Below are 229,332 nucleotides of genomic sequence, written 5' to 3' on the forward strand. Positions count from 1 at the left end.
TTGCGGGGGGGGGGCCCCCCCCCCGTGGGCCCCCCACCTCCGGCTCAGCCGCGCGTGGTCTTCGTCCGTACCGCGCTGTAGGCCGCGAACAACAGCACCGCGACGATGCCGAGCACCGTCAGATGGATGCCGCTGACGAACGCCTGATTCGCCGACGACAGGAACTCCTCCGCCACCGCGGCGGGCAGCTCACCGGCCACCTCGACGGCGCCGCTGAGCGAACCCGACGCGGCCGCCACCGCGTCGTCGGGCAGCAAGGACACGTCCAGACCACGCCGGAAGATCGCCATCACGGTGCTCCCGAGCAGGGCGACACCCAGGGCAAGACCCGTTTCGTAGGCGGTCTCCGAGATCGCCGCGGCCGCACCGGCGCGTTCTTCCGGCGCCGATCCGACGACCAGGTCGGCGGCCACGGTCATGGCCACACCGGCACCGAGACCGATGCCGACGAAACCGAGCACGAACGCCTCCGCGCCGCTCACCGCGTCGACCGCGAGGAAGGCCGCCGCGCCGATCGCGGTGACGACCAGCGCACCGGCCAGCACCAGCGCCGCGCGCCAGCGCCGCACGAGCCAGGCCGCCGCCAGCGAACCGAACACGCTCGCCGCGAGCCCCGGCAGCATCAGCAGACCCGCCTCCAAGGGCGTACGGCCGAGCACCAGCTGCAGATACTGCGAGCCGAAGAACAGCACGCCCGCCAGCGCGAACACCGCGAGCAGGTTGGTGAACACCGCCACCCGGAACCTCGGCAGTTCGAACAGCCGCAGGTCGAGCATCGGATCGGTCAGGCGACGCTGCCTGCGCACGAACAGCACGGCCGAGACCACACCGACCAGGCCGACCAGCAGCGCGCCCACCGCCGGACCGTGCGCGGCGGTTTCCTTCACCGCGTAGACCACCGGCACCAGCGCCAGCATCGACAGCAGCGCGCTCAGCGCGTCGAACCGGCCCGGGTTCGGGTCACGTGATTCGGGAATGAGCAGCGGGGCGAGGGCGAGCAGCACCAGCATCACGGGCAGGTTCACCAGGAACACCGAGCCCCACCAGAAGTGCTCGAGCAGCCAGCCGCCGACCAGTGGACCGGCCGCGGCGCCACCACCGGCCATCGCACTCCACACGCCGATCGCCACGGTGCGCTGACGCGGGTCCTGGAACATCGATCGGATCAGGCCCAGCGTGGCGGGCATCAGCGTGGCGCCCGCGACGCCCTGCAGGACGCGCGCCGCGATCAGCATCTCCGGCGACACCGCCCACGCGGCCTGCGCCGAGGCGACGCCGAAGCCGACCGCACCGATCAGCAGGAGCTTGCGCCTGCCGATCCGGTCGCCGAGATTGCCCATCACCACCAGCAGACCGGCGAGCACGAACGAGTACACGTCGATGATCCAGAGCAGCTGTGGCGTGCTCGGGGCGAGGTCGGCGCTGATCGCGGGCACGGCCAGGTCCAGCACGGTCGCGTCCACCGCGAGCAGCAGCAGGGCGAGGGCGAGTACGCCGAGGCCCGCCCACTCGCGCGGGGTGGCGCGCGCCGGGGTGAGTGCTGTGGGGGTGTTCATGGGTCTCTCGTCTTTCAGGTTGGTAAACCGTCCAGACGGTACAGTAACAAGAAAACCGTCCAGACGGTACAGTGATTGCCGTGAGCTCTGACACCCGCGATCGCATCCTCGACGCCCTGGAGACCCTGCTGCTCGAACGCGGCGCGGCGCAGATGACCCTCGACAACGTCGCCGCCGCGGCGGGCGTATCGAAGGGCGGGCTCCTCTACCACTTCAAGAGCAAAGACGCCCTGCTCGTCGGCCTGGTCCAGCGACTCGGCGAGCGTGCGCGCACCCAACTCGACGACGCCAGAGCGAGCGGGAGCTCGATCGCCGAGTGGTACCTGCAGACGCCCGACCCCACCGCACAGGACGACGCCGTCGAACTCGCCCTGTACCGCTCACTACTGGCGACCATGCGCACGATCGACGCCTCGGCGGGCAGCGAGCCCGACGAGGTCCAGCGCGCGCTCGACGCGGTGATGGCGGCCTGGTCGGACAACCTGGAGACCGAGGTGGACGACCCCGTCCGCGCCGACACCATCCGGCTGGTGGGCGACGGGGTCTACCTGCGCGCGCTGCTCGGTCTGCCGCAGATCGAACCCGCGCGCTACCGCGCCGTCGTCGACAACCTGCTCCACGGTTGAGTGCACATCTGTACACCGAACGGTGCCGTGGGCAACAGCACCGTAGACAGACCGGTGGACGGTCACAAAACTGGGTGCGACCAGTTGGTATAGCCACCCGACCGATGCAGTGACCTGCGCAACTCTGTGGCCGACACCGGGTTCACCGGTTTACAGTTCAGAAGTGATCAACCGCGATGGACCGGCGGGCGCGGCAAGATCAGCGCCATGGGGCTCGCCGCTGCTCGGGCCAGTCGACGAGGCATCGAAGATCCGTCGAGTTCGGGTGCAGTTGCTGCTCACCGTGCCGCTACTCATCGCCAATCTGATCGGCATCGCCATGGTGGTGGTGCTCGCGGGCTTCGTGCTGCCCGGGCCCACCGTGTTCACTCGGCAACTCCTGCTGGTCAACAGCGTGTTCACACCACTGTGCGCCGCGCTCGCGCTGGCGGGCGGCACGGTGTGGGGCACCGTGGCCGGAGTGCGCTCGATGGGCTGGGCCACCGATCCCGAGCACGTGCCGACGCCGGCCGAACAGCAGGTCACCGTGTCGGCGCCGCGCTGGATGGTGCTGCAGCAGGCCATCCTCTGGACGCTGACGTTGACGGTGCTCACCATCGTCTACGGCGTGCTCGAGCCGGCGCTGATCCCCAAGGTCATCCTCTCGACCGGCGCCGCCGCGATCGTCGTGTGCGCCAACAGCTACCTGATCATCGAATTCGCGCTGCGCCCGGTGACCGCGCGCGTGCTGGCCGCCGACCCGCACCGCCGCCGTGGCATCGGCGTGTTCGGCCGGACCATGCTGTCGTGGTTCGTCGGGGTCGGCGTACCGGTGGCGCTCACGATGACGGTAGCGGTGTGGGCGCTGGCCGACCCCGCGGTGAGCAAAGCCAGGCTGGCGGTGTGCATGCTCAGCCTCGGCGGCTCCGCGCTGGTATTCGGGTTGATCCTGATGGCCCAGGTCGTCGCGGCGACGGTGGCCCCGATCAAGGGGGTGCGGCAGGCGCTGCGCCGCGTGGAGAACGGCGACCTCGACGCCGAGATCGCCCTCTACGACGGCACCGAGCTGGGCGAACTGCAGAGCGGCTTCAACACGATGGTGCACGGGCTGCGCGAGCGGGCGATGATCGAGGACCTGTTCGGCAAGCATGTCGGCCACGATGTCGCGATGGCGGCGATCGCCTCCCGGCCGGTGCTCGGCGGCACCGAAACCGAGGCAGCGGCCCTGTTCATCGACATCATCGGCTCCACCACGATGGCCGCCACCCTGCCCGCACCCGAGATCGTCGGCATTCTCAACCGGTTCTTCGACATCGTCGTCGACGAGGTGGAACGGCACGGCGGGCTGCTCAACAAGTTCGAGGGCGACGCGGCGCTGGCGGTGTTCGGCACGCCGGCTCCGCTCGACGACCTGGCGGGTGCGGCGCTGTCGTGCGGGCGTGCGATCCAGCGTCGACTGCGTGCTGCTTCCGATCTCGACGCGGGTATCGGTGTCGCGGCGGGACGGGTGGTCGCGGGCAACGTCGGTACGCACAACCGGTACGAATTCACGGTGATCGGCGATGCGGTCAACGAGGCCGCTCGGCTGTGCGAGCTGTCCAAGCAGCACGACGAACGTTTGCTCACGTCGGCGACCACGCTTGCCGCTGCGGCCGACTCGGAATCCGCGCAGTGGATTCTCGGTGAGACGGTCACGCTGCGTGGGCGTTTGAAGCCCACGCAGGTTGCGCTGCCGAGGCTGTCCGAGCGGGCCGACGAGGGCGCCTCCGCCGGGCGTGGAGCTGCGGACGTTCGGTAGGGACACCTCGGGGATCACCCGGCCCGGCCTGCGCGGCGAGGGCGGGTCGAGTCCCCGGGCGGTTCGGCTGGGATTGACTACACTCGGGCCCGTGCGTCCCGCCGTCGAAACGGTTGGCGCCGTCGGGGCGGGAGTCGATCCGGCACGGGCGCCTGCGCCGGGGCCGCCAATACCGCCCACGGTGCCGATCCGCCCCCTGCGTTTCCGCGAATTGCTCGATGAGCCGTTCGCCCTGATCCAGGCCCATATCCGGACCTTCGCGGTGCTCGGCGGCAGTGCGCTCGTGCTCGGTGTGCTCGTCACGCTCGGGGTGACGGGGCTGGTTTCCCACCTCACCGACGGCTCCGACGCGGGCACCGCGTGGGCGGCGATCCTGGCGACCGCGGCCTGCGTGTGGCTGGTTCGCCTGGTCCTGCGCGGCGCGACCATCGCGATCGCACTCGCCGACTTCCACGGGGTGCGCTACGGCGTGCTCGACGGGTTGCGGGCCGCGGGCAGGCAGGCGACGCCGCTGGTGCTCGCGCAGATCATGTTCACGCTCACCGGGATCGGAGTGCTGCTGCTCGGCAGCATTCTGGTGATCACCTATCCGCTCGCGCTGATCTGGCTTTCGTATGTACGGGCGCGGCGGTTCGTCACCGAGCCGGCGATCGTGGCCGAGCACGCGGGTTTCGGTGTGGGCGTTGCCCGTTCGAAGGAGCTCGTGCAGGGTGCGGACTGGTCGACCGCGGGTCTGTGGCTCACCCAGCGGTGCATCTTCGCGGTCCTCGCGGTGCCCGCGTTCGGTATCCCGTTCTTCCTCTCCGACTTCTCCGGCACTCATCGCTGGGCTTTCATCACCCTGCTCGTCGGCGGGTTTGTGCTGGTGGTGACCGTGAGCGAGATCGTCGAGGCCACCAGCCGAGTGCTGTGCTACATCAGCCGGCGGTGTGTGCGCGAAGGCATGGACATTCGAATTCCCGGTGATCGCCGGTGACCGAATTTCCTGACGGCGTCCCACCGCAGCCCCGTCTCGGCGCCGCCGCCGAACATCGCGCCGCCGCCGAGAACGCCGCGGGCCGCCGCGATTACGACCGGGCACTGCGCGAACGCTTCCGCGCCGTCCTGCGCGGCCTCGAACAGGACGGCAGCCTGCCGGTGCGCCGCTCGCGCACCGCGCAGGAGACCGCCGACGACGCGACCACGGCACTGCCGCTGGAGCAGTCCACCGAATTACATCCGGCGGCACGGAGTTTCGACGAGGTCGTCTACGGCGGACGTAGCGCCACCGAGGACGAGTACCGTCGCCTCGAATACGCCGACCGGTACTCCCAGTCCGCACCACCCCCCGTTCTCGATCCGCTCGAGGTCGAGGTCGTCGAGCGAGAGCCCAAGCAGCGCAGGAAGCTTCCGCCCCTACCCCCGATCCTGCGCAGCCCCCGCTTCTGGGCGGTGCTCGCGGCGGGACTCGCCATCGCCCTGCTGGTCTACGCCACCATGCAGTCGTGCGGCGCCCCCAACGCACCCCACCCTCCCGATCTGCCCAACCCACCAGACCCGCCCGAGCCACCCCCTGATGACAACGACCTCGATTTCGGCAGTGGCAAGGACTCGATCTTCACCCGCCTGCCCGGCTGGCTGGCGTTCGGCGGCCTGCAGTTCCTGCTCGCCTTCGTGGCGCTGATCTGGTGGCGGGCGCGCAGGCGTGGCGCGCTGGTCGGCGAGCCGCGCCCGGTCGAGGTCCCCGCGAACGAGCTGCTGGCGGGTCAGGCGGGCCTGTATCGCCGCTCCGGCGACGTGGCCCATGTGGCCCAGGTCCTGCGCGCGGCGACACTGCGCCGGATCACGCCGCGGCTGGGCGGCGAACTCACCGGCGATCAACTCGTCGGAGCCGTGTCCAGCCGTCTCGGCGTACCCGGTCAGCAGATCGGCACTGTCCTGTTCGGCGATGTGCCGGACGAGACAACCCTCCATTACATTGCCGCACACCTCGAATGGATCGAGACGGAGCTCGGATGACAAATATTTCCAAGGACGCTGTGCTGCTCGAGACGCCGAGCGCGCAGGAGGCCGCGGCGGCACTGGCCGCACTGCGCACCGAGATCGGCAAGGCGGTGGTCGGCAACGACCAGGCCGTGCTGTACCTCGTGCTCGCCCTGCTGTGCCGCGGTCACGTGCTGCTCGAAGGTGTTCCCGGCGTGGCGAAGACGCTGCTGGTGCGCGCGCTGGCCACCTCGCTGGCGCTCGAGCACGCACGCGTGCAGTTCACCCCGGACCTGATGCCGGGCGATGTCACCGGATCCCAGATCTACGACCCGCATTCGGCCGAGTTCACCTTCCGCAAGGGTCCGGTCTTCACCAACCTGCTGCTGGCCGACGAGATCAACCGCACCCCACCGAAAACCCAGTCCTCGCTGCTGGAATCGATGGAGGAGCGCCAGGTTTCGGTGGACGGTCAGCCGCGTCCACTGCCCGATCCGTTCGTGGTGGTCGCCACCCAGAACCCGATCGAGCAGGAGGGCACCTATCCGCTGCCCGAGGCGCAACTCGACCGGTTCCTGTTCAAGGTCGACATCCGGCTGCCCGACCGCGACGACGAGTTCCGCATCCTGCAACGCCACGCGAGCGGCTTCGATCCGCGCGACCTCGGCGCCGCCGGACTGCGCCCGGTCGCCGGACCCGAACACATCGCGGCCGCGCGCGCCGCGGTGGGCCAGGTGACGGTGAGTCCGGAGGTGCTGGCCTACATCGTCGATCTGTGCCGTGCCACCCGGTCCTCCCCCGCCGTCGCGCACGGCGCGTCCACCCGTGGCGCGACCGCGCTGCTGGCCGCCGCCCGCGCCTTCGCCTGGCTCAACGGCCGCGCGTATGTGACGCCCGACGACGTGAAAACCGTGGCGATGGCGGTACTTCGGCATCGCTTGCAGTTGCGGCCGGAGGCCGAGCTGGACGGGGTGAGCACCGAGGGCGTGCTCTCGTCGTTGCTGGTCTCGGTGCCGGTTCCGGTCTAGCGACGTGGTGGTCACAGGCCGGTTCGCACTGCTCGCCACGGCTGCGGCGGCGGTGGTGATGTTCGTGGTGCCCACGTGGGCCGGCGTGCTCGGCGCCTGCGCGGTGCTGGTGGCGCTGCTGCTGACCGATATCGCGCTCACCGCGCGCGCGGATGCGCTGTCGCTGACCCGTGATCCGCTGACGGTGGTGCGGCTCGGTCGCGGCACCGAGGTGGAGCTGGCTGTCACCAATACCGGCACGGCCACGGTGCGCGGGATGCTGTGGGACGCCTGGCCCGACAGCGCGCGTGCCGACATCCGCGAACACCGTCTGGATCTGGCCCCGCACACCCGAATCCGCTTGCGCACCAGCCTGACTCCCACCTATCGCGGTGATCGGGTCGCGGGCCCGGTGACGGTGCGGCTGCTCGGACCGCTGGGGCTGGCCGGACGGCAGAGCCGGGTCGAGGTGCCTGCCAGGGTGCGCGCGCTGCCCGCGTTTCGCAGTGAGCGGCTGCTGCGTTCGAAGGTGAAGCGGCTGCATCATCTCGAGGGGCGCAATGTCGCCAATACGCGCGGGCAGGGCACCGAGTTCGATTCGTTCCGCGAGTACGTGGCGGGCGACGACGTGCGCAGCATCGACTGGCGGGCCACCGCGCGCGCGAACGACGTGCTGGTGCGGACGTGGCGGCCGGAACGCAACCGGCACATGCTGATGGTCCTGGACACCGGGCGGGCCAGTGCGGGCCGGGTCGGTGAGGGAACGCGGCTCGACAGTGCGATCGAAGCGGCGCTGCTGCTCGGTGGTCTGGCCGCCGCCGCGGGCGACACGGTCGACCTGCTGGCCTACGACCGCCGAGTCCGCGCGGAAGTGAGTGGCGTAGGCGGCAATCAGCTGCCTTTGAAACTTATGCACACCCTCGCCGGGGTTACTCCACAGCTGGTGGACACCGACACCGACGGGCTGGTACGCACCGTGATCTCGCGGGTTCGGCGGCGGGCATTGATCGTGTGGTTCACCAGTCTCGACGGGCCGACCGTCACCGAGCACCTGTTGCCCGCGCTGCCGACGCTCACGCGGCGTCATCGGGTGCTGATCGTCTCCGTGATCGATCCCGACATCGCCGCGGCGGCGAGTGACAGTTCGCAGGTCTACACGGCGGCCGCCGCCGAAACTGTGCTGGCCGAACGCGCGCTCGTACAGGAATCGCTGCGGCGGCGCGGGGTGGCCGTGGTGGCCGCCGCACCCGATCGACTGCCCGAGGCGCTGGCCGACGAATACCTCGAGCTCAAGCAGTCCGGCTCGCTGTGATCGGTGGACATCGCGAATTGTGCACAACCGCACATGGTTGTGGATAACCGCAGTTTCCACCGGTACTCACAGTTCATCCACCGACTCGCCAACAGATTCATCCACAGGCGGGGTTGTGCACAGGTGGGTTCCCGCACAACCTGATTCGTGCACAGGCGATTCATCCACAGGCTGTTGAGCTAGACCCGTGAAAGCTGCTGTCGCCGAGCGAGAATCGCGCCGAGCACGTGAAAGGGCGGGTAGCCGACGGGCACCGGGCAGCGCAGTGCGGCGCACATGGCCTCGACGAGCTGCGTGCCCAGATAGTGCTGTGTGGGCGGCGTCAGCGTGGGCAGCCTGGTCAGATACCGCCGTGCCGCCGCAGCCAGTTCATCGGAGATCCCGCTCGGATCCAGCTGCGCCGACCAGCCGGTCAACCAGGGCGGGGCGACCGCCAGCGACGGCACCGGCATGGTCTGGCGGGTGTGCACAACTACCGTCCCGGCGAGCACGTCACCCACCCGTCTGCCCTCGCGCGAACACAGCGACGTGACGACCGCGACCGCGCCGAACGCACCGAGCATCCAGAAATCCACAATCGCGCCCGCGAGGCCGCGGGTGAGCGCGTGCCGGAAGTCGATCGGCCCGGCGTCGGCGCGCACCACACGCAAGCCGAAGGCCAGCTTGCCCAGCGACCGGCCGCGCGAGACGGTTTCGCTGACCACCGGATAGGCGATCAGCACGGCCACCAGCGTGATGACCGCCGTCACCGAGAACCAGGCCGAGTCGGCATCGGTGGCCAACAGCACGAGCATCAAGACGTACTCCAGCGTCGCGGCGAGGGCCAGCTGGAGCATCAGGTCGAGCAGAAAAGCGCCCGCACGGCTGGGGATGCGCGCGATGGGGAGGTCGAGCGCCACCGCTTCGCCGGTGGTGAATTCAGCCATGTGGCTAGCATTCCCGATATGGACACCGATGCCTACAGCTGGGCACGTCAACGGTCGTGGTATCGGCTCGATCAGCTGGTCCGCCAGCGCAAGCTGTCCGGCGCGGAGGCCGACGAGCTGGTCCGGTTGTACCGGTCCACCTCGCAGCAGCTGGCGAGATTGCAGGGGCACCACCCGGATCCGGAGCTCGTCGGCCGGCTGAGCGCGCTGCTGGCGCGGGCCCGTGGGCGGGTGCTGGCGGCGCGGTCGCAGCCGTGGCGCGAAGTCGGCCGGTTCTTCACCCGGCACTTTCCCGCGGCTGTGTACAGAGCCTGGCCGTGGTGGTTGGGGACAACTGCGATCTTCCTCGGCGTCGCGGGCGTGATCGGCGTGCTTGTGGATCGTTCGGCGGCGGCCCGCGACGCGCTGGGGATACCCGAGGGCGACCTGTCGGATGTCACCGGACCTGGGGGTTCGTTCGAGTCGTACTACTCCGCGCACCCCAACGAGGCCTTCGCCGCGAAGGTGTGGACACACAATTCGCTGGTCTCGGCGATCGCGTTGTTCACCGGCGTCCTGATCCTCCCGGCTGTGTACGCACTGTTCATGAATGCGCTGAATCTGGGGATAACCGGTGGATTGATGGCCGAGGCGGGGCGGCTGGATTCGTTCTTCGGCTTCATCCTGCCGCACGGCACGCTGGAGCTCACCGCGCTGTTCGTCGCGGGCGGGGTGGGGTTGAAGCTCGGGTGGACGCTGGTCGACCCGGGCCGGCGCAGCAGGGCGGCCGCGATGGCCAGGCAGGGGCGTGCGACCGCGACCGTGGCCCTCGGGCTGGTGGGCGTGCTGCTGGTATGCGGCCTGCTCGAGGGATTCGTGACGCCGAGTCCGCTGCCGGCGCCCGTCCGGATCGCGCTGGGGTTCGCGGCCGAGGCGCTGTTCCTCTACTACGTCTTCGGGATCGGCAGGCGGGTGGCCGAGGAACAGGATGCCGCGGCGGCGGTGCCGGTCGCGGCGGCGGATCCGGCCGATCGGTGGCTGATGGCGCCGGCGAAGGCCGTTGACCGGGCGTGAGTTCGCAACTGTGCGTGCATTTGTGAGGCCGACAACTCCGAGCACACCGCGCCGGGACAGCACCGGACAATCGGCAGCTACGGAAGGTTAAGAGACGGTGACGAACTCCCCCATTTGAGTTCCGCTGGCCGCAGCGAGTCGGGCTCGAACTGCGGCCAGCGTTACCGTCAACTGTACACAATCGTTATGCCCACGCAACCCCCAACGCGCAGGTCCGGGGTAAGAATTGTGAACCTGCAAAGCCCTGTGGACGCACCGATTTTCACACCTTCAGCAAACTCCTGGCGCGACCCTCACCGAGCAGTCGGCGGCACCGAGAATTCACCCCGAGCAAACCTTCGATAACGAATCACGCACCCTCCGCGGAGCCCGCTCGCGAATTCCGGGCAAGGTTGCTTCGGATCACACTGAGGCCAAGACATAGCTGTCACCTGGGGTTTCGGCAACGGAATTACGGTTGCCGCCTACTTGAAACGTTAAAAGAAACCTCAGGTTTGTTAACTACGTTGCAAACGAGATACGCGCCCAGCAATCACGGTGAAACACCGAATTCATCGCCTCTAACTGGACGAACGACTGGTTGCGAACGGTCCGCCGAACGGACAGAAATCGGCAGAAGAACATCCGGAATACAAGGTTGCACGGGCAGTGTGACCTTCGCCTCACCTGCGAGAATCGGGAGTATCCGACGGTGCGAGCGGGCATGTGTGTCTCGGCAGGGGCAGCAGCGATACCGGCAGGCCACGGTGGTCATCGGGCTGCCGAAACAGACGCGAGGTCGGGTTCAGCGCGCGAGACGGGCGCAGCCGATTCGGACGACCTCGGTGACGGTTCCTGCCGAGGGCGCTGCGCCGGGTGATCAGCGCGGCCCTCCCTGGCGGGCCCTCGGCGACCGCGCCCGGCAGCGGAGTCGAGGTGTGAACGGCGCGGGTCGAGGGGCCGATAACGGCAGAATCGAATCCGTCGAGGGGGGTTGTCGGATCGGCCCCGACACGCCGCAGGGTCATCGACGGCCACCAGCCGATCCCCGTTGCCGAGAGAGGCGTAGGCCCCGCCGAGCAGGCTGCCCCTCGGCCGACGGCCGACGGCGGCGCGAAAATGCCGCCTACGATGACGAAATGACCGGGGTCAAAGATCGCCTGCTCACGACAATCGCCGGGCAGCTCGGCAATCCGCACGGTGTGCTCGGCAAGGGCGTGGCGTTCGTCCTCGATCGCGGGAACAAGCGTGCCATCGCGGCGGCGGTCGATGCCGCGGCGCCGCCCACCGGAGCGACGGTCGCCGATATCGGCTTCGGTGGCGGGGTGGGACTGGAGTTGCTGCTCGCTCGCGTCGGTGCCGAGGGCACGGTGCACGGCATCGAGCCCTCCCCCGACATGCTCGCCCGCGCCCGTGGCCGTTTCGCGGTGGAGGTCGCGGAGGGCCGCCTCCTCCTCGCCGACGGCACGCTCACCGCGCTCCCACTGCCCGACGCGAGCCTGCACGCGGCGATCACCGTCAACACCATCTACTTCCTCGACGATCTCCCGGCCGCCTGCACCGAACTCGCCCGAGTCCTGCGTCAAGGCGGTACCGCGGTGATCGGCATCGGAGATCCGGACGCGATGGCCAAAATGCCCTTCACCCCTTAGGGATTCACCTTGCGCCCGGTTGCCGATGTGGTGGCGGCACTGAGCTCCGCGGGACTGACGGTGGACCAGCGCACCTTGCCGAATCCGCCGATCCCCCACCACCTGCTGATCGCCCGCAAAGCCTGACCCAAGCCTTGACCGACCGGTCGGTCATAGCTACCGTCGGTCCATGACACCGTTCACCGTCACCACGCGGTACGGCGAGATCGCGGTCCACCTGAGCGGATGCTCGCCCGAGGACGCACCGGGACTGCTTCTGCTGCACGCGAATCCGGGTGACCATCGCGATTTCGATCAGATCGTGCCGGCGCTGGGCAAGACATGGGCCGTCGCCGCTGTCGACTGGCCGGGCTACGGCGCGTCCACGGTCACCGACCCGGACGCCGTCACCGTCGACGCGCTCGGCGACATCGCCGTGCGAGTGTCGACATCGTTGGCGCAGATCGGATTCGGTTCACTCACCGTGATCGGCAACAGTGTCGGCGGGTACGCCGCAGTGCGGTTGGCCGAGCGCGCACCGGACCTGGTGCGCGGGCTGATCCTGGTGCAGTCGGCCGGGTTCGCACCGCTGAATACGTTGACCAGAGCCATGTTCGGGCTGATCGCCCGCCCGTCGGTGGCCCGGCGGTTCGTCGTCCCGCACGCGCGGCTCTACCTGGGCTCGCCGCGCAACGAGGGTGTTCGCCCTCTCTTCGAGCGGGCACGCGAGGTATCCGGCGATCCGACCCGGCTCGCCGTGTATCGCAGTCTCTGGCGGAGCCTGGACGACCCGCGCGTCGACCTGCCCGCCGCGGCGCCACTGCTGCCCGGGCTGCCCGTCCAGGTCGTCTGGGGCCGCGACGACCCGACCAATCCCTGGCTGGTGAACCGGCGCGGCCTCGCCCGCGCCCTGCCCGGCGCGCCGGTCGCCGTCCTGCCCACGCGGCACGAACCGTTCGCACAGGCGCCCGGGTTGTTCCTCGACGCCGTGCGCGAGTTCCTCACCGCCCGTGCTGGAATGCGGCAATGAGATCCGCCGAACCCGGGCGCCGCGCCCTCCTGAACGCGGGCAGGCAGCTACTGGCCACCGAGAATCTGAGCAAGCTCTCGGTCAACGCGATCGCGGCCGAGGCCAAGATGGCCAAGGGCAGCTTCTACCAGCACTGGCCGAGCCGCGAGTCCTACATACTCGCCCTGCACCGTGCCTTCCACGACGATCTCGACGATCAGGTCAGCGCGGCGACCGCCGCCCTTGCGCCCGGCGAAGGACGGCTCGCGGCCGGGATCGCCGCCTACCTCGACGGCTGTCTGGCCGCCCCCGCGACGAAGGGCCTATTAGTACAGGCCAGAACAGATGCCGGCCTGGCCACCGAGGTGAGCGCCCGCAATTCCGCCGCCGCAGGCTTGCTCGCCACGGACCTCACGGCGATGGGCTGGTCCGACGCCGCGCCCGTCGCCGTCCTGTTGGTAGCGGCGATAGCCGAAACCGCCCTGCTCGAGCTGGACGCACAGTCGCCCCGGCCGGATCTGCGCGCGGCCCTGCTTCGCATCGCCCGTCACTGACCCCGGAAACGACCGAAGGCCCGATCCGGAAGGATCGAGCCTTTAGTCTTGTGGGCGAAGGGGGACTTGAACCCCCACGTCCTTACGGACACTGGCACCTGAAGCCAGCGCGTCTGCCATTCCGCCACTCGCCCGAGCGACTGGAAAAATCTAACATGCCCCGCGGGGGAAAATAAAATCGATTCCCTGACCTGCGGCGATGCCGATTGAAAGGGCGCGGGAACTGGGTCACGCCGCCGGGAGTTACCCAGGTAGAGGATCGTGGATATCATGCAAGGAACGTGGTCGGGTCCGGACACGCCGTAACCAGCGTGTCGAGGAGGGCGGACACGCGCACCGAAGGGAGGGCTGTGATGGGCATCGTGTCGAGATTCGAACGTCGCTTGCAGGGCGCTGTCGGTGACGTGTTCGCGAGGGTGTTCGGCGGCAGTGTGGTTCCCCAGGAGGTGGAGGCCGCCCTGCAGCAGGAAGCCGCAGATCAGATCCAGGATCTGGAGGGCGGGCACCGTCTCGCGCCGAACAGTTACGTGATCACGATCAACGAAACCGATCACGGCAAGCTCGACGCCGATCACGACCTGACAACCAAAGCGTTCGCCAAACATCTGCAGGATTACATCCGCGAGCAGGGCTGGCAGACCTACGGCGAAGTACACGTGGCGTTCGAGGCATCACCTACGCTGCACACCGGAATGTTCAGAGCGAGCGGCCGCGTCGACCCCGACGCCGGTCGCGGGACGGCCCCACCTCGCCCCGGACCGCCACAACGACCCGCACACCCGCAACCAGGAGCTGGCCCCATGACGCATAACTCAGGCTACGAGCCAAGCCGAGAGCCCGCGGAGTCCGATCCACGCAACCGCGGGTACGCACCGCCGCCCGCCGGCGCACCAGGGGCTTCCTACCCGGCCGACGATTACGGCCGCGGTGGCGGCTACGGCGCGCCCGAGGCGCAGCCCGGATACGGCGACGCGTACGGCCAGCAGGGTGGCGAATACCAGAACGGCTACGACCCCGCCGCGCCCGCACAGCAGGGCTACGGCCAGCAGGGTGGCTACGGCGCCGCGCCCGCGTACGGCGAGCCCGGTTACGACCAGCAGGGCGGCTACGGCCAGCAGGCCTACAGCCAGCAGGGCGGCTACGGCGCGCAGGGCGGCCAGGCCGGTTACGCCGAGCCCGGTTACGACCAGCAGGGCGGCTACGGCCAGCAGGGCTACGCCGAACCCCAGCAGCAGGGCTACGGCCAGCAGGGTGGGTACGGCCAGCAGGGCTACGCCGACCCGGGCTACGACCAGCAGGGCGGCTACGGCCAGCAGGGCTACGCCGAACCCCAGCAGCAGGGCTACGGCCAGCAGGGATACGGCGCGCAGCCCGGTTACGCCGAGCCCGCCTACGGCCAGGAGGAGCAGGGCGGCTACGCCCAGCCCGCCGCCGGTTACGGCCAGCAGGGCTACGGCCAGCCGCAGGGCGCGGGCTACGGCGCCGCCCAGTCGAGCTACTCGGCCACCCTCCAGCTCGACGACGGCAGCGGCCGCACCTACGCGCTGCGCGAGGGTTCCAACATCATCGGCCGCGGCCAGGACGCCCATTTCCGGCTACCCGACACGGGGGTGTCGCGTCGCCATATCGAGGTGCGCTGGGACGGCCAGACGGCCATGCTCTCCGACCTGGGTTCCACCAACGGAACCCTCGTCAACGGTTCCCCCGTGCAGGATTGGCAGCTCGCCGATGGCGACGTGATCCGGGCCGGACATTCCGAGATCCTGATCCGGATCGTCTGATCCCGTAAGCTGCGCGGTGCACGTCACGAGTCGACGCTGTCGGCTCTATGATGCTGCCATTACACGCACGGTCCCGACCTCGGGGCCCGCAAGCCAGCACGCTGGTGGGGGTGGTTCGCCCCGCACCTGCCGTACCGACGTACCCGGGCGAACAGGAGGTGGAACGCCGTGCAGGGATTGATCCTGCAATTGACCCGCGCGGGGTTCCTGCTGCTGCTCTGGTTGTTCGTCTGGGCCGTTCTGCGGACCTTGCGCAGCGATATCTACGCGGCATCCGGCATACGGATACAGCCGAGGGCAACCCGCGGAAATCGCGGATCCATCGGTCTGCCCTCCTTCAGCCGAAGCCAGAAGGGCGCCAAGTATCTAGTGGTGACTCATGGTTCACTCGCCGGCACTCGAATCACCCTCGGCACGCAACCGGTTCTCATCGGACGCGCCGACGATTCCACGCTGGTACTCACCGACGACTACGCCTCGACCAGGCACGCGCGACTGTCTCAGCGTGGTGACGACTGGTACGTGGAAGACCTCGGTTCCACCAACGGCACATATCTCGACCGCGCGAAAGTCACCACCGCCGTCCGTGTTCCGCTCGGCACTCCTGTGCGAGTCGGCAAAACAGTGATCGAGCTGCGATCGTGACACTTGTTCTGCGCTACACCGCGCGAAGCGACCGCGGACTCGTCCGGGGCAACAACGAAGATTCGGTCTACGCGGGCGCACGCCTGCTAGCGCTGGCCGACGGCATGGGTGGGCACGCCGCCGGAGAAGTGGCCTCCCAGTTGATGATCGCCGCGCTGGCGCATCTCGACGACGACGAGCCGGGCGACGACATCCTCGGCAAGCTCGACCACGCCACGCATTCCGGCAACGCCGCCATCGCCGACCACGTCGAGGCCGAACCCGAACTCGACGGCATGGGCACCACGCTCACCGCCATCCTGTTCGCGGGCCGCAAACTCGGCCTTGTCCACATCGGCGACTCGCGTGCCTACATGCTGCGCGACGGCGAACTCGCCCAGATCACCCGCGACGACACCTTCGTGCAGTCGCTGGTCGACGAGGGCCGGATCACCGCCGAACAGGCGCACACCCATCCACAGCGTTCGCTGATCATGCGTGCCCTCACCGGCAACGAGATCGAGCCGACGCTGATCATGCGCGAAGCCCGCGCCGGTGATCGTTATCTGCTGTGCTCCGACGGACTTTCGGACGTGGTGAGTGACGAGACCATCGGCAACACCATGCGCGAGGGCAACACCGACGAGTGCGCCGACCGGCTCATCGAACTGGCACTGCGCAGTGGTGGGCCGGACAACGTGACCGTTGTCGTCGCCGATGTGATCGACCTCGACTACGGCCAGAGCCACCCGATTCTCGCGGGCGCCGCCTCCACCGAGGAGGAGGAAGACTCCCCGCCGCCGAACACCGCGGCTGGGCGTGCCGCCGCGATGCGTCCGCCGCGGGCGCAACCGCGCCGGGCCGCCGCCGCACCTCCGCCGCCGGAGACGAAGTCGCACAAGCTGCGCTGGCTGCTGCTGTCGCTGGCGTTGATCGCCGCGGTCGCCGTCGGACTCGTGGTGGGCTACAAGATGATTCGCAGCAACTACTACGTGGGCGCCGACAACGACAAGGTGGTCGTGATGCGCGGCCTGCCCGGTTCGATCCTCGGCTACTCGATCCACGATGTGGAGCTGACGGGCTGTGTGAACAGCAAGAGCGAGCTCACTCTGGTCGAGGTCGGCAAGTCCGCGCCGAGTGGGTGCAAGCCGCTGCTGGTCAGTGACCTGAAGCAGACCGGACGCGACCAGGTGCAGAAGGGCCTGCCGCCGGATTCGCTGGACAAGGCGCGCGGCAGCATGAAGGTGCTGGCGCAGAACGAGCTCCTGCCGCCGTGCCCGAAGAAGGAATCGGTACCGCAGCCCGGCGTGCTTCCGCCCGAGCAGACCCCGGTGATCCCCGGCGGCGCACCGACTCCCGGCCCCGACCAGCCCGCGACACCGACCACGACCGCGCCTGCCCCGACCACCACCACCGTCCCCCCGACAACCCCGCAGATCTCAGGGGAGAACTGCCGGGTGACGGACTGATGTCCGCACCGCCACCGCCGTCGGCTGGGGCGTTCCCCAGTCCCCCTGGTGGATTCGCGCCGGCGCCGCCGCCGTCGACGCGACGCAACCAGGAGTTGCTGCTGCTGGCGGGCGCGGCGGGCATCACCACGGTGTCGTTGTTCATCGTCGAGGCGAGCCAGGAACAGTCGATCACCACCGACATCGCCAAGTACGGGGTGGCGTTCCTCGCGCTGTTCGGGATCGCGCATCTCGCGGTGCGCCGGTTCGCGCCGTTCGCGGACCCGCTCCTACTACCGATTGTGGCGCTGCTCAACGGATTGGGGCTGGTGCTGATCCACCGGCTCGATCTCGCCGAAGCGCAGAAGGCGGCATACGACGCGACATCGGTCCCCTCCCCCGACGCCAACCAGCAGATCATGTGGACCGGCCTCGGCATCGTGGTGTTCATCAGCCTGCTCATCGTCTTGCGGGACTACCGCACGCTGGCGCGCTACACCTACACACTAGGCCTGGTAGGCCTGGTCGCGCTGGCGATTCCGGCACTGTTGCCGAGCCGGTTCTCCGAAGTGAACGGCGCCAAGATCTGGATCCGGCTGCCCGGATTCAGCATGCAACCGGGCGAATTCGCGAAGATCCTGCTGATCATCTTCTTCGCGGGCGTACTGGTGGCCAAACGTGACCTGTTCACCGCGGCGGGCAAGCACTTCCTCGGCATGGAATGGCCGCGACCGCGCGATATGGGCCCGATCCTGATCGTGTGGATCGTCTGCATCGGCGTGCTCGTGCTCGAAAAAGACCTCGGCACTTCGCTGCTCATCTTCGGCACGGTGCTGGTGATGATCTACATCGCCACCGAACGGGTGGGCTGGCTGATCATCGGTGGCGGCCTGCTCGCGCTCGGATTCGTGTTCGCCTACGAACTGTTCGGGCACGTCCGCGTGCGCGTGGACACCTGGCTGCACCCGTTCGACGACTACCACAACACCGGGTACCAGATCTCGCAGTCGATGTTCGGCTTCGCCACCGGCGGACTCGCCGGCACCGGCCTCGGCAGCGGACGGCCCCAGCAGGTGCCCTTCGCCAAGACCGACTTCATCGTCACCACCATCGGCGAGGAACTCGGCCTGATCGGGCTCACCGCGGTGCTGATGCTGTTCCTGATCTTCATCGTTCGCGGGTTGCGCACCGCGCTGGCCGTGCGTGACAGCTTCGGCAAGCTGCTCGCGGCGGGCCTGTCGTTCACCATCGCGATCCAGATCTTCGTGGTCGTCGGCGGCGTCACCAAACTGATTCCACTCACCGGTCTGACCACGCCGTTCATCTCCTACGGCGGTTCATCGCTGCTGGCGAACTACGCGCTGCTCGGGCTGTTGATCAAGATCTCCGATGCGGCCCGCGCACCGGCACCGGCCCGTAAGCGCGCGCCCGCCCCGATCGCGGACGCGGCCACCGAACTGGTCCGCAGGCCGGAAAGCAGGGTGAGCGAATGAACACACCTCTGCGTCGCGTCGCCGTCGCCGTGATGGTGATGGTGGTGGCGTTGCTCGTGAACGCGACCTACCTGCAGGTGGTCAAGGCCGACGACCTGCGCAGCGATCCGCGCAACTCGCGGGTGCTGCTCGACGAGTACTCGCGCCAGCGCGGTCAGATCTCCGCGGGCGGCACCGTGCTCGCCGGCTCCGTCGCGACCGACGACCGGTACAAGTACCTGCGCGAATACCCCTCCGACCCCTCGGCGTACGCGCCGGTCACCGGCTTCTACTCGATGCAGTACGGCAAGACCGGGCTCGAATTGGCCGAGGATCCGCTGCTCTCGGGCAACGACTCGAGCCTGTTCGGCCGCCGGCTCATCGACATGTTCTCCGGGCGCGATCCGCGCGGCGCGAACGTGCTCACCACGCTGAATCCGATGATGCAGCAGGTCGCCTACGAACAGATGACGTCGAAGGGCTACACCGGCGCCGTGGTGGCGATCGAGCCGAGCACCGGCAAGATCTTGACCATGGTCTCCACGCCCAGCTACGACCCCAACGAGCTGTCGGGCCACGACGGCGCGGCGGGTCGCGCCGCCTGGGAACGACTGAGCACCGATCCGAGTCAGCCGATGCTCAATCGCGCCGTCTCGCAGACCTATCCGCCGGGGTCGACGTTCAAGACCGTCGTCACCGCGGCCGCACTGTCCAACGGCGTCGCCGGTCCGAACGACCAGTTCACCGCAGCGCCCAACATCACCCTGCCCGGAACCAGCACCACGCTGGAGAACTACAACGGCAGCACCTGCGGCGACCAGACGACGGCCAGCCTGTACGAGGCGTTCCGGCGGTCGTGCAACACCGCGTTCGTCGAACTCGGCGTGAAGGTCGGCGCGGCCAAGCTCAAGGACGAGGCCGCCGCGTTCGGCATCGGTGTCGAGGATCCGCCCGGTGTGCCGATCCCGGTCGCCGAATCGACCGTCGGCCCGATCCCGGACAACGCCGCGCTCGGCCAGTCGAGCATCGGCCAGCGCGATGTGTCGGTGACGCCGCTCAACGTCGCGGTGATCGCCGCGACCATCGCCAACGGCGGCACCAGGATGCAGCCGTATCTGGTTGATCAGACACAGGCGCCCGATCTGTCGGAGCTCAGCAAGACCAAGCCGGTCAGCGTCGGGCAGGCGGTGAGCCCCCAGGTAGCGTCGACCCTGACGGATCTGATGGTCGCTTCGGAAGCCAATACCGCGGGCGGTGGACGGTCGCCGTACCAGATCGCGTCCAAGACCGGAACCGCCGAACACGGCAGTAATCCCCGTAACACCCCGCCACACGCCTGGTATATGGCCTTCGCGCCCGCGCAGAACCCGAAGATCGCCATCGCGGTGATCGTCGAGAACGGCGGCGATCGGGCGCTGGCGGCCACCGGAGGTTCGGTAGCCGCGCCGATCGCCAGGTCGGTACTGGACGCGGGCCTGGCAGGGGGCTGAACGAAATGAGTGTGCGAGTGACAACACGGGGGCCCCGATGCTGAACAACGGCGCCATGATCGCCGACCGCTACCGCCTGCAGCGGCTCATCGCCACGGGCGGTATGGGTCAGGTGTGGGAAGCGATGGACACCCGGCTCGATCGCCGGGTGGCGGTCAAGGTCCTCAAGACCGAGTTCTCCGCCGACCCGACCTTCCGGGCGCGGTTCCGCGTCGAGGCGCGCACCACCGCGCAGCTCAACGCGCCCGGAATCGCGGGCATCTACGACTACGGCGAGACCACCGACCCGTCGGGCGGCGAGACCGCCTACCTGGTGATGGAGCTCGTGCAGGGCGAACCGCTCAACGCGGTGCTCAACCGGATGGGCAGGCTCTCGGTCGTCCAGGGTCTCGACATGCTCGAGCAGACCGGGCGCGCGCTCGAGGTCGCCCACGCGGCCGGGGTGGTGCACCGTGACGTGAAGCCGGGCAACATCCTGGTGACGCCGACCGGGCAGGTGAAGATCACCGACTTCGGCATCGCCAAGGCGGTCGACGCCTCGCCGGTGACCAAGACCGGCATGGTGATGGGCACCGCCCAGTACATCGCGCCCGAACAGGCCGTCGGCGAGGACGCCACCGCGGCGTCGGATGTCTACTCCCTCGGCATCGTCGGCTACGAAGCACTGGCCGGAGTCCGCCCGTTCACCGGTGAGGGCGCGATCACCGTCGCGATGAAGCACGTGCGCGACGCACCGCCGCCGATGCCCGACGACCTGCCCGCGAACGTGCACGAACTGATCGCCATCACCATGGCCAAGGACCCGCTGCAGCGCTACAGCAGCGGCGGCGAGTTCGCTGATGCCGTGGCCGCGGTGCGTGCCGGGCACATGCCGCCGATCCCCGGTGGCGCCACCGGTCCGTCGATGACCGGGGCCACCCGGGTACTTCCGCCCGGCCCGACCGTGGTGCTCCCCGCCGCCGCGGCAGCCGCGGCCGCGGCGGACTACGACGGCGCGACCATGCGCTTCGGCCATCAGCCCGGCGGCCCAGTCGGTCCGCCCACCGGCGGTTACAGCGGTCCGGCCACCCAGGCTTCCGCACCCGCGCCGGTCCCCGCGAGCAACGCCAAGAACAACCAGAAGTGGCTGATCGCGCTCGGTGTCGGCGCGCTGCTGCTCGGCGGCGGTGTGCTGTGGCTGCTGTTCGGCGGTGAACCGAACCGGGATTCGGGGACCACGACCACCACCGTGCAGACCACCAAACCGCTGCCGCCGCCGGTGACCACCACCCGGCCGGTCCCGCCGCCGCCGGTGACCACCGAGGAACCGCCGACCACGACGGTGCCGCCGACCACCACCGAGCCGCCGACGACGACCACCGAGCCGCCGACGACCACGACGGTGCCGCCGACCACCACCACGACCAAGACCAAGCCGACCACCACGCCGAAGCCGACCAAACCGGAGCCGACCACCACGGCGCCGGCCGCGGGCACCACCACCGTCGGTCGTCCCCGGCTGCCCACCTTCGACCTGCCGTTCCCCGATGGCGACACGGCGGTAGGCCCGACCATAGGACAACCATGACGACCCCGAAGAATCTCTCCTCGCGGTACGAGCTGGGCGAGATCATCGGGTTCGGCGGCATGTCGGAGGTGCACCGCGCCCGTGACGTGCGGCTGTCCCGTGACGTGGCGATCAAGGTGCTGCGAGCGGATCTGGCCCGCGATCCTACGTTCTACCTGCGGTTCAAGCGCGAAGCCCAGAACGCGGCCGCGCTGAACCACCCGGCCATCGTGGCCGTGTACGACACCGGCGAAGCCACCGTCGACGGCGGGCCGCTGCCCTACATCGTCATGGAATACGTCGAGGGCGACACCCTGCGCGACATCGTGCGCGGCAAGGGACCGCTCGCGCCGCGCAAGGCGATGGAAGTCGTGGCCGACGTGTGCGCCGCGCTCGACTTCAGCCATAAAGCCGGGATCGTGCACCGCGATATGAAGCCGGCCAACATCATGATCAACCGCGCCGGTGCGGTGAAGGTGATGGACTTCGGCATCGCGCGCGCGATCGCCGACAGCGCCAACCCGATGACCCAGACCGCCGCGGTGATCGGCACCGCCCAGTACCTCTCGCCCGAACAGGCGCGCGGCGAGACCGTCGACGCGCGCTCGGACGTGTACTCGGTGGGCTGCGTGCTCTTCGAGATCCTCACCGGGCAGCCGCCGTTCACCGGTGACTCGCCGGTCGCGGTCGCCTACCAGCATGTGAAGGAAGATCCGCCGCTACCGTCGTCGGTCAATCCCGGTGTGCCGCGTGAGCTCGATTCGGTGATCCTCAAGGCGATGGCCAAGAACCCGGCCAACCGCTACCAGACGGCAGCGGAGATGCGGGCCGACCTGATCCGGGTGCTCGGCGGGCAGAAGCCCAGCGCGCCCATGGTGATGAACGAGGAAGACCGCACCGATTACGACGACGAGCCGGGGCCGCGGAGTTTCCGCGACCGCCGCGACGACACCTCCGAACACCCCGTGGTCGGGCCCGACGGCGAGGAACGTAACCGCACCGGGCTGATCGCGCTCGGTGTCGCGGCCGCGCTGGCTGTGGCGTTCGGGCTGTTCTGGGTGCTGGTCGGTCCTGGTAGCCGGGCCGATCAGGTCGCCGTCCCCGATCTGTCGGGCAAGCCCGCCCAGCAGGCGCAGACCGCACTGCAGCAGGCCGGTTTCTATGTGGCCGTGCAGGAGAAGCCGGACGGCAAGGTCGCGCCGGGCAATGTGATCGCGACCCAGCCGCTCGGCGGTTCGCGCATCGACGAGGGCAGCACCGTGACGCTGCAGATCTCGACCGGGCCGACGCAGGTGCAGTTGCCGCGACTGATCGGCATGAGTCAGGCCGACGCCGAACGGCAGCTGAATTCGCTCGGGCTGCAACTCGATCCGAATGTGGCCCGCAAGCCGTCGAGTACGGCAGACACCGACAAGGTGATCGCGCAGGAACCGAGTGCTGGTGTGCGGGTCGACATCGATCAGCCGATCATCATCACCATCGGCGGCGGGCCGGAAGAGGTCCGAGTGCCCTCCGTGGTCGGCCAGGACATCTCCGTCGCTCAGCCGAATCTGGTGGATTCCGCCGGTTTCAAGGTCGAGATCCAGGAAATGAAATCCTCGCTGCCGAAGGGCCAGGTGCTCGCCACGAACCCGGCAGGCGGCAGCAACGCGGAGAAGGGCTCGACCATCACGGTCCATGTCTCCGCCGGTGACCGGATCACCGTCCCCGATCTCACCGGGCTCACGCCGGTGCAGGCGCAGGAAACGTTGCGCGGGCTCGGGTGGACCGGTCAGCTCAGCCAGACCACGGTGATCACGCTCGACGGCAATGCCTCGGGCAAGGTCGTCGGGCAGAATCCGGCGGCCGGTTCGGCAGTGACGATCAACGGCAATGTGGTGCTGCACGTGGGAGCGTCGCCGATTCCGCGATGAGGTCTCGATTGGATGGCGAACACGTCCGCCGTGTCCGCGCGGGCGCAGAATGAGGCTGCTTTCATCCCATCCAGCGTTGCTGACGAGGAGGTAGCCCCCTATGACGACAGCCAGGGACATCATGAAGCCCGGTGCGCAGTGGATCACCCGTGGTGACACCGTGACGACCGCGGCGACGGCGATGGCCGATCTCGGAGTCGGATCGATCGTCGTCGCCGATGACGACGAGCGCATGTGCGGCATCATCACCGACCGCGACATCGTGGTGAAGTGCGTCGCGCTCGGACTGTCACCTGATCTGACGACAGCGGCGGAACTCTGCGAGTCGACGCCGCGGTGGGTCAGCGCGGACGCCGATGTGGAAGACGTGCTCGACCAGATGGAATCGCACCGGGTGAAGCGGATGCCGGTGATCGAGAACAAGCGCCTGGTCGGGATGATCAGCGAGGCCGATCTGGCGCGGCACCTCGATGACAATCAGCTCGGCGAATTCGTGACCGCCATCTACGGGCGGCCCTGAGCTAACTCAGGTCGAGGTGGGTGTTCATCGACTTGGCTTCCGCGGCCAGGTCGGTGAGCTCCACCACGCGCACGCCATGGGTGCGGAGTTTGTCCACACCCTCGCAGGCGGCGACGAACAGGCTCGGCTCGCGCCAGGCGATCACGACCGTGGGGATGCCGGCGGCCAGGATGCGATCGGTGCACGGCAGCCGGGTCGCGGTGGCGCGGGTGGAGCACGGCTCGAGGGTGCTGTAGATCGTGGCCCTGGTCAGGCGGGGGTCGTCGGGGTCGAGCTTGTTGAGCGCGGACTCCTCGGCATGCACCTTCTCGTCGGTTTCGCGGGAGAAGCCGGTCGAGATCTCCACCCCGTCGGCGACGATCACGGCGCCGACCGAATAGGCCGTCTCGCTGGGCGGACAGTTCCTGGCGAGCTCTATAGCCCTGTGCATGAACCGGTGGTCGGCGTCGTCGTGGCTCATGTCGTTTCCCTGTGGTCGGCGAGTTATCCACAACTCTCGCGTGATGTGGAATCGGTCATGTTCAGGTGTGGAGCAAAGCTGTCCGCGAACTGTGGACAGCTGAATTTTCCCAGGTCGATGCAGTGATTCTGTTCGCGGTATCAGTTAGTTGCGGGGCTGTGGATCGGGGCTGACCAGGTAGTTCAGCACAGCGACATCCCCAAGTTGTTCCACACCCGCCAGGTGCAACCTGCGACCGGCCCCGCCGGGGAACTGCGCCGGTCCGACGAAGCGCGGCGCCGCCGGATCGCCGACCAGGATCGGCGCGATCGCCAGGCGGATCTCGTCGACCAGATCGGCCGCGAGGAAGCCGGTGTGCATGCCGGTACCCCCTTCGACCATCAGCCTGTGGATACCTCGTGCGCCGAGGTCGGCGACGAGGGCCGGGAGCGCGAGTCGCTCGCCGAGGCCGACCACCTCGGCAAGTCCGTCGAGCCGGTCGCCCAGCCTCCTGACGCCCGCATCGGAGGTGTAGACGAGTTTGTCGCCGCCGGTGTGCCAGAAGCGCAGCCCCGGATCGAGATCACCGGACTCGGTGACGGTCACTTTCACCGGGAACTCCGGTTCACCCGCCGCCACCCGAGCGGCCCGGCGCTCGGCGCTGTTCACCAGCAGGCGGGGATTGTCGGTGCGCAGAGTGTGCGCACCGATCAGGATCGCGTCGGACTCCGCGCGGATCTGGTCGACCCGATCGAAGTCCGCGGAGTTCGACAGCAGCAGGCGCTGCGCGCTCGCGTCATCGATATAGCCGTCCAGACTCGCCGCCACCGACAACCGCACCCACGGCCTCACTGCGTGACCAGCGCGGCGACCTCCGCCTCGAGCGCGGAGACGAGTGTCTCGGACGGACGTTCGCCGCAGACCTCGAGCCAGTTGGCGAGCATCCGGTGGCCACCCTGGGTGAGCACGGACTCGGGGTGGAACTGCACGCCGTGGATGGGCAGCGTGCGATGGCGCATCGCCATCACGATGCCGCTCTCGGTGTGGCCGACCACCACCAGCTCCTCGGGAATGGTTTCCGGGAGAACCGTCAGCGAGTGGTAGCGGGTGGCGGTGAACGGGTCGGGCAGGCCGGCCAACACGCCGGACCCGAGATGGAAAACTTCGCTGGTCTTGCCGTGCAGCAGTTCGGGCGCCCGGTCGACGGTGCCGCCGAACGCCTCGCCGATCGCCTGGTGCCCGAGGCACACGCCGAGCAGCGGCTTGTTGTGCCGGGCGGCCGCGTGCACGAGCGGGATGCTCGCGCCCGCGCGGTCGGGGCTGCCCGGCCCGGGGCTCACCAACACGCCGTCGAACGCTCCACCTTCGTTCCCGACGGTGAGGAGGGTGTCCAGATCGTCGAGGCGGGGGTCATCATTGCGCCAGACCACGACGTCGGCACCAAGCTGGCCGAGGTACTGCACCAGGTTGAACACGAAGCTGTCGTAGTTGTCGACGACCAATACACGCATGCGTCGAGGGTACGGGAGTTGAGATAGCCTAGGAGTTACCTGTACTCCGAATTCGAGGACGTCATGCCCAAGTCCAAGGTCCGCAAGAAGGCCGACTACACCCCGAGCCCCGCCAGCCGCACGCCGGTGAAGGTGAAAGCGGGGCCGTCGCCGGTCTGGTACGTCGCGATCATGCTGGGCTTCATGCTCGCAGGCTTGGTGTGGCTGATCGTCTACTACCTGGCCCAGGACCACATCGGCTTCATGCTCGATCTGGGCGCCTGGAACTTCCTGATCGGGTTCGGCCTGATGGTCATCGGCCTGGTCATGACCATGCGATGGCGCTGATCGCAGCGGATTACACCGGTGTTATTCATGCACACCTGTGGATAACCCTGTGCACAACTCGAGGATAGAGGGGCGAACAACCGCGTGAGCGATGCACAACCCGTCTCGTGGTCCACCCCTGTCGCAGGTCTGCTCGCCATCAGCGGTGGCGGAATCCTGCTGGCCGTGCTGGCGATCCTCGCCCAGGACGGCCCGAGCAGGCTGCTCATCGGCATCGCTGCGGCCGCCGTGCTGGCGATGTCCGCGCTCGGTATCCGGCAGCGCCCTCGGCTCACCATGGTTCCCGGCCCCGCGCCGCGCCTGGTGGTCGGCACGCTCACCGGCCCGAAGGACTACCCACTCGACCGGATCGACCGGATCCGGATGGTCTCCTACCGCCGCATCGGCCGCAAATCCTCGATGCTCGAGGTCGATGTGCGCCACGAGGACACCGAGCGATTGCTGATCTTCGGCCGCTGGGACCTCGGCACCAATCCCCACGACGTGTACGACGCTCTGGTCGTCAACGGCTTCGCCTCGGTGACTTCTGACTGACGTTGTTTCACGTGAAGCAAAGAGAGACTCCCCGCCGCGACGGTCCGCGGCGGGGAGTTCTGTGTGTGGCCTTGATCAGTCGATCGTCACAGCCGAGATGATGACCGGCTCGTCGGGGCGATCATTGCGATCGGTCTTCACCGAGGCGATAGCGTCGACGACCTTGCGCGAATCGGGGTCGACCACCTCGCCGAAGATCGAATGCTTGCGATTGAGGTGCGGCTGCGCGCCGACGGTGATGAAGAACTGCGAACCGTTGGTCTCGGTACCCGCGCCCGCATTCGCCATCGCGAGCAGATAGCCGCGGTCGAAGCGCAGATCCGGGTGGAACTCGTCGGCGAACTCGAAGCCCGGCCCACCACGGCCGGTGCCTGTCGGATCGCCGCCCTGGATCATGAACCCCGGAATGATCCGGTGAAAGACGGCGCCGTCGTAGAACGGGCCACTTTCCGTCCCACCGGCGTTGACGGTGGAGTACGGCGCGGTGCCGTCGGCGAGACCGACGAAGTTGCGCACCGTCTTCGGGGCGTGGTTGCCGAAGAGCGCGATCCTGATATCGCCGTGGTTGGTGTGCAGAGTTGCCACGGCCGTCTGGTTGGGTGAGGTCACGCAGTTATGGTGCCACGCGACACGTCGAATCTGTTTGTGCCACAGTGGTCGAATGAAGCTTCGTAATCCGCTGCTCGCGTCGATCGCGCTCGCCGGGGCGGGCGCCCTGGCCTACCTGGCCCGCGCCAAGCGTCCACAACTGCCGGAACCGGCCGCCGAGCCGCCGCGTCTGGGGTATTCCCGCAACGGCTCGGCGCACTAGTTCCGGCTGTTGTTCAGCGGCTGACCGACTTCTTGTACTGGATCTGAGCCAGCGGCACGAAGACGATCAGGATCACCACGATCCACATCAGCGTGGTGGTCACCGGATGCTGCATCGGCCACGCGTCCGAGGGCGGCGCCATCGGGTTGACGTTGCCGAACAGGTCACGCACCGCTTGGGTGAGCGCCGAGACCGGGTTCCATTCGGCGAAGACCCGCAGCGGAGCAGGCATGTTGTCGAGCGGGACGAACGCGTTGGACAGGAACGTCAGCGGGAAGATCACCATGAAGCTGGCGTTGTTGAACACCTCCGGCGCCCGCACGATCAGGCCGACCACGGCCATCATCCACGACAGCGCGTAGGCGAACAGCAGCATCAACGCGTACGCGAGCACCGCGTCGAGGAACGATCCGCGGATCCGCCAGCCGACGACCAGACCGGTCAGCGACATCACCACCAGGCTGACCACGTTGATCACCACATCGCTGATCGTGCGCCCGACCAGCACCGCCGACGGCGCCATCGGCAGCGACCGGAACCGGTCGATGATGCCCTTCTGCATGTCTTCGGCCAGGCCCGCACCGGTGAAGGTGGCGCCGAACACCACGGTCTGGGCGAAGATGCCGGCGATCAGGAACTCCCGGTAGCCACCTTCGAGCCCGGGGATCGAGATCGCCGAGCCGAAGACATAGGCGAACAGCAGCACGAACATGATCGGCGACATCGTCGTGAAGATCAGCACGTCGGGCACGCGCTTGATCTTGATGACGTTGCGTTTGGCGATGGTGATGCTGTCGCTCACCACCATCGACAGTCGTTCGCCGAAGCTGGGAGGGTGCAGCTCGGCCTTGTCGAGTGCGACGGTCATCGGTTCTTTCCTTCCGCGGCGCCCACGGTCTCCGACTCGCGATCACCGTTGACGAGTTCTTCGGCCTCGTGCCCGGTGAGCGTCAGGAAGACGTCGTCGAGCGAGGGTCTACGCAAGGCGACATCGTTGATGTCCACCTTGTGCTCGGTGAGCCTGCCGATGGCGGTGACCAGGTCCTGTGACCCGTCGGCGACCGGCACGATGAGCTTGCGCAGGCCGGGTTCGAGATGGATCTCGCCGTCGGCGAGCCCGCTCAGCACCTGCTGGGCGACGGCGAGCTGGTCGGCGGCGCCGACGGTGAGTTCGATCCGGTCGCCACCGACGAGGGCCTTGAGTTCGTCGGCGGTGCCGCGGGCGATCACCTTGCCGTGGTCGATCACCGCGATCGAATCGGCGAGGCGGTCGGCCTCGTCCATGTACTGGGTGGTGAGCAGCAGGGTGGTGCCGCCGGCGACCAGCTCCTCGATGACGTCCCACAGGTCGAGCCGCGCACGCGGGTCCAGACCCGTGGTCGGCTCGTCGAGGAACAGCACCGGCGGGTTGGCCACCAGGGCGCCTGCCAGGTCGAGGCGCCTGCGCATACCGCCCGAGTAACCCTTCACCGGCCGGTCGGCCGCGTCGCTGAGGCGGAAGCGGTCGAGCAGTTCGCGGGCCCGCTCCTTACTTCGCTGGGTGCCGAGGTGGTAGAGCCTGCCGACCATTTCGAGGTTCTCGAAACCGGTGAGGTATTCGTCGACCGCGGAATACTGGCCGGAGGCGCCGATGCGCGAGCGCAGGGCCTGTGGATTGTCGAGTACGTCGATGCCGGCGACGGTGGCGCTGCCCTCGTCGGGTATCAGCAGCGTGGTGAGAACGCGAACAGTCGTGGTCTTTCCCGCGCCGTTGGGGCCGAGAAGCGCGGTGACGGTACCTTCCGGAACGGACAGGTCGAGTCCGTCGAGGGCGACGAGCTGCCCATACCGTTTGACCAGACCCTCGGCGACGATTGCGTCGGGCATGATTCTCCTGAAGTCGTGGTTGGCGATGCTGTGCCCAGTATTGCCCTACCCACCGACAAGTCGCATCCCAAATTTCCGCGCGACCGCATGTCAGATGTACACATTTGTTCGACATGCCGACGTGTCGCGACACGCGGCGAATCGGACTGATTTTCTGTCTCCCGACACGAACAAGAGCGCCTGTTCGCTGGACGGTCGCCACCCGCGAGACGAGAACATGTTCACCGGCGATTCCCCGTAAAACCTTGTGTACCAGCCAATTCCGATGTCCGTAAGACACCTGACAGGTACCGGGAGCGGGCACCGGCCGATCGCCGCACCCCGGGCCACCGCCGACACCCGCACCGGCACCCGAAAAATCTTGTGAACTCGCCCGGTGCGCGTACACGAATTCCGCGCGTATCGCGTAGGATCGTTCAGGTCGGCCCCTCCCCCCCGGGCCGACCCTACGCGGGCCTCGGCTAACTCCCCCCCTTCGCCGAGGCCCGCTCCCCATTTTCCGGCAAGGTCGCAGCTCGGCAGATCAGCCGAAGCGCACCGCAACGCCGAGCGTCACAGTCCGGCCACGTTCCGGCGATCACCCGGCAACCAGGGTTATCGTCGGCCCATGGTGCCTGGTCGCGGTGCGATCGCCGGGGTCGTCCTCTCGATGACGATCCTCGTTGGTTGTAGCGGATCCACCGACGACACCCACACCACTACGACGACCACCGCCGAACTCCCCCCGAATCAAGTCGCCGGTGTCGCCCTGCCCGCCGACGCGGTCGGCAAAGCCGTCGGGCAGCTCGACGAACTGGTGGGCTCGCTGATGGACTCCAGCCGCATTCCCGGCATGGCCGTCGCCGTGGTCCACGGTGGAAAGACCGTGTACACGAAGGGTTTCGGTGTTCGCCAGGCAGGCGCGCCCGACAAGGTCGACGCCGACACCGTCTTCCAACTCGCCTCGGTGTCGAAGTCGCTCGCCGCGACCGTCGTGGCCAACCAGGTCGGCGCGGACACGATCGAGTGGACGACCCCGGTGGTCGCCCACCTCCCGTCGTTCGCGCTGGCCGATCCCGCCACCACCGCCCAGCTCACCGTCGGCGACCTGTTCGCGCACCGCAGCGGCCTGCCCGATCACGCGGGCGACCGGCTCGAAGACCTCGGCTACGACCAGGCCGCGATCTTCGACAAGCTGCGCCTCGAGCCCCTCGACCCCTTCCGGATCACCTACCACTACACCAACTTCGGGCTCACCGCCGGCGCCGAAGCCGTGGCCGCGGCGGCCGGGAAGGATTGGGCCCAACTGTCGTCGGATGCCCTCTACGCACCACTCGGCATGCGCGACACCAGCTCTCGATTCGACGACTTCCTCGCCCGGCCGAATCACGCGGTGGGACACGTGAACATCGACGGCGACTGGGTGGCCCGCTACGTGCGCGACCCCGACCCCCAGTCCCCCGCCGGCGGCGCGAGCTCCTCGGTGAACGACATGGCCCGCTGGCTCACGATGCTGCTCGGTAACGGCACGGCGGGCGCGACAACCATCGCCCCGCCCGAAGCGCTGCTGCCCGCCGTCACACCCCAGATCGTCTCGGCGCCGCCCACGTCCCCCACCGCGCGGGCGGGCAGCTACGGGTACGGCTTCAACGTGTCGGTCTCCGCGGCCGGGCGCACCACCACCAGTCATTCCGGTGCCTTCGGCCTCGGCGCGGCGACCAACTTCCTGGTGATCCCGTCCGCCGACGTGGCCATCGTCGCACTGACGAACGCCGCGCCGCTCGGCATCCCGGAGACGTTGACCGCCGAATTCGCCGATCTGGTGCAGTTCGGCGAGGTACGCGAGGACTGGCGCGGGCTGTACCGCGACGCGTTCGCCGCCATCGACGATCCGGAAGGCGACCTGTCCGGTGAGCCCGCCCCGGCGAATCCGGCCCCCGCACAGCCACTACCGACTTACGAAGGCACCTACGACAGTGCCTATTGGGGTCCCGCCACGATCGTCGCGACCGACACCGGCTTGCGCCTGACCATCGGCCCCGAGCAGCGGACCTATCAACTCCGGCACTGGGACGGCGACACCTTCGCCTTCGACCTGAGCGGCGAGAACGCCCCGCCCGGCAGCGTCACCTCGGCGCGGTTCGCCGATGGCACACTGACCATCGACTACTTCGACGAGAGCGGTCTCGGCACGTTCACCAGAACGAATTGACACCGCACCAGAACGGATTGACACCGCACCAGAACCGGTCGATCAGGCCAGCGTGCGCCACGCGGTCGCCAGTCGCGCCGCCCGCACCTTGCCCGCGACCCCGAGCAGCGGCGCATCACGCTCCCAGCGCTTCCTGATCTCCGGATCCACCGGCGTCCACAGCGGCTCCAGTTCGGTCCGCAGACCGGCCAGCCGATCGAAGATGCCTCCGAGCGCGATGTGCACACCCGGGGAGCTCTGGTCCTCGGCACCGACCCCACGCACCGCCGCAAACAGCGCCAGCAGCTGTTCTACGGGCTCCGCGGGCCACTGCGCTAGCCGGGCGACCCGGACGAGCTGACCGAGCACAGCGGCCACCACATGCAGGTCCTCAACGGTCCGGAACGGCTTCAGGTAATCGGCGTAGCCGTCACCGGGCAGCAGTTCGCCCGGCGCGGCATCGAAGACGACTTCCGCGTGTGGGATCTCCGGCGCGAACGGCAGCGTGGGCAGCGGCGTCACGGCGGCCGACGCACCGGCGCGGACGAGCACGGCGCGCAGCAGCGGCCTGCCGTCGGGCTGGGTGCCGGAGCGGGCGATCACCAGGAACCGATCGGCGAACGCGCCCAGCGTGGCGAAGGATTTGGTGCCGCTGACGGTGCCGTCCTCGCGCACTGTTGTCGTCATCGTCGACGGTCGCGCACCGGCGCCTTCGGTCGCGCACATCGAGGAGAGCTCGGCGGGATCGAGCGAGGGAACCAGCGCGTGCAGGGCTTCCTGATATCCACCGAGGAAAGCGGGACCTGTTCCCGCGCCGTCGAATCCGGCGATCGCGGCCCGATCGAGCGAACTCGCGAACCCGGCCGTCCTGGTGCGGTGTCGCGCCCAGTCCGCCGCGAAATCAGCCGAAACGGCGTCGGCGGGAGTGCTGGTGAGAAGAAAATCGAATACCGAGGAATTCACAGATGTGGAGCCTAGGGGAATCGAACCCCTAACCCCTGCCTTGCAAAGGCAGTGCTCTGCCAATTGAGCTAAGGCCCCTTACCGGTTATCGACCGGTTGGCAACCCGAAATCAGCGGGTGGTAACCTCGCGCCAGAGGTCTGCGTCGTCGCGCTTGCGGAATTTGTTGACACCGATGAGAACGGCGATCACAACACCGACCATGAGGACAATCTTCATGATTCCCACCCTACTGTGCTGTTCGGGAGTGGGCCTAGGAGGACTTGAACCTCCGACCTCTTCGTTATCAGCGAAGCGCTCTAACCGCCTGAGCTATAGGCCCGAACTCATTTCGATCCCCGCCGGAGCAGTGAACCGCAACGAGAAACGAGGTTACCTTACCTGCCTGCCGATAACCAAAACGGCCGGTCAGACCCAGTTTCCTGGGACCGACCGGCCGTACCGGAAACCGGCTTCTAGTCGGGATCGGCCAGGGTTACCTGGATGCCACCGACGAGATCGCAGCACTGGTTGTAGATGAACACGCCGACCGTGGCCAGCGCGGTGAACAGCACCACGTTGATCAGGCCGATCACACCCGCGTAGCCGAACACCGTGCCCGCGTCGATCAGGCTCGACGAGCTGCCCTCCTGGTTCAGCATCTCGCCCAGCGAGTTGTCCAGGTTGTCCCACACGCCCATGCCCGCCAACACGATGTAGAGCAGGCCGACGGCCAGCATCCACACGAAGAACAGCGCGACACTGATCACCAGGGTGATCTTCAGGGTCGACCACGGGTCGATCCGGCGGATCTGCACGGTCGCGCGTAGTGGCTCACCCGACGCGGCGGCCGCGATAGCCACCGGCACCGCGGGCGAGACGCTGCCCGCCGCGGCTGCCCGCGCGCTCGGCCCCATGTTGTGCTGGGGCTGCGGCGCCATCGGCAGCCCGGGCGGCGCCACCGGCGCCTCGGGTGCCGGGTGGCGCACGTCGGACAGGTCGGGCATGTCCTTGACCAGCTCCGGACGCGCGATGCTGCGGGTCGGCCCGTCGATCCCGACGGACTTCACCATCGCCGCTTCCTTGCGGGCCGCCTTGGCCGCCAGGTCGGCAGTGGTGCGGGCGTTGGACGCCCCACTGCCCTTGAGACCGCCGCCGCCCGGTGCCCCGGACGAAGGCCGCCCCTGACTCGGCGATTCGCCGGGCCGGTACAGGTTCGACTGCGGTTCACGCTGCGGAAGCTGAGCCCACCCGTCCTGGTAGGGCGAGGATTTGCTGCCCTTGCCCTCGAACGAATCGGTCCCGGCCGCACCGGATTCCGGCGCCGCGCCCTCGGCCGGACCGCCCTGGCGTGGGATCGGCCGCGGCGGGATCGGAGACGTGGCGATCCGCTCGGTGACGCCGTTGGTCTGGTTCCGATCGTCGTTCGACTGATTCGGTGTGGTCAATGGAATCCTCAGATCCGTTCGTTGCCGCCGCTATTTGGTGTGTTACTCCGAAGCCACGTCGCCGAGGAGCTGATCGGGATCGGGCTCGTCGGCGTTGCGCGCGATCGCTAGCAAGGTATCGCCATCCGCGAGGTTCATCAATCGCACGCCCTTGGTCTGGCGTCCGGCTTTACGAACCTGCTTGGCTGCGGTGCGGATGACGCCACCACTGGAAGTGATCGCGTACAACTCGTCCTCGTCGTCGACGATGAGCGCACCCACCAGGCTGCCACGCTTCGGATCGTATTGGATTGTCAATACGCCTTTTCCGCCACGTCCCTGCGCGGTGTACTCCTCGATCGCGGTCCGCTTGGCGTACCCGCCGGCCGTCGCGACCAGCAGATATGTCTCCAAACGCACCACATTGAGCGAGAGCAGCTCGTCGTCGGTGTTGAAGCGCATACCCTGCACGCCGGAGGTGGCGCGGCCCATCGGACGCAGCGCCTCATCGGTCGCCGCGAAGCGGATCGACTGACCGTGCGCCGAGACCAGGAGCAGGTCATCGTCGGACGAGCACAGCACCGCACCGACCAATTCGTCGTCATCGCGCAGGTTCACCGCGACGATGCCGCCGGAGCGGTTGGAGTCGAAATCGGTGAGTTTCGACTTCTTCACCAAACCCGCGCGTGTCGCGAGCACGAGGTACGGCGCGTCCTCGTAGGTCTTGAGCTGGATGATCTGGGCGATCTTCTCGTCCGGCTGGAACGCGAGCAGGTTGGCCACGTGCTGACCACGCGCGGTCCGGTTGGCCTCGGGCAGCTCGTACGCCTTGGCCCGGTAGACGCGCCCCTTGTTGGTGAAGAACAGCAGCCAGTCGTGCGTGGACGACACGAAGAAGTGCTTGACGATGTCGTCCTGCTTGAGGCCGGCGCCCATCACGCCCTTGCCGCCACGCTTCTGCGAGCGGTAGAGGTCGGTCTTGGTGCGCTTGGCGTAGCCGGTCTCGGTGATCGTGACCACCACGTCCTCGCGGGCGATCAGGTCCTCGTCGGCGACGTCACCGTCGGCGGCGATGATCCTGGTCCGGCGGTCGTCGCCGTACTTCTCGACGATCTCGGCCAGCTCGTCGCGCACGATCGCGCGCTGACGCTCGGGCTTGTCGAGAATGTCCTTGTAGTCGGCGATCTCGATCTCGATCTTGGCCAGATCGTCGATGATGCGCTGACGCTCGAGGGCCGACAGGCGACGCAGCTGCATGTCGAGGATGGCGGTCGACTGGATCTCGTCGATGTCGAGCAGCTGCATCAGGCCGGTGCGCGCGGTATCGGTGTTGGCCGCGCCGCGGATCAACGCGATGACCTGGTCGAGCATGTCCAGGGCCTTGACCAGGCCGCGCAGGATGTGGGCCCGTTCCTCGGCCTTGCGCAGCAGGTAGCGGGTGCGCCGCACGATGACCTCGAGCTGGTGATTCACGTAGTAGCGAATCATCTGATCCAGCCGCAGCGTGCGCGGGACGCCGTCGACGATCGAGAGCATGTTCGCGCCGAAGCTGGTCTGCAGCTGGGTGTGCTTGTAGAGGTTGTTCAGCACCACCTTGGCCACCGCGTCACGCTTGACCGTGACCACGATGCGCATGCCGACGCGGTCCGAGGACTCGTCGTGGATATCGGAGATACCCGCGATCTTCGCGTCCTTCACCTGCTCGGCGATGGAGTTGACGAAGTTGTCGGTGTTGACCTGGTACGGCAGTTCGGTGATGACGATCGTGGTGCGGCCACGCGCGTCTTCCTCGATCTCCACCACACCGCGCATGCGGATGGAACCGCGGCCGGTGGTGTACGCGTCGTGGATGCCCTGGCTGCCGACGATCAGGCCGTGCGTCGGGAAGTCGGGGCCCTTGACCCGTTCCATGCAGGCGGCGAGGGTGGATTCCTCGTCGGCCTCGTAGTTCTCCAGCGCCCAGTAGATGGCGTCGGCCAGCTCGTTGAGGTTGTGCGGCGGGATGTTGGTGGCCATGCCGACCGCGATGCCGTTGGAGCCGTTCATCAACAGGGCGGGCACGCGCGCGGGCAGCACGGTCGGCTCCTGCGAGCGACCGTCGTAGTTCGGGACGAAATCGACCGTCTCGGAGTCGATATCGCGCAGCATCTCCATCGCGAGCGGCGTCAGGCGGCACTCGGTGTAGCGCATGGCGGCCGCGCCGTCGTTGCCGCGGGAACCGAAGTTGCCCTGGCCGTCGACCAGCGGATAGCGCAGCGACCACGGCTGAGCCATACGCACGAGGGTGTCGTAGATCGACGAGTCGCCGTGCGGGTGGTAGTTACCCATGGTTTCGGCGACGGGGCGCGCGGACTTCACGTAGCCGCGGTCCGGGCGGTAGCCGTTGTCGTACATCGCGTAGAGCACGCGACGGTGCACCGGCTTGAGGCCGTCACGCACGTCGGGCAGCGCACGGCCGACGATCACGCTCATCGCGTAGTCGATGTAGCTGTTCTGCATTTCGGTCTGGATATCGACCGGTTCGGTCCGGTCGCCCGCACCGCCGGACGGGGGCAGCGTGGTCTCAGTCATCAAATCTCCTTCGAGGGGCCGACATGCGAGCGGGCGCGCCCGAGGGCGCAGCGCCGCTTACACATCGAGGAAACGGACGTCCTTGGCATTGCGGGTGATGAAGCTGCGACGCGCCTCCACGTCCTCGCCCATCAGCACGGAGAACAGCTCGTCGGCCGCGGCCGCGTCGTCCAGCGTCACCTGACGAAGCACCCGTACCGAGGGATCCATCGTGGTCTCCCACAGCTCCTTGGCGTTCATCTCGCCCAGACCCTTGTAGCGCTGGATCCCGTCGTCCTTGTTGATCTTCTTGCCCGCGGCCAGACCGGCCTCGACCAGCGCGTCGCGCTCACGGTCGGAGTAAGCGAACTCCGGGTCCGAACGCATCCACTTGAGCTTGTACAGCGGCGGCTGGGCGAGGAATACGTGACCGTGCTCGACCAGCGGACGCATGAAGCGGAACAGCAGCGTGAGCAGCAGCGTCGCGATGTGCTGACCGTCCACGTCGGCGTCGGCCATCAGGATGATCTTGTTGTAGCGCAGCTTGGCGATATCGAACTCGTCGTGGATACCGGTGCCGAACGCGGTGATGATCGACTGGACCTCGTTGTTCTTGAGGACGCGGTCGATGCGGGCCTTCTCGACGTTGATGATCTTGCCGCGCAGCGGCAGGATCGCCTGGTACATCGAGTCGCGGCCCGACTTCGCCGAGCCACCGGCGGAGTCACCCTCGACGATGTAGATCTCGCACTTGCCCGGGTCCTTGGACCGGCAGTCGGCCAGCTTGCCCGGCAGTCCGCCCAGGTCGGTCGCCGACTTGCGACGCACCAGCTCGCGCGCCTTACGGGCGGCCATCCGGGCCTGTGCCGAGGACACCGCCTTCTGCACGATGGTCTTCGCGTCGGCCGGATTGGCCTCGAACCAGTGCTGCAGGTGCTCGTTGCAGGCACGCTGCACGAACGACTTCACCTCGGTGTTGCCGAGCTTGGTCTTGGTCTGGCCCTCGAACTGCGGCTCGCCGACCTTGACGCTCACGATGGCGGCCAGGCCCTCGCGGATGTCGTCACCGGTGAGGTTGCCGTCCTTCTCCTTGAGGAGCTTCTTCTCCTTGGCGTACTTGTTGACCACCGTGGTGAGCGCCGCGCGGAAGCCCTCTTCGTGGGTGCCGCCCTCATGGGTGTTGATCGTGTTGGCGAAGGTGTGGACCGACTCGGAGTAGCCCGAGTTCCACTGCATCGCGACCTCGAGCTCGTGGCCGGTGCCCTTGACCGTGTAGCCGACGACCGAGTTGTGGATGGCCGACTTGGTGCGGTTGATGTGGCGGACGAAGTCCACCAGGCCGCCCGGGTAGTGGTAGGTGCGGGTCTTCACCTTGTGCTCGACCGCTTCCGCGGCGACCTCTTCGGCGTGCTTGGGCGCCTCGGCGGTCTCACTGACCACTTCGTCGGTCACGTCGCCCACGGCGACCCGCTCGTCGGTGAGCTTGATGGTGAGGCCCTTGTTCAGGAAGGCCATCTCCTGCAGGCGCCGCGCCACGGTCTCGAAGTTGTAGGTCGTGGTCTCGAAGATGTCGGGATCGGCCCAGAAGCGCACCGTGGTGCCGGTGGCCTTGGTCGGCTCGCCCTGCACCAGCTTGCCGGGCTTGGCGTCTTTGTAGGTCTGGGTCCAGTGGTAGCCGTCGACGTCGATCTCGACCTCGACCTTGGTCGAGAGCGCGTTCACCACCGAGATACCGACACCGTGCAGACCACCCGACACCGCGTAGGAGTCGGAGTCGAACTTGCCACCGGCGTGCAGCTGGGTCATGACGACCTCGATCGTGGGCACGCCCTGTGCGTGCATCCCGACCGGGATACCACGGCCGTCGTCGATCACCTCGACGCCGCCGTCGGCGAGCAAGGTCACCTCGACCTTGGTGGCGTAGCCGGCCATCGCCTCATCGACCGAGTTGTCCACAACCTCCCAGATGAGGTGATGCAGACCGCGTTCACCGGTGGAACCGATGTACATGCCAGGGCGCTTGCGCACCGCCTCGAGGCCTTCGAGGACCGTGATGGAAGAGGCACCGTAGCCTGAATTGTTGCCCGATGCGTTGGAGTCGTTGGCAGCCACTTCTCGGTAGCTCTCCTTACTTGCTGATCCCTGGCGCAGCGATCCGGGCAGCACGCGCACGGCTCGCAAAGAGCCATCGAATACACGGACTGCACAGCACGCGCCGAGGGTTCGCCGCTGGTTACGTCACCATCCTACTGGTAAGCCCAACTTACAGTGCACCTACGACACCCCTGGCTTCGCCGTGAATGCAAGAAATCGTCCAACCGCGAGACGGTTCCGCCTCCCCGAGTATTTTGCCGGTCGTAGGCGCGAATAGAGTGTCCAGTCGGACCGGCGGTCGGGATGCTCGAGATTTGTGGGTTCCAAGGGAGTTACCCATGTCCTCGCGAAATCAGATTTGGCCTTCGAAGTTATCCACAGGCTCTATGCACATGTCCACAACTTCGGGCCTGAGAGCGGCGCGGGCCCAACGGATCTCGCCCCGGTCACCGCGCGGCTACCCGTAGGTATCGCGCGGGCCACGGCCCTTGATGTGGCGATCGCCCTTGCGCCAGCTCGGCGCGGCGGGGCCGGTGATGCGCAGCGAGGTCACCACTCCATGACCGACCGCGGCATTGATCTTGGCCAGGATCTGGCTCTGCAACATGCGCAGCTGGGTGGCCCACGCGGTGGACTCGGCGGCGATCTTGAGCACGCCGTTCTCCAGGGTCACCGGAGTGGCGTGGGAGGCGATGTCCTCACCGACCACCCGCGCCCAGCTGCCGAACACCGTGCCCTCGGCTACCTTGCCTGACCAGCCACGATTCTTCGCGAGCGTGCCGCTGAGCGCCCCGAGGAGCTGGGGATCACGGGCATCGGGACCCGACCCGGACCAACCACTGCGGCGCCTGCCACCGGCCCGCAGCTTGCGCACCGGCGAGGCCCTGCCCTGCCCGACGGACTTGCCGCTGGCCTTGGCCGCGGCCCGCGCCTCTTCCAGCGCCCGGCGGGCCAGATCGATGCCGCGCAGTTCCGGTGCGGGTTCTTCCGGCACGGGTTTCCGCCTTCCGGTGTCGAGGGTGGCCGAGTGTGGATGGAGTCTACGCCGGGACGCCGACGGGCTCGTCGAGCACCGATCCGGCATATATCCAGCATGTTGCCGGTTTTCCACAGGGGCTGGGGATAACTATCGCGATCTGTGCATATCTTCGGCGTGTTGGGCGACTTCGGGGACGATCTGTGAGGTACGCCGGTCCGCCTCGCCGGTCGTGTGCACACGCAACGGTTCGGCGGCCAGTTCCGACGGCACATCCTCGGCCACCGCGGCCGTGATCAACACCTGCTCGGCACCCGCGGCCACCTCCGCGAGCGCGGTGCGCCGGCGGCGGTCGAGCTCGGCGAACACGTCGTCGAGCAGCAGCACCGGTTCGGAACCTTCTCCACGCAACAGCTCGAACGAGGCCAACCGCAGCGCGAGAGCGAACGACCAGGATTCCCCGTGACTGGCGAATCCCTTCGCCGGTGCGCTGCCGAGCAGCAACTCCAGATCGTCGCGATGCGGGCCGACCAGACAGACCCCGCGATCGAGTTCCCGGTTCCTGGCGGCGGCCAGCTCGCGCAGCATGATCTCGTGCAGCAGCTGTGCATCACCGGCCTCCGGCACTCTGGCCGGATCGAGAAGTTCCGGTGGGAGATACCCGGAGCGGTAAGTGATTGCCGCAGGACGTGATTCGGGTGCGATCGACCGATATGCCTGGGACAGATGGGGATACAGGTCGTGGACCAGGCGCAATCGTTCGGCGAGCAGCACCGCCGCATGATCGGCGAGGTGCCCGTCCCACACGTCGAGGGTGCCCAGATCGGCACGTGAACGCGATTGGCGCCCAGCGGTTTTCAACAGCGCCGAACGCTGCCGCAACACCTTGTCGTAATCGGCGCGCACACCGGCGAGCCTGGGCAACCGGGCTGTGGACAACTCGTCGAGGAACCGGCGCCGCTCCCCCGGATCCCCACGCACCAGCGCCAGATCCTCCGGCGCGAACAACACGGTCTGCAGAATCCCCAGGATCTCGCGCGAGCGGCGCACCGGCGAGCGATTGATCTGCGCGCGATTGGCGCTGCCCGCCTTGAGTTCCACATCGACGCGCAGTTCCCGCCCGGTGTTCACCACGGTGGCCCCGATCCTGGCCTGGGTGGCGCCCATCCGGATCAGCGGCGCGTCGGCGGAGACCCGGTGCGAGCCGAGTGTCGCCAGATAACCGACGGCCTCGAGCAGATTCGTCTTGCCGTTGCCATTCGCCCCCAGGAGCACCGTGCGCCCTGGGGACAACTCGAGATCGGCGTGTTCCCACGAACGGAAATCACGGACCGACAGCTCACGGATGAACATGTAGGCCTAGCCGCCCCTGCCTGCTCAGCCGGGCAGCCGGACCGGCATCAACAGGTAGATGTACTGGCTCTCCAGCGCCGCGAACGCGCCCGACTCGAGGACCTTGGGCTCCTCGTCGGAGGCGGGCAGCAGCACCGCGGGACGGCTGGGCGTGGTGAACCCGAACGTGACCCGGTCGGTGTGCAGCGCGGCCAGGCCCTCGGTCAGGTAGCCGGGGTTGAACGCGATGGTGAGCGGTTCGCCGCGGAAATCGGCTTCCAGCCATTCCTCGGCCCGGCCCGCGTCGTCCCCACCCGCCGACAGCAGCACGCCGTCTGTGGAGAACTCCAGCCGCACTTGGGCACCGCGCTCGGCCACCAGGGCGACACGCTTGATCGCCTCGGACAGCACGGCGACGGGCAGGGTGGCGATGGAGGTGTGCTCCTTGGGGAGCAACTGGCGGAACTTGGGGAATTCCGCGTCGAGCAGTCGGGTGGTGGTCCGCCGGCCACCGTTGACGATGCCGAGCAGGCCGTCGGCGCCACCACCGCTGCCCAGCGACAGCTGCACGGGCGCCTCGGCGGCACCGAGGGTCTTGGCGGCCTCGGACAGCGTGCGCGCGGGGATGAGCACCGCGGTCTCGATGTCGGAGCGGGTCGGGTTCCACTGCAAGTGGCGCACAGCGAGGCGGAAGCGGTCGGTGGCGGCGAGCACCACATCGTTGCCCTCGATCTCGACGCGGATGCCGGTGAGCATCGGCAGGGTGTCGTCACGGCCCGCGGCGACGGCGACCTGGCCGACGGCTTCGGCGAACACGTCGACGGTGAGTTCACCGGTCTGCTGCGGCACCTCGGGCAGCTGGGGATAGTCCTCGACCGGCATGGTCGGCAGGGAGAACTTCGCGCTGCCACAGGCGATGAGCACACGGGTGCCGTCGACGGAGACATCGACCGGCTTGTTCGACAGCGACTTGGTGATATCGGCGAGCAGGCGGCCCGACACCAGTACCTGGCCGGGACCGGCGACCTCGGCCGCGACACGCATCTGCGCGGAGACCTCGTAGTCGAACCCGGAGACCGTCAGGCCGTTCTCGTCGGCCACCAGCAGCACACCACCGAGAACAGGCACCGGAGGCCGGGACGGGAGACTGCGCGCCACCCAGGCCACCGATTCGGCGAAGTCCTCTCGGGCGACCCGAAACTTCATGCTCGCAAGCTCCATCGCCCGATTTGTCCTCTCCGAGTTTCGAATCCGTGTGCGGGTGTGTGTCAGCGGAGTTGAACTGCTGTGTCGGCCGCGCATTGAGTCTCGCACAACCGACCGACAACCAAACGGTACCCGTGCAGTGCGCGAACTCCGCATCGACCCTCCCGGTCGATTCCCGCTCGTCGAACCACCCCGCTCCTCCTTGCCTGTCTGTGAGTGAACGACCGCCTGACTCGAGCCTCCCCAACCGAGTTTCCACACACCCTGTTTTAAAAGAGTTCTCTCTAGAAGGAGAACTGAAGTAGTAGTAGGCACTGTGGAATCTGTGGATTTCGCCCGAATCCGCAGGTCAGAGCGCTTGATGGCATGGGGATGGCCTTGGGGTGACTCGAGGATGAATCAGCGGTGGCTGTGGAGGCGTGAAGTTGTCCCCATTCCATCCTCGAGTTGTCCTCGAGTTGTTCCACCGGATTCACCCAGTTGTTCACACGTCGGGCCAGCCTGGTGGCAACGGTGGGGATTCCTCGAGGACTCCACAGGGACTCCTCGAGGAATCCACAGGCCGGATTCGGTGACGCCGCAGGTCACCGCTAGTGCACAGGTGTTAGCGGAGCGTCTTGTGGATGATGTGGACAACTGCCTGTGCATGAACGCTGCACACCCTCGCCCAACACCCTGTGCACCGACCGGTGCACAAAGGTGTGGATTCCTCGAGGAATCCACAGGAATTCCTCGAGGAATCCACAGGGCAAAAAAGAACACCGCCCCAGGTCAGGGCGGTGTTCCGGGTTGGGGATGAAATCAGCGGGAGCGCTGTTTGATTCGGGCTGTGAGTTCTTGGACCTGGTCGTAGACCCGACGGCGCTCGGTCATCTCCTTGCGGACTTTTTTCTCCGCGTACATCACGGTGGTGTGGTCTCGACCGAACGCCTGCCCGATCTTGGGCAGCGACAGGTCGGTGAGCTCACGGCACAGATACATCGCGATCTGCCTGGCCTGCGCCAGCGGACGCGCCTTGCCCGGGCCGGTCAGCTCCTCGAGCGTGGTGTTGAAGTACTCGGCGGTGACAGCCATGATCGTCGCCGCGTTGATCTCCAGTGCCGCCGTGTCGGGCATCAGGTCGCGCAGCACCACCTCGGCCAGCGAGAGGTCGAGCGGCTGACCGTTGAGCGAGGCGAACGCCGTCACCCGGATCAGCGCACCCTCGAGCTCGCGGATATTGCGCTCCACCCGGCTCGCGATCAGCTCGAGCACGTCGTGCGGCACATCGAGCCGGTCCATCCGCGCCTTCTTGCGCAGAATCGCGATGCGAGTCTCCAGCTCAGGCGGCTGCACATCGGTGATCAGGCCCCACTCGAAGCGCGTCCGCAGCCGTTCCTCCAGGGTGGCCAGCTGCTTGGGCGGGCGGTCCGAGGACACCACGATCTGCTTGTTCGCGTTGTGCAGGGTGTTGAAGGTGTGGAAGAACTCCTCCTGGATGCCTTCCTTGCCCTCGATGAACTGGATGTCGTCGACCAGCAGGATGTCGGTCTCGCGGTAGCGACGCTTGAACGCGACCTTGCGGTCGTCGCGCAGGCTGTTGATGAAGTCGTTGGTGAATTCTTCGGTCGAGACGTACTTCACCCGCATGCCGGGGAACAGCCGCTGCGCGTAGTGACCCGCCGCGTGCAGCAGGTGGGTTTTGCCCAATCCCGAAGCGCCCCAGACGAACAGCGGATTGTAGGCACGCGCAGGCGCCTCCGCGATGGCGACCGCGGCAGCGTGTGCGAACCGGTTGGACGCGCCGATGACGAAGGTCTCGAACGTGTACTTGGCATTGAGACTGGCCGACGAGGAGGACTGCGGCGGTGCCTCAGGCGACTTGCTGAAATAGGTCGGCCAGTTGTTGCGGTTGCTCACCACGGGTTCGTCGTCGACCGGCTGCGCGCCGGGCTGACCGGGGAACGGCTTGTCCTGGCTCTCGCCGCTCGGCTCCTCGGCACGAGCGGCGGCCGGCTCTTCGGACGGCCTGCCGCGGTTCGGCGCGCGCTGCGGCGCCGGGTCGGGAGTGAACAGCGACTCCTGGCCGGAGTGATCGCGCCGCGGTGCCGCGGCTTGCTCGCGGCGGGCGGGCGGTGCGGTCTCGGGGACCCGCTGGTCCGGACGCGCGCCACGGAACTCACCGCGGCCGCCGAACTCGGCGCCGGGATAGTCGGGTACCGGGTAGGCCACGGTCGGTTCGAAATCGGTGCCGGGGAACTCGTTGCGGTCGCCCTGGTACTCGGCAGGCTGGCCGAAATCGGACGGTGCCTGCTGGTATTCCGGCTGCTGGCTGTACTCCGGCTGCTTGTACTCCGGTTGCTGGCCGTACTCCGACGGTGCCTGCTGGTACTCGGGCTGCTGGCCGAATTCCGACGGACTCTGCTGGTACTCCGGCTGTTGCTGGTACTCGGGCTGTTGCTGCTGGTACTCCGATTCGGCCGGGTACTCGCGGTGCCCCGCGTAGTCGTTGCGCTCGCCGTACTCGCCGGCCTGCCCGGGGTACTCACGGCCGCCGTAGCTGCTCGGGTACTCGCCGTTGGCCGGATAGTCGGGGGACGACTGATAGTCGTTGCCGTACTCGCCACCCTGGACGGGGTACTCGCCCGCGCCGTAACGCGGCCTGCCGTACTCACCACGGGCGGCGTAATCGGGAACACTGAAATCGGGACCGGGATAACCGGCGGGTGGGCGCACCTGCTCGCGCGGACGCTCCGGCCTGCTCGTCATCCTGGCGTGCCGGGGCGAACTACCGGCCCGCTCCCCCGCGGCCGGGCTCGGCGCGGCGATGCGCACCCCGAGTCCTTCCACTTGGGGGCCCAGCCGACGGCCGAGCGATCGCAGGATCGGCTCGCGCAGATCACGCTCGATCGCCTCCTGTGCCAGCGAGGACGGGACCGACAGCAACGCGAAACCCTGCGCGACGGTGAGTGGCTTCACCAGCTTCAACCAGGCCTGCTGTGCGCGACTCACCGCGGGGATGGCGCCGTCGGCAGAGCCGGTGGTGAGCTCGGCAACCACCTCCGGCCACACTGTGGCCAGCACGTTCTGCTCGTCGTCCATACAGCGTCCTCCCCGGACCGGTTTGTTGGGGCCCACGGCCTTCGCGCACGCCGGAAAGCACCCGTGAACAGGTGTAATCCAGTGATCCTGCGTACAACCGAAGCCGGTTCGAACGCTGTGGCCCGGTAATTCCGGACTGCGGCGCGGGCACCGACGGCCTTACGAATATGCCACTGCGGCCGTCTGTCCACATAATTATCCACAGATGTGGACAAACCTGGGGATAAAGGAATTCTGCCAGCGTGTGGCAGTGAATGGGGCTGGAGCTGCGGTTCTTCAGCAATCCCCCGGCTACAGAGGTTAGCTGGCCGCGCCACGCAACGCCAGGGGTGTGGAAGAACTCACGAAAAGTGGCCGCATGCGTCACTGCGGCCCGGGCGTGTCGTGCCTGGTCGGGCCAGACCTCTGGTCCGTTCGGGCGTCCGGTAGCCTTGACCTGTGCCGGTGACAGGTACGTGGGGGCCGAGTTTGACCCGTCCCTTCGGGATAAGTACCCTCGTACAGTCACCCCTTGGCGCGGTTGGCGGCTGTCTGCTGCACACCGATCGCCAAGGCAATCTGTGCGTAGACCGCGGTCCGCAGCGCAGACAAATCATTTGTACAGACTTCGGGCGCCGAATGGTGCCCACCTACTACAGGAGTGTTGACCGTGGCCAAGGGCAAGCGGACGTTCCAGCCGAACAACCGTCGTCGGGCGCGCGTCCACGGCTTCCGTCTCCGGATGCGGACCCGTGCGGGCCGCGCCATCGTTGCGGCGCGTCGCCGTAAGGGCCGTACCGAACTGACTGCCTGATCGCGCGTAGTCGGACGCTCGGGTGTTGCCTGAGCCGTATCGGTTGCACCACCGTGCCGAATTCTCCCGCACGGTGCGCCGCGGTCAGCGAATCGGGAGGCGAGATCTCGTCGTACACGCGCTCACGCACGCGTACGACGATGTCGCCGACGGCGATTCTCTGGTCCGCGTAGGTGGTCCTCGGTTCGGACTGATTGTCAGCAAGGCGGTGGGAAACGCGGTGGTTCGCCACCGGGTGGCCCGCCGCCTGCGTCATATGTGCGCCCAGGTGGTCGATGAACTGCCGGTCGGCACCGATGTCGTGATCCGGGCGCTGCCCGGCGCCGCCACCGCCGATTCCGCCGAGTTGCTGCGCCAGCTGCGCACCGGCCTGCGCAAGCTCGGCTTGCGTGGGGAACCGGAGCTCGCGCTCGGTCGCACCTCGGCCGGTGAACGGCGATGAGGACCCTCACCCGCCTGCCCGCGAAAGCCCTGATCGCCCTGATCGAGCTCTACCGGACCTATGTCTCCCCCACCCGGATGCCGATCTGCCGGTTCACCCCCACCTGCAGTGAGTACGCGGTGACTGCCTTGCGTACCCGCGGGTTGGTCGTCGGATCGGCACTGACGGTCGTGCGGCTCGCGAAATGCGCGCCCTGGCACCCTGGAGGGTGGGATCCCGTGCCTGAGCGCGGGTCGAATGCCTGCACAAAGTCATCGCCCGCGCTGATCGGCGATACGAACGACGGGAGTACCTAGAGCCGTGCTCGACATCATCTATTGGCCGGTATCCGCAATTCTGTGGTTCTGGCACAAAGCCTTCGGCTTTGTGTTCGGGCCTGACAGCGGTCTCACTTGGGCACTGGCGATCGTGTTCCTCGTGTTCACGCTGCGCCTGGTGCTGTACAAGCCGTTCGTCAAGCAGGTACGCACAACCAAACAGATGCAAGAGCTGCAGCCCCAGATCAAGGAGCTGCAGAAGAAGTACAAGAACGACCGCGAGACCATGGCGAAGGAGATGCAGAAGCTCCAGAAGGAGCACGGCTTCAACCCGCTCATGGGCTGCCTGCCCGTCCTGGTGCAGGTGCCGGTCTTCCTCGGTCTGTTCCACGTGCTGCGCTCGTTCAACCGTACGGGCACCGGCTGGGGCCAGATCGGGATGTCGAACTACGACAATGCGCACACCGCGAACTACATCTTCAGCGCGGCCGACGTCCAGTCCTTCCTGAGCGCCCGCATCTTCGGTGCGCCGATCGCGGCGTTCATCACCGCGCCGCCGGAGCAGCTGGAAGCATTCGCGGACTGGGGTGGCACGCCCACCAAGCTGAGCATCGCGCTCGTCGCCGTCCCGCTGATGATCATCGCCGGCCTGGCAACCCACTTCAACGCTCGCGCCTCGGTGCAGCGGCAGACGCCCGAAGCCGCCGCCAATCCGCAGGCCGCCATCATGAACAAGTTGTCGCTGTGGGTCTTCCCGCTCGGCGTGATGGTCGGTGGCCCCTTCCTGATGATCGGCATCCTGCTCTACTGGGTGGCGAACAACATCTGGACCTACGGACAGCAGCACCTGGTGTTCGGCCGGATGGAAAAGGAAGACGAAGAGCGCAAGCAGAAGAAGCTGGAGCTGCGGTCGCAGAACGCGCCCAAGCCCGGTGCCAAGCCGGTCGACGTCCGCAAGAAGCAGGACGCCCCGGCCGTCGATGACGAGCCGTCGGTGAACGGCACCGCGGCGACCAACGGCACCCCCAAACAGTCGGCCAAGCAGGGCGGTGGCAAGCGCAGGCCCGGCGGGCAGCAGCGGCCGGGTAACCGTGGCCGTGCGAACCAGAAGCGTAAGCGCTGAGACGCGATCGGATAGAGGGAATCCAATGACTGTTGAGACCGAGACCGACGGAGGGGACGCCACTGTGGCGACGACTGCTGTTGACGTCGTGAACGACGCCGAAGAAGCGTTGATCGAAGAGGGCGAGATCGCGGGCGACTACCTCGAGCAGCTACTCGATGTGCTCGACTTCGACGGCGATATCGACCTCGATGTCGAGGGCGACCGCGCCATCGTGAGCATCGACGGTGGCCGTGATCTGACCAAGCTCGTCGGACGTAACGGTGAAGTGCTCGACGCGCTGCAGGAGCTGACCCGGCTCGCCGTGCAGCAGGCGACCGGCGTGCGTAGCCGGCTGATGCTCGATGTGGCCGGTTGGCGCGCGCAGCGCCGGACCGATCTGAGCGAGATCGGCGTCGCCGCCGCCAAGCGGGTGCTCGAGTCGGGCGCGCCCGAGGCGCTGTCCGCGATGACTCCGTTCGAGCGCAAGATCGTGCACGACGCTGTCGCCGATATCGAGGGTGTGGCGAGCGAGAGCGAAGGCGTCGAGCCGAATCGTCACGTGGTGGTAGTGCCCGAGTAGGCTGACTTCCGCCGTAACCACGAACGATGTGATTAGGCCTCCGGTCTCGGACCGGGGGCTTTTTCATTGCCATCACTCGGAAGGATGTTTCACGTGGAACGAGAACTGGGTGCGCCGGCCGACGAGCTGGAACCGCCCGCCGCCGCTGCCCGAGTGTTCGGCGACCGCTTGGACATCGCCCGCCGGTACTACGCGGCGCTGGCGACGGCCGGTGTGGAACGCGGTCTCATCGGTCCGCGTGAGGTTCCCCGGCTATGGGAGCGTCACATTCTCAACTGTGCTGTCATCGGCGAGCTGATCGATGAAGGCGCTTCGGTTGTCGATATCGGCAGCGGTGCCGGGCTTCCTGGAATCCCCCTCGCGATCGCCCGGCCCGACCTTCGCATCACTCTCGTGGAACCGCTGCTGCGTCGGACGATCTTCTTGAGCGAGTTCATCGAAGAAGCCGGGTTGGATGTCACGGTGGTTCGCGGTCGGGCGGAGCAGTCCGGTGTGATCAAAGAAGCGGGCGGCGCGGATGTCGTCACTTCGCGCGCGGTGGCTCCTCTCGCCAAACTCGCCCACTGGTCGCTCCCCCTTCTTCGCGACCACGGTCGCATGCTCGCTCTCAAAGGAACCAGTGCCGCCGAAGAACTCGAGCGCGACGGTGCCGAGCTGATTCGCGACGGTGCTACCGATCTCCGGGTTGTCGGGTGTGGTGCCGGCATCGTGGAAATCCCCACTCTTGTCATCAGTGCCGAACTTCTCCCCCGCGCCGAGCGTCCGACTCGTCGCAGTGAACGGAAAGCCGCCGGGGTGGAGAAGAAGGCTCGGAAGCGTCGCGAATCCTGATCGGCCTGAAATCTCTTCCATCTAGCGGGTTCGCACGTTTCGTAACGTGACGAATCTTGCCGAGGGTCGTTGTATGGGCTTGGGGCGGGTCTATTTTTGGTAGTTGCGGATGGGTGTCGCGTTCGGTGAGTGGAAGTGTTTCACGTGGAACGCGACAACCTCTCCTCCTCGTTGTTGATCGAACTTCGTATGCGTCGTGCGGACTTCGCCAGTCGGGTTTGGTCGGGGTGGATTCGCTCGCTCGGTTTGAAGTGGGGTGCCATCTGTTAGGGAAGTGCATTGACTGTGAGTCGGGGCAGGTCTGGTGAGATCGAATCTTCGGCTCACGGGTCGGGGTGATCGTCGGGCGTCCGTTGGGTGGGGTGAGCGTCGGCGAAGTCGAGGGCGAAAATCTGGTCGTCTGTTGTGTGGCAGTTCCTGGGATGGAAGTTGTCGTGAGCGGATGTGTTCGGCAGTTGCGTGCTTGCCGATCAGCAGTGGGCGTTGGTGTCCGATCGGAAGATGTGTGGCATCGGGTCTTCTCGGCGGCAGCTGGGTTCCGCTTCTCTCGTTGAGTAGCGCCACGGTGGTCGTCGCGGGCGACGCGTTCGGCCGGACTCTCGTCGACCGCTGGGTGTGTGGAGATCGGGGTGGAGATAGTCCGGTGGTGATCGGGCGTCGTTCGGTTCACGTAGGGGTGGAGTCAGAAGCTAGGCGGGTCGGATGTCGGCGAGAAGGGCTGAGACTGTGAGCCGATGATTCATGTGGATCTGTTTGAGATGGGGGGCTCGGGGCGAGTGGTGAATTGGTTGGGGTGCTGTGCTGATGCTGAGGGGTGCTTCTCCGCTGACTCCGGGTGCATGGGTGATGGGGAGTGCGGGTGGGATTTGTGGCTGGGATTGGGTGTTCGGTAGTCCCAGGGGTTTGAGGCTGTGTTTGTTGGCGCGCTGGCGCGCGCGTGTCCGCGGCCTTGAGGGGCCGCCGGTTAGCGCTCGAGACTCGCGCCTGCGGCGCATGCGCTTCGAGCGCTAACCGGCGACCCGGCCGCGGACCGGCCACTTCGTGGCCGCCGCTCCCTAGGGGTCGCGGGGGCGGGGTTGGGAGTGCGGTCATGGCGGATCTGGGGAGTGCGGTGTGGCTGGGAGTGCGGTGTGGACGGGAGTGCTGTCTGGTTGGGAGTGCGGATTCCAGACGGATTTGAGGACGGGGTGGATGGGACGGGGTGGATGGGACGGGCTGAGTGGGGGAGCTCTCTGGGCGAGCTCGGCTCGTGTGTTGAGGCACTCATCGGCCGTCTGATTGTGGTGCCCACTCCCCCGTTGTTTCCCGTGAAACATCGGGCGCGGGCTCTAATTTGTGAGTGTTGGGTGTGTCCTTGTCGGCGTGCCGCGATTCAGCTTTCCTAAGTGTCCTGGGGCTGGCAAGCTGTCAGAGTCGGGCGGGAGTGAGCCACCCTCCTCGAGTCTTCGAGTTCTCCACCGACACAGTTTGTTTGTGACGACACGGCGCCGACGTTCGTCGGGGATACGTGATCTGAAGTTTCTCGGGTTAGGAGCAATCTATGTCGAGCGGTCCGGCGAATGTTTCACGGGAAACAACGTCGCGGGTCCCGGGGATGCTGGATTCCAGCAGCTTCGACGCGGAGACGTTCGGGAATACTCCTTTCGGGCATATCTCCCCGGCCGAGACCCCGATCGCGGCGGAAGCGCAACGCGCCAGCCAGATTCTGCATCCAGGAAAGGTCACTGTGCCGAAACCTCGCGAGCAACGGATCATCACTATCGCCAACCAGAAGGGCGGCGTCGGTAAGACGACTACGACGGTCAATCTCGCTGCGGCGCTAGCGCACCAGGGAATGACGGTCCTTGTGGTCGATCTTGATCCGCAGGGCAACGCGAGTACGGCGCTGGGCGTCGCACACAACTCGGGTGTGCCGTCCAGCTACGAGCTGCTGATCGGTGAAGTGACGGTCAAGGACGCGATCCAGGTGAGCCCGCACAGCGAGCGATTGCTGTGTGTCCCGGCCACGATCGACCTGGCCGGCGCGGAGATCGAACTGGTCTCGATGGTCGCCAGGGAAGGGCGGTTGAAGACCGCGATCCGCGAGGCGGGCATGGTCGGCTTCGACATCGACTACGTGTTGATCGACTGCCCGCCCTCCCTCGGTCTGCTCACGGTCAATGCGCTCGTGGCGGCCAAGGAGGTGCTGATCCCGATCCAGTGCGAGTACTACGCGCTGGAGGGTGTCGGTCAGTTGCTCCGCAATATCGGGCTGGTGCAGGCGCACCTCAACCCGGAGCTACACGTGTCGACCGTCCTGCTGACGATGTACGACGGCCGCACCAAGCTGGCGGACCAGGTGGCCGAGGAAGTGCGCAACCACTTCGGCGATGTGGTCCTCAAGTCGATGATCCCGCGCAGCGTGAAGGTCTCGGAGGCGCCGGGCTACGGGATGACCGTGCTCGATTACGATCCAGGCTCGCGCGGTGCGATGAGCTACATGGACGCGGGGCGCGAGCTCGCCGCTCGTGCGCAGCTGAAGCAAGACGCGTCTTAGCGTGAGTTGGAACGAGGAAGGGATCGGTAGCCGATGAGTCAGGCGAAAAAGGGCGGTCTCGGTCGCGGGTTGGCCGCATTGATCCCGACGGGTCCGGCAGTGGCGCCGGGCTTGAGCAGTGCCGCCGCGAGCGTGATCGGGATCAATCCGATCGGCCCGCAACCGGCCGAGGCGTTCCTGCATCGTGTTCCGGACGCGGAGCCCGCGCCGGAGCCCGAGCCCGAATCCGATCTGGTCTCCCCCGGCGGCGCGGTGTACCGCGAGGTGCCCGCGGACCTGATCGAGCCGAACCCGAAGCAGCCACGTCAGGTCTTCGAGGAAGACGCACTCGCGGAGCTCGTGCACTCGATTCGCGAGTTCGGTCTCATGCAGCCGATCGTCGTGCGCCGCGTCGAACCGGGCGTCGACAAGTTCCAGTTGGTCATGGGCGAGCGCCGCTGGCGCGCATGCCAAGAGGCCGGACTCGCCACCATCCCGGCGATCATCCGGGACACCGACGACGGCTCGATGCTGCGCGACGCGCTCCTGGAGAACATCCACCGCGTGCAGCTGAACCCCCTCGAGGAGGCGGCGGCCTATCAGCAGCTGCTCGAGGAGTTCGACGTCACGCACGAGGAATTGGCTTCGCGAATCGGTCGCTCGCGGCCGGTGGTGACGAATATGATTCGTTTGCTGAAGCTGCCGATTCCCGTGCAGCGTCGGGTGGCCGCCGGGGTGCTCTCGGCCGGACACGCCAGGGCGCTGCTCGGTTTGGATGCCGGCGCGGACGCACAGGAAGAGTTGGCTGCACGAATCGTCCGTGAGGGAATGTCGGTTCGGTCTACGGAGGAAGCGGTGCAACTCGCGAACCGCGAGCCCTCGCCGACCGCTCCCCCGGCGCCGAAGCGTAAACCGATCCACATGCCAGGTCTGCAAGATGTTGCCGAGAGACTGTCGGGTTCCTACGACACCCGGGTCACGGTCAGCCTCGGCAAGAACAAGGGCAAGATCGTTGTCGAGTTCGGGTCCGTCGAAGATCTCGAGCGCATCGTGGCGCTGATGGAGCAAGTCGGCCCCGAAACGTCACTGTGACTGAAAGAGGCGGCACGTACTGTGGATAGTGATGTGGCGTGAGCGTGGATGAATCCGACAGCTGGAGGCTGAACAGAGCGGTGTCGACCAGCGTCACGGCTTTGACTCTCGACGGGCTCGGTCAGCTCCCGGCGCACACGCGGCGGTGTGTGTTCTGGGAGCTCGACCCGGCCGTCGCCGCGGACTCGCACGCGTTCAGCGATCCGGTCTTCGAAAAGGAAGCCTGGCTCTCGACGGTGATGCTCGAGTGGGGTTCGTGCGGGCAGGTGGCCCACGTGGACAACAACCTCGCGGGCTGCGCGCTGTACTCACCCCCGAGTGCCGTGCCACGTTCCGCGCTGTTCCCCACCTCCCCCGTAAGCCCGGACGCGGTCCTGCTGACCACGCTGCAGGCCGAATTCCCCTACGACGAGGCCGATGTAGCCCATCGCCTCGTTCAGGCCGTGGTGGCCGATCTGGTGCGTCGTGGCGTGCGGGCACTGGAAGCGTTCGGCATTCGCAACGGCCCACCGTCGAGTTCGGTGGCCGATCGCGGCTTCGGATCGTCGATGCGGCTGATGGAACGGATCGCGGCGCCGCTGCGGGACCCGTCGTCGGCGACGAGGTGCACTCCCGAAACCTGCATGATCGACGCGGATTTCCTCGCCGAGGTCGGTTTCGAAGTGGTGGCCCCGCACCACCGCTTCCCCCGGCTGCGCCTGGAACTCGACTCCGATCACGGCTGGAAGGAAGACGTCGAGCGCGCGCTCGATCAACTCCTGGCGGCGGCGTCGATGGAACCGCCCTCGCGCGTCGGCGCGCACTGACCCGAGACAACAAGAACGGCCCCGCGGACAACCGCGGGGCCGTTGGTCTTGTGTGGGGCTAGACGCGCGGGGCGGGCACGTTGCCCGCGTCGGCGGCCGCCAGTTCTTCGGCGAGCAACTCGGCGAAGGTGTAGGTGCCGGTCGGCTGGTCGTCCTGGCCGAGCAGATAGAGCCGCTTCACCGAGATCAGAATCGCTTCGGCGATCACGTCGCGCATGCGCGGGTTGGTGAGGACCGAGGCATCGTAGTCGTTGGTGAGGTAGCCGAGGTCGACCTGCACGGTCGGCATCTTGGTCAGGCGCAACAGGTCCCAGGTGCGCTGATGAGTCCGGCAGTCCTGCACCGAGGTTCGGGCCACCACTTCGCGCTGAATGAAACCGGCCAGTACCTGACCGATCATCGACACCGAACCGTGCGAGTTGCCCCAGTAGAAACCGGCCACTCCCTTCGCGGACGGATTGTCACTGGTCGCGCAGCGCAGCGAGATCATCAGGTCGGCATCGAAGGCGTTGGAGGTGTCGGCGCGTTCGGCATCGGTGGGGTTGGCGCCCCATGGCCGGGACAGGAAGGTTTCCATGCCGGTCGCGGCCATCCGGCCTTCGAGCCTGGAAGCGAGATCCCACAGGATCTCCGACTCGTAGACGTCGCCGTACTCGGTGGGCACCGCGAAACCCTTGTCGGTGCCGCCGAATCCGGGATCGATGACGATCCGCTTGCCGGTGAGCTGCGGGCCCGCACGATGCACCACTTCTTCCTCGGCGATGCGATGCGGGTTGCCACCGGTGACGCGCGCGCCGAGCAGATCCAGCGAGCGCAAGGTGTCGGGTCCGCAGATACCGTCGGCGGACAGGCCGATCTCGCGCTGGAACGCGCTGAGCCCGTCGTGGGTGTGCGGGCCGAAGTGCCCGTCCACCCGGTACACGTAGAAGCCGAGATCCTGCAGCTTGCGCTGCAGGGTGGCCACGTCGTCACCGTAGAGCGGTGCCGACAATTGGTAGATCAACGTGCGAGCACCCAGCCGGTAGGAGGCTTCCTTCAGCGCGCGATAGGTGGCCGGACCGACCACCCCGTCGACGAGGAGACCGCGCTGCTGCTGGAACGCGCGGATCGCCGAATCGAGGGGCCGATCGAACACCGCCTCGGTGTCCTTCCAATACTCCGGTCCGTCAGTGGATTCGACGTGTGGGAGATGCAGGAAACCGAGGCTTGCGAGGGTGCTCCGAACCTCTGCGACGGCTGGTCCTGAATCGCCGTGACGAAGTCGGTGCATGCGTGAGAGCCCTTTCCTTCGGCCGGAGCGTCCGTCGATTGTCTCAGACCCGGGCCGCTTTGCGGGAATCCCGGGTCCAGGCATCCTACGGCGCGTCGGCCGGTAGGAAGCGCTTTTGTCGGATGCTCTGTGTTAGATGAGACCGTCGAGCTCGCGCAGCAGCGCCGCCTTACCTTTCGCGCCGACGATCTGCTTCACCGGCTTGCCACCCTGGAACAAGATCATCGTGGGCAGCGACAGGATCTGGTAGTCGCGGGCGGTGCCGGGATTGGCCTCGGTGTCGAGCTTGGCGACGGTCAGCTTGTCGGCGTGGGTGCCCGCGATCTCCTCCAGCACGGGGGCGACCATCTTGCACGGGCCGCACCAGTCGGCCCAGAAGTCGACGAGCACCGGCTTTTCGCTGAGCAGGACGTCGTCGGCGAAGGACTGGTCGGTGACGGTGATGGTGTTGGCACTCTCGGCCATGGGTGTCTCCTCGACAGGGGTGGAACTCGAAATCAGTTGGCGCGCACAGCGGCCGGGCCGTCGGCGTGGTCGAGCGTGTTGGCGGTGATGTCGCCCTGCTCGGCGAGCCAGCGTTCGGCGTCGATCGCGGCGCGGCAGCCGGTGCCCGCGGCGGTGATCGCCTGCCGGTAGGTGTGGTCGACGAGGTCGCCCACGGCGAAAACACCCGCGACATCGGTGGCGGTGCCCGGATCGGTCACCTGCACATAGCCTTCGCCGTCGAGTGCGACCTGGCCCTTGACGAGTTCGCTGCGCGGATCGTGCCCGATGGCGACGAACAGGCCGGTCGCGTCGAGCTCGGACTCCGCGCCGGTGCGGGTGTCGCGCAGGGTGAGGCTGGTGACGCTCTTCTCACCGTTGACCTTCACAACCTCGGAGTTGAGCTGGAATTTGATCTTCTCGTTGGCCTTGGCGCGCTCGAGCATGATCCGTGACGCACGGAACTCCTCACGGCGGTGCACGATGGTGACGCTCGCGGCGAACTTGGTGAGGAAGGTCGCTTCCTCCATGGCGGAGTCGCCGCCGCCGACCACGACGATGTCCTGGCCCTTGAAGAAGAAGCCGTCGCAGGTGGCGCAGGCGCTCACGCCGCGGCCGAGCAGGTCCTGCTCCCCCGGCACGTTCAGGTAGCGCGCGGCCGAACCCATCGCGAGGATCACGGCGTAGGCCTCGAAGGTCTCGTCACCGACGGTGACCTTCTTCACGGGGCCGGACAGGTCGATCGCGTCGACGTCCTCGGTGCGCAGCTCGGCGCCGAAACGCTTGGCCTGGTCGCGCATCTGCTCCATGAGGTCGGGGCCCATGATGCCGTCGCGGAAGCCGGGGAAGTTCTCCACCTCGGTGGTGGTCATCAGGGCGCCACCGAACTGGGTGCCCTCGAAGACCAGCGGCGAAAGCTCCGCGCGGGCGGCGTAGACGGCCGCCGTGTAGCCGGCGGGCCCTGAGCCGACGATGATCAGGTCGCGAACTGGCGTGCTCATGGGGACCTTCCGAGAAGTAAAGCTGGGACGTGTCGGTCAACAACAGCCTAAACGGTGTTGTTCCCGGTATTTCCTCGCGGCTGGTCCCTCAGCCGATGTCGCGCAGGGTGAGCCGTTCCGGGGTGCCGGTGGTGCAGCCGGTGCCGACCACCAGGGCGGTGATGGTGGGGGCCTGCTCGCCCTGGACGAGGACCAGGACGGCATCGGAGCCACGGAAAGTGATATTCGACGCTCCCAGCACCGCGCGGTCGATGCCGTTGGCTTGCACGCAGCGGGTGAGGGCGGCTTCGTCGGCCAGCGGGCCGATCACGTCGCGTTTGCCCAGCGCGCGTAGTGCGGCGGCGGTGGTGAGTTCGTCGGCGGCCGCAGGTTCGGTGAACGGCGCGGCGGTGGGGGTGCCCTCGGTGGTGTCGAACGTGCTGAACACCGCGCCGGCGCCCGCCAGGACGGCCACGGTGGCGGCGGCCGCGGCGAGTAGCCCCAGTCGGCGCCGGGAACGGTAGCGGTCCAGCGAGATCGGGGCCTCGTCGGCCGGTACGGGGGAAACGGCCGCAAGCGGCGTGATGCGCTCGGTCGGGCCCTCCCCCGCGTCGAGTTCGGCGACGAATCGGAACATGCGGTCGGCCACGTCGTCGGGCATGCGGTGCATGACCCGCTCGTCGGTGGCGAGCGTGCGGAGGTGGGTGTTCACCTCGTCGAGCTTGTTCAGGTAGTGCAGCGCGTCTTCGTCGGTGCGGACCACGGGCCACAGCTGCTCGCACAATTCGGGCGCGAGGTTGTCGGCATGCAGATCGGCCAGCAGTTCCGACGGGAACGGAGGCTGCGGCACGGATCGAGACACCCTCGCACCTCCCCTGTTCTGTCGATATCGGATCGCAGGATTTACATCGCTGACTTGTTCGTCACTGTTAATGACGCATCCCGACTACATCCGGTTCCCTGGATCCCGGAAAAATTCCAAACGTTCTTGCAAACGTACGCGCGCTCGGGCGCATCGGCTCTTGATCGTGCCCGGCGCCACGCCGAGCGCAGCGGCGGTTTCGGCGACGCTGCGGCCCTCCATCTCGGTCATGACCAGGGCCAATCGTTGTTCGTCAGGGAGGGTGAACAGCGCCTCGCTCACGACGGTGGACAGTTCGTAATGCGCGAAGGCGTCGTGCGGGTCGACCGCCTCGGGCATGGTGTCGGGCAGGATCGACACGGCGCGACGGGTCTTGTTGCGCCGGATCCGGTCGAGGCAGGCGTTCACCACGATCGCGTGCAGCCAGCTGCGCACCTCGGATTCGGCGCGGAACGAGTCGGCGGTGCGATGGGCCGAGAACAAGGCGTCCTGCAGACAGTCGGCGGCGTCCTCGCGGTTGTAGGACGTGCGCAGCGCGGTCTGCCACAGATGGTCGGAATGCCTGCGCAGCAGTTCGGCGAAGACATACGGTTCCCCGCGAACGTGGGCGGCAAGCAGTTGCTTGTCGCTGCCGTTCTCCAGGAACGAGCGGACGCTGGGCGCGACCTGCCGCGGTGGCACACCGCGGACTTGCTCGTTGACATCCGGCGACAAAACTGACCCCTTGGACAGCGCTCATTACGGCGACTTCGAGCCGACGAACAAGGCCGATCCATCACCTGACTACAACGCGGCGTCCAGGATCGACGTCAACAAATCCTGGGTAACTCTCAACCGAGAGCGCGGGGGGATCATATCGTTGATAACAATTACGCACCAACCGGACCGCGGTTCGATGAAGATCGGCAACGGGCCCGGAAATGGTCGACCACCTGCGCAGATAGCAGAGGTGGGAGAGTTTTACGGCGCGATGAGACTAAGGGGCCGCGTCGAAGCGGACGTCGGCGATCGCGGTCTGGAACTGACCGCCGGAATTCGCCAGGCCGGTGATCCAGACGAGCACGAAACGAGCGGCCTGATCGGTCTGCACGGCGATATCGGTGATGCCGTCGCCGAGCTTGGCCGAACCGATCAGCTGGGTCTGGTCGAGAGTGGGCGCCTCGGTGGGCGAGGTACGGATCTCGACCGTGCTGCCCGCACTGGGTGAGGTGATCGACACATTGGTGAGCTTGGCCGGCGTCGGCAGCGTGGCCAGCAGCCCCACGCCCTTCTTGAGGGCGGGGAACTGCTGGAAGTACTGATCTGTGCGCCACACCGTCGCCGCGTTGTGGTCGAGCACCGCGCCCGCCGCCGCGGCGCCGTCGGGGGTGCCCTCCGGGGAGAACACCGCGGCACCGGTAACCGGCACCGGCACACTCGTCGGCGCCGCCGCGGGGTCGTCGGCGGGCGGTGCGGACGCCGCGGGCGGCGCCACACTCGAGGTGAGCCCGATATTGATCTGCTGGTCCAGCGGCTTGTCCGACGCGCCGGGCGCGAAGATGCTGACCATCCACCAAATCAGCACGCCGACCACCAGCGCGGCGAGCACGCCGAGGCCGACCATGATCCACATCATCCGCTTGGAGCGTTCCCGCTCGGCCGCGAGCAGTTCCGGGTCGGCGAGTGAATCGGCACCGGGGGCCACAGCCCGCTGACCCAGACGTAAGACCGGAATGAAGTCGGTCTTCTGATCGACGACCGAGGCCTGCTCGAGCACGTGCTGCACGGTGGCAGCGGTACGCACGCCCTTGTTGGACTCCAGCGAGCGAACCGCGACGGCCGAGATCTCGAACGGCACCTCCGGCCGGATCTGCCGCGGTTCCACCGGCGTGCCGTCCGGCCCGAAATCGGCCAGTCGCAGACCGCCGATGGTGGCCGCCGACCCGGTGACACCGCCGACACGAATCGGCCAGCGTGCGGTGATCAGGGCGTAGAGCATCGCGCCGAGGCCACGGACGTCGCCTTGCGCGTCGGAATCGCCGAGGGTGCCGGGGAACGCGAGGACGGCGTCACCGGAGGCACTGATCCGGATCCGATCGGGGTGATCGATCGACAGCGAGCCGCCGCCACGGTGAGCGAGTTCGGCCGCCGAGGCGAGCGCCCTGATGGCCCGGGCCGCGCCGACCGGCGACGGCACGGTCTCGGCCATCTCGCGCAGCGAACGACCGGGGGTCCACTCGGCCACGACGATGCCGCCGGAGCTGCCACGGACCACGTCGAGGACTCTGGCCAGGCCGGGCGAATTGATCCGGCCCAGCCGCAGCGTGCGCGACAGCACCGCCTGCGGGCCGTCGTGACCGGAGTTCTCGCCCGAGGTCTGATCGGCGTCCACGAAGGTCAGCGCGACCTCGCGATCGAGCTTGATATCGAGTGCCTGCCAGAACTTCAGCCCGCGCGCACCGCCGTGACCGGCCAGCAAACGGTACCGGCCACCGGCGACGGATGCGCCGGGGATGAGCTTGGGGCCACGCTGCCCACGGTTGGCCGCGGCGCTCGGGGGCACCTGCGGTGGAATCGGCAACATGCCGGTGTCGTATGTCGGATCGTGCGGCGGCATGGCCGAACGCGCGCCGTCTTCGTGCGTATCGCCTTCGTCTGGCGCGTCGGTATGCTCGGAATCCGTCGAGTTCGGCGCATCGGGCCCGACCTCGGTGGACATTCCTGCTGCCGCGCGCGCCGCAGAATCAGCGGCCGGGACGCCGCCCACCGCGTCATCGCTCACCCTCGGTCCTCCTTCGGCCTGAAAACCCGTGTCGGTCTGCGGAACAGCGTACGGGAACTGTGCTTTACCGGTGCTGTCAACAGCGCCCGGTCGAATGACGGGAAGCACCATGGTCTGGGTGTCCAAAGACTGCCCGTATGCGGGGAATCCGTAGGTATCGGGACGGCGCAGGACGGTGGTCGCGTAGATGTCGTCTGCCGGGGTGTCGTCGAGTCCGAGATCCGGCGCGGGCGGGGTGATGCCGAGCTTGCGCGAGATCGCCACGGTGATGGCGACAACCTCGGGGATACCGGCCAGACGCATCAGGCCGAAGGCCACCGAGAACATGACCAGCGAATCGATGACGACGCGCAGCAGCGAGCCCGCGCCGCCGGAGACACGGTCGAGTCCGGTCACCGTGTCGACGATCAGCATCACCGCGCCGCCTGCGATCGAGGCGAGCAACACTCTGGTCACAGTTCGGCCGACATTGACCATTCGCAGGTCGCCGAGGCTGCGGTGCAGCAGCACGCCGCCGATCACCGCGCCCGCGGTGAATCCGAGACCGGTGGCGACACCGAGAACGATCACCACGTCGTCGCTGTCGCGGGCGATGACCGGCGCCAGTGCCGAGATCAGGATCTTGATCGTCGTGATGCCGAGGATGATCCAGGTCGGTGTCCATGCCTGCTCGCGCGCGTAGAACACCCGCAGATGGATGAGCACGAGCGAATACGGGATGAGCGAGAACGCCGACCAGCTCACCGCGCTGCCGAGCCGTTCGGCGTCGCCGGAGAATCGCGCGTAGCCGTAGAGCGCCTGGCCGATCTCCGGGCCGGCGAGAGTCATGAAAGTGACGATCGGCAGCATCGCGATCATCGTGAGTCGCGTGGCTACGGACAGGTCGTCGACCACGGCGGGGGTGTCGTCGTCGGCGGCGCTGCGGCTCAGTCTCGGCATGATCGCGGTGAGCAGAGTTACCCCGATCACGCCGTAGGGCAGCTGCAACAGTGCCCATGCGTTCGCGAAGATCGCGGGACCCGCTTCGTCGGCCGAGGAGGCGATGTTGTTCGCGACCACCAAGCCGACCTGGCTGATCAGCACGTACAAGATGATCGCGACGCCCATCTTGCCGAACTGCTTGAGTCGCGCGTCGACTCCCCACAGCGGACGCAGGTTGATCCCGTGCCTGCGGATCGCGGGTAGCAGGCAGAGTGCCTGTGTCGCCACGCCCGCGGTGATGCCGAGGCCGAGGACCAGCAGTTTCGGGTCGCTCATGCGCACCGGGTCGAGCGTGATCTCGCCGGGTGTCAGCGCGTAGACCGCCAGCACCGTCAACGCGACCACATTGTTCATCACAGGGGCCCACGCACCCGGTTTGAACGCCTGCCTGGTGTTGAGGATCGCGGTGAACAGCGCGGACATGCCATAGAAGAGCAGCGCGGGCGCCAGCAGGTAGGTCAGCGCGACGGTCAGGTTCGTGTTCACCTTGCCGTCGGAGGAGACGAGCACGTGACCGGCCAGGATCGGCGTGGCCGCCAAGGTGAGCACCGTGGCGACGAACAGCACCGTGAAGGCCGCGGTCACCAATCTGCGCACGAACGCGGCGCCGTTGTCGGCGTCCTCCTGTTCGGCGCGGATCAGGGTCGGCACGACGATGGCCGTCAGCACGGCGCCGAGGACGAGCTCGGCGACCATGTTCGGGATCAGGTTCGCCGAGATGAACGCACTCGCGATGGCCGGACCGAGCACCGTCAGCAACAGCAGCTGCTTGGCGAATCCGGTGATCCGGCTGATCAGCGTCGCGACCGCGATCGAACCCGAGTCCTTGAGCAGCTTCGCGTTGGCACTCATCGGGGCGCCGCCCGCCTTGTCGGCAGGTTCGGCCGCTACCTTCTTCGGCCGGGCGATGACCTGAGTCCGCTCCGCTGACCCGGCAGGCACACCGCTCGCGTTCCGTCCACGATCGCCGAATCCGGCACCTGCCTGGCGCCCATCCCGCGCGGGATCCGCAGCGGGCATCCCGGGGAAACTCCCCCGCGGTGGCACCGGACGTCCCTGCTCCGGCGGAGCTTGCCTGCGGCCACCGGCCTGATCGGGCCGATCCTGTCTCGGAATGGCGCCGGACTGCCCACCACGCGGCGGGACGGGTCGTTGCTGAGGGAATTCGCCCGATGGGTTCGGCCCGGATCGCCGCGGGGCGAACCCGTCCGGTCCGGGTCGTTGCTGCTGGGGGAACCCGCCCGAGCGCCCGGCGGAACCGGGTCCGGGTCGTTGCTGTTGCGGAAACTCACCTGAGCGCCCGGCGGAACCGGGTCCGGGGCGCTGCTGTTGCGGAAATTCACCTGAGCGCCCGGCGGAACCGGGTCCGGGGCGCTGCTGGGGAGGTGCGGGGCGACCGTCCGGCCCGTAAACAGGAGGGCGCGGTGGCCGGCCGGGCGGACCGGCAGGGGGCTGTGGAGGGCCGCCGACGCCGGGGCGCGGGGGCGGTCCGGGACGTTGTTGCTGCGGGAATTCACCCGAACGATTCGCCTGGCCTGGCGGTCGTTGACGGGGAGCGGGCCCGCGCCCTTGGCGTTCGCCCTGCGGCGGCCGCTGCTGATCCGGGTGGTAGTCGGCCGGTCGTGGTTGACCCTGTGCCGGGCGGAACCCGGCCGGTGGCTGTTCAGTGGGGCGACCGGGAGCCGGCGCAGCGCCGTGATCCGGCCCGGGACGGTATCCGGCCTGTTCGGGGCGCACCCCGGGCCGAGGACCTGGCGCGGCGGGCCGCTCACCGGGATGACGTGGCGCGCCGGGCAGATCCACCGCGGGCCGATTCACCGGCTGACGAAATCCACCGGGCTGTTCGAACGCCGGATCACCGGGGCGTACCGGCGGTCGGCCATCGCGAGGTGCGGGGTCCGGTCGATGACCAGGCGCGCCGGGCCGCCGATCCACGTGCTGTGCGGCCTCGTCGCGGTCGGCGTCCTGTCCGGCCGTCATCCCACGTTCCCACGGAGCACTGGGCGCCCGGCGCAGGGTCGGGTCGTCGTCGTGGTCACGCCGATGAGCGGAATCATCGTCGCCCATCATGCCTCCTGTACCCGGCGTAACCCGCGAATCCCGCCGGTCCGATGAGCGTTTCGCTCACCAGTGCCACTCTCGTCCTTGTCTGTCATGGTGCCCTGACCGCGCGTCAGGCGCGGGTGTTCACTGCCGTTGCAGCCGCTGACGTGCGCGCCGCAGTCGACCCGCCCGTTCGACCGTCTCCGGGGTGAACCCTTCGTCGGCGGGGTCGGGCTGCCCGCGGAACCGCCGCAGCAGTCGGCGCCCGGCCAGCAGCAACAGCAGTATCGCGGCACATGCGGTAATTATGGCCAGGGCTTGACCGTAGGCGTTCGAGCGCACCGAGACCGAGGTCGCCTCTCCTAGCGCTATCCCGTCCGGGGTGGTAAGGGCGATCGGAATGACCAGCTTACGGCTGTCGCTCACCTCGGTCGGGATCTGGAACGACCGGGTCCCGGACGGCGGAAGCAGCTGTTCGCCGATATCGGTGATGTTCGTCTCGGCAGGCGCTTCGATCCGGAACATCACCCGGATGGCGACGGGCAGTTCATTGCGCGCCACCAGCAACAACGGGCTCTGCTCGGAGGCCAGCGTGTACACCCCGCCCGGTGGCAGCACCGAGACCGAGGAGAACATCGTGTCCAGTTCACGGGTCGCCTGGTCGATGCGCCGCTGGGCGTGCAGATCGGCGAGCGTGTCGTTGTCGGCCCTGCGGTCGGACAGGCTCAGCGCGCGCAGCAGGTCCTCGCGCGCCGGGGTGAGGAACGCGTGCGGGGTGAGCTCGGATTCGGGCAGTTCGACCAGTGCGCGCATCAGCTCGGTCACCCGGGCGCCTTGGTCGTGAACCGGTCCGATGAACTGTTCCGGCGCGGCGTCCTGGGCGGCGCGCGGCAGGTACTCCAGCGCGAACGGCCGCGGATCGGGTGCCTGCGTGACGAGGTCGGTGAAGCTGCGCGGGCTCGCGAGGTTGTTGCGGGTGAGCAGTTCGACCTGTTTGAGCAGCGCGACGCCCTCCTCCCGGCTGGCACCCCACTGCTGCGGTGGCATCAGCAGCTGCGAGCGCGGCCGGTCCGGCGACGGATTGAGCGCACTCCACGCCATCGCGCCGAGCGCGTCCTGCAACCGGGCCGCGCGTGAGTCGTTGGTGACGTCGAAACGCACCTTCGACGGCGTGAACGACGGCGTCGGCGGGTTAGAGCCGACCGCGGCCAGCGCGGTGGCCGACCAGATGTCGAAGGTGGTCACCCGCAGCGCGGGATCGGTCCCGGCGGTGGCGCCGGCGGGCGGTTCCACGCTCACGCCCGGCACCCGCACGACATCGGGCGCCGACTGTTCCCCACCGACGACCACATCGGGTGTGAGCGTGGTCGGGGCGGAGGTGAGCGCGTTGTCGGTATCGGCGGGCGACCCGTCACCCGACACCGCGGAACCGGCCAGCACCGCCGTGCCGTATCCGTGCTCGCGCAACAACAGCCCGGCCGGATCGTCGATGCTGCCCGAATCGGGCAGGCTCACCCCGCGCAGCGACTGCGTGCCGAGGATCGAGTCCACTACATCGGCGGGCGCGAGCAGGGCCCGCGCCGACAGACCCGGATCGTTCACCGCGGCCAGTGCCGACACGTCGACCTGCGCGAACGGCAGGGCCACCGTGCACATCGATCCGGCCAGCGCGCGCAACCGGTCGAGCCAGGCCTGCGCGTTGGCCGCCCCGGCCCCCTCCCTGGTCGCCCCGCTCGGATCCGACGGACTGGCCAGCACCCGATAGCCGCGCGTCATCGTCTGCACGGTCGAGACCAGGTCGGGGTCGATGGCGATACACACCGATCCGGCCACACTTCTGTCTTTGCCCGGCGCGGGCACCACCGATTCCAGCGCGGCGACGAGCTGTTCGAGACGCCCGCCCTTGCCGACCGAGGCCGCCAGTTCGTCGTCGAGCAGTTCGGCCTGGCCGTTCACCGAGCCGGGCTTGCCCGCGACCATGCGGGGCCGGTCGGCCAGCGGCCAGATCATCGTGGTCGCGATCGGTGATGCTTCCGGCGGCGGCGTCACCGCCGGTTCCGCGCTGCCGTCCACACCCGTGGGCGGCAGTCCGAGGACCGGGAGCAGGAATCGCGCGTCGTCGAGTCTGGCCTGGGTGCCGTAGGCGGGTTCACCGTTGACGTTGAGCAGCAGCGGATACACCCCGGGATCGGTGAGCCCGAGCGATGCCTCCGAGCCCGCGCGCAACGCGATGCTCACCGAGAACTGTTTGCGCTGACCGGGACTCAACTGCGGCGCCACATCCTGGAACGGACCGGTCACCTCGTAGTTCACCTGGTCCAGCCGTAGTGAACTGCGCAACCCGCTCGGCGAATCCACCGCGGCGGCCCGTTGGATCCGCACGCTCACATCGTCGACGACCCGGTCGCCGATATTGGTGACCGTGCCGGAGATGGTCAGCTTCGGGTCGCTGCCGGTGGTGACAGTGCCCGGAGCCACCGCGTCCAGGGTCAGCTTGAGAAACTTCGGCGTTCCCGACCCGTCCGTTTGAGCGTGCGCGACCGCGGGCAGCAGCGTCATCGAACCCAAGATGGTCAGGACCGCCGTGATCAGCCGGATCAGTCCACCCGTCATCGCTTGCCGGTCTCCATCCGGTCGATCAATCGGTTCGCCACTTCGGCCAACCGCCGTTCATCGGCGTAGGCCAACCGGGAATCCAACTCGCTCAACGGAACCCACGCAACCTGGGTCACTTCGACGTCGGCGTCGGACAGCTCACCGCCCAGACACCGCAGCAGAAAATGGTGCACGGTCTTGTGTACCCGTCTGCCCTCGGTGACGAACCAGTAATCGATGCTGCCGAGCTCGGCGACCACTTCCCCGTCGATTCCGGTTTCCTCGGCGACTTCGCGGATCGCGGTCTGCTCGGAGGTCTCGCCCTCTTCGATATGTCCTTTGGGCAGCGACCACAACAGCCGTCCGCGACGGTCGGTGCGCCCGATCAGCGCGGCGGTGCGCTGTTCCTTCGGGCCGTCGAGCCCTTCGACGACCAGGCCGCCGGCCGACGTTTCCCGGACGGTACGCATGCGGGGTTTGCCGGCGTTGTTCGCCGAACCGCGCCGCCGCGGCTGGCGGCGTCGACTGTTCGCGCGATCGGCCGGAGGAGACACCCAGCCAGCTTAGCTGTGTTGTCAGCTCCTTCGGGCGCGCGGGGAATCGATTCGACGGCGCCAGTAAAGTGCTTGTTTGTGGTTTCCCCTGACGTTGTCCCTGATGCTGTGGCGGATCGTCGTGCTCGCCTGCTGGCGGGGGCGGCGGTGACTCTGGGGCAGCTCAATGATGTTTTGGCCCCGCTGGGGGCGATGTTCGCCGAGCGGGGGCACAGTCTGTATCTCGTCGGTGGCAGCGTGCGCGACGCGGTGCTCGGCCGGCTCGGCAACGACCTGGATTTCACCACCGACGCGCGGCCGGAGGTCGTGCAGGAGTTGATGCGTGGGTGGGCCGACCACCTGTGGGATACCGGCGGCTTGGCCTTCGGCACGGTCAGTGCGGCCAAGAACGACCAGCAGCTCGAGATCACCACCTTCCGCGCCGACACCTACGACCGGGTCTCGCGCAATCCCGAGGTCACCTTCGGTGACACCCTCGAGGGCGACCTGGTGCGCCGCGACTTCACGGTGAACGCCATGGCGGTGAAGATCGCCGCCGACGGGTCGCTGGAATTCGTCGACCCGCTCAACGGGATCGAAGCGCTGCTCGAAGGCGTGCTGGATACTCCAGCGGCGCCACAGGATTCGTTCGACGACGATCCGCTGCGGATGCTGCGGGCCGCGCGCTTCGTCGCCCAGCTGGGTTTCGAGGTGGCGCCGCGGGTGCGTGCGGCGATCATCGAGATGGCCGATCAGATCGACCGGATCACCGCCGAGCGGGTGCGCGCCGAACTCGACAAGCTGATCGGCGCCGACCACCCGATCGACGGCATCAATCTGATGTGCGACACCGGTCTGGCGCAGCGCGTGCTGCCCGAGGTGCCCGCGATGAAGCTCGAGATCGACGAGCACCACCAGCACAAGGACGTGTACCAGCATTCGCTGATTGTGCTGCAGCAGGCGATCGACCAGGAGGAAGGCGACGCCGACCTGGTATTGCGCTGGGCGGCACTGCTGCACGACATCGGCAAGCCCGACACCAAACGCAACGAGCCCGCGGGCGGCGTGAGCTTCCACCACCACGAGGTGGTCGGCGCGAAGATGGTGCGCAAGCGGATGCGAGCGCTGAAGTACCCGAAGGCGTTCACCGAAGAGGTTGCGCGCCTGGTGTTTCTGCACCTGCGTTTCCACGGCTACGGCAAGGGACAGTGGACGGATTCGGCGGTGCGCCGATACGTCACCGACGCCGACGACCTGCTCGATCGCCTGCACAAGCTCGTGCGCGCCGACTGCACCACCCGCAACAAGCGCCGCGCGGCGGCCCTGCGCTCGACCTACGACGAGCTGGAGGAGCGGATCGCGGCGCTGCGCGAGCAGGAGGACCTGGCCCGGGTGCGCCCGGATCTGGACGGCAACGCGATCATGGAATTGCTCGGGCTGCCGCCGGGGCCGCAGGTCGGTAAGGCGTGGAAGTACCTGAAGGATCTGCGACTCGACCGCGGCCCGATGACGCGGGACGAGGCCGAAGCCGCCCTTCGGGAATGGTGGGCCACGCAGAACTGATCAGAAGACGATCAGTGTTGTTCCCGCGATGATGGCGTCGCGGATCTGGGTCAGGTCGAACGAGCCGGTGGTCTCGGGCAGTTCGAGCCGGAATTTCACCACGTCACCGCGCCGGTGCGCGTAGGAGATGCTGGCACGGTTGGGCAGGTCGTCGAGCAGTAGCGCGGGTGCGGGCACCACGCGCTTGGGGAGCCGGATGCCGTACCAACTGGCCTTGCGGATGTCGAGGGTGAGCAGGTTGTCGTAGACCTGCCCGTCGACGACCGCCCGCATCTTGCGCGTGCGATGCGTCGCGACGATCTGTCCGCGCTGGTCGAGCCGCACCCGCCAATCCAGGTTCTGGGCGTCCACCCAGTCCGCCAGCGCGCCGATGCCGATGGTGCCCTCGATGTCGAGCTGCTGGACCCGGACCTTGGTCGGCACACCGGGAATCAGCCGCACACCGTGCGCGACCACGGTGACCGTGTCGAACGGATGTGAGTCCCAGACCAGGTTCGACAGCACTGTCTTGCTCTGGAAGTGAGCGCCGCGTCTGCGCAGCTTGAACGTGTCGAGGGTGGCGGTGAGGTCGTGCCCGAGCAGCGTGGCACTGATCTCCTGGCCGCCGAAACGGCTGAGGATGCCCTCGCTGAGCACGGTCATCAGCACATCGGGCATGAGCGCGGTGACGGTGCCGGAACCGAGGTCGGCGACGGGGTCGGCCCAGGACGTGGTGAAGCCGAGCCACTGGTCGATCCATGACGGGTCGAGCAGACGTTTGCCCATATCGACAGCGCCTGCCAGTGACCAGGACTTCGGATCGAAATACGTGGCCATGATGGCTTCGAGCGTACTTGGCCGCGTCGCCGGTGGCCATGAAGTGTGACCCGATTATGGGATATCACGACCGGTTGTTTCCGGAAGTGCGGAGTTGTTTTCTTGTTATGTCCGAATCTGCGGACATATCCTGATCGGGTGGCGAAACTGCGAATCAAGGAAGCGGCCGATCTGCTCGGCGTCAGCGACGACACGGTGCGTCGCTGGATCGACACGGGCGCCCTCACGGCGACCAAGGACGCCGCGGGCCGCCTGGTGCTGGACGGCCGGGAGCTGGCCGAACGCGCCGTCGACCAGGCACGCACGCCACACACCCAGGTGGGTAGTGCCAGCTCGGCCCGCAATCGGTTTCCCGGTCTGGTCACTCGCGTGGTGACCGACACGGTGATGGCACAGGTGGAGATGCAATGCGGTCCTTTCACGGTGGTCTCGCTGATGAGCAGCGAATCGGTGCGCGAGCTGGGGCTCGAGCCGGGCAGCGTCGCGCTGGCCAGCGTCAAGGCCACGACAGTGGTGGTCGAGAAGGCCGCCGAATGATCGCCCGGGTCGCGCTCGGTGCCGCGCTGGTGCTGGTCACCGTGAGTGGTTGCGGGAGTGGCGATACCGAGGAGTCCACGCTCACCGTGTTCGCCGCGGCTTCGCTGAAGAGCGTTTTCACCGGCCTGGAGAAGGACTTCGAGTCCGCGAATCCGGGTGTGGACGTGCAGTTCTCGTTCGCGGGCTCGTCCGACCTGGCCGCGCAACTCCAAGCGGGAGCGCCCGCTGATGTTTTCGCCTCGGCCGACCAGCCGACCATGGACAAGGCCGTCCAGAGTGGCCGCATCACCGCAGCCCCCACCACTTTCGCCACCAACGTGCTCACCCTGGTCACGGCGCCGGGAAATCCCAAGGGCATCAGCGGAATCAACGACCTCGCCGACGCGACCGTGGTCGTCTGTGCCCCCCAGGTTCCGTGCGGCCGGGCGACGAAAAAGGTCGCCGACGCCGCGGGGGCCACGCTGCGTCCGGTGAGCGAGGAATCCTCGGTGGCCGATGTTCTCACCAAGGTGACCTCCGGCCAGGCCGACGCCGGCTTCGTCTACGTCACCGATGCTTCCGCCGCGGGTGCGAAGGTGGGCGTCGTGGCGGTTCCCGAGGCGTCGGCTGCCGTGAACACCTATCCGATTGCCGTGGTGGCCGATTCGAAGCAAGCCACGAACGCGCGGAAATTCGCCGAACTGGTCACCGGCCCCACCGGACGCGCGGCCCTGGCCGCAGCGGGGTTCGGCGCACCGTGACCGGTGTCGGCAGTACCGGGCTGCCTCGGTGGTTGCCGGTGCTCGCCGTCTTCGGTTTCGCACTGGTGGTACTCCCGCTGGCCGCGTTGGCCTGGGGAGTGGAGTGGGGTCGGTTCGCTGAGCTCGTGAGTACCGAAGCATCAAGGGACGCACTGTGGTTGAGCCTGCGCACCGCTACCGCGAGCACCGTGCTGTGCCTGGTGTTCGGGGTGCCGATGGCGGCGGTGCTGGCGCGAGCTCGGTGGCAAGGGTTGCCGATGTTGCGCGCTCTTGTGCTGCTGCCCTTGGTATTACCGCCGGTGGTCGGCGGAATCGCGCTGCTCTACACCTTCGGCCGGCGGGGGCTGCTCGGCGAACACCTGGAAGCCGCGGGGATTCGGATCGCGTTCAGCACGACCGCGGTCGTGCTGGCGCAAACCTTTGTGGCACTGCCCTTTCTGGTGCTCACCCTCGAAGGGGCGTTGCGGACGGCGGGTAGCCGCTACGAGCAGATCGCCGCGACGCTCGGTGCGGGCCCGAGCACGGTCTGGTGGCGGATCACCCTTCCCCTGCTCCGCCCCGCGCTGATCTCCGGCGCGGTCCTCGCCTTCGCTCGCGCCCTCGGCGAATTCGGCGCCACCCTCACCTTCGCGGGCAGTCTCCAAGGCCGCACCCGCACCCTCCCACTGGAGATCTACCTCCAGCGTGAAGCCGATCCCGACGCGGCCGTCGCCCTGTCGGTGGTGCTGATCGTCGTCGCCGTCCTGATCGTCCTGCTCGCCTACCGCCGCACCAGCCCGATCCCCGGCACCCAGCTGCGCAGCGGTGCCCCGCGAGCGATCGGCGGCGCGAAGTGACCGAGGATTCGCCCGAGCAGAGCCCCGCAACCGGACCGGCTGATGTGCCGAGCGACCATACCGGCCCACCTGCGACGTGGCCCGCCGATCGTTCGAGCCCTCCGAGCGGGCTGTCGGTGTCCGCGCGGATCGCCGGCCGCCATCTCGACTTGCGGATCGAAGCCGGCCCCGGCGAAGTACTCGCCGTGCTCGGCCCCAACGGCGCGGGGAAGTCGAGCTTGCTGCAAGTCATCGCCGGACTGCTGGTCCCCGACGAGGGCCACGTACGACTCGGCGAACGCACCCTCACCGACACTGCCGAAGGCATTGCGCTGCCCCCACATCGGCGCGGAGTCTCTCTGCTCGCCCAGGACCCACTCCTGTTCCCCCACCTCAGCGTGCGCGACAATGTCGCCTTCGGCCCACGCAGTCGAGGCGCCAATACGCGCACCTCCCGCGAAATCGCCGAATACTGGCTGAGCGCCGTCGATGCGAAAGAATTCGCCGACCGCCACCCCGGCGGGCTCTCCGGTGGCCAATCCCAGCGTGTCGCCCTGGCCCGCGCTCTCGCCGTCGACCCCGACCTGCTGCTCCTCGACGAACCCATGTCGGCGCTCGATGTCGATGTCGCCCCGGCCATGCGAACCCTGCTCCGTCGCGTCCTGCGCGACGAACCCGGTCGCGCCCACCCCCGCTGCGCCGTCCTGGTCACCCACGACATCATCGACGCCATCACCCTCGCCGACCGCCTCTTTGTCCTGGAAGCGGGCCGCATCGTCGAATCGGGCCCGGTCGCCGAGGTGATGGCGCACCCCCGCAACCCCTTCGCGGCCCGCATCGCCGGCCTCAACCTCCTGCGCGGCACCGGCGTCGAGTCAGCGCTCCTGACAGGTCCGGTGGCCGAACGCGGTGGCCTGCTCACCGGTGCCGGCGAACCGCAGGCACCGCGGACTCACCCCGGCGATCCGGCCCCGGCCCTGGGGACGGTGCTCGTCGACGACCTCGGCGTCGATGGCTGCGTCGTCGGCGATTTCCTCCCCGGCGCCCACGCCGCGGCGGTGTTCGCTCCGGCCGCGGTGTCGGTATTCCGCAGCCGGCCCGGCGGTAGCCCACGCAACGTGTTCACCGTCGACATCACCGAGATCACCGACCGGGGCGGCATCGTCCGGGTTCGCGGTGACGCACCGCAGGCGCCTGGTCTCTGCGCGGACCTGACCCCCGCCGCTGTCGCCCAACTCCACCTCACCACCGGCATTCAGGTCTACTTCGCGGTGAAGGCCGCCGAGGTCCGCGTGTACGCCTGCTGAACCGCGCCCCGGTGATAACGGTATGAATCTGTGCGTTCATGCTCGAAATACCGGGGTACATTCCCGGCGAGTGACCCGCGAAGACCGGAGGGCATCGCATGCCGCTGGACCTGAACAGTGATCTGGGCGAGGGCTTGGGCCCGTGGCGGATGGGTGACGATGCCGCCATGCTCGACATCGTGACCAGCGCGAACATCGCGTGTGGTTTCCATGCGGGCGATCCGACCATCATGCGCCGCACCTGCGAACTCGCGGTGGCCAAGGGGGTGCGGATCGGCGCGCACGTCGGCTATCGCGATCTGGTGGGTTTCGGCCGCCGCGATATCGCCATCGCCCCGGCCGATCTGCGCGACGAGGTGCTCTATCAGATCGGCGCGCTCGCGGCCTTCGCGCGGGCGGCGGGCGACCGGGTCCGCTATGTGAAACCACACGGTGCGCTCTACCACGCGGCCGCGCGCGATCGCCTGCTCGCCGAAGCCCTTGTCGCCGCGGTGGCCGAGGCCGAACCCGGTCTCGCACTGCTCGGACCGGCGGGTACCGAACTGGAACGGGCCGCCCAGCGGGTGCGTTTCGTCGGTGAGGGATTCGCTGACCGGGCCTACACTGCAACAGGTTCGCTGGCCCCGCGCGGAGTTGCCGGGGCGGTGCTGTCGGCCGACGACGCCGTGGCCCAGGCGACAACTCTTGCGCTGTCGGGGACCGCGCGTACCGTAGACGGTCCCGGTACGGTCGCCGTGTCCGTGGCCAGCGTGTGCGTCCACGGCGACTCTCCGGCGGCCGTCGAGATGGCCCGCCGGATTCGGGGGGCGCTCGACGAAGCCGGGATACCGGTGGAGCCGTTCAGCTGAGGGGTGGGAGGCACGATGGACATCGATTGGAACGCGCGGATCCGGCCCGCGGGTGACCGCGCCATGCTCATCACCCTCGACGACCCGCGCCCGGTACAGCGCTTGGCCTCCGCGCTGCGCGTGCACGCGATAGCCGGTGTCGAGGATGTGCTGCCCGCGGCGGAAACCGTGCTGGTCACCATGCATTCGGTGAGTTACGGCGTGCAGGTCCGCCGTGAGCTCGTCGCGCTGCTCGACCGGCTGGATCACGAGCCACCGCAAGCGGATTCGCCGGATGTTTCCCGTGGAACAGTGCCGGATACCGAGCCGGTGGTGGAGATCCCGGTGCGCTACGACGGCGCGGACCTGCCCGAGGTGGCGCGGTTGCTCGACCTGTCGATCCCGGAGGTGATCGCGGCGCACACCGGCACTGTCTGGCGGTGCGCGTTCGTCGGTTTCGCGCCCGGTTTCGGCTACCTCACCTCGCCCGACGGCAGGCTCACGGTGCCACGCCGCACCCATGCCCGCACGGCCATTCCGGCCGGCGCGGTGGCGCTGGCCGGCGGATATTCGGCCGTCTACCCGCGCGGCACGCCGGGCGGTTGGCAGTTGATCGGCACCACCGATCTGCGAATGTGGGCGGTGGACCGCGATCCACCCGCGCTGGTGCGGGCGGGTTCGGCGATCAGGTTCGTCGCTTCCGACGAATAGCTGCTTCGGCGGAAAATCAAGGGCTGCTCAACGGTGCGCCGCCTCGACAGCGAATCGGGGAGAGATCGCATGCTGATCTTCATCGAACGGGTGGGGCCGCTCGCGACAGTGCAGGACCTGGGCAGACAGGGCTGGTTCGATTCCGGCGTCGGCCAGGCGGGTGCGGCCGACCGCGGGTCACTGCGGCTGGCGAACCGGCTGGTCGGCAATCCGGAGGACTTCGCCGCCATCGAAGCGCTGCTCGGCGGTCTCGCCTTGCGCGCCGACGGTCACCTCACCGTCGCGGTCACCGGCGCGCCCGCCCCCGCCACCGTCGACGGCACCCCGGTCGGGCACGCGAGTGTGCTCGAACTCGACGAGGGCCAGGTGCTGCGACTGGGCCTCGCGAACACCGGTCTGCGCAGCTACGTGGCGGTGCGCGGCGGTATCGATGTGGCCAAGGTGCTGGGTTCGCGCAGCCGCGACACCTTGTCCGGCATCGGTCCCGACCCGCTGGTGGTCGGCACGCAGCTGCCGGTCGGTCCCCCGCCGCGCACCCTCCCGACCGTGGAATTCGCGCCGGTTCCGCTGCCGCCGAAAGTGCTCACGGTCCGAGCGTGTCCGGGCCCGCGCGCGGACTGGTTCACCGATCCCGATCAGCTGTTCCGCGGTTCCTGGATCGTTTCCACCGACACCGACCGGGTCGGCGCCCGGCTGGATCGCGGCGACGGACCCCCGCTGGTGCGGTCGATCGGCCGTGAATTGCCCTCCGAGGGCGTGGCGCTGGGCTCGGTGCAGGTGCCACCGAGCGGTCAGCCGGTCGTCTTCCTGGCCGATCACCCGATCACCGGCGGTTATCCGGTGATCGCCGTCGTCCTGGATGCCGATGTCGACCGTGTCGCGCAGGCTCGCCCCGGCGACAGACTGCTGTTCGTGGCGGCGTCCTGACTCAGCGCGGCGGATTCAATCGCGCGTGCATGAGGTACACGTTGTAGCTGTCCCACGCCGACATCGTGAAGTACAGGTCCTGCGCGGTCGACCAGGGATGGATGAACCCGCCGTACGCCTTCGGATACATCTCGGTGGACACCAGCGGCACTGTCGAGGTCCAGGCGCCCTGCGGCTGGCCGGCGGTCCGCAAAACGATCTGGCTCGCGGCCGAATCGAGATAGACCATCTGCCACTGCCGGCTTTCCTCGTCGAACCGCACCGACAGCTCGCTGGCCATCCCGTTCACGAGCGGTGTCGCCGAATTCTGCGCCGCGGGCGCCCAATTGCCGTCCACCCAGTACTGGTAGGCCGTCTTGTTGAGCACGTCGGCCTTGCGCACCCTGGCCAGGCCGATCGTCCCGATCCGGCCGTTGGGCGTGCCGAACATGTAGACGTAGTCCCCGTGCGGCACCATCGCCGCCACCTGGAATTGCCCGAGGCCGAACATGTTCTCCCAGCGGGCATGCTGATCTTTGGTCCAGGTCGAGCCGCCGTCGTCGGAGTAGGCGAGTCCGCCGTAGTTCGTCATCCACATGCCGGGGATCTTCGACCAGTGGTTCACCGACATGTAGCTCATGAACTGCCGTTTGCCGAGCGCGAACCCCGAGGTCGGGATCGTGGTGGTCTCCCAGTTCTTGATCTTGCGGCTGCCGAGGAGCTCGGCGGCGTGACAGGGGCTGTCCTGCACCATCGAGTCGATGGTGATGCCGTCGCTCAGATCCTTGTCGGTGCTGTAGGCCAGCACATTCGATCGCCAGTCGGCGCCGTCGGAGCCGGCGCCGCCGTAGGCCCAGCCCTCGCCGAAGGTGTCGCCGAAAACCATGGCCACCTTGCCCGGTTCGGTTTCCCAGAACAGCCCGAGGTCGGTGCCGTCGACCTGCCAGCGCATATCGGTCCGGTTGGTCGAGCCGTGTCCGGTGACCTGGTCCACGAGGCGGACGGACTCCACCTTCGCGGGCGTGACCGGCGCCCCCAGCGGACCGCGCTCGATCGGCCGGACCACCGGTTCCGGCGCTTCCTGGGCCGGTTCGCCCTCGCCGCCGGGCACCGGGATCGGAATCGGCTCGATCTCCGGGTTGATCCTGATCCGCGGCAACGCGATCGCCGATCCGGTCGAGGTGGACTCGTCCGTACTTTCCGGTTCGGGTTCCGGCGTGTCACGGACCTCCGGGCACGGATTGCGGCACGGGTCCGAGGGCAGCGGAACCTGTGCGACGCGCGTGTTGTCGTGCGGCGGGTCGGGAATCGGTACCGGCGTCAGCTGCGGTACCCAGACCGGGATGTCGATACTCGGCGGCAGGACCGGCGCGGGCGGTGCGGCCGGGTCGGGCAGCCGGTTGACCGGGTCGAATCCTGTTTCCCCGCAGAGATTCACCGGCGGGGGCACCCACGGCAGCGGGCCCGCCTGTGCGGGGACGGCGAGGATGGCGGACAGCAGCACACCCACGGCGGCAGTTCCGTGCGATACCGGTCTTGCGCGCATCTGGCTCCCTCGAATCGGTGTCGGCGAGGAACACCTGTGATCTTGTGAGAACTTACCGGAACCGATCGCTGTTGCCGTGCGTCCAAACACATGTGAACGAAATCGAGTACGTCTTCGGAACCGGCGACGCGGTCGTGCACCACTGGTCGAGCTACGACGAACTGGCCGACACGAGCGTCGTCGACGCGCTCTGGATCGATTACGACACCGGCGTCGACCACGACACGCTGCTCCCCGACATCGCGCCGGCCACCGCCGATCACCGAACGGTGCTGGCCCAGGAACCCGCGGGCACCCTCAGCAGGCCACCCTGGCTCGACGGGAATTGAGCACGATGGCCGCGATGCCGAGGGCGTACACCCCGGCGCCGGCCAGCACCACCCCGATCGAACGTCCGTCGGCCGGGATCACCAGCGCGGTCACCGCGATCGCCAAGACGAAGCAGACGTTGAAAACCGTGTCCTGCAGGGCGAATACCTGTCCGCGCTGGTCGTCGTCGATGTCGATCTGCATGCTCGCGTCGCCGGTGAGCTTGATCGTCTGCCCGGCGAGGCCGAGCCCGAACGCGCCTGCCAGCAGCAGTCGGTGCGCGTTGTCGACCGCGGGCCCGGTGGCCAGCGCGATCGGCGTCACGAGCGTGAGCTGCACGATCACCGCTGTCGTGAGCCCGAGCAGTACGGTGCGCGGCCTGCCGAGGCGCGGAATCAGGATCGGCGCACCGATCGCGGCCAGCAGCATGCCCGCCGCCGCGAAGCCGATCGCCACCCCGAAGCCGACCAGCCCGCCGCTCATCTCGGCGCCGTCGGTGGGCTGGCGCAGCACCAGCACCATGATCAGCGTGTTCATTCCGAAGACGATGCGATGCGCGCCGATGCCGATCATCGCCGTGGTCACCTGGGCCGCACGCCACACGGCCCGCGCGCCGGTGCGCAGACCGGTCGCGATGGCGTGCACGGTGCTCTCGGTCGCGGCCGAGCCACGGTCCGGCCCGAGCACATGCGGTCCGAACCCGTAGGCCAGCACCGCGCCGACCAGCGAGCCGAGCCCGCTCAACGCCACCGCGACCGCCGAGGCCGCGTCGCCCGCGCCGATCAGCGCGATCACCGCCACCGACGCCGCGGCGCCGATCCCGGCACATACCGAGGCCACCGTCGCCAGCACCGAATTCATCGGCACCAGCCAGCGCTGCTCGAGCACCCGCGGCAGCGCCGCCGACACACCGGCCAGCACGAACCTGCTGATCCCCACCGTCGCCAGCGCCAGCACCAGCAGTGGCGTCTCCCCCACGCCCACGAACAGCCCGATCGCGGCCACGCCGATCAGCACCGCCCGCGCCACACTCGCCGCCAGCAGCACATTGCGCCGATCCCACCGATCCAGCAGCGCGCCCGCGTACGGCCCGAGCACCGAATACGGCAGCAGCAGCACCGCGAAACCGGCGGCGATGGCCAGCGGATCGGTCTCGCGTTCCGGGTTGAACAGGATCGCGCCCGACAGGGCCGCCTGGAACATCCCGTCACCGAACTGCGCGGCCAGCCGCAACAGGGCCAGCCGTGGCACCCGCGGGTTCCGGCGGACCACCTCGCGGGTGTCGCGAAGCAGATGTCTCATCGAGATCGGCTGCTCATCCGCCGTATTCGAGCCGTCAGGGGGATGAGTCGACACGTCATGACCATAGTGGTGCCAGAATTGAAGGGTGACGCCCACATCGACGACACCGCCGCGGATCGAACTACACCGCGGTGGCGACCGGATGAAGACGCGGATCCCGTGGCTCGACTCCAAGCATTCGTTCTCCTTCGGCGAGCACTACGACCCCGACAACACCCATCACGGGCTGCTGCTGGTGAACAACGAGGACGTGGTGCTGCCCGGCGAGGGCTTCGACACCCATCCGCATCGGGACATGGAAATCGTCACCTGGGTGCTCGGCGGCAGCCTCGTGCATCAGGATTCGCTCGGCCACAACGGTGTCATCTATCCGGGTCTGGCCCAGCGCATGAGCGCGGGCACGGGCATCATGCACTCGGAGAAGAACGATTCGTGGCGCCTCGACGGCAAGACCCACGACGAGCCGGTGCACTTCGTGCAGATGTGGGTGGTTCCGGATGAGCCGGGCGTCGACCCCGGCTACCAGCAGCTCGAGATCGACGACGAGCTCGCGCGCGGCGAGCTGGTGACGGTCGCGTCGGGCCTACCTCGCTATCGCGACCGCACGGCCATCGCGATCAATTCCTCACATGCCGCCATGCACGTTGCCAGGATGACGGCTGACAGTCCCGGCGTCACCCTTCCTGATGCCCCCTACCTGCATGTTTTCGTCGCACGCGGTGAGGTCGACGTCGAGGGTCTCGGCACCCTGTCCCAGGGCGACGCGATTCGGCTGACCCGCTCCGGCGGCCAGTTGATCCGTCCGCACGGCGACGCCGAGGTGCTCGTCTGGGAGATGCACGCGCGCCTCGGCGGTGGGTGAGCTCAGGCCGAACCCGGCTGCCGGATCAAGGTCGCCGACTTGGCATTTGTCCTGGTAGCGGCAACGATCTGCGCGAAATCGGGTCGGAAGTCGCCGTCGGGCGCCTGCATCCAGGTGCGATATCCGCTGCGCTCGTCGGCCGGCGACGGCAGCACCACCTCGCTACCGGGCAGGGCGACCGAGGCGCAGACCCGGAACAGCTCGGCGAACAGCACGGTGTCGAGGTAGGAGTTGTCGACCGGCCCGGTGAGGAAGGTCCAGCGGCCGGAGCGGGGGTGGGCGATGATCGGCCCGCAGCGCAGGCCGCGCGTGACGAGCATCCCGCGGACTCGTTCGCCCAGCGTCGATGGCATCACCACCGCGCCGACCGCGCCGATCTCGAGCACGATCCGTCCCAGCGCCGCGTCGACGACGCCGTAGAGGCCATGGTGCTTGCGGTATTGGCGACAGCGCGCCAAAGCGTCCTGGGTGGCCGAGTATTCCTCGGCCGCCGTATACCCGCCCTTGTCCTCATCAGTGTGCAACGTGCTCATCACGACCTCGTCTCTGTCGACGGTGGTTCGATGTAGCTGTGAGTTCGCTCGATTGGGGCGAATCTCGGCGAGAAGTGGAGCATCACGACCAGGTGGCGCGGAAACTTTTTCATAACGGCAGGACGTGAGGGAAAAATGCCGTTCTACGCAGCCTATAGCCGCACAACCGCGCTGACAATAGTCAGTAGCTGGTGTGTCGATCAGCGTACGATATTCGCCCATGGCTCCCGTTTCGCCGACCGTCGCGCGGTGGGAACTCGTCCTGCGTCTGCGCGAACTCCGTGAGCAGCGCGGATTCGATTCGGCCGGGTTCGCCCGTCGCGTCGGGTTCACGCCCGCGAACTGGTCGCATGTCGAGAAGGGCAGGCGGGTGCTCACCCGCACCACCATCGAGCCGGTTCTCGACGTTCTCGATGTCACGCCCGACGAACGCCTCGAGCTGCTCGCCCTGCTCGAAGCGAGTAAGCAGCGCGGCTGGTGGACGACGGCCTCCTCGGCGCTGATCGGTCCCGAGCTGCAGCGGCTGTACGGGATGGAGGCGGGCGCGCAGAGTATCCGCAGCTACGACAGCATGATCGTGCCCGGTCTGTTGCAGACCGAGGCGTACGCGCGGGCACTGATCAGTGCCGATGTGATGATCCGCCCGGTCCAAGTTGACCAATTAGTCTCGATACGGCTACGTCGCCAGCAGCGGTTGCACGGGCCCGATCCGCTGGAACTCACCGCGGTGCTCGGCGAGGCCACTCTGCGTCAGCAGACCGGCGGTGGTGAGGTGCTGCGCGGGCAGTTGCGGCACCTGGTCGCGCTGGTGCGCGAACTCGACACCGTCGACGTGCGCGTCATTCCGTTCAGTGCGACCGAGGGGGCCGTGCTCGGCGGTTCCAGCTTCCATCTGCTCGACTTCGCAAGCGATCAGCTACCTACCTTCGCCTGGGCCGAGAGCGCGGTGTTCGGCGGTCATGTCGACGACGCCGAACAGGTCCGCGATCTCGGCTTCGCCTACGTACGTGCCCGCGAGCAATCCCTTTCCCGCACCGAATCTCTCGCCCTGATCAGGGAGTATGCAAGCGTGTAAGATTCTGGGTATGTCCACCACCGCTCGCCGCCGCCCGGCCGAACACGGCTGGTTCACCTCGTCACGCTCGAATAACGGCAACCAGTGTGTCGAGGTTCGTTTCGATGGAGACGCTGTCCAGATACGAGACAGCAAATTCCGCCGCAACCCGATGAACGCCGGCCTGGACGAGCCCATCATCACCGTCGACGCCCCCCTCTGGACAGCCTTCCTCCACTGCCTTCTCACCGCCCGCCCCCACCCCGACCTGGTGGCCCACACCTCCCCCGACGGCTCGACGACCCTCCGCCACGAAGCCGTCGTCCTCCGCTTCACCCCCGAAGAGTGGAATGCCTTCGTAGCCGGCGTCCGCGACGACGAGTTCGCCTGCGTGTAAGACCACGTCGCCGGCCATCGGTGTTTCGGCATACTGGGGGGCGTGACTTCTGATCTGAGCGCTCCCTCCGGTATTGATCTGTCCTTCCGCGATCAGGATGTGCGGGTGCAGGACGATCTGTTCGCGCATGTCAACGGGCAGTGGTTGGCCGGGTATGAGATCCCGGCCGACCGGGCTGTCGACGGTGCGTTTCGCACGCTCTACGACCAGGCCGAGCTAGATGTGCAGGCGATCATCACCGATAGTGCCGCCGGTGCGGCCGACGATGCCGACGCCCGCAAGATCGGGGATCTGTTCTCGAGCTTCATGGCCACCGATGTGGTCGCGGCGGCCGGGTTCACACCTGTCGCCGAGGAGTTGCGCGCGATCGCCGAGGTCGGCGATCCGAGTGCGTTCGCCGCGCTGCTCGGGCGCTTGCAGCGCACGGGGGTCCGTGGCGCGCTCGCCTACTACGTGGACACCGACGACAAGAACTCCACCCGCTACCTCGTGCACGCGACCCAGTCGGGCATCGGGCTGCCCGACGAGTCCTACTACCGCGCCGACGAGTTCGCGGAAATCCGCGACGCGTACCTCGCGCACATCACCAAGACGTTCACCATCGCCGCCGCGGACGCGTCGCTGGCGGGCCTGCTCCCCGCTGACCCGGCCGACGCGGCCCGCCGCGTGTTCGAGCTGGAACGCACACTCGCCGCGGGACATTGGGATGTCGTCCGACGTCGGGATGCCGAAAAGAGCTACAACCTCACCACTTTCGCCGACCTGGTCGCCGAGAACCCGGAATTCGACTGGGCCGCGTGGGTAGACGGTGTCGCCACCGGACTCGACCGTGACGGCAAGGACCTGTTCGCCGAACTCGTCGTGCGTCAGCCAGGCTACGTGCGCGCCTTCGCCGCCGCGTGGGCCGAGGTGCCGCAAACGGATTGGCAGGCGTGGGCGGCGTGGCAGGTGCTGCACGCGCGTTCGGGGTTCCTCACCGACGAGATCGTCGAGGAGTACTTCGACTTCTACGGACGCACTCTCACCGGCGCCGAGGAGAACCGCGAACGCTGGAAGCGCGGTGTGTCGCTGGTGCAGGAACTGCTCGGTGAAGCAGTCGGCAAACTGTATGTGGCCCGGCACTTTCCGCCGCAGGCCAAGGCCCGCATGGTGGAGCTGGTGGCCAATCTCCAGGAGGCCTACCGCCGCAATATCGCCGACCTCGAGTGGATGGGCCCCGACACCCGCGCGGCCGCACTGACCAAGCTGGAGAAGTTCACCCCCAAGATCGGCTACCCCGACACCTGGCGCGACTACTCCGCGGTCGAGATCGACGCGAGCGACCTCGTCGGCAACTACCGCCGTGGCCATGCCGCCGAGCACGACCGTGACCTGGGCAAACTGGGTGGTGAAGTCGATCGTGGCGAATGGTTCATGACCCCGCAGACCGTGAACGCCTACTACAACCCCGGCATGAACGAGATCGTGTTCCCCGCGGCGATCCTGCAGCCGCCGTTCTTCGACATGAACGCCGACGACGCCGCCAACTACGGCGGGATCGGCGCGGTGATCGGGCACGAGATCGGGCACGGCTTCGACGACCAGGGCGCGAAGTACGACGGCGACGGCAACATGCAGGACTGGTGGACCGACGAGGATCGCGCCGAGTTCGGCAAGCGCACCAAGGCCCTGATCGACCAGTACAACGTGCTCTCCCCCGCCGACCTGGACGACGAGCACACCGTGAACGGCGAATTCACCATCGGTGAGAACATCGGCGACCTCGGCGGACTGTCCATCGCCCTCGCCGCCTACAAGATCTCGCTCGAAGGCAAGGAACCTCCGGTGATCGACGGCCTCACCGGGCTGCAGCGCGTCTTCTACGGTTGGGCGCAGGTCTGGCGCACGAAGGCCCGCACCGAGGAGGCGATCCGCCGTCTCGCCGTCGACCCGCACTCCCCGCCGGAGTTCCGCTGCAATGCGGTGATCCGCAATATCGACAGCTTCTACGAGGCTTTCGACGTGACTCCGGCGGACAAGCTCTACTTGAAGCCGGAGGAACGTGTGACCATCTGGTGACGAGGTCTCGACCCTGCCGGTCGCCGGTAGGGTCGAAACCCACTGCATCGGAGAGGGACAATTCTCATGCGTCACCAGCAGGTCGCCGACAACGTCTTCACCATCGCGGGCACGGACGTGAACATGGTCCTGCTCCGCGAGGGTCGTGACCTCACCCTGATCGACGCGGGGTGGTACGGCGACGCCGGCCTGATCGAAGCCACCGTCGAGGCCCTCGGTCATCGCCCCGAGGACATCACCGCGGTGCTGCTGACCCATGCACACCTGGACCACGTCGGCGCCCTCAACCACCTACAGGCGAAGTACGGCATCCCCGCCTACACCAGTCGCCTCGAGGTGCCGCACGCCAAAGGCGAGGTCCACGAGTCCGCCACCCCGCTCGACGTGATCAAACGCCTCACCGACGTCTCCACCTGCGGCTGGGCTCTGCGGATCACCCGCGCGGGCGGCCTCCGTAAGAACCAGGTCCCCCACATCCAGCCCTTCCGCACCGCGGGCGAGCTGGATCTTCCCGGCCACCCCACGCCGATCGCGACCCCGGGACACACCTCGGGCCACTCCGCCTTCCATCTCGCGGCCGCCGGCGCGGTAGTCACCGGCGACACCCTGGTTACCGCGCATCCCACCTCGAAATTCACAGGCCCCCAACTACTTCCCGACTTCTTCAACCACTCGACCCCGGAAACCCTCACAGCACTCGAGGCCCTCGAGCCGCTCGCCGCCGACCTGGTTCTCCCCGGCCACGGTGACCCCTTCACCGAGGGCATCCGGCAAGCTGTCGACCGGGCGCGGACCCACACGAGAACCGAACGGCGCGAATAACGAGTAGTCACCTAGTTGCTGTCGTCACTTTCGGCAAACGCGAGTAGCGACCATGTAAGTAGAGTTTGCGATAGCGAAAGTACAGTAAGAGCACATGGATTGGCCGGCCCACCGCACGGAGCAGCGTTCCTGGCAGGCGCGTGACGGACGAAGTCCGCGAGTCGGCCCCGTCCCCGAACAGGCAGCGGTGTCGATCCCACCGCGCATCGCCGAACTCGACTTCGCCACCAGGCGAACAACATCGGCTAGCGAAGCCGCCGTGATCGCCGTGACGCATCTAGAAGCCGGCCAGGGCCAGTATTCGGCACCGTTGCGCGAATTCCTGCTGCGCAGCGAAGCTGTCGCGTCGTCGCGGATCGAGCACATCGATGCGGGGTGGCGAGCATTCAGCAAATCCTTCGGCGGCGCGACGGCCGGACCTGAGGCGGCGTCACAGGTCAGCGCGGTCCGGGCACTCACCGGACTGGTCGACAGTGCGGCGACCAGCCGGATCACGGAGGCGAATCTGCTCAGCGCCCATCGTGTGCTGATCGCTCCGGAGTGGGAGAAGGCCGGACGCTTCCGGACCGTCCAAACCTGGATCGGCGGTAGCGATTACACGCCGCTGCACGCCCTGTATGTGCCACCGCCACCGGAACTCGTGCCCGAACTGGTGGCCGACCTGCTCGCCTTCGTCGCGCGTGGTGATCTGCCGATCCTGGTCCAAGCGGCGATCGCGCACGCGCAGTTCGTGTCGATCCACCCGTTCGTCAGCGGCAACGGCCGGATCGGACGCGCCCTGGTGAGCGCCATTCTGCGCAGACGCGGGCTGACCGACAGAGTCACCGTCCCCTTGGCGTCGGTCATGCTCGCCGACACCTCCCGCTATTTCGCCCAGCTGGCCGCCTACCGCGCCGGTGCCGCCGACGAATTCGTCATCTATCTGGCGCTCGCCGCGGTGTACGCCAGCGAGGCGGCGATCGACTCGGCCCGCACTCTCGCCGCGCTCCCCCAGCGATGGCGAGACCGCGCCCGCCCCCGCGGCGGTTCCGCCGACGAAGCGCTCTTGGCGAACCTGGTCGAGCACCCGATTCTCACCGTGGCCGACGCGAACGCCATCACGGCGACAACCGATTCGGCGACCTACCGTGCCCTCGAACGACTGGTCGACGTGGGCATCCTCGACGTCGTCTCCGACTCCAAACGAAACCGAATATGGGCCGCCACCGACATCCTCGCCGAACTCGACGCCCTCAACGCCGCGATCGGCCGCCGCACCGCGGCGGGCCTGTCCTAGCGCAAGCGCAGTTCGGTGTCCGCGTCGAAGAAGAACACCTCGTCCGGCTTCGGCCGCAGGTGCAGGGTTTCGCCGAGGGTGGTCTGGAAGCGGCGGTCCACCCGGACGACGATCTTGCCGGAGCGGGTGGACCAGTCGGTGCCCGCGCCGTGGGTGTAGACGAAGGATTCGGCGCCCAGTTCCTCGAGCAGTTCGGCGACGACGGTGATTCCGGTGGGATCGGTGGTGACTTCCCAGGATTCGGGGCGGATGCCGAGAACCACGCGCGCTCCGGAGATGTTGCGGGGCACCGGGATCCGCAGTCCGTCGAGCACTGCCTCGCCGTCGGCCACGGGGGCTTCGAGCAGGTTCATGCCGGGTGAACCGATGAACCCGGCAACGAAGGTGTTCAACGGATTGTCGTACAGCTCACGCGGAGAGGCGATCTGCTGGAGGGTTCCGTCGCGGAGCACCGCGACACGGTGCCCCATCGTCATCGCTTCCACTTGGTCGTGGGTGACGTAAACGGTGGTCGTGCCGAGTCGCTGCTGCAACGCCGCGATCTGGGACCGGGTGCTCACCCTCAACTTCGCGTCCAGGTTGGACAGCGGCTCGTCCATGCAGAACACCTGCGGGCGGCGCACGATGGCGCGGCCCATGGCAACGCGCTGACGCTGGCCGCCGGAGAGCTTGGCCGGTTTGCGGTCGAGCAGCGGCTCGAGTTCGAGCATCGCTGCGGCTTCCTTCACCCGAACCAAGGTGTCGGACTTCGACATTCCCGCGTTGCGCAGCGCGAAGCCCATGTTCTCGGCGACGGTCATGTTCGGGTAGAGCGCGTAGCTCTGGAACACCATCGCCACGTCGCGGGCGCGCGGCGGCAGGTCGGTGACATCGCGCTCACCGATGCGAATCGTGCCCGCCTCCACGGATTCGAGTCCGGCCAGCATCCGCAGGCTGGTCGACTTGCCGCAGCCGGAAGGGCCGACCAGCACGAGGAATTCACCATCGGCGATGTCGATGTCGAGTGCGTCGACGGCGGGGGCGTCGGCGCCGGGATAGCGATGGGTCACACCGTCGAACTGCACTGTCGCCATGGCGAATTCTCCTAGCGGGGAAAGCGAAACGGGCCGGTGGTCACAACGAACACCGGCCCGTGGGGGAACTACTTGGGCAGCTTGGGCGTGATCTGCCGGTCGATGATCGCCTGCACGTCGGCGGCCACCTTCGCGAGAACCGTTGCCGGATCGGCGTTCTGGAGGCCGATCTGCTCGTAGCCGGTGCCGATGATCTGATCGGCGCCGGGCACGAACACGCGGGCGTAGTCCTGCGACTTCGCTACCGAGAGCTGGTCGATGGCGACCTTGGAGTTGGGGTTCTTCGCCAGGAAGTCGATCTCGCTCGGGTCGGTCACGGCCGACTTGCGCACCGGCATATAGCCCGTGTTCTGTGTGAAGTACGCCGTGTTGGCCGCGTTGGTGATGAACTCGATGAACTTGAGCGCGTTGACCTTTCGCGTGTCGGAGATCCGCGACGGAATCGCCAGACCGGCGCCGCCGGTGGTGACGCCGGGACCGTTCGGGTGCGGCAGGAACGCGGTGCCGACCTCGAACTTGCCGTCGGCGTTCTTCTTGATGCCCTTGAGGTCGCCGGTGGAGGCGATGGTCGAGGCCGCGACGCCGGTGCCGAAGTCGACCGCGATCTGCGGGCGGATCGCGGCGTACTTCTTGACGTTGATCGAGTCGCGCAGGTAGGTGGCCGCGGCGATCGAACCCGGATCGGTGAACTTCAGCTTCCACTGATCGGAGTAGGCGCCGCCGAAGGTCCAGTTCGGGCCCTGGAAGGTCCAGCCCAGGTAGTTCTTCGCGTCACCCCAGGCGTGCGCGAACTTGTCGGCGCCGACGAGCGACTGCAGCTTCGGGCCCCACTCGTCGAATTCCTGCCAGGAGTTCGGGCCGCGGTCGGGCAGTCCGGCCTTCGCCCAGACGTCCTTGTTGTAGTAGAACAGCGGCGTCGAGCGGGCGTAGGGCAGCGCGTAGTGCTTGCCGTCGAACAGGTAGTCGGCGGCGAGGGAGTCGACGTAGTCGCTCAGCTGCACACCCGCGGCGCCGAAGTGCCCGTCGAGCGGTTCGATGGCCTTGCTCAGCGCGTAGTTGAACCACCAGACGTCCGACAGCACCACAACATCGGGCAGGTCACCACCGGTGAGCGCGGCGTTGAACTTCTGCGCCACCTCCTCGTAGTTCTTGCCCGCGTCGACCAGGTTCACCTTCAGGTCGGGGTTCTTCGCCTGGAACCGGTTGATCAGCTCCAGCTCCAGCTCCTTGGAGGTACCGGGGTGGTTGGACCAGAAGGTGATCGTGTTGGCGTCACCGGAATCACCGGATCCGCCGCCGGTGCCCGCGCACGCGGACAGCGCCGCGGCAGCGGCGACGCCGCCGGTCAGGCCGAGGAAGCCACGGCGACTCAACGCCGGGAATCGTGAGTTGGACACTGGCGAACTCCTGTTCGAGAACTATCCCTTGACCGCACCGGAGGTGAGGCCCTTGATCATGTGACGTTGCAGGGCAAGGAAGACGATGAGGATCGGCAGCATCGTGAGCACGGTGCCCGCCATCACCGGCCCCCAGTTGGTGACGCTGGGGTTCTCGGTGTTCTGCAGCAGGGTCAGGCCCACCGGCAGCGTCGCGACATCGGCGGAATCGGCCATCAGGAACGGCCAGAGGTACTCGTTCCACTCGTTGACCAGCGTGACCACCGCGAACGCCACCATCGTCGGTCCCGACATGGGCAGCACCACGCGGGTGAGCAGCCGCCACCAGTTCGCCCCGTCCATCCGCGCCGCCTCGATCACCTCGGCGGGCAGCGACAGGAAGTGGTTGCGCATCAGGAAGGTGCCGAAGGCGACGCCGCAGAGCGGAATGATGATGCCCTGGAAGGTGTTGCGCCAGCCGAGCTGGGCGATGAACGCGTAGTTGGAGATGACGGTGATCTGGTTGGGCACCATCAGTGCCGCGATGATCACCAGGAACACGATGTTCTTGCCGGGGAAGCGCAGGAACACCAGGCCGTACGCGCTGAACACCCCGAGCGCGAACTTCACCACCGACACCACGCCGGTGACGATCAGCGAGTTCCGCAGGAACGTCCAGAACGGCACCGTGGTGGTGGCGTGGCTGTAGTTCTCCGGGTGCCAGCTGTGCGGCCAGTAGACCGCGGGCTGGGTGTAGATGTCGGAGCGGTCCTTGAGCGAGGTGATCAGGATCCAGAACAGCGGAACTCCGACGATGATCAGCACACACACCATCGCCCCGTAGCCGAGGAGCGTCACGGCACGTTCGCGCCGCTTGTACGACAGTGTTTGCGGGCCTACATGTTTCATCGTTCGCCTCGGTCCATCACGCGTACCTGGATCAACGTGACCACCAGCAGCACCACGAACATGATCGTGGCCACGGTGGCGCCGTAGCCGGCCCGGAAATTGCGGAACGACTCCTCGTACACCTGGAACACCATCGTCGTCGTGCCGTTGCCGAGCGGTCCGCCGCGCGTCATCACATTGATGATGTCGAAGACTTGCAGCGAGTTCAGCAACACGGTGATCGACAGAAAGAAGGTTGTCGGACGCAGTTGTGGCAGAAGAACTTTCGTGAATCGGGTCCAGCTGCTCGCGCCATCCATTTCGGCCGCTTCGAGCAATTCGGCGCGCACACCTTGCAGCGCGGCCAGATAGATCACGAAGGCATAGCCGAGGTTCTTCCAGATGTAGGTGAGCGTCACCATGAACAGGGCCCAATCCGGGTCCTGATAGAAATCCGGCACATTGTCGACGCCGAGCCGGTGCAGGACGTCTTGTACCAGACCGAAACTCGGATCGAAGATGAATTGAAAAGCTACGCCGATCGCCGCGCCCGAAATCACGAACGGCGCGAAAATCGCCGAGCGGACTACATTGCGCCCGAACAGTTTTCGATCGAGCAGCATGGCCAGCGCGAGACCGAGCGCCATACTCACCACAACGGCCGCCACGGTGAAGATCACCGTATTGCTGACGACCTTCCATGAGTCGTCGCGCTGCCACCACTCGATGTAGTTGTCGAACCCGACCGAATTCGCTACCGGTTCAGCGATATTCCAGTCGGTGAACGATAGCCGGATGTTGTCGGCAAGCGGTCGGTAAACGAACAGGGTGAGCAGCGCCAGGTTCGGCACCACTAGTACCGCGAACAGCGCGTAGTCCTGCCACGGACGGCTTCTCCCGGGGAGTACCCGCTCTGGACTCTTTCGCACCGCGGCAGCTTTACGGCGCATGGCGAACCGTTGGTTAACCCTGCCCGCCGATTTTCTGAACATCGGGCACACAGTGCCGATTACAGCAAAAACCCGAACAACACGACCTCGATTGATCGTATTGTTCGGGTTTTGTTCAGCGCATCGCGCTCAGTACATCAGTTCCAGTCGCCGAGACCGTCGCCCGCACTGAGGGTTCCGCCCTGGGTGCCGGTGATGACCACGGCGTCACCACGGCGCGAGTTCTCCAGGAACCACTTCGCGTCCTCGGTGCTCACGTTGAGGCAGCCGTGGCTGGCGTTCGAATAGCCCTGCTGCGCAACCGACCACGGCGCGGCATGCACGAAGATGCCGCTGTTGGAGATGCGGGTGGCGTATTCGACCTCGAGCTTGTAGCCCTCGGGATCGGTGACCGGCACGCCGTAGGTGGACGAGTCCATGGTCATCTTCTCGAGCCGCTCACCCACGATGTAGGTGCCGTTGGGGGTCTCGTGGCCGGTCTTGCCGAGCGAGGTCGGCATCTCGCGCACGACTTCACCGTTGATCGTCACGACGATCATCTTGGTGGCGTCGTCGACGGTGGCGACGAACGCGTCACCGATGTGGAACGCGCTGGAGGTGCCACCCGCGACCACGGTCACATTGGTGTTGGCCGGCCAGAACTCGGCGGGCTTCCAGCGGACCTGCTTGCTGGAGGTCCAGTAGAAGTAGCCGGGCGCGTTGGTGCTCGAGGTGACCTTGATGGCCCGCTCGGCGGCCGCGCGGTCCTCGACCGGCTCCTGGAAGGTGATGATGATCGGCTGCGCGACGCCGACGGTCTCGCCGTCGGCGATGTTGATGTTCGGCGGCGCGAAGGGCGCCTGCTGCGCGGGCTCGTTCACCGCGGGCTGGCTCGAACCGGCGCCGAAGCCCGGCAGAGTCGGCTGAGCCTGCGCGGGCACGGCGATCAACGCGCCGGTCGCTGCGATCGCTGCCGACAGCAGCAGACCCCGGCGGAGCCAGTGCGATTGCCGCATATTTGCCTCGTAGTGCATAGGTTTCTCGTCCATTCCATCTCTCGTACCGCGTGCGGCGGCGCGAGATCTACTCAGTGACGCTCGTTCTCATGTGCCGTAGAGGCCGCAGCGGGTCTCTACGGGGTAACGACTTCCCCGACCCTGACCCTCCATTACTACCCGCACCAGGTGACACGGTGCCAGCCGCGCCGAGCGGTGATAACAGGCCCGCAACTATGTGCTGTGGGTCACATAACATGCTGTTATTCATCGGCTTTCGTCAAACGCCGCGCTCACAGCGGCGAGTCGGCGGCGGTGCGTGCGAACAGCGGGGAAACACACCGGTGTGACTCTCAAACGTCACGTGAGGCAGATCACCCGGTGCGTGTGAAGTGGATCGCCCGATCCGGTGCGGTCGCGAGATTGCGGGGCACGGTGCGCGGTCGCCCACCGAGCGCCAGCGCGGGATCCAGGGTCAACCGGACCTCGGTCAGCAGCGTGGCCAGCACGATCCGCAGCTCGTAGTCGGCCAGTGTCGCGCCGATACAGCGCCGGTGACCGCCGCCGAACGGCGCGAACTCGAATGGCGTGACGGTGCGGTCGAGGAACCGGTCGGGGTGGAACAGGTGCGGTGCGGGCCAGGTGGACGGTTGGCTGTGCAGCACGCCGACGGCAAGGCCGATGGTGGCGCCCGCCGCCACGTCGACCCCGAGCCAGCGCAGCGGCTCCTTCACCGTGCGCAGCACGATCGGCACCGGTGGATGCAGGCGCAGGGTTTCCTGGCAGACGGCGTCGAGCAGCGGTAGCCGGGCCTGCTCGGCCGGGTCGTCGCCCGCGGTGAGTAGCTCGGTGAGCAGTCGGGCGAGCAGGCCGGGTTCACGGTGCAGGTGGTAGAGCGCCCAGGTGAGCGTGGTCGCGGTGGTTTCGTGGCCCGCGACGAGCAGGGTGCGCAGCTGCTCGCACAGTTCGGCATCGGTGAGGGTGGTGCCGTCGTCGTAGCGGGTGGCGAGGAGGAGATCGAGCAGGTCACCGTCGGCGGGGCCGGTGCGGCGCCGGCGGGTGATGTCGGCCAGGATCAGCTCGTCGAGCCGCTCCCGAGCCGCGGTGAACCGCTCCCACGGACCGAAACCGCCTATGCCACGGCGCAATACGGGCGCAACCAGGAGCGGGGTGGTGAAGGCGGTCAGGAAATCGGTGACCACGCCGCCGTATTCGGCCGCGCGATCGGAATCGGCGCCGAACACCGCGGCGAGGATGACGCGCAAGGTGATGGCGCGCGCTGCCGCCAGCGAATCGATGCGCGTGCCGAGCTGCCAGGGACCTCGTGCACCGTGATGGATCTCGTTCAGTGTCGCCTCGCGAATCACCTTGCCCAGCAGTCGCACCCGCGCGCCGTGCAGTGCGGGTGCCAGCAGCGCGCGGTCGGTGCGATGCCGCGTCCCGGAACTCAGAATCAGCGACGCGGCCCCGACCATCGGCTCGATCGGATTCGGCCGCGGCGGCTCGAGCAGCGCCACCGGCGCCCGGAACAACGCGCGCGCGCCCTCGGCCGTTCCGGTGAACAGCACCGGCGGAAACCCGGGGAACCCGACCGCGAACGGATCACTGCGCGCGGCGCGTCGTCGCAGGTAGCCCTCGAAATCCCGCCCCGCGGCCACGCCGTGCAGCAGGGACAACCGCGGCGCGGTGGGCGCAGGGCTCGGCGAACTCATGCCCAGTACTACGTGGCACCCCTTCGAGAGGTTCGATCGCCGCGCACCGTCCCCTGCGCCATCGCCGCCAGCTTGGCCAACCGCGCGTCACCGAGCGCCGTCACGGCCCCGCCCAGCCGATTGGTGACGAACGCGATCGACATCCCCAGATCGGGATCGGCATAGGCACCGGAGCCGCCGACACCGTAGTGGCCGAAGGCATGTCGTGGTTGCTGCTTGGTCATCAGTACCGGCCGGTGGTAGCCGAGGGTGAACCGCAGCGGCAGTCCGAGGACATAGTCGCGACTGCTCGTCTGCTGGGTGCGGTTGATCGTCTCGATCGTCTCCGGCCGCAGGAACCGCACGTCGCCCACCTGCCCACCGTTGGCGAGGGCCCCGTACATCCTGGCCAGTGCCCGCGCCGAGAACACCCCGTTCCAGCCGGGCATCACCGCGTCGTGCACCCGCGGATCGCGGACCAGTTCGTCGAAGCTCTCCGGCATACCCGCCTCGGCCAGACCACGCGCCGGTCGCACCCACGACAGCACCGACGACGCGGTGTTCCAGCGGATCCCCGGTGGCGCCAGATGCGGAAAGATCTTCGCGATCCGATGCCGCTCGCCCCGCGGCACCTGGAACCAGAACTCGTCGATTCCCAAGGGCTGGGCCACTTCTCGGCGCAATACCGCCGTGAACGGATCGCCGGTGACCCGCTGCACGATCTCGGCGACCAGCCAGCCGAAGGTGATCGCGTGATAGCCCGAGGTGCGGATGCGGCGCGGGTCGGCGGGGCTCTCGGCCAGGGCGGTCACCACCGCGTCGTAGTCGAGAATGCCCTCGCGACCCGGCACCAGCCCGCGCACGCGGTGCAGGCCCGCGCGATGGGACAGCACATCACGCACGGTGATGTCGTCCTTGCCGTGCGACCCGAACTCCGGCCAGTAGGTGGCCACCGGCTCCTCGTAATCGATGAGCCCGCGCTCGGCCAGCCGATGCAGCACGGTGGCGGCGACACCCTTGCCGGTGGAGAAGGTGAGCGCGATGTTCTCGCCGGTCCAGCGCTGATCCTTGGCCGCCCAGCCGGCCCAGATGTCGACGACCGGGCGTCCGTCCAGGTAGATGGCCAGCGCACCGCCGCCACGACTGGGCTGGGCGAACATCCCGAAGAAGTGATCCGCGAGCCGGATGAAGCGCGGATCGACCACCATTTGCCGTGGCGCCGCGAAGTCGTCGACCGGTGCTGACACGATGGATACCTCCTGATACACGCGATCGGGGGCCCCGCGCCGCACACGGCGACCGGAATCCCAAGGGTATCGCAGGGACAGACCCGCCGGTTGGAGTCGACGGGGGTGGCTCCGGTGGTGTATTCACAATGGGTGTTTGCAGATTTGCCAATCGGCCGGCTCGTCGGCGCGATCGCCATCACCGTGACCGCGTTCGTCTCGACCGGTTGCGGAGGCACCATCGACGGCCACGCCCAGCCGGCGATCGATGTCGTCCCCGCGACCAGCACCGCGACGCCGACCACCAAGCCGGGCAAATCGACCACCGGCAAACCCACCGCGAGCAAGCCCGCGCCGACCTCGAGCAAGGGCGGCAAGACCGACTTCCAGGCCAACGTCGGCGACTGCGTCGCGCTCGGCGGCACGGTCAACGACGCGACCATCGAGAAGGCCGCGTGCGGTAGCCGTTCGTCGAACTACAAGGTCATCGGCAAGGCCAAGACCAGCAACGGCTGCGTCGGCGACCGCGACAACTTCTACGCCGAGACGCTCAACGGCATCGAGACCGGCGCCCTGTGCCTCGACATCGACTGGGTCGTCGGCGGCTGCATCGACGTGGGCGGCGACGAACCCAAGCGCATCGAGTGCGGCGAGGGCGGGACCGAACCGGTCAAGGTCATCACGATCAACAAGAACTCCGACAGCGTCGACGACTGCCCCGATGCCGCCGATTCCGGCTTCAAGTACGCCGAGCGCCACGTCGTCGTCTGCGTGGAGAGCCTGTAGTCCCTACGAAAGACGTGGGTGGCGGCTAGTTTGGAGTAGTGCCACAGACGGTTCGGCTGAACTCGGCCACGGGCCGGTGGATTCTGCTCGCCACCATCCTCGGCTCGTCGATGGCGTCGCTGGACGCCACCGTCGTCTCCGTCGCGCTGCCACGGATCGGCGAATCGCTGCACACCGATGTCGCCGGGTTGCAGTGGACCGTGAACGGTTACACGCTCACGCTGGCCTCCTTCATCCTGCTCGGCGGTTCGCTCGGCGACCGGCTCGGCCGTCGGCGCGTCTTCGTCTGGGGCATCGTCGGATTCGCGATCACCTCGCTGCTGTGCGCGGCCGCGGTGAACATCGAGATGCTCGTGGCCGCGCGCTTGCTGCAAGGCGTGGCGGGCGCATTGCTCACCCCGGGCAGCTTGGCGCTGATCTCGGCGTCGATCGATCGACGCGACCAGGGCAGTGCGATCGGACTGTGGTCCGGTCTCGGCGGGGTGGCCGGTGCGTTCGGGCCACTGCTCGGTGGTGGCTTGATCGATCTGGTCGGCTGGCGGGCGATCTTCCTGCTCAATGTGCCGCTCGCGCTGGTGGTCGCCGTCGTCACGCTCAAATATGTCCCGGAGAGCCGTGATCCGGAGGCGCCCGCGCGGATCGACATACCGGGCGCGGTGATCGTCGCGCTCGCGCTCGGTGCGCTCACACTGGGACTCATCGATTCCCGGGTGGTGCTGGTGGCGGTCGGGCTGGCCGCGCTGGCGTGTTTCGTGCTGGTGGAGCTGCGCAGCCCCAATCCGCTGGTGCCGCCGTCGCTGTTCCGGTCGCGGGTGTTCACGGTGGCGAATCTGGTGACGTTGCTCGTGTACGCCGCGCTCGGCGGCGTCTTCTTCCTGCTGGTGCTGCAATTGCAGCTGGTGGCCGGGTACTCGCCGATGGCCTCGGGTGCCGCCGGACTGCCTGTCACCCTGCTGATGCTGGTGCTCTCGGCGCCCGCGGGCCGATGGGCGCAGCAGCACGGGCCGCGGATTCCGATGACGTTCGGTCCGCTGCTGGCCGCGGGCGGCGTGTTCGCGTTGCAGCGGATCGGACCGGGCGCGGACTATCTCACCGATGTGCTGCCCGGCGTGTTCGTCTTCGGGCTCGGACTGTCGGTGCTGGTAGCGCCGTTGACCGGCGCGGTGCTCGCCGCGGTGCGCGAGGGCGAGGCCGGCATCGCGTCCGGGGTGAACAATGCCGTGGCGCGAACGGCACAGCTACTCGCCGTGGCGGCGTTGCCAGGGGTGGCCGGGTTGTCCGGTGCATTCGACGACCCGGTCGCCTTCGCCGCCGGCTTCGACACCGCGATGCGCTGGTGCGCGTTGTTGCTGCTGATCGGCGCGGGGGTCGCGGCGGTCCTGCTCCGCGTGCCGCGTCAGCCTCCGCAGCCCGAACGCGTCGACTGCCTGCCGCATTGCGCGGGCGCCGACGGACCCGCACTGGCGCCGAAATCGCTTGCCACATAGCGAGAGCGGGCCGCGTGGACAACCACGCGACCCGCTCGACATCCAGGGAGTACGGGCGAGGGACTAGATCGGGTGATAGCCCGAACCCACGCCGCCGCGGGCGTTGATGTCGTCCATGATCGAATTCATGTTCGTCCCGACCTCGGGCCCGAAGCAGGCCAGCGCGAGATAGGCGTTGACCATGCCGACCAGTGTCGAGCCGACGACGACCGGCGCGCCGGAATCGCCCTCGACCACGCACATCTGCGACCAGGTCTCGGTATTGGTCGCGAACACGTCGCCCCAGGTGATGCCGCAGGTATTGCCGGTGGTCCGGCCTTCCTTACAGACGATCGTCGGGAACTGTGCCGGTCCGCCGACGCCGGTGATGGTGACGTTGCCGATCCGGTTGACCGGGATGATCCGGCCCGGCGTGAACTCGATGACCGCGTAGTCGAGTTCGGAGTTGCTGTACACGAAACGGCCGATCTCGCCGTAGCCTCGATCCACCTCGGCGCTGACCGGCGCGCCCGCGTCGCCGCAGTGGCCCGCGGTCAGTCCGACCAGCCTGCCCGCGCCGTCGTGTCCCACCGTGGTGACGGTGCACTCGAACGCGTTGTCGATCACGATGCCGGAGCCGCCGCCGATCACCGGGGGGCCTGCTTGCGCGTTGGCCGCACCGGTGCCCAGCAGAGCTGCACCGAGGGCGAGGGCGAAGGCGGTGTTGGCCACCTTGGCGAGTTTGCTGAACATGTCCCTCCAGATGTCGGAAGTTCGCACAGTATCAATACGGTCTGTCTATCGTGCCTGTATTCGGTCCCGGGCGCGCCCCCGGACCGGTGCGTTTGCCGCCGTGTCGTGCGGGTCTTCCCGAAGTGGTTGTCATAGCGATTCCCTATTGCAATCGCAGAGCGGCGCGTCGTTCGTGATTCTCGCGTGAAGTGTTCGGATAATTCGACGAGGACTTCGTTATGAATGACAAAGTTCCGCAATATTCCTTTACCGCGACCGCTGGTACTGGGAAACCATGTAGGAAAAGGACTTCGCGGGTAATCCCAGGAATCCCCGAATTGCGGGCTGTAGGGTCCGGCATGGCCGGTCTCATAGCCGTTTCGGACAGTGACCTCTATCTATGACAGCGCTCACATGTCGGTGATGTGTTCTGCGCTACTCCGTAGTAAGGTGCGTCAAGCAAACAAGTCGCCGGGGCGTTGAGGGCCCGGCGTCGAGAGGGGTTATGCAGTGCAGTCGACCGAGAGTCCGCCCACACGTTCACGAGTCAGCGAGGCTGTCGACTGGACGAAGGGCCTTTGGGACGACCACCCGAAGAAGTCGCTGGAAACCTTCGGTCGACAGATCACGATGGGTATCGAAGCGATCACGGAGTTGATCGTCGCGATCTTCCGTCGGCGTTTTCCTTTCGACGAGTTCGTCCGGCAGTCCGCGTTCATGGCCAGTGTCGCCGCGGCGCCGACGCTGCTGGTCGCCATCCCGATCGCGGTGATCGTCTCGATCCAGGTCGGCGCGGTCGCGGGCCAGGTCGGTGCTACGTCGTTCATCGGCGCGGCCAACGGCCTCGGCATCATCCAGCAGGGCGCCCCGCTGGTCACCGCGCTGATGATCGCCGGTGCCGTCGGTTCGGCCATCTGCGCCGACCTCGGTTCCCGCACCATCCGTGAAGAGATCGACGCGATGAAGGTCATGGGTGTCGACCCGCTGCGCCGCCTGGTGGCTCCCCGCCTCGGCGCCGCGATGCTGGTCAGCTTCCTGCTCTGCGGCTTCGTCGTCTTCGTCGGCTTCCTGACCGGCTACATGTTCAACATCTTCGCCCAGGGCGGTACGCCCGGCTCCTACATGAGCACCTTCGCCTCGTTCGCGGTCACCCGCGACCTCGCGGTGGCGCTGTTGAAGTCGGTCCTGTTCGGTCTGATCGCCTCGATCATCGCCTGCGACTGCGGCCTGAACGCTCGCGGTGGTCCCGGTGGTGTCGCCAACGCGGTGAACTCCGCGGTGGTCAGCTCCACCGTCATGCTGCTCGGTGTCAACGTGGCGATCACCCAGATCTACGCCGCCGTCTTCCCCCCACAGGTGGTCTGAGCCATGTCATCTACGTACGTACCTCCGCTACTGCGACCGATCCGGTCGCTGCAGAAGGCCAGCAAGGCGCCCGGCGACATGCTCGCCCGCCTCGGCCACCAGGTCTTCTTCTTCCTGCGTTCGGTCGGGTCCATCCCGCTGGCCTTCAAGCAGTACCCGAAGGAGGTCTGGCGGCTGCTCTCCGACGTCACCTGGGGTAACGGCAACATCGTCGTCGGTGGTGGCACCATCGGCGTCATCCTGATCATCAGCGCCTTCGGCGGGATGACGGTGGCCATTCAGGGCCACACCTCGCTGAACCTGCTCGGATTGAGCCCCATCACGGGCGCGATCTCGGCCTTCGCCACCACCCGCGAGCTCGGCCCGCTGCTGGCGGCCTTGGCCTTCGCGGCCCAGGCGGGCTGTCGATTCACCGCACAGCTGGGCGCCATGCGCATCTCCGAGGAGATCGACGCGCTCGAGTCGGTGGCGATTCGCCCGCTGCCCTACCTGGTGAGCACCCGGATGATGGCCGCGGTGATGGCGATCGTGCCGCTGTACTGCCTCGGTCTGACCATGGCCTACCTGGCCTGCTCGGTCACCGTGCAATTGATCGGCGGTACGGCGTCGGGCACCTACTCGCACTACTTCTTCCAATTCCTGGTGCCGACGGACGTCCTCTACTCCCTGCTCAAGGCGATCATCTTCGTCATGATCACGACGTTCATCCAGTGCTACTACGGCTTCTTCGCCTCGGGCGGTCCCGAAGGCGTCGGCGTGGCGGCCGGCCGCGCGATCAAGATGTGCATCATCCTGGTCGTGTTCGCCGACCTCCTCATGACATTGGCGATCTGGGGCATCAACCCCGGTATCAGGATCTCGGGGTAGGCGCGCGATGATCATCGATCCCAGTGGGCGCGGTCCCACCATGAAGCAGTTGTACGTGGCCGGTACCGCCGGTCTGATCGTCTTCGGCGTCATCCTGGCCTTCCTCACGGCCCGCTACCAGGGCTACTTCGTTCCCAAGGTCAACGTGGTCGCGAACCTGTCGACCACCGGTGACGGCCTGCCCTCCGATGCCGACGTGAAGTTCCGCGGCGTGCTCGTGGGCGTGGTGAAGAACGTCGAGATCGGCAAGAGCGCCGAGCAGAAGGTGAACATCGAGCTCAAGCCCGAGTTCGCCGACGGCATCCCCAACACCGTCACCGCCCGCGTGGTGCCCTCCAACCTCTTCGCGGTCACGTCCGTGGAGCTGGTCTACAACGGTGCGAACAGCCAGCACCTGAAGGAGGGCTCGCAGATCCCCGAGGACCGCAGCCAGGGCACCATCGCGCTGCAGGACACGCTCACCACGGTGCGCGACATCCTCGACGAGGTCGATCCGGTGCAGCTGGGTCGCGTGCTCGGCACGCTCACCCAGGCGCTCGACGGCAGCGGCCGGGTTCCCGGCTCGACCATCCAGCGCCTCGACCACTGGCTGACCACGGTCGCCGACGCGGGCCCGAACGTGGGCGGCATGCTGGACAACTTCTCCAACTCCGCGCACGCGCTGAACCAGTCGGCGCCGGAACTGCTCGACGTGCTCGGCTCCTCGGTGCAGACCGCGAACACCATCGCCACCAAGCGCGAACAGCTGATCGCGCTGCTGGCCGGTGCGAGCGCCACCACCGACCGGGTGAACGACCTGTTCGCGTCGAATCCCGATGTGGGCAAGGAAGTCACGGTCGGTATGAACGCCACCCTGGGTGCGCTGGCCGCCGACCCCGCGTCGATCACCAAGACCTTCCAGGTCTTCGGTCCCTCGCTGGCCCAGCTCAACACCACCTTCCACGGTGGACCGAGCGGCAAGCAGATGGTGTGGAACGCCGGCCTGACCTTCACGCCGTACCAGCCCAACACCGTCGCCGACTGCCCGCGCTACGGCGACCTGCTCGGACCGAGCTGCTTTACCGCACCGGCCGAGGCCTCGCTGCCGGCGATCCCGGACAACCTGCGTCCGCGCAAGCTCGACTCGGCCGCGGGTCTCCCGCCGCTGGTGTCGATCCCGGGCATGCCCGACATCCCGGGTCTCACCAGTCCCGGTGTCGCGCCGATGCACACGGCCAACGGCACCGAGATCAAGCCGTTCCAGGGCACGCCGCTCGAGGGTCTCGTCCCCTCGATCCAGATTCCGGGCCTGCCCGGTGTGCTGGGTGGCGCGCCCGCTCCCGCGGCCGCTCCGGCCGCGGCGCCCGCTCCGGCGAGCGTGCCCACCGCGACACCGATCTCCTACTCCGGTGACGCGGCGATGACTCAGCTGCTCGGTCGCAAGCCGAACGCGTCCGAATATCTGCTGCTCGGTCCGATTTTGAAGGGCGGAACCCTGCAAGTGTCCGAAAACGGGGGTGGCGCATGAGTATCCGTAAGCCACTGATCGGGTTCAGTATCTTCGCGCTCGTGTCACTGCTCGTCACCGTGGTCGTGTGGAACACACTGGCTCGCACGGTCGACGGTGACACCCGCAAGTACACCGCGATCTTCACCGACGTCCTCGGGCTGCGGCCCGGCGACGATGTCCGGATGGCCGGCGTACGCGTCGGCAAGGTCGAGAAAATCGAGCTCGACGGCAAGAACGACGCCAAGGTGTCGTTCATCGTGCAGAGCGACCAGACCCTGTTCAACGACACCAAGGCGCTGGTCAGGTACCAGAACCTGATCGGTCAGCGCTATGTGGCGCTGACCCCGGGCGCGACGCCGAGCCCGGAGGCGCTCAAGAGCGGCTCCACCATTCCGCTCGACCGCACCGAGCCCTCGTTCGATATCTCGGCCCTGCTCAACGGTTTCCAGCCGCTGTTCCAGGCGCTCGAGCCCGCCGAGGTCAACGCGATGTCGGAGACCCTGATCCAGGCGCTGCAGGGCGACGGGGTTTCGCTGTCGGCGTTCATCGTTCAGGCGGCCCAGCTGGCTACCGATTTCCAGCGTCGCGACGCGATCCTGTCCGACGTGATCACCAACCTGTCCGGTGTGATGGCCGGGTTGGCAAAGCGAGGGGATGAATTGGAGACCCTGATTACCCAGACCAGGGCGTTGATCGGCGGACTCTACGACCAGGGTCAGTCGCTGCAGGCGTCCACGGTCACCCTCGCCGATTCCACGACCGCGCTGGTCGGGATGATGACCAAGATCCAGCCGAAGCTGGCTGCGACCCAGAACTCGACCACCGCGGCGCTGAATCTGCTGCTGGCCAACGGCGCCAAGCTCGACCAGGTCGCGATCGACATGCCTTCCATGCTCGCCGACCTCGGCCGGATGACATCGGAAGGCACCCACGCCAACGCCTACCTGTGTGGTCTGGACATCTCGCTCTACGGGGTTCTGTTCCCGCGCGGTCTGGTCAGCCAGATCGGTGGCACCGGCCATTCCGAGGTGTGCAGATGAGCAAGATCAAGTCAGCCTTCGTCGGTAACCGCAACTTCTGGCTGGGTGTGATCGGTGCGCTGTGCATCGTGTTGCTGCTGGTCGGTTCGAGCATCTACCAGTTCATCGGGCTCGGAAAACAGTCCATCGACGCGGAATTCGTGCAGGCCGCGGGCATCAAGACCGGTGACAAAGTCGCGGTCTCGGGTGTGCAGGTCGGCACGGTCTCCGGCGCCAAGATCGAGGGCGATCACGTGGTGGTCACCCTCGACGTGGACAGCTCGCTCAAGCTCGGTCCCGACGCGCACGCCGCGATCAAGATGGCGACCCTGCTCGGCGCGCGCTACGTGGACCTGCAGCCGGGCGACGGCACGGGTCTGAAGAACAAGACGATCCCGCGCAACAACACCGACGTGCCGTACAACATCGCCGATGTGGTGCAGGTCGGTACGCCCAAGTTCGAGGCGCTCGACACCAAGAAGCTCGCCGCCTCGCTCAACACCATCAACTCCCAGCTCGGCGATTCGCCGGAGCTGGTCGCCCAGGCGCTCGACAGCGTCGGCGCGGTCGCGAAGGTCGTCGACCAGCGCAAGGGTGAGGTCGACAGTCTGATCAAGGACCTCAACCGGGTCACCCAGCTGCTCGCCGACAACCGCAACTCGATCCTGCTCGTCATCACCCAGGGCGAGGCCATCGCCAACCGGGTGATGGAACGGCAGAGTCTGCTGCGCCAGCTGCTGGACAATGTCGCCACGCTGACCCGTCAGCTGGAGGAGATCGGCGCCCAGAACGGCGATCAGTTCGGCGGCACCATCAGCCAGCTCAACACCATGGCCGAGGGTCTGCAGAAGAACAAGGACAATCTCGACAAGCTGCTGCAGATCGGTCAGCCCACGGCGCGCTACTTCAACAACGCGCTCGGCAACGGTAACTACGGTTCGGTCGCACTGCCGTGGTTGTTCCCGGACAACTGGCTGTGCTTCGTTCAGGTGATCCAGGGGTGCCAAGGATGAAACTGACCAACAAGCTCCGCATCGCGCGGACCATGATGATCGCCACCACCGCACTGGCCCTCGGCAGCTGCTCGCTGATGCCGAGCCAGTTCGACGACGCGCTCGGCCGCTCGACCAAGATCACCGCCGACTTCGAGAACATCGCGGGCATGTACGAGGGCAACGAGGTCATGGTCCTCGGCCTCGCGGTGGGCAAGGTCGACAAGATCGTGCCCAAGGGCACCTACGTCGAGGTCCACATGACCGTCGACGCCGGCGTCAAGATCCCGAAAGACGCGATCGCGGCGATCATCTCGCCCTCGATCGTCACCGACCGCCACATCGAGGTGAGCCCGCCGTTCACCGGCGGTGAAGCGCTGAAGTCCGGCGATCACCTGCCCAAGGCGCGCACCAGGACGCCGGTCGAGCTGGACACGATGATCAAGACCATCGACCAGTTCGCCGCCGCCCTGAAGCCCGAACCCGGCCAGGAGGGTCTCGGCCCGCTGTCGGGCCGGGTGCTCTACCCGGTGCTCAACGGCAACGGTCAGAAGATCCGCGAAACCCTCGACGCGCTCTCGGGTGCGTTGAAGGTCGGTGTCGACAACAAGGACGCCATCGCCAACATCATCATCAAGCTCAACGAGCTCACGACGATGCTGGCCGACAACGATCAGTCCGTGCGCGACTTCAGCGACCGGGTGACCGCCATGTCGGGGCTGCTCGCCGACCAGGCGCCCGGTCTGCAGGCCACCCTCGATCAGCTCAACCAGTTCCTGAACAACACCTCGACGACCTTCGCCGGGCATCAGGAAGAACTGGCCGCCTCGCTGACCGGCCTGACCACCGTGACCAACCAATTGCGCGCCAACTCGGGCGCGATGGTCGAGATCGTCGACATCGTGCCGCTGCTGATGCAGAACATCGACGGCGCGATCAACAAGGAAAAGGGCTTCGTCCGCCTGCAGGCGCTGATCGGCACCGCCCTCTCGGGCGAGATCGTCAGCGCGTTCTGTGAGCGGATCCAGATGCGTCCCGATGGTTGCCGCACCACCGGCAACGTCCAGGACTTCGGCCCCGACTACGGGCTCACCGCCGCACTGCTCGGACTGACGAAATGAACCGACGAATGACGATGAAGGCCCGCCGCGCGCTGCTCTCCGCGGCCGCACTGGCCACGGTCACGATCACGACCGGCTGTGGCTTCACCGTGGAGGACCTGCCGCTGCCCAAGCCGGGCACCGGCGGCGAGACCTACACCCTGCACGCGAAGTTCGAGAACGCGCTGAACCTGCCCGACCAGGCCAAGGTGAAGGTCGGTGGTTCTGATGTCGGCGTCGTGTCGGCGATCACGACCAAGAACTTCGAAGCCGTGGTCGACATGGAGATCAACACCGACTTCAAGCTGCCGAAGGGCAGTACGGCGGAGTTGCGCCAGGCCACTCCCCTCGGTGACGTCTTCATCGCGCTGAGCAGCCCGAAGAATGTGGCAGGCGCGCCCGACATGGCCGCGGGCGACACGTTCACCCTGGAGTCCACCTCGGCCGGCGCCACGGTGGAAGAGCTGCTGGTCTCGGTGTCGATGCTGTTCAACGGCGGCGGTGTCGCCAGTCTGAGCCGGCTCGGCACCGAACTCGGCTCGATCCTCAACGGGCACGGCACCGAACTCGGCCATCTGATCTACGAGATGACCGGCGTCATCGGCGAACTGAACGCCAACAGCACCAAGGTCGACTCGGTGCTGACGGAGTTCAACACCCTCGCCAACACCATCGAGGCCAACAAGGGCCAGCTCGGCCAGGTGGCCGACACGCTGCCCCAGGCCATCGGCGCGATCGCCGAGAACAACCGGGCGATCGGCGACCTGCTCAGCAAGCTGGCCACGGCCACCGCCGCCATCGGTGACTACTCCAACACCACCGGTGATCAGCTCTCCGACCTGCTCACCAATCTCGACAACCTGATGAACGCGCTGGCCGCGACCGGTAACGACTTCGGCTACGTGATGGATCAGCTGCACGCGATCCGCCCCGGCGCCAACCAGACGTTCAAGGGCAAGAGCCTGGCGCCGTACGCGACGCTGACCAACCTCGACGTGGGCCTGTTGACCGACCCGGCGAACAGCAAGCTCTGGGACTTGAAAGATGTGAACGATTTCGTCGGCAGCTTCATCCAGGTGCTGCAGATCGTTCAGGGCCGAGTGGGAGGCCACCGATGAGCAGGCTGAAGAAGTTCGCGAGCAGCAAGATCTTGCTGGCGAACAGCGCGCTCGTAGTCGTGCTGTTGCTCGGTGGGACGTATCTGCTGGTGAACGTGATGCGGGTCAATCCGCTGCGGTCCGAGTACGACGTCACCGTCAACCTGGATCGCTCCGGCGGTCTGCAGCCGGGCAACGACGTGACCATGCGCGGATTCCGGATCGGCAAGGTCACCTCGATCGAGCTGATCAACGACGGTGACGCGATCGCCGCCAAGACCCGGATCGACAAGGACTTCAAGATCCCGGTCGACACCATGATCCAGGTGGCGGCGCTGTCGGCGGCGGGCGAGCAGTACATCGACTTCCGTCCGAAGAGCGATGTCGGCCCGTTCCTCAGTGACGGCGCGGTGATCAAGTACAGCCCGGAGCAGATCCAGACGCCGGTTCCGGTGTGGGCGGTGCTCGACGACACGAGCGCGCTGATCGCCCAGGTGAATCCGAAGCAGTTCGACGTGATCCTCGACGAGCTCGACATCGCGCTCGGCGCCGGTCCCGACCAGCTGCGCGGCCTGATCAACGGCGTCAGCCTGGTGGTCGCGGGTCTGGACAACCTGCTCCCGCAGACGGTGAATCTCATCGCCAACCTGCGGGTGATCGCCGAGACCACCTCGAACGCCCAGCCTGATCTGCAGACGCTCACCCAGAATTCGGGTGCGCTGCTCACGCAGTTCAACAACGCCAACGCAGAGCTGCAGGGCGTGCTCGACAACGCGCCCGGTCAGTTCGAAACTCTCGGCGCGGTGCTCGACGCGACCGCCGACCCGATCAGTTCGCTGGCGGCCAACTTCGTGGCGATCACCAAGGCGGCGCAGCTGCGTCAGCCCGCCCTGCGGCTGCTGTTCCCGTCGCTGGCACTGGGGCTCGGATCGATCAGCGCCCCGGCGCACGACGGCGAGTTCCACACCATCATCGACATCTGGCCGCGGCCGACGTGTAACTACGACACCCAGTACCGGCGCAACGAAGAGGTGCAGGACGGCAGTATCCCGAAGTGGAACTACTGCACCAATCCGACCTCTGACCTGCAGATCCGTGGTTCGGCCAATGCCCCGCGGCCGAACGTGCCCAACAACGGCGCGCAGATGCCGCCGGGTGTCGACCCGAATGAGCGCACGCCCATTCCCGCCAAGTAAGGCTTGTGGATGCCCGGCCAGGTTGTTCACAGCTTGACCGGGCATACTCGCGGGGAGACGTGTGGCCCGGCTCACGGGTCACACACAGGAAATCGGTGCGTTATGTGCGCCGGGAAAGAGCAGGATTGATTCGATGACCAGCGACGATGCCCAGAGCAAGTCCGATGCTGCCGCGGCAGACAAGCCCGATCTGGCGAAGACCGACGACACCGTGAAGGGTGCGGCGGCGACTCCCGAGGTCGATCAGCCGACTGTCACAGCACAGACCGTGACCGAGGCGCCGGCTCCGGCCGCTGCCCCGAGCGCGGCATCGAGCTCGAAGGGCTGGATCGCCGCAGGTGTGGCCGGTGTGGTCGCGGTCGGCGCGATCACCGCGGGCGTGGTGTTCTTCCTGCAGAACAGCAACAAGGCCGAGAAGCTCGACGCGATCGCCGAGTCCACCAAGGCCGCCTGTGATTACGGCGCCATCCTGGCCAACTACGACTACTCCAAGGATCTCGACGGCTACATCGCGTCGATGAAGGCGGGCGCCACCGGCGACTACCTCAAGGAGTTCAGCGACGCCAGCGATGCGCTCAAGGGCGCGATGGTGCAGGCCCAGGTCAAGTCGACCGGTGAAGACGTGCAGTGCGCCTACATCTCGGGCAGCACCGACGACGTCAAGGCCATGGTCACCATGACCCAGTACCGCACCAACTTCACCCAGACCCAGCCCGACCGGATGATGTTCGCGATCGAGATGAGCCTCGAGCGCTCGGGCGACAAGTGGCTGGTCAGCAAGCTGGACTCGCCGTTGCTCAAGAACGGCGGCGGCGACGCCACCGGTGGTACGGCGCCCGGTCAGGCCGTTCCCTCTCCGGCTCCCGCGCCTGTCCCGACACCCGGGAACTGAGCGCACGGGAAACCGAGCCAATCGAAACGCCGCGGGCAGATTCATCGCCCGCGGCGTTTCGTTGTGCGGTCCCACTCCGGTCGCACCGCACCTAGAACAGGGTCAGAGTCCCTGCTACCGGTACATCAGCTGCGACCGACTTCCCTGTGGAGACCGAGTTCGTGGGGACAGGCGCCGCGGGTTCCCGGCGCCGAAGCCTTGCTGGTTCCGGCGCGACCGGGGCTGACTCGCGGCCGAGAGCCGGGTTCTCGCGGACAGCTCGGGCCGCTTCGCCTGCCAGTTTGTCGGCTTGTTCGTTGAAGTAGTTGCCCACGTGACCGCGGACCCAGCGGAACCGCACCGGTCCTTCGCGGCTGGTGATGGCCCGGTCGATCTGCTTGATGATCTCGACGTTCTTCACCGCGCCGCCGGTGGAGGTGCGCCAGCCGTTGCGTCGCCAGCTGGTGATCCATTCCGAGGCGCACTTGATGGCGTACTGGGAGTCGCTCTCGATGAGCATCGGTTCGGCGCCGGGGTGGGCGAGGATGGCTTCCAGCACTCCGCGCAGTTCCGCGATCTGGTTGGTGCCGCTGGCCGCGCCACCACTGTCGGCGGGCCCGGAATGATTCACCCATGCCCAGCCGATGGCACCACCGGGATTGCGCAGGCAGGACCCGTCGGTGCTCACGATGATCATGACCGCCACCCTAGGCGATGCGGCCGACAAGATCGGTACCGTGGAATGCCTCTATCTCCCTTCGCAACCGCGATTCCGTTCGGCGCAGTGCCGATTTCGCGGCCGCGTCGACGAGGCCGTGGCACAGGCGGCCGAACATGCCGCGTGGTGGTGGATAGTCGGCTTCGGAGGTCAGCACCGACCGTTCGTAGCCGAGTGGATCGAATCGCAGGGTAACGGTTCCGTATACCCGCCCACGCAGGGTATACCCGATGACGGCATTGCGCCGATATTCGGTGATCTCCACCGATGATCGCAGCGGGATCACGCCGAACAACCGGACTTTCACCGCGAACGCGGCGCCCAATCCCTGATCCGGTTCGCCCAGCGGCGCGACGTCGGTGACGCCGAACAGCCACTGCGGCGCGTGGCGGAAATCCTCGGTGTAGGCGAAGGCGGCATCGACCGGTGCGCCGACGTCACTCGCAAACCTGATGTGGCCCATCGGCCCTCCCTGCTCCGGATGGGTTTCCTCGCCCACGCGTACAGGAGCCAAAAGTACTACAAATCTCCTCTTTATTTAGCGGAATGGAGTTGTTCGACCAGGTATTCCGCGATCGGCATCGCCGACGTGGCGGCCGGGGACGGTGCGTTGAGCACGTGGATGGAGCGCGGCGTGCGTTCGATGAGGAAGTCGTGCACCAGCGTGCCGTCGCGCAGCACCGCCTGGGCCCGGATTCCCGCGCGGTGCGGGAGCAGATCGCCGGTGCCGAGTTCGGGGCAATATTTGCGGCACTCGGCGAGGTAGCCGCGCTTGAACACCGAATTGCGGAGCTCGCGGACCCCGGTGGCGAGATGGTCGCGGGCCACCCGGCGCACGCCGGCGAAGCTCAGCACGTCGATGGCGTCACGACGGTTCACGCTGCCCTTGCGATAACCCTCCCGCGACAGCCCGAGCACCGCGTTCGGGCCGACGGTGAGTTCACCGTCGATGGTGGGACTCAGGTGAACGCCGAGGAACGGCAGCGCGGGGTCGGGCACCGGATAGATCAGGGTGCGTACCAGATCCGATCGCTCGGCGGGGAGCCGGTAGTACTCGCCACGGAACGGAACGATACGAAAGTCGGTGTCGATACCGGCCTTTCGTGCCATCCGGTCGGCCTGCAGGCCCGCGCACACGATCAGCGTGCCCGCGGTGACCGAACCGCCCGGACCCGAAACCGTGACGGCGGAGACGCTCTCGGTGATCGCCTCGACAGCAGTGCCGAGCAGAATTTTGCCGCCCATCGACTCGACCTCGGCGGCGAGCGCGGCGGTGACCAACGTGTAGTCGATGATCCCCGTGGCGGGCACGAACAGCGCGCCGACCCCGCTGATCCGTGGTTCGCGCCGCCGCAGTTCGGCCGCGTCGATCGCCTCGACCTCCACGCCGTTGGCGATCGAACGCTCGTACAGCGCCAGCATCCGCGCGTGTTCGGCGGAATCGGTGGCTACCAGCAACTTTCCGCATTCACGGAACGGAATGTCGTGGGCCGCGGCGAATTCCTTCGTCCATCGCGCACCGGCCCGGCACAGCCGTGCCTTCAAACTGTCCGGGGGGTAATAGATCCCGGAGTGGATGACGCCGCTGTTGTGCCCGGTCTGATGCGCGCCGAGGGTGTCTTCCTTCTCGATGAGCACCAGGCTCGCCTCGGGATGCTGGGTCAGCAACCGATGCGCGGTGGCCACGCCGACGATGCCGCCGCCGACCACACAGAAGTCGTACGCACCGTTCGAGGTGCCGCGAGGAGTCACATGCCGACGGTAGTCGGCAGTTCCTCGGTCGAGGATCGCGGTGTCTCGGCGTCGCCCTCGTCTTCGTGCGATTCCGTGGCGGTGCCGGGGGTCTCGGCCGGTTCGGTGCCCGTGCCCTCGACCCGCAACGTATGGCTGCCGAGGCCGGGATCCGACAGCACGAAAACCAACTCGCCACGGCGCGCGTCGAATTCGGTGTGGAGCGCGGTGACCGCGGCCGGATCCACGGCCAGACCGAGGTATTTCGCCGCCACCGTCACCAGATTGGTGTCGACGGTGAACGCCACGGTGTCGCTGCGCGGCGGTGTCACCTGCGCGCCGACATAGGTGCCGCCGATCCCGACCCGCCCGGTCAGCGGTGAATTGCCAGGTCGCGCACCGACTCCGGACTGCTGTGCGGTGATCGGCGTGCGCGTGGCGGCGGGGTCGGAGCGCTCGGTGGACAGCGTCGGCGCGCCGAAGGACATGGCCAGCTCCACGCCGCCGACGCGGGGTGCGGAGTCCTCGGTCGAGAAGGGGCGGTGGTGGCCGGGATTCGGCGTCGCGGCCGGTCCCGCGAATTCGGTGGGCGGCGGTGCCAGTTCCGGCATGTGATTGACGATGTAGGCGCCCGCGGCCACGGTGAGGCAGAGGCTGGCGGCGCCGGAGAAGATGATCGCGGACAGGCGCACGATCTGAGCAGGTCGATGTGCGGTCACGATGCGGTTCCCTCCTGTGGCTGTGGGTATACCCGAGTAGAGCGGGCCCGCATCGTTGAAAGCCACGTGCTGATACCTACGGTACCGAGTACCGCGCGCGGTGACCGCCTCCCACGGCTGAGATCAGAGCCACATCCGAAACGGTGCCGTATCAGTCCTAGTCGGGGCGGGTTTTCGGCTGGGCAAGTGTTTCTCACACCCCGTATCGGGTATCTGAAGGGAGCAGGCGAGCGTCATTCACGACTGCCACGGTGGTCACCCCCGGCCAACGAAGTCCGGGGCAGTCGGCACGAATGGCGCTCTGGGAAGGCGCTCGCCTGTTCTTGTTCCGGCCCTCAGGCGAACTGGCCTGCGCGGCGGCCCGGTCCGGGCGGGCCCGCGAAGGCTTGGGCGATGCCGAGCCAGTGGTCGGCGTCCGGGCCCTCGGTGGTCAGGGCGGTGTCTTCGCGGTGGCGGCGTTGGGTCGCCACGAGGCAGAAGTCGATGGCGGGGCCGGTGACGCGCTGTGGTGCGTCCTCGGGGCCCCAGGTCCAGACAGTGCCGTCGGGGGCGGTCAGTTCCACGCGGAATTCATCGGTGGGGCCGGATTCGCCGTTGACCAGGTAGGCGTAGTTCCTGGCGCGGACGCTGATGTGGGCGACCGTGCGCAGGCGGGCGGTGGGCACGCGGGTGACGTCGAGCGCGTCGGCGACGTCCTGGCCGTGGGCCCAGGTTTCCATGATGCGGGCCGAGATCATCGACGCGGCACTCATCGGCGGGCCGAACCAGGGCAGTTTGGTGCCCGCGGGGACGGCGGCCAGCGCGGCGATCAGCTGCTCGCGTCCGGTCTGCCAGCGAACCAGCAGGTCGGCGGGTGGGGTCTGGGCGATTTCCTCGGCGCCGTCGTCGACGATGGTCAAGCCGCGCGGGGCCGCTTCGGCGAGGAAGGCCGCGAAGCCCTCGGCGTCGGTGGCGGCGATCAGCGATACCTCGTCGGTCCAGGTCAGGTGGGCGATCTGGGTGGCGATGTCCCAGCGTGGCGCGGGTGTCGGCGTCTTCCACTGCTCGGGGGTCAGCGGTGCGACCAGGTTTTCCAGATCCGCGCATTCGGCGGCGTAATCGTCGAGCAGCGCTGCGAGGTCAGCCATGGAGTTCCCTTGCCGATCATGGCGCGACCCGGTACCGGTGCGCCGTCGTCACCAAGAGTCGCAGCGACCGTCAAAAAATGCAAGCACGCGTGCTTGTTATTACCAGCCGAAGGTCAGCAGGTGGAGCGCGCCGACGCCGATGCCGAGCGCCCCGCCGTGTAGATACAGCAACCACGCGTCCTGTTCGACCGACGCGTAGAACATCTCCATGAACTCGCCGGGCGTCAAGGTCCGCAGCTTGCGCGCCGCGAAGTCGTCGATCTTCTTCGCCTGTTCCAGCACGAACTGCTCGTCCTCGATCATCGTGCGCGCCGAAACCAGCCCGGCGCCCGCACCCGAGACCGCCAGATTCTCGAACTGTTTCTTACCGAGTGCGGCCCGCACCATGAAGGCGGTCGCGCCGAGCTGCTTGTGGATCTCCTCCGACACCACCCGCTCGATGAGCTGACGAGTCTTGTCCCCATTCGGCCCTTCCAGGAGCTCGACGGACAGGTTCTCCACGGTCAGCACCTGGTAGGCCAGGATGTGGGCGAGGTCGGTGGCGGCCTGTGGCTGACGCTTGGCCAGCAGCGCCTGACGCCACAGATACTTGTAGCGCGGCTGCGGATCGCCGGGTTCGAACACCATCTTGATCGCGATCACGTTCACCGTCACGCCGATCATGGCCGACGCGAACAGCACGATCACCCAGGCCGGGATCGCGCCGAAGTACGGGATCTTCGAGTGCACATGCAGGTAGAGCGCCAGAATCAGGCCGAACGGCGCGCCGAGCAGACCGATCCGCGCCATGAACTTGAGCTCGGGCGCGGCGATGGTGGTGGTCAGGTCCTTCAGGATGGCCGGGTTCTTCTCCAGGTACCGGATCACGAAGTTCTTCACGTCGAGCAGCTGGTCGATATTGTCGCCCAGGCTCTCGAACGCGCGCCGGCACAGCGCGGGCAGCTGCCGGTCGACCCGCTGGTAGATGGCCTGTTTCACGGGTCTGGGTAGCGAGCGCCACAGGTCGGGGTTCTCCCGGTACATGATCTCGTCGACGATCGGCTGCACCTGGTCGCGCGCCCGTTCGGCGAGATAGTCGCCGATCCCGTCGAGGTCGAGTTCATGGATGAAGTCGCGTGGGCTGCCGATCCGCAACAGCGCCGAGTCGACGCAGATGCTCGCCATCTTCTCCGCGCGTGCCGGGATGAAGCCCTGGAAGCCGAGCATGCGCCCGTCACCGGAGAACGTGGGCAGCACTTGCACGCGCCGCGGTAGGTACGGGTACAGCACGTGCAGCAGCGGCACCCGGAAGCCCTTGAAGTACAGCGGCCAGAACAGCATCAGCACGCCGGTCCAGTTGGTGAGCCAACCGGCGAGCGCGCTGAAGATGGGGAAACTGATCAGCTCGACGACGAACTTCGACTGCCCCGTCAGCTCTTCCCAATCGATGAAGAGTCCGGAGGCCAGTGTGGTCATCGAGGAGCCCCCTAGTGCTGACGCGCGAAATACGTGAAGAACGTGAGGATAAGGCAATCACATTCTGACCGGTCGTGACGGGGTGTCAACGCAAGTCGGCGCTACGCTGACAAGGCTGTTGTCTGCGTCACTGAGTTCTTCCCCGTCGCCTGTGCAAAGGGAGTCGCTGTGAGCAATGTTCCGAAGAATCATTTCGAGCGTCCGGTCGCGGTGATCGGTGGTGGCACCCTGGGCAGACGGATCGCCCTGATGTTCGCCACCAGGGGCGGCGAGGTGCGCATCATCGATCCCGCCGGTGAGGTCGGCAACGCGGCTGTGGCCTTCGTGGAGAAACAGCTGCCCGAGGTGGCCGCCACGGTGCCCGACGGCAAGCCGGGCACCGCGGAGTATGTGCCCGATCAGGCGATCGGCGTGAAGGGCGCGTGGCTGGTGGTCGAGGCGGTGCCGGAGATCCTCGACCTGAAGAAGAAGGTCTTCGCCCAGCTCGATGCCGATGCCGATGCCGATGCGATCGTCGCCTCGAACTCGTCGTCGTACGCGAGCCGGTTGTTCACCGAGGGTTTGCAGACCAACGACCGGATGCTCAACACCCACTTCTATATGCCGCCGCAGTCGACGGTGCTCGACGTGATGTCGGACGGTCACACGTCCCGAGACGTCCTCGACTTCGTCCTGAAGACCTTCCCGGCGTACGGCCTGTACCCGTACCTGGTGCGCAAGGAGTCGACCGGCTTCATCTTCAACCGCATCTGGGCCGCCATCAAGCGCGAGTCGCTCGAGGTGGTTCACGAGGGTGTGTCGATTCCCCATGATGTCGACGAGATGTTCATGCGGAATTTCGGCACCAAGGCGGGTCCGTTCCGGATGATGGACCAGGTGGGCCTGGATGTGGTGCTCGATATCGAGGAGCACTACGAGCAGGAGAACCCGAACCTGCCGAAGGGTCCGGTCGAGCTGCTGAAGAAATATGTCGACGCGGGCAAACTCGGAGTGAAGTCGGGTGAGGGTTTCTACGACGACTACCCGAAGCCGAAGCAGGACTGAGCCCGTGACCGAGATAGTGGCGTTGGACCTCAAAGCAGGTGCGATGCACGCCATTTCGCTGGACGGCAAACACGTGCGCACCGTGGTCGACGGCCTCGATCGATTTCCCGACGGTGTCGTCGTCGACAAATTGCGTGGCCATATCTATTGGACCAACATGGGCACCCCCGACGCGCGGCCGGAGCCGGGCGTCGAACCGGAGTTCTTCTCCCGCAACGGTTCCATCGAACGGGTCGACCTCGACGGCGGCAACCGCACCACGATCGTCCCGATCGGCGCCTTCACCACCGGCAAACAGCTCGCCGCCGATTTCGAAGGGGGCAGGCTGTATTGGTGTGATCGCGAGGGCATGCAGGTTCTCACCTGTGATCTGAACGGTGACGACCTGCACGCCCTCGTGGTGACCGGCGAGGGCGATGCCGACGCCTACCTCCCGCGCAACTGGTGCGTCGGCATCTGCCTCGACCTCGACCGCCGCCTGCTCTACTGGACTCAGAAGGGCGCGGCCAAGGGCGGCGAGGGCCGGATCTTCCGCACTCGGATGGATCTGCCCCCCGGCGCGGATCCGGCCGCCCGCACCGATATCGAGCTGCTCTGGGAGAACCTGCCCGAGCCGATCGATGTCGAACTCCACGGTGTCGGCGATCTCGTCTGGACCGACCGCGGTGCCGCCCCCCACGGCAACGCGCTGTACGAGGCCAAGGTCCAGCCGGAGGTCGGCACCCCGGCGATCATCTCCACCGGCTACCGCGAGGCGATCGGCGTCACCGGGTTCGATTCCCGCTTCTATGTGAGCGATCTCGGCGGCACGATCCGCCTGGTCGACGTCGGCACCGGTACCGATACCGACCTGGTCCGGATCGGCAGCCCGCTCACCGGTATCGCGCTGGCCGACCTGTAGCGCCGCGGTTTCCGCTCGGGGGTGGGAACCGCCGGCCGCAGGACGGCTTGCACGGCGAGGCCGACACACCGGCCGACGGGCATCCGGCTGCCCAGCAGGATCAGGTTCATGACACTGCCGCCCTGGCGTAGATGGCGGCCCGGTCGCGGTGGGTGAGTACCGGGCAGATCTCCACCCGGTCGGGGCCGGGCAGCAGCGCGGGGTCCTCCCCCGGCAGCAGTTCGGTGGCCAGGATCGCTTCGCGTACCGCGTGCAGGGCTTCCTCGGTCTCGGCGACGCCGATCACGATTCCGGAGCCGTCGGCGCGGCGCAGTTCGTAGAAGTCGAGCAGCCCCGGCACTCCCGCGACGGCGGGCTCGATGCGGTTGGCGTTGGCGAAGTCGACGGCGGCGAGTTCGGTCGCCGTGCGTGGCTGGTCGAACCAGACGACATGTGCGTACATGATTTCATCTCCTGAACTGGGGGAATCGGATAGATCAAGCGTCGCGCCGAACGGCGTCGCGCGGATCAGTGCCGGTACGTATTCGCAGTACTGAACTCGCGCCCGCGCGAGATACTGATGCGGTGCAGACTCCGGCCGTCGGACGGCATGAGGAGATCGCCCGCCTGCGCGCCGCCGTCATGGCCGCGGCCTCGGGTGCGGGCAGATTCGTGCTGGTCAGCGGCACGGCGGGGATCGGCAAATCGTGGTTGGCCGAGCATGTCGGCACGCTGGCCGCCGAGGCGGGATTGCGGGTTGCCCGCGGCAGTGCCCTCGACGACGCGGGGATGCCGCCGCTGTGGCCGTGGCGCCGGGCCGCGCGCGAGCTCCCCGAACTGGCCGCTGCCCTCGACACTGTCACCGAACCCGGTGGCGGGCCCGCCGCCCAGCGCTTCCGGATGTTCACCGAGGTCGCCGATGTCCTCGTCGGGGCCGCCGCGCCGTCGGGTTTGCTGCTGGTGCTCGAGGATCTGCACTGGTCCGATCCCACGTCGCTGGCGCTGCTCACCCACGTGGCGACCGAAACGCCGCGCACCAAGGTGCTCATCGTCGCCACCGCCCGCGAACCGATGGGCGAAACCCTGCTCGCCGACCAGCCCGACTGGCTGCGGCTGCCGCACTTCCAATCCCTGCCGGTACCAGGCCTTTCCGAACACGAGGTCCGCTACTGGCTCGAACAGCGCGGCCTCACCCCGGATCTCGCGCACCGCGTTCATGAACGCACCGGCGGTACTCCCCTGCTGGTCCGCCTGGTCATCGATGCCGACATGGGCACCGGCGAGGACCCACTTCTGTCGGTCCCCGGAATCCGTCGCCTGATCCTCGCCCAGCTCGACCGTATCGATCCCATGGCCATCGAGGTTCTCGGTGCGGCGAGCGTGCTCGGCGAACGCATCGATACCGAATTGCTGGCGCAGGTCTACGGATCGGTGCTGCTGCCGGAGGCCGTTCCGGCTTCCGATGCGGTGACGGTGGCCCTCGATGCGGCATCCGCGGCCGGAATCGTCCGTCGTTTCGCCGACGACACAACGGGTTTCACACACGCTTTGGTACGCGATGCCGTGTACGCCGACCTCGCCCCCTCGCGGCGAGCGGCCTGTCACCGTGCGGCAGCTGAGGTACTGAGTGGGCGAGGTGGCCCGGATTCGGCGGTGGCGGGGGCGATCGCGACCCACTGGCGGCAGGCGAGCGGCTGTGCGGACTCGCCGTCAGGTCGCCATTGGTCTCGCCGGGCCGCACGATCGGCCCGCGCGAGTGCCGCCTATGCCGAGGCAATCCGATTCGGGCAGTGGGCCATCGATGCCGCGGGCGTCACCGCGTCCGATGCCGAGCGCGCCGAGCTGCTGATCGAGCTGGCGCGCGACGAGTTCGCCGCCGGTTGGGTGGCCACGAGCCTCGACCACTGCGTCGAGGCGGGCGCGTCGGCCGAACGAGCAGACCGCCCCGACCTGCTCGCGGAAGCCGGCCTGGTGGTGCAGGGCGTCACCACCCCGACCGTGATGACGCAACTGGATACGCTCTGCGGCAAGGCATTACGACTGCTCGAACCCGAGAAGCATCCCGACCTGATCGCCCGCATCCTCGCGCAGCGCGCCCTGTCGGCCGCCGACCGCGGCGCGGGTGCGCGGGCAAGGGAACTCTCCGACCGGGCCATGCGCGCCGCCGAACGGTCCACCGATCCCGACGTCGTCCTCGACGCGATCCACGCCCGCCACCTCTCTCTCGCGGCCGTGGACTTCCTGGCGGAGCGAACGGCGCTCGCGGCCAAGGCGATCGAGATCGCGGCCGACGCCGAGCAGCCGCTGGCACAACTCTGGGGATACGTGTGGACAGCTGACGCGGCCCTGCAACGCGGCGACCTGCTCGCCTTCGACAACGCCCGCGTCGCAGGCCATCTCGACGCCGCCGTCGACCTCTACCACCAGGGCCTGACGATGGACACCGCGATCGGGGCCCGCCCCTTCGTCGCCCTCGGCCACCTCGGCCTGGCCCGCACCCTCTTCGCCCGTGGCGACCTCCCCGCCGCCCGCGAAGCCGCCGACCGGGCCGCCGCCGCCTTCCGCCGCCTCGACATGCCACACCGCCTGCGCGCGGCCGACGCCCTGCTCGCCGGCATCACCACCGCCGCTCGCACCGCCGACCCACTGACCCGCCGCGAACGCGAAGTGCACGACCTCGTCGCCACCGGCCTCACCAACCGGGAAATCGCGACCCACCTGGTCCTTTCCGAGCGCACGGTGGAAACCCACGTCCGCAATATCCTCGCCAAACTCGCCGTCACCAACCGCACCGAGCTCACCCGAGGTTCCCACTGACCGCACCCCGGCCGGCGGGTTCCCGGCGCAGCAGAGCGCGAAGAACTGCGGCGCCAGCCGCCGGAGATCCAGTTACAGTGACCCAGCGGATGGTCAGCGTTTTGGGAGGGAACCCCGGTGGAGCAGGTATTCCAGGTCGACTTGCGGGGCATCGTCGACCTGCTCAGCCATCACCTGTACGGCAGTCCACGGGTCTACGTCCGCGAGTTGCTGCAGAACGCGGTCGACGCCATCACCGCCCGCCACGCCCTCGACCCACAGGCTCGCGCGCAGGTGAGGATCGAGACGCCCGGGAGCACCGGTGACGGCACCATCCGTGTCCATGACAGCGGTGTCGGCCTGACCGAGGCCGAGGTGCACACCTTCCTCGCCACGATCGGCCGCAGCGGCAAGCGCGACGACCTCGGCTTCGCCCGGCACGAGTTCCTCGGCCAGTTCGGCATCGGCCTGCTGTCGTGCTTCCTGGTCGCGGACGAGGCCGAGGTTCTCACCCGGTCCGCGCGCGGCGGCCCGACCGTGCGCTGGACCGGTTTCGCCGACGGCCGCTACCGCGTCGAGCCCGCCGCGCTGGAACGCGACGAACCCGGCACCACCGTGATCCTCGCGCCCCGCCGCGGCGCCGAGCAGTGGCTCACCCCGACGACCGTCGTCGAGCTGGCGCGGCTGTTCGGTAGCCTGCTGCCGTTCGAGGTCACCGTCGACGGTCAGCCGATCACCGAGCCCGAAGTCCCGTGGCGCGCAACCCACCCCACCCCTTCGGACCGCACGAACGCGCTCGCCGCGTACGCGGAGGACACCTTCGGTTTCACCCCGTTCGCCACCTTCGATCTCGCGTGCGCCGAATCCGGTGTCAGCGGTGTGGCTTTCGTGCTTCCGCAGCCGGTCAACCCGGCGGCGAAGGTCGGACACCGCGTGTATCTGAAGCGAATGCTGCTGGCGGAGAGCGTCACCGGCCTGCTGCCCGACTGGGCCTTCTTCGTCCGCTGCGTGGTCGACACCACCGAGCTGCGCCCCACCGCGAGCCGCGAAGCCCTCTACGAGGACGACCTGCTGGAGAGCACGAGGGAGGCGCTCGGCGGCCGGATCAGGGACTGGCTGGTGGAACTGTCCACCTCCGACCCGTCCGCGCTGCACCGGTTCCTGCGTATTCACGATCTCGGCGTGAAGGCCCTCGCCCTGCACGACGACGACATGTTGCGTCTGGTCGACCGCTGGTTGCCGGTGGAGACCAACGCGGGCCAGATCCCGCTCGCCGAATTCCGCCGCCGTTTCGGCGAGGTCCGCTACACCCCGTCGGTGGAGGAGTTCCGCCAGCTCGCCGCGGTGGCGAGCGCCGCGGGCATCGGCCTGGTGAACGGCGGCTACTCCTACATCACCGATATTCTCGAGCGCTTGCCCGCGATCGATCCCGAGATCCGGGTGCGCCGTTTGGATCCCGCCGAACTGGCCACCCATTTCGACCTCGTCGATCCGGCGACCGAGCTGGCGCTTCGGCCCTTCCTGACCACCGCCCAGCGGGTGCTCGACCGCCTCGAATGTGAAGTGGTACTGCGCACTTTCGATCCGCCGTCGCTGGCCGCGCTGTATCTGCTCGACCGCGATGCCCAGCATCGCGCCGAACTGCGCGCCACCCGCGAGGTCGCCGACGAACTGTGGGCCGATGTTCTGGGCGCCTTCGATACCGACCAGGCGGGCGACCGTCCGCAGCTCGTGCTCAACTACCGGAATCCGCTGGTACGCCGCATCACCGGGCTCGCCGACGCCCGTTTGGTCACCACGGCGGTCGAGGCGCTCTACAGTCAGGCGCTGCTGCTGGGCCAGCACCCGATGCGGCCGGTCGACACCGCGCTGCTGAACAAATCATTCGTCGGGTTGCTCGACTGGGCGGTTCACGATCCCCGGGGAGAGCTCTGATGTCCGACGCCAACACCCCCGACGACCTGCAACGGCTGCTGTTCCAGGCCTACGACATGCCCTACGGTGACGCTAAAGACGCACTGCTGGAACAGGTGCTGCGGCACGCGGAGGCGGGCGCGCACACCGAGCTCGCGTTCCACGTGCGCATGGCGATGGTCGACGCGTACGGCCACGGGATGAGCCCGGCCAAATTGTTCGTCCCGTTCGCCCGCTGCCTGGCCGAATACGATCGCGACCCCGGCGCCCACGAGTCGTGGGTGGCGCCGTCGCTGCGATGGAAGTTCAAGACCGCGGTGGGCGCGATGACGAAATTCCCCGAGGTACCGATGGATCGGGCGCTGGCCGCTCTCGATCAGATGGAACGGCGCTATCGGGTCGAGGGTCAGAGCCTGAACGCGGTGTACGGCCGTCGGCATCGGGTGGCGGTTCACATCGGCGATCTCGACGCGGCCGCCGAGTGGTACGAAAGGTGGTGCACCACACCTCGTGACGAGAACTCCGATTGTGAAGGCTGTGACCCCACCAACCGGGTCGCCTGGCTGGCGAGCCAGGGCCGCGACATCGAAGCCGTCGAGCTGGCCGCTCCGGTCCTCGCTGGTGAACTCGGCTGTTCCGAGCAACCGCAGCTCATCCTGACCGAACTGCTGCTGCCCTACCTGCGCACCGGTCAGCTCGACGAGGCGCGCAGCGCGCACCGCCGCTCCTACCGCCTGCTGCGCACCAAGCCGCAGGACCTCGCCGCGATCGGCGACCACCTCGAGTTCTGCGCGCTGTCGGGCAATCAGGTGCGCGGCCTGGAACTGCTCGACCGCCATTTCTCCTGGCTCGATCGCGCGCCGAGCCCGAAGGACGCGCTCGCCTTCCTGACCTGCGCGGCGCTGCTCCTGCGCACCCTCGTCGATGCGGGCAACGGTGATACGTTGCTCCGCCGCCCGGCCGCCGCCGATCGCCCCGCCGCCGAATCCACCGCGCGCGCGATGCTGGTGGAGCTCACCGACGAGGCACTGGCCATCGCCGCCCGCTTCGATCACCGCAACGGCACCGACCACCAGACGGCATCGGTCCACCAGAAGCTGGCGAGCCGGCCGATCGTCGACTACCTGCCGCTGTCCGCGGCCGCCGCGCACCGGGTACCGGTCGAGCGGGGTCCGGCGGCCGCGGCGGTCGAGATCCCCGAGCTCACCACCCTCGAACTGATCGAACGCGCGGAGCAGGCGACCACACAGTACGCGCACGCCGAGATATTGGCCCTGGCAGAGCGGTTGGCGGCCGAGCCGGAGCCGGGCGATCCGAGTCTGGCCGGGCGGCGCGCCTCCGTGCTGGCCGGCGCGGCCTTGCGGACGACCGATCACGATCATGCCGAATCGCTGTTACGCCGGGCGGCAGAGTTATTCGCCGCGACAGGCGAGCAGGATCGCCGTCAATCCGACCTGGGCCGGCTCGGGCTGCTCCTCAGTAGGCACGGCGACGTGGCGGAAGCTGTCAACCTGCTGCGCGATTCCCTGTCGCACCTGGGGAATTCGCCGGAACCGCAGACGAGAGCGGCTGCGACGCTGAGGCTTTCCGGCGGCATGTTCGCACTGTTCGATCGCGGCGAGCTGTCCGAGGACGATGCCGCCGAGCTACCGGCGTTGCTCGACCGGGCCGCGGCCGACGCCGCCGAGGCGGGCGAGGACATCCTGCTCGGTGATGTCGCCCGGCACCGAATGTATTTGCACCAGAACAATGCTGAACTCGCCGACGCGGCAGCGGCGGGACAGGAAGCCGTCGCGGCGTATCGCCGGACCGGTCAGGCGTGGCGGGTAGCCGATGTGGCCCAGTACCTTTCCGGAATTCACCTCGACGCGGGCGATTCGACCGCGGCGCTGGAGATGATCGATGAGGCGGTTCGGCTGGTCGACGCCGACTTCCCCGACAGCGTGCGCCTCATCGTGCACGCCCGGCGCGGTGCCCTGCTCATCCACCTGAACAGGCACGAGGAGGCAGTCAGCGAGCTGTTGACCGCCATCGCGGTCGGTATCGCGGCAGGTAGTTCGCAGGTGCCGTACGTGCACTGGGATCTGGCTGTCGCCTACCGCGCCGTCGGCCAGTTGCTCGACGCCGCCGACCAGGCCGAAGAGGCGATCGCCGGGCTGGAGCGCGCCGGGGCCGTCGAGCAGGCCAGGACCTGCCGCTTTCTGCTGGTCGATCTGCATCGCCGGCTGGATGAGGACGAACAGGCACTCACCGTCCTCGACGAGATCATCGAATTCGACCGTGCCACCGGCAATCTCGGCGGCGAATCCCATGCCCTCGTCGAGACCGCCGATCTGCTCGACGTGCTCGATCGCGATGCCGAGGCCGCCGAACGCTACGCGCTGGCCGCCGAGGTCGCCGAGAGATTCGGTGATCCGGTGCGCGTCGCCTACTGCCGCTACAGCGCCGCGCTGTCGCTGCACTGGACCGGCGACTCCGCCGCCGCGATCACGGCCGTCACGGCCTCCGACGAAGCGATCGCGACGCTCGCCACCGCCCACCCGGACACTGAACTGCTCACCTGGCACACAGCCCGGCACAACCACAACGCCGCCCGGATCCTGCGTCGCGCGCAGCGCCCCGACGAGGCCCTTCCGCGCGCAGACGCCGCCGCGGCGGGCTTCCGCGCCATCGAGGCAGGCGACCAGGCCATCCGTTCCGACTACGAGCGCGCCGTACTCCTCATCGAGCTGAACCGCCCCACCGAAGCCGAGAAGATCCTCACCGAGGCCGTCGCGGAATTGGCCGACGACCACGCCGCCAAGCCGATGCTGTCGGAACTGCTGGCCGAGACCCGAGCCCAGCTCGCCTGACGCGCCCCTGATCCGAAGGAACCACCCGCGATGCAACCGCTCGACCCGAACGATCCTCGGCGGATCGGCGACTACCGACTGCTGGGCGTGCTGGGTGCCGGGGGCATGGGCAAGGTGTATCTGGGCCGGAATCCGGGCGGGCGCACGGTCGCCGTGAAGGTGATCCGCCCGGATCTGATCGATGCGGAGTTCCGTGCGAGATTCCGTCGTGAGGTCGCGGCGGCTCAGCGCGTCGGCGGCGCCTACACCGCGCCGGTGCTCGACGCCGATGTCGATGCGCGGGCGCCGTGGCTGGCCACCGGCTATGTCGCCGGGATCTCGTTGACCGACGCGGTAACCCAGTTCGGGCCGTTCGCCGAGCCCACGCTGCTGGCGTTGGCACACGGGCTCGCCGAAGCGCTCGTGGCGGTGCACGCGGCAGGCATCGTGCACCGCGACCTGAAGCCCTCGAACGTGATGCTCGCGATCGACGGCCCCAAGGTGATCGATTTCGGCATTGCCAGGGTGATCGCGGATTCCGCCCTCACCACCACCGGAAAGTTCCTCGGCTCACCGGGTTTCATGTGCCCCGAGCAGGTGAGCGGCGAAACCCTCAGTCCCGCCTGCGATGTCTTCGCCCTCGGCGGCGTCCTCACCTTCGCCGCCGCGGGTCACGGCCCCTTCGGCACGGCCGAGGTGATGCAGATGCTCTGGCGCATCGTGTACGAGGAACCCCGTCTCGAGGCTCTTCCTTCCGCCCTGCGACCGCTCGTCTCGTCCTGCTTGGCCAAAGACCCCGCTGCCAGACCGACCCCGGAACAAGTCCTTTCGGAACTGGCCCACATCGGCACTGCCGAACGAACCGGTTGGCTGCCGCCACAAGTCGTCGCGCACATCAGTACCAGCGCCGTCCGGCTGCTCGACCTGGATTTCGATCCTGCCGACCCACCCGGCGCATCGCAGCTCGATGCCGCCGCGATTTCCGCACCAGGCTGGTCGACCGGCACCTCGGTACCGAACCTGCCGGCCGCGAACCCGGCGCAGGTCTCTCCGACCGGCTCCTCGAGACCGCACGGACCGACCGTCACCAGCGGATCGCCGCCGACTCCCTATGGACACCCCGGCGAATTCACCCCGCCGCCCTTTGTGGTCGCGCACAATTCCGCCGACACGTTCACCGGTCGCCCGCCGCCCGCGCCGGCACGTGCCACCGCGTCGCGACGAACCCGGACTCTGCTGATCGCCGCGTCCGCGATGGTGGCGGTGGCGGTGGCGGGTGGCGCCTATCTGATCGGGACCCAACTGAATGCCGGGTCCACCGGCGGTACCGGATCGAGTACCACCGCCGCCTCGACCTCCGTCGCTTCGAGCTCGACCGAGACCGCCCCCAGCTCGACCGAGACCGCACCCAGCTCGACTGCCACCGGATCGGGCGCGGCCTCCGTCCCGGCCGAGTTCGTCGGCACCTGGAAGGGCCGTGCCGCCGACGGCCCGGTCCAGTTCGACATCGAACTCACCATCGCCGCGGGTGCGGTCGGTCAGGAACTCGCGACCTCGGCCAACACCGGCGCCGTGTCCCGCGACCGCTGTGGCCGTGCGGAAACCCTCACCGAGGCCACCGCGCAGCGCCTCACCTTCCGGGCCAGACTCACCGCTGGTAGCGGATGCTTCGACGAGGGGGCTACCTCGACGGTCACTCTGCAACCCGACGGCACGCTGGCCTATCGAACCCCGGGTGTCCTCGGCGGCACCATCGCCGGCACCCTGCGGAAGGGCTGACGATGCGCTCCGACCGAACTGGAACAGGTTGCTACCGGATAGCCCGCGATGCCCGCGGCTCAGGTGCACCCGGTCGTTCGTCCAGTAGCAAACCTCTACGTGAAACGCGGTGTCGCGCCGCTGACGGGCTGCGCTGTCAATCCATACCCGCAGGTAACGTCGGTCTCGCAAACTCTCCCGTTGCGATCTGGGTCACTAATATGTCAAACTCTCGCCCACACTGTGAAGCCAGTCGGTCTCACAATGTCGGGAAAGGGAGTCGATTGAGCGGGCGGCAGGTGAGCAGAGTTGCCACCGCCTCGAAGGCTGCCCTGATGTCAGTCGAACGTGACCAGCGCCAGGGCCGCGCCGGTGAGCAGATCGACCAGCTCGTCGACGGGCGGACGCGACTCGCGCAGCAGCCATTCGTGCGCCACGCCGGTGACCGCGCCCGTGATCAGCGCGGTGGTCAGCTCGGCGTCGCCGCGCAGGCGCACCCCCACTCGCTCCAGCGCCCCCTCGATCAGTGCGGACCAGGCGTGCCTGCGGGTCCGGCGATGGGTCTCCATCCGATCGCTCACCCCGACCACCTCGATCAGCGCCACCTGCGCGCGATACGGGTCGGACCCGAGCGACTCCAGGTACGCGCCGAAGCCGGCCCGCAACGCGAGCTGCGGATCGGTCGAGCCGAGCGCGACCAGCGCGGTGCCGACCGCGGCCGCCGCGTCGTCCTGGATCCGGTCGTAGGCCGCTACCAGCACGTCTTCACGAGTTTCGAACTCCTCGTAGAACTGCCGCTTGGACAGCCCGGCTGCCGCGCACACCTCGGCGAGCGAGCACGTGGCGTAGCCACGTTCCGCGAAGATTTGCGTCGCTGCTTCCAGGAATCGCAGTCGTCGTTCGGCTTTTCGCGCGACGACCGTACGACCCCCATACCGCCTGTCCGCTGTAGTCACCTCTCCAAAGTATCTGAAACCCGGGATAACACTGACCTTTCCGGGTCGCTTCATCTATCCACCGAACAAAGGACGGCCGACCAGTGCTGAGCACCCGAGCATCGCGGACCGCATTGTCCGCCCTCGTACTAGCGGCGGGTGCGGCACTCGTGGCACCCACGCCCACGATGGCTGCCCCGCAGTCCGCCGCGACGCAGCCGAGCGTCCCCGCCATCGCCGAGAACGTCCCCTCCGAGACGCTCGCCGCGCTGGCTCCGACGATCGTAGGCGCGATCTCCGCCCCCGGCCCCATCGCCGACGGCGGACAGGCCGCGATCCTGGCCCAGGCGCGCGTGCTGCTGGCCACCCCCGGCATCCCGGCGCAGGTCAAGGCCACCCTCGAAAAGGTCATCACCTTCCTCGACGGCAGTGGCGGCGGCGGTCCCGAATTGCCGCCTTCGGACGGTCCGCGCATCGCGCAGTTCCTCTACCCGACCATCGGCAAGGGCTGCATCGGCCCGACGTCGGATTCCGTCGGCACCGCGCTGGCGGTCCCCGGCCCGGCGACGCTGCCGCCGCCCGGACCGGCCGCGGGCCAGACCGGCTTCGTCTTCACCGCGCTCGGCACGAAGACCGCCACGGTCGTGCAGAATCCGCCGATGACGGTGCAGTGGGTCAACCTCGACAACCGTCGCACCGGTACCCAGCCGCTCACCACCGAGGCGGGCATCAACGCCGACGGCCCGGCCACTCTCACCGCTATCGCCGACACCGGTCCCGGCCGGGTCGCGGCAGTGATCACCGGCTCGCTCACCACGGCCACCGCCGACGGTGACCGCACCTGCTCGTTCGCCCCGACCCTCGGTTTCTTCTCCGTCGGCTGAGTCCTCGCACCACGCAATTGGAGTTCGATCTATGAAGTTTGTCGTCCCCGGCCTGGTCAGCGGCCTGGCCGGCGCGGTCATCGGGGTGATTGCCGTACTCGGCATCACCGCGGGCGCGCAACAGAATTCGATCCCCGCGCCCGAGGAGTCCGGTGACCCGGGCTCGTCGCTGCTCGGCAACGTGCAGTACGGCTCGCGATGAGCAACGTACGCAGGCTCATCGCCTGCATCCTCGTCGGTCTCGGCGCGCTGCTGCTCGCGGCCGCGGTCATGATTCCCACCTACACGGTCGGCAAGGTCGCCAAGACCCCGCTCGACCTGCGCATCACCACGGTCGCCAAGAGCGTGCCCGGCGAGGAAAGCCTCGTGCTGGACGCGAAGTCGCTCACCGCGACCGAGGGCGCTGCCAAGGTGAACACCAATGTGCCGCTCGTTTCCCAGCGCTTCCTGACTGTCGAGGAGCCCTCCGACGCCGACGAGATGACCGTCCAGGCCGGCCAGACCCTGCGTCGCGACGACCAGGATCCCAAGGACGGCCTGCTCACCGCCTCGGTCGACCGCGTCACCATCGACCGCGTCACCGGCGCGCCGATCGACGCCTCGCCCAACGGTTCGATCGCCGTGGCTCAAGACCCCAAGTCGGGCGCCGCGATCCCCACCGAGTCGCAGCGGCGCGGCCTGCAGTACCGCTTCCCGATCGGCACCGAGAAGAAGTCGTACCCGTACTTCGACCTCAACGCCCGCGCCACCTACGACATCGATTTCATCGAGGAGTCGGAGATCAACGGCGTGCCGGTCTACCACTTCCGGCAGACCATCCCGGTGACGAACATGTGGGACGTCGTCAAGCACCCGTCCCACCAGCTCGCCCTGCCCGCCGCCAAGTGGGGCCTCGAGGGCACCGAGCCGGTCACCATGACGCGCTTCTACACCAACACCCGCGACGTGTGGGTGGAGCCGAGGACCGGCGCGGTTCTCAAGGGTGGCGAGAACCTCCACATGTACTACGGCCGTAGCGCCGGGCAGGTGGACGTCAACATCCTGAAGTCGCACCTCGTCTTCGACGAAGAGACCGTCGAGGCCCAGATGGCCGTCACCCAGGAGAGCCTCGACAAGCTCGACCTGTACGGCAAGACCCTGCCGATCATCCTGGGCATTCTCGCCGCCATCTTCCTCATCGGCGGCGCGGTCCTCGGATTCCTGAGCTCGGGCTCCACCTCGGGCCGTCCGTTCGATCCCCCGACCGAGCGGATTCGTTCCTCGAACCTGTAAGCCACCTGTCCACAACTCGGCCTCCCCCGGTCCTCAACCCGGGGGAGGCCGAGCTGTTTTGCGGGCCGGTTTCCTCGGTGCCGCGCGGCAATCGGATTCAGGGTCGCGGTAACTGCCGAACCCGGGCCGCCTCGCGAGTGAGATGGTCGCGCTCGAGAACTGTGGTGGCCGCGCGGGCCGCCGCGGCGTACAGGGTCGCGGCCTCGTCGAGTTCGCCTGCCCGTTCGAGGAGGTAGGCCCGGGATGCGCTGTGGCGCGGTAGTTCCGGGTCGAGATCGGCGAGAGCGGCCAGGCCGGCTCGGGGGCCGTCGGCCTCGCCGACCGCGACCGCGCGATTCAGGCGCACCACCGGGCTGTCGGTGAGAAGCAGTAGTTCGTCGTACCACTCCACGATCTGTATCCAGTCCGTTTCGGCGGTGCTCGGCGCGTCCGCGTGCAGGGCCGCGATCGCGGCTTGGGCCTGGTATTCGCCCAGGCGGTCACGGGCCAGCGCGGCTTGCAGGATCGTCACGCCCTCGGCGATAAGGTGTGTGTCCCACCGGGATCGGTCCTGTTCGGCGAGCGGAATCAAGCGCCCGCCCTCGGTGCGCGACGCCCGGCGGGCGTGGTGCAGCAGCATCAGCGCGAGCAGCCCCGAGACCTCGGGTTCGCCGGTCGAGGCGGCGAGCTGACGGGTGAGGCGGATGGCTTCGGCGGCCAGGTCGATGTCGCCGCTGTAGCCCTCGTTGAAGACGAGGTAGAGCACCCGCAGCACCGTTGCCGGATCGCTGGGACGGTCGAGCGGTAAGCCCGTGATCCGCTTCTTGGCCCGGCTGATCCGTTGCGCCATAGTCGATTCCGGAACCAGGTAGGCCGTCGCGATCTGCCGGGTCGTCAGGCCGCCGACCGCACGCAAGGTCAGCGCGACGGCCGAGCCCGGCGACAACGCGGGATGCGCGCACAGGAAATACAGCCACAGCGTGTCGTCCGTGGCGGGCACCGGGCCGGCTTCGGGCTCGGCGTCGACCGCGAATTCACGCCCACGCCTGGACGTTTCGGCGCGCGTCGCGTCGATGAATTTTCGCCAGGCGACGGCGACGAGCCAGCCTTTCGCATCGCGCGGTGGATCGTCGGGCCAGGTTTCCAGCGCCCGGATCAGCGCTTCCTGTACCGCGTCCTCGGCCGCGGCGAACTCGGCCCCGCGGCGGACGAGGATCCCGATCACCGCGGGGACGAGTTCGCGCACCAGCGCTTCGTTCATTCGGTCACCGTGGGCAATTCCGCGTAGAACGGCCGCAGTTCGAGCCACTCCTGCACCGGCTTCCCGCCCGCCCCCGGTGCCGCGGACAGCTCCCCTGCCAGCTCGAGCGCCCGGTCGTAGGTGTCGACGTCGATGATCATCCAGCCGGCGATCAGGTCCTTGGTCTCCGCGAACGGCCCGTCGGTGACCGGCGGGCGCCCCTCGCCGTCGGAGCGGACGAACGTGCCCTGCGTGGTCAGCGCCTGACTGTCGACGTACTCGCCGGTCGATTGCAGCCGTGTCGCGAAATCCTGCATGTACCGCACGTGCGCGGTCACCTCCTCGGGCGTCCACTGATCCATCGGCACGTCGTTGACGGACGCGGGAGCGCCACGGTAGTGCTTGAGCAGCAGGTACTTGGCCATGATGTTCTCCTCGGTTCGTGTGCTGTGTGGGTTGTACCCCTGGGACGGAGCCACCCACGCGTTCTCGACATCGGCCGCACAAGAATCTCGGCCGATTATTTTCGCCGTGAGTGAACGGCGCCACCTGCAGGAACAAACCGCCGGGGGTCCATGTTGAGTCAGCAAAGCTCAACTTTGGAAGGGTCGACATGACTTCAGCTCAGAACCTGCCGGTGCTGTTCCTGACCGATCCGATCGTGCTGCCGGGCATGGTCGTGCCCATCGAATTGGACGAATCCGCGCAGGCCGCCATCGACGCCGCCCAGGCGGCCAAAACCGGTTCGGTGCTGGTCGCGCCGCGCCTCGACGAGGGCTACGCGTCCTACGGCGTCGTCGCCACCATCGAACAGGTCGGCCGGATGCGCGGCGGCGCGCCCGCGGCCGTGCTGAAGGCCGAGCGCCGCGCCCGGATCGGGCACGGCGTCACCGGGCCGGGCGCCGCGCTGTGGGTGGAGGCCGAACTCGTCGAGGCGGTCGAGCCCGACGAGCGGACCACCGAGCTCGCCGCCGAGTACAAGAAGCTGGTCGTCGCCGTGCTGCAGCGGCGTGAGGCCTGGCAGATCATCGACATCGTCAACCAGCTCGACGACGTAGAGGCCATCGCCGACACCGCGGGCTACGCGCCGTACCTGTCCGATGACCAGAAGCGCGAACTGCTCGAGACCCCCGATGTCGCGGTGCGGCTGACCAAGCAGATCGACTGGATCAAGGACCACATCGCCGAGGTGGAGGTCACCGACAAGATCTCCGAGGACGTCCGCGACGGCATGGAGAAGAGTCAGCGCGAGTTCCTGCTGCGTCAGCAGCTCAACGCCATCCGCAAGGAACTCGGTGAGGACGAACCCGACGGCGCCGACGACTACCGCACCCGCGTGGAGAACGCGGACCTGCCCGAGAACGTGCGCGCCGAGGCGCTGCGCGAGGTCGGCCGGCTGGAGCGCGCCAGCGACCAGAGCCCGGAATCGGGCTGGATCCGTACCTGGCTCGACACCGTGCTCGATCTGCCGTGGACGGTGAAAACCGAGGACAGCACCGATGTCTCGGCCGCTCGTGCGGTGCTCGACGCCGATCACCACGGCCTCGACGAGGTGAAGGACCGGATGGTCGAGTACCTGGCGGTGCGAACGCGGCGGGCCGCGCGCGGTCTCGAGGTCGTGGGTGGACGCGGGTCCGGCGCGGTGCTCGTGCTGGTGGGTCCCCCCGGTGTCGGCAAGACCTCGCTGGGTGAATCGGTCGCAAAGGCTCTGGGCCGCAAGTTCGTTCGTGTCGCCCTCGGCGGCGTGCGCGACGAGGCCGAGATCCGTGGCCACCGTCGCACCTACGTCGGCGCGCTGCCGGGCCGGATCGTGCGTGCGGTGAAGGAGGCGGGTTCGATGAATCCCGTGGTCCTGCTGGACGAGATCGACAAAGTCGGCTCCGACTTCCGTGGTGATCCGGCGGCGGCCCTGCTCGAGGTCCTCGACCCCGCGCAGAACCACACCTTCCGCGACCACTACCTGGACCTGGACCTGGACCTGTCGAATGTCCTGTTCATCGCGACCGCCAACGTCATGGACACCATTCCCGGCCCCCTGCTGGACCGTATGGAGCTCATCACCGTCGACGGCTACACCGAGGCCGACAAGGTGGCGATCGCGCGCGACTTCCTGGTTCCCCGCCAGCTCGAGCGCAACGCGCTGACCGCGGAAGAGGTGTCGATCACCGACGCGGCCTTGCGCGAGATCGCGGCGAACTACACCCGGGAGGCGGGTGTGCGTCAAATGGAGCGCCTGGTGGCAAAAGCCCTGCGCAAGGCGGCGACTCGTCTGGTGACGGGCGACGCCGCGAGCGTCGGCGACGCTGCCGTGGATGCCCCGCTCGTCGACAAGGGCGCGCTGGGCGAGGGCGCGGTGCTCGGGTACGACCCCGGACTCGGCTACGACAACGTCATCGACATCGCCGCCGGTCCGCAGCCGGTCGGTCAGGTGACGAGCCTGGTGGTCGACCTCGACAACCTCACCGACTACCTCGGGCGTCCCCGCTTCACCCCGGACTCGATGGAGCGCACCTCCGTCCCGGGCGTGGCGACGGGCCTCGCGGTGACCGGTGCGGGCGGCGATGTCCTCTACATCGAGGCCAACGGCGCCGAGGGCGAGCGTTCTCTCACCCTCACCGGCCAGCTCGGTGACGTGATGAAGGAATCCGCTCAGATCGCGCTCACCTACGTCCGTTCGCACCTGGAGGAGATCGGTATCGAGCCGAAGGTCCTCGACCGCAACATCCACATCCACTTCCCCGCGGGTGCGGTCCCCAAGGACGGACCTTCGGCAGGCGTCACCATGGTCACCGCCCTGGTGTCGCTGGCCCTCGGTCGCCCGGTTCGCGGCGATGTCGGGATGACCGGCGAGGTCACTCTGAACGGCAGCGTCCTGCCGATCGGCGGCGTGAAGCAGAAGCTGCTCGCCGCCCAGCGAGCCGGCCTGAAGACCGTCTTCATCCCGGCCCGCAACGAACCGGACCTGGACGAAGTCCCGGCGGAAGTGCTGGCCGCTTTGAACGTCCGCCCCGTCGCCGACGTGGCAGACATCCTGGCCTACGCGATCGAGCCGATCGCCGAACCCGCCGCCGACGGCAAGACCTTCGCCGTCAGCGCCTGATCCCCGCCGTCAACGGGCCGTGCACAGCTGTGTACGGCCCGTTGCCGTGTCCGGCTAGCGGCTGACGGTCGGCGGCAGCATCGGGCCTGCGACGGTGACCACGGCGAGTTGGTCGGTGTCGTAGTTGTCCTGGTCGTCGAGGTCGTCGTCGAGGTCATCGTCGAGGTCGTCGTCGTCGAAACCGTCCGCGTCTTCCTCGGTGGCGGGGGCGAGGTCCTTCTCGACGCGGCGGGTGGTGCCCTGGGCGACCGCGCAGAGGACAGGTTCCTCGCCCTCGGTCTCGGCGTACACGTCGCAGTGAGTGACGGCCTGGCGGCGGGTGGCGCCGAGGACGGTGGCGTGCACGCGCAGGCGCTCGCCCTGGGCGGGGCGCAGGTAGGTGATGGTGAAGCCGCCGGTGAGGACGTTGGGGCCCAGGACGGTGCCCGCGGCGAAGGTGAGGGCGTTGTCGGCGGCGTAGGCGAGTACCCCGCCGTGCACGAAGCCGAACTGCTGGCCGTGTTCGGGCTGGATGTCGATGATGAGAGTGGCTGCGCCATCACCGAATTCGGTGAGCTCGGTGCCGACCAGACGGGCGAACGGCTGCGCGGCTAGTACCTGGCGCGCCAGGTCGAGGTCGAGGGTGGAAGCTTCGGTCGGCATCGGGTGTTCCGTTCTTCGAGTTGCGTGGCCCTGCATGGTGACTATTCGGTGCCGTCGGCCCGCAGTGTCGCCCACGCGGCGGCGGCGAGCTCGGGGGCGACATCGGTTGGCGCGGTACGGATATTGCCACCAAGCCATTGGCGGGAGTATTCCTGTGCCGCACCGAGCCACAGCGCGTAGACGAGATCGAGTTCCAGGTCACGCACCGCGCCGTATCCCGCGTGCGTGCGCCACCACCGCCGGACGGCCGTGAGGAACTCCACATTGCGCTCGCTCTCCCGGACACCGGGCGGCCGCGAGCCCATGAGAACCGTTGCGCGATATTGATATTCGTGCACCCACCGCAGGTGCGCACGCACCCCGGATTCGACGCCGGTGCGCGCGTCGGGACTGTCGGCGACGGCATTCCAGAAGTGTTGCTGGTAGTCGGTGAGCGCGGCCACCCAGACCTGTCGATAGAGGTCGGACTTGTCCGGAAAGTGGTGGTACAGCGCGCCGACGCTGGCATCGGCGGCGGCGCGGATATCGCTCAGGGTGGCATCGAGGACACCGCGTTCGGCGAACTGCCGCTCCGCGGCCAGCAGCAACCGATCTCGCATCTCCATATACAGAATTTAGTTCGGTCCGGCTGGCGTGGCAAGAGTCGATGTGTCGGTGCGATGCGGTAAGACGGACCTGTGCCCCGGTGGCTCCTGCATGTGGATCTCGACCAGTTCCAGGCGGCGGTGGAATTCCGGCGTCGCCCTGAGCTGCGCGGCCGGCCGGTGATCGTCGGCGGCGAGGGTGATCCCGCGCAGCCACGCAAGGTCGTGACCTGCGCTTCTTATCCCGCGAGGGCCTACGGTGTGCGTGCGGGGATGGCGTTGAGAATGGCGCAGCGCAAGTGTCCGGAGGGTGTTTTCCTGCCGGTCGACATGGCCGCCTACGAGGTGGCCTCCGAAGAGATCATGGCGACGCTGGGCCGGGTGGCCGGCGCGGTCGAGGTCTGGGGGATGGATGAGGCGTTCGTCGCCACCGACGGCGATCCGTGGCAGCTGGCCGCCGAAATCCGTACCGCCATCATCGAACTCGGCCTCACGTGCGCGGTCGGCATCGGCGACAACAAGCTCACCGCGAAGCTGGCCACCGGTTTCGCCAAGTCCACCGGCAAGACCTCCGCCGAACCCGAGCACGACCCCGGCGCCGCCACCGGCATCTTCGAGCTCACCGCCGCCAACTGGACCGAACTCATGGGCCACCGCCCCACCGACGCGCTCTGGGGCGTCGGTGCCCGCATCGCCCACCGCCTGGCCGACCTCCACATCACCACGGTCGCCGATCTCATGTCCGCCGACCGCGCGCGCCTGGCCGCCGAGTTCGGCCCGAGCACCGGCCCCTACCTGTGGGTCCTCGGCCAGGGCAAGGGTGACACCGAACTCTCCACCACCCCGCGAATCCCCGTGGGCCGCAGCAGATCCGAGACCTTCCCGCACGACCTCACCGACCCAGGGGAAATCCGCCGCGAGGTCGCCCGCATCGCCACCGAGGTCGCCGAGGAGATGCGCGAACACCACCGCGTCAGCACCCGGGTCTCGGTCACCGTCCGCACGAAAACCTTCTATACCCGCAGCAAACAGCAAAAACTCCCCACCCCCACCGACGACATCACCACCATCACCGACACCGCCCTGGCGATCATCGACCGCTTCGACCTGGACCGCCCGATCCGCCTCCTCGGCGTCCGCCTGGAACTCCTCCCACCGTGACGTGGGTCCTCCCCCGCGGGCTCGCGAACTCGTATGCTCGGGCAATGGAGTTCTCTGCGATGGTGGCTCGTGAGTCCGATGGTGGGATCGTTCTTGCCCGTGAAACGGTGGGAGACGACTTCCTCGGTAGCGGCGAGGTGACGATCAAGGTTCATTACTCGAGCGCGAACTACAAAGATCTGCTGGCGATCACGCCGCGCGGTGGGGTGGTGCGCAACTATCCGATCGTGCCGGGCATCGACCTCACCGGTGAGGTGATCGCCTCGGAGACCGATGACTTCTCCCCCGGCGACCAGGTCATCGCCCATGGCTACGACCTGGGTGTTTCCCGCAACGGCGGCTTCGCCGAGTACACGAGGGTGCCTGCCGAATGGGTGGTGAAGCTCGACGGCCTCGACACCCGCGACGCCGCCACCATCGGGACCGCGGGTTTCACCGCCGCCATGAGCGTGCAGGCCCTGCTCGACCACGGCCTGACCCCCGACGACGGCGCCGTCCTGGTCACCGGCGCGACCGGCGGTGTCGGCACCGTGGCCATCGACATCCTGTCCGGCCTCGGCTTCGAGGTGATCGCTTCCACCGGCAAGACCGACGCGAACGACCTGCTCGCCGAGCTCGGCGCCAACGAGGTGATCGGCCGGCTTCCCCTCGACCCCGACGCCAAGCCGCGCCCGCTCAACAAGGCCAACTGGGCGTCGGCGGTCGACAGCGTCGGCGGCGCCTCGCTGGCGCACGTCCTCAGCGCCATCGGTTACGGCGGGGCGGTGGCGGCCAGCGGCCTCACCGGCGGCGCCGAGCTTCCCACCACCGTGCTCCCGTTCATCCTGCGCGGCGTCAGCCTGCTCGGCATCGACTCGGTGCAGCTTCCGATCGAGAAGCGCCGCGCTCTGTGGACCGCACTGGGCAAGCAGCTTCGGCCCCAGCATCTGTCGACGATCGAGTCCTTCACGCCGATCACCGAGGTCGGCACGGTCCTGCAGTCGATCAAGGACGGCACCCACTCCGGGCGCACCGTGATCGGCGTGGCCAACGAGTTCTGAGCCCTCCAGAAGTTCGCCACACGACGACGTTACGGAGACTGTAATACTGTAACGAGCATGATGCTCCGCCCGAACGGCACCACGATCACCGACGAGTCCGCGATCGCGCTGGCCGCGTCCATTCGCGCCCGCGAGGTCAGCGTCCGCGCGGTGATCGATGCCCACATCGCTGTGCTGGAACGTTTCGCCCCCGCCACGAACGCGGTGGTGGTGGATTGCTACGACACCGCGCGGGCACAGGCCGACGCCGCCGACGCCCACCTCGCGACCGGGCCGGAGCACCTGCCACCGCTGTTCGGCGTCCCGATCACCGTCAAGGAATCCCTGGCGGTTGCCGGCTTGCCCAACACTGCGGGCGTCGTGGCTCGTCGGCACCTGCGGCCCACCGCGAATGCCACCGTGGTGCAACGAGTTCTGGACGCGGGTGCGATCGTGCTCGGGCTGACCAACACCGCCGAGGGGTGCATGTGGCTCGAGTCGACGAACCGGGTCTACGGGCGAACCAGCAACGTGCACGACCGGGCACGGACGGCGGGCGGGTCCTCGGGCGGTGAGGGCGCCGCCGTCGGCAGCGGCGGCTCCCCGCTCGGCCTGGCCACCGATACCCTCGGCTCGATCCGGGTTCCCGCCTTCTGCAACGGCGTCTTCGGACACCGCCCGTCGACCGGCCTGCTCCCCACCACCGGCGCGTGGCCACCACCGTTCGGTGTGGCCGCCCTGTGCTCCAACGGGGTCATCGCCCGCCGTGCGGCCGACCTCATGCCCCTGCTGCGGATCATGGCCGGCCCCGACGGGACCGATCCCCTGGTCCGCGCGGCCACCCTCGGCGATCCGGCGACGACCTCGATGCGAGGTGTGCCCGTCGTGCTGCTCGACGGAACCTTCGCCCCCGGCTTCGGCCGTGAGGTGCTGGCCGCGCGCGACCGCGCCGCCGCCTCCCTCATCGAGGCAGGCGCCGAGGTCACCCGGGTACCGATGCGTTCGCTGCGGACGATCGGGCTCTTCGCCACGATCGTGCTGGCCGAGGAGACCGGGATCAGCTTCGCCGAGATCATGCGCGGCGAGGGCGCCGACATCCTCGCACCCGGACAACTCACCGCCCTGCGCGGCGACCACACCCTCGCCACCCGCCTCCTCGCGCTCGGCGAGCTGATCGCGGCCCGGCTACCCACCCGGGTGGCCCGGCGCATCACCGCCGCCGCACACCGCACGGCCGCCGAGATCACCGAGATCATCGGTGACGGTTTGCTCCTGCATCCGACCCTGAGCACGGTCGCGCCGCGTCACGGCCGCACCACCGGCCGCCTGTGGCGCACGAACACGGTCGCACCGTTCAGCCTCGCCGGGCTGCCCGTCACCCAGGTGCCGCTCGGCCGCGGCACCCACGGTCTGCCACTCGGGGTACAGGTGGTCGCGGGACACAACCGCGATCACCTCTCGATCGCCGCGGCCCTCACTCTCGAGAAGGCGTTCGGCGGCTGGGTCCGCCCGCGGGGCTGACCACTCCCCCTCCGGGTGTGGTCATGTGCTCGGGAGCTACGCGATCGCCGCGCGGTATCGACGGCTCGGCCGGAAAGGACGCCGGGAACAGTTCGCCGGCGGGACGGCGTAGGTAGTCGCGCTCGGTGTAGGCCGCACGCATCCGGTCGAACAGTGACTGCGCCCGCCGGGTCATCGCAGGCAGGTCGATGCCGGGAATTACCCCGTCGCGCAACGTGATCCGCCCGGCGACCATGGAGAAATCCGCCGCGCGCCCGGTGCTGTTCATGCACAGGGTGCGGACCGGATCGTCGAGGACGCCGTCGCGCGGGTCGTCGAGGCGGAAGGCGACCAGGTCGGCGGTCGCCCCCACCGCGATCGTGCCCAGGTCCGGTCGGTGCAGCGCTTCGGCACCGCCGAGCGTCGCCGCCGAGACGTAGTCGCCGTAGGTGGCCGCGTCGAGCCGCGATGCCAGCACCTTGGCCAGGGTGACGCCGATGTCGATGCCGCGCACCAGATCCGGCGGAAAAGAGTCGGTGCCGAGGGCGATGCGCACGCCCGCTGCCCGGTACCGATCGAAGCTGTCGAGCGCCGATCCGTGTCTGGCCGAGGTGAGCGGGCAGTGCACGATCGACGCTCCCGACGCCGAGAGCGTGCCGAGATCGTCATCGGTATCGGCGTCCACGTGCGGGTTCGAGTCGATGTAGATCCCGTGGGGGATGAGCAGATTCGGCCCGAGGAGACCGGTCCGCTCGAGCACGGCCAGCGGTGACATACCGAACCGCTCGATCACGAACGCGCGTTCGTGCAGCCCTTGGAGCGCGTGCAGGCGGACCAGCGCGCCGGTCGCCGCGGCCAGCGCGGAGGTCCGGTGCAGCAGATCCTCGGACAGCGTCTCGATCCGGCACGGGAGCAGTGTCCCGTGGATCAGATCGGTGTCCTGCGCCGAGGCCCACTCCAGGAACCGCGCCGCACCCTCGAACCCGTCGAGCCCGAGTTCTTCGTTCCAGTAGATGGACCGCGAGCCGTCGTCGTCGACCACGTTGACCCCGGATCGGTACGCGGGCCCGAGGTACACCCGCAGGCCGAGACGCCGTGCGGATTCGGCCATCGCCACGGCGTCGGCGTAGGTCTCCGCCCAATCGCTGTGCACCTCCGACGCGATCGGCATCGCCGTCGTCACCCCGTGCAGCAGCAGCTGGACGAACCCGTACTCACGGATGAACGCCCGCTCCTCGGCGTCGAACACCGCGCGCCGCCGCTGCGTGGCGTACTCGCGCGACCATTGCAGACCGAGGCCGAGCTCGCGCGACTGCCACGAATCCAGGATCGTGTGGTCGATGTCGGTGAGCGCGTCGAGGTCGATGAGCCCGGGCATCAAGATCGCGTCCCCGAGCTCGATCACCTCGTCGACGGTCTCCAGACCGCGCGGACCGGCGGCGACGATGCGCGAATCCTCCACCACCACTTCACCGTCGGTGAGCATCACGTGGCCACCGACGATCCCCGACGCGAGTACATGGCGTGCTCGAATACCGCGCCGCATCTCAGCTCCTCCCCCTGCCCCAACGACCGGGAATCTCGAATCCGTCCAGTGCCGTATCGACGGAAACGACACTCCCCCGATGGATTACAGTGCGCTCGGCCGGGCGGTCCATCACAGCCGAAGTCGGGCTGGCCGCGTCGACCAGGAAGAACTCGGCCGGATCACCGACCTCGAAACCGGGATGCGGCTCGCTCCGGCCGAGCGGGCGCAGACTGCGGTCGAGCACGCTCGCTCCACCCCAACTGGCCACGGCGAGAGCGTGTTCCACGTGCTCGTCGGATCTGAACCCGTTGACGAACGCGAGTTGCCAGGCGCGGTCGAGCATGTCGCCGTTGCCGTAGGGCGACCAGTAGTCCCGCTGACCGTCCATCCCGACCCCGACGCGCACACCGGCCGCGGCCAGGTCGAGCAACGGCAACGCCCAACCCTGCGCGCCCGCCGCGTGGGTGAGGGCGATGTCGAGCTCCGCCAGCTGCTCGATCGCCGCAGGCACAGCGGGCAGCCCACCGGCCAGGCACCGGGCATGGGAGATGGTCGCCAGACCGGTCATCCCGAGCGCCCGCACCCGTTCGATGATCAGCGACAGGGTGAACAGCCCCAGCTCACCCGCTTCGTGCAGGTGGATGTCGACGCCGACCTGATGCTTGTCGGCCAGCCCGAACACCGCGTCGAGATGTCGCACCGGATCGCGGTCGAGTTCGCACGGATCCATCCCGCCGACCAGGTCGGCCCCGGCCGACAGTGCCGCGTCCATGAGGTCGACGACGCCGGGTTCGAGCAGGATTCCGACCTGCGGGAACGCCACGATCTCCACGTCGCACACGTCGTCGTAGCGTTCCCGCGCCGCGAGTTCGCCTTCGAGCTTGGTGAGCCCGGAATCGGCGTCCACCTGGGCGTGACTGCGAATCCTGGTGGCCCCGTTGGCCACTGCCACCGCGAGGGTGAACGAGGCGCGTTCGGCCACGGAACGTTCCGCCGACCGCCAGTGCTCGCGATCGTTCATGATCCGGCCCCACCGTCCCGGCATCCCGGTCTGGGCACGGAACGGCAGTCCGAGCCTGCTCGAGTCGAGATGCAGATGCACATCCGACAGGGCGGGCAGGATCAACCGGCCTGCGCCGTCGACGATTTCACCGGCAGGCGCCGGCGAACCGGTGGCCGCGGATACCGCGGCCACCGTGCCGTTCTCGATCAGCAGGTCCACCGGCGGGCCGCCCCAGGGGCGAACATCGGTGATCAACAGCGAATCACCCACGCGCTCAGTCCTTGCCGAAGGTCGCGGCGTCGACGGTGATCATCCCGTCCGCCCGCGGCTTCCAGTTCAGCGCCGGGTCCACCGCGTAGCTGGCATCGGGGGTGTAGAGGCCGAGCAGCAGCGCCTTGGAATCGTTGAGGGTGAACAGATCTCGGTAGACATCGATCCTGGCCTGTCCGGCGACGGTCCGGGTCTTGGCGACCAGGGCCTGGGTTTCCGGCAGCATCGCGTAGTCGTTCCACTGCCCGCCGAACATCGAGGCGATCGGGGCGTCGCCGTCCATGGTGGACGGCGCGTAGGTGTTGAGGTAGATGCCGGTGGCGGCCTTCTTCGTGTAGATCATCTGGGAATGGCTGCTCTGGTCGGTGCCGTGCAGGGTGATGGTGATGCCGACTTCGGCAAGGTTCGCCTGGATCGACTGGGCGATCTCAGAGCTCAGCGGGATGCGTCCGTTCGTCGCGTACTGGAAGGGGATCGGCGTGCCGTTGTAGCCCGCCGCGGCCAGCAGCTGTTTGGCCTTGGCCGTATCACGCACCGGCGCAGGATATTTCGGGTCGTAGCCGCCGACGTTCTTGGCGACCAGCTGGTTGTCGACCGTCGCGCGGCCCGCGAGCAGACTCTTGACGATGGCGTCCCGGTCGATCGACAGTGCGATCGCCTCGCGTACCCGCTGGTCGGCCAGCGGACCCGCCGTGGCGTTCATGCCGAGGAAGGTGACGCCGTTGGAGACCCGCGACTCGATGTGCACACTCTTCGAACCATCTACGGCGGCAACCTGATTAGGCGCGATCAAGGCCACATCGAGGCTGCCGGACTGAACGCCGTTGAGTCGGGCGTCGGCGTCGGCCACCGTCTTGAAGGTCACGGTCTCCAGTGCGGCCTTGTCGCCCCAGTAGTTCGGATTGCGCTTGACGACGTATTCGACGCCGCGCGTGTAGTGGTCGAACACGAACGGCCCCGAGCCGACCGGTGCGGCCGCGAATCCCGCGGAACCGAGCTTGGTGTAAACACTTTCGGGCACGATCGAGACGCCGGTGGTGATGGTCGGCCACGCGGAGAAGGGGGCGTTGAGGCTGAACACCACGGTATTGCCGGGACCGGCGGCGGCGGAGGTGAACATCTCCATATAGGTGGCCGGATCGCCGTTGGGTGTCGCCTTGATCTGGTTGTAGGTGAACGCGACATCGGAGGCTTTCACCGGTTCGCCGTTGTGGAACTTCGCGTCCTCCCGAATCGTGAACGTCCACTGGGTGAAATCGGCGTTGTGCTCCCACGAGGTCGCGAGCTTCGGGCCGATCACGCCTTCCGCGTCGAAGCGGGCGAGCTGGTCGAAGGTCGCGAAGTAGTAGTTGTAGCCTGCCAGCGAACCGTCGCTGATCGGGTCCGGCACGTCCGTCGGTTCGGTGACCGCGCCGACCACGAGGGTCTTCGTCGACGCGGTGTCGGTGCCCGCGGGTGCGCAGGCACTCAGGGTGACGGTGGAGAACGCGAGGATCGCGAGTCCGGTAGCCACACTGCGGGTGATCGGTCTCATGGGTTTCCTAATCTTTCGTGGAGCGGGGAAGTGGGTGCAGGCACGCCGCGACATGCCCGGCGGGGCCGAGCGGCTCGAGTTCCGGTATGCGCGTGGCGCATTCGTCGGTGGCCTGTGGGCAGCGGGTGCGGAAGGTGCAGCCGCTCGGCGGATTCGCGGCATCGGGGAGCTCGCCGCGGATCAGCGTCGAGGTGTCGCGGTGGCGTTGATGGGGGTCGGGAACGGGAGCCGAGGCGATCAGCGCGCGCGTGTACGGATGCCGGGGGCTGGTGAACACGTCTTCGGTGGCGCCGATCTCGACGAGCTTGCCCAGATGCATCACCGCGACGCGGTCCGACAGGTGCCGCACGACCGAGAGATCGTGGGCGATGAACAGATACGACAGGCCGAGCTGTTCCTGCAGGTCTTGGAGCAGGTTGATCACCTGGGCCTGCACCGAGGCGTCGAGCGCGGACACCGGTTCGTCGAGCACCAGCACCTCCGGTCTCGGCGCGAGCGCCCTGGCGATCCCGAGCCGTTGCCGCTGTCCGCCGGAGAACTCGGCCGGGCGCCGGTCGAGCGCGTCCAGTCCGAGCCCGACCTGGTCGAGCAGTTCGAGCACGCGGGCGCGGGAGTAGCCGCCCGCGATCCGGAGCGGTTCGGCGATGATGTCGTGCGCGCTCATCCGCGGATCGAGGGAGGAGTACGGGTCCTGGAACACCAGCTGCACCCGGTTGCGCAGCGCCCTGCGCGCGGCCGGTCGCAGGGCGGCCAGGTCGTGGCCGAGGATGCGCACCGAACCCGCGGTCGGGGTGTTGATGCCGAAGATCGTGCGGACCAGCGTGGACTTCCCGCCACCGGATTCGCCGACCAGGCCGAAGGTTTCACCGCGTACGACCCCGAAGCTCACGCCGTCGAGGGCTCGCAGTCTGCGCTTGCCGGTGAGGCCGCGCCTGCTGGTGAAGCTCACCTCGAGGCCGTCGACCCGGATCACTTCCTCTGCGGTATCGATCACGGTCATGCCGAAATGTCCTCTCGGAGAGGGGCGGCGAGCGCGGGCGGGCAGGCGAGCGCGCGACCGTCGCCGATGGCGACGAGAGGTGGTGGGGCTGTGTCGCATTCGCGGCTCCTGCCCGCGAACTCGCAACGCGGGGCGAACCCACACCCGGCCGGACGTTTCGTCGGTGACGGTGGCGAGCCAGGGATGGCGTAGGCGCGGCCCGCGCCCGCCTGCCCGAGCAGACTGCCCTGCAGGCCACGGGTGTACGGGTGGGCGGCGTCGTCGAAGATCTGCCACACCGTGCCGGTCTCGACCACCCGGCCCGCGTACATGATCGCCACCCGATCGGCGTACTGGGCGACCAACCCGAGATCATGGGTGATCAACACCATCGCCGCGCCGCTGCGGGCGCGAGCCTGTGCCAGCACCTCCATGAGCTGGGCCTGGATGGTCACGTCGAGCGCGGTGGTCGGCTCGTCGGCGATGAGCACCGCCGGATCGTTGGCCATCGCCATGGCGATCACCGCGCGCTGGCGCATACCGCCCGACCACTGGTGGGGATAGGCGCGCGCCCGCTCGGCCGGTTGTGGGATACCGACGGAGGCGAGGAGTTCGACTACGCGCTGCTTGCGTTTCCTTGCGTCGAGCCGCTGATGCACCGCCAGCGCGCGACCGATCTGCGTGCCGACCCGGCGCACCGGATTGAGGGTGGTCATCGGGTCCTGGAAGACCATGCCGAGTTCGGCGCCCCGCAGGCGCCGCAGGGTTTCGTCGTCGGCGCCGACGAGTTCGTCGCCGCGGAAACGCACGCTGCCCGAGAAGATCGTCAATGCCGGGGGGAGCAGGCCGAGGGCGGCGAGCATCGTCACCGACTTGCCCGATCCGGATTCGCCGACGAGACAGAGCACTTCGCCCTCCTCCAGGCGCAGGCTCACCCCGTCGACGAGTACCACACGGTCGCCCGCGGCGGTCTCGTAGCCGACGGTGAGATCGGTGATCTCCAGCAATGGGCTCATGCCACAACCTCTTTCGCGAGAGCGCCGCGACGAGCGCGTGGCGCCCGCCGAACTCGGCGCAACCCCTGGCCTTCATCGGTGAATCGCCGGCTGGCCAGCAGGGTTCCGCCGATCACCAGCAGCAGTGCCACCGCCGGAACGATCGTCAGATAGGGCGCCTGGCGCAGGTACTTCTGTCCGTCGGTGATCATCAATCCCCAACTGGGAGTGGGTGGTTGCACGCCGAGGCCGAGATAGTCGAACGACGAGATCATGATCAGCACATTGCCGAGATCGGCGGTCGCCAGAATCAGCACAGGGACCGTGACGTGCCCGACTATGTGCTTGCGCATCACCCAGCCAGAGCGCGCGCCGAGCAGTTTCGGCGCGATCACGAAATCGCGACCGGACAGCCCGAGCGCGACCGAGCGCGCCACCCTGGCATAGCCGACCCAGAAGGTGACGCCGAGGATCGTCGCCATCAGCGCGGTACTCGGCCCGCGAATCGCCGACACCGCCATGATCACCAGCGTCATCGGGACCGCGAGCTGCACATCGGCGACACCCATCAGCACGCTGTCGGTGACACCGCGGAAGTAGCCCGACACCGTGCCGATCGTCATGCCGATCACCGCGTTGACCAGCACGATCACCAGGACCAACCCGAGCGTGATCCGTCCGGCCAGCGCCAGCCTGCTCGCCAGATCGCGACCGAGCGAATCGGTTCCGAGCGGGTAGTTCCCGGTGGTGAACGGCGCGGAGAACGCGGCCGCGAGGTCCTGCCCGTAGGGGTCGTAACCGGGGGAGAGGGGATACAGCAGGGAGAACAGCACGACTGCGAGGATCATGGCGACGCCCGCGATCGTGGCGTAGTCGCGGGGACGGATCATCGGACTCTCGCTCTCGGATCGATGACGCCGTAGAGGACGTCGATCCCGAAGTTGACGATCACGAAGATGGTCGCGATCACCACCAGCCCGGACTGGACCACCGGAAAGTCCCGGTTGAACACCGCGTCGAGCATCAATGTGCCCAAACCGGGCCAGGCGAAGACGTTTTCGACGATCACCAGACCACCGAGCAGCGTGCCGAGCGTGATTCCGGAGATGGTGAGCACCGGCAGCAGCGCGTTCGGCAGCACATCGCGCAGGAGCACCGAGGATCTCCGCTCGCCGCGCGCGTACGCGGTGCGCATGTAGTCCTGGGAGCTCTCGGCGACCAGCGAATTGTCCAGCAGCCGTGAGTAGACGACGAACTGTGCGGTGGCGATGGTGAGGGCGGGCATGATGATCGCGAGCGGGTCGGCACCGGCGAGCGAGGGCAACCAGCCGAGCGTCACCGAGAACACCAGCACCAGCAGCAGCCCGAACAGGAAGTCCGGCACCGCCAGTCGCGCCGCGCCGACACCGAGCGCTACCCCGCGCAGCGACCAGCGGCCGCTCAGGTGGATGGCGAGCACCACGGCGAAGGCGAGTGCGAGACCGATCGCGAAGCCCGCGACACCGAGTTGGAGCGAAGCGGGCAGGCGTTGCAGGACCAATGTCATCGACGAGGTGCCGGTCTGCTGGTACGAGTCACCGAAATCGCCGGACAGCACGCCGGTCACGTAGTCGAAGTACTGGGTCAGTGGCGGTTTGTCGAAGCCGAGTTCGGCTTCCAGCGCCGCGATGTCGGCCTCGCTCGCCGTTTCCGGCAGGAGAGAGGCCACGGGACTTCCGGTCGATCTGCCGAGCAGGAACGCCAGCGAGATGACGGCGAACACGGTGATCACCGCCTGGATGAGGCGGCGGATCAGATAGACGGCCAACACTGATCCTCTCTGTGTGCCGAGAATGTCATTCGGTATACAGAATTGGATTCCCGTGTATCCCCATTGTGTTCCGAAAGTTTCGGGTCCGTGAATGATTTCGATGCTGCCAACCGGCAGGAATGCCCTCGTCAAGGCTCATAGCCGACCCACGGAGCAGGCTTGGTTGCAGGTGGTCTGAGGTGGACAAAGATATATTTGGTCTACCGGATTGAATTCGGTAGGTCCGCCGCTAGACTGCGCGATCGCCGGCCGTCACCATCGGCGCGGCTTCGTAGACTGTTCGGGTGGCCCGAAACCTACGTCCGCCGGTAGAAGTCGTCGACGACACTTCGCAGACGCGACGGATATACGACGATCTGCGCCGCGCGATCATCACGGGGGAGTACCGCGAAGGCGAGAAACTGCCGGAGGCGCGCCTGGCCGCCATGCTCGGCACCTCGCGCCTGCCGGTGCGAGAAGCCCTGGCATTACTCGAATTCGACGGCATCGTCAGCGCGCTGCCGCGTCGCAGCGCGGTCGTGCGGTCCTGGGATACCACCGCGGTGGAGGAACTCTTCGATGTCCGCATCGGCTTGGAACCGCTGGCGGCCAGACTCGCCGCTGCCCGGATCAGGCAGGGGCACGACAGCTCACCCCTGCGGGCCGCGTTGCGAGAAGCGCAGGAGGCCACCGATTCTGGGGATCCGCTCCGCATCGCCGAGACGAACGCGAAGCTGCACGGCGCCATCGTGGAACTGTCCGGCAACTCGCTGCTCACTCAGCTGATGCGCACCATCCTCGCCCGGATGGCCTGGCTGTTCTTCCTCACCACCGAACGCAACACCGAGGAACAGCGCGACGAACACCAGCACCTCATCGACGCGATCTCCTCGGGCGACGAACGCCTGGCCGAATACGCCATGCTCAGCCACACCGAAGCAGGTCGCACCCCCACCCTCACGATCGTCACCGCGCTACGGCATGCCGACCATGACAATGCTCCTGGCGGCGACCGCTAGCCCAGCCCCCACGATCGGACCTCCGTCGGCCGTTCATGGGGAGCTGGGCTGAACAGACCTTTCGCTCAGACGGTGGCAGGGGCCACCGGGTCGTCGGCGAACTGGGTTCGGTAGAGCTCGGCGTACCGGCCGTCGGCGTTGAGGAGGGTGGCGTGGGTGCCACGCTCGACGACGCGGCCGTCCTCGAGGACCAGGATCTGGTCGGCGGCGCGGATGGTGGACAGGCGGTGGGCGATGACCAGTGCGGTACGGCCGGTCAGCGCTTCGGTGAGGGCTTCCTGAACCGCGGCCTCCGAGGTGGAGTCGAGGGACGCGGTCGCCTCGTCGAGGATGACGACCCTCGGCTGCTTGAGAAGCAGGCGGGCGATGGTGAGACGTTGGCGTTCACCGCCGGAGAGTCGGTAACCGCGTTCGCCGACCACCGTGTCCAGACCGTCGGAAAGCGACTTGACCAGGTCGCCGAGCCGGGCGCGACCGAGCGCGTCCCACAGTTCGTCCTCGGTGGCCTCCGGCCGGGCCAGCAGGAGATTCGCGCGGATGGTGTCGTGGAAGAGGTGCCCGTCCTGGGTGACCAGGCCGACGGTGCGCTGGATGGATTCGGTGGTCAGGTCGCGCACGTCGGAGCCGTTGAGGCGGACCGCGCCGGAGTCGACGTCGTAGAGACGCGAAACCAGCTGGGCGATAGTCGATTTGCCCGCGCCCGAGGAGCCGACCAGCGCGATGAGCTGTCCGGGTTCGGCGCGCAGCGACACCTGGTGCAGCACCTCGACACCGCCACGCCGGTCCAGCGTCGCGACATCTTCCAGCGAGGCGAGCGAGACCTTGTCGGCCGAGGGGTAACCGAAGTTCACCGCGTCCAGTTCCACCGCCACCGGGCCGTCGGGCACCGGGGCGGCGTGCGGGGCATCCTCGATCAGTGGCTTCAGGTCGAGCACCTCGAAGACACGCTCGAAACTCACCAGCGCGGACATGATCTCCAGGCGGGCGCTCGCCAGGGCGGTGAGCGGGGTGTAGAGGCGGGTGAGCAGCAGCGAGAGGGCCACGACCGACCCCGCGTCGAGGCTGCCGGTCAGCGCGTACCAGCCGCCGAGGCCGTAGACCAGGGCGAGGGCGAGGGCGGAGACCAGGGTGAGCGAGGTGACGAACGTGGTCTGCAGCATGGCGGTGCGTACGCCGATGTCGCGCACGCGGGTGGCGCGCTCCGCGAACTCCGACGATTCCTGCTTCGGCCTGCCGAACAGCTTCACCAGGGTGGCGCCCGGCGCGGAGAAGCGCTCGGTCATCTGGGTGCTCATGGCGGCATTGAGCTGGGCCGCCTCACGCTGCATGGCGGCGAGTTTGTTGCCGGCGCGCCGGGCGGGGATCACGAACACGGGGAGAAGGACAAGGGCGAGCAGGGTGATCTGCCAGGAGATGCTGAGCATCACGGCGAGCGTGAGGACCAGGGTGACGAGGTTGGTGATCACCCCGGACAGGGTGTCGCTGAACGCGCGCTGCGCGCCGATCACATCGCTGTTCAGCCGGCTCACCAGCGCGCCGGTGCGGGTCCGGGTGAAGAACGCGACGGGCATCTTCTGCACGTGATCGAACACGGCGGTGCGCAGATCGAGGATCAGACCCTCGCCGATCCTTGCCGACAGCCAGCGGATGGCGATGCCGAGGGCCGCGTCGAGAACGGCCAGACCCGCGATGGCGAGCGCGAGCAGCACCACGGTGCGCGGCGCCGCACCGTCGACGATCCCGTTGACAACCCGCCCCGCCAGCACCGGGGTGGCCACACCGAGCACTGCCGCCACCACGCTGAGCAGCAGAAACCCGCTGATCCGGCGTCGGTGGTGCTCGGCGAAGCGCAGGATCCGCCGTGCTGTCACCATGCTGAACGGGCGCTGTTCCTCCGGTGCGTTCACGCGCCGGTACATCTGGCTGTAGGCCACTGATTCGATACTCACTGCCACTCTCCTCGAGGCTCCCCACCCATTGAACTCCTGCCCACCGACACTAAAACCTCAACAAAGGTTGACCGCAAATACTTTCCGCGCGCACCGGGTTCAGCGCACAGCGAAACCGGCGGCCGATCACCGCCGGGTGACCGGAATAGGCTGGTCGGGTGGACGACGACCGGAGCTCGGAAAAGCTGGCCGACGCACTGCGCACGCGGACCGGCTGCCCGGTCGACGCGTCGGTGCGCAGACGCGTCGAGTACTCCGCCGACGCCTCCAACTACCGCGTCCGGCCCGCCATGGTCGTGTTTCCCCGTGGTGAGGACGACGTCGCCGCCACCGTGAACTTCGCCCGGGAGACCGGGCTGCCGATCACCGCTCGCGGCGCGGGCACCTCGGTCGCGGGCAATGCCATCGGACCCGGCATCGTGCTGGATTTCAGCAGGCAGATGAATGCCGTGCGCGCGGTCGACCTCGAGGCGCGAACAGCGATCGTGCAGCCAGGGCTGGTGCTGTCGGATCTGCAACGGCGGCTGCGGCCGCACGGGTTGCGGTTCGGGCCCGATCCGTCGACGCAGGACCGGTGCACCCTGGGCGGGATGATCGGCAACAACGCGTGCGGACCGCATGCGCTGGCCTGGGGTCGCACCTCCGATACCGTGCGTGAGCTGCGCATTCTCGACGGCACAGGGGAGCGGCGGACGCTCGGTTCCGACCTGGCGGCGGTGCCCGGCTTGGCGAAGTTCACCACCTCGAATCTCGCGGTGCTGCGCACCGAACTGGGACGGTTCGATCGTCAGGCCTCCGGCTACGGTCTGGAACACCTCCTGCCGGAACGTGGTTCGTCGGCGGCGAAGGCGTTCGTCGGTTCCGAAGGGACCTGTGGACTGCTCCTGGAAGCGGAGGTCGCGCTCACGCCTGTTCCCGCCGCGACCGTGCTCACGGTGCTCGGATACCCCGATATCGCCTCGGCGGCGGACGATATCGCCGCGGTGACCAGCTGCGCGCCGATCGCGGTCGAAGGCATCGATGCCGGACTGGTCGACGTGGTCCGCGCGCATCGGGGGACGGTGCCGGAGTTGCCGCGAGGTCGCGGCTGGCTGTTCGTCGAAACGGCGGGGGCGAGCCCGGCCGAGGCGCTGGCCGCGGCCCGGCGGCTGTGCGCGGCGAGCCACGCCGATGATCACCTGATCGTCACCGATCCGGTTGCCACAGCGGCACTCTGGCGCATTCGTGCCGACGGCGCCGGTCTGGCCGGACGAACTCCCGACGGGAAGCCCGCCTGGCCCGGGTGGGAGGACGCCGCTGTCCCGCCGGAGAATCTGGGGGCGTACCTGCGCGAATTCGCCACGCTCACCGCCGAATACGACGTGGGTGGTCTGCTGTACGGACACATCGGCGACGGTTGCATCCACGTGCGCCTCGACTTCCCGATCACCGGCGCACCCCGGCGTTTTCGCACCTTCCTCTTCGACGCCGCCGAACTCGTCGTGCGCCACGGTGGATCACTCTCGGGCGAACACGGCGACGGTCGCGCCAGATCCGAACTGCTCGAAGTGATGTACTCACCGGCCGCTCGCGCGGCCTTCGCGGGCTTCAAGTCCCTGTTCGATCCCGGTGACCTCCTCAACCCCGGCATCCTCGTCGTCCCGAGCCCCGTCGACGCCGACCTGCGGGTAGCCGGGCTCGCGCCGGTCCCCTCGCGGGGGTTCGCCCTGTTCGCAGACTCCGGCGATTTATCCACAGCTGTGCACAGATGTGTAGGAATCGGCAAGTGCCGCGCGGACACCGGCGGTTCCGGCGGCTTCATGTGTCCCTCGTATCTGGCCACCGCCGACGAGAAGGACACCACCCGGGCCAGGGCCAGAGTTCTCCAGGAAGTCGTCCGAGGCGAACTCGACTGGCGTGCACCGGCAGTCGAGCAATCCCTCGACCTCTGCCTCTCGTGCAAGGCCTGCGCCGCCGACTGCCCCGCGGGCGTCGACATGGCCACTTACAAATCCGAGGCGCTGTATCGGCGCTACCGCGGACGCTTACGGCCGGTGGATCACTACGTTCTCGGCCGGCTCCCGCGCTGGCTCGCCATCGCCCAGCACTTCCCACGCCTGGCCAATGCCATCGCGGCCCGTCCGCGCCTGCGCCGGGCCGGCCTGCGCCTGGCCGGAATCGACCCGCGGCGAGCAGCGCCGCGACTCGCCCCGAAGTCGTTTCGCCGATCGCTGGGCAGCGACGACCGCTCAGGTCCCAGCGAGACCGCGGCTACCGAGGTCATGCTGTGGATCGACACCTTCACCGACACCTTCGACCCGGAAAACGCGGCAGCCGCGACGCAACTGATCGAGCAACTCGGCTACCGTGTGCGCATCCCCAGCCACCGGGTGTGCTGTGGCCTGACCTGGATCAGCACCGGTCAACTGGACGGCGCCCGCGCCCGGCTGCGCGCCACCGTGGACGCACTGGACACCCACGTAGCTGCCGGTGGCCTGATCGTCGGTCTCGAACCGTCCTGCACCGCCACCCTGCGCGCCGACCTCCCCGAACTGCTCCCCGGCGATCCACGAGCGAAACAGGTCGCCGCCTCGGTCCGCACCCTCGCCGAGTTCCTGCTGGAACACCCCGGCTGGCAACCACCCCGCCGACCGCACGACACCGTGATCGTCCAACCGCACTGTCACCAGCACGCGGTCGGCGGCTTCGACGCCGAACGCCGAATCCTTGCCGCGATGGGCGTCACCGTCGGGGAACTGGCGGGCTGCTGCGGCCTGGCCGGCAACTTCGGCATGCAACGCGGCCACTACGACATCTCGGTCGCGGTCGCCGAGAACGCCCTGCTCCCGGCGCTGAGAAACGCCCCGGCGAACGCCGTCTTCCTGGCCGACGGCTTCTCCTGCCGCACCCAGGCCGACCAACTCGCCCATAGCCCCGGCGTGCATCTGGCCAGGTACCTGCTCGATTGTTCGAGCGCACCGGCTGCCGGTTGACGCCGATCACAGGCGCACAATGGTCGGATGCGTGACCAGACCCTGGACCCGGAGCCGGCCTCGGCCTGCCTGTCCAGGACCGTCCGGTCGAGCAGGCCCTTCGACGTCGGCATCACCGTGTCGCCGCTGCGCCGCGGCGGCGGCGATCCCTGCCACCACGTCGACCCCGACGGCAGCCACTGGCACGCTTCGCGAATGCCGACCGGCGTGGTCACCTACCGGCTGACCCAGCACGGCCGTGACGGCGCCGCCGCCCGCGCCTGGGGGCCGGGAGCCGAGGAATTCCTGGCGGGTCTCGACCGCATGCTCTGCCTCGAGGAAGACCTCGACGACTTCGCCCCCGCACACCCCAAGCTGATCGAAGCCCACCGCACGGTCCCCGGTCTGCGCATGCTGAAGACCGGCCTGGTGATGGAGTCGCTCATCCCGGCCATCCTCGAACAGAAGGTGCACACGAAGTCGTCGTTCGCCGCCTGGCGCACCCTGGTCCGCGAGTTCGGGACCAGAGCCCCCGGCCCGGCGCCGACCGGCCTGATGGTCGCGCCGGACGCCGAGACCTGGCGGTTGATCCCGTCGTGGAAGTACCACCGGGCCAATGTCGGGCCGCAGCGCGCACAGACCATCGTGCGCGCGGCCAGAGTCGCCGACTCGATCGAACGCACCGCCACGCTCGACCCGGCCGAGGCCGCGCGACGTCTGCGCAGCCTGCCCGGTATCGGGGTGTGGACGGTGGCCGAGACCGCGCAACGCGCGTTCGGCGACGCTGATGCCCTCTCGGTCGGCGACTACCACCTCGCCGCCGTGGTCGGCTGGAGTCTGCTCGGCCACCCGATCGACGACGACGCGATGATCGAATACCTGCGACCGCTACAACCCCACCGCTACCGCGCGGTGCGACTGCTGGGGCTCAGCGGGCAGGCGCGCAAACCGAAGTTCGGCCCGCGCGACCCGATCACCGACCATCGCCATCACTAGCGGGTCGCGCGCGCGTCCAGGACGCAGCGGCCCGCTTCGACGAGGGTGTTGCGCGCCCGTCGGCGCACCCGGCACTCTTCGACTGTGCAGTCGAGGTGTAGTTGCATTGCGGCGTGGGCTTGTTCGGGCTCCATCGGGCCCGGATCGATGGAGCAACTCAGCAGTGCTGTGGCGACGCGCATGTTCACTTCGCTCAATTGCATGAAAACAGCACAGCACGCAAACCCCCGGCTAACGGTGAGTACACGCGCGAAAGATGGGATTTACCGCGAATTCCCAGCACGACATCCAACGGGGAGTGCAGGATTCCCCAGACTGGACGAATCCACCGCCGCAGCGGGGCATGGCGGGGGTGACGGTATGCGACAGAAGGAGTGGGGCTGTGGCAGCGAATACATCGAACGGAACAGCGGGGCAGGCGGGCGTCTCCTCGACGCTGCCGCGCCGCCAGCTCGGTCGCTACCTGCGTGACTGGCGCACCCAGGCCGGGCTCACCATCGCCGAGGCGGCACGGCTGATGGAGTGGGGCGCCAGCACCCTCCAGCGACTGGAAAAGGGTCAGGCCGATCGCATTCGCACCATCGACATCCACGAGCTGTGCCGGATCTACGGCATTCCCGACGATCTCGCCGAAGGCTTCGCCGGTCTGGCGCAGCAGGCCGCCGTCAAGAGCTGGTGGCACGCCTACGGCGATTTGATTCCCGAAAACTTCGATATCTATGTGGGTTTGGAGGCATCGGCGCAACGGCTACGCGCCTACCAGTCCGAGCTGGTCCCCGGTCTGCTGCAGACCGCGGAATACGCTCGCGCGCTGAATCATCTGGGCTTCCCGCAGGATTCGGTCGACGAGCTCGACCGGCGAGTCGCATTGCGGCTGCAACGCCAGGCGTTGATCACCCGCAAGCATTCGCCCGCCGAGATCGACGTGGTTCTGCACGAATCGGTATTGCGTAGCGTCGTCGGTGATGCAAAGGTGATGGCTGCGCAGTTGCGACACCTCGCCGACGCGAGTACCCGAAGTAATGTGGCATTGCGCATCCTGCCGTTTGCCGCCGGTGTTCCACTCGGAGTCTCTACCGGACCTTTCACGGTTCTCGAGTTCGGTACCGACAGCAAAGGGCAACCGGTCGAACCACCAGTGGTGTACGCCGAAGGCTTTACCGGTGACCTCTACCTGGAACGACGCGCGGATGTTCGAAGGTACGACCGGGCTCACGAATGCCTCCAGCGTCATGCGCTGGATATCCAACCGAGTAGACACCTGCTGCGGCAGGTCGCGAAGGAGTATGTGGCATGAGTTTCGATCTCGTCGACGCACACTGGTTCAAGAGCACCCGCAGTGGTGCGGGCAAGGATTGCGTCGAAGTTGCTTTCCTGTTCGGCGGGCACGTCGGGGTGCGCGACAGCAAGAATCCCGCCGGTCCCGCCCTGGTCTTCGACGGCGCGAGCTGGGACGCCTTCACCCGCGGCATCGACACCGGCGCGTTCGCGTGAACACCAAGCGCGACATCGACACCTCCGGTGCCACCTGGCTGCGCGCGGGCACCGACGACGGCAGCGTGGAGGTCGCCATGCTGGCAGACGGGTACGTCGCGCTACGCGACAGCAAGAATCCCGGCGGTCCGGTGCTGATCTTCACCCCGAGTGAATGGACCGCCTTCACCGCGGGCGTACACGACGGCGAGTTCGATCGTCCTTGATCACGCTAGATCACAGAACGATAGATATTCGGCATAGGCCGAGGTTTGGTGCGGCGTCGGGACGGGTAACCCGGGTATATGGACCGAGGGTTGAAGAAAATGCCACCCCGGTACCGGAGGCTAGCGCCTGAGGACGGTGTGGAGCGCCTGATCGTGGTACTGCTGTTCGCGGTATCGGCGATCGGAATCTACGTACTCACCGCCTCTTTGCTGTCGGCGCTGTTCATCGGATTACTGGTCGGATTAGTCGCTGTAGGGACTGTCGCTGTCTTGTAGACAGCCGTCGCTGCGGGGTTTCGCACCCCGCAGCGACAACAGTTTCCTACCGCCGGAACAATTTATTGCCGAGCCAGACAATCGGGTCATATCGCCGATCCACGACCCGTTCTTTCAAGGGAATCAACGCGTTGTCGGTGATCTTGATGTGCTCGGGGCACACATCGGTGCAGCACTTGGTGATATTGCAATAGCCCAAACCTGCTTCCTCCTGGGCCATTTCGCGTCGGTCACGAGTGTCGAGCGGGTGCATCTCCAACTCCGTGATACGCATCAGATAACGCGGGCCCGCGAAGGAGGTCTTGTTCTCCTCGTGATCACGCACCACATGGCAGGTGTCCTGACACAGGAAGCACTCGATGCACTTGCGGAACTCCTGTGAACGCTCGACGTCGACCTGCTTCATTCGGTACTCGCCCGGAGCGAGACCCGGCGGCGGCGCGAAAGACGGTATCTCCCTGGCCTTCTCGTAGTTGAACGAGACGTCGGTGACCAGATCCTTGATGATCGGGAACGTCCGCATCGGGGTGACGGTGATGACCTCGTCCGGGGTGAACGTCGACATCCGCGTCATACACAGCAGGCGCGGGCGCCCGTTCACCTCCGCCGAACACGAACCACACTTGCCCGCTTTGCAATTCCAGCGCACAGCGAGATCGGGGGTCTGGGTGGCCTGGAGCCGGTGGATGATGTCGAGCACCACTTCGCCCTCGTTCACCGCCACCGTGTAGTCCTCGAGGCTCCCGCCGTCGATGTCGCCGCGCCAGACCCGGAACCGGGCGTCGTATCCCATGGTTACGCCTTTCCCTCGGCTGCCGGGTGCGCAGCCAATTCTTGCTCGGTGTAGTACTTTTCGAGCTCGCTCAGTTCGAACAGGGCGAGTAGGTCATCACGCATCGGCGTCTGATCGGCCGGGGTGACGGTGACGGCGGGGATCTGCGCGTCCGAAGCCGGATCGACGGCGCAGACCAGCAGTGTGTTGCGCCAGTCCGGGTTCATGCCGGGATGATCGTCGCGGGTGTGGCCGCCGCGGCTCTCGGTACGCAACAGCGCTGCCCGCGCGACACATTCGCTCACGATCAGCATGTTGGCCAGGTCCAGCGCCAGGTGCCAGCCGGGGTTGAACGGTCGCTTGCCCTCCACCGCCACGTTGGCGTAGCGGGCACGCAGCTCGCCGAGTTTGTCGATCGCCGCACGGACCTCGTGTTCCTTGCGGATGATGCCGACCAGGTCGTTCATCGTCTGCTGGAGTTCGGCGTGCAGGGTGTACGGGTTCTCGCCGGGGCCGTCCGCGGGCGAATCGAACGGCGCCAGCGCGGTTTTCGCGGCTTCTTCGATATCGGTTTCGGAGGGGGTAGGTTTGCCGGTGAGCTGCTGCACGTAGGCCGACGCGCCGAGCCCGGCCCGGCGACCGAACACCAGCAGATCCGACAGCGAGTTGCCGCCGAGCCGGTTCGAGCCGTGCATGCCACCGGAACACTCACCGGCAGCGAACAATCCGGGCACGACCGCCGCACCGGAATCGGGGTCCACCTCGATCCCGCCCATCACGTAGTGGCAGGTGGGGCCGACTTCCATCGGCTCGGCCGTGATGTCGACATCGGCCAGTTCCTTGAACTGATGGTGCATCGAGGGCAGCCTGCGCACGATCTCGTCGGCCGGCATGCGGGAGGCGATGTCGAGATACACGCCGCCGTGCTCGGTGCCGCGGCCCGCCTTCACCTCCTCGTTGATCGCCCGCGCGACCTCGTCGCGGGGGAGCAGATCGGGAGTGCGGCGCGCGGAATCGTTGTCGCGCAACCACTGATCGGCTTCTTCCTCGGTTTCTGCGTACTGGCCCTTGAAGACCGGCGGGATGTAGTCGAACATGAACCGCTTGCCGTCGGAGTTCTTCAGCACGCCGCCGTCGCCGCGCACGCCCTCGGTGACGAGGATGCCCTTCACGCTCGGTGGCCAGACCATGCCCGTGGGGTGGAACTGGAGGAACTCCATATTGATCAGCGTCGCGCCGGAGCGCAGCGCCAGCGCGTGGCCGTCGCCGGTGTACTCCCAGGAGTTCGATGTCACCGTGTAGGACTTGCCGATTCCGCCGGTGGCCAGCACGATGGCCGGTGCCTTGAACAGCACGAAGCCGCCGGATTCACGCCAGTAGCCGAACGCGCCCGCGACAGCGCCCGCGTCGGTGAGCAATTCGGTGATCGTGCACTCGGCGAAGACCTTGATCCTGGCCTCGTAGTCGCCCGTCGCCGCGTAGTCCTCCTGCTGCAACGAGACGATCTTCTGCTGCATCGTGCGGATCAGCTCGAGGCCGGTCCGGTCGCCGACATGGGCGAGGCGCGGGTAGGTGTGGCCACCGAAGTTGCGCTGGCTGATCCGGCCGTCGGGCGTCCGATCGAACAGCGCGCCATAGGTTTCCAGTTCCCACACCCGGTCGGCGGCCTCCTGGGCATGCAGTTCGGCCATGCGCCAGTTGTTGAGGAACTTGCCGCCGCGCATGGTGTCCTTGAAGTGCGTCTGCCAGTTGTCCTTCTCGTTGGCATTGCCCATCGAGGCCGCGCAGCCGCCCTCGGCCATTACGGTATGCGCCTTGCCGAACAGCGACTTACACACCACCGCCACCGAAAGCCCTTGTTCGCGTGCCTCGATCACGGCTCGCAGACCCGCGCCGCCCGCCCCGATCACCACGACGTCGTAGTCGTGCCGTTCCACGTCTGGCATTGAAATTCAAGCTCCTCGCGTTGTCGCAGCTCAGTTGACGAACCGCAGGTCCGAAATGGTGTGGCTCGCAACCAACATCACGTAGAAGTCGGTGAGCACGAGGGTGCCGAGGGTGGTCCAGGCCAGCGCCATGTGGCGGGTGTTGAGCTTGGAGATCTGGGTCCAGTACCAGTACCGCACCGGATGGGCGGAGAAGTTCTTGAGCCGCCCGCCCGCGATGTGCCTGCACGAATGACACGACAGGGTGTAGGCCCACAGCAGGATCACGTTCACCAGCAGCACGATGTTGCCGAGGCCGAAGCCGAAACCGCCACTGCTGCCGTGGAACGCGGTGATCGCGTCGTAGGTGTTGACCAGCGAGACCACCAGCGCCACGTAGAAGAAGTAGCGGTGCGCGTTCTGGATGATCAACGGCAGCCGCGACTCTCCGGTGTAGCGCGCGTGCGGCTCGGCCACCGCGCAGGCCGGGGGCGAGAACCACACCGAGCGGTAGTAGGCCTTGCGGTAGTAGTAGCAGGTCAGCCGGAAGCCGAGCAGGAACGGCAGCACCACGAAACCCAGCGGAATCCACATCGGCAGCTCGGGGAACGGGGTACCGAAGTGCGCCGATCCCGGTGCGCACGAGTCGCTCAGGCACGGCGAGTAGAACGGCGTCAGATAGTGGAACTCGGGGACCCAGTAGGCCGTCCGCACAAAGGATCTGATCGTCGCGTAGATGACGAACGCGGCGAGCCCGAGCGCGGTGAACAGCGGTGGTAGCCACCAGCGGTCGGTGCGGAGGGTGCGCGCGGAAATGCGGGCACGCGTTCTGCTGAAGACGCCGGTGCCCGCGGAGTGTGACGCGGGGGAGGCGGTCGGTGCGGCACTCACGGTGGATGCCTCGCTGATCCTCGGGTCTGCGGCAGTGATCATTACCCACCGCGATGGATTGTGATGTGGAGCACCATACGCCTGTGTTCGCGCCGCTCGCGGTGGGTCTCACCCACTCGGTTGTCACACATGCCGGTGATCTCGATCACAGCCGTGACGTCCGTGACGACCCGTCATGCCCGTGCAACAAACCTGTGGTGCCCTGTGACAGGTATTCCCCGCACCGGGGAGAGGAGCGTGACGCGTAATGAGAAGAGCCGCGATCGTGGCACCCGTCCGCACGCCCAGTGGCGTCGAGGGTGGCGCGCTGTCGGGTATGCCCGCCGAGTGGCTGGCGACCACGGTGTTGTCCGCCGTGATCGAACGCTCGGGCATCGACCCGCTACGCATCGACGATGTGGCCATGGCCTGTATCGACGGCGGCCTCTCCGACGTACCCGCGGTGGGCTCGCTCGCCGCGCGCGGTGCCGGATTACCTTTCGCAGTACCCGGTTTCGTGACCGACAAACACGGCGGCAGCGGCCTGCAGGCGGTGATCACCGCGGCGATGATGGTGCAGACCGGCGCCGCCGACGTGGTGGTCGCGGGCGGGGTGGAATGCGCGGCGACACCGGCCGGGCTGCCCGGCGGGACCGCGGGATTGCACAATGCCGAGCGGTTGGCGCATTACTACGGGATCGACCGCAGTGCCGCCGACGAGTTCGCCGTGGCCAGTCATCGCAAGGCTGCCCGCGCCTGGCGGCAGGGTGCGTTCGCGGCCGAGGTCGTCGGGGTGGCCGCCGGTTACGGCGATCACCAGATCACCCGGGACGAGGGTGTGCGCGACGACCTGTCGACCCACACGCTGGCCGGTTTGCGCCCGCTGCTGCGCGAGGGCGTGGTGACGGTCGGGAACATGAGTTCGCATCGGCTCGGGGCGTCGGCGTGCCTGGTCGTGGCCGAGGATCGGCTCGGCGAGCTCGGGCTGACGCCGATGGCGTTTCTCGCGGGCTGGGCCGCGGCCGGGTGTGACAACGCGGGGCCGGGACTCGGGGCGGCGCCGGCGGTGTCGAAGCTGCTCGGGCGTACCGGCTGCTCGCTGGACGAGATCGATCTGCTCGAAATCAACGAGGGCTACGCGGTGGAGGTGCTCGCGCTGGCCACCGAGTGGGAACTCGACCCACTCGACCGGCTCAACGTGAACGGCTCCGACATCGCACTCGGGCACCCGGTCGGCGCCACGGGCCTGCGAATCATGACCACGATGCTGCACGAACTGGGCCGCACCGGCGGCCGCTACGGCCTGGAGGCCATCGCCCTCGGCCACGACCACGGCATCGCCGCCCTGTTCGAATCCGCCGAAATCGACGAACCGGCCGAAGTCCCCCGAGGCGCCCGCTTCCACGGCTCCCGAACCCGCAAGCTGGGCCGGCACCGAGCCGGGTAATCCCCCGTATGTCTCGCGCACCAGCGCTCCAAAAACACAGGTCGGCGCGACGACCCTGTTCGCAGGGCCGTCGCGCCGGTGATCAGGTCTTACTTTGTTCTGGGGCGCGAGTGGAACCCGAGGCCTTCGTCCTGGGCGCCCATCCATGCCGCTTCGTCGGACTTGCTGTCGGGGACGTAGATCGGCTCCGACCTGCGGGGGACGGCGAGTTCCGGCGGTGGTGCCTGCTCGAAGTCCTCGGCGTCGATGACGAGCCGCTCGAGGTCGTTCTCCAGACGACGGATGGTGGCCGCGTCGCCGTAGTTGGAGCGCAGTGCGCCTATCGATTGCCGGAGTTGGCCGACCGCGTAGCGCAGTTCCGCGATATCGCTGCGTGTCATCGTTACCTCCTGTGTATATGGCGGGCATACCGACTCGCCGGATCACGGGCACGCCCGAAAAGCCTCGGGCCGCACTGCACCGAGCTGTGTGACTCACCACACAACGTGATCTCCACCACAATAACGGATCTTTTCGGTTTACGCCCGATGTTGTCGGGGATCACAGGATTGCCATCCGGTAACTGTTGCGTTCACCCGGCGACGGCGTAGCGCGCGCGGGCGTCGATGCTCGCTCGCTCGACCAACGCGATGATCGACCGGGCGACCTCCTCCGCGCGTTCGAGGATGACGCTGTGACCCGCGCCCTCGATCCGCACCAGTTCGGCGCCCGACAGCTGCGAGGCCAGCACCACCGAGTGCGCGAACGGCACCATGAGGTCGGCCGAGCCCGACAGTACGAGGGCGGGCAGATCGCCGAAGTGGGGCAGGGTATGGGCCTCGTCGAAGTCGAGCAGCGAGCTCAGGAAGCCGGACATGGTCAGCAGCGCGGTCTCGTTGAGCACCGCCGTGGCGATGGCCGCGACGCGCGGATTCACCCGCCGGGTACCCGTGCTGGCCTCGCGGATCAGGGGCGCGAAGATCCAGCGGGACAAGCGCTTCGACGCCTGCATCACCCGCGGCGCGTGCACGACGGCGCGCTGCAGCGAGGCGACGGCGTGCCGGTTGAGCAGCCTGCCGAGGCCGGCCTCGGTGAGGCCGCCCGCGGCGCCGGCGATCAGGCCGATCCCGGCGACCCGGTGACCGATGGCCGCCGGATAGAGGCGGGCGTAGGCGAGCACCACCATCGCGCCCATCGAATGACCGACGAGCACCAGGGGCCCGGTCGGTGCGACCGCGCGCAGCACCGCGTCGAGATCGGTGGCGAGCTGGTCGATCGTGTAGGTGGTGTGATGGGCGTGCCCGGACTCGCCGTGGCCGCGGTGGTCGTAGAAGACCATGCGGGCGTCGGCGTCCCACTCCCGCAACAGATGTTCGCGCAGGAACGACCAGGATTCGGTGTGCAGGCAGTGGCCGTGCACGAAAACCACGGTCAGGGCCGCGTCCGTGGCGCCGAAGCTGCGGACCGCGATCGGCACACCGTCATCGGCGACGACGGTGCAGCGACGGCCGTCGGTGTCGGTGATAGGGAAGGTCTTCGACATTGGAGCCTCCTCCGCCTCCGGCGGGACGCACCTCCTGCGGCGGGTCCTGCTGGTGTTTCGGAGAAGGTTTCCAGCGTGTTAGCCGGTCAACCCTCGCGTTATCCACCCGATGCGCAACCGATCCCGGGCGGGCTCATACCGTTACCCAGGAAAATCTTCGGATATCTAGTGGTTGAACTAGAAAAATGTAGATAGTTGTCGAGTAGTCGTTCGGCAGAGCTTTCTTCGACTCTCTAGGTGATGCCCTAGAAGCCCGAAGATTCTCATACGCTCCGGAGGTAGCGGCCGAAGTGGGGAACGGTGAAGCCGATGGTGCCGCGTTCGGCCGAGTAGATGAGGCCCTTCTTGATCAGGCCGTCGCGCGCGGGGGATACCGAGGCGGGTTTGCGGCCGAGCTCGGCGGCCACCGCCGACGTGGCGACCGGGGCGTCGTCGCCCGCGAGGTCGGCCATCGCGCGCATGTACTCGCGTTCGGCGGGGGTCGCGCGTTCGTAGCGGGAGCCGAAGAAGCCGACCGCGAGTTCCTCCTCGGCGGCCGGGGAGGCAACTGCGACGTCCTCGGCGGTGATCGGGCTCTCGGGTGCCTGATCCCAGGCTGCCTTGCCGTAGGCCTGCACGAAATACGGGTAGCCGTCAGCTCTTTGGTAGAGCGAATCGAGTGCGGTTTCGGTGAACTTCACGTCTTCGCGTTCGGCGGGCGCGATGAGCGCGAGGTCGGCCGATTCGCGGTCGAGGCGATCGATGCGGTGGTAGCTGAACAGTCGCTCCGAGTAGCTTTTCGAGGCCGAGAGCACCGCGGGGAGGTGGGGCAGGCCCGCACCGACGACGATCAGCGGGGCGCCGTCCTGGCTCAGTTCGTGGCAGGCGCCGCAGATCGCGGACACGTCGGCGGGTCCGAGGTCTTGCATTTCGTCGATGAAGATGGCAATGCCGACGCCGATGTCGGAGGCAAGGGCCGCGGCCTCTTTGAACAGTTCGATCAGATCGATCTCGATATCGCCCGAGTCGGCGCGGCCGGTCACGGCGGGCACGTCGATGCCGGGCTGCCACCGTTCGCGCATGCCCTTGTCCGCGGTGGCGCGCAACGCGAAGGCCTTGAGAATGCCGAGGAAATCGTCGACCTGTTCGGCATTGCGGGCCGACATCGCGATCGCGCGCACCGCCATGTGCAGCGCCGAGGACAGCGGTCTGCGCAGATCCTGGTCGGGTCTGGCTTCGATCTTGCCGGTGCCCCAGCCGCGCGAGATGGCGGCCGAGCGGAGCTGGTTGAGCAGCACGGTCTTCCCGACTCCGCGCAGGCCGGTGAGCATCACGCTGCGTTCCGGCCGACCGCGGGCGATGCGCTCGAGCACGATGTCGAACGCCGCGAGTTGTTTGTCGCGCCCGGCCAATTCGGGCGGACGCTGGCCGGCGCCGGGTGCATACGGATTGCGCACGGGGTCCATGCCGGATAACCGTAGCGCGTGCGCACGGGAGAATCTCGGTAACTCTGGGCTGTGTCCTAGATACTGCTAGCGAACACGAGACTGTCCTTGGGTCCGAGATGGAGGGTGATGTCCGAGCAACCTGTGTCCGCCGCCGAAATGGTCGCCGCATGGCCGCTGCCGCCGGAAGCGCACCTGGCCGACGCGGTCCGGCGCAACCTGCTGGCGACGCTCGAGGCAACGCTGGAGGGGGGCTACGGCGAACTGCCGCCGGAGTCGCTCGCCCACTTGGCGCTCGGACCGATGATGATCATGCTGGGCAGGCTCGAGGTCGACCTGGCCGACGCCCGAACGCGCATCGACGAACTCGAGCGCGCCCTGCGCGAGCGGCGCACGGGGTAACGCGCCGCGCGGCGCGGACGATGAAATCGTTACTCGCGCCGACACGCCGGTGCCGTGGCCTCTGTTCTGGGCTTTTCCGGTCGCAGGAAAACAACTTGCGTGCTTCGCTGGACAGCGCTCATCACAGGCCGTAATCTTCTCGTGACTTAGTGGAGTCTGTCGGTTCGTCAGAGAAGCGGCGCCATTGGGTCACCGCCGAAAAGTCGTTGTCGCCAAGCGATTCGCGACCAGCGGCGGGAGAGTAGCAAGATCGGAGACTCGTCTCGGTGGGTAAACACAGCTTGCAGCGGGATTCTCGACTGCCGAATTCCGTCAAGGGTGCCCTCGTCATGGGCGCGGTGGCCGCTACAACCGGTGCGATGCCCGCGATTTCGCAGGCCGCCACGATCAACATTCCCGGTCTCGGTAACTTCGATCTGCCGCCAGAGCTCGAGCAGCCGGCGCAGCAGGTCGAGAAGCAGCTCCAGGCGATGGTCGCCCCGCAGGGCCAGGCCGCACCGCAGCTCCCGAGTGTCCAGTTCGACAACCCGTTCCAGCAGCAGCAGACCGCGGGCAACATCGCCCTCGATGCCGCCCGTGGCAAGCTGGGCGCCCAGTACAACTGGGGTGCCGCAGGCCCGCAGAGCTTCGACTGCTCCGGCCTCGTGCAGTGGGCATACCGCCAGGCCGGTGTCGAACTGCCGCGCACCAGCTTCGAGCAGTCGCACGTCGGCGCTCCCGTCTCGTTCGACAACCTGCAGGCCGGTGACATCGTCATCACCAACGGTGGTGGCCACGTCGGTATCTACGCGGGCAACGGTCAGCTCCTCAACGCCGTGCAGTCGGGCACCCCGGTGTCCTACACCCACCTCAGCGCAGACGACGTCGTCACGGCTCGCCGTATCGTCTAAGGGGTGACCCCCCAGCACTCCGATACCCAGGCCCGCGTCGACGCGTGGACCTGGTCGGTGCGCCTGTTCAAAACACGCTCGGCCGCGGCAGAAGCCTGTCGCGCCGGGCATGTGCGCGTTAATGGGGTTACCGCGAAACCGGCGCTGACCGTCCGCCCCGGTGACGAGATCAGGATCCGCCACGCAGGGCTCGAACGCATCGTCGTGGTCGAGCGGATCATTCACAAGCGAGTCGGCCCGCCCGTCGCCGCCCAGTGCCTGATCGATCGCAGCCCCCCGCCGCCGCCGAAGGAAGTCCTCGCCACGCTGCCGCAGCGCGAGCGTGGTGCCGGGCGGCCTACGAAACGTGAACGGCGCGAAACGGATCGGCTCATGGGTCGCACCGACTAGGTGCTGGATGTAATCGGGCGTTAGCGATGAACAGCGGCGGCTCGACCGGGTCTGGTGGTCGCGATGTGGGCGATCGCCTACGGTGGCACGTATGGGTGAGCGCACGACGATGTTATCGACTGTTCTCGCCTGCTGTATCGCCGTCGCCACCACGGGGCCGCGGCTGCTCTGGCCGCGCGGCGCCGATACCGCATTTCTCGACGGACTGGAGTGCGCTCCTGTTCCTCCCGCGCACAACACCGTCGCGCTGACCGCGCTCACGCAGGCGGAGCTGTCCGCGCCGACGACGATCGTCGCCGAGGGCGTGCGGACCCTGCGGTCGACGCCGCTGACCATGTCGACCTTCCTGATCCGCCACCCGGAAGCCACCTTCCTGGTCGACCCGGCGATCTGCGCGGGCGTGCACCAGCGGGTGCTGCCCGAGCTGCCCTTCCCGGTGCCGCTGCTGGTCGGGCCCGACAGCCCGGTGCGCGGACTGAGCGAGGTACTGGCCGCCCACGACCTCACCGGCAACGACATCGACTTCGTGCTGCCGACACATCTGCACTGGGACCACGTCGCCGGGCTGTACGAACTACCCGGCCTGGTCCCGATCCGGGTGCCCACCGTCGAATACAGCTGGGCCATGACCGGTGCGCACGCTCCGCTCGGCGTCGCCCGTGGGCCGCTGCGCGGTCGCGCGTTCGATCTCTACGAACTCGACGGCCCGCCGGTTCTGACCTTCGCCCGCAGTCACGACCTGTTCGGCGACGGATCCGTGCTGATCGTCGACCTGGCGGGGCACACCCCCGGCAGCGTCGGGATCTTGCTCGCGGTCGACGACGGCTCCCGCGTCCTGCTCGCGGGCGACGCGGTCTGGAGCACCCTGCAGATCGACCTCCTGCGCGAGAAAGCGCCGCTCCTCGGTGAACTCCTCGACACCGACCGCAACCGGGCGTTCGAGACCATCCACCGCCTGCACGCGCTCCCCGCCGAGATCGAAGTGATCCCCGGGCACGACCGCGCCGCCGTCACCGCCCGCACCGCACCCTGATCGCCGACCGGAAGGTCAGTCCGCGAGACCGGCGGCGACATCGGCGTACCTCGGCCGCCAACCCAGTTCATCGTGGGCGAGCCGACTCGAGATCCGCATCGAGGTGTCGGACATGAGGGCGCCGATATAGGGGACCGCCCACCGGATCATCCAGGCGGGCAGCCGGATCGGGCGTGGGGTCCGCTGAGCTCGGGAGACCTCCGTGAAGAACTCCCGCCAGGTGATCGGATGGTCATCGGCGATGTTGTAGGCGCGACCGGGTGTGCCGCGCTCGAGTGCGGCCACAGTCGCGGCGGCCGCGTCGTCGACATGGACCCAGGTGTTGACCCCGCCGGAACCGAGCGGCCCGACCGGGCTGTGCTTGCGCATCATGTCCGCGAACAGGTCGCTGAACGCGCCGGGACCGTAGAAGAGCCCGTACCGCAACGCGATCGCGTCGACATCGGGCGCGTCGAAGACCTGGCTCTCGCCGGCCACGCACGCGCGGACCACCTCGTCGGCCACCCCACCGTCGTACACCCCGAACTGATCGCGCTCGGTGATCAGCCGGTCGCCGTGGTCGTGGTACCCGTAGCCGAGGATCAGCGACTGGGTGACGAACCGGCCGGCGCCCACCACCGCCGCGGCGTCGAGCAGGTTGGCGGTGCCGACCGTGCGCAGCAGCCCGGTCGGATCGTCGGCCGGAATCCGGCGCTGCACCTTCGCATCGCGCAGGGCGGTGGCCTGATGGACGACGGCCTCGGCGCGCAGACCCTCGACGGCGCGCAACAGGCCGTCGCGGTCGAGCACATCGGCGGTGACCGGGGTGGCGCCGAGCTCGCGCACGAGCGGGTGCGCACCCGGATTTCGGACGAGCGCCCACACCGTATGACCGTTCGCGGCCAACGCGCGGATCAGAGGGCGGCCGATGGCGCCGGTGGCGCCCGCGAGCAGAACCTGCATGATCGTTCCTTCCGGCTGAGTGAGTGTTTCCCTGCTTCCTGGACGGGGTGACGCCAGTGTTTGTGACGGCCTGTGATCGGCTTCACGGCACGCGGGAACGGCCGTGCCGATTGGGTGATGTCACGGCGGGTCTACGGCGTGTCGGTGTGTATCGTGCGGCTCATGCGAGTCGACGGTCGGGAGATCCCGGTCACGGGGAAACTCCTGCAGCCGATGATCCGTCGTACCAGCGACATCGTCCGGGTGGTGCTGGCGGGAATCGGCGTCGCCGTGGTGATCGCGGGCTCGCTGATCACCCGGCCGGAGTGGCTGGCGCTGGAACGCTCGGTCGCCAAGATCGTGGACTTCCTCAGCCAGGACCAGGCGACCATGGTCTACCTGATCTACGGAATGCTCATCCTGGCACTGCCGTTCGCCATCTTCATCGAACTCGTATTGCGCAGGCAGTGGAAGCTGCTGTTCGGGTACGGGGCGGCGGGCCTGCTCGCGGTGCTGGCCCTGTCGATCACCGGGGCGGGCATCTCCACGCCGAAATGGCACATGCCGGTCCCGGACCGCTTCGATACCTTCCTGTCCCAATTCCTCGACGATCCGCGCTGGATCGCGATGCTCGCGGCGATGCTCACCGTGTCGAGCCCGTGGCTGCCGGTGCGGCCGCGACGCTGGATGTGGTTCCTGCTGTTGATGTTCGCGCCGATCCACCTGGTGGTCAGCTCGGTGGTGCCCGCGCGGGCGATGCTCGGCCTGGTGGTCGGCTGGCTGGTCGGCGCCGTGATCGTCTGGGTGGTCGGCACGCCCGCGCTCGAGGTGCCGCTCGACGGCGCGGTCCGGGTGCTCGCGGGGCGCGGCCACACCGTGAAAGCCTTCCGGGTCGATCGACCGGCCGGGCGCGGACCGCTGCTGCTCGCCACCGAGGTCGACGGGCCCGAAGACGAGATCATGGTCGAGCTGTACGGCAAGAACCAGCGCAGCTTCGGCGCGATCCGGCAGGTGTGGCGCTGGATCACGTTCCGCTCCAGTGAGACCGCGCCGCTGCACGGATCGATGCACCGGGCGGTGGAACATCGCGCGCTGCTCGGCATCGCGATCGGTGACCTCGGGATGGCCGACAGCCACCAGGTGGCGGTGGCCGGCCTGAGTCGCGGCTGGATGCTGTACGCGCACACCATGCCTCGCGGTACCCAGATCGCGACGTTGTCCGCGCAGGTGCTGCCCGGGGTGTGGCGGTCGCTGCTGCGGCTGCACGAGAACCAGATCAGCCTCGGCGATCTGCAACCCGACTTCGTGCGAGTCAGCCAGGGCGACACCCTGTTCGGCGGCTTCTCGGCGGCCGAATTCGGCGCGGCCGAGGCGCAACGGCAGACCGATATCGCCCAGCTGCTGGTGACCACCACCTCGCTCTACGGCAAACACGAGGCGGTCTCGGCGGCGATCGAGGTGCTCGGCGAGGACAAGGTCGCCTACGCGGCCCGGCGGCTGACGAAATCGGCCATGTCTATCGGCATCCGGAAGTCGGTGCCGCAGTGGACCAAAGTGATGGCCACCGCCCGCGAGGAAGTGCGCAGGCAGACCGGCCACGACCGCATCCAGTCCGAACAGATCACGCGGTTCTCCCGCAACCAGATCATCCAGCTCGTCCTGCTGGTCGCGCTGGTCTATGTGGCGTATCCGTTCTTCAGCCAGGTGCCGACGTTCTTCAGTCAGCTGCGCACGCTCAACTGGTGGTGGGCGCTCGCGGGACTGGCCGTATCGGGGCTGACCTATGTCGGCGCGGCCGCCGCGCTCGGCGCCTGCGCGGACGGGCTGGTGAAGATGCGCTATCTGCTCGTGGAGCAGCTGGCCAACACCTTCGTGGCGACGACCACCCCCGCCGGCGTCGGCGGGCTGGCGCTGAGTGTGCGGTTCCTGCAGAAGGCGGGCATGACGACCCTGCGCGCGACCGCCGCGGTGGCGATGCAGCAGTCGATGCAGGTGCTCACCCACCTGGTCCTGCTCGTCGTGTTCAGCGTGGTGGCGGGCACCTCGACCAACCTGGCCCACATCGTGCCCGACGCGACCGTGCTGTATCTGATCGCCGGCGTCGGCGTGGGGCTGATCGGCGCGTTCATGTTCGTGCCGACGCTGCGACGCTGGGTCAATCACTCGGTGCGTCCGCAGGTCACGGAAGTACTGGGTGAACTCGCCGACCTCGCCAAGGATCCGATGCGATTCGTGGTCATCGTCGGCGGCTGTGGCGCGATCACGCTCGGCCAGGCGCTGGCCCTGTGGACGAGCGTCGAGGCTTTCGGTGGCGGCACGGATTTCGTTGCCGTCACCATCGTCACCATGATCGGTGGCACGCTGGCCTCGGCCGCGCCGACACCCGGTGGCGTCGGCGCGGTCGAGGCGGCCCTGATCGGTGGTCTCGCGGCGTTCGGCGTCCCGGCCGAGATCGCGGTCCCCGCCGTCCTGCTCTACCGCGTGCTGACCTGCTGGATCCCGGTGGGTCTCGGCTGGCCGGTCATGCGCTGGCTGGACAAGAAAGACATGATCTGAATACTTGGCGCGCTCGATTCGCGGCCCTTCGGGCCCCGATTCTTCCTTCCCTACGGGCACTCCTTCGTCGCACCCTTCGGTCAGTCCAGAATCGGGCGGGCCGCGAAGACAAGATTCCGGGGTGACCCTGACCGGCCGGGTCAGCTCGCTCGTAGTGCGATCACGAGGCCGTCTTTCGAGCACACCTGCGGCACCTGGGTATCGGGCTGGGAGTTGCACTGCCAGCCCAGGACCACCACCGAATCCGACGGGTCGACCGTGCTCGCGGCGAGCCGAATTGTTGTCACAAGTTCCTCCCGAGATGTTTAGCTGCCCCGTTGCCTGCGTATTCAATCACGGTGTCGCACAGCGCTGTCTGATCCAGCTGAACGGCACGCCAGAAGGAAAGCCCGCTGATCGGGGACCTGGCGTCGCATCGATAGCGATGCGATCGCTGAAAGTCTCGATTCGAGCGCGCCAGCGCTCCGAGGACAGAGCGCCTAAACTGTCTGGGACGTAGCCCGATCATGACCGAGAGGTGTTGTTTCGATGGGATCCCGGACGGTGGTCGCCGACGTCGCCGATGAGTTGGCGCGCCGCGTAGCCACCGGCGAGTACCGGCCCGGCGAGCTGATGCCGTCGGTGCGCCAGGTCGCCGACGAGTTCGGGATGAACCGCGCTACCGCCCAGCTCATCCTCGGCCGCCTCGAGTCCTACGGATTCGTCGAGGCCAGGCGAGGTAAGGGCTTCACCATCCGCGATGTCCGCGTCGAGGGCGGTATGGACGTCTACCGGCACCTGTTCCGGTTCTCGATCACCGCGCCCGCGGTCGCCGCCGAGATGTTCACCGACATCGTCGAGGTCGAACGCGGCATCGTGGGTGAGGCGCTGCTGGCCTACACCGCGGGGGAGAAGGTGCTCGATCCGGCCGAGCTCGCCGCCGCCGTCGACGAGCTGGAGGCGATGGCACGCCAGGCCGTGCCCGACCACGCGCGCATCATCGCCGCCGAGATCGCGCTGGTGCGTAAGCTACTCGGCGTGCTCGAGATGAGTATGCAACGCGCGGTGCTGAATTCGATCGCCGATATGGTCGTCGAGGTGCCGGAGGCGGTCGCCGCCTATTTCGCCGTCGCGCCCGATCTGCACGTGCTCGTCTGGCGCGCGCTGCTCGCGGTGTGGGATGCCGAATCCGCGCCGAGCGAGGCACAACTCGCGCTGTTCGGGGACCTGTTCGCGCTGTACCACGAGAAGGTGATCGCCCGCTTCGGTCAGCTCGTCGGCGAGACTCCGGTCCACACCGTGCCGCTGAGCTCGGCCGTCTGAACCACCCCGGCTAGCTGTCTGAGTCGGATTTCTTCGTCGTCTGCGCGGTGTGCACCCACGGCAGATGGTGTGGTACCACCGTGTCGATGATGGTGCTCACGCGCGGTGTGTGCGCGGTGGCCAGACCCGAGCCGACCATCACGCCCAGCGCGATCGACATCACCGACAGCAGCGCCGAGACCAGCACCTCCAGCCCGCCGGTCGACACCCCCGACAGCGAATGCGTGACGAGGTCGGAGATCCCGGTGAGGCTGATCCCGCCGGGCACCAGCATCCAGAACGCGGGCAGGAACGCCACCTGGGTCGGTGGCGCGTGCTTGCGGCCCTGGATCAGATACGCGGCGTTCACGGCGACCAGCCCGCCGAGGAACGTGCCGGTCAGCGGACCGGACACGTGCTTGCCGAGGACCTGCGCCGCGTAGGTGATGTAGAGGACGAGCAGCAGCCAGCCCACCGTGTTCTGTGGTGCGCTCGATCGCCACGAATGCCCGTACCCGATCAGCAGCACCCCGACTATCGGTGCCCACCACCCCAATTGGGCACTGCTCACCGGCGGATCCGACAGCGGTCCGAGCACACTGATCCCCACATAGGACCCCAGTGCGAGCAGGAACAGCATGTTGATGCCGTAGACGACCCGGCTGGCACCGGCCACCATCGATCCGGTCGCCAACTCGATCGTGCCGTTGGTGAGCATCGCACCGGGCAGCAGCGTCGCGACCGCGGGAATCAGCAGTTGCTGCGGCTGTCCACCGGCGAGCGCGCCGGGAAAGCCGTACGCGAGCACCGCGACCACCGCCGACGCGACCACCGGCAACGCCATCGACAACAGCCGCACCTTGTCGGCGAGCTGGGTCAGCGCGCCGACGACCAGCCCGAGCACCACATAGCCGACCAGCGCCCGCGCGCCCGGGTTGAGCATCATGCCGATGCCGACGGTCAGCACGACCTGCCCGAGCAGGATCAGCCACGGCGGGCTGCCGGGCTTCTGGGTCAGGATCTTGTCGAGATCCCTCGATGCCCGGCTCGGCGGCGGCGCGTCCTGCTCGATCTGGTCGATCAGCCGGTAGAGGCCGTCGATCTGGTCGAGCGGCAGGGTGCCGACGCGGGCGTCGAGCATGTCGATGGCGGAGCTGTTGTCGGTGCGCACCCGGACGAACACCGCGGTGGGCAACACCATGAAGTGGATATTGGCGGTGCCGTAGCGCCGCGACAGCTTGTCGAGGATGACCTGCACTCGTGCGGAGGTCTCGCCGGCGCCGACCAGCGCCACACCGATGCGGCACAGCAGATTCAGCAGATCGGCGGGTACGGGCGGGTCGACGGGTTCGTGCTCGGTGGGTCGCGGCGCGGCCTTCGCGTATTGCTCGCGGATCTCGGCGATGGCCTGGGTAACTCGGGTCCTGGCCGCTTTCCAGGTCTTGCTCGCGTACTGTTCCGAAGCCATGTCACCGCCGTCCGCAACCTTTTGGCAATGGTGCGGGGCGGTGTGCTGAACACCGCCCCGCAGGTCAGATACGCCGAGTGTAGTGGTAGCCGGCACAGTGCGCGGTCCCAGCAATCGCACCGGTTCCCGCGATTTCGCAAGCACATGGGTAACTCATCGGGCACGGCTGACCGATTCGGCTCCCGAAGCTTGCCGCGTCGCCGCCTTTCCCCGCACCTGAGCCTGGCTGCAGTTCGCGGGGAGGCGGAAGAGCTCAGCCGTTGAGTCGGGTGAGGCGGTCGTAGGCGGTGACGTACTCCTCGACGAGGCGGTTGACCACGTCGGCGCTGCGTTCGACCTTGTTCATCATGCCGACCACCTGGCCGACCGGGTTGAAGTTCACGTCCTTGGCGGCCTCGGGGTAGCGGTGTCCGCGCTTGACGCCGTCGAGGGCCACCATCATCTGCAGCGGCATCGGCAGCGGGTCGGGGGTCTCGGTGGACTCCCAGGCGTCGGTCCAGTCGTTGCGCAGCATGCGGCACGGCTTGCCGGTCCAGGAACGCGAGCGGATGGTGTCGTGGCTGGTCGCCTCGAGGTAGGTGTCCATCTGGGCGGGCGGCACATTGGCCTCCTCGACCGTGAGCCACAGCGACCCGGTCCACGCGCCCGCCGCGCCCATCGCCAGCGCCGCCGCGACCTGCGCGCCGTTGCCGATGCCACCGGCGGCCAGCACCGGCACGTCGCCGATCGCGTCGATCACCTGCGGCCACAGCACCAGCGAGGACACCTCGCCGCAGTGCCCGCCGCCCTCGGTGCCCTGGCAGACCACGAAGTCGAGGCCGGCCGCCTTGTGGTTCATCGCGTGCTTGACCGAACCGCACAGCGCGCCGATCACCCGGCCGGAGTCCTGGATGCGCTTGACCACGTCGTCGGGCGGGGTGCCGAGCGCGTTGGCGACGAGCTTGGCCTTGGGGTGGTTCAGGATGACGTCGACCTGCGGTCCCGCGGTGGTCGCGGTCCAGCCGAGCAGCTCGTTGTGGTGCTCACCGTCGGGCAGTGCGGGCACGTTGTGGTCGGTGAGGATCTGCTGGGCGAAGTCGCGATGGCCCTGCGGAACCATCTGCGCCAGCTGCTTTTCCAGCTGTTCGGGGGTGAGCCCGTCGACGCCCTTGCCCTCGTATTTCGACGGAATCACCAGGTCGACGCCGTAGATCCCGGTGACGTGCTCGTCGAGCCAGGCCAGCTCCACCTCGAGCTGTTCGGCGGTGAAGCCGACCGCGCCGAGCACCCCCAATCCGCCCGCGTTGCTCACCGCCGCCACGACGTCGCGGCAGTGGGTGAAGGCGAAGATGGGGAACTCGATGCCGAGCTGTTCGCAGAATTCGGTACGCATACCGAACTGTAACACGTTCTAGTTTGGTCGAGAACGGTTAATTTCTACAGCGCGGCATCCTCGAGCGCGGCCAGTGAATCCTCGAGGTGATCGAGCAGTCGATGCAGGTCGGGCAGCGTGCGACGGCAGCCGACCAGACCGAAATCGAGGTTGTCACCGCTGGAGGTGAGCGTGATGTTCACGGCCTGCCCGTCGAGCGGGATCGACAGCGGGTAGGTGGCGTCCAGGCGCGAACCGTTCCAGTACAGCGGCTCGCGCGCACCGGGCACATTCGAGATGACGATATTGAACGGCGGCGTCGCCACCGAGGCGAACCCGGGCAGCAGCATCGCCGCCATCGGACTCAGCATCACCCCGGCCATCGCCAGCGTCTGCGCCGGGGTGAGCGAGTGGTACACCTCCTTGTTGCGACGCGTCGACTCGCTCACCACCCGCAGGCGTTCCAGCGGGTCCGCGATATCGGTGCCCAGATTGCACAGCAGCGCCGCGACTTTCACGCCCTGGCTGTCGACGTCGTCTTCCTCGCGCAACGACATCGGCACCATCGCGATCATCGGCTTGTCCGGCAAGGCGTCGCGCTCGAGCAGGTAGGCCCGCAGCGCACCCGCCGACATCGCCAGCACCACATCGTTCACGGTGGCCCCGGTCGCCTTCTTCACCTGCTTGACCCGATCCATCGACCAGCTGCGCACCGCGCACTTGCGGGCACCGCCGATCGGCACGTTGAACAGCGTGCGCGGCGCCTCGAACGGCAGGGTGAGCTGCTGCTGCACCAGACCGGTGCGGGTGGCCTTCATCAACGCGGTGGTCGACGAGCGCGCCGATGTGACGGTATCGATCAGGCTGCCGAGCCGGGATTTGCCGGGGCGCGGCGGGCCGGGCTTGCGCGGCAGGTTCCACGGCCGCATGAGCTCGGTCGCGAACGGGTCGGTGGTCAGCGTGCGCCGCATGAGGCGCTGGGCCGAAACACCGTCCACCAGTGCGTGATGCATCTTCGAGTAGAGCGCGAAGCGCCCGTCGGCCAGACCTTCGACGAAGTGCAGCTCCCACATCGGGCGGTGCCGGTCGAGCAGGGCGCTGTGCAAGGTTGACGCGTGGTCGAGCAGCTGGTCGATATGGCCGGGCCCGGGCAGGGCACTGCGCTGCACGTGATAGTCCAGGTCGACGTCGTCGTCCTGGGTCCACGCCATCTGCGGTGCGCCCAGCCAGGTGGCGGGCCGCTTGCTGAACGTGGGCCGAACTGTTTTGTCGGCCAGCAAGGCCGCGCGGAACTCGCGCAGATAGTCGGGCCCGGCGTCCTCGGGCGGTTCGAACAATTGCAGTGAGCCGACGTGCATCGGGTGCTCGCGGGATTCCGCGAGCAAGAACAGCGCATCCAACGGCGCGATGAGATCCATGAGAGATCGCCCCCTGACGAGAGTGGATCGGTGCAAAGTCTTCAGACGATCGACCACGCTGTCGGGTTCGGCACCCCTGCGTGCCGTATATCCAAGTTACCCGTCCGTCCGGGGTCGCGTCAGCTGAACGCTCGGACCATCACGAACTCCATGGTGTTCACCGGATGTTCAGCTCGCGGAAGAGTACTGGATGCTCGAGCTGAGTGAACGCGGCGGTCAGACTTTGACGGTCTGCGCTTCGCGGGTGTCGACGGCGTCGCGCGGATCATCTTCCTGCGGTGTCTCGTTCACCTGCTGCGGCTCGACCAGCTGCGGTGCCTCGGTGGGCTGTTGCGGCTCGGTGAGCGGCTCGGCCGCCTGCTCGGGCTCGGTGGGCTGTTCCTCGGCGACTTCCTCGAATGCGACTTCTTCCGACGGGGTTTCGGCGACCACCGGCTGCGGCGCCGGAACCGGATCTACACCGACCCCCTTCGAGGCGATCTCGATACCGAGCTCGATGCGCGTCGTCTCGACCAGCGCTCGCTCCTGTTCGGCGGCATGGCGCATCGCCTTCTGCCACAGCGACGCCATCTGCTCCAGCTCCTCGACCGTCGCCTCCACGTCGATGTGCAGCTTCAGCCGCTGCATCGTGATGTGCTGGGCAGCGGTGAGGGTACGCAGCAGGTCTTCGCACTTGTTGGGAATCCGGCGATGCGCCACCACCCGAAGGCGAGTCAGCGTGCCGCCCGGGCGATCCCAGATCACCTTGTGGATCTGCGCGCTGACGCTGTCGATCTCGTCGGTGGTGACCAGATCCCATTCACCGCAGGTGGTCAGGTCGGCGCGCACCGAGGCCGACATCTCCAGGATCGAGGCGACCGCGGCGAGCACCGCCTCGCGGCGCCACGCCTCGTGATCGCGCTGGTCACCCACCATGTTCGACAGTTCGACATTGCGCTGCGCGGCGTCGAGGGCCTGCCTGCCGCGCTCGTCGGCGGCCGCGATTCCTTCACGGTGGGTTCGGTTGTTGGCGATGACGCCGACCAGAACTGCGCCGGCGACGGGGAGCGAGCCGAGGAGTGGGAGCCACTGAGTCACCCAGCGATCATTGCACCGGTGCTCGCAACAGTCACCATGATCGGCGCGTTGGTATCGATGTCGCGTGTCAGCTCGGCGCCGGAACCCGGTGCAGAAAACCGACCAGGGGCGCGAGTTCCGGGATCTGCTCCGCGTCGGCGAGTGCCTTCTCGAGTGCTCGATCGTGGGTCGGTTTCGCCTTTTCGTAGGCGGCCCTGCCGGTTTCGGTGAGTTCGGTGTAGATGCCGCGGCGGTCGTCGGCGCACAGTACGCGCACCAGGAAGCCCCGGTCTTCCAGCCGGTTGACCAGCCGGGTGGTCGCGCTCGCCGACAGTGCGGCCGCGCGGGCCAGCTGGGAGATCCGCATGTGCCAGCCGTCCTGCCGGGCCAGTGCGTCGAGCACGGTGAACTCGACGATCGACAGTTCGTGTTCGCGCACCAGCTCGCGTTCGAGCGCGGTCTCGATGTGCCCGTGCAGCGCGGCCAGGGTGCGCCAGCCGGTCGCCCGTACCTCGATGGCGTCATCAGCAATACCCATGCGACGAGTATAGCTGGCGGTTGCAATATAGCGCGTGTGCAACTATCGTCGGTCAGCGTTAGTTGCACACGCGGGTAATCGGCCCCTGATGGAAAGAAGCGTTCACATGCCACTCGGTCTCATCGCTCTCGCGCTCGGGGGCTTCGGCATCGGACTCACCGAGTTCGTCATCGCGGGCCTGCTCTCCCCGGTGGCGGCCGACCTGGGCGTCTCGGTGCCCACCGCCGGCTACCTCATCTCCGGGTACGCGCTGGCCGTCGTCATCGGCGCGCTCGCGCTGACCCCACTGGTCAACCGGTGGCAGCCCAAGCGGGCATTGCAGCTGCTCATGGTCCTGTTCACCGTCGGCAACGCGGCCTCGGCGCTGGCTCCCGGCTACGCCGCGCTGCTCGGCGGGAGAGTGCTCGCGGCCCTCGCCCACGGCGCGTTCTTCGGCATCGGGGCGGTGCTGGCGTCCTCGCTCGTCGCGCCCGAGAAGAAGGCCGGAGCCATCTCGATCATGTTCGGCGGACTCACCGTCGCCAATGTTCTCGGCGTTCCGCTGGGGACGTTCATCGGCCAGCAGTGGGGCTGGCGGGCCACGTTCGTGGTGATCACCGTGGTCGGGCTGGTCGCGCTGGCCGGCATCACCGCGCTCGTCCCCGACGCGCCCGCCACCCGCGAACGCCCGAACCTACGGGCCGAGTTGTCGGTCTTCCGCAACACACAGGTCTGGTACTCGCTGGTCATGACCGTGCTGGTGTTCGGGGGGATGTTCGGTGCGTTCATGTACATCGAACCGCTGCTCACCCGCGTCACCGGCTTCTCCGAAGCGATGGTGCCCTGGCTGCTGGTGCTGTTCGGTGTCGGCCTGTTCTTCGGCAATCTGCTCGGCGGTCGCTGGGCCGACCGCGCACTCACCCGCACCCTGCTCGCGCTCACGGTGGCCCTCGCGCTCTCGCTGGCGGCATTCGCACTACTCGCCGACTACCGGATCGCGGCACTGCTGTTGCTGCCCGCCATGGGATTCTTCGGCTTCGGCGCCACCCCTGGTCTCCAGATGCGGGTGCTCGACAATGCCGGTGCCGCACCGACTCTCGCCTCGTCGGCCAATATCGCGGCCTTCAATGTGGGCAACTTCCTCGGCGTGTGGCTGTCCGGGCTGGCGATCAGCGCCGGGTTCGGCTGGGTGTCGCCGCTGTGGGTCGGAATGGGATTCGCGGTCACCGGGCTGCTGGTGTTGATCGCCGCGACACGCGGTGAACGCGCCGTTCGGCCTTCGGTCCCCGAACCCGTCTCGGTCTAGACAGACGAAAATCCCCGGTGCGCAGCGGATATCGCTGCCCACCGGGGATTTCGTGGTTCGTGACTAGTTGGCCGACGGGGTGGTCGTCGGGGCAACGGTGGTGGTCGGCTCGACCGTCGTGGTGGGAGCCACCGTCGTGGTCGGGGCGACCGTCGTGGTGGGGGCCACCGTGGTCGTCGGGGCCGGAGCGGCCGCCTGGTTGGTCGCCGGTTCCGGAGTGGTCGTCGACGGGGCCACTGTCGTGGACGGTGCCGTGGTGCTGGTGCCCGTCTTGGACGTGGTGGTCGGCTTGGGACTGGTCGTCGTCGACTTCGCGGAGGTCTTGGACGTGCTGGTCGGCGCGGTGGTGGTCGTCGCCGGCTTCGTCGGAGCCGCCAGCGCGGCGGTCACCGAGGCGTCGTCCGGCGCGGCCTTCGTGTCGATGGTCTCGCCCGCCTGCGCCTGCTTGGCCAGGTGCGTCAGCCAGGCTGCCGCGTACTCCGCCGAGGTCAGCGGCTTGCCGTTCGCGGCGTCGGAGTCACGCCAGTAGTCGAAGTGGTGACCGGTGCCGTTCGGGCCGAGAGTCAGCTGGTACGGATCGTTCATCACCACCGGGATCGTGTTCTGGTTCGTCACGATCAGCCCCACGATCTCGTTGAAGATCTTCTGCGGCAGGTACGCCAGCGGCGAGAGCTGCTCACCGGCGATCACGTCGGCCTTCGCGGGCGTGGTGGTCTGCCCCGGCTTGTAGTCCGGGTCCGACACCTTCAGCAGCACGTCGAGGAAGGTCTCGTCGCTGGCCATCCAGTTCGGGTTCGACCCGATATCGGAGAACGCGGCCATCGCGATCCGGCCCAGCGTGAACGCCATGTCCTGGCCCATCGCCGGGGTGATCGCGGTGACGCCGTTGCGCTCGAGGTCGGCGCGCTGCAGTTCGTCGATATTGATCTGACGACCCACATTGGCGGCCAGCTGCAGCAAGGAGATGTTGTCGGGCGCCGCGCAGGTGAGGTCGCCCTCGGAGCAGAAGGAGGCGATCTTGCCGTCGAGCGCGCCGAAACCAGCGCCCGTGGTGACGCCCTGGCCCGAGATCGGCGTCTTGCCGTCCTGGTACTTCTGGTCGAAGTTGTCGGGGCGCGCGAACGGGTCGTCCGCACCGAGGAAGGTGCCGTCGCCGGCCTTGCGACCAGGATCGGCGAACATCACCACACCGAGCACGTCGTCCGGGTTCACGGTCGCGTACCCGTCGGCGGGATCGTCGTTGCCGATGCCCTCTGCCACGCGACGCACCACATCGGCGCCCTCGCTGTAGCCGACGATCGAGAACTTGGTGTCCGGGCAGGCCGCCGAGATCTCGCGCATCACCTGCTGGGTGTTCTCCACACCCCGGTTGACCGCGTCCTCGTAGCTCGCCAGATCGGCCGGGTAGGCGATGTACACCGCCGCGTAGTCGCCCTCGGCCACGTCATCACGCGGGGCGTTCACCACCGGATCCACCCACACACTGCTGTGGTCGCCCGACAGCGCGGCGGGCAGCGGATTCCCGTTGGCATCGAGCAGCATCGCCGTCGTGCCCTCGACCGGGGTGTCGTTGCGTCCGGCCACCGAGATGGTCACCATCTCGCGGCACTCCGTCACCGACGTCGTCAGCTCGTAGCTGGGTGATTCCGGCTGCGACGTCACCGCGAAGGAAGCGGCGACAATCGCCGCGACGCCCAACGCCGCAGGCGCGGCAACAGCCGAAGCAATGCGATGTTTCGCAAGAAACTCACGCAGATTCATATGTGATCCCGTTCGAATGACCTACAGGTGGGCAGGCCCCCCGACGGGCCGCATGTCACGAACAATGTCGCGCCCACCAGCAAGATCGTTACTGACGCAAACGGGAACCCCTGCCCCCATTTCCTGGGTCATGCGCGATCGCTCTCACCGAGAAGGTCCGGCGGACGGCGTCGCGAAGCCAATGGTGGGCGCCGTCGGCGGTGTGACGGGGGTGCCAGGCCATGCCGATCGTGAGGGGCGGAAGGTCCAGGGGGATGTCGAGCAGCTGCAGGCCGAGGGTGGTCGCGTCGTCGGTGAGGGGCGACGGGTCGGCGCCGGGGAGCGCGGCGGGGACCAGGCAGACGATGTCGGAGCGGGCGGCGAGGGTCATGGCGGCCAGGTGGCTGGGCAGGACGACGCTGACCCGCCGTCGGAGGTTCTGCTCGGCCAGCGCCGCGTCGAGCGGGCCGGTGAATCGGCCACGGCGGCTGACCGCGACGTGTTGGGCGGCAGCGAGCCGGGCCGGGGTCAAGGGTTCTTCGGTCAGGGGGTGGCCCGGCCGGACGGCCGCCACCATGCGCAGCGTCACCAATTCCTCGACCTGGGTTTCGGGATCGACGTGATCGATGGACCCGACTTCCAGATCGATCCGGCCGTCGCGCAGCGCGGATCCGGCCTCCCATTCTTCGGCCAGCAGCCGGAACGAGACCCCCGGCGCCTCCCGCGCGGCCAGCGCCAGTAATCGGGGTGCCAACGCCGCGCCGACCAGGTCGGCGGTTTGGAGGGTGAAGGTGCTGTTCAGACCGGCCGGGTCGACCCCCGTGCCGGGACTGAGCAGCGCTCCGAGGCTGCGCACCACCGCGGCGGCTTCCTCGCGCAGAGCCTCGGCGCGCGGGGTGGGCACCATGGTCTGTCCGGCCCGGACCAGCAGGGGATCTTGGAGGATGCGGCGCAGCCGGGCGAGGGTGCGGCTCATCGCCGCGGGCGAGGTGTGCAGGCGGGCGGCGGCGCGGGTGACGCTGTTCTCGGCCAGCAGGGCGTCCAGCGCTAGGGCGAGATTGGCGTCGACGACCGGATCAGGGCTGTTCACCAGCATCATTCCATTTCAGTCAATAATTCAGTGCTGAAATTCCTATTGTGGCAATACGAGGTTCTCCGCAGGATGACGGGTGTACCGATTCACCACAACCTGCGAGGCGAACATGATCGTTATCACCGCTCCCACCGGGAACATCGGCCGTCCCCTGCTCGCCCAGCTCCTGGATTCGGAGGAGGAATTACGGGTGATCGTGCGTGATCCCGCGCGCCTGCCCGACACCCCACGCGGACGCGTCGAGGTGATCACCGGCTCGCACGCGGACGCCCACGTCCTCGATCGAGCCTTCGACGGCGCGGACGCCGTGTTCTGGCTCGTCCCTCCTGATTCCTCCCGACCCCCGCACGACGGCTGGAGCGGTTTCACCGGCCCCGCCGCACGGGCGTTCGCCGCCCACGGTGTCGGCCGGGTAGTCGCGGTGTCGGCACTCGGCCGCGGCACCCCGCTCGCCGACCACGCCGGCTTGGTCACCGCGTCCCTCGCCATGGACGACCTCATCGCCGAGAGCGGCGTCGCCTATCGGGCGTTGGCCAATCCGTCCTTCTTCGAGAACCTCCTGGAGGACGTCGACTCGATCCGCGACAAGGGCGTGTTCGTCGATGTCGTCGACGCCGACCGCAAGGCACCGATGGTCGCGGTCGCCGACATCGCGGCCGTCGCCGCCGACCTGCTGCTCGACCGCTCATGGACCGGTACCGACAACGTCCCAGTCCTCGGCCCGCAGGACCTGTCACCCAACGACCTGGCCCGCATCATGACCGAACAGCTCGGCCGCCCCGTCCGTTACGAACGTCAATCCCTCGACGAACTACACACCACCCTCGTGGGCTACGGCCTCGATCCGGCGTTCGCCCAGGGTGTCGTCGACATGAAGCGAGCCAAGGACCAGGGCCTCGACGCCGGGGTCACCCGTACTCCGGAAACGGCGTCTCCCACCAGCTTCGAGCAGTGGTGCGCCACAACCCTGAAGCCCGCTGTCTTCTCCTGAACCCACATCCGACCCGTACCACCAAGACCTTTGGAGACATCCTCATGCCCGCTGCGCGCACCGAACCACCGGTCACGGCATTCATGCTCGTCAAGACCACACCCGAATGGCTCGCCCTGACCGTCCAGGAACGTGTGGACGCCTTCACCACCCAGGTCCTGCCCGCCATCGAAGCCGAGACCACCGGTGTGCGGTCACGCTTCTACGACACCGAGTTCTACTCCGCCCGTGTCACCGATGTCTGGGTATGGGAAGCGGAAAGTCACCACGCCTACCAACTGCTCATCGACGCCCTGCGCGAAACCCCGTTCTGGGATCGCTATTTCGAGGTCGTCGACCTCCTCGTCGGCACCGAGAACGGTTACGCGCGAACCTACGGTCTCGATACCGTGGCCACTGTCAGCACGTGAAACCGACGGCCCGAATTCGGGTTCGGGTGCGCGATGCCCTCGATGCGGTGTTGCGTCACCCGTCCGGGTGCTCGTCGCGGCTCACGGACCGGTCGGCGTCGCCGGCGCTTTCGCCGCGAGTCGTCCGGCCGCTACCGTCGCCGCCGCGATGGTGCACAGCGCCGCCAGCATGATCGCCGAGCCCTCACCCGGTACGAGCACCCCCAGCTGACTGCCGACGGTCACCGCCGCGACCGGCACCCCGATCTGGGCCGCGGCGAGTGCGCCGTAGGCGACCGGCTGGCCGAGCAGTCGCGCCGCACAGTGCACGCCGAGGGCCCCGAGGCCGAGCACCAAGCCGAGCAGGATGAACCGCGGGTGCTCCCCGAACTCGCGCAGATCGAGCCGGGCGCCGAGCCAGACGAAGAACAGCGGAGCGAGCAGCCCATCGCTGATCGCGAACACCTGCTTGGCCACCCGACGCGGTTCGCCGACCCCGGCCACCGCCAACCCCGCCGCGAACCCGCCGAGCATGATCGACACGTGCATCGCGCTGGCCACCCCGCACAGCGCGAACACCAGCACCAGACTCACCCGTAGTTCCAGCGTGAATTTCCGGTCCTCGGACACCTCGTGCACCTGACGCTGCGCACCCGTCTGCTGGAGATAGCGCAGCACGAAGAACATCACGGTCGCGCAGAGCGCCACGACCACCGCGCCGATCGCGGCTCGAACCGCGTTCGCCGGATCGATCACCAGCGGCAGCGCGACGATGCAGGCGGTATCGGCGATGGCCACCTGCGCGGTGAGCGCGAGCACCGGCGGCCCACTCAACCGCATCGAGTCGATGATCGGCAACGCCATCGCCGCGGACGACGACGCCATCAGCACCGCGTAGACCGCCGCGTGCCCGACATCGAACGTCTGCGCCACCGCCCAGCCCGCCACCGCTGCCACCACACCCACCAGCACGGCCCGCGCCACCCCGATACCGAGCGCGGTACGGACCCGCGGATCACGCACCGGCACATGGGTACCCGCGGCGAACATCACCAGCGCGAAGCCCATGTCGGCGAGGAAGACGAAGATCGGATCGGTGGGGTCGAGGATGCGAAGACCGGTGGTGCCGAAGATGATTCCCGCGAGGAGCTCGCCGAGCAGCACCGGCAGGTACAGCTGTCTCGGCAGGGCGAGCAGCGGCCCGATCAACCCGAGCGCCACCACCAGCGCCAGGGTCGCGAACGTCATGGCATCGCGGCGATCTTGGCGGGGATCTCGACGTTCTCGTCGGCCCAGTACAGCGCGCACACACGGTGATAACCGTCGGCGATCAGCATCGGCACATTCGCGCGGCAGTCACCCCGCACCAGCAGGATCGGCGAGAGCCTCCTACCCTCGTTCACCTTGAGCAGGTCTCTGCGCACATGCGGGTTGTCCGGGGTGAGGGCTTCGAGCTGCGACGCCCGCAGAATATCCTTCGCCTTCTTGACCACCACCGGCGCGGCCCTGAGCTCGGCCACGATCGCATCGACCATCGCCTTGTCGCCCAGCAGATCGAGATAGTCGGCGGCAGCGGGATAGTCGTGATCTTCCGGTGCGGACTTCCACTTCACCTGCAGAATCTGGTCAGCCATCGACCCATCATCCGCCGCACCCGACCGATTCCCCGGGAGGTCGCCGGATGTCGCCGATCGGTTTCGCGATCGGTATCGGCGTCAGCGAACTCGGGCGGGAAGGTCGGCTTCCGCGTTCACCAGAGGTCGACCCAGTGCGGGCGCAGCGCCAGATCGAATCCCGCGCCCCGTCGCCGCGCGGATTCGCACCCGAGCGTATCGGCTCGGGCGCGACCGAAGTGCGGTGTGTCTCAGCCACGGTGAAGCGTCCGTGGCTCCCTTGACCTGAACCACTGTTGAGGGTCGAGAGTCTCTCTCATGAGCACGAACATGATTCAGCCCCCGGCCGTCGCAGACGACACTGTGGACCACACCGCCGACATCGCCGCGATTCGCCGGATCATCACCGACACGCAGACCGCGTACAACACCAACGACGCGGAACTCATGACCGCACAGTTCACCGCGAACGCGGTGGTCGGCAATGCCGTCGGCATGCTGATCAGCGGACACGACGCGCTGCTCGACGCGAACCGGCGCGGGCTGGCCGGATTCCTGAAGGACGAATACGTCCGATACGACGTCGTCGACGTGATCTTTCTGCGCCCGGATGTGGCCATCGCCCACAAGACCGCACGCGCCACCACCGCCGACGGCACCCTGATCGACACCGAACCGGCGATGGTCGCGCTGTACGTACTGGTCAAGCAGGACGGACAGTGGTGGACCGCCGCCCGGCAGAACACTCTGGTCCCGTCAGCGGGGTGATCCCGCTGTGGCGCGGCGGCTGGTCAGCCGCGGGCCATATCGACGAAACGGCTGAGGTGCAGCTGGTGGGCGACGGTGATCGTGGCGGTCGGACCATTACGGTGTTTGCCGACGATGAGGTCGGCCTCGCCGCCACGGGGGTCGTCGCGTTCGATGGCGTCGGGGCGGTGCAACAGGATGACCATGTCGGCGTCCTGCTCAAGGCTGTTATGGGCTGAAATGCCTTGTGCCACAAAGTTATGCGTGCCCGGGACGGTTCCGTCGTAGACGTCTTGTTCGCCGAGGCTGGTGATTTCGACGATCTTGTCCCAGAACACATCGTTCGTGGCGAGCATGTCGATATCCGCGTCATCCAGCACCGCGGCGACACGAGCAAGGCGGGAACGGCTGGGGGAGCGCTTCCACATGGTGCTGCCGCAGAAGCGAGAACCCATGGCGGCGGAGAACTCTCGGTGCGTCATCTGCTTGTCGGCCAGCAGAGTTCTGACGCGGCTCCAGACCTCGGTGGGGATAGTGTCGACGTTCGTGTTGCGGGCCATCGGGGCCAGCTCGACTAGAGCGGTCTCGGCGGACTTGCCGCGGGCGCCGTGGACGCCGACGTCGCGAAGGAATGTCGTCTGGTTCTCGCCGCCGTCGATTGTCAGGTGATAGCAGTCGCGGTAGTCCGTCTTACGGACGGTTTTGATGCGACCGTGTACACCGAGGCGCAACAGCAACTGGTTCACGTCGTCGACAAGGCGTCGGCTGGTCGAGGCATAGGACACGCGAGCCTGTCGAGCTTTCGCGTCCCAGCGCACCGAGCCATCGGTTGCCCACAGGTGACGCAGGAACAGCGCGATCTGATCGTTGGGCAGCGCGAAAACCGTTTCGGGGACGAACTTTTCGTAGCTCCGCAGACCGAAAAGGCCGAGGGTGTCCAACCAGGCAGCGATCGGGTTGCGCTTGCCGTGGGTGAGTCGGTAAGGCGCAGGCAGGCGGAGAGTATTGACGCGGGCAGCCGTGTACTCGTCACGGACCGCACTGACACCGAAGTGCTCGGCGGCGGTGGTGACGGCAGCGAGATTCTCTTCGTCGACGCTGGCATAGCGGATCGGCTGGCGCTTCACACACGAGCCGTCCCCGATCATGTGCGCGAGCATCACGATCTCGGCCTCGGGCAGCCGTGTGGTGTGTACGGGTTCCGGAACGAGTCGCGGCGTGGCGAGGCGGTCGCCGATCGCGAGCTTGTCGAGGGCGATCCAGCCGTCGACCGTCAGGAAGGGGTGGTTGCCAGTGGCTTCGACCTCGCGGCCGGAGGCTAGCTTCAGCCGGAACACTTCCTTGTGTCCGCTCGGGAACACCTTCACCATCGGGCGCGCGACCATCCGCATCCGCTCGTCGAGCGACCACACGAGCGGCTGCTCACCGCTGGCCATCAGTTCACCGAGGGTGACCTCGGCGCCGTTGTCAGCGCGCAGGATTCGCGTCGATGCGGGCATGCAGCCCGATTCGCGAAGGTCGGAGACCATCGGTCGCTTGTCGGTTCGCTGTTCCGGACCACGGTTCAGCTGGGAGATCGCGATCACGGGAACTTCGAGTTCCTTGGCGAGTAGCTTCAGATGTCGCGAGAACTCCGAGACTTCCTGCTGTCGGGATTCGACCTTCTTGCCCGAGCTCATCAGCTGGAGGTAGTCCACCACAACGAGTTTCAGGTCGTGGCGCTGCTTGAGGCGTCGAGCCTTGGCGCGAATCTCCATCATGGTCAGGTTCGGCGAATCATCGACGAACAGCGGCGCCTCACTGATCTCGCTCATCCGGCGAGCCAGTTTGGTCCAGTCGTCGTCGCTCATCCGGCCGGAGCGCATGTCGCCGAGCTTGATCTTCGCCTCGGCCGAGAGCAGACGCATGACGATCTCGGTGCGGCTCATTTCGAGCGAGAAGATGACGCTGGCCATGCCGTGCTTGATCGAGCAGCTGCGCATGAAGTCCATGCCGAGCGTGGAGTTGTGTGTGGGCACCATGGTGCGGCCGGCCAGGTACATGTGATCGGCATTGTCGACCTCGACGCAGCGAACGAGTACGGGGTCGACCTTGCGGACGTCGACGATCTGACGTGCCGCCGAACGAGCGGACCGGGGCACCATGTGGGCGAAATTGTCCCGCGGTGTGCGCAGGCTGTGCGCGATCTCGCCGGTGGTCCGGACAACCGGATGCGGTGCCAGGGTCGGGGCGAGCGTGGTCCACAGGTGCTCTTCGTCAGCGGTGATCACGGTGCCATCAGAGAATTCGACCTCGTAGCAAGGCCGGTCGGCCATCTCCTCGGTGGCTGCGAGCACCCTGGTAGGCCTGCCATCGGCCCCCAGCAGCTCGTCACCGACACGAACCTCACCCATGGTGGTCCAACCGCCAGGCGTCGGCAGCGGAGTGTCCAGCGCCAGCGCCTTACCCACGCCGGGTCGGGCCGCCACGATGATCATCTGCCCGGGATGCAACCCGTTGGTGAGTTCGTCGAGTTCGGTGAAGCCGGTGGGGACGCCGAGGGAGATGCCGCCTCGGGAGGCGATGGAGTCGATTTCGTCCATGGTGGGCTGGAGGAGTTCTTCCAGCGGGGTGAAGTCCTCGGTGGTGCGGCGTTCGGTGACTTCGTAGATTTCGGCTTGGGCGCGGTCGACCACTTCCGCGACGTCCTGGCCGTCGGCGCCGGCGTAGCCGAACTGGACGATGCGGGTGCCCGCCTCCACGAGGCGGCGCAGGATGGCCTTTTCGGCGACGATCTCGGCGTAGAAGCCGGCGTTGGCCGCGGTGGGGACGGTCTGGGTGAGGGTGACCAGGTAGGGCGGGCCACCGATGCGCTTGAGTTCGCCGCGGCGGTCGAGGCCTGCCGAGACGGTGACGGGGTCGGCGGGTTCGCCGCGGCCGTAGAGGTCGAGGATGGTGTCGTAGATCGCCTGGTGCGCGGGGCGGTAGAAGTCGCCGGGGCGCAGCACCTCCACCACATCGGCGATGGCGTCCTTGCTCAGCAGCATGCCGCCGAGGACGGACTGCTCAGCGGCCATATCGTGCGGAGGCTGACGACCGAAGTCCTCGCCGGGGGGTTCAGGCGTGAACTCGGTTTGCGCGCGGTCACCGGTGGTTGTCACCAGGGGAGTCCTCTCTGCCCGCAGAACCGGGGTTTCACATCGATGTTCTCGTTGTACTCCCGGACACCGACACGGATGTCAGCAATCGGTTGCCTGCGTGATTCCCGGGGCCGCGCGCAGGGCGATGCGACGAACCTAGGCGACGTTTTCGGGACTCGCCAACCCGACATGTGCACACAACTGTGGATAACTTGGGGGTAGTTCACCCGTTGTTGTGCACCGCCTGTGGAAAACATGGGGAAAACCCAGGTCAGTACGGTAAAACGCCCTGCTAGACCCCGGTTTGCCCAACTTCGTCCCTGTGGATGAAAGAAGTTCCGGCGTGTCGGTCGAGGTGAACAGCCGGGCGTGTTGGGTTAACAGCGATGGTGCAGGCTATGACCGGAGTCACAAATCTGCCGGTCGGTTTCCGCAGTCATCCACAGGGTGAATAACCGGAGGTCAAGCAATTACCGACCGTGAGCCGCGCAACACCACCCATACCGGCCGCGACATCGGCTACCGATCAGTTATCGCAAAATCACCCTGAAAAAGGCAAGCAGAAACCACCCCTGTGCACGCACAGGGGTGGTTTCCGGCGAACTCAGTTCGCAGCAACCTCGAGGTTGAACTTCGCGGCCACGTCGGGGTGCAGGTGCACCACGATGCCGTGCTTGCCGGTCGCCTTGATGTGCGACTTCGGCAGCTCGATGCTGCGCTTGTCGACCACGGGGCCACCGGCCGCCTTGATGGCCGAAGCCACGTCGGTGGTGGTGACCGAACCGAACAGCTTGCCGCTGTCGGCGGTCTTCACGGTCAGCGAAACCGCGGCGAGGCCCTCGATGGCCTGCTTCAGCTCGTTGGCGTGATCCAGGTCGCGCACCTTGCGGGCGTCCTGGGCGCGACGGATACCGTCGACCTGCTTCTGGGCGCCACGGGTGGCCTGGATGGCCAGACCGCGGGGCAGCAGGAAGTTACGGCCGTAGCCGTCCTTGACCTCGACAAGGTCGCCGGGGGCGCCGAGGTTGTCGACATCAGCGGTGAGGATGAGCTTCATCTGTGTGACTCCCTTTCTCAGCGAGCGGTCGACACGTAAGGAAGCAGAGCCACCTCACGCGAGTTCTTGACGGCGACAGCGATGTCACGCTGGTGCTGCACGCAGTTGCCGGTGACGCGGCGAGCGCGGATCTTGCCGCGATCGCTGACGTACTTACGCAGCAGCGTGGTGTCCTTGTAATCGATATTGACGATTCCGGACTTTGCTTCCTTGCAGAAAGCACAGGCCTTCTTCTTCAGTACCTTTTCGCGCGCGGGCGCTTTAGGCATGGTTTTCTCTCCGTACTATGAGTGCCGTTCGATCAGAACGGCGGTTCGTCATCCATGCGGCCGCCGCCCCCGAAGGAGCCGGCCGCGGGCGCGCTACCCCACGGATCGTCTTCGCCACCGGCATTGCTGCCGCCGGCCGGACGTCCGCCGCCGTTGTTGGCGTTGTAGCCGCCTGCGCTAGATCCACCACCGGCATTGCCGGAACCACCACCACTGAAGCCGCCACCGCCGCCTCCGCCACCGCGACCGGCCTTGGAGACCTTCGCGGTCGCGTAACGCAGCGAGGGACCGACTTCGTCGACCTCGAGCTCGACCACAGTGCGCTTCTCACCCTCGCGGGTTTCGTAGGAGCGCTGCTTGAGCCGACCACTCACGATGACGCGAGCGCCTCGGGTCAGACTTTCGGCGACGTTCTCCGCTGCTTCACGCCAGATGTTGCAGCGCAGGAACAGAGCCTCGCCGTCTTTCCATTCGTTCGAATTGCGATCGAACACACGGGGAGTGGACGCGACGGTGAAATTTGCCACCGCCGCACCTGCGGGCGTGAAACGAAGCTCCGGGTCCGCCGTCAAGTTTCCGATGACGGTAATGACCGTGTCGCCTGCCATGGGGTTCCTCCTGCTCGGGGTGCAGTCCGCATCTCGGGGATTTGCGCTCGAGCCTAAAGCTAGGCTCTGACATCAAATTCGAGAAGGGTGCGGACTACTTGTCGTTGCGCAGAACCTTGGTGCGCAGCACCGTCTCGTTCAGGCCCAGCTGGCGGTCGAGTTCGCTCACGGTGGCCGGGGTCGCGGTCAGGTTGACGATCGCGTAAATGCCTTCGGCCTGCTTGGCGATTTCGTAGGCGAGCCGGCGGCGGCCCCAGATGTCGACCTTGTCGACGTTGCCGCCCTCGGTCTTGACGACCGTGAGCAGGGTATCCAGGGACTGCCCGACGATGCGCTCGTCCAGGCTCGGGTCGAGGATGACCATTACTTCATATTGACGCACGGACCAATCACCTCCTGTGGACTAGGAAACGGCCATGGACTCTCCATGGCAGGAGGGTTCGTTGCGTCAGCAACCCGCCAAGGCTACATGAGCGGGTAGTGACCAGCGAAATCGATGCCTGCCGTGGGTGTACCCGGGTGTTCGGGACACCGCCGCATAATGTGGTCGCCATGACCACAGTCGGCCCGCGGCAGCGCGCAGCACGACGCGGCGCGACGTGGGCCGCTGCCTTGAGCATCCTGGTGATGCTGCTGTGTGGCCTCACTCTCGCGCTGGCCTATGCCAACAAGGCCCGGTGCGCGGGCGGCGCGATCGATGAATCCGGTCGCAGTCTGGTATTCGAGGAGCGCAAGGATTCGGATGTCTGCTATTCCGACATCCAATTCCTGTGGCTCGGCCGCGATATCGACAATCACGTCTTTCCGTACGTGGACGGCGCGATCACCGAAGACGGTGCGCTGACCGGCGGTGCGGTGGAATACCCGGTGCTCAGCGGTGTGCTGATGTGGGCGGGCGCCATCGGGGTGGACAACGACGCCGACTTCCTGTGGCACTCCGCGCTGTTGCTCGCGCCGTTCGCCCTGCTCACAGCGTGGATGCTGGCCAGGCTCGCCGGCCCGGCGGCGCTGCTGTGGGCGATCGGCCCGCCGCTGGTGTTCTACGCCTTCCACAACTGGGAACTGCCGGTGGTGTGCACGGCGGTGGCGGCGGTCTACGTGATGACGATGCTGACCGGCCTGTCTGTGCGCACCCGCGGAATCATCGCCGCGGTGCTGCTCGCGCTGGGTTTCTGTCTCAAGCTCTATCCGGGAATCTTCGTGCTCCCGCTCGCGGTGTTCGTGCTCACCGAGGGCGCACCGCGCGGTCGTCGCCCGATCGGTGAGCTGGACGTGGCGGGTGCCGCGCAGACCCTGCTGGCCGCGATGGGCACGGTGGCGGCCGTGAATCTGCCGTTCGTGCTGGCCGGGGTGGAGGGCTGGCGCGCCTCGATCACGTTCCAGCAGCTGCGGCAGGCCGACATCACCACCAACTCGATCTGGTACTGGGGCCACCAGCTGATCTTCGGCCGCGCGGCGGAAACGACACAGACCTGGCACGACGCGGTGGCGATCGCCTCGCCCGCCTTGATCTTCGGCGGATTCGCGCTGGCCCTGTGGCTGGGTTGGCGGCGCTGGACCCCCACTTCGGTGTATCCGTGGGTCGGCGTAAGCGCGGCGATGCTGGCCGCTTTCATGCTGTTCCACAAGGTGCATTCACCCCAGTACACCCTGTGGATAATCCCGTTCCTGGTGTTGCTCGAGGTGCCGTGGTCGCTGGTCGCGGCCTACCTGGTGGCCGACGCTGCGGTGGGCGTCGGGGTGTTCCGGTACTTCGCCGCGCTGGGCGAGGGCGAGGGCGTCGAGTTGATGGAAGGGATCGTCCAGTTCGGCGTGTGGTTGCGCACCGCCCTGTTGATCACCCTGTTCTTCCTCTTCCTGCGGGCGAGGGTCCGAGGCCCGCGCGTCGAACCGAGCACCGCGCCCGGCCGTCAACTGCAACCCGCGTGAACGACAACGGCGGCGAATCCCCGAGGGGACTCGCCGCCGCTGTTGAACTTCGGCGGTGGATCAGCTGACCGGAGCGGACTCCTTGGCGTCCTCCACAGCGTCCGGCTCCGCCTTGCGGTTGCGCAGGACACTGGAGACGAGCGCCGCGCCGATGAACGCCACGCCGATCAAGCCCGTGATGAGCTCGTTGACGTGCACGCCGATCGAGACGAGCAGGATCGCCGCCAGCGCACCGATGGCCCAGTGGGCGCCGTGCTCGAGGTACACGTAGTCCGATAGCGTGCCCTGGCGAACCAGGTACACCGTGATCGACCGGACGAACATCGCACCGATCAGGCCGAGGCCCAGCGCGATGATGATCGGGTCGGAGGTGATGGCGAACGCGCCGATGACACCGTCGAAGGAGAACGACGCGTCGAGCACTTCCAGGTAGAGGAACAGGAAGAACGCGGCCTTACCGGTCGCCTTGACCAGCGTGGACGGGCCACCCTGGGGTCCCTCTTCGAACTCCTCGGTGTGGAACATCGAACCGAGTCCGTCGACCAGGATGTAGACGATCATGCCGAGCAGGCCGGAGACCAGCACGGTGGAGCGATCGTCGGCGTCGGCCAGGAACTCCGCGACCAGCACCAGACCGGTACCGGCGACGACCACCGACAGCATGTCGAGCTTGCCAGCCTTGGCCAGCGGCTTCTCGAGCCAGCTGAGCCAGGTGATGTCACGCTCTTCGAAGATGAAGTTCAGGAACAGCAGCGCCAGGAACATGCCACCGAACGCCGCGATCTGCGGGTGCGCGTCGGTGAGCAGGGTCTCGTAGCTCGGGCTGCCGTCAGGGAAGTAGGCGGCGTCGTCCACCGGCGGGTTGAGCGCCAGGTCGAAGGCCTCGACCGGGTTCAGTCCCGCGGTGACCCACACGATGGCCAGCGGGAAGATCAGACGCATACCGAACACGGCGATCAGCACGCCGACGGTCAGGAAGATCCGCTGCCAGAATTCGCTCATCCGTTCCAGGACGGTGGCGTTGATGACGGCGTTGTCGAACGACAGCGACACCTCGAGAATGCCGAGGATGGCGCACAGTGCGAGAGCGGTCAAGCCACCGTAGAGGTAGGCCACGACCAGCGAGAACACCGTGATGACGATGGACAGGCCGAAGATGCGCGTTATCACGCGGAGGGACCTTTCTGTTTCGCACGAACAGGGGGCCCGATGTGCCGAGCCCCCTGTTCGCGAGGATGACTAGACGTTGACGCCGTAGTCGCGAGCGATACCGGACAGGCCGGAGGCGTAGCCCTGACCGACAGCGCGGAACTTCCATTCTGCACCGTTGCGGTACAGCTCGCCGAAGACCATGGCGGTCTCGGTCGAGGCGTCTTCGGACAGGTCGTAGCGGGCGAGCTCGGTGCCGTTGGCCTTGTTGACCACGCGGATGTAGGCGTTGCGTACCTGACCGAACGACTGCGAGCGAGTCTCGGCATCGTAGATCGATACCGGGAAGAAGATGCTCTCGATGGTCGGCGGGGTGTTGGCGAGGTCGACGTCGATGACCTCGTCGTCGCCTTCGCCCTCACCCGTGGTGTTGTCGCCCTTGTGCTCGATGGCGCCCTCGGGGGACTTCAGGTTGTTGAAGAAGACGAAGTGCTTGTCGGAGACGACCTTCTTGTCGGCGCCGGTCGCGATGGCGCTCGCGTCGAGGTCGAAGTCGGTGCCGGTGGTAGTGCGCACGTCCCAGCCGAGGCCGACCGAGACGGCGGTCAAGCCCGGAGCCTCTTTGCTCAGCGAAACGTTGCCGCCCTTGGACAGACTGACACCCATGCGGGAATCCCTTCGATTAGTCCGGTGTGTCGTTTCCCAGCATGTCCGAATCGCCGGGTACCGCTACGACAGTAATAGGTTTCGTGGATCTTGCGTAGGAACCGTCTGCAGCCCAGGTTAACGGGGTGAATCTCCTACCATCGACGGCAGTGAGTGGGCGAACCGCGGCCGTGGTTCGGAAAGGGGATGTGCCGGTGACACCTCGCAGACGCGGATGGTTCAGATCGGGGGCGGATCATGAGTGGATCAGCGGGGCGCGGGCCGCGGCATCGACCGCCTTTCTGGATATGGATCGCAGGCAGACGGCGGCGGAGGCGGGCGTGGTGGCCAGTGAGCAGGTCTTCCCCGACCGCCGGATCGGCGCGGTCTGGGAGCCGGTGCGCGCGCGGTGCTACGCCGCGGCGGGCGCGTATCTGAGTTTCACCGAGGAGCTCGACGCCGCCGAGGCCGCGGGCACCCCGATCGCGGACGGTCAGGCCAGGGCGGACGCGTTGGTCCGGCAGCTGAACGAGGCCGCGCGTGGGGTCGACGACTTCTACAACGCGCACCGCGCCGGCCTCGCCGAAGCCGCGACCGTGCGCGCGTCGGTGCCGCAGTTGCTGACACACGTGCGGGCCGAGGCCGAACAGGTGCTGGTCGCCGTCGCGTCGTCCGGATTCACGAATTACCCCTCGATCTCCGCGGGTGTAAGGAGGCTGAATGAGGCTCTGCTCACAGCCTCTTCCAGCGATCCCGGCACCTCGGTCGCGGCCGCGCGCGAGGCGGCGAACACCGTGCAACAGGAGACGGCGGAACTGTCGAATGCGTTGGCGCAAGCCCCTTCTCGTGCCTCGGCGGCCGCGAACGCGATCGCGTCGGTGACCACCCGCCTCGCTGCCGTCGGCAACCGCGCCGGCGCGCTCGGACACGCCTATTCCGCGCTGCTGCGTGAGTTCAGTGCTGCGAGTTCGGCGGACTTGACCAACAATGAGCGGGAAAGCCGTCGTGGCATGGACGCCGCCGACGAAGCGCTGGTCGGCGCGCGCGTCGCGGCAGCCGATCGTGATCCGGAGACCGCCCTTGATTTGACCGCCACCGCACGCGAGTACCTCGCCGAGGCCGAGCAGTTGGTCGACGCCGTCACCCGGCGCCTCGAATTGTTACGTGAGGTACGTACCGACCCCGAGGCTCAGGCCCGCACCGTACGATTCCGGCTGCGGGACGCGCAGATGCTCGCGGTCGACCGAGGACTGGTCGCCGAGTGGGGCTCGGTTCTCGATGCACAAGCAGAGCGCCTCGATCGCATCACCGCTGGACTGACGGGTCGTCATCCAGACTATTGGGCGTATGTGACCGAACTGGGTACCGTCGCAGAGTTCATCGCCGGTGTGGTCGAGCGCATCAGAAAACACGCTTCCGAAAAGTAGAAATGACATGGGTCGACAGATGAGGTGGGGGGAATGACCGCGGGCTACGCCATCGCACCGGAAGTTTGCTTGCGTAAGCAGGTACCGCTGCGCCATTTCCAGCAGTTGCAGGGTCCCCGCCGCCGGGAATTGTTCCTGGTCGAACCGGAGCCGATTCAGGGCCACGACGACCGGGAACTGCTGGCGACCGCGCTCGGCGCGACCCTGTATGTGCCCGCGACCCGCCCCGATCTCGCCGCGACGATTCGCCGACGCGCCGCGCGCGGGGTGTGCTCGATGGTGATCGACCTCGAGGACGCGGTCGCCGATCACCAGGTGGAGGCCGCCAAACAGCACGCGGTGGACACCCTGGATCTGCTCGCACGCGGCGAACACGCGAACCCGATGCTGTTCATCCGGGTCCGCGACGCGGACTCGGTCGGCGAACTGGTCGCCGCGCTCGGACCGGGCGCCGACGTGCTCACCGGATTCGTCTTCCCCAAGTTCGACGCCGTCAGCGGGCCGGCTTACCTGGCCGCGCTCGACGACGCCAACCGCAGCCTCGGCCGTCCCGTCTACGCGATGCCGGTGCTCGAATCGTCGAACCTGGTGCACCGCCAGACCCGGGACGAGCAGCTCTCGCGCATCGCCGATCTGCTCGCCGGACACCGTGAGCAGCTGCTGGCGGTGCGGATCGGCGCCACCGACATGTGCTCGACCTTCGGCATCCGCCGCGACCGTGACCTCACGATCTACGACGTGCGGGTGGTCGCCGACGTGATCGCCGACATCGTCAACTACCTCGGGCGCGTCGACGGCACCGGCTTCATCATCACCGGACCGGTGTGGGAGTACTTCGCCGATCACGAGCGGATGTTCCGGCCGCAGCTGCGCAGCGCGCCGTTCGAGGAATCCGACGCGGTGAAGTTCCGCCAGTACCTGGTGAGCCGTGACCTCGACGGCCTGCTGCGCGAGATCACCCTCGACCGCGCCAACGGCATCCAGGGCAAAACGGTGATCCACCCCTCGCACGTGGCCGTGGTGCACGCGCTGTCGGTGGTGACCCACGAGGAGTACGCCGACGCGCTCGACATCATGGCGGCCGATGTCGGTGGCGTCGCGGCCTCGGAATACCGCAACAAGATGAACGAGATGCGCCCGCACCGCAGTTGGGCCCGCCAGACGCTGGTTCGGGCCCGTGCGTTCGGGGTCGCGAACAAGGGAGTGTCTTTCGTGGACTTGCTGACAGCGATGATCGCCGAATGAGTACGTTCGAAACACCGTGGGCGACAGTGAATCTCGGCATCGAGCTGCACCACGGCGAGTCCTTCGCCGCGCGCTCGGCCGAGGACGACGTGCCGGGTGAGGTGCTCGCGGCGAGGTCGGCCGATGGCGTGACCGGTGAGAGCGTCGATGTCGCCGCGACCTCGGCCGAGAGGTTCGTGGCGTTGTCCGCCGAGAGCGTGCTGACGGGTGAGCTCGCGATCGGTGCGCTGGTGCAGCCGGGTCTGCGCCGCAATCCGCGGCGGGCCCATCTGCTGGTTTCCACGGTGCTGGGCAAGCACCTGCCGACCGATCCGCGCATCGTGATCGGTGCGGGTAACCGCTTGGCCGATCTGGTGCGCGAGGTGCTGGGTGATCGTGAAGCCGTGGTGCTCGGATTCGCCGAGACCGCTACCGGTCTCGGTCACTGCGTGGCCGCGCGGATCGACGCGGGCTGCTACCTGCACTCCACCCGCAGGCACGAGTCACGGGCCACCACACTGACCGGCTTCGAAGAGGGTCATTCGCACGCCACCTCGCACCTGCTCCAGCCCGCCCCCGCAGCGATCTTCGCCAACGATCTGCCGCTGGTGCTCGTCGACGACGAGATCTCCACCGGCGACACCGCCATCGACGCGGTCCGCGCACTGCACGCGTTCGCTCCCCGCTCGCATTACGTCCTCGCCTCACTGGTCGACATGCGCACACCTGCTGATCGGATCAAATTCGAAGCCGCCGCAGCCGAACTCGGTGCGCGCATCGACACGGTCTGCCTGGCATCCGGTCGCACCGAGCTACCGGCCGGGCTGATCGACACGGTGACCGCACTGCCCGAACCGCGGCTGAATCCGATCGCCACCGAGCGGGGTTCGTACGGACGCATCGAATTGACCTGGCCCGCCGACGTTCCCGAGGGCGGTCGGCACGGCACCCTTCGCTCGGACAACGCCGCCTTCGACGTCGCGGTGAAATCCATCGCCGACGAGGTGAACTCCCGCCTCGACGCCGAGTTCGCCGGCCGTCCGGTCATCGTCATCGGCCACGAAGAACTCATGTACCTCCCCTTGCGCCTGGCCGCCGACCTGGCCGACGCAGGCATCCCCGCCCGCTTCCAAACCACCACCCGTTCACCGGCATACGTCCTCGACGAACCCGGCTACCCCCTGCGCCGCGGCTTCCGGTTCACCGCCCCGGAACCCGACCCCACCGCCCAGCGCTACCTCTACAACGCCCAGTGGCCCGACGCGGACCCGGTCCTGCTGGTCGTCATCGATCCGCCCGCCGATACGCCGGAACTCGTCGCCCCTGGCGGCCTGGTCGACGTCCTCACCGCGTCGGGCGCCGATGTCCTGATCGCAGTCGTGCCAGGTGCGGATCCTCGTGCGCTGCACGCGGGCCGGACCGCTGAGCGAGTGGCCGGGACTGCGTCACTGTCGGTGTCGTACAACGATTCCGCCACCAGCGCGAACGCGCCGAGTCGCAAGGAATCGACCGTGGCGACCGATTCCGCGGGCCGTGCGGAACACGGTGGCGGCTCGAGCTCTGCCGCGGCCCCGAAGGAGCCGGGTGCGGGGCCGTTCCCCGAAGCCCTGCACGGCCCCGCGTTCGGTTCGTATGCGCCCGAGGATGTTTCGTGGCTGCTGAAAGATCTCTCGGACGCCGATCTGGAAGCCGATGTGACGGAACGCGAACGGCGCATCCAAGCCGGTGTGGCCCATTACGCCGAGTCGTTGCCCGTGGAGTTCCAGCCCGACGCCGAATATCGCGAGCTCTTCGATCGCGTGCTGGCCGACAGCGCCGAGCGACTGGCGCTGGCCGTCGCGACCGTGGCCGAACTCGTTGTCGCCGAACGTGGTGCGAACGTGGTCCTGGTGTCGCTGGCCAGGGCGGGCACGCCCGTCGGCGTGCTCATGCGGCGTTGGCTCGTCAGCGGGATCGGCCGCGAGCCCCTGACCGTGCCGCATTACGCGGTCTCGATCGTTCGTGATCGCGGTATCGACGCCGTGGCGCTGGACTACCTCGCCCGCCATCACGATCCGTCCTCGATCGTCTTCGTCGACGGCTGGACCGGCAAGGGCGCCATCACCCACGAACTCACCGCCGCCCTGGACGACTATCACGCCGCCGGTGGCGCCCGCTTCAACGACGAGCTCGTGGTCCTGGCCGATCCCGCCAACTGTGTGCGCACCTACGGCACCCGCGACGACTTCCTCATCGCCTCGGCCTGCCTCAATTCGACGGTGTCCGGCCTGGTTTCACGGACGGTCCTCAACGACAGCCTGATCGGCCCCGGCGAGTTCCACGGCGCCAAGTTCTACCGCGACCTGATCGACGCCGATGTCTCGAACCAGCTGATCGACACCGTCACAGCGGCTTTCGACGCGATCAGCGACAAGGTTCCGGCCGCCGTCGCCGCGATCCGGGATTCCGACCGCACCCCGGACTGGTCCGGTTGGGCCTCGGTGGAGAAGGTTCGCGCCGAATACGGCATCAGCACAGTCAATTACGTGAAGCCCGGCGTCGGCGAGACCACTCGCGTGCTGTTGCGCCGGGTACCGTGGCGGGTGCTGGTCCGCGAGGCAGACGCACCGGAGCACGCCCACATCCGCCTGCTCGCCGCGGCGCGCAATGTCCCGGTGGAAGTGGTCCCCGACCTGGCCTACTCCTGCATGGGCCTGATCAAGGAGCTACCCCGGTGACCGCCGAGTCCCTCTTCGCGACCGATCTGGATCGCACGATGATCTTCTCCCGCAACGGCTTCGGTGGCGCCGAAGCCGTTGCGAAGGAATGTGTCGAGTACTACGAGGGTGAACCGCTCTCCTACATGACCAGCACCGCGATCGCGGCCTTGCGCGAGCTCGCCGCCATCGCCCCGGTGATCCCCACGACCACCCGCACGATCGAACAGTTCCAGCGCATCACCCTGCCGGGCGCCCCCTGGCGATACGCGATCACCAGCAACGGCGGCAACATCCTCGTCGACGGCATCCCGGACCCGGCCTGGCGCGTCGCCATCGATGACCAGGTCAACGCCTCCGGCGCTACCCTCGCTGATGTGGGCGCCGAATTACGTTCCCGCATAGACGATTCCTGGGTCACCAAGTACCGCGAGGCCGACGAGCTGTTCTGCTACCTGGTGGTCCGCCCCGACGAGGTCCCCGCCGGTTTCCTCGCCGAATGGGACACCTGGTGCCGCGCCAACGGCTGGTCGGCGTCCCAGCAGGGGCGCAAGATCTACACGATGCCCGACGCCGTCTGCAAGAGTCTCGCCGTCGCCGAGGTCCGTCGCAGGTTGACGGAATCCGGCGAATTATCCGACGGGGCGACGCTGTTCACCGCGGGCGACGGCGCGCTGGACGCCGAGATGCTCACGGTGGCCGACGCCGCGATCCGCCCCCGCCACGGCGAACTGGAAGAACTGAACTTCACCGCCCCCAACCTCACGATCACCACCTCGTCGGGAATCCTGGCGGGCGAGGAAATCCTCGAATGGTTCCACGCGGCGGCAGAGCGCACCACGGTGCCGGCGTAGGCAGCCGAAAACCCGGGCGCCGCAACGGCACCCGGGTTCGACGTGCTCAGTAGTGCTGCTGCTGACCGGCCAGCTGCTGGGCGATCACACCTTGAATGCGCTGGAGCCCACCCACCGTGACGCCGCTCTGGAGCTGCCCCTCGATGGTGCGGACCAGGGCGTTGTCGCTCATGATCTTCTCGGTCGACTGGATCAGCACCGTGCCCGCGCCGGTGAAGTCGAACTGCCGTTCCTCGCCGGAGTTGGCGCCCATCCTGGCCGCGCCCGCCGCGAGGAAACTGCCGATCCAGCCCTGGTCGTAGTGGTGACTGGGCGACGGGCAATCAGCCCAGCCCACCAGGGACTCGGGGTCGACGCGCAGCGGCGGTTCGGCGAACATCACCGGCCCGTTCGACGACGCGAGGAACTTGCCGGTGCCGATCAGCGTGAGGAACCCGGGCACGATCGACTGCTTGAGCGCCAGTCCGGGCTCGAAGGCCAGCAGGTTCGCACCACGGATGGTGAGGTTGCCTTCTTCGAGGTCATAGGAATTGATGTCGTAACCGCGGTCGCCGATGATCAGCTTGCCGTGACCCTGCGCCACCACGTAGTCGCCCGCGAACAGCGGCGCGGAGAACTGGCTGCTCACCATGTGCATCAGGCCGCCCTGCAGCCCGTGCGTGAGCATCTGGAACTCGATCTGCCCGTAGTAGGCGATCATCGCGCCTTTGCGCATGAACCAGGGTCCGGTCAGGTCGATGCAGTAGGCGTAGCTGTTGCCCGGAATGTTGTCGCTGGCACCGAGATTCATCGGCGAGAGGATTTCGCTCATCGGTTCACAACTTCTCTTCGGAGGCCTGCACGTACACCACACCCTGTCCGTGGCAATGCAGTTGCATCGCCTCGCCCGCGCCGCGACCCACCGCGTCGCGCCAGCTCATCGCCGACTTCAGCTCGGTCTGCACGTTGCCGTACGCGGCGACGAACGCCTGCGGGTCGACGACGATCGGATTCGGTCCGCCCACTTGCAGTTCCAGGAAGCCGCCGTGCGCGAGCAGCACCGCCGAACCCTGTCCGCTGAGCTGGGTGGTGAACATGCCCTGCCCGGTCGCGACGCCCGCCGCGGCACCGCGCAGCGCGCCCATCAGACCGCCGCCGCCACCACCGCTACCGCCCGAACTGGCGACCGACACCACGGAAGCCTGCAAACCGGCCGACTGCGCGAGCAGGCGTGAAGCCTCGGCCCGCAACACCGCGCCCGGCTGCATCTGCACCACGTGCACCTCGAGCCCGGCGAATCCGTAATGGACCTCACCGTTGCCCTGCGCCAGCATGGTCCGCTCGTGCTCACCGGCCATCATCTGCCCGGCCATCCGCATCAGACCGCCGCCGCCCATGCCCTGACCGGCGCCGGGAATCTGATGCGGTGCGAACGCGACCTGACCCGTGTAGAACAGCATCGCGCCGGACCGGGCGACGACGCCGCCCGCCTGGCCGACGTTGACTTTGACGACCTTGCTGTTGACCTTCTCGAACATCGCCCGCCCCTACCGTTCCGCCGGCTGGATCAGCACGACACCCTGGCCGTCGAACCGCAGCGAGAACGCCTCGCCCGCATCCTGCCCGACCATCGACCGCCAGGAAACGTCGGTGATGAACGACTGGTTGAGATTGCCGCGCGAGGCGACGAACGCGTCGGGATCCACGATCAGCGGAAACTGCGGCGACACCTCGAGGTGGATCAGCGGCCCACCGGCCGACAGCAGCGCCACCTGGCCCTGCCCGCTGACCGTGGTGGTGAACAGCCCGCTGCCCGCCGACATCCCGCCGACCCCGGCGAACCGCACATCGGTGCGCAGATTGCCCGCGAAGGCCAGCAGCTGCTGCGACTCGACCTGGAGCGTCTCGTTGTTCAGGTTCACCACGGTGACGTTCTGGCCGTTCACCGCCAGGAACACGCGCCCGTTGCCGTTGCACTCCATCAGTGACAGTTTCTCGCCGGTGGCGCGGCGCTTGAGGCCGTTGAGTACGCCCTCGCCGCCGCCGAATCCGGCCGATTTGAACTGGACATTGCCTTCGTAGGCCACCATCGAGCCGGAGATCGCGCGGATACTCGTCCCCGCGAGCTGCGCCTCGATCACCTTCTTCGACTGTTCGAACAATTGCGCCATGACAGGTGTGTGCCCGTCCCCTCTGCGAAGGCGGTTCTACCGCCCGTTCCGACTGCGACGTCACCCTAACCGATCAGGGGAAAGTACGCCCGGGCCACAGAGCACGGACGCGTGCGGCCGGTTTCTCGTAGAGTGACAAGCACTGCCGTGGAACACCCACCAAACGACAAGCTCCATTTCACGACAAGAAGGGTCGAACTTGTCTGCAACACTCGCCAAGGGCCAGAACGGCCCGCTGGCCGTCAGTGACGTGGTGATCTCGCTCCAGGTCACCGCGCCGGCCGACCTCTCCGCGCTGCTCGTGACCGAGCAGGGCAAGGTCCGCACCGACGCTGATTTCGTCTTCTACAACCAGCCGAGTGGGCCGGGTGTCGATCTGCGCCCCGGACCGGCGGGTCAGCCTGCCTCACTTGCTGTTTCGCTGTCCGCGGTGCCCGCCGACATCGATCAGATCCGCGCGGTGATCACCCTCGACGACGCGACCAGCAATTTCGGCCGCTTCGCGCCGCCCACCGCGCTGGTCTCCGATGCTTCGGGAAACCAGCTGTTCAGCTACCAGATCGACGGCCTGAACGCCGAGTCGATCGTGATCGCGCTCGAGCTGTACCGCCGTCAGGGCAGCTGGAAGGTGCGCGCGGTCGGCCAGGGCTACGCCGGCGGTTTCGCCGCGCTGGTCACCGATCACGGTGTGCAGGTGGATGATTCACCCGCCCAGGCCGCCCCGCAGCAGGCCGCGCCCGCGCCGCCTCCGCCGCAGCAGGCCCCGCCCGCCTACCCGGCGCAGTCCGCGCCCAGCTACCCGCAGCAGGCCGCACCCGCCTACGCCCCGCCCGGCGGTGGCTACCCGCCGCCCCCCGGCCCGGCCCAGCAGCCGCCCGGTGGCGGCTACCCGCCGCCGCCCGGACAGGGTTACCCGCCGCCCGCGCAGGGCGCGCCGCAGCAGCCCGCGGGCGAGATCAGTTTGAGCAAGGATCGCCCGGTCAGCCTGCAGAAGGGCCAGCGGGTCACGCTGCGCAAGGAGGGCGGCGCTGCGCTGACCTTCGTCAAGATGGGCCTCGGCTGGGACCCGGTGCGCACGCGCGGGATGTTCGGCAACCGCACCGTCGACATCGACCTCGACGCCTCGGTCTGCCTGTTCGCCGACCAGAACCTCGTCGACGTGGCCTACTACGGCCAGCTGTCGTCGAAGGACGGTTCGGTGCGCCACCAGGGTGACAACCTCACCGGTGAGGGCGACGGCGACGACGAGATGATCCTCGTCGACCTCACCAGGATCCCGGCGCACATCACCACGCTGCTGTTCATCGTCACCTCGTACAAGGGCCACTCCTTCGAGCAGGTGCAGAACGCGTTCAGCCGCCTGATCGACGGCACCACCAACGGTGAGCTGGCCCGCTACACCCTCGCGGGCGGTATGCCGTTCACCGCGATGGCGATGGCGAAGGTGTACCGCGTCGGCAGCGACTGGAAGATGCAGGCGCTGGGCGAGGGCTTCAACGCCAAGCACCCCGGTGAAGCGGTGCCGCAGCTGGGCCGATTCCTCGGCGGTAATTGAACCAAGACAGGGCAGACACACCGTGATTCACCTGAAGGCGGGGCAGAACACTGCTCTGACTGCTGATTCCGTGCGCTTCACCGCGCAGACCACCGGCACCGTCGAACTCGGGGCGCTGGTGGTCGGCGAGGATCTGCGGGTTCGCGACGAGCACGATCATGTGTGCGCGTCGCGGCCCGCGGCCCCTGGCGTGAGCTTCGCGGGGACGGCGGTGGATCTGACGCTGTCGCAGATCAGGTCCGACGCGCATGCCGTGCTGCTGTTCGTCGCGGGCGGGCACGCGCTCGGACCGGTCACCGCGTCGCTGTACGAAAACGGTAGCCCTGCCGCGGAATTCGTCATCTCGCCGACCGCGGGCGAGCGGGCGCTGATCTGCCTCGAGGTGTACCGGCGCGGTGGTGGCTGGAAGTTGCGGGCGCTCGGTCAGGGTTACGCCGGTGGCTCCCCGCAGCTGCTCACCGCGCACGGCGTCACCGCGCCGGAGCCCGCACCCGCCCAAGCCTGGCAGGCGGCGCCGCTCGCGCCGCCAACCGCTCCCACCGAGACGGTCGCGAGACCCGCACCCACCTCGGGCATTCCACTCGAAGTCGACCACGGACTGCAACGCATGTGGATGATCTTCGAAGACGCCGCCCGCTCCGCCGCCGCCCTGGTCTCGGCGCGCGACTACGCGACCAAGCGCCTGGATCAGGAACTCTCCGAAGCGGTGTCGAACCCGGCGACCCGCAACACTCCCGCGGCCGACGCGGCCCGCGCGCAAGCGCAACGCCGGCACGACGAACTGGTAGCGCTCGCCGACGCCGACCATCGCCGCGACAGCGACCAACTCGGCCTCGAGATCGCCGAAGCCGACGCCGCCATGCCCGCCGCGCTGGCCTCCTGGCTCGCTCCCGCGTGGACCACCCGTGCCGCTCGCAGCGACGGGATCCGCCTCGGCGAGCTGTATGCGCTCGACCGCGGTGGCCTGCGCGTACCGTATTGCGTTCCGGTACCGCTGAATCGGCCGCTCTGGGTCGATACCGAATCCACCGCCGCGGCCTCGCGCGTGGTGGGCGCCCTGGTGGCCCGGCTGGTCGCCGCGATCCCCGACAAGCCGACCAAGGTCGACCTGATCGACCTCACCGGCGGTCTGCGCACCCTCGCCGCCCCGCTCGCCCCGCTGCTGGCAGGCCCGGTGATCGCCGGCCACGGCGACATCTCCGCCCGCCTCGCCGAACTCGCCCACGCCGCCGAGCTCGCCGACATCGCCTACAACAGCGGACAAGCCGTACCTCCCACCGAACATCGCATCCTCGTCGCCGCCGACTTCCCCCACGGCTACCAGAGCAGCGACGTCGTGCGCCTGGGCCAACTGATGGTCCGCGGCGACCTGATCGGCCTGTCCCTGGTCATCGTCGGCGGCAACGGCGAATTCGGCGACGGCCCGGTCGATCTCCTCGCCCAGTCGTGCCGGCACCTCCCGACAATCCCCGGCACCCCCTTGTTCGACCCCTGGACCGGCAACGCCTGGGAGCTCGACCTCGACATGCTCCCCGCCGAACCCGAACTCCAGGCCCGCTACCTGCGGATGTAGACCGGCACGTCTCGTCACCGCGCCTGCTCGGATCAGTTCAGCACCGATATCGGCCGTGCGCTGATCGTGGCCTGTTTCGGGCGCAGGAATTCCGGGAGCCAGGGGAGTAGCGGGTCGAGGGCTCGGTCGAGGACGCCGCCCGCCGGGTCGTCGACGAAGTCACGGCGGACCACGTCGTTCTGGGGGCGCAGGATTTCGTAGACGATCAGCGCGCACAGGCCGAGCACAGCCAGGTCGCGCAGGACGACGGTGCCGGTGAACCACTGTTCGGGCAGGCCCTTGTTGTCCTCGCCGAGGTAGTAGTACATGCGTGGCGCCCAGACGAGTGCGTCGATCGTCATCCAGGCCAGCAGAATTCGTCGATGCGGCAGCGCCAGGACGGCCAGCGGCACCAGCCAGAGCGAATACTGCGGGCTCCACACCTTGTTCGTCAGCAGGAAGGCCGCGACGACGAGGAAGCACAGCTGGGTCAGGCGCGGCCGCCGCGGCGCGGTGAGCGCCAGGTAGGCGATGCCCGCGCAGGCGGCGACGAAGGCCAGCAGCGAGACCGTGTTCAGGATGGTCGGCGGTTCACCGTGCCCGATCGGCCCGTCGAAGCCGGTCCAGCCGGTGAACGAGGTGATCACGTTGTAGATCGAATCGGGGTCGGCGTGCCGAGTGGTGTTGAGCCGGAAGAACTCTCGCCAACCCTGCGGGTACAGCGCCGCGATCGGCAGATTCACGGCCGCCCACGTGCCCACCGCGGCGAATACCGTGAGGGTGGCCGCGCCCAGTGGCCGCAACGCGAAAAGGTGCGTCCTCGCCGGTGTTTCACGCAACCAGGTACGGGCGGAATCGAGACTGTCGACCTCGCGCAACCGCAGCCCGGCCCGCGCGGCGGGCTGACGCTGCATCGGATCCACGCGCAGACACAGCACCACGATCGGCCCGAGTAGCAACAAGGGATACAGCTTCGCCGCCCCGCCCAGCCCGAGCAGGATGCCCGCGAGCACCGGCTTACGGCGCGCCCACGCCAACAGCCCGGTGGCCGCGAAAGCGGTGGCGAGCGCATCGAAATTCGTGAACATGTGCACGATCACCAGCGGCGACACCGCGACCAGCGCGGCATCCCATACCCGTCGCCCGGCTAATCGCGACGAGGCCCACACCGTGATCAGCCACCCGACCGAAAGGCCGAGTGCGACAACGTTGAAATACACCACCACCGACATCGCACCGGGCAGCGGCAGGTGATCCCAGACATTGCCGATCTGCATCGCCGCGTACTGGTACAGGCCCGAAAGCACCGGATACTCCATGTATCTGGTCTCGGTGCCACCGTCGGGCGTCGATTCGGTCCAGGACTTCTTGTACGGGAACGCGCCCTCGTTGAGCCGCTCGGCGCCGTAGAGCGGCACGGTGTCGGAGTAGCACATGGCCACGTACTGGCGGCCGTTGTTCCAGTCCAGCATCAGACCGCCGTCGCCGTCGCTGGTCTGCTGGATGCAGCCGGCCTTCGCCGACCAGCCCAGCGCCAGGAAGATCACCGTGAAGGCGAACATCACCCGCAGCGGCGTCCAGAACCGCACCCGCCCGATCAGCGCGTGGTCGCCGACCGGGCCGCCGACCACGGTGGACAGCTGCGCGGTCAGCGAGTCGTTGCGGCTCGGCCGGTCACGGGCATCGATCGAGCGGAGATCGGGCGCCAGCCGGGCGGGCGCCACATACCCCGCCTCGCGGCCCGGCCGGGTACCACTCGACGCCGGCTGGTCCGCGAGTTGCTGATCGGTCACGACATCCGAGGCTACCGGTGGTTACCGGGATCGGGTCGGCGTGGTTCCCGCGCCGCTGCTCTCGTTGTCGTTGCCGTTGGCTCCGTTGGTCGGTCTGGTCGACCCGCCGTTGCCGTTCCCCGGTGTCGCGGGCGAGCCCTCCGGCCCCGCCGTCGGCTGGCCGGGCAGCGGGCCCGCACCGGTCTCGGGCGTGGCCTGCGACTGCGGCACCGCGGGCTGCTGCTGCACCCCGGGCACCGGAATCCGGATGCCGGGCAGGATCTCGACCTGCGAGGGCACGATCACCGGCGGCACGATCGCGGGCACGGTGGTCGATGGCGCGGTGTAGGGCGCCGACCACTCCGGCACACCGGCCTGGCCCTTGATCGGGGCGGGCTTGGGGAACGACTCGTTCGGCGTGCCCGACAGCGCGCCGTCCATCGTCGCCTTCCAGATGTCGGAAGGCAGACCGGAACCGTAGATGCTGCCGCCGCCGTAGTTCTTCAGCGGGTCACCCTGCTCGGTACCGACCCACACCGCGGTCGACAGCGACGGGGTGTAGCCGACCATCCAGGCGTCCCGGTTGTTGCCGGTGTCGCCGAGCTGGTGGGTACCGGTCTTGGCGGCGGACTCGCGGCCACCGGCCAGGTTGTGGTTGCGCGAGTAGGCCGCGATCGGCTTCATCGCCGCGGTGACGTTGTCGGCCACGGCCGCGCTCACCCGCTGCTCACCGGCGGGCTCGCCACGATCGAGCAGCACCTCACCCTTGGCGGTGACGACCTTCTGCACGAAGTGCGGTGCGTGGTAGACGCCCGAGGCCGCCAAGGTGGCGTAGGCCGAGGCCATGTCGAGCGGGCGCGACTGGTACTGGCCGAGCACGATGCCGTTGTTGGGGCCGACGCCACCGGGCTCGGTCAGCGTTTCGCCGACGCCGGGCAGTTCCTTGGCGATACCGAGCTTGTGGCCCATGTCGGCGATCTTCTGCGGACCGTTCTGCATGTCCAGCTGCATGCGGTAGAAGCTGGTGTTCAGCGAACGCTTGAGCGCCTCAGCGATGGTGCACATGCCGCAGCCCTCACCCTCGACGTTGCCGATCTGGATGCCGTTGACGGTGATCGGCGAGCTGTCGTAGAGCTGCGAGAGCGGAACGCCCTGTTCGAGATTCGCGGCCAGACCGATCGCCTTGAACGAGGAGCCTGTCGGCAGACCGGCATTGGCGAAGTCGTAGCCCTGGCCGTCGCTGCCGCCGTAGTAGGCGCGCACCGCACCGGTGCGCGGGTCGACGGAGACCACCGCGGTGCGCAGGTTCTCCGGCTCACCCTCCAGCTTGCCCTGCGCGGCCTTGATCGCGGCGTCCTGCGCCTTCTGATCGATCGTGGTGGTGATCTGCAGACCCTCGGTGTTCAGCTGCTGCTCGCTGATGCCCGCGGTCGAGAGCTCCTGGAGCACCTGGTTCTTCACCAGACCGGACGGGCCCTCGTCGTTGTTCTTGTCGCCGAGCGAAGCCAGCGTCACCACCTGGGGGTACTGCATCCCCTGACGTTCCGTCGCGGGCAGGTTGTTCTCCGCGACCATGCCGTCGAGCACGTAGCTCCAGCGGGTCTTGGCGCCCTCGGGGTTCTTCTCCGGATCCAGCATCGAGGGCAGCTGGATGGTCGCGGCCAGGACAGCGCCCTCGGCCACGGTCAGCTCCTGCACCGGCTTGCCGAAGTAGGCCTTGGCCGCGGCGTCGATGCCGTACGCGCCACGACCGAAGTAGATGGTGTTCAGGTAGGCGGCGAGGATGTCTTCCTTGCTCCACTGCCGCGCCATCTTGGCCGAGATCACCAGCTCGTGCATCTTGCGCGTCATCGACCGCTCGTCACCGACCAGCGCGTTCTTCACGTATTGCTGGGTGATCGTGGAACCACCACCGGCGCTTTCCTTGCCGAGGATGTTGTCGCGGGCGGCGCGGGCGAAGCCCGAGACCGAGAAGCCGGGGTTGGTGTAGAAGTCGCGGTCCTCGGCGGCGATCACAGCGTTGCGCACGTGCGGCGGGATCTGATCGATCGAGACCTCGGTGCGGTTGCCCTGCGGCGGAACCACCTTGCTGATCTCGGTGGTGCCGTCGCTGGCGAAGATCGTCGCCACCTGGTTGGTCTCGAGGTCGCCCGGCTTGGGCACCGACACCGCCGTGTAGGCGACCAGGAACACCGCGCTCGGCACGACGATGGCCAGGGCCATCAGGACATAGAGTGTCCGGCGCACGATCCGCCACGGCGATTTCTTCACCGCACCATCACTACCCGAGCCGTCGTCGCCCCCGCCACCGTCGCGGCGGTTGCGCGGACCGGTCGGCGGCGGGGTGCCGCCCACGCCTGCGGCGCGACGTTCACCGGTGGTGGGGCCACCCGGCACGGTGGCGCGACGTTCACCGGAAGTGGGCCCACCGGGGCGCCGGCCCGCGCCGGCCCGTGCGGCCGCGGCGGCACCGCCCGCGCGAGCCGTCCTGGCTACGTCGTCGTTCGCGCCGCGCACGGTCCGCCCAGGCTGGTTCGCCCGCACGGTCGACTCGTCGGGGCTGCCGGGACGCGGCAACTTCTGTGTGGCGCCCGCCGCGGGCGGCACGGCACGACCCGGCTGCGGGGGCCTGCCCTGCGGCGGCCTGCCCTGACCGGGCACACCCTGCGGAGGCGGTCCACCCTGCGGACCACCGGGACGCTGGGGCGGCTGACCCGGCCTGCGCGGCGGCATCCCACCGGGCGGCGGCCCCTGCTGACGATTCGGCGGCGGTCCCTGCGGACCGCGTCCACCAGGCACCGGACCACCCTGCGGGCGCCCGCCCTGCGCGGGAGCGCCTGGCGCACCCTGCGGGCGCGGACCGGCGGGCGGCACGGGCCGGCGCGGCGGGGGACCACCGGGCCGATCACCCGACTGCGGGGGGAGACCTGATTGCGCACCCCGAGCCGGACGGCCGCCGCGCGGATCATCGCCGTGGGGGGAGGACTCGTAGGGCGAACTCACTGACCAGATCTCCATAACTTGTAAGGTTCGGGCACACGACATCCGCGCCGGAGTACCGGCGCGGAGAGGGTGCACCCCGAACAGTGGCGCATCACGCGGTGGCCACCATCACTTGTTCGGGCCGCCCGTCACTGCGCAGCCGCGTCGCTCCACACGCCATCATTCGGCAGCAGAGCGCCGGGCTCGCGAACTCGTCCGTCGCCGGGCGGGGGCGGGCGCCGTGCCGAGCACGTACGACTGCACCAGGTGGTTCCAGCTGCACGAGCGACATACCTCGACGACATGCACCGAGAATTCTTCGTTCGACTCGGCCATCCGAATCAGTTCCTCGGGCGTCCGCGCCGACCCGGCCGCTTGGCCGAGCCCATCGCCGAACACCCACGAAACCAACGTCAGCTGCTCTTTCCGGCAGATCGGGCAGGTCGCCTCACTACCCCGGCCGTGAAACTTCGCGGCCCGGAGCAGATACGGATTCGCGTCGCACACCTCGGCGACGCCGACCCGCCCCGCGTAGACATCGGCCAGCAGGGACCGGCGCCGGAGCGCATAGTCCACCACCTGCCGCTGAATTCGCACGATCACCAGAGTAGCGGGGTTCGGATACGCGTGCCCACGGCATCGTTTGATCCGATCTCCCGGACTAAACTCCCGATACCGGGGTTCATCCGGGTGTTTTCGCAGGTGAGGTGACCCACGGCCATGGCTGAATCCGGGCAGCGACGGGCAGCCGTCGATTCGGTGCTGCGCGCACGTGACATCGATCGCGCACAGGCGTCGACCGTGCTTGACGCGGCCTACGCCGAGGGACAACTCGGCGCGCAGGAGTACCACGATCGCGTGTTGTCAGCGAACGGCGCGCGCACGGTCGGTGAGCTCGCTCGCTTGGTCGCGGACCTGCAATCACCTGCGGTTTTCGGCGAGGATTCCGCTGTCGAACGTCCCCGTCGGCGCGCCCCCGATCGGTATCCCGCCCGCACGAGGGCGAGATCGGCAGACCGCGCGTCGACGGTCGCCGCACTCGACACAGCCCATGCCGACGGCCAACTCGACGCCGACGAACACGCCGCAATGGTCGAATTGGCCGCAGAAGCACGAACACTGGGCGATTTGTCCACCTTGGTGGCCGACCTGCAACAGCGACCGGCCGCGCCGAACAAGCCGCGCGTCCGCCGCGACCGCACTCGGTTGGTGGTCATCGCACTGGCAACGGTCACCGCCGTCGCCGGATTCGTGTGGACGGTCCGCGACGACAAGCCCGAGCCCGCGGCGGCCGTGGCCGCGACAGTCGACTACGACGCGGCATCACCGCTGGTGATTCCGACGCCGATGCTCAACACTCTCGCCGGATTCGTGCAGTTCCGTGACGACTACCGCGTCAGCTTCGGCGACACCCTTGTCGACGAGGCGGTCATGCACGACGAACACGCCTCCGCCGTGCGGCGCGCACCCGGCAACGGGAACTCCACCGTCGACTACACCTATCGCGGCGGCTTCGCCCGAACGAGTTCGCAGGTCAGCAGCCGCAAGCGCGACGCCGTCACCATCGATTTGGCACAGGTGAACGCCGAGGCGCTCGGTGTGGCACTCGCGAAGGCCGCGGCCACCGTGCGGGTACCGAACGGCGCGGTCACTCATTTCCGGATAGCGAATGACAGCTGGGCGGGAGGGCCGGGGATCACCATCTTCGTCCGGAACGAGGTCGCCCAATCAGGCCATTTCGTCCTCACGCTGTCGGGCGACGTGCTGAAGACCTACCCGTACGAAGGATGACCCAGCGATGAAGCCTCCGTCTCCGGCGCGCAACCTGCGCGCCCGCGACACCGACCGCGCCGACGTGTGCTCGGTGCTCGATGCCGCCCTCGCCGACGGCCAGCTCACTGCTGCCGAGCACGAAACCCGCACCGCGACCGCCATGCACGCCGAGAACTTCGGCGCTCTCGACCGGCTGGTCGACGATCTACAGGTCCCGGCTGACCTCGCCGCGACTCCGGTGGCACGTGGCGTTCCCCGCGCACCCCGGCGCTGGTGGGTTCCGGTCGGCGCGATCGTGCTCGCCGGACTGCTCGGCGCGGGGGTCGGCCTGCTCGGTCGCACCGTCGGCGACGCCGTCCTCGGCACTCCGCTACCCGACCTCACCACCGGCAACGGGCTCGCCCATTTCGTCGCGGACTATCGCGCCGAATACGGCACCACCCTCGCCGACGAGCTGACCGTGTATCCGGAATACGCCCTGGTCGAACGAGATTCCGGAAAACCTGGCAAGCAAGACGAGTTGCAGTACCGCGGCGACTTCGAAAAGTGGGGTTCACAGGGCTCCCGTCCCCCCGACACTCGCTCGTTCGACCTCGCCGACATCGACCTGGCCCGCTATGCCCGCCTCATGTCCGGCGCCTCCCAGACGACCCGCGTCCCCAATGGCTGGGTCTCGCACGTTCTGGTCAGGTTCCCGCCCGGTGGCGGCAAAGACGCCGAGCTGGAAATCAGCATCTACGTCAAGAACGAGGCCGAGCAGAGCGGATACCTGAAAATCCGGCCCAACGGCGAACCGCTCGCGGTGTACCCCGCCGAGCGCTGATCGCTCCATCTCCATGACCTGCGTCGATGACGCATGCGTCACATTCGACTGTGCGTAGATGTATCGCTCCGATATAGTTGGAACTCGCATCCACGGTTAGGTCTGTTCGGCCTTTCAGGTCGTCATAGTCAGGGAGTGAGGTCGGCAGTGCTCGAATTGGCGATTCTCGGCCTGCTCCTCGACGCGCCCATGCACGGTTACGAGCTGCGCAAGCGGTTGACGGGCCTGCTCGGAGCGTTCCGGGCCTTCTCCTACGGTTCGCTCTACCCGACGCTGCGCAGAATGCAGGCCGACGGGTTGATCGCCGAGGAGCTTCCGGACGGCGCGCTCGCGCGCCGTGCGCGCCGCGTCTACCGGCTCACGCCGGTCGGCCGGGAACGGTTCTCCGAACTCCTTGCCGACACCGGTCCGCAGAACTACACCGATGACGGCTTCGGCGTTCACCTTGCCTTCTTCAGCCGCACTCCCGCCGAGGCGAGAATGCGGATTCTGGAGGGCAGACGTCGTCAGGTCGAGGAGCGCCGAGAGGGTCTGCGGGAAGCGATCAAGAAGGCCAGCGGGTCACTGGATCGCTACACCAAGCAGCTCCACCAGCTCGGATTGGAATCAAGCGAGCGCGAAGTGCGCTGGCTCAACGAGTTGATTGCGGCGGAGCAATCGACGAAGGCGGCACCACAGAAAGAGGGAAAGAGCGGCCATGAGTGATGTCAACAAGGTTGGATCCGGCGAAGTTCGCGTCGCGATCGTCGGTGTGGGCAACTGCGCATCGTCGCTGGTGCAGGGCGTGCAGTACTACAAGGATGCCGACGAGAACCAGGTCGTTCCCGGCCTCATGCACGTCAAGTTCGGCACCTACCACGTCCGTGACGTGAAGTTCGTGGCCGCGTTCGATGTCGACGCCAAGAAGGTCGGCTTCGACCTGGCCGAGGCCATCTTCGCCAGCGAGAACAACACCATCAAGATCTCCGATGTGCCGCCGACCGACGTGACGGTCCTGCGTGGCCCGACCCTCGACGGCATCGGCAAGTACTACGCCGAGACCATCGAGCAGTCCGAGGCTCCGGCCGTGGACGTCGTCAAGGCACTGAAGGACGCCAAGGTCGACGTGCTGGTCTCCTACCTCCCGGTGGGTTCGGAAGAGGCCGACAAGTTCTACGCGCAGTGTGCGATCGACGCGAATGTCGCGTTCGTCAACGCGCTGCCGGTCTTCATCGCCTCCGACCCGGTCTGGGCGCAGAAGTTCGTCGACGCCGGTGTCCCGATCGTCGGTGACGACATCAAGTCGCAGGTCGGCGCGACCATCACCCACCGCGTGATGGCCAAGCTGTTCGAAGACCGCGGCGTGGTGCTCGATCGCACCTACCAGCTCAATGTCGGCGGCAACATGGACTTCAAGAACATGCTCGAGCGTGAGCGTCTGGAGTCGAAGAAGGTCTCCAAGACCCAGGCCGTCACCTCGAACCTCACCGGGGCGCTCGCGGGCAAGGTCCACGACCGCAACGTCCACATCGGTCCCTCGGACTACGTGGAGTGGCTCGACGACCGCAAGTGGGCCTACGTCCGCCTCGAGGGTCGTGCGTTCGGCGATGCCCCGCTGAACCTGGAGTACAAGCTCGAGGTGTGGGACTCGCCGAACTCGGCGGGCATCATCATCGACGCTGTCCGCGCGGCGAAGATCGCCAAGGACCGCGGCATCGGCGGACCCGTCATCCCGGCTTCGGCCTACCTGATGAAGTCCCCGCCGGTGCAGATCGCCGACGATGTGGCGCGCACTCAGCTCGAGGCGTTCATCATCGGTGCCGATTAGTCACTGAACGAAAAGAGCCGGTGCGCACGAACTTTCGTGCACACCGGCTCTTGTCGTCTTCAGTCCAGGGAGACGTACACCTCGACCGAGGTCGGACCGGTGTAGCGCTCCAGCTCGGCCGTGTGCGAGCGGGTGATGGTGCCGGCGTTCTCGGCCTTGATCACCTGCGCCCACGCGGTGCGCAGCAGATCGTAGGGCTTGTCCGAGACCACGAACTTGGCGTAGCGACCCGCGGGGATGCGGGTGAGCACGTCGCCTTCGTCGATGTCGTCCAAGCCGGCGACCTCGTAGCCGAGCACGGCCACCGCATGATCGTTCTGACCGATGTAGGCGGCCGCGCGGGGCACCGTCTTCTCCCGCGACAGGTACCGATCCCAGGTGAAGTTCACCAGGTCGAGATCACGCGCGGTCACCTCACGCCCGGCCAACGGCACGGTGAGACCCGCGATCAAACCGTCGTCGAGGGTGACGATTTCGAAATCCACGGCCATCAGCTGTCCTTCTCCTCGGTCAGCGAAACGAAGATCTCGACCGTGCGTTCGTCGGGATACTGCTCGCAATCGCCGGTGTAGGCACGCACGAATTCACCCGCGGCCTCCGCGTCCCATACCTGGCGCCAGAGCCCGACGATGGTGTCGCCGAGGTTGTCGCCGCTGGCCACGAATCGCGCGTAGCGGCCCGCCGGAATCCGGCCGAGCACGTCGCCTACCTCCAGGTCGGCGAGAGTCTTGCACTCGTAGCCGACGATGTGGGTGAGGTAGGAGTTGATCTCCGGCGCGAAATCGACATAGCCCGTCGCGACCGGCCCCGGTAACGTCCTCGCCCGCAGGTTCGCCCACGCCTCGACCACTTTGGCGCGGCGCGGCCCCTCCACGGCGAGCGCCGGACTGCGAAGCACCGTGCCCGCGATCAGCGTCTCGGGACGGTCAACGACATTGAAATCCACCTGCGTAGCCCCTATGTCTAGTGTCGTCGCATGTCGGTACCGACCGCACATCCTCCCGTATCGGTCCGACAGGTTCCGCGCCGGGATCATTCGACCCCTGGTCGGGCGGTTCGCGCTCTGGGCAACGATGTTGCCATGTCCTCAGGGTAGTCGGGTCCGGCTGCGCCAACTCGTGATCTATCGCGGCCCTTCACCACCGAGCCCGGGGAACAGTTCACCGGGGGCGGCAGGCGTCGGTGCGGGCGGGATGATGATCAGCGGCGGCGGCGCGGGGCGCGGTGAGTTCGTCGGCGGACCGAAGATGTCGAAGCCGCCGCCCGGTGTCGGCGCCGGTCCGGTGCCCGGCGAGGGCACCAGCGGCGGGTTCGGCACCGGCTGCACTTCGAACTGTTCGACCGGCGTTCCGGCCAGCGCGGCGTCCATCGACTGCTTCCAGATGTCGGCGGGCAGCCCTGAACCCCAGATGGCCCCACCGCGACCGTTGCGCAGCGGTTGTGGGTTCTCGGTGCCCACCCAGACCGCGGTGGACAGTGAGGGCGTGTACCCCACCATCCACGCGTCCTTGTTGTCCTTGGTCTCGCCGAGCTGGGTGGTTCCGGTCTTGCTCGCCGACTGCCTGCCGTCGGCGAGGCCGTGGCCGTTGGAGTAGTTGGCGATCGGCAGCATCGCGGCGGTGGTGGCATCGGCGATCGCCGCGGTGATCCGCTGTTCGGGCTCTGAATGTCTCTTGCCTGTCGCGGTTTCCCAGCTGCGGTCGAGCAGCACCCGCCCGTCCCCGGTGCTCACCTTCTGCACGAAGTACGGCTGGTGATAGACCCCCGAGGCAGCCAGCGTCGCGTACGCCGACGCCATGTCGATGGGTCGCACCAGGTACTGGCCGAGCACGATCCCGTTGAGCGGGTAACCGTCCGGCTCCGACAGGCTCACGCCCTCGACGCCGGGAATGTACTCGGGAATGCCCGCCAGGTGCGCGGCCTCGGCGATCGAGCGCGGGCCGTCGGCCATCGTCATGGTGAGCCGATAGAAGCTGGTGTTCAGCGAGCGTTTGAGCGCCTCGGCGAGCGAGCAGCGTCCGCACGAGTCACCCTCGACGTTGGTGATCTCGGTACCGCGGTCGGTGATGGGCGAGCTGTCCATCGCCCGTGTCACCGGGATGCCTTGCCGCTGGGCGGCGACGAGCGCGAAAACCTTGAACGCGGAACCGGTTTGGAGCGGCGCCTGCGCGAAATCGAACCCGGTCCCGTCCTCGCCGCCGTAATAGGCCCGCACCGCCCCGCTGCGCGGATCGATCGACACCACGGCCGAGCGCAGCTCCGCTGGTTGCCACGACAGCCGCTCACGCACCGAATCGACCGCGCCTGCCTGCGCCGCGGCGTCGATGGTGGTGGTGATCTGCAGTGCGCCCGTGTTGATGTCGGCGTCGTCGAGGCCGGCGGCCCGCAGTTCGCGCAGCACCTGGGTGCGGATATGGCCTTCCGGTCCGAGCGCAGCCGACTCCGTCGGCACGTCGTCGAGCGGGATGATCGGCGGGAACACCGTCGCGTCCCGGTCGCCGGGCGCGAGCACTTTCATCTCGACCATCCCGTCGAGCACGTACTGCCAGCGCGCCCGCAGCTGATCGAGATGGTTCTCCGGGTCCAGCACCGAGGGCGAGCGGATCACCGCCGCCAAGACGGCCCCTTCCGCGAGAGTCAGCTCCGGCACCGGCTTGTCGAAGTAGGCCTTCGCCGCGGACGCGATCCCGTACGCCCCGCGCCCGAAGTAGATGGTGTTGAGGTAGGCGGACAGGATCTCGTCCTTGCTCCACTGCCGCGCCATCTTGGCCGCGATGATCAACTCCCGCATCTTGCGGGTGACGGTGCGCTCGGAGCTGAGGAACGCGTTCTTCACGTACTGCTGGGTGATCGTCGAGCCGCCGCCCGCGTTGTCCTGACCCGTCACATTGTCGCGAGCGGCGCGCAGGAAGCCGCTCGTCGAGTAACCGGCGTTCGTGTAGAAGGTGCGGTCTTCGGCCGCCAGCACGGCGTCCCGCACCGGGAACGGCACATCGGTGAGCGGGATGGGAATCCGATTACCCTGTGGCGGAATGAATTTGGTCAGCACGGTGGTGCCGTCGGCGGCGAGGACGGTCGCGGGCTGTTCGACCGCGACCTCGGCCGGTTCGGGGATCTCCGAACTCCAGTACACCGCGACGAACAGCAGCGCGGGCACACACACGAAGATCACGAAGAGCGCGAGCAGCAACCGCCGGATGCGCTGACCCCTGGTGCGTGGCTTGCGTTCCGGGGGTGGGTCGCCGGACCCGTCGGTGGCGGCCAGCCGTGCGGCCTGTGCCCGTCGCGCCGCGCCCTTGGCCGGCTTCTGCTCTTTCGCCAGCGGATCGCGGAACCCGGCAATCGAGGTATACGGAACGTCCCCATCGGAACGCCCGCGCCCGCGCTGGGAGGCCACACCATCTCCTTTCGGAGCGAGCAGAAGAACTCACCTGCACCGACGTCGACATCGGTGCAGGCGACTCTACCCGGCGATGGCGGCAGAACCCGGCAGGTCAGCTCTTGACGCCGCCCGCGGTGAGACCGGAGATGATGCGACGCTGGAAAATCAGCACCATGATCACCAGCGGCACGGTGACGATCACGCCCGCCGCCATGATGGCCGCATACGGCTGTACCAGCGGGTCGTTGCCCGAGAAGCTCGCGATGGCGACCGTCACCGGCTTGGTGTCGTCGCCCGAGAGCAACCGGGCCAGCAGGTACTCGTTGATCGAGGCGATGAACGCCAGAATCGCGGTGGTGAACACCGCGGGCGCGGCCAGCGGCAGCATGATCAACCGGAAGGCCTGGAACTTGCTCGCGCCGTCGATGCGCGCGGCCTCCTCGAGCTCCCACGGCAGTTCGGCGAAGAACGAGGCCAGGATGTAGACCGTCATCGGCAGCACGAAGGAGATGTTCGGGATGATCATCGCCTGGTACTGGCCGATCCAGCCGATATCGGTGAACAGCTGGAACAGCGGCGTCACCAGCACGACGGCCGGGAACATCGACGCCGACAGGATCAGTCCCGAGACCAGGTACTTGCCCGCGAAGGTCATCCGGGCCAGCGCGTAGGCCGCGAGCACACCGAGGATCAGCGCCACGGCGGTGGTCGCCGATCCGATGATCACACTGTTGAGCAGTGCCTTGCCGAAGTTGTTGCCGCGGCTGGTGTCGAAGGCGTTGCGGAAGTTCTCCAGCGTCACGTGAGTGGGCCACGGGGTGCTGTCGAAGGTGTGGGCCGGGTCGCGGAACGCCACCACGGCCATCCAGTAGAACGGGCCGAGGCCCCACACCAGCACGATGGCGACACCGAGATAGAGCCGCACCGTGCCGAGCCGCTTGCGCCACGACACCGGCTGCACCGGCAGCGTCTTCGCCTCCGCGACAGGTTCTTTCGTCATCGACATGCTCATCAGTTCGCCTTCCGCTGGTCTTCCTGAGTGCGAACAGCGTTGGCGCCCAGCACCTTCACCAGGATGAACGCGATCGCGAAGACGAGCAGGAAGGTGATCACCGACAGTGCCGCGGCGCTGTTGGGGCCTTGGCGTACCTGCTCGACCACCAGGATCGACAGCGTGTTCGTCGACGGGTTGCCCAGCGTCATGATCGCGGGCAGGTCGTAGATGCGCAGCGTGTCCATGGTGCGGAACAGGACCGCGACCAGCAGTGCGGGCTTGAGCAGCGGCAGTGTGATGTGGACGAACCGCTGCCAGGCAGTCGCGCCGTCGACTTTGGCCGCCTCGTACACGTCGGCCGGAATCACTTGCAGCCCAGCCAGAATCAGCAAGGCCATGAACGGCGTCGTCTTCCACACATCGGCCGCGACCACCGCGAACCGCGACGCCCACATGTCCGAGGTCCACAGGATGTGCGTGCCGAGCACCCGGTTCACCACGCCGTCGTACTGGAACATGAACTCCCACAGTCGCGCTGTGACCGCGGTGGGAATCGCCCACGGAATCAGCACGGCGGCGCGCAACAGCGCCCGGCCGCGGAAGGTCTTGCCCATCACCATGGCCATGCCGAGCCCGAGCAGGGCCTCGATCGACACCATCACCACGGTGAAGAACAGGGTGATCCCGACCGCCGACCAGAACTGCGAGCCGAGCGTGCCGGTGGGGCACGACACCGTGCCGTTCAGCGACCCACACTGCTGCAGCAGCCAATGCGTGTAGTTGCTGAATCCGGCGCTGCCGCCCTCGACGAACATCCCGGTGGCCGGGTCGATGCCGGAGTCCTTCGAGAAGGACATCCAGATCGCCTCGACCACCGGATATCCGATGACCACGGCCAGCGCGACAAGCACGGGCGCGACGAACAGCCACGCCTTGCCGGATTGTCGCAGTTGCAGCGCTAGCCCGCGCTGCTTGGCTCCCGAAGGATCCGACACCGTTACTACTCTCCTACGGTCTGGTCGGGTCCGCTGCGCGTACCGCTACGAACCGGCGGTCTCGATGCCCTTTTGCATGCCGGCGACCGCGTCGTCGACGGACTTCGTGCCGTTGAGGGCAGCATAGGCGTTGTCCTGGATGGCCTTCGACACCGCGGGATAGAACGGGGTCACCGGACGCGGCACGGCGCTGGCGATGGATTCCTTCAGCGTGGGCAGGTACGGCATCTTCGCGATCAGGGCCGGGTCGTCGTAGAGCGAGGAGCGCACCGAGGGCAGCGAGCCCGAGGCGATGATCTGCTGCGCCTCTTCGCTGATCAGGTAGCGAACGAAGTCGGCGGCGGTGGCCTTGTTCTTGGAGAACGCGCTGATCGCGGCGTTGTAGCCGCCCAGGGTGGAGGCGCCGACGCCGGTGTTGCCCGGCAGCGGGGCGACACCGAACTTGTCCTTCACCGCGGAGCCCTCGGCGGATGCCTGGGCGAACAGGTAGGGCCAGTTGCGCAGGAACAGCAGCTTGCCCGACTCGAACGCGCTGGCGCTCTCGCCTTCCTTGAAGGTGATGGCTTCCTTGGGGATGTCACCGTTCTTGTAGGCGTCGACGAGGACCTTCAGGCCCGCCTTCGACTCCGGGCTGTTCACGGTGGGGGTCTTGCCGTCGGCACCGACGAAGCTGCCGCCGAAGGCGTTGATGACCTCGGAGGTGTTCACGGTCAGGCCCTCGTAGGGGGCGAGCTGACCGGCGTAGCAGCCGATGTTGTTGTCGCGGGCCACCTGGCACTGGCCGAGCATCTCGGTCCAGGTCTTGGGCGGGTTGGGCACCAGGTCCTTGCGGTAGTACAGCAGGCCGCCGTTGGTGTTCTTCGGCGCCGCGTACAGCTTGCCGTTGTAGGTGGCGCTGGCCACGGTCGGCGCGAGCAGGGGCGCGGTATCGATCGCGAAGCTGTCCTCGAGCGGCTGGATCCAGCCCTTGGCCGCGAACTCGGCGGTGTTCGGCACGTCGAGGGCGACCACGTCGTAGCCGTCCTGCTTGGCGCGGAAGTGCTCGGCTAGGTCGTCGTGCTGCTGGGTGCCGTCGGCCGACTGCTCCTTGAACGTCACCTGCTCGTTCGGGTGCGCGGCGTTCCAGCGGTCGATGAGCTGCTTGACCACACCGGTTTCGGTGGTGTCCTTGCCCTCGACGTAGGTGATCGGGCCGCGGCCCGTCAGGTTCTGGTCGAGTGCGTTGCCCCCGTCGTCACTGGAACAACCGCTGGCGAACGTCGCGGTGAGCAACGCGATCGAGGCAGCAGCCATCGTCGCTCTGGGGACAAACTTCAAGGCCATCGCAGACACTCCAGGGTCAAGACGTGAGCAGCAGCACACCGTGCGGTGCAACAGGCAACATACAGGATTCTCGGCGGCGCGGGCGCCGCGTGTTCTCGGCCTGGGAGGCCTCGATCTTCCCTTCCTGCGGGCATTCCTTCGTCGCACCCTTCGGTCGGTCCGGATCGAGGCGGCCGAGAACGGGCACAGACTTACACAGTTTTTCTGTCAGTGTGGTGGCTTAGGGTCATTGCTTGTGACAAGTCCCTCGCCGGCCGCTACGCCCGATCGGATGCTCACCCGCATCGGCGGTTTGCTGCGCAAGGCCGAGTCCACCGACAACGCGCACGAGGCCGAGGCCTTCCTCGCCGCGGCTCAGCGACTGGCGACGAAATCCTCGATCGATCTCGCGGTGGCGCGCTCGCATGTGGCGTCGCGTGAGCGCAGGTCGGCGCCGGTGCAGCGGATCATCCCGATCGGCGAACCGGGCCGAAAAGGTCTGCGTACCTACGTCCAGCTGTTCGTGGCGATCGCTTCGGCCAACGACATTCGCTGCGATGTCGCCCGTACTTCCGCCCAGGTCTACGCCTACGGCTTCGCCGCCGACATCGACACCTGCGAAGCGCTGTACGCGAGTCTGCTCGTCCAGATGGTCCGCGCGTCGGACCACTACATCAAATCCGGCGCCTACCGCGAGGCGACCGTGGTCAAGATCGTCACCGAGAAGCGCCTCGGCCGTACCGTCCGTCGCAAGGTGCAGGCGCCGGTGGCGGGAGTCACCGCGCGGCTGAATTTCCAGATGGCCTTCGCCGCCCGCATCGGTGCGCGGTTGGCCGAGGTGAAAGCCGAAGTCGTCGCCGAGGAATCGGTGGTCGAATCGACGGGTACCGCCCTGGCTTTGCGGGACAAAGAAGTAGCCCTCACAGACTTCTACACGGCTACCTCCGAGGCGCGCGGAACCTGGCGTGGGCCGCAGACCTCCACCGGGCACTCCGCCGCGGCCCGTCGCGCGGGCGACCGAGCGGGCCGTACCGCCCGCCTCGGCTCCTCACCGGAACTCCCTGCCGCACGGGGAAAGCTGTCGGGCCGATGAGACTGACCGGGCTATCGGCGCTCGACCGGGCCGTCGGCAGCCCGCTCCCGGTGCGCGGCGGCGGGCAGTGCTGTGTCGCCGGGTAGTTCGCCACGGCCGCAGCGCGACAGCCAGCGTGCCAAGGTCTACGACGGTGAGCAGTTGGTGCGTGGGGTATTCGATCGTGCCGATGAGTTCGGCCATCGGACGGTCGACGTCTACGGCTCGCAACTGACGTTGCCGGTGGAGCGACGCTTCGCCTCGGTGGAGTCGGTACAGAGCTACGCGGACAAGGTGCTGGCGCTGAATTGGGTTCGCGCGCAATGGGAGCGAGCCACAGTATCGATCAGGGTCCGGGCCAGGGGTGGTGCCGCGGCCGCTCACTACGAGCCGGAGAGCGCGGTCCTCGCCGTCCCGCTGCACACCGGCTCCACCGCTTGGGCGCTTCGCGAACTGGTGGTCCTGCACGAACTCGCCCATCACTTGGCGCCCGATTCGGCGCAGGCACCACACGGACCCGAATTCTGTAGCCGCTATGTCGAATTGGTGGACGGTGTGATCGGTCCGGAAGCCGCATTGCTGATCCGGACGACCTTCGCCGGGTGCGGTGTCCGGTTCGGCTAGAGATTTCTCGCTCAGCGGTCCTCGAGCAAGGCGCTGACTCGCTCGTAGCGTCGCAACCACCAGTCGACACGGTCGGGATCGGGGTGTCGGTATTTGTCCAGCAATGCGGGGTCGGGCTCCGGTGGCGAGGCCGGGACCGGCAACCATCCGTCGACCGGCAGCAACGACTCTGTGACGAGATCGCCTTCGAACAGTGCGAGAGTGCCCAACCCGCAGGCGAATTCGAGCTCGGGCAGCGCGCCCGCCAATGCCAGCTGCGCCGACAAGCCGACGCTGGTCTCGAGCGCCGACGAGACGACGGTCGGCAGCCCGGCCGCCTCGGCAACCGCCAATGCTCGCCGGACCCCGCCCAGCGGCGTGCACTTGAGTACCGCCACGTCAGCGGCACCGGCCACCGCCACCCGCATCGGGTCCTCGGCCCGGCGAATCGACTCGTCCGCCGCGATCGGCACCGAAACCCGCCGACGCACCTCGGCCAGTTCCGCCACGGTCCGGCACGGCTGTTCTACGTATTCCAAACCCCCGGCGGCTTTGTCGATCTCTCCGATATGCCGGACGGCGGTTTCCACGTCCCACACCGCGTTCGCATCGATCCGAACGGCCCCTGATTCCCCGATCGCTTCGCGTACCGCCGCCACCCGAGCCACGTCCTCGGCCAGCGAGTCGGGGTGGTCCGCCACTTTCACTTTCGCGGTCGCACAACCGGATTCCCGAACGATCCGGCGGGCTCGCACGGGATCCACCGCGGGCACAGTGCAATTCACCGGAATTCGATCACGCACCGGGGCCGGCCACCCCGTTGTCACCTGTTCGACAGCGGTAGCCAACCACCCGGCCGCTTCGCGATCGTCGTATTCGGGAAACGCGCAGAACTCGCCCCACCCCAGCTCGCCCCGGATCAGCATCCCCTCGCGCACAGTGATCCCCCGAAACCGTGTCCGCAACGGAATCGCATAAACAAACAGTTCGGTGCTCACCCGACCGATCGTAGATCTCGCTACGCGGGTCGAGACGAACGGCGGCGCGCACGGTGAGCGCCGCCGTCCGATGTCACAGGCGTTCGATGATGGTGGCGTTGGCCAGGCCACCCGCTTCGCACATGGTCTGCAACCCATAGCGCGCTCCACGCTGCTGCATCGCGTGTACCAGCGTGGTCATCAACCGCGCCCCGGAAGCGCCCAGCGGATGCCCGAGCGCGATCGCCCCACCGTTGACGTTGACCCGGCTCATATCCACCCCGGTCTCTTTCGCCCACGCGAGCACGACCGGCGAGAATGCCTCGTTGATCTCGAATAGGTCGATGTCGCCGATGTCCAGACCGGCCCGGCGCAGCACCTTCTCGGTGGCCGGAATGACCGCGGTGAGCATCAGCAACGGGTCGTCGCCCGCGACCGAGAAGCTGTGCAGGCGGGCCAGCGGCCGCAGGCCGAGCTGCTCGGCGCGTTCGCCGGACATGATCAGAACCGCGGAACTCCCGTCGCTGACCTGGCTGGCGGAGGCGGCGGTGATCTCCCAGCCGATCTGCGGGAACCGCGCCGCCATCGCGGGGTCGTAGTAGGCGGGCTTCAGTTTCGCGAGGGTGTCGATGGTGCTGCCGACCCGGATTCCCTCATCCGTGGTCAGCCCGTTGATCGGTGCGAGTTCGGCGGTGAAGAGTCCGTCTTTGGTTGCCCGAGCGGCCTTTTCATGACTGCCGAGGGCGAATTCGTCGAGCTGGGTTCGCGTCAGACCCCATTTCGCGGCGATCAGTTCGGCGCTGATTCCCTGCGGGACGAGGTCCTCGGGATAACGCTGCGAGAAGGCGATGCCCGACAGGTCGGTGGCGCCGATCAGGTTGGCGCCCATGGGGACTCGCCCCATCGATTCCACTCCGGCCGCGACCACGATGTCGTACGCCCCCGCGATGACTCCCTGTGCGGCGAAGTGAATCGCCTGCTGACTGCTGCCGCACTGCCGGTCCACTGTCGTGGCAGGCACGGATTCCGGATATCCGGCGGCCAGCGCGGCTCGCCGGGTCATATTCGATCCTTGTTCCCCGACCTGGGTGACGATGCCGCCGATCACATCGTCGATGAGCGCGGGATCGATCCCGCTGCGCTCGACCACCGCCCGCAGGCTGTGTGCCAGCAGATCGACCGGATGAACGTCGTGAAGTGCGCCGTTCGGCTTGCCCCGCCCGATCGGGGTGCGTACCGCTTCGACGATGACCGCGTCTCGCATGAAGTCCTCTTTCGCCAACGCTGGCTCTATCTGACAATAGCCAGCTTAGATCCTAACTATCATCGACTCAAGTCAGATTGGCTATGATGTCTCTCATGGCAGCCGTGATGGAAGGACCCCTGGCCGATCTCAGCAAATGGGAGACGGCGGGCTGTTCGATCGCCAGAGCCATGGACCTCATCGGCACCCGCTCCGCGATGCTCATCCTGCGCGAGGCCTACTACGGCACCCGCCGCTTCGACGGCTTCGCCCACCGAGTGGGCATCACCGACGCCGCCGCGGCGGCCCAACTCCGCAAACTCACCGCCGCCGGCCTCCTGGAAAAGCGCCCCTACCAGGAGGAAGGAAAGCGCACCCGGCACGAATACGCCCTCACCCAGATGGGCCGGGACTTGCTTCCCGCGGTCGTGGCCCTCTGGCAATGGGGCGACGCCTACCTCCAGCCGGGCCCCCCGCCGCTCCTGCGGGTGGACGCGGAAACCGGCGAACCGGTCCGCGTCGACCTGCGCACCTCCGACGGCACCGAGATCCCCCTGGAACGCCTGGCGGTCCGAGTCAACGAGGACTACCTCCGCGACCGCGCCGAACGCCGAAAGAAGAACCTGGACAGCTAGGCGCTGAACACGCCGATCGTCACGTCCTCCGTGCCGAGGGCCTGGAACAGGCTGACCCACAGCAGGACGACCGGTTCGGTGCTGCGGGCCGTGTTGAGCGCGCCGAGGTCGATCAGCTGTTCGTCGGCCCAGCCGAAGGAGTTCAGCAGCCGCGCCACCTGGGTCTTGGCATCGGCGTCGTCACCGCTGAGGAAGACGGTGTGCTGTCCGGGAATTCGGGCCGGATCGACCATCACCTGGTTGTTGGTGGTGTTGAGCGTCTTCACCACGCGGGTGGCCGGAAAGGCCCGCTGGATTTCCTCGGCGACGCTGCCCGCTTCGGGGACAACGAGTTTCGGCGGAAAGCCCTGCGAGAAGTCGAGTGCGTTGGAGACGTCGACGAGGATCTTGCCCGCCAGGTTGTCCGCCCCGGCCGCGGTGAGCGCGGCCACCGATACCGTGCCCGACGTCGCATTCACGATCAGTTCGGCCGCGGCCGCCGCCTCGGCGAAAGTGCCGTGTGTGCCGCCGGTTTCGGCAGCCCACGCGGTCGCGTCGGCATTGTCGGCGGTCCGCGACCCCATCGTCACCGTGTGCCCGACCTCGACCAGCTTGCTCGCCAGCCGTCGACCGACCTGGCCGGTGCCGAGTACCGCTATGCGCATGTCACTACCTCATGTCGACAAACCCGCCCGGCGATCACCGGGGCCGAGCATCAGCATAGGGCCGGACCAGAATCGCGCCGAGCGTCTACGCGCACAGCGCAATCACGCGCGGGCGACTCGATCCACGAGCCGCCCGCGCATCCGGATCAGCGCAGGCGCCGGCCGTCCACGCTGAAGAAGTACACGTGTTCGGGGTCGGTGGTCAGGCGGAGGCGATCGCCCTTGGACGGCGGGTTGCGCCAATCCACGCGCGCCACAATCGTTTCCCCGGTCTGGCCGCCGGCTCCCGCCGCGAGGGCGCGACCGTAGACGTAGGCGTCGGAGCCCAGCTCCTCCACGACGTCGACCTCCAATTCGAGGCCGCCGTCGCCGACCTCGAGATGTTCGGGGCGGATGCCGAGGACCACGGAGCCCTCACCCGCGTCGGCCACCGCGCGCGGCACCCGTACCGGGTAGCCGCCGATGGTCACGGCGCCGTCGTCGACGGGGAGGGTGAACAGGTTCATCGCGGGCGAACCCATGAATCCGGCGACGAACATGTTCGCCGGATCGCGGTAGAGGTCGCGCGGCGAGGCGCACTGCTGGAGCAGTCCGTCCTTGAGAACCGCCACACGGTCGCCCATCGTCATCGCCTCGACCTGGTCGTGCGTGACGTAGACGGTGGTGGTGCCGAGCCGGCGCTGCAACTGGGCGATCTGGGTACGGGTCTGCACGCGCAGCTTCGCGTCGAGGTTCGACAGCGGCTCGTCCATCAGGAACACCCGCGGCTGCCGCACGATCGCGCGCCCCATCGCCACGCGCTGGCGCTGTCCGCCCGACAGCGCCTTCGGCTTACGGTCGAGGTACTGCTCGAGGTCGAGGAGCTTGGCTGCCTCGAGCACCCGCTCGTCGCGCTCGGCCTTGGAGACCTTGGCCAGCTTCAGCGCGAAGCCCATGTTCTCCGCGACCGACATGTGCGGGTAGAGCGCGTAGTTCTGGAACACCATCGCGATATCGCGATCCTTGGGTTCGGCGTTGGTCACGTCCTTGTCGCCGATCCGGATGCACCCGGCGTTGACCTCCTCGAGGCCGGCCAGCATGCGCAGCGAGGTCGATTTGCCACACCCGGAGGGTCCGACGAGTACGAGGAATTCGCCGTCGGCGATCTCCAGGTCGAGTGCGTCGACCGCGGGTTTGGTGGCACCGGCGTAGAGCCGGGTAGCGCGGTCGAAAGTCACGGTAGCCATGCGTAGATCAACATCCCATCCCGGCAGGAACGTGCCGGACGATCCGAGTAGTGGGTCGCTGGGATCGTAGCGGCCCACAACAGCGCCGGGTAGCCTCGGTCGCGGTGCCAACCCGAGCCGTCGAGGAGCCAGCGAGATGAGTCGTCCGGTCCGTATCGGAGTCCAGCTTCAACCGCAGCACGCGCCCGATTACGGTCTGATCCGCGACGCGGTGTTGCGGGCCGAGGACGCCGGAGTCGACATCGTCTTCAACTGGGATCACTTCTTCCCGCTCACCGGCGACCCGGCGGGCGCGCATTTCGAATGCTGGACGATGCTCGGCGCGTGGGCGGAGCAGACCGAGCGGGTCGAACTCGGCGCGCTGGTCACCGGTGGCGGCTACCGCAATCCCGACCTGCTCGCGGATATGGCGCGCACGGTGGACAACATCAGCGGCGGCAGGCTGATCCTCGGCATCGGCGCGGGCTGGTTCGAGCGTGACTACGACGAGTACGGCTACGAGTTCGGTACGCCGGGCAGCAGGCTGACCCTGTTGAAGGAAAGCATGGCGCGCATCACCGCCAGGCTCGGGAAGCTGAACCCGCCGCCGGTCCGCGACATCCCGATCCTGATCGGCGGCGGTGGTGAGCGCAAGACGCTGCGCCTGGTCGCCGAGTACGCCGACATCTGGCACTCCTTCGCCGACGCGGCGACTCTCGGCCGCAAGAACAAGGTGCTGGCCGAGCACGCGGCCGTCGTCGGTACCGACGACTCGCGGATCGAGCGTTCGGTGCAGTGGCAGGGTCGCGACGAGGCGAAGGCGCTGCACGATGCGGGCGTCACCCTGTTCACCGTGGGTGTTTCCGGCCCCGGCTACGACCTCACCGAAGTCCGGCGCGCCATCGAATGGCGTGACGAGACGAACCCGGCCGTCCTGGAGGGCCTCGCGTAATTTCGATCACGCTGCGGCAAACCCGCTTCCGGGACTCGACCGGCTGTCGTCGTGGATCGACACCGTGAGCCGCAGCCCTGCGTAACCTTCGCTGTGCAAGGTTGCGGCTAGGGTCTATCGGCATGGCAGGTGTACGAACTCGGGCGCGGATCGCTGCCCTCTTGCTCCTCGTCGGCGTCGCGGCGACCGGTTGTGGCGGCTCCGAGAGCAGCTCCGCGCGTGACCTCTGTTCGCCACCGGGACCGAGCGCCGCAGCTGCCGCGCCGACCAATCTGGCCGCGGGCGAAACCGCGGGCGCCGATCGCTACACCACCGCGACAACCGTGCCGGTCGACTCGATCGACACCACGAAACTCGGTCTGCTCAACCCGGGCACCCTGAGCGTCGGCACCCTGTCCGACGCGCCGCCCAGCATCTGCGTCAACAGCGAGGGCGCCTTCACCGGCTTCGACAACGAACTCCTCACCGCGATCGGCGCGAAACTCGGCTTGCGCGTGGAGTTCTCCGGCACCGAGTTCGCCGGTCTGCTCGCCCAGGTGTCGGGCAAGCGTTTCGACGTCGGCTCGTCCAACATCACCACCACCGATGCCCGGCGCGAACTGGTCGGCTTCACCAACGGCTACGACTTCGGCTACTTCTCCCTGGTCGTTCCGCAGGGCAGCGCGGTGAAGGGCTTCGGTGACCTGAACCAGAGCTCGCGCATCGCGGTGGTGCAGGGGACCGTGCAGGACGAATTCGTGGTGAACCAGCTGAAGCTGGATCCGGTGAAGTTTCCCGACTACAACACCGCCTACGCGAACCTGAAGTCCGGCCAGGTCGACGCCTGGGTCGCACCGTCGGCGCAGGCCGAGGGCGCGATCAAACCGGGCGACGGAATCGTGGTCTCGCAGAACACCTTCAGCCTCGACAACTTCGTCGGCTACGCGGTGGCCAAGAACAACCAGCCGCTGATCGACGCGCTCAACTCCGGCTTGGACGCGGTGATCGCAGACGGCACCTATGCCCGCCTGTACGCCGATTGGGTGCCGCGTGAACTCCCGCCGGGGTGGAAGCCGGGCTCCAAAGCGGCTCCCACACCCCAGCTCCCGGACTTCAAAGCGCTCGCGGCCGAGAACCAGCCGGGGGAGACCGAACAGGTCGCGCAGAAGTCGACGCTGCAACAGTTGAAGGACACGTTCTTCGATTGGTCGTTGTACCGCAAGGCTTTTCCCGATCTGATCAAGACCGGTCTGCCGAATACCCTGATCCTGGCGTTGGTCTCGGGTGTCCTCGGCACCGTGATCGGCATGTTGCTCGCGGTGATGGGCATTTCCCGCACCCGCTGGTTGCGCTGGCCCGCCCGCGTCTACACCGACATCTTCCGTGGCCTGCCCGCCGTGGTGATCATCCTGCTCATCGGTCTCGGCATCGGCCCGGTGGTCCGCAATATCACCGGCGGCAACCCGTACTGGCTCGGCGCGGTGGCGCTGGCTCTGCTCTCGTCGGCCTATATCGGCGAGATCTTCCGCTCCGGTATCCAGTCGGTGGAGCCCGGTCAGCTCGAAGCCGCGCGCGCGATCGGCTTCGGGTACCGGCAGTCGATGACGCTGGTGGTGATTCCGCAGGGTGTGCGCCGGGTGCTGCCCGCGCTGATGAACCAGTTCATCGCGCTGATCAAGGACTCGTCGCTGATCTATTTCCTCGGTCTGCTCGCCTCGCAGCGCGAACTGTTCGCCGTCGGCCGCGACCTCAACGCCCAGACCGGCAACCTCTCCCCACTGGTCGCGGCGGGCCTGATGTACCTGGTGCTCACCATCCCGCTCACCCACCTGGTCAACTACATCGACCAGCGCATGCGCACCGGCAAACCCACTCCCGCCGACCCGATCGAGCAGGCAGTCATCACAGAAGGGCGAGGCGCATGAGCGCATCGTTGACCGGCACCGGGCTCAATCTGACGCTCGGCAACAACCACATCCTGCGCGGTGTCGACATCCATGTCGAGGCGGGCCACGCCACCACCGTCATCGGCCCATCCGGCTCGGGTAAGTCGACGCTGCTGCGCGTGCTCAACCGCCTGCACGAACCCGATTCCGGCGACGTACTGCTCGACGGCAAGTCGGTGCTGAAGGACAACCCCGACAAGCTGCGCCAGCGTATCGGCATGGTCTTCCAGCAGTTCAACCTGTTCCCCCACAAGACCGTCGCCGACAACATCGTGCTCGGCCCCCGCAAACTGCGTGGCCTGTCCGCCGACGAGGCCCGTGCCCTGGCGATCGAACAGCTCGAGATCGTCGGCCTGGCCGACAAGGCCGACGCCCGGCCCGCCTCGCTGTCGGGCGGCCAGCAGCAGCGCGTCGCCATCGCCCGCGCGCTGGCCATGAAACCGGAGCTGATGTTCTTCGACGAGGCCACCTCGGCGCTGGACCCCGAGCTGGTGAAGGGCGTGCTGGCGCTGATGGCCGACCTCGCCTCGGGCGGCATGTCGATGATCGTGGTGACCCACGAGATGGGGTTCGCCCGCGAGGTCTCCGACAGCGTCGTGTTCATGGATCAGGGCGTCGTCGTGGAGACCGGCAGCCCCGACGCCCTGTTCGACGACGCCAAGACGCCACGCCTGCGACGCTTCCTAGATCAGGTCCTCTGACCAGGTAAGGGGCCTCGCAGCAACGCATGCGCAACTGCTAATGTCGGAAGTGCTTCAGCTCCATTCGATCAGTACCGGACCGAGTTCCGGGAAACCGGAAAGAGAGAGCCGATGACCACCACGCACGCCGAACACCCGCAGCACACCCATGTCCACGGCCCCACCTGCGGCCACGTCGCCGTTCCGCACGAGGATCACGTCGACTACGTCCACGACGGTCACCTGCACCGCGAACACGACGGCCATTTCGACGAGTGCGAGACCTCAGCACACGTCGAGCACACCGCCCACACCCACGAGCACGGCCCCGGTTGTGGTCATGTCGCGGTCCCGCACGGCGACCACGTCGACTACATCCACGACGGCCACCGCCACGCCGCCCACGCGGACCATTACGACGATCACTGACCACCAGGCCGACCCCGCCCCGGTGGGGTCGGCTGCCCGTACTACCTCTGGCTCGACGATCGATCGGTTCCCCGGATACTGTCTGTGCCTGCGGCCTGCGTCATGCCTGCCGATTCACGAATGGGGATTCTCGGTCGATGGGCAGAACAATCAGGCGCACAATGGCTTTCGGTGTCGTCGGCAGCGTGCTGGCAGCATGCGTCGCCACCTTCGGCGCGGGCAACGGCCTGGCCGACGGGCGCGATCCGATCATCGAAGCCAAGAAGCTCCTCGCGACGCCGACCACCGCGAACGGCTCGAACATCATCTCGAGCAGGGTCGATGATCGAAATCTGACCATGCTGGTCTTCTCCGCCGCGATGAACAAGGGCATCACCGTGAAGGTGCAGCGTCCGAAAGACGCCTCTGTGCCGCGCCCGGCGCTCTACCTCCTCAACGGCGCCGGGGGCGGCGAGGACCGCGCGACCTGGTGGCAGAACACCGATGTCGGCGATTTCCTCGCCACCAAGGACGTCAATGTGGTGATGCCGATCGGCGGCGCCTGGGCGTACTACACCGACTGGCAGCAAGACGACCCCGCGCTCGGCCGCAACAAGTGGCGCACCTTCCTCCTCGAGGAACTCCCACCCCTGGTCGACGCGGCACTGGGCACCAACGGCGTCAACGCCATCGCCGCCAACTCGATGACCGCGACTGCCGTCCTGCAATTGGCCGAGGCCAAGCCGGGCTTCTACCAGTCCGTCGCCGGCTACAGCGGCTGCGCGCAGATCTCCGACCCGATCGGCAAGCAGTTCACCAAGCTGGTCGTGGAGACCTACGGCGGCGGTGACGTCGGCAATATGTACGGTGCCGACGACGACCCGGCCTGGGTCGCCAACGACCCGGTCGTCCACGCCGAGAAGCTGCGCGGCACCAGGCTGTTCGTCTCGGACGCCTCCGGCCTGCCGGGCCCGCACGACCGCATCGACGACCCGTACATGATGAATCCGACGCCGTTCGGCCTGGCCAACCAGCTCGTCGTCGGCGGGATCATCGAGGCCGCGGTCAACTGGTGCACCCGCAACCTCGAGTCCCGGCTCGACGAGTTGGGGATTCCCGCCACCTTCGATCGTCAAGCGAGCGGCACGCACTCCTGGGGCTATTGGCGTGATGCCTTCTATCGGTCGTGGCCGGTGCTGGCCGCGGGTCTGGGATTGCCCGAATAGCCGTTCAGTCGGTGACGGTCGCGAAGGCGGCCCAGAGCAGGGGCGAGTTCTCGGCCGCCGGAGCGTCGCGCCATGCGGACAACTGTGACCGCTGCCAGGTCAGCAGGGTGGGGACGGGTGTGGAGGAATCGTGAGCGGTGTCCACGGCGCAGATCGCGGCCTGCAGCGGGTGGCCCGTGGTGGGGGTGAGGGTGTGGAAGGCGTGGTCGGTGGGCAGCGGCCAGCGGGTGGCGGTGACGAGCTCGGCGCCCGCCGACAGGGCCGCGGTGGTGAGACCGAGGGCCTCGGTGAAACGCAGGTCGCCGCCGCTTTCACAGGCGATGAGGGCGACGCGGCTCGGCATCGGCCACCGGTCACGTCCAGGGACGGGGGTGGAGTC

At 67.6% G+C, this 229,332-nt stretch carries 205 protein-coding genes, 3 tRNA genes and 1 pseudogene (1 of these 209 only partly in view); 107 read left to right on the plus strand and 102 right to left on the minus strand.

What is annotated here, in order from left to right; genetic code table 11:
• Positions 1 to 44 precede the first annotated feature (44 nt).
• Positions 45 to 1,556, minus strand: coding sequence for an MFS transporter (locus ACFTS5_RS23305; RefSeq protein WP_378634525.1), 1,512 nt, complete (start codon positions 1,554 to 1,556; stop codon positions 45 to 47).
• Positions 1,557 to 1,636: 80 nt separating this feature from the next.
• Between ACFTS5_RS23305 and ACFTS5_RS23310 the strand changes: the two genes are divergently transcribed.
• The 6 genes from ACFTS5_RS23310 (at position 1,637) to ACFTS5_RS23335 (ending at position 8,240) form a co-directional block, all read left to right on the plus strand.
• The gene (locus tag ACFTS5_RS23310; protein ID WP_378634527.1) at positions 1,637 to 2,182 is read left to right on the plus strand and encodes a TetR/AcrR family transcriptional regulator; all 546 of its coding nucleotides are present in this window, start codon (positions 1,637 to 1,639) and stop codon (positions 2,180 to 2,182) included.
• Positions 2,183 to 2,345: 163 nt separating this feature from the next.
• Positions 2,346 to 3,959 carry an adenylate/guanylate cyclase domain-containing protein gene (locus ACFTS5_RS23315; protein ID WP_378634530.1) on the plus strand — a complete coding sequence of 538 codons (1,614 nt, stop codon included), beginning with the start codon at positions 2,346 to 2,348 and terminating at the stop codon, positions 3,957 to 3,959.
• A gap of 181 nt (positions 3,960 to 4,140) precedes the next feature.
• On the plus strand, positions 4,141 to 4,935 hold the full coding sequence (locus ACFTS5_RS23320; RefSeq protein WP_378634533.1) for a hypothetical protein: 795 nt from the start codon (positions 4,141 to 4,143) through the stop codon (positions 4,933 to 4,935).
• Positions 4,932 to 5,957, plus strand: a complete 1,026-nt coding sequence (locus tag ACFTS5_RS23325) for a DUF4129 domain-containing protein (RefSeq protein ID WP_378634535.1) — start codon at positions 4,932 to 4,934, stop codon at positions 5,955 to 5,957. The genes ACFTS5_RS23320 and ACFTS5_RS23325 overlap by 4 nt, the downstream gene beginning before the upstream one ends.
• Positions 5,954 to 6,949, plus strand: coding sequence for an AAA family ATPase (locus ACFTS5_RS23330; RefSeq protein ID WP_378634537.1), 996 nt, complete (start codon positions 5,954 to 5,956; stop codon positions 6,947 to 6,949). Before ACFTS5_RS23325 ends, ACFTS5_RS23330 begins: the two co-directional genes overlap by 4 nt.
• Before the next feature lie 4 nt (positions 6,950 to 6,953).
• Positions 6,954 to 8,240 carry a DUF58 domain-containing protein gene (locus tag ACFTS5_RS23335; protein ID WP_378634540.1) on the plus strand — a complete coding sequence of 429 codons (1,287 nt, stop codon included), beginning with the start codon at positions 6,954 to 6,956 and terminating at the stop codon, positions 8,238 to 8,240.
• A gap of 179 nt (positions 8,241 to 8,419) precedes the next feature.
• On the opposite strand, the gene ACFTS5_RS23340 is transcribed toward ACFTS5_RS23335, so the two are convergent.
• The gene (locus ACFTS5_RS23340; protein WP_378634542.1) at positions 8,420 to 9,166 is read right to left on the minus strand and encodes an RDD family protein; all 747 of its coding nucleotides are present in this window, start codon (positions 9,164 to 9,166) and stop codon (positions 8,420 to 8,422) included.
• Positions 9,167 to 9,184: 18 nt separating this feature from the next.
• Between ACFTS5_RS23340 and ACFTS5_RS23345 the strand changes: the two genes are divergently transcribed.
• From ACFTS5_RS23345 to ACFTS5_RS23360, 4 genes are all read left to right on the plus strand, one after another.
• Positions 9,185 to 10,219, plus strand: a complete 1,035-nt coding sequence (locus ACFTS5_RS23345; RefSeq protein ID WP_378634545.1) for a stage II sporulation protein M — start codon at positions 9,185 to 9,187, stop codon at positions 10,217 to 10,219.
• A gap of 1,118 nt (positions 10,220 to 11,337) precedes the next feature.
• A complete protein-coding gene (locus tag ACFTS5_RS23350; RefSeq protein ID WP_378634548.1) occupies positions 11,338 to 11,850 on the plus strand; it encodes a class I SAM-dependent methyltransferase in 513 nt (170 codons plus the stop codon).
• Positions 11,851 to 12,019: 169 nt separating this feature from the next.
• On the plus strand, positions 12,020 to 12,859 hold the full coding sequence (locus tag ACFTS5_RS23355) for an alpha/beta fold hydrolase (RefSeq protein ID WP_378634550.1): 840 nt from the start codon (positions 12,020 to 12,022) through the stop codon (positions 12,857 to 12,859).
• Positions 12,856 to 13,392 carry a TetR/AcrR family transcriptional regulator gene (locus ACFTS5_RS23360; protein ID WP_378634553.1) on the plus strand — a complete coding sequence of 179 codons (537 nt, stop codon included), beginning with the start codon at positions 12,856 to 12,858 and terminating at the stop codon, positions 13,390 to 13,392. The genes ACFTS5_RS23355 and ACFTS5_RS23360 overlap by 4 nt, the downstream gene beginning before the upstream one ends.
• Positions 13,393 to 13,443: 51 nt before the next feature.
• On the opposite strand, the gene ACFTS5_RS23365 is transcribed toward ACFTS5_RS23360, so the two are convergent.
• Positions 13,444 to 13,526 (minus strand) — tRNA-Leu (locus tag ACFTS5_RS23365).
• Positions 13,527 to 13,745: 219 nt separating this feature from the next.
• Here ACFTS5_RS23365 and ACFTS5_RS23370 point away from each other — a divergent pair.
• The 8 genes from ACFTS5_RS23370 (at position 13,746) to ACFTS5_RS23405 (ending at position 24,186) form a co-directional block, all read left to right on the plus strand.
• On the plus strand, positions 13,746 to 15,173 hold the full coding sequence (locus ACFTS5_RS23370) for a DUF3662 and FHA domain-containing protein (protein WP_378634555.1): 1,428 nt from the start codon (positions 13,746 to 13,748) through the stop codon (positions 15,171 to 15,173).
• Positions 15,174 to 15,341: 168 nt separating this feature from the next.
• Positions 15,342 to 15,818: an FHA domain-containing protein gene (locus ACFTS5_RS23375; RefSeq protein ID WP_062992366.1), complete on the plus strand. Its 477-nt coding sequence runs from the start codon at positions 15,342 to 15,344 to the stop codon at positions 15,816 to 15,818.
• Complete coding sequence (locus tag ACFTS5_RS23380; RefSeq protein WP_378634558.1) at positions 15,815 to 17,266, plus strand: PP2C family protein-serine/threonine phosphatase; 1,452 nt, start codon at positions 15,815 to 15,817, stop codon at positions 17,264 to 17,266. Before ACFTS5_RS23375 ends, ACFTS5_RS23380 begins: the two co-directional genes overlap by 4 nt.
• The gene (locus ACFTS5_RS23385) at positions 17,266 to 18,738 is read left to right on the plus strand and encodes an FtsW/RodA/SpoVE family cell cycle protein (RefSeq protein WP_378634561.1); all 1,473 of its coding nucleotides are present in this window, start codon (positions 17,266 to 17,268) and stop codon (positions 18,736 to 18,738) included. The genes ACFTS5_RS23380 and ACFTS5_RS23385 overlap by 1 nt, the downstream gene beginning before the upstream one ends.
• Positions 18,735 to 20,207: a peptidoglycan D,D-transpeptidase FtsI family protein gene (locus ACFTS5_RS23390; RefSeq protein WP_378634563.1), complete on the plus strand. Its 1,473-nt coding sequence runs from the start codon at positions 18,735 to 18,737 to the stop codon at positions 20,205 to 20,207. The genes ACFTS5_RS23385 and ACFTS5_RS23390 overlap by 4 nt, the downstream gene beginning before the upstream one ends.
• Positions 20,208 to 20,244: 37 nt before the next feature.
• Positions 20,245 to 21,774 carry a protein kinase gene (locus ACFTS5_RS23395; protein WP_378634566.1) on the plus strand — a complete coding sequence of 510 codons (1,530 nt, stop codon included), beginning with the start codon at positions 20,245 to 20,247 and terminating at the stop codon, positions 21,772 to 21,774.
• Positions 21,771 to 23,666: a Stk1 family PASTA domain-containing Ser/Thr kinase gene (gene pknB, locus ACFTS5_RS23400; RefSeq protein ID WP_378634568.1), complete on the plus strand. Its 1,896-nt coding sequence runs from the start codon at positions 21,771 to 21,773 to the stop codon at positions 23,664 to 23,666. Before ACFTS5_RS23395 ends, pknB begins: the two co-directional genes overlap by 4 nt.
• A 100-nt stretch (positions 23,667 to 23,766) precedes the next feature.
• Positions 23,767 to 24,186: a CBS domain-containing protein gene (locus ACFTS5_RS23405; RefSeq protein ID WP_378634571.1), complete on the plus strand. Its 420-nt coding sequence runs from the start codon at positions 23,767 to 23,769 to the stop codon at positions 24,184 to 24,186.
• A gap of 1 nt (position 24,187) precedes the next feature.
• On the opposite strand, the gene ACFTS5_RS23410 is transcribed toward ACFTS5_RS23405, so the two are convergent.
• The 3 genes from ACFTS5_RS23410 to ACFTS5_RS23420 form a co-directional block, all read right to left on the minus strand.
• Positions 24,188 to 24,646 carry a deaminase gene (locus ACFTS5_RS23410; protein WP_378634574.1) on the minus strand — a complete coding sequence of 153 codons (459 nt, stop codon included), beginning with the start codon at positions 24,644 to 24,646 and terminating at the stop codon, positions 24,188 to 24,190.
• A 144-nt stretch (positions 24,647 to 24,790) separates the two neighbouring features.
• Entirely contained in the window at positions 24,791 to 25,465 is a 675-nt protein-coding gene (locus ACFTS5_RS23415) for a RibD family protein (RefSeq protein WP_378634576.1), read from the minus strand.
• 8 nt (positions 25,466 to 25,473) lie between these two features.
• Positions 25,474 to 26,136 carry an aminodeoxychorismate/anthranilate synthase component II gene (locus tag ACFTS5_RS23420; RefSeq protein WP_378634577.1) on the minus strand — a complete coding sequence of 221 codons (663 nt, stop codon included), beginning with the start codon at positions 26,134 to 26,136 and terminating at the stop codon, positions 25,474 to 25,476.
• A gap of 63 nt (positions 26,137 to 26,199) precedes the next feature.
• On the opposite strand from ACFTS5_RS23420, the gene crgA reads away from it, so the two are divergent.
• The gene (gene crgA, locus ACFTS5_RS23425) at positions 26,200 to 26,463 is read left to right on the plus strand and encodes a cell division protein CrgA (protein WP_378634580.1); all 264 of its coding nucleotides are present in this window, start codon (positions 26,200 to 26,202) and stop codon (positions 26,461 to 26,463) included.
• 84 nt (positions 26,464 to 26,547) lie between these two features.
• Complete coding sequence (locus ACFTS5_RS23430; RefSeq protein ID WP_378634582.1) at positions 26,548 to 26,997, plus strand: PH domain-containing protein; 450 nt, start codon at positions 26,548 to 26,550, stop codon at positions 26,995 to 26,997.
• A gap of 75 nt (positions 26,998 to 27,072) precedes the next feature.
• Here the strand turns inward: ACFTS5_RS23430 and ACFTS5_RS23435 are convergent, their stop codons facing one another.
• On the minus strand, positions 27,073 to 27,606 hold the full coding sequence (locus ACFTS5_RS23435) for a peptidylprolyl isomerase (RefSeq protein WP_378634585.1): 534 nt from the start codon (positions 27,604 to 27,606) through the stop codon (positions 27,073 to 27,075).
• Between the two features lie 52 nt (positions 27,607 to 27,658).
• On the opposite strand from ACFTS5_RS23435, the gene ACFTS5_RS23440 reads away from it, so the two are divergent.
• Positions 27,659 to 27,808 carry a hypothetical protein gene (locus tag ACFTS5_RS23440; protein ID WP_170112099.1) on the plus strand — a complete coding sequence of 50 codons (150 nt, stop codon included), beginning with the start codon at positions 27,659 to 27,661 and terminating at the stop codon, positions 27,806 to 27,808.
• Positions 27,809 to 27,821: 13 nt separating this feature from the next.
• Here the strand turns inward: ACFTS5_RS23440 and ACFTS5_RS23445 are convergent, their stop codons facing one another.
• Together ACFTS5_RS23445 and ACFTS5_RS23450 are read right to left on the minus strand one after the other, a co-directional pair.
• Positions 27,822 to 28,676, minus strand: coding sequence for an ABC transporter permease (locus tag ACFTS5_RS23445; protein WP_378634589.1), 855 nt, complete (start codon positions 28,674 to 28,676; stop codon positions 27,822 to 27,824).
• Positions 28,673 to 29,674, minus strand: a complete 1,002-nt coding sequence (locus tag ACFTS5_RS23450; RefSeq protein WP_378634591.1) for an ATP-binding cassette domain-containing protein — start codon at positions 29,672 to 29,674, stop codon at positions 28,673 to 28,675. The genes ACFTS5_RS23445 and ACFTS5_RS23450 overlap by 4 nt, the downstream gene beginning before the upstream one ends.
• A 607-nt stretch (positions 29,675 to 30,281) precedes the next feature.
• On the opposite strand from ACFTS5_RS23450, the gene ACFTS5_RS23455 reads away from it, so the two are divergent.
• Complete coding sequence (locus ACFTS5_RS23455; RefSeq protein WP_378634594.1) at positions 30,282 to 31,865, plus strand: serine hydrolase; 1,584 nt, start codon at positions 30,282 to 30,284, stop codon at positions 31,863 to 31,865.
• A gap of 42 nt (positions 31,866 to 31,907) precedes the next feature.
• On the opposite strand, the gene ACFTS5_RS23460 is transcribed toward ACFTS5_RS23455, so the two are convergent.
• The 11 genes from ACFTS5_RS23460 to dnaA form a co-directional block, all read right to left on the minus strand.
• A complete protein-coding gene (locus ACFTS5_RS23460; protein ID WP_378634596.1) occupies positions 31,908 to 32,807 on the minus strand; it encodes an acyl-CoA dehydrogenase in 900 nt (299 codons plus the stop codon).
• A gap of 5 nt (positions 32,808 to 32,812) precedes the next feature.
• Positions 32,813 to 32,885, minus strand: a tRNA-Ala gene (locus ACFTS5_RS23465).
• Between the two features lie 32 nt (positions 32,886 to 32,917).
• Positions 32,918 to 33,025 (minus strand): DLW-39 family protein, encoded by a 108-nt coding sequence (locus ACFTS5_RS23470; RefSeq protein ID WP_214516728.1) that lies wholly within the window; start codon positions 33,023 to 33,025, stop codon positions 32,918 to 32,920.
• Between the two features lie 29 nt (positions 33,026 to 33,054).
• Positions 33,055 to 33,128 (minus strand) — tRNA-Ile (locus ACFTS5_RS23475).
• A 133-nt stretch (positions 33,129 to 33,261) separates the two neighbouring features.
• A complete protein-coding gene (locus tag ACFTS5_RS23480) occupies positions 33,262 to 34,233 on the minus strand; it encodes a DUF3566 domain-containing protein (RefSeq protein WP_378634599.1) in 972 nt (323 codons plus the stop codon).
• 42 nt (positions 34,234 to 34,275) lie between these two features.
• Positions 34,276 to 36,783: a DNA gyrase subunit A gene (gene gyrA / locus ACFTS5_RS23485; RefSeq protein ID WP_378634601.1), complete on the minus strand. Its 2,508-nt coding sequence runs from the start codon at positions 36,781 to 36,783 to the stop codon at positions 34,276 to 34,278.
• 57 nt (positions 36,784 to 36,840) lie between these two features.
• Positions 36,841 to 38,874 (minus strand): DNA topoisomerase (ATP-hydrolyzing) subunit B, encoded by a 2,034-nt coding sequence (gene gyrB, locus ACFTS5_RS23490; RefSeq protein ID WP_378634604.1) that lies wholly within the window; start codon positions 38,872 to 38,874, stop codon positions 36,841 to 36,843.
• A 439-nt stretch (positions 38,875 to 39,313) separates the two neighbouring features.
• Positions 39,314 to 39,850 carry a DUF721 family protein gene (locus tag ACFTS5_RS23495; protein ID WP_378634606.1) on the minus strand — a complete coding sequence of 179 codons (537 nt, stop codon included), beginning with the start codon at positions 39,848 to 39,850 and terminating at the stop codon, positions 39,314 to 39,316.
• A gap of 132 nt (positions 39,851 to 39,982) precedes the next feature.
• Positions 39,983 to 41,185, minus strand: a complete 1,203-nt coding sequence (gene recF, locus ACFTS5_RS23500; RefSeq protein WP_378634609.1) for a DNA replication/repair protein RecF — start codon at positions 41,183 to 41,185, stop codon at positions 39,983 to 39,985.
• Positions 41,186 to 41,209: 24 nt separating this feature from the next.
• Positions 41,210 to 42,385 (minus strand): DNA polymerase III subunit beta, encoded by a 1,176-nt coding sequence (dnaN, locus tag ACFTS5_RS23505; protein WP_378634611.1) that lies wholly within the window; start codon positions 42,383 to 42,385, stop codon positions 41,210 to 41,212.
• A gap of 786 nt (positions 42,386 to 43,171) precedes the next feature.
• Positions 43,172 to 45,451, minus strand: coding sequence for a chromosomal replication initiator protein DnaA (gene dnaA / locus ACFTS5_RS23510; RefSeq protein WP_378634614.1), 2,280 nt, complete (start codon positions 45,449 to 45,451; stop codon positions 43,172 to 43,174).
• Positions 45,452 to 46,100: 649 nt separating this feature from the next.
• Here dnaA and rpmH point away from each other — a divergent pair.
• The 9 genes from rpmH (at position 46,101) to ACFTS5_RS23555 (ending at position 53,872) form a co-directional block, all read left to right on the plus strand.
• Entirely contained in the window at positions 46,101 to 46,244 is a 144-nt protein-coding gene (rpmH, locus tag ACFTS5_RS23515) for a 50S ribosomal protein L34 (RefSeq protein ID WP_082843828.1), read from the plus strand.
• Positions 46,245 to 46,266: 22 nt separating this feature from the next.
• Positions 46,267 to 46,686, plus strand: coding sequence for a ribonuclease P protein component (rnpA, locus tag ACFTS5_RS23520; RefSeq protein WP_378634616.1), 420 nt, complete (start codon positions 46,267 to 46,269; stop codon positions 46,684 to 46,686).
• Complete coding sequence (yidD, locus tag ACFTS5_RS23525) at positions 46,683 to 46,982, plus strand: membrane protein insertion efficiency factor YidD (RefSeq protein WP_101465063.1); 300 nt, start codon at positions 46,683 to 46,685, stop codon at positions 46,980 to 46,982. The genes rnpA and yidD overlap by 4 nt, the downstream gene beginning before the upstream one ends.
• 4 nt (positions 46,983 to 46,986) lie before the next feature.
• The gene (yidC, locus tag ACFTS5_RS23530; protein ID WP_378634619.1) at positions 46,987 to 48,066 is read left to right on the plus strand and encodes a membrane protein insertase YidC; all 1,080 of its coding nucleotides are present in this window, start codon (positions 46,987 to 46,989) and stop codon (positions 48,064 to 48,066) included.
• Positions 48,067 to 48,091: 25 nt separating this feature from the next.
• Positions 48,092 to 48,628 (plus strand): R3H domain-containing nucleic acid-binding protein, encoded by a 537-nt coding sequence (locus ACFTS5_RS23535; RefSeq protein ID WP_056822606.1) that lies wholly within the window; start codon positions 48,092 to 48,094, stop codon positions 48,626 to 48,628.
• An 84-nt stretch (positions 48,629 to 48,712) separates the two neighbouring features.
• Positions 48,713 to 49,459, plus strand: a complete 747-nt coding sequence (gene rsmG / locus ACFTS5_RS23540) for a 16S rRNA (guanine(527)-N(7))-methyltransferase RsmG (protein WP_378634622.1) — start codon at positions 48,713 to 48,715, stop codon at positions 49,457 to 49,459.
• 1,540 nt (positions 49,460 to 50,999) lie between these two features.
• Complete coding sequence (locus ACFTS5_RS23545) at positions 51,000 to 51,995, plus strand: ParA family protein (RefSeq protein WP_378634625.1); 996 nt, start codon at positions 51,000 to 51,002, stop codon at positions 51,993 to 51,995.
• A gap of 33 nt (positions 51,996 to 52,028) precedes the next feature.
• A complete protein-coding gene (locus ACFTS5_RS23550) occupies positions 52,029 to 53,066 on the plus strand; it encodes a ParB/RepB/Spo0J family partition protein (RefSeq protein ID WP_378634626.1) in 1,038 nt (345 codons plus the stop codon).
• 80 nt (positions 53,067 to 53,146) lie between these two features.
• Positions 53,147 to 53,872 carry a GNAT family N-acetyltransferase gene (locus ACFTS5_RS23555; RefSeq protein ID WP_378635240.1) on the plus strand — a complete coding sequence of 242 codons (726 nt, stop codon included), beginning with the start codon at positions 53,147 to 53,149 and terminating at the stop codon, positions 53,870 to 53,872.
• Positions 53,873 to 53,930: 58 nt separating this feature from the next.
• Here ACFTS5_RS23555 and ACFTS5_RS23560 read toward each other — a convergent pair whose 3' ends face one another.
• The 6 genes from ACFTS5_RS23560 to ACFTS5_RS23585 form a co-directional block, all read right to left on the minus strand.
• Positions 53,931 to 55,142: an N-acetylmuramoyl-L-alanine amidase gene (locus tag ACFTS5_RS23560; RefSeq protein WP_378634629.1), complete on the minus strand. Its 1,212-nt coding sequence runs from the start codon at positions 55,140 to 55,142 to the stop codon at positions 53,931 to 53,933.
• A gap of 132 nt (positions 55,143 to 55,274) precedes the next feature.
• On the minus strand, positions 55,275 to 55,607 hold the full coding sequence (gene trxA / locus ACFTS5_RS23565; RefSeq protein ID WP_378634630.1) for a thioredoxin: 333 nt from the start codon (positions 55,605 to 55,607) through the stop codon (positions 55,275 to 55,277).
• 32 nt (positions 55,608 to 55,639) lie between these two features.
• Positions 55,640 to 56,626 carry a thioredoxin-disulfide reductase gene (trxB, locus tag ACFTS5_RS23570; protein ID WP_378634632.1) on the minus strand — a complete coding sequence of 329 codons (987 nt, stop codon included), beginning with the start codon at positions 56,624 to 56,626 and terminating at the stop codon, positions 55,640 to 55,642.
• An 88-nt stretch (positions 56,627 to 56,714) separates the two neighbouring features.
• A complete protein-coding gene (locus ACFTS5_RS23575) occupies positions 56,715 to 57,455 on the minus strand; it encodes a hypothetical protein (RefSeq protein ID WP_378634634.1) in 741 nt (246 codons plus the stop codon).
• Positions 57,456 to 57,551: 96 nt separating this feature from the next.
• Positions 57,552 to 58,148, minus strand: a complete 597-nt coding sequence (gene sigM, locus ACFTS5_RS23580; protein WP_378635242.1) for an RNA polymerase sigma factor SigM — start codon at positions 58,146 to 58,148, stop codon at positions 57,552 to 57,554.
• 295 nt (positions 58,149 to 58,443) lie between these two features.
• A complete protein-coding gene (locus tag ACFTS5_RS23585) occupies positions 58,444 to 62,061 on the minus strand; it encodes a murein biosynthesis integral membrane protein MurJ (protein WP_378635245.1) in 3,618 nt (1,205 codons plus the stop codon).
• A gap of 693 nt (positions 62,062 to 62,754) precedes the next feature.
• On the opposite strand from ACFTS5_RS23585, the gene ACFTS5_RS23590 reads away from it, so the two are divergent.
• Positions 62,755 to 63,324 (plus strand): hypothetical protein, encoded by a 570-nt coding sequence (locus ACFTS5_RS23590; RefSeq protein WP_378634636.1) that lies wholly within the window; start codon positions 62,755 to 62,757, stop codon positions 63,322 to 63,324.
• A gap of 72 nt (positions 63,325 to 63,396) precedes the next feature.
• On the opposite strand, the gene ACFTS5_RS23595 is transcribed toward ACFTS5_RS23590, so the two are convergent.
• Entirely contained in the window at positions 63,397 to 65,865 is a 2,469-nt protein-coding gene (locus ACFTS5_RS23595) for a DUF6049 family protein (RefSeq protein WP_378634637.1), read from the minus strand.
• Positions 65,862 to 66,317, minus strand: a complete 456-nt coding sequence (locus tag ACFTS5_RS23600) for an NUDIX hydrolase (RefSeq protein WP_228536794.1) — start codon at positions 66,315 to 66,317, stop codon at positions 65,862 to 65,864. The genes ACFTS5_RS23595 and ACFTS5_RS23600 overlap by 4 nt, the downstream gene beginning before the upstream one ends.
• A 192-nt stretch (positions 66,318 to 66,509) precedes the next feature.
• Between ACFTS5_RS23600 and ACFTS5_RS23605 the strand changes: the two genes are divergently transcribed.
• Positions 66,510 to 67,943: a CCA tRNA nucleotidyltransferase gene (locus ACFTS5_RS23605; protein WP_378634639.1), complete on the plus strand. Its 1,434-nt coding sequence runs from the start codon at positions 66,510 to 66,512 to the stop codon at positions 67,941 to 67,943.
• On the opposite strand, the gene ACFTS5_RS23610 is transcribed toward ACFTS5_RS23605, so the two are convergent.
• The gene (locus ACFTS5_RS23610; protein WP_378634640.1) at positions 67,944 to 68,759 is read right to left on the minus strand and encodes a hypothetical protein; all 816 of its coding nucleotides are present in this window, start codon (positions 68,757 to 68,759) and stop codon (positions 67,944 to 67,946) included.
• A gap of 138 nt (positions 68,760 to 68,897) precedes the next feature.
• Here ACFTS5_RS23610 and ACFTS5_RS23615 point away from each other — a divergent pair, with 138 nt between their 5' ends.
• From ACFTS5_RS23615 to ACFTS5_RS23645, 7 genes are all read left to right on the plus strand, one after another.
• Positions 68,898 to 69,296: a molybdopterin-binding protein gene (locus tag ACFTS5_RS23615; RefSeq protein WP_378634642.1), complete on the plus strand. Its 399-nt coding sequence runs from the start codon at positions 68,898 to 68,900 to the stop codon at positions 69,294 to 69,296.
• Positions 69,293 to 70,036, plus strand: a complete 744-nt coding sequence (modA, locus tag ACFTS5_RS23620) for a molybdate ABC transporter substrate-binding protein (protein ID WP_378634643.1) — start codon at positions 69,293 to 69,295, stop codon at positions 70,034 to 70,036. Before ACFTS5_RS23615 ends, modA begins: the two co-directional genes overlap by 4 nt.
• On the plus strand, positions 70,033 to 70,872 hold the full coding sequence (locus tag ACFTS5_RS23625; RefSeq protein ID WP_378634645.1) for an ABC transporter permease: 840 nt from the start codon (positions 70,033 to 70,035) through the stop codon (positions 70,870 to 70,872). The genes modA and ACFTS5_RS23625 overlap by 4 nt, the downstream gene beginning before the upstream one ends.
• A gap of 116 nt (positions 70,873 to 70,988) precedes the next feature.
• Complete coding sequence (locus ACFTS5_RS23630) at positions 70,989 to 72,158, plus strand: sulfate/molybdate ABC transporter ATP-binding protein (protein ID WP_378634646.1); 1,170 nt, start codon at positions 70,989 to 70,991, stop codon at positions 72,156 to 72,158.
• A gap of 98 nt (positions 72,159 to 72,256) precedes the next feature.
• Positions 72,257 to 73,006, plus strand: a complete 750-nt coding sequence (locus tag ACFTS5_RS23635) for a LamB/YcsF family protein (RefSeq protein ID WP_378634648.1) — start codon at positions 72,257 to 72,259, stop codon at positions 73,004 to 73,006.
• A 15-nt stretch (positions 73,007 to 73,021) separates the two neighbouring features.
• On the plus strand, positions 73,022 to 73,696 hold the full coding sequence (locus ACFTS5_RS23640; RefSeq protein ID WP_378634650.1) for an allophanate hydrolase subunit 1: 675 nt from the start codon (positions 73,022 to 73,024) through the stop codon (positions 73,694 to 73,696).
• 69 nt (positions 73,697 to 73,765) lie between these two features.
• Positions 73,766 to 74,623 (plus strand): biotin-dependent carboxyltransferase family protein, encoded by an 858-nt coding sequence (locus ACFTS5_RS23645; RefSeq protein ID WP_378634652.1) that lies wholly within the window; start codon positions 73,766 to 73,768, stop codon positions 74,621 to 74,623.
• A gap of 1 nt (position 74,624) precedes the next feature.
• On the opposite strand, the gene ACFTS5_RS23650 is transcribed toward ACFTS5_RS23645, so the two are convergent.
• Positions 74,625 to 76,148 carry a DUF4185 domain-containing protein gene (locus ACFTS5_RS23650; protein WP_378634654.1) on the minus strand — a complete coding sequence of 508 codons (1,524 nt, stop codon included), beginning with the start codon at positions 76,146 to 76,148 and terminating at the stop codon, positions 74,625 to 74,627.
• Between the two features lie 92 nt (positions 76,149 to 76,240).
• Between ACFTS5_RS23650 and ACFTS5_RS23655 the strand changes: the two genes are divergently transcribed.
• A complete protein-coding gene (locus tag ACFTS5_RS23655; RefSeq protein WP_378634655.1) occupies positions 76,241 to 76,477 on the plus strand; it encodes a hypothetical protein in 237 nt (78 codons plus the stop codon).
• Here the strand turns inward: ACFTS5_RS23655 and ACFTS5_RS23660 are convergent.
• On the minus strand, positions 76,446 to 77,759 hold the full coding sequence (locus ACFTS5_RS23660; RefSeq protein ID WP_378634657.1) for an MFS transporter: 1,314 nt from the start codon (positions 77,757 to 77,759) through the stop codon (positions 76,446 to 76,448). The genes ACFTS5_RS23655 and ACFTS5_RS23660 overlap by 32 nt on opposite strands.
• A 142-nt stretch (positions 77,760 to 77,901) precedes the next feature.
• Here ACFTS5_RS23660 and ACFTS5_RS23665 point away from each other — a divergent pair, with 142 nt between their 5' ends.
• Complete coding sequence (locus ACFTS5_RS23665; RefSeq protein WP_378635249.1) at positions 77,902 to 78,621, plus strand: pirin family protein; 720 nt, start codon at positions 77,902 to 77,904, stop codon at positions 78,619 to 78,621.
• Between the two features lie 2 nt (positions 78,622 to 78,623).
• On the opposite strand, the gene ACFTS5_RS23670 is transcribed toward ACFTS5_RS23665, so the two are convergent.
• Complete coding sequence (locus tag ACFTS5_RS23670; protein ID WP_378634659.1) at positions 78,624 to 79,154, minus strand: hypothetical protein; 531 nt, start codon at positions 79,152 to 79,154, stop codon at positions 78,624 to 78,626.
• Between the two features lie 220 nt (positions 79,155 to 79,374).
• On the opposite strand from ACFTS5_RS23670, the gene ACFTS5_RS23675 reads away from it, so the two are divergent.
• From ACFTS5_RS23675 to ACFTS5_RS23695, 5 genes are all read left to right on the plus strand, one after another.
• Complete coding sequence (locus tag ACFTS5_RS23675; RefSeq protein ID WP_378634661.1) at positions 79,375 to 80,229, plus strand: helix-turn-helix domain-containing protein; 855 nt, start codon at positions 79,375 to 79,377, stop codon at positions 80,227 to 80,229.
• Between the two features lie 10 nt (positions 80,230 to 80,239).
• On the plus strand, positions 80,240 to 80,605 hold the full coding sequence (locus ACFTS5_RS23680) for a DUF397 domain-containing protein (RefSeq protein WP_378634662.1): 366 nt from the start codon (positions 80,240 to 80,242) through the stop codon (positions 80,603 to 80,605).
• Between the two features lie 42 nt (positions 80,606 to 80,647).
• Positions 80,648 to 82,663 (plus strand): M13 family metallopeptidase, encoded by a 2,016-nt coding sequence (locus tag ACFTS5_RS23685; protein WP_378634664.1) that lies wholly within the window; start codon positions 80,648 to 80,650, stop codon positions 82,661 to 82,663.
• A 66-nt stretch (positions 82,664 to 82,729) separates the two neighbouring features.
• Positions 82,730 to 83,485, plus strand: coding sequence for an MBL fold metallo-hydrolase (locus ACFTS5_RS23690; RefSeq protein ID WP_378634665.1), 756 nt, complete (start codon positions 82,730 to 82,732; stop codon positions 83,483 to 83,485).
• Positions 83,486 to 83,579: 94 nt separating this feature from the next.
• Positions 83,580 to 84,761, plus strand: coding sequence for a Fic family protein (locus tag ACFTS5_RS23695; RefSeq protein WP_378634668.1), 1,182 nt, complete (start codon positions 83,580 to 83,582; stop codon positions 84,759 to 84,761).
• Here ACFTS5_RS23695 and ACFTS5_RS23700 read toward each other — a convergent pair.
• From ACFTS5_RS23700 to ACFTS5_RS23730, 7 genes are all read right to left on the minus strand, one after another.
• Positions 84,758 to 85,834 carry an ABC transporter ATP-binding protein gene (locus tag ACFTS5_RS23700; protein ID WP_378634669.1) on the minus strand — a complete coding sequence of 359 codons (1,077 nt, stop codon included), beginning with the start codon at positions 85,832 to 85,834 and terminating at the stop codon, positions 84,758 to 84,760. The two genes, ACFTS5_RS23695 and ACFTS5_RS23700, sit on opposite strands and share 4 nt — an antisense overlap.
• A 68-nt stretch (positions 85,835 to 85,902) precedes the next feature.
• Entirely contained in the window at positions 85,903 to 87,231 is a 1,329-nt protein-coding gene (locus tag ACFTS5_RS23705) for an ABC transporter substrate-binding protein (protein ID WP_378634671.1), read from the minus strand.
• Between the two features lie 21 nt (positions 87,232 to 87,252).
• Positions 87,253 to 88,119, minus strand: a complete 867-nt coding sequence (locus ACFTS5_RS23710) for a carbohydrate ABC transporter permease (protein WP_378634673.1) — start codon at positions 88,117 to 88,119, stop codon at positions 87,253 to 87,255.
• The gene (locus ACFTS5_RS23715) at positions 88,116 to 89,027 is read right to left on the minus strand and encodes a carbohydrate ABC transporter permease (RefSeq protein WP_378634676.1); all 912 of its coding nucleotides are present in this window, start codon (positions 89,025 to 89,027) and stop codon (positions 88,116 to 88,118) included. Before ACFTS5_RS23715 ends, ACFTS5_RS23710 begins: the two co-directional genes overlap by 4 nt.
• Positions 89,028 to 89,185: 158 nt before the next feature.
• Positions 89,186 to 90,076, minus strand: a complete 891-nt coding sequence (locus tag ACFTS5_RS23720) for a L,D-transpeptidase (RefSeq protein WP_378634678.1) — start codon at positions 90,074 to 90,076, stop codon at positions 89,186 to 89,188.
• A 320-nt stretch (positions 90,077 to 90,396) separates the two neighbouring features.
• Positions 90,397 to 91,734: a cytochrome P450 gene (locus ACFTS5_RS23725; protein ID WP_378634681.1), complete on the minus strand. Its 1,338-nt coding sequence runs from the start codon at positions 91,732 to 91,734 to the stop codon at positions 90,397 to 90,399.
• An 8-nt stretch (positions 91,735 to 91,742) separates the two neighbouring features.
• Positions 91,743 to 92,921 (minus strand): serine hydrolase domain-containing protein, encoded by a 1,179-nt coding sequence (locus tag ACFTS5_RS23730; RefSeq protein ID WP_378635252.1) that lies wholly within the window; start codon positions 92,919 to 92,921, stop codon positions 91,743 to 91,745.
• Between the two features lie 183 nt (positions 92,922 to 93,104).
• Here ACFTS5_RS23730 and ACFTS5_RS23735 point away from each other — a divergent pair, with 183 nt between their 5' ends.
• Both ACFTS5_RS23735 and ACFTS5_RS23740 read left to right on the plus strand, forming a co-directional pair.
• Complete coding sequence (locus ACFTS5_RS23735; RefSeq protein WP_378634683.1) at positions 93,105 to 93,725, plus strand: hypothetical protein; 621 nt, start codon at positions 93,105 to 93,107, stop codon at positions 93,723 to 93,725.
• A 38-nt stretch (positions 93,726 to 93,763) separates the two neighbouring features.
• Positions 93,764 to 95,212 carry an MFS transporter gene (locus ACFTS5_RS23740; RefSeq protein ID WP_378634686.1) on the plus strand — a complete coding sequence of 483 codons (1,449 nt, stop codon included), beginning with the start codon at positions 93,764 to 93,766 and terminating at the stop codon, positions 95,210 to 95,212.
• 63 nt (positions 95,213 to 95,275) lie between these two features.
• Here the strand turns inward: ACFTS5_RS23740 and ACFTS5_RS23745 are convergent, their stop codons facing one another.
• Positions 95,276 to 95,944: a S1 family peptidase gene (locus tag ACFTS5_RS23745; protein WP_378634688.1), complete on the minus strand. Its 669-nt coding sequence runs from the start codon at positions 95,942 to 95,944 to the stop codon at positions 95,276 to 95,278.
• Positions 95,945 to 96,433: 489 nt separating this feature from the next.
• Between ACFTS5_RS23745 and ACFTS5_RS23750 the strand changes: the two genes are divergently transcribed.
• The 9 genes from ACFTS5_RS23750 (at position 96,434) to ACFTS5_RS23790 (ending at position 105,940) form a co-directional block, all read left to right on the plus strand.
• Positions 96,434 to 97,288: an ABC transporter permease gene (locus ACFTS5_RS23750; protein WP_266294734.1), complete on the plus strand. Its 855-nt coding sequence runs from the start codon at positions 96,434 to 96,436 to the stop codon at positions 97,286 to 97,288.
• A 3-nt stretch (positions 97,289 to 97,291) separates the two neighbouring features.
• A complete protein-coding gene (locus ACFTS5_RS23755) occupies positions 97,292 to 98,155 on the plus strand; it encodes an ABC transporter permease (protein WP_378634691.1) in 864 nt (287 codons plus the stop codon).
• 7 nt (positions 98,156 to 98,162) lie between these two features.
• A complete protein-coding gene (locus ACFTS5_RS23760; protein WP_378634692.1) occupies positions 98,163 to 99,662 on the plus strand; it encodes an MlaD family protein in 1,500 nt (499 codons plus the stop codon).
• Entirely contained in the window at positions 99,659 to 100,684 is a 1,026-nt protein-coding gene (locus tag ACFTS5_RS23765) for an MCE family protein (protein ID WP_378634694.1), read from the plus strand. The genes ACFTS5_RS23760 and ACFTS5_RS23765 overlap by 4 nt, the downstream gene beginning before the upstream one ends.
• Entirely contained in the window at positions 100,681 to 101,676 is a 996-nt protein-coding gene (locus ACFTS5_RS23770; RefSeq protein WP_378634697.1) for an MCE family protein, read from the plus strand. The genes ACFTS5_RS23765 and ACFTS5_RS23770 overlap by 4 nt, the downstream gene beginning before the upstream one ends.
• Positions 101,673 to 102,776 carry an MlaD family protein gene (locus ACFTS5_RS23775; protein ID WP_378634700.1) on the plus strand — a complete coding sequence of 368 codons (1,104 nt, stop codon included), beginning with the start codon at positions 101,673 to 101,675 and terminating at the stop codon, positions 102,774 to 102,776. Before ACFTS5_RS23770 ends, ACFTS5_RS23775 begins: the two co-directional genes overlap by 4 nt.
• 8 nt (positions 102,777 to 102,784) lie before the next feature.
• Entirely contained in the window at positions 102,785 to 103,873 is a 1,089-nt protein-coding gene (locus ACFTS5_RS23780) for an MCE family protein (protein ID WP_378634703.1), read from the plus strand.
• Entirely contained in the window at positions 103,870 to 105,048 is a 1,179-nt protein-coding gene (locus tag ACFTS5_RS23785) for an MlaD family protein (protein WP_378634706.1), read from the plus strand. The genes ACFTS5_RS23780 and ACFTS5_RS23785 overlap by 4 nt, the downstream gene beginning before the upstream one ends.
• A 133-nt stretch (positions 105,049 to 105,181) precedes the next feature.
• Positions 105,182 to 105,940 (plus strand): hypothetical protein, encoded by a 759-nt coding sequence (locus tag ACFTS5_RS23790; protein WP_378634709.1) that lies wholly within the window; start codon positions 105,182 to 105,184, stop codon positions 105,938 to 105,940.
• A gap of 91 nt (positions 105,941 to 106,031) precedes the next feature.
• On the opposite strand, the gene ACFTS5_RS23795 is transcribed toward ACFTS5_RS23790, so the two are convergent.
• The 6 genes from ACFTS5_RS23795 to ACFTS5_RS23820 form a co-directional block, all read right to left on the minus strand.
• Positions 106,032 to 106,616, minus strand: a complete 585-nt coding sequence (locus ACFTS5_RS23795; RefSeq protein ID WP_378634712.1) for a ribonuclease H — start codon at positions 106,614 to 106,616, stop codon at positions 106,032 to 106,034.
• Between the two features lie 10 nt (positions 106,617 to 106,626).
• The gene (locus tag ACFTS5_RS23800; protein ID WP_378634715.1) at positions 106,627 to 107,100 is read right to left on the minus strand and encodes an SRPBCC family protein; all 474 of its coding nucleotides are present in this window, start codon (positions 107,098 to 107,100) and stop codon (positions 106,627 to 106,629) included.
• Between the two features lie 71 nt (positions 107,101 to 107,171).
• A complete protein-coding gene (gene lhgO / locus ACFTS5_RS23805) occupies positions 107,172 to 108,389 on the minus strand; it encodes an L-2-hydroxyglutarate oxidase (RefSeq protein ID WP_378634718.1) in 1,218 nt (405 codons plus the stop codon).
• A complete protein-coding gene (locus ACFTS5_RS23810; RefSeq protein WP_378634720.1) occupies positions 108,386 to 109,087 on the minus strand; it encodes a hypothetical protein in 702 nt (233 codons plus the stop codon). The genes lhgO and ACFTS5_RS23810 overlap by 4 nt, the downstream gene beginning before the upstream one ends.
• Before the next feature lie 335 nt (positions 109,088 to 109,422).
• The gene (locus ACFTS5_RS23815; protein ID WP_378634722.1) at positions 109,423 to 110,214 is read right to left on the minus strand and encodes a TIGR03084 family metal-binding protein; all 792 of its coding nucleotides are present in this window, start codon (positions 110,212 to 110,214) and stop codon (positions 109,423 to 109,425) included.
• Between the two features lie 99 nt (positions 110,215 to 110,313).
• A complete protein-coding gene (locus ACFTS5_RS23820) occupies positions 110,314 to 111,669 on the minus strand; it encodes a hypothetical protein (protein ID WP_378634724.1) in 1,356 nt (451 codons plus the stop codon).
• Positions 111,670 to 111,837: 168 nt separating this feature from the next.
• On the opposite strand from ACFTS5_RS23820, the gene ACFTS5_RS23825 reads away from it, so the two are divergent.
• Entirely contained in the window at positions 111,838 to 112,713 is an 876-nt protein-coding gene (locus ACFTS5_RS23825) for a 3-hydroxyacyl-CoA dehydrogenase family protein (RefSeq protein WP_378634726.1), read from the plus strand.
• A gap of 4 nt (positions 112,714 to 112,717) precedes the next feature.
• On the plus strand, positions 112,718 to 113,614 hold the full coding sequence (locus tag ACFTS5_RS23830) for a hypothetical protein (RefSeq protein ID WP_378634729.1): 897 nt from the start codon (positions 112,718 to 112,720) through the stop codon (positions 113,612 to 113,614).
• Between the two features lie 106 nt (positions 113,615 to 113,720).
• Here the strand turns inward: ACFTS5_RS23830 and ACFTS5_RS23835 are convergent, their stop codons facing one another.
• Positions 113,721 to 114,056 (minus strand): hypothetical protein, encoded by a 336-nt coding sequence (locus ACFTS5_RS23835; RefSeq protein WP_378634730.1) that lies wholly within the window; start codon positions 114,054 to 114,056, stop codon positions 113,721 to 113,723.
• A 122-nt stretch (positions 114,057 to 114,178) separates the two neighbouring features.
• Between ACFTS5_RS23835 and ACFTS5_RS23840 the strand changes: the two genes are divergently transcribed.
• The 4 genes from ACFTS5_RS23840 (at position 114,179) to ACFTS5_RS23855 (ending at position 122,913) form a co-directional block, all read left to right on the plus strand.
• Entirely contained in the window at positions 114,179 to 116,410 is a 2,232-nt protein-coding gene (locus tag ACFTS5_RS23840; RefSeq protein WP_378634733.1) for an AAA family ATPase, read from the plus strand.
• A 117-nt stretch (positions 116,411 to 116,527) separates the two neighbouring features.
• Positions 116,528 to 118,324, plus strand: coding sequence for an HSP90 family protein (locus ACFTS5_RS23845; RefSeq protein WP_378634735.1), 1,797 nt, complete (start codon positions 116,528 to 116,530; stop codon positions 118,322 to 118,324).
• Positions 118,324 to 121,155 carry a hypothetical protein gene (locus tag ACFTS5_RS23850; protein ID WP_378634738.1) on the plus strand — a complete coding sequence of 944 codons (2,832 nt, stop codon included), beginning with the start codon at positions 118,324 to 118,326 and terminating at the stop codon, positions 121,153 to 121,155. The genes ACFTS5_RS23845 and ACFTS5_RS23850 overlap by 1 nt, the downstream gene beginning before the upstream one ends.
• Positions 121,156 to 121,185: 30 nt before the next feature.
• Positions 121,186 to 122,913: a protein kinase gene (locus ACFTS5_RS23855; RefSeq protein ID WP_378634740.1), complete on the plus strand. Its 1,728-nt coding sequence runs from the start codon at positions 121,186 to 121,188 to the stop codon at positions 122,911 to 122,913.
• Positions 122,914 to 123,230: 317 nt separating this feature from the next.
• Here ACFTS5_RS23855 and ACFTS5_RS23860 read toward each other — a convergent pair whose 3' ends face one another.
• Positions 123,231 to 123,848, minus strand: a complete 618-nt coding sequence (locus ACFTS5_RS23860) for a TetR/AcrR family transcriptional regulator (protein WP_378634743.1) — start codon at positions 123,846 to 123,848, stop codon at positions 123,231 to 123,233.
• A gap of 83 nt (positions 123,849 to 123,931) precedes the next feature.
• Here ACFTS5_RS23860 and ACFTS5_RS23865 point away from each other — a divergent pair, with 83 nt between their 5' ends.
• From ACFTS5_RS23865 to ACFTS5_RS23875, 3 genes are read left to right on the plus strand one after another with little or no spacing between them, the layout of a single operon-like run.
• Positions 123,932 to 124,711: a hypothetical protein gene (locus ACFTS5_RS23865; protein WP_378634746.1), complete on the plus strand. Its 780-nt coding sequence runs from the start codon at positions 123,932 to 123,934 to the stop codon at positions 124,709 to 124,711.
• Between the two features lie 31 nt (positions 124,712 to 124,742).
• The gene (locus ACFTS5_RS23870) at positions 124,743 to 124,913 is read left to right on the plus strand and encodes a DUF2613 domain-containing protein (protein ID WP_082844323.1); all 171 of its coding nucleotides are present in this window, start codon (positions 124,743 to 124,745) and stop codon (positions 124,911 to 124,913) included.
• Positions 124,910 to 125,983 (plus strand): DUF3068 domain-containing protein, encoded by a 1,074-nt coding sequence (locus tag ACFTS5_RS23875; protein ID WP_378634749.1) that lies wholly within the window; start codon positions 124,910 to 124,912, stop codon positions 125,981 to 125,983. Before ACFTS5_RS23870 ends, ACFTS5_RS23875 begins: the two co-directional genes overlap by 4 nt.
• A 97-nt stretch (positions 125,984 to 126,080) precedes the next feature.
• Here the strand turns inward: ACFTS5_RS23875 and ACFTS5_RS23880 are convergent, their stop codons facing one another.
• The gene (locus tag ACFTS5_RS23880) at positions 126,081 to 127,223 is read right to left on the minus strand and encodes an RNA polymerase sigma factor (protein WP_378634751.1); all 1,143 of its coding nucleotides are present in this window, start codon (positions 127,221 to 127,223) and stop codon (positions 126,081 to 126,083) included.
• Positions 127,220 to 127,627 carry a YciI family protein gene (locus ACFTS5_RS23885; RefSeq protein ID WP_378634754.1) on the minus strand — a complete coding sequence of 136 codons (408 nt, stop codon included), beginning with the start codon at positions 127,625 to 127,627 and terminating at the stop codon, positions 127,220 to 127,222. Before ACFTS5_RS23885 ends, ACFTS5_RS23880 begins: the two co-directional genes overlap by 4 nt.
• Positions 127,628 to 127,815: 188 nt before the next feature.
• Here ACFTS5_RS23885 and lon point away from each other — a divergent pair, with 188 nt between their 5' ends.
• Positions 127,816 to 130,302: an endopeptidase La gene (gene lon, locus ACFTS5_RS23890; RefSeq protein ID WP_378634756.1), complete on the plus strand. Its 2,487-nt coding sequence runs from the start codon at positions 127,816 to 127,818 to the stop codon at positions 130,300 to 130,302.
• 234 nt (positions 130,303 to 130,536) lie between these two features.
• Here the strand turns inward: lon and ACFTS5_RS23895 are convergent.
• Together ACFTS5_RS23895 and ACFTS5_RS23900 are read right to left on the minus strand one after the other, a co-directional pair.
• Positions 130,537 to 130,944: pseudogene (locus ACFTS5_RS23895) on the minus strand (PaaI family thioesterase); the annotation flags it as partial.
• A gap of 41 nt (positions 130,945 to 130,985) precedes the next feature.
• A complete protein-coding gene (locus tag ACFTS5_RS23900; RefSeq protein WP_378634759.1) occupies positions 130,986 to 131,549 on the minus strand; it encodes a TetR/AcrR family transcriptional regulator in 564 nt (187 codons plus the stop codon).
• 72 nt (positions 131,550 to 131,621) lie between these two features.
• Here ACFTS5_RS23900 and ACFTS5_RS23905 point away from each other — a divergent pair, with 72 nt between their 5' ends.
• The 3 genes from ACFTS5_RS23905 to ACFTS5_RS23915 are packed head-to-tail and all read left to right on the plus strand — an operon-like array spanning position 131,622 to position 135,229.
• Positions 131,622 to 132,689 carry a DNA polymerase IV gene (locus tag ACFTS5_RS23905; RefSeq protein ID WP_378634761.1) on the plus strand — a complete coding sequence of 356 codons (1,068 nt, stop codon included), beginning with the start codon at positions 131,622 to 131,624 and terminating at the stop codon, positions 132,687 to 132,689.
• A gap of 44 nt (positions 132,690 to 132,733) precedes the next feature.
• Positions 132,734 to 133,729, plus strand: coding sequence for an acryloyl-CoA reductase (locus tag ACFTS5_RS23910; protein ID WP_378634764.1), 996 nt, complete (start codon positions 132,734 to 132,736; stop codon positions 133,727 to 133,729).
• A 57-nt stretch (positions 133,730 to 133,786) separates the two neighbouring features.
• Positions 133,787 to 135,229 (plus strand): amidase, encoded by a 1,443-nt coding sequence (locus ACFTS5_RS23915; RefSeq protein ID WP_378634767.1) that lies wholly within the window; start codon positions 133,787 to 133,789, stop codon positions 135,227 to 135,229.
• On the opposite strand, the gene ACFTS5_RS23920 is transcribed toward ACFTS5_RS23915, so the two are convergent.
• Genes ACFTS5_RS23920 through ACFTS5_RS23950 form a run of 7 tightly spaced genes read right to left on the minus strand, consistent with a single transcriptional unit; the run spans position 135,183 to position 143,324 of the window.
• A complete protein-coding gene (locus ACFTS5_RS23920) occupies positions 135,183 to 136,754 on the minus strand; it encodes a chlorohydrolase family protein (protein WP_378634769.1) in 1,572 nt (523 codons plus the stop codon). The two genes, ACFTS5_RS23915 and ACFTS5_RS23920, sit on opposite strands and share 47 nt — an antisense overlap.
• A 1-nt stretch (position 136,755) precedes the next feature.
• Positions 136,756 to 138,009: an amidohydrolase family protein gene (locus tag ACFTS5_RS23925; RefSeq protein WP_378634772.1), complete on the minus strand. Its 1,254-nt coding sequence runs from the start codon at positions 138,007 to 138,009 to the stop codon at positions 136,756 to 136,758.
• Positions 138,010 to 138,013: 4 nt separating this feature from the next.
• Positions 138,014 to 139,543, minus strand: a complete 1,530-nt coding sequence (locus ACFTS5_RS23930; protein ID WP_378634774.1) for an ABC transporter substrate-binding protein — start codon at positions 139,541 to 139,543, stop codon at positions 138,014 to 138,016.
• 7 nt (positions 139,544 to 139,550) lie between these two features.
• Complete coding sequence (locus tag ACFTS5_RS23935) at positions 139,551 to 140,543, minus strand: ABC transporter ATP-binding protein (RefSeq protein WP_378634776.1); 993 nt, start codon at positions 140,541 to 140,543, stop codon at positions 139,551 to 139,553.
• On the minus strand, positions 140,540 to 141,538 hold the full coding sequence (locus tag ACFTS5_RS23940; RefSeq protein ID WP_378634778.1) for an ABC transporter ATP-binding protein: 999 nt from the start codon (positions 141,536 to 141,538) through the stop codon (positions 140,540 to 140,542). The genes ACFTS5_RS23935 and ACFTS5_RS23940 overlap by 4 nt, the downstream gene beginning before the upstream one ends.
• The gene (locus tag ACFTS5_RS23945; protein ID WP_378634780.1) at positions 141,535 to 142,407 is read right to left on the minus strand and encodes an ABC transporter permease; all 873 of its coding nucleotides are present in this window, start codon (positions 142,405 to 142,407) and stop codon (positions 141,535 to 141,537) included. The genes ACFTS5_RS23940 and ACFTS5_RS23945 overlap by 4 nt, the downstream gene beginning before the upstream one ends.
• Positions 142,404 to 143,324: an ABC transporter permease gene (locus tag ACFTS5_RS23950; RefSeq protein WP_378634783.1), complete on the minus strand. Its 921-nt coding sequence runs from the start codon at positions 143,322 to 143,324 to the stop codon at positions 142,404 to 142,406. Before ACFTS5_RS23950 ends, ACFTS5_RS23945 begins: the two co-directional genes overlap by 4 nt.
• A 287-nt stretch (positions 143,325 to 143,611) precedes the next feature.
• Between ACFTS5_RS23950 and ACFTS5_RS23955 the strand changes: the two genes are divergently transcribed.
• Positions 143,612 to 144,325 (plus strand): GntR family transcriptional regulator, encoded by a 714-nt coding sequence (locus ACFTS5_RS23955; RefSeq protein ID WP_378634785.1) that lies wholly within the window; start codon positions 143,612 to 143,614, stop codon positions 144,323 to 144,325.
• Between the two features lie 65 nt (positions 144,326 to 144,390).
• On the opposite strand, the gene ACFTS5_RS23960 is transcribed toward ACFTS5_RS23955, so the two are convergent.
• Positions 144,391 to 146,274, minus strand: a complete 1,884-nt coding sequence (locus tag ACFTS5_RS23960) for an ABC transporter ATP-binding protein (protein ID WP_378634788.1) — start codon at positions 146,272 to 146,274, stop codon at positions 144,391 to 144,393.
• Positions 146,275 to 146,432: 158 nt separating this feature from the next.
• Here ACFTS5_RS23960 and ACFTS5_RS23965 point away from each other — a divergent pair, with 158 nt between their 5' ends.
• Together ACFTS5_RS23965 and ACFTS5_RS23970 are read left to right on the plus strand one after the other, a co-directional pair.
• Positions 146,433 to 149,246 (plus strand): FAD-binding and (Fe-S)-binding domain-containing protein, encoded by a 2,814-nt coding sequence (locus ACFTS5_RS23965; protein ID WP_378634791.1) that lies wholly within the window; start codon positions 146,433 to 146,435, stop codon positions 149,244 to 149,246.
• Positions 149,247 to 149,273: 27 nt separating this feature from the next.
• A complete protein-coding gene (locus ACFTS5_RS23970; RefSeq protein ID WP_378634793.1) occupies positions 149,274 to 150,221 on the plus strand; it encodes a DNA-3-methyladenine glycosylase family protein in 948 nt (315 codons plus the stop codon).
• On the opposite strand, the gene ACFTS5_RS23975 is transcribed toward ACFTS5_RS23970, so the two are convergent.
• Complete coding sequence (locus tag ACFTS5_RS23975; protein WP_101465132.1) at positions 150,218 to 150,424, minus strand: hypothetical protein; 207 nt, start codon at positions 150,422 to 150,424, stop codon at positions 150,218 to 150,220. The two genes, ACFTS5_RS23970 and ACFTS5_RS23975, sit on opposite strands and share 4 nt — an antisense overlap.
• 179 nt (positions 150,425 to 150,603) lie before the next feature.
• Here ACFTS5_RS23975 and ACFTS5_RS23980 point away from each other — a divergent pair, with 179 nt between their 5' ends.
• Genes ACFTS5_RS23980 through ACFTS5_RS23990 form a run of 3 tightly spaced genes read left to right on the plus strand, consistent with a single transcriptional unit; the run spans position 150,604 to position 151,921 of the window.
• On the plus strand, positions 150,604 to 151,518 hold the full coding sequence (locus tag ACFTS5_RS23980; RefSeq protein ID WP_378634796.1) for a helix-turn-helix domain-containing protein: 915 nt from the start codon (positions 150,604 to 150,606) through the stop codon (positions 151,516 to 151,518).
• Positions 151,515 to 151,715 (plus strand): DUF397 domain-containing protein, encoded by a 201-nt coding sequence (locus ACFTS5_RS23985; RefSeq protein WP_378634799.1) that lies wholly within the window; start codon positions 151,515 to 151,517, stop codon positions 151,713 to 151,715. The genes ACFTS5_RS23980 and ACFTS5_RS23985 overlap by 4 nt, the downstream gene beginning before the upstream one ends.
• Entirely contained in the window at positions 151,712 to 151,921 is a 210-nt protein-coding gene (locus ACFTS5_RS23990; protein ID WP_378634801.1) for a DUF397 domain-containing protein, read from the plus strand. The genes ACFTS5_RS23985 and ACFTS5_RS23990 overlap by 4 nt, the downstream gene beginning before the upstream one ends.
• Positions 151,922 to 152,243: 322 nt before the next feature.
• Here ACFTS5_RS23990 and ACFTS5_RS23995 read toward each other — a convergent pair whose 3' ends face one another.
• Genes ACFTS5_RS23995 through ACFTS5_RS24005 form a run of 3 tightly spaced genes read right to left on the minus strand, consistent with a single transcriptional unit; the run spans position 152,244 to position 155,785 of the window.
• Entirely contained in the window at positions 152,244 to 152,990 is a 747-nt protein-coding gene (locus ACFTS5_RS23995) for a succinate dehydrogenase/fumarate reductase iron-sulfur subunit (RefSeq protein WP_378634804.1), read from the minus strand.
• Positions 152,991 to 152,992: 2 nt separating this feature from the next.
• Positions 152,993 to 154,915, minus strand: a complete 1,923-nt coding sequence (locus ACFTS5_RS24000) for a fumarate reductase/succinate dehydrogenase flavoprotein subunit (RefSeq protein ID WP_378634806.1) — start codon at positions 154,913 to 154,915, stop codon at positions 152,993 to 152,995.
• Between the two features lie 30 nt (positions 154,916 to 154,945).
• Positions 154,946 to 155,785: a hypothetical protein gene (locus ACFTS5_RS24005; protein ID WP_378634809.1), complete on the minus strand. Its 840-nt coding sequence runs from the start codon at positions 155,783 to 155,785 to the stop codon at positions 154,946 to 154,948.
• Positions 155,786 to 156,032: 247 nt separating this feature from the next.
• On the opposite strand from ACFTS5_RS24005, the gene ACFTS5_RS24010 reads away from it, so the two are divergent.
• Positions 156,033 to 157,211, plus strand: a complete 1,179-nt coding sequence (locus ACFTS5_RS24010; RefSeq protein ID WP_378634811.1) for an acetyl-CoA acetyltransferase — start codon at positions 156,033 to 156,035, stop codon at positions 157,209 to 157,211.
• Between the two features lie 89 nt (positions 157,212 to 157,300).
• Here ACFTS5_RS24010 and ACFTS5_RS24015 read toward each other — a convergent pair whose 3' ends face one another.
• From ACFTS5_RS24015 to ACFTS5_RS24025, 3 genes are all read right to left on the minus strand, one after another.
• On the minus strand, positions 157,301 to 157,591 hold the full coding sequence (locus tag ACFTS5_RS24015) for a hypothetical protein (protein ID WP_056824003.1): 291 nt from the start codon (positions 157,589 to 157,591) through the stop codon (positions 157,301 to 157,303).
• 191 nt (positions 157,592 to 157,782) lie between these two features.
• Positions 157,783 to 158,733, minus strand: coding sequence for an alpha/beta fold hydrolase (locus ACFTS5_RS24020; RefSeq protein ID WP_378634814.1), 951 nt, complete (start codon positions 158,731 to 158,733; stop codon positions 157,783 to 157,785).
• Positions 158,734 to 158,996: 263 nt separating this feature from the next.
• On the minus strand, positions 158,997 to 160,178 hold the full coding sequence (locus ACFTS5_RS24025; RefSeq protein ID WP_378634816.1) for an AAA family ATPase: 1,182 nt from the start codon (positions 160,176 to 160,178) through the stop codon (positions 158,997 to 158,999).
• 108 nt (positions 160,179 to 160,286) lie between these two features.
• On the opposite strand from ACFTS5_RS24025, the gene ACFTS5_RS24030 reads away from it, so the two are divergent.
• The 4 genes from ACFTS5_RS24030 to ACFTS5_RS24045 all read left to right on the plus strand — a co-directional run bounded on the left by ACFTS5_RS24030 (position 160,287) and on the right by ACFTS5_RS24045 (position 162,872).
• Positions 160,287 to 160,559 (plus strand): hypothetical protein, encoded by a 273-nt coding sequence (locus ACFTS5_RS24030; protein ID WP_378634819.1) that lies wholly within the window; start codon positions 160,287 to 160,289, stop codon positions 160,557 to 160,559.
• Positions 160,560 to 160,888: 329 nt separating this feature from the next.
• Complete coding sequence (locus ACFTS5_RS24035) at positions 160,889 to 161,449, plus strand: C40 family peptidase (RefSeq protein WP_378635254.1); 561 nt, start codon at positions 160,889 to 160,891, stop codon at positions 161,447 to 161,449.
• A gap of 3 nt (positions 161,450 to 161,452) precedes the next feature.
• A complete protein-coding gene (locus ACFTS5_RS24040; RefSeq protein ID WP_378634821.1) occupies positions 161,453 to 161,839 on the plus strand; it encodes an RNA-binding S4 domain-containing protein in 387 nt (128 codons plus the stop codon).
• 91 nt (positions 161,840 to 161,930) lie between these two features.
• Entirely contained in the window at positions 161,931 to 162,872 is a 942-nt protein-coding gene (locus tag ACFTS5_RS24045; protein ID WP_378634824.1) for an MBL fold metallo-hydrolase, read from the plus strand.
• Positions 162,873 to 162,887: 15 nt separating this feature from the next.
• Here ACFTS5_RS24045 and ACFTS5_RS24050 read toward each other — a convergent pair whose 3' ends face one another.
• Positions 162,888 to 163,814 (minus strand): NAD-dependent epimerase/dehydratase family protein, encoded by a 927-nt coding sequence (locus tag ACFTS5_RS24050; RefSeq protein ID WP_378634827.1) that lies wholly within the window; start codon positions 163,812 to 163,814, stop codon positions 162,888 to 162,890.
• A 162-nt stretch (positions 163,815 to 163,976) separates the two neighbouring features.
• Between ACFTS5_RS24050 and ACFTS5_RS24055 the strand changes: the two genes are divergently transcribed.
• On the plus strand, positions 163,977 to 166,349 hold the full coding sequence (locus ACFTS5_RS24055) for a lysylphosphatidylglycerol synthase domain-containing protein (protein ID WP_378634829.1): 2,373 nt from the start codon (positions 163,977 to 163,979) through the stop codon (positions 166,347 to 166,349).
• Between the two features lie 140 nt (positions 166,350 to 166,489).
• Here the strand turns inward: ACFTS5_RS24055 and ACFTS5_RS24060 are convergent, their stop codons facing one another.
• Entirely contained in the window at positions 166,490 to 166,636 is a 147-nt protein-coding gene (locus ACFTS5_RS24060; RefSeq protein WP_378634832.1) for a hypothetical protein, read from the minus strand.
• Between the two features lie 241 nt (positions 166,637 to 166,877).
• Between ACFTS5_RS24060 and ACFTS5_RS24065 the strand changes: the two genes are divergently transcribed.
• Entirely contained in the window at positions 166,878 to 167,651 is a 774-nt protein-coding gene (locus tag ACFTS5_RS24065; protein ID WP_358185311.1) for a GntR family transcriptional regulator, read from the plus strand.
• Between the two features lie 10 nt (positions 167,652 to 167,661).
• Here ACFTS5_RS24065 and ACFTS5_RS24070 read toward each other — a convergent pair whose 3' ends face one another.
• From ACFTS5_RS24070 to ACFTS5_RS24090, 5 genes are all read right to left on the minus strand, one after another.
• Positions 167,662 to 169,098 (minus strand): threonine/serine exporter ThrE family protein, encoded by a 1,437-nt coding sequence (locus tag ACFTS5_RS24070; protein WP_378634836.1) that lies wholly within the window; start codon positions 169,096 to 169,098, stop codon positions 167,662 to 167,664.
• A 253-nt stretch (positions 169,099 to 169,351) separates the two neighbouring features.
• Complete coding sequence (locus ACFTS5_RS24075; protein ID WP_301904126.1) at positions 169,352 to 170,470, minus strand: nitronate monooxygenase family protein; 1,119 nt, start codon at positions 170,468 to 170,470, stop codon at positions 169,352 to 169,354.
• A 44-nt stretch (positions 170,471 to 170,514) separates the two neighbouring features.
• A complete protein-coding gene (locus ACFTS5_RS24080; protein ID WP_378634839.1) occupies positions 170,515 to 171,867 on the minus strand; it encodes a wax ester/triacylglycerol synthase family O-acyltransferase in 1,353 nt (450 codons plus the stop codon).
• Between the two features lie 216 nt (positions 171,868 to 172,083).
• A complete protein-coding gene (locus ACFTS5_RS24085; protein WP_378634841.1) occupies positions 172,084 to 172,944 on the minus strand; it encodes a hypothetical protein in 861 nt (286 codons plus the stop codon).
• Positions 172,945 to 173,011: 67 nt separating this feature from the next.
• Positions 173,012 to 173,461 (minus strand): MarR family transcriptional regulator, encoded by a 450-nt coding sequence (locus ACFTS5_RS24090; RefSeq protein WP_364402674.1) that lies wholly within the window; start codon positions 173,459 to 173,461, stop codon positions 173,012 to 173,014.
• Between the two features lie 106 nt (positions 173,462 to 173,567).
• On the opposite strand from ACFTS5_RS24090, the gene ACFTS5_RS24095 reads away from it, so the two are divergent.
• Positions 173,568 to 174,746 carry an MFS transporter gene (locus ACFTS5_RS24095; RefSeq protein ID WP_378634845.1) on the plus strand — a complete coding sequence of 393 codons (1,179 nt, stop codon included), beginning with the start codon at positions 173,568 to 173,570 and terminating at the stop codon, positions 174,744 to 174,746.
• 63 nt (positions 174,747 to 174,809) lie between these two features.
• Here the strand turns inward: ACFTS5_RS24095 and ACFTS5_RS24100 are convergent, their stop codons facing one another.
• Together ACFTS5_RS24100 and ACFTS5_RS24105 are read right to left on the minus strand one after the other, a co-directional pair.
• Positions 174,810 to 176,507 carry a cutinase family protein gene (locus ACFTS5_RS24100; RefSeq protein WP_378634846.1) on the minus strand — a complete coding sequence of 566 codons (1,698 nt, stop codon included), beginning with the start codon at positions 176,505 to 176,507 and terminating at the stop codon, positions 174,810 to 174,812.
• 88 nt (positions 176,508 to 176,595) lie between these two features.
• Positions 176,596 to 177,585, minus strand: a complete 990-nt coding sequence (locus tag ACFTS5_RS24105; protein ID WP_378634849.1) for a LysR family transcriptional regulator — start codon at positions 177,583 to 177,585, stop codon at positions 176,596 to 176,598.
• A gap of 103 nt (positions 177,586 to 177,688) precedes the next feature.
• On the opposite strand from ACFTS5_RS24105, the gene ACFTS5_RS24110 reads away from it, so the two are divergent.
• Both ACFTS5_RS24110 and ACFTS5_RS24115 read left to right on the plus strand, forming a co-directional pair.
• A complete protein-coding gene (locus ACFTS5_RS24110; RefSeq protein ID WP_378634851.1) occupies positions 177,689 to 178,570 on the plus strand; it encodes an NAD(P)H-binding protein in 882 nt (293 codons plus the stop codon).
• A gap of 44 nt (positions 178,571 to 178,614) precedes the next feature.
• On the plus strand, positions 178,615 to 178,980 hold the full coding sequence (locus ACFTS5_RS24115; protein ID WP_378634854.1) for a darcynin family protein: 366 nt from the start codon (positions 178,615 to 178,617) through the stop codon (positions 178,978 to 178,980).
• A gap of 81 nt (positions 178,981 to 179,061) precedes the next feature.
• On the opposite strand, the gene ACFTS5_RS24120 is transcribed toward ACFTS5_RS24115, so the two are convergent.
• Together ACFTS5_RS24120 and ACFTS5_RS24125 are read right to left on the minus strand one after the other, a co-directional pair.
• A complete protein-coding gene (locus ACFTS5_RS24120; protein ID WP_378634856.1) occupies positions 179,062 to 180,207 on the minus strand; it encodes a cation:proton antiporter in 1,146 nt (381 codons plus the stop codon).
• Positions 180,204 to 180,581 carry a hypothetical protein gene (locus tag ACFTS5_RS24125; protein ID WP_378635257.1) on the minus strand — a complete coding sequence of 126 codons (378 nt, stop codon included), beginning with the start codon at positions 180,579 to 180,581 and terminating at the stop codon, positions 180,204 to 180,206. Before ACFTS5_RS24125 ends, ACFTS5_RS24120 begins: the two co-directional genes overlap by 4 nt.
• Positions 180,582 to 180,890: 309 nt before the next feature.
• Here ACFTS5_RS24125 and ACFTS5_RS24130 point away from each other — a divergent pair, with 309 nt between their 5' ends.
• Positions 180,891 to 181,340: an SgcJ/EcaC family oxidoreductase gene (locus ACFTS5_RS24130; RefSeq protein ID WP_378634859.1), complete on the plus strand. Its 450-nt coding sequence runs from the start codon at positions 180,891 to 180,893 to the stop codon at positions 181,338 to 181,340.
• Positions 181,341 to 181,363: 23 nt separating this feature from the next.
• Here the strand turns inward: ACFTS5_RS24130 and ACFTS5_RS24135 are convergent, their stop codons facing one another.
• The 5 genes from ACFTS5_RS24135 to rpsF all read right to left on the minus strand — a co-directional run bounded on the left by ACFTS5_RS24135 (position 181,364) and on the right by rpsF (position 186,754).
• Entirely contained in the window at positions 181,364 to 184,375 is a 3,012-nt protein-coding gene (locus ACFTS5_RS24135) for a replicative DNA helicase (protein ID WP_378635259.1), read from the minus strand.
• A 667-nt stretch (positions 184,376 to 185,042) separates the two neighbouring features.
• On the minus strand, positions 185,043 to 185,495 hold the full coding sequence (gene rplI, locus ACFTS5_RS24140) for a 50S ribosomal protein L9 (RefSeq protein WP_378634861.1): 453 nt from the start codon (positions 185,493 to 185,495) through the stop codon (positions 185,043 to 185,045).
• Positions 185,496 to 185,512: 17 nt separating this feature from the next.
• The gene (gene rpsR / locus ACFTS5_RS24145) at positions 185,513 to 185,764 is read right to left on the minus strand and encodes a 30S ribosomal protein S18 (protein WP_056823934.1); all 252 of its coding nucleotides are present in this window, start codon (positions 185,762 to 185,764) and stop codon (positions 185,513 to 185,515) included.
• Between the two features lie 32 nt (positions 185,765 to 185,796).
• Entirely contained in the window at positions 185,797 to 186,372 is a 576-nt protein-coding gene (locus ACFTS5_RS24150) for a single-stranded DNA-binding protein (RefSeq protein ID WP_056823931.1), read from the minus strand.
• A gap of 94 nt (positions 186,373 to 186,466) precedes the next feature.
• A complete protein-coding gene (rpsF, locus tag ACFTS5_RS24155; RefSeq protein WP_056823926.1) occupies positions 186,467 to 186,754 on the minus strand; it encodes a 30S ribosomal protein S6 in 288 nt (95 codons plus the stop codon).
• 170 nt (positions 186,755 to 186,924) lie between these two features.
• Here rpsF and ACFTS5_RS24160 point away from each other — a divergent pair, with 170 nt between their 5' ends.
• Positions 186,925 to 188,301 (plus strand): hypothetical protein, encoded by a 1,377-nt coding sequence (locus tag ACFTS5_RS24160; protein ID WP_378634864.1) that lies wholly within the window; start codon positions 186,925 to 186,927, stop codon positions 188,299 to 188,301.
• 60 nt (positions 188,302 to 188,361) lie between these two features.
• Here ACFTS5_RS24160 and ACFTS5_RS24165 read toward each other — a convergent pair whose 3' ends face one another.
• Both ACFTS5_RS24165 and ACFTS5_RS24170 read right to left on the minus strand, forming a co-directional pair.
• Positions 188,362 to 189,471: a DUF475 domain-containing protein gene (locus ACFTS5_RS24165; protein WP_378634866.1), complete on the minus strand. Its 1,110-nt coding sequence runs from the start codon at positions 189,469 to 189,471 to the stop codon at positions 188,362 to 188,364.
• Positions 189,472 to 189,540: 69 nt separating this feature from the next.
• Positions 189,541 to 190,116, minus strand: coding sequence for a TerD family protein (locus ACFTS5_RS24170; RefSeq protein WP_062990541.1), 576 nt, complete (start codon positions 190,114 to 190,116; stop codon positions 189,541 to 189,543).
• A gap of 287 nt (positions 190,117 to 190,403) precedes the next feature.
• On the opposite strand from ACFTS5_RS24170, the gene ACFTS5_RS24175 reads away from it, so the two are divergent.
• From ACFTS5_RS24175 to ACFTS5_RS24190, 4 genes are read left to right on the plus strand one after another with little or no spacing between them, the layout of a single operon-like run.
• A complete protein-coding gene (locus ACFTS5_RS24175; protein WP_378634869.1) occupies positions 190,404 to 191,522 on the plus strand; it encodes a hypothetical protein in 1,119 nt (372 codons plus the stop codon).
• Between the two features lie 33 nt (positions 191,523 to 191,555).
• Positions 191,556 to 192,767 carry an HpcH/HpaI aldolase/citrate lyase family protein gene (locus tag ACFTS5_RS24180; RefSeq protein ID WP_378634871.1) on the plus strand — a complete coding sequence of 404 codons (1,212 nt, stop codon included), beginning with the start codon at positions 191,556 to 191,558 and terminating at the stop codon, positions 192,765 to 192,767.
• Positions 192,764 to 195,463 carry a phosphoribosyltransferase gene (locus tag ACFTS5_RS24185; protein WP_378634874.1) on the plus strand — a complete coding sequence of 900 codons (2,700 nt, stop codon included), beginning with the start codon at positions 192,764 to 192,766 and terminating at the stop codon, positions 195,461 to 195,463. Before ACFTS5_RS24180 ends, ACFTS5_RS24185 begins: the two co-directional genes overlap by 4 nt.
• A gap of 38 nt (positions 195,464 to 195,501) precedes the next feature.
• Entirely contained in the window at positions 195,502 to 196,296 is a 795-nt protein-coding gene (locus tag ACFTS5_RS24190) for an HAD family hydrolase (RefSeq protein WP_378635261.1), read from the plus strand.
• A gap of 46 nt (positions 196,297 to 196,342) precedes the next feature.
• On the opposite strand, the gene ACFTS5_RS24195 is transcribed toward ACFTS5_RS24190, so the two are convergent.
• From ACFTS5_RS24195 to ACFTS5_RS24205, 3 genes are read right to left on the minus strand one after another with little or no spacing between them, the layout of a single operon-like run.
• The gene (locus ACFTS5_RS24195) at positions 196,343 to 197,107 is read right to left on the minus strand and encodes an AIM24 family protein (RefSeq protein WP_062990545.1); all 765 of its coding nucleotides are present in this window, start codon (positions 197,105 to 197,107) and stop codon (positions 196,343 to 196,345) included.
• Positions 197,108 to 197,111: 4 nt separating this feature from the next.
• The gene (locus ACFTS5_RS24200; protein WP_378634877.1) at positions 197,112 to 197,813 is read right to left on the minus strand and encodes an AIM24 family protein; all 702 of its coding nucleotides are present in this window, start codon (positions 197,811 to 197,813) and stop codon (positions 197,112 to 197,114) included.
• A 9-nt stretch (positions 197,814 to 197,822) separates the two neighbouring features.
• On the minus strand, positions 197,823 to 198,446 hold the full coding sequence (locus ACFTS5_RS24205) for an AIM24 family protein (RefSeq protein WP_378634879.1): 624 nt from the start codon (positions 198,444 to 198,446) through the stop codon (positions 197,823 to 197,825).
• Between the two features lie 199 nt (positions 198,447 to 198,645).
• On the opposite strand from ACFTS5_RS24205, the gene ACFTS5_RS24210 reads away from it, so the two are divergent.
• Complete coding sequence (locus tag ACFTS5_RS24210; RefSeq protein WP_378634882.1) at positions 198,646 to 200,001, plus strand: TerD family protein; 1,356 nt, start codon at positions 198,646 to 198,648, stop codon at positions 199,999 to 200,001.
• Between the two features lie 22 nt (positions 200,002 to 200,023).
• Positions 200,024 to 201,574 (plus strand): TerD family protein, encoded by a 1,551-nt coding sequence (locus ACFTS5_RS24215; protein WP_378634884.1) that lies wholly within the window; start codon positions 200,024 to 200,026, stop codon positions 201,572 to 201,574.
• Positions 201,575 to 201,606: 32 nt separating this feature from the next.
• Here ACFTS5_RS24215 and ACFTS5_RS24220 read toward each other — a convergent pair whose 3' ends face one another.
• The 3 genes from ACFTS5_RS24220 to ACFTS5_RS24230 all read right to left on the minus strand — a co-directional run bounded on the left by ACFTS5_RS24220 (position 201,607) and on the right by ACFTS5_RS24230 (position 206,904).
• Positions 201,607 to 203,346 (minus strand): glycosyltransferase family 87 protein, encoded by a 1,740-nt coding sequence (locus ACFTS5_RS24220; protein WP_378634886.1) that lies wholly within the window; start codon positions 203,344 to 203,346, stop codon positions 201,607 to 201,609.
• Positions 203,347 to 203,367: 21 nt separating this feature from the next.
• A complete protein-coding gene (locus tag ACFTS5_RS24225) occupies positions 203,368 to 205,548 on the minus strand; it encodes a transglycosylase domain-containing protein (RefSeq protein WP_378635263.1) in 2,181 nt (726 codons plus the stop codon).
• A gap of 939 nt (positions 205,549 to 206,487) precedes the next feature.
• Positions 206,488 to 206,904 carry a DUF5318 domain-containing protein gene (locus ACFTS5_RS24230; protein WP_170112103.1) on the minus strand — a complete coding sequence of 139 codons (417 nt, stop codon included), beginning with the start codon at positions 206,902 to 206,904 and terminating at the stop codon, positions 206,488 to 206,490.
• A gap of 123 nt (positions 206,905 to 207,027) precedes the next feature.
• Between ACFTS5_RS24230 and ACFTS5_RS24235 the strand changes: the two genes are divergently transcribed.
• The 4 genes from ACFTS5_RS24235 to ACFTS5_RS24250 all read left to right on the plus strand — a co-directional run bounded on the left by ACFTS5_RS24235 (position 207,028) and on the right by ACFTS5_RS24250 (position 210,710).
• A complete protein-coding gene (locus tag ACFTS5_RS24235; RefSeq protein WP_378634890.1) occupies positions 207,028 to 208,098 on the plus strand; it encodes a DUF1707 domain-containing protein in 1,071 nt (356 codons plus the stop codon).
• 7 nt (positions 208,099 to 208,105) lie between these two features.
• Positions 208,106 to 208,903: a DUF1707 domain-containing protein gene (locus ACFTS5_RS24240; RefSeq protein ID WP_378634892.1), complete on the plus strand. Its 798-nt coding sequence runs from the start codon at positions 208,106 to 208,108 to the stop codon at positions 208,901 to 208,903.
• 147 nt (positions 208,904 to 209,050) lie between these two features.
• Positions 209,051 to 209,608: a PadR family transcriptional regulator gene (locus tag ACFTS5_RS24245; RefSeq protein ID WP_056823890.1), complete on the plus strand. Its 558-nt coding sequence runs from the start codon at positions 209,051 to 209,053 to the stop codon at positions 209,606 to 209,608.
• Entirely contained in the window at positions 209,601 to 210,710 is a 1,110-nt protein-coding gene (locus ACFTS5_RS24250) for an inositol-3-phosphate synthase (RefSeq protein ID WP_358066934.1), read from the plus strand. The genes ACFTS5_RS24245 and ACFTS5_RS24250 overlap by 8 nt, the downstream gene beginning before the upstream one ends.
• A 59-nt stretch (positions 210,711 to 210,769) precedes the next feature.
• On the opposite strand, the gene ACFTS5_RS24255 is transcribed toward ACFTS5_RS24250, so the two are convergent.
• The 6 genes from ACFTS5_RS24255 to ACFTS5_RS24280 form a co-directional block, all read right to left on the minus strand.
• On the minus strand, positions 210,770 to 211,201 hold the full coding sequence (locus ACFTS5_RS24255; RefSeq protein ID WP_378634896.1) for a GyrI-like domain-containing protein: 432 nt from the start codon (positions 211,199 to 211,201) through the stop codon (positions 210,770 to 210,772).
• Entirely contained in the window at positions 211,201 to 211,656 is a 456-nt protein-coding gene (locus ACFTS5_RS24260) for a GyrI-like domain-containing protein (RefSeq protein WP_358066940.1), read from the minus strand. The genes ACFTS5_RS24255 and ACFTS5_RS24260 overlap by 1 nt, the downstream gene beginning before the upstream one ends.
• Positions 211,657 to 211,833: 177 nt before the next feature.
• Positions 211,834 to 214,107: a transglycosylase domain-containing protein gene (locus ACFTS5_RS24265; protein ID WP_378634900.1), complete on the minus strand. Its 2,274-nt coding sequence runs from the start codon at positions 214,105 to 214,107 to the stop codon at positions 211,834 to 211,836.
• Positions 214,108 to 214,204: 97 nt separating this feature from the next.
• The gene (locus tag ACFTS5_RS24270) at positions 214,205 to 215,092 is read right to left on the minus strand and encodes a carbohydrate ABC transporter permease (protein WP_378634901.1); all 888 of its coding nucleotides are present in this window, start codon (positions 215,090 to 215,092) and stop codon (positions 214,205 to 214,207) included.
• 11 nt (positions 215,093 to 215,103) lie between these two features.
• Entirely contained in the window at positions 215,104 to 216,081 is a 978-nt protein-coding gene (locus ACFTS5_RS24275) for a carbohydrate ABC transporter permease (RefSeq protein WP_378634904.1), read from the minus strand.
• 45 nt (positions 216,082 to 216,126) lie between these two features.
• The gene (locus ACFTS5_RS24280) at positions 216,127 to 217,404 is read right to left on the minus strand and encodes an ABC transporter substrate-binding protein (RefSeq protein ID WP_056823877.1); all 1,278 of its coding nucleotides are present in this window, start codon (positions 217,402 to 217,404) and stop codon (positions 216,127 to 216,129) included.
• 271 nt (positions 217,405 to 217,675) lie between these two features.
• On the opposite strand from ACFTS5_RS24280, the gene ACFTS5_RS24285 reads away from it, so the two are divergent.
• Together ACFTS5_RS24285 and ACFTS5_RS24290 are read left to right on the plus strand one after the other, a co-directional pair.
• Positions 217,676 to 218,476: a DUF2786 domain-containing protein gene (locus tag ACFTS5_RS24285; RefSeq protein ID WP_378635266.1), complete on the plus strand. Its 801-nt coding sequence runs from the start codon at positions 217,676 to 217,678 to the stop codon at positions 218,474 to 218,476.
• 72 nt (positions 218,477 to 218,548) lie between these two features.
• The gene (locus ACFTS5_RS24290) at positions 218,549 to 219,079 is read left to right on the plus strand and encodes a TIGR04338 family metallohydrolase (RefSeq protein WP_378634906.1); all 531 of its coding nucleotides are present in this window, start codon (positions 218,549 to 218,551) and stop codon (positions 219,077 to 219,079) included.
• Positions 219,080 to 219,090: 11 nt separating this feature from the next.
• Here ACFTS5_RS24290 and ACFTS5_RS24295 read toward each other — a convergent pair whose 3' ends face one another.
• A complete protein-coding gene (locus ACFTS5_RS24295) occupies positions 219,091 to 220,056 on the minus strand; it encodes an o-succinylbenzoate synthase (protein WP_378634908.1) in 966 nt (321 codons plus the stop codon).
• A gap of 73 nt (positions 220,057 to 220,129) precedes the next feature.
• A complete protein-coding gene (locus tag ACFTS5_RS24300; RefSeq protein WP_378634910.1) occupies positions 220,130 to 221,299 on the minus strand; it encodes a thiolase family protein in 1,170 nt (389 codons plus the stop codon).
• Between the two features lie 83 nt (positions 221,300 to 221,382).
• On the opposite strand from ACFTS5_RS24300, the gene ACFTS5_RS24305 reads away from it, so the two are divergent.
• Positions 221,383 to 221,913 (plus strand): winged helix-turn-helix transcriptional regulator, encoded by a 531-nt coding sequence (locus tag ACFTS5_RS24305; protein WP_378634913.1) that lies wholly within the window; start codon positions 221,383 to 221,385, stop codon positions 221,911 to 221,913.
• Here ACFTS5_RS24305 and ACFTS5_RS24310 read toward each other — a convergent pair.
• Positions 221,910 to 222,557, minus strand: coding sequence for an NADPH-dependent F420 reductase (locus ACFTS5_RS24310; protein WP_378634915.1), 648 nt, complete (start codon positions 222,555 to 222,557; stop codon positions 221,910 to 221,912). The genes ACFTS5_RS24305 and ACFTS5_RS24310 overlap by 4 nt on opposite strands.
• Before the next feature lie 146 nt (positions 222,558 to 222,703).
• Positions 222,704 to 223,783, minus strand: a complete 1,080-nt coding sequence (locus tag ACFTS5_RS24315; RefSeq protein ID WP_378634918.1) for an ABC transporter ATP-binding protein — start codon at positions 223,781 to 223,783, stop codon at positions 222,704 to 222,706.
• 136 nt (positions 223,784 to 223,919) lie between these two features.
• Here ACFTS5_RS24315 and ACFTS5_RS24320 point away from each other — a divergent pair, with 136 nt between their 5' ends.
• From ACFTS5_RS24320 to ACFTS5_RS24340, 5 genes are all read left to right on the plus strand, one after another.
• Positions 223,920 to 224,714, plus strand: coding sequence for an LLM class F420-dependent oxidoreductase (locus ACFTS5_RS24320; RefSeq protein WP_378634920.1), 795 nt, complete (start codon positions 223,920 to 223,922; stop codon positions 224,712 to 224,714).
• 122 nt (positions 224,715 to 224,836) lie between these two features.
• Positions 224,837 to 226,618, plus strand: a complete 1,782-nt coding sequence (locus ACFTS5_RS24325; RefSeq protein ID WP_378634923.1) for an ABC transporter substrate-binding protein/permease — start codon at positions 224,837 to 224,839, stop codon at positions 226,616 to 226,618.
• Positions 226,615 to 227,340 carry an amino acid ABC transporter ATP-binding protein gene (locus tag ACFTS5_RS24330; RefSeq protein WP_378634926.1) on the plus strand — a complete coding sequence of 242 codons (726 nt, stop codon included), beginning with the start codon at positions 226,615 to 226,617 and terminating at the stop codon, positions 227,338 to 227,340. Before ACFTS5_RS24325 ends, ACFTS5_RS24330 begins: the two co-directional genes overlap by 4 nt.
• A gap of 111 nt (positions 227,341 to 227,451) precedes the next feature.
• The gene (locus ACFTS5_RS24335) at positions 227,452 to 227,748 is read left to right on the plus strand and encodes a hypothetical protein (RefSeq protein WP_067454945.1); all 297 of its coding nucleotides are present in this window, start codon (positions 227,452 to 227,454) and stop codon (positions 227,746 to 227,748) included.
• A gap of 137 nt (positions 227,749 to 227,885) precedes the next feature.
• On the plus strand, positions 227,886 to 228,953 hold the full coding sequence (locus ACFTS5_RS24340) for an alpha/beta hydrolase (protein WP_378634929.1): 1,068 nt from the start codon (positions 227,886 to 227,888) through the stop codon (positions 228,951 to 228,953).
• Positions 228,954 to 228,957: 4 nt separating this feature from the next.
• Here the strand turns inward: ACFTS5_RS24340 and ACFTS5_RS24345 are convergent, their stop codons facing one another.
• A protein-coding gene (locus ACFTS5_RS24345) for a CHAT domain-containing protein (protein WP_378634930.1) crosses the window boundary here: on the minus strand, positions 228,958 to 229,332 show its 3' portion. The gene runs 912 nt beyond the window's last position; 375 of the gene's 1,287 nt are visible here — the last part of the coding sequence; its start codon lies off the right edge, out of view; it ends in the stop codon at positions 228,958 to 228,960.

The organism is Nocardia sp. NPDC056952, assembly GCF_042674185.1.
Lineage (GTDB): Bacteria > Actinomycetota > Actinomycetes > Mycobacteriales > Mycobacteriaceae > Nocardia.

Excerpts from the sequence above, each read along its gene's own strand:
- ACFTS5_RS23975 (WP_101465132.1), bottom strand. The coding sequence starts at position 150,424 with ATGCAATTGAGCGAAGTGAACATGCGCGTCGCCACAGCACTGCTGAGT.
- ACFTS5_RS23665 (WP_378635249.1), top strand. The coding sequence starts at position 77,902 with ATGAAGACGCGGATCCCGTGGCTCGACTCCAAGCATTCGTTCTCCTTC.
- dnaA (WP_378634614.1), bottom strand. The coding sequence starts at position 45,451 with ATGGACGACGAGCAGAACGTGCTGGCCACAGTGTGGCCGGAGGTGGTT.
- ACFTS5_RS23945 (WP_378634780.1), bottom strand. The coding sequence starts at position 142,407 with ATGATCCGTCCCCGCGACTACGCCACGATCGCGGGCGTCGCCATGATC.
- trxA (WP_378634630.1), bottom strand. The coding sequence starts at position 55,607 with ATGGCCGAGAGTGCCAACACCATCACCGTCACCGACCAGTCCTTCGCC.
- ACFTS5_RS23745 (WP_378634688.1), bottom strand. The coding sequence starts at position 95,944 with ATGTTCAGCAAACTCGCCAAGGTGGCCAACACCGCCTTCGCCCTCGCC.
- ACFTS5_RS24225 (WP_378635263.1), bottom strand. The coding sequence starts at position 205,548 with ATGGCCCTGGCCATCGTCGTGCCGAGCGCGGTGTTCCTGGTCGCCTAC.
- ACFTS5_RS23700 (WP_378634669.1), bottom strand. The coding sequence starts at position 85,834 with ATGGCGACAGTGCAGTTCGACGGTGTGACCCATCGCTATCCCGGCGCC.
- ACFTS5_RS23650 (WP_378634654.1), bottom strand. The coding sequence starts at position 76,148 with ATGCGCGCAAGACCGGTATCGCACGGAACTGCCGCCGTGGGTGTGCTG.
- ACFTS5_RS24330 (WP_378634926.1), top strand. The coding sequence starts at position 226,615 with ATGAGCGCATCGTTGACCGGCACCGGGCTCAATCTGACGCTCGGCAAC.
- ACFTS5_RS24150 (WP_056823931.1), bottom strand. The coding sequence starts at position 186,372 with ATGGCAGGCGACACGGTCATTACCGTCATCGGAAACTTGACGGCGGAC.
- ACFTS5_RS23935 (WP_378634776.1), bottom strand. The coding sequence starts at position 140,543 with ATGACCGTGATCGATACCGCAGAGGAAGTGATCCGGGTCGACGGCCTC.
- ACFTS5_RS24255 (WP_378634896.1), bottom strand. The coding sequence starts at position 211,201 with ATGGCCGTGGATTTCGAAATCGTCACCCTCGACGACGGTTTGATCGCG.
- ACFTS5_RS23790 (WP_378634709.1), top strand. The coding sequence starts at position 105,182 with ATGACCAGCGACGATGCCCAGAGCAAGTCCGATGCTGCCGCGGCAGAC.
- ACFTS5_RS23850 (WP_378634738.1), top strand. The coding sequence starts at position 118,324 with ATGTCCGACGCCAACACCCCCGACGACCTGCAACGGCTGCTGTTCCAG.
- ACFTS5_RS23680 (WP_378634662.1), top strand. The coding sequence starts at position 80,240 with ATGTCCACCACCGCTCGCCGCCGCCCGGCCGAACACGGCTGGTTCACC.
- ACFTS5_RS24090 (WP_364402674.1), bottom strand. The coding sequence starts at position 173,461 with ATGGGTATTGCTGATGACGCCATCGAGGTACGGGCGACCGGCTGGCGC.
- gyrA (WP_378634601.1), bottom strand. The coding sequence starts at position 36,783 with ATGACTGAGACCACGCTGCCCCCGTCCGGCGGTGCGGGCGACCGGACC.
- ACFTS5_RS23820 (WP_378634724.1), bottom strand. The coding sequence starts at position 111,669 with ATGACCACACTGGCCTCCGGACTCTTCATCGATTGGGAAGAGCTGACG.
- ACFTS5_RS23920 (WP_378634769.1), bottom strand. The coding sequence starts at position 136,754 with ATGCGGCGCGGTATTCGAGCACGCCATGTACTCGCGTCGGGGATCGTC.
- ACFTS5_RS23360 (WP_378634553.1), top strand. The coding sequence starts at position 12,856 with ATGAGATCCGCCGAACCCGGGCGCCGCGCCCTCCTGAACGCGGGCAGG.
- ACFTS5_RS23470 (WP_214516728.1), bottom strand. The coding sequence starts at position 33,025 with ATGAAGATTGTCCTCATGGTCGGTGTTGTGATCGCCGTTCTCATCGGT.
- ACFTS5_RS24325 (WP_378634923.1), top strand. The coding sequence starts at position 224,837 with ATGGCAGGTGTACGAACTCGGGCGCGGATCGCTGCCCTCTTGCTCCTC.
- ACFTS5_RS23675 (WP_378634661.1), top strand. The coding sequence starts at position 79,375 with ATGGCTCCCGTTTCGCCGACCGTCGCGCGGTGGGAACTCGTCCTGCGT.
- ACFTS5_RS23385 (WP_378634561.1), top strand. The coding sequence starts at position 17,266 with ATGTCCGCACCGCCACCGCCGTCGGCTGGGGCGTTCCCCAGTCCCCCT.
- ACFTS5_RS24190 (WP_378635261.1), top strand. The coding sequence starts at position 195,502 with ATGATCTTCTCCCGCAACGGCTTCGGTGGCGCCGAAGCCGTTGCGAAG.
- ACFTS5_RS24115 (WP_378634854.1), top strand. The coding sequence starts at position 178,615 with ATGCCCGCTGCGCGCACCGAACCACCGGTCACGGCATTCATGCTCGTC.
- ACFTS5_RS24285 (WP_378635266.1), top strand. The coding sequence starts at position 217,676 with ATGCTCACCCGCATCGGCGGTTTGCTGCGCAAGGCCGAGTCCACCGAC.
- ACFTS5_RS23610 (WP_378634640.1), bottom strand. The coding sequence starts at position 68,759 with ATGGCCACGTATTTCGATCCGAAGTCCTGGTCACTGGCAGGCGCTGTC.
- ACFTS5_RS23940 (WP_378634778.1), bottom strand. The coding sequence starts at position 141,538 with ATGAGCCCATTGCTGGAGATCACCGATCTCACCGTCGGCTACGAGACC.
- ACFTS5_RS23695 (WP_378634668.1), top strand. The coding sequence starts at position 83,580 with ATGGATTGGCCGGCCCACCGCACGGAGCAGCGTTCCTGGCAGGCGCGT.
- ACFTS5_RS23910 (WP_378634764.1), top strand. The coding sequence starts at position 132,734 with ATGGAGTTCTCTGCGATGGTGGCTCGTGAGTCCGATGGTGGGATCGTT.
- ACFTS5_RS24300 (WP_378634910.1), bottom strand. The coding sequence starts at position 221,299 with ATGCGAGACGCGGTCATCGTCGAAGCGGTACGCACCCCGATCGGGCGG.
- ACFTS5_RS24095 (WP_378634845.1), top strand. The coding sequence starts at position 173,568 with ATGCCACTCGGTCTCATCGCTCTCGCGCTCGGGGGCTTCGGCATCGGA.
- ACFTS5_RS23855 (WP_378634740.1), top strand. The coding sequence starts at position 121,186 with ATGCAACCGCTCGACCCGAACGATCCTCGGCGGATCGGCGACTACCGA.
- modA (WP_378634643.1), top strand. The coding sequence starts at position 69,293 with ATGATCGCCCGGGTCGCGCTCGGTGCCGCGCTGGTGCTGGTCACCGTG.
- ACFTS5_RS23660 (WP_378634657.1), bottom strand. The coding sequence starts at position 77,759 with ATGAGACATCTGCTTCGCGACACCCGCGAGGTGGTCCGCCGGAACCCG.
- ACFTS5_RS24240 (WP_378634892.1), top strand. The coding sequence starts at position 208,106 with ATGAAGCCTCCGTCTCCGGCGCGCAACCTGCGCGCCCGCGACACCGAC.
- ACFTS5_RS23970 (WP_378634793.1), top strand. The coding sequence starts at position 149,274 with ATGCGTGACCAGACCCTGGACCCGGAGCCGGCCTCGGCCTGCCTGTCC.
- ACFTS5_RS24010 (WP_378634811.1), top strand. The coding sequence starts at position 156,033 with ATGAGAAGAGCCGCGATCGTGGCACCCGTCCGCACGCCCAGTGGCGTC.
- ACFTS5_RS24030 (WP_378634819.1), top strand. The coding sequence starts at position 160,287 with ATGTCCGAGCAACCTGTGTCCGCCGCCGAAATGGTCGCCGCATGGCCG.
- pknB (WP_378634568.1), top strand. The coding sequence starts at position 21,771 with ATGACGACCCCGAAGAATCTCTCCTCGCGGTACGAGCTGGGCGAGATC.
- ACFTS5_RS24175 (WP_378634869.1), top strand. The coding sequence starts at position 190,404 with ATGGATCGCAGGCAGACGGCGGCGGAGGCGGGCGTGGTGGCCAGTGAG.
- ACFTS5_RS23550 (WP_378634626.1), top strand. The coding sequence starts at position 52,029 with ATGAGTCAGGCGAAAAAGGGCGGTCTCGGTCGCGGGTTGGCCGCATTG.
- rplI (WP_378634861.1), bottom strand. The coding sequence starts at position 185,495 with ATGAAGCTCATCCTCACCGCTGATGTCGACAACCTCGGCGCCCCCGGC.
- ACFTS5_RS24075 (WP_301904126.1), bottom strand. The coding sequence starts at position 170,470 with ATGCGTACCGAATTCTGCGAACAGCTCGGCATCGAGTTCCCCATCTTC.
- ACFTS5_RS23535 (WP_056822606.1), top strand. The coding sequence starts at position 48,092 with ATGACTGTTGAGACCGAGACCGACGGAGGGGACGCCACTGTGGCGACG.
- ACFTS5_RS23775 (WP_378634700.1), top strand. The coding sequence starts at position 101,673 with ATGAAACTGACCAACAAGCTCCGCATCGCGCGGACCATGATGATCGCC.
- ACFTS5_RS24270 (WP_378634901.1), bottom strand. The coding sequence starts at position 215,092 with ATGACGAAAGAACCTGTCGCGGAGGCGAAGACGCTGCCGGTGCAGCCG.
- lon (WP_378634756.1), top strand. The coding sequence starts at position 127,816 with ATGACTTCAGCTCAGAACCTGCCGGTGCTGTTCCTGACCGATCCGATC.
- ACFTS5_RS24185 (WP_378634874.1), top strand. The coding sequence starts at position 192,764 with ATGAGTACGTTCGAAACACCGTGGGCGACAGTGAATCTCGGCATCGAG.
- ACFTS5_RS24070 (WP_378634836.1), bottom strand. The coding sequence starts at position 169,098 with ATGGCTTCGGAACAGTACGCGAGCAAGACCTGGAAAGCGGCCAGGACC.
- ACFTS5_RS23345 (WP_378634545.1), top strand. The coding sequence starts at position 9,185 with ATGGACACCGATGCCTACAGCTGGGCACGTCAACGGTCGTGGTATCGG.
- ACFTS5_RS24025 (WP_378634816.1), bottom strand. The coding sequence starts at position 160,178 with ATGGACCCCGTGCGCAATCCGTATGCACCCGGCGCCGGCCAGCGTCCG.
- ACFTS5_RS23420 (WP_378634577.1), bottom strand. The coding sequence starts at position 26,136 with ATGCGTGTATTGGTCGTCGACAACTACGACAGCTTCGTGTTCAACCTG.
- ACFTS5_RS23765 (WP_378634694.1), top strand. The coding sequence starts at position 99,659 with ATGAGTATCCGTAAGCCACTGATCGGGTTCAGTATCTTCGCGCTCGTG.
- ACFTS5_RS23885 (WP_378634754.1), bottom strand. The coding sequence starts at position 127,627 with ATGGCCAAGTACCTGCTGCTCAAGCACTACCGTGGCGCTCCCGCGTCC.
- ACFTS5_RS24200 (WP_378634877.1), bottom strand. The coding sequence starts at position 197,813 with ATGTTCGAGAAGGTCAACAGCAAGGTCGTCAAAGTCAACGTCGGCCAG.
- ACFTS5_RS23710 (WP_378634673.1), bottom strand. The coding sequence starts at position 88,119 with ATGAAACATGTAGGCCCGCAAACACTGTCGTACAAGCGGCGCGAACGT.
- ACFTS5_RS24035 (WP_378635254.1), top strand. The coding sequence starts at position 160,889 with ATGGGCGCGGTGGCCGCTACAACCGGTGCGATGCCCGCGATTTCGCAG.
- ACFTS5_RS24050 (WP_378634827.1), bottom strand. The coding sequence starts at position 163,814 with ATGCAGGTTCTGCTCGCGGGCGCCACCGGCGCCATCGGCCGCCCTCTG.
- ACFTS5_RS24250 (WP_358066934.1), top strand. The coding sequence starts at position 209,601 with ATGAGTGATGTCAACAAGGTTGGATCCGGCGAAGTTCGCGTCGCGATC.
- ACFTS5_RS24065 (WP_358185311.1), top strand. The coding sequence starts at position 166,878 with ATGGGATCCCGGACGGTGGTCGCCGACGTCGCCGATGAGTTGGCGCGC.
- ACFTS5_RS23355 (WP_378634550.1), top strand. The coding sequence starts at position 12,020 with ATGACACCGTTCACCGTCACCACGCGGTACGGCGAGATCGCGGTCCAC.
- ACFTS5_RS23305 (WP_378634525.1), bottom strand. The coding sequence starts at position 1,556 with ATGAACACCCCCACAGCACTCACCCCGGCGCGCGCCACCCCGCGCGAG.
- ACFTS5_RS23770 (WP_378634697.1), top strand. The coding sequence starts at position 100,681 with ATGAGCAAGATCAAGTCAGCCTTCGTCGGTAACCGCAACTTCTGGCTG.
- ACFTS5_RS23875 (WP_378634749.1), top strand. The coding sequence starts at position 124,910 with ATGAGCAACGTACGCAGGCTCATCGCCTGCATCCTCGTCGGTCTCGGC.
- ACFTS5_RS23780 (WP_378634703.1), top strand. The coding sequence starts at position 102,785 with ATGACGATGAAGGCCCGCCGCGCGCTGCTCTCCGCGGCCGCACTGGCC.
- ACFTS5_RS23450 (WP_378634591.1), bottom strand. The coding sequence starts at position 29,674 with ATGCCCGACGCAATCGTCGCCGAGGGTCTGGTCAAACGGTATGGGCAG.
- ACFTS5_RS23635 (WP_378634648.1), top strand. The coding sequence starts at position 72,257 with ATGCCGCTGGACCTGAACAGTGATCTGGGCGAGGGCTTGGGCCCGTGG.
- ACFTS5_RS23445 (WP_378634589.1), bottom strand. The coding sequence starts at position 28,676 with ATGACCGTCGCACTCGACAAGGCCGAGCTGCACCCTCCCAGCTTCGGC.
- ACFTS5_RS24160 (WP_378634864.1), top strand. The coding sequence starts at position 186,925 with ATGACCACAGTCGGCCCGCGGCAGCGCGCAGCACGACGCGGCGCGACG.
- ACFTS5_RS24340 (WP_378634929.1), top strand. The coding sequence starts at position 227,886 with ATGGGCAGAACAATCAGGCGCACAATGGCTTTCGGTGTCGTCGGCAGC.
- ACFTS5_RS24170 (WP_062990541.1), bottom strand. The coding sequence starts at position 190,116 with ATGGGTGTCAGTCTGTCCAAGGGCGGCAACGTTTCGCTGAGCAAAGAG.
- ACFTS5_RS24130 (WP_378634859.1), top strand. The coding sequence starts at position 180,891 with ATGAGCACGAACATGATTCAGCCCCCGGCCGTCGCAGACGACACTGTG.
- ACFTS5_RS23795 (WP_378634712.1), bottom strand. The coding sequence starts at position 106,616 with ATGATCATCGTGAGCACCGACGGGTCCTGCCTGCGCAATCCCGGTGGT.
- ACFTS5_RS24120 (WP_378634856.1), bottom strand. The coding sequence starts at position 180,207 with ATGACGTTCGCGACCCTGGCGCTGGTGGTGGCGCTCGGGTTGATCGGG.
- ACFTS5_RS24080 (WP_378634839.1), bottom strand. The coding sequence starts at position 171,867 with ATGGATCTCATCGCGCCGTTGGATGCGCTGTTCTTGCTCGCGGAATCC.
- ACFTS5_RS23690 (WP_378634665.1), top strand. The coding sequence starts at position 82,730 with ATGCGTCACCAGCAGGTCGCCGACAACGTCTTCACCATCGCGGGCACG.
- ACFTS5_RS24335 (WP_067454945.1), top strand. The coding sequence starts at position 227,452 with ATGACCACCACGCACGCCGAACACCCGCAGCACACCCATGTCCACGGC.
- ACFTS5_RS24310 (WP_378634915.1), bottom strand. The coding sequence starts at position 222,557 with ATGCGCATAGCGGTACTCGGCACCGGCCAGGTCGGTCGACGGCTGGCG.
- ACFTS5_RS23785 (WP_378634706.1), top strand. The coding sequence starts at position 103,870 with ATGAGCAGGCTGAAGAAGTTCGCGAGCAGCAAGATCTTGCTGGCGAAC.
- ACFTS5_RS23560 (WP_378634629.1), bottom strand. The coding sequence starts at position 55,142 with ATGCACCGACTTCGTCACGGCGATTCAGGACCAGCCGTCGCAGAGGTT.
- ACFTS5_RS24180 (WP_378634871.1), top strand. The coding sequence starts at position 191,556 with ATGACCGCGGGCTACGCCATCGCACCGGAAGTTTGCTTGCGTAAGCAG.
- yidD (WP_101465063.1), top strand. The coding sequence starts at position 46,683 with ATGAGGACCCTCACCCGCCTGCCCGCGAAAGCCCTGATCGCCCTGATC.
- ACFTS5_RS23585 (WP_378635245.1), bottom strand. The coding sequence starts at position 62,061 with ATGAGTGCCAACGCGAAGCTGCTCAAGGACTCGGGTTCGATCGCGGTC.
- ACFTS5_RS24235 (WP_378634890.1), top strand. The coding sequence starts at position 207,028 with ATGGCTGAATCCGGGCAGCGACGGGCAGCCGTCGATTCGGTGCTGCGC.
- ACFTS5_RS24315 (WP_378634918.1), bottom strand. The coding sequence starts at position 223,783 with ATGGCTACCGTGACTTTCGACCGCGCTACCCGGCTCTACGCCGGTGCC.
- ACFTS5_RS23440 (WP_170112099.1), top strand. The coding sequence starts at position 27,659 with ATGAAGCTTCGTAATCCGCTGCTCGCGTCGATCGCGCTCGCCGGGGCG.
- ACFTS5_RS24055 (WP_378634829.1), top strand. The coding sequence starts at position 163,977 with ATGCGAGTCGACGGTCGGGAGATCCCGGTCACGGGGAAACTCCTGCAG.
- ACFTS5_RS23900 (WP_378634759.1), bottom strand. The coding sequence starts at position 131,549 with ATGGAGATGCGAGATCGGTTGCTGCTGGCCGCGGAGCGGCAGTTCGCC.
- ACFTS5_RS24105 (WP_378634849.1), bottom strand. The coding sequence starts at position 177,585 with ATGATGCTGGTGAACAGCCCTGATCCGGTCGTCGACGCCAATCTCGCC.
- ACFTS5_RS23370 (WP_378634555.1), top strand. The coding sequence starts at position 13,746 with ATGGGCATCGTGTCGAGATTCGAACGTCGCTTGCAGGGCGCTGTCGGT.
- ACFTS5_RS23600 (WP_228536794.1), bottom strand. The coding sequence starts at position 66,317 with ATGCGTACCGTCCGGGAAACGTCGGCCGGCGGCCTGGTCGTCGAAGGG.
- ACFTS5_RS24320 (WP_378634920.1), top strand. The coding sequence starts at position 223,920 with ATGAGTCGTCCGGTCCGTATCGGAGTCCAGCTTCAACCGCAGCACGCG.
- ACFTS5_RS23410 (WP_378634574.1), bottom strand. The coding sequence starts at position 24,646 with ATGAGCCACGACGACGCCGACCACCGGTTCATGCACAGGGCTATAGAG.
- ACFTS5_RS24045 (WP_378634824.1), top strand. The coding sequence starts at position 161,931 with ATGGGTGAGCGCACGACGATGTTATCGACTGTTCTCGCCTGCTGTATC.
- ACFTS5_RS23915 (WP_378634767.1), top strand. The coding sequence starts at position 133,787 with ATGATGCTCCGCCCGAACGGCACCACGATCACCGACGAGTCCGCGATC.
- ACFTS5_RS23390 (WP_378634563.1), top strand. The coding sequence starts at position 18,735 with ATGAACACACCTCTGCGTCGCGTCGCCGTCGCCGTGATGGTGATGGTG.
- trxB (WP_378634632.1), bottom strand. The coding sequence starts at position 56,626 with ATGAGCACGCCAGTTCGCGACCTGATCATCGTCGGCTCAGGGCCCGCC.
- ACFTS5_RS24280 (WP_056823877.1), bottom strand. The coding sequence starts at position 217,404 with ATGGCCTTGAAGTTTGTCCCCAGAGCGACGATGGCTGCTGCCTCGATC.
- ACFTS5_RS23880 (WP_378634751.1), bottom strand. The coding sequence starts at position 127,223 with ATGAACGAAGCGCTGGTGCGCGAACTCGTCCCCGCGGTGATCGGGATC.
- ACFTS5_RS23800 (WP_378634715.1), bottom strand. The coding sequence starts at position 107,100 with ATGGGCCACATCAGGTTTGCGAGTGACGTCGGCGCACCGGTCGATGCC.
- recF (WP_378634609.1), bottom strand. The coding sequence starts at position 41,185 with ATGTTCATCCGTGAGCTGTCGGTCCGTGATTTCCGTTCGTGGGAACAC.
- dnaN (WP_378634611.1), bottom strand. The coding sequence starts at position 42,385 with ATGGAGCTTGCGAGCATGAAGTTTCGGGTCGCCCGAGAGGACTTCGCC.
- ACFTS5_RS23395 (WP_378634566.1), top strand. The coding sequence starts at position 20,245 with ATGCTGAACAACGGCGCCATGATCGCCGACCGCTACCGCCTGCAGCGG.
- ACFTS5_RS23760 (WP_378634692.1), top strand. The coding sequence starts at position 98,163 with ATGATCATCGATCCCAGTGGGCGCGGTCCCACCATGAAGCAGTTGTAC.
- ACFTS5_RS24205 (WP_378634879.1), bottom strand. The coding sequence starts at position 198,446 with ATGGCGCAATTGTTCGAACAGTCGAAGAAGGTGATCGAGGCGCAGCTC.
- ACFTS5_RS23670 (WP_378634659.1), bottom strand. The coding sequence starts at position 79,154 with ATGAGCACGTTGCACACTGATGAGGACAAGGGCGGGTATACGGCGGCC.
- ACFTS5_RS23640 (WP_378634650.1), top strand. The coding sequence starts at position 73,022 with ATGGACATCGATTGGAACGCGCGGATCCGGCCCGCGGGTGACCGCGCC.
- ACFTS5_RS23870 (WP_082844323.1), top strand. The coding sequence starts at position 124,743 with ATGAAGTTTGTCGTCCCCGGCCTGGTCAGCGGCCTGGCCGGCGCGGTC.
- ACFTS5_RS24015 (WP_056824003.1), bottom strand. The coding sequence starts at position 157,591 with ATGACACGCAGCGATATCGCGGAACTGCGCTACGCGGTCGGCCAACTC.
- ACFTS5_RS23330 (WP_378634537.1), top strand. The coding sequence starts at position 5,954 with ATGACAAATATTTCCAAGGACGCTGTGCTGCTCGAGACGCCGAGCGCG.
- ACFTS5_RS24100 (WP_378634846.1), bottom strand. The coding sequence starts at position 176,507 with ATGAATCTGCGTGAGTTTCTTGCGAAACATCGCATTGCTTCGGCTGTT.
- ACFTS5_RS23455 (WP_378634594.1), top strand. The coding sequence starts at position 30,282 with ATGGTGCCTGGTCGCGGTGCGATCGCCGGGGTCGTCCTCTCGATGACG.
- ACFTS5_RS23595 (WP_378634637.1), bottom strand. The coding sequence starts at position 65,865 with ATGACGGGTGGACTGATCCGGCTGATCACGGCGGTCCTGACCATCTTG.
- ACFTS5_RS24195 (WP_062990545.1), bottom strand. The coding sequence starts at position 197,107 with ATGAGCGAAATCCTCTCGCCGATGAATCTCGGTGCCAGCGACAACATT.
- ACFTS5_RS24110 (WP_378634851.1), top strand. The coding sequence starts at position 177,689 with ATGATCGTTATCACCGCTCCCACCGGGAACATCGGCCGTCCCCTGCTC.
- ACFTS5_RS23725 (WP_378634681.1), bottom strand. The coding sequence starts at position 91,734 with ATGAGTTCGCCGAGCCCTGCGCCCACCGCGCCGCGGTTGTCCCTGCTG.
- ACFTS5_RS24000 (WP_378634806.1), bottom strand. The coding sequence starts at position 154,915 with ATGCCAGACGTGGAACGGCACGACTACGACGTCGTGGTGATCGGGGCG.
- ACFTS5_RS23815 (WP_378634722.1), bottom strand. The coding sequence starts at position 110,214 with ATGGCTGACCTCGCAGCGCTGCTCGACGATTACGCCGCCGAATGCGCG.
- ACFTS5_RS23350 (WP_378634548.1), top strand. The coding sequence starts at position 11,338 with ATGACCGGGGTCAAAGATCGCCTGCTCACGACAATCGCCGGGCAGCTC.
- ACFTS5_RS23545 (WP_378634625.1), top strand. The coding sequence starts at position 51,000 with ATGTCGAGCGGTCCGGCGAATGTTTCACGGGAAACAACGTCGCGGGTC.
- ACFTS5_RS24135 (WP_378635259.1), bottom strand. The coding sequence starts at position 184,375 with ATGGCCGCTGAGCAGTCCGTCCTCGGCGGCATGCTGCTGAGCAAGGAC.
- rsmG (WP_378634622.1), top strand. The coding sequence starts at position 48,713 with ATGTTTCACGTGGAACGAGAACTGGGTGCGCCGGCCGACGAGCTGGAA.
- crgA (WP_378634580.1), top strand. The coding sequence starts at position 26,200 with ATGCCCAAGTCCAAGGTCCGCAAGAAGGCCGACTACACCCCGAGCCCC.
- ACFTS5_RS23835 (WP_378634730.1), bottom strand. The coding sequence starts at position 114,056 with ATGTACGCACATGTCGTCTGGTTCGACCAGCCACGCACGGCGACCGAA.
- ACFTS5_RS23995 (WP_378634804.1), bottom strand. The coding sequence starts at position 152,990 with ATGGGATACGACGCCCGGTTCCGGGTCTGGCGCGGCGACATCGACGGC.
- ACFTS5_RS23730 (WP_378635252.1), bottom strand. The coding sequence starts at position 92,921 with ATGGTGGTCGATCCGCGCTTCATCCGGCTCGCGGATCACTTCTTCGGG.
- rpsR (WP_056823934.1), bottom strand. The coding sequence starts at position 185,764 with ATGCCTAAAGCGCCCGCGCGCGAAAAGGTACTGAAGAAGAAGGCCTGT.
- ACFTS5_RS23755 (WP_378634691.1), top strand. The coding sequence starts at position 97,292 with ATGTCATCTACGTACGTACCTCCGCTACTGCGACCGATCCGGTCGCTG.
- ACFTS5_RS23985 (WP_378634799.1), top strand. The coding sequence starts at position 151,515 with ATGAGTTTCGATCTCGTCGACGCACACTGGTTCAAGAGCACCCGCAGT.
- ACFTS5_RS23405 (WP_378634571.1), top strand. The coding sequence starts at position 23,767 with ATGACGACAGCCAGGGACATCATGAAGCCCGGTGCGCAGTGGATCACC.
- ACFTS5_RS23340 (WP_378634542.1), bottom strand. The coding sequence starts at position 9,166 with ATGGCTGAATTCACCACCGGCGAAGCGGTGGCGCTCGACCTCCCCATC.
- ACFTS5_RS24020 (WP_378634814.1), bottom strand. The coding sequence starts at position 158,733 with ATGTCGAAGACCTTCCCTATCACCGACACCGACGGCCGTCGCTGCACC.
- ACFTS5_RS23645 (WP_378634652.1), top strand. The coding sequence starts at position 73,766 with ATGCTGATCTTCATCGAACGGGTGGGGCCGCTCGCGACAGTGCAGGAC.
- ACFTS5_RS23930 (WP_378634774.1), bottom strand. The coding sequence starts at position 139,543 with ATGAGACCGATCACCCGCAGTGTGGCTACCGGACTCGCGATCCTCGCG.
- ACFTS5_RS23720 (WP_378634678.1), bottom strand. The coding sequence starts at position 90,076 with ATGGACGAGAAACCTATGCACTACGAGGCAAATATGCGGCAATCGCAC.
- ACFTS5_RS24305 (WP_378634913.1), top strand. The coding sequence starts at position 221,383 with ATGATGTCTCTCATGGCAGCCGTGATGGAAGGACCCCTGGCCGATCTC.